Genomic DNA, 230686 nt, shown 5'->3' on the forward strand with positions numbered 1-230686 from the left:
CAGAAATTCCGCCGAATACCGGCAACGTTATCAGGCTGTGCGCCAACAGTGGCTGCCACCTGCATTTGATCGAACCGCTGGGCTTCGACATGGACGACAAGCGCCTGCGCCGTGCCGGGCTGGATTACCACGAGTACGCCACGCTCAAACGCCACGCCGACCTGGCCAGTTGCCTGGAAAGCCTGGGCCACCCACGGCTGTTCGCGTTCACCACCAAGGGGTCGCGGCCGTTCCATGATGCCAGCTTTGCCGAGGGCGATGCCTTCCTGTTCGGCCCGGAAAGCCGGGGCCTGCCGGCCGAGGTGCTCGACGCCCTGCCCGACGGCCATCGCCTGCGTTTGCCGATGCGCGAGGGCTGCCGCAGCCTGAACCTGTCCAACACCGTGGCCGTCGCCGTCTACGAAGGCTGGCGCCAGCTCGGCTTCAAATAACACACATAACAAATGTGGGAGGGGGCTTGCCCCCGATGACGGAGTGTCAGTCGACATCTATGTGACTGATCCACCGCTATCGGGGGCAAGCCCCCTCCCACATGGGGTCCTGCACCGGGTTCGAGATTACTGAACCGTCGACGAACCTTCCTGTTGCATGCGCTGCAGCTCTTGCGCGTACAGGGCATCGAAGTTCACCGGAGCCAGCATCAGCGCAGGGAACGAGCCACGGGTGACCAGGCTGTCCAGGGTCTCACGGGCATACGGGAACAGGATGTTCGGGCAGAACGCGCCCAGGGTGTGACTCATGGACGCTTCGTCCAGGCCCTGGATCAGGAAGATACCGGCCTGTTGCACTTCAGCGATGAAGGCCACTTCTTCGCCATTCTTGACGGTCACGGACAGGGTCAGCACGACTTCGTGGAAGTCGCCTTCCAGTGCCTTCTGGCGGGTGTTCAGGTCCAGCGCAACGCTTGGCGTCCATTCCTGACGGAAGATGGCCGGGCTTTTCGGCGCTTCGAACGACAGGTCACGCACGTAGATGCGCTGCAGCGAGAACTGTGGCGCTTGGGCTTCTGCAGCTTCGGTGTTCTGTTGGTCAGTCATCGCAGATCCTTGTGATCTTGAGGTCTTTTAGGGTTTAGGAGTCAGACGAGCAGCAGCGCATCCAGTTTACCGGCGCGCTCCAGGGCGAACAGGTCGTCGCAGCCACCGATGTGCCTGGCGCCGATCCAGATCTGCGGCACGGACGTGCGCCCCGCCTTCTGGGCCATTTCGGCGCGCACTTGCGGTTTGCCGTCGACCTTGATTTCTTCGAAGGCAACACCCTTCTTCTCAAGCAGGGCCTTGGCCCGCATGCAGTAAGGGCACCAATCGCTGGAATACACGACAACCTGGCTCATATCACTTCACCAGCGGCAGGTTATCGGCGCGCCAGCTGCTGATGCCACCGGACAACTTGGCGGCGGTGAAACCGGTCTTGAGCATTTCGCGGGCGTGGGTGCCGGCGTGCTGGCCTTGGGCGTCGACCAGGATGATGGTCTTGGCCTTGTGCTTTTCCAGCTCGGCCAGGCGCGCGATCAGCTTGTCCTGAGGAATGTTCAGGGCGCCGACGATGTGACCGGTGGCGAAATCCTTGGCCGGACGAATGTCCACGACAACGGCCTCATCCTTGTTGACCAGCGCGGTCAGCTCCGCCGTGCTCAGGCTGCGGCCACCGCGGCTCAATTCATGAGCGATCAGCAGCGCCAGCAGGATAACGAAGGCACCCACGAGCAGGTAGTGGGCAGTGGCAAATGCAATCAGGTGATCAACCATCAAGGAGGTTCCAGGGCGTTAAAATGGCGGTAAGTATACACAGCCGCCAGGGGGGGCCAACCCCCGTAAAGCGGTGACGTGGTCGGAACTTCGCTTTAAACTGCCACTCCCTTTTCAATTGTCTTCCTTTATTACCGCCGCGAGAGGATCTATGACTACTACGCCTAAACCTTTGGTCCTGATAATTCTCGATGGCTTCGGACACAGTGAAAGCCACCACGACAACGCGGTATACGCGGCCAACAAGCCTGTCCTCGACCGCCTGACCGCCACCGTACCCAACGGCCTCATCTCCGGCTCGGGCATGGACGTGGGCCTGCCGGACGGCCAGATGGGCAACTCGGAAGTCGGCCACATGAACCTCGGCGCCGGACGAGTGGTGTATCAAGACTTCACACGCGTGACCAAAGCGATCCGCGATGGCGAGTTCTTCGAGAACCCGACGATTTGCGCGGCGGTCGATAAAGCAGTGGCTGCCGGCAAGGCCGTGCACTTCATGGGCCTGTTGTCCGATGGCGGCGTCCACAGCCACCAGGACCACCTGGTCGCCATGGCCGAACTGGCCTTCAAGCGCGGCGCCGACAAGATCTACCTGCATGCCTTCCTCGACGGCCGCGACACCCCGCCGAAAAGCGCGCAATCGTCCATCGAACTGCTCGACACCACCTTCGCCGCCCTCGGCAAGGGCCGCATCGCCAGCCTGGTGGGCCGTTACTTCGCCATGGACCGTGACAACCGCTGGGACCGCGTCTCCCAGGCTTACAACCTGATCGTCGACGGCCAGGCCGAATTCAACGCCGCCACCGCCCAGGAAGGCCTGGAAGCCGCCTACGCCCGTGGCGAAAGCGACGAGTTTGTCAAAGCCACCACCATCGGCGAGCCAGTGAAGGTCGAAGACGGCGACGCCGTGGTGTTCATGAACTTCCGCGCCGACCGCGCCCGTGAGCTCAGCCGTGTGTTTGTCGAAGACGGCTTCAAGGAGTTCGAGCGCGCCCGCCAGCCAAAAGTGCAGTACGTGGGCCTGACCCAATACGCCGCCAGCATCCCGGCCCCCGCCGCCTTTGCCCCGGGCAGCCTGGACAACGTGCTGGGCGATTACCTGGCAAAAAATGGCAAGACCCAGCTACGCATTGCCGAAACCGAAAAATACGCCCACGTAACCTTCTTCTTCTCCGGTGGTCGCGAAGAGCCGTTCCCGGGTGAAGAGCGCATCCTGATCCCATCACCAAAGGTCGCCACCTACGACCTGCAGCCGGAGATGAGCGCGCCGGAAGTCACCGACAAGATCGTCGACGCCATTGACCACCAGCGTTACGACGTGATCGTAGTCAACTACGCCAACGGCGACATGGTGGGCCACAGCGGCAACCTGGAAGCTGCGACCAAGGCCGTGGAATGCCTGGACCTGTGCGTCGGCCGTATCGTCGACGCCCTGGAAAAGGTGGGCGGCGAAGCGCTGATCACGGCCGATCACGGCAACTGCGAGCAGATGTCCGACGAATCCACCGGCCAGGCCCACACTGCTCACACGACCGAACCGGTGCCGTTCATCTACGTCGGCAAGCGTGATTTCAAGGTGCGTAGCGGTGGCGTGCTGGCGGATGTGGCGCCGACCATGCTGATGCTGATGGGGCTGGAGAAGCCGGTGGAGATGACCGGGACTTCGATTCTGGTCTGATTTCCAGCTTCACCGAAAAACAATGTGGGAGGGGGCTTGCCCCCGATTACGGTAGATCAGCTGACACCTATGTGGCTGACACACTGCAATCGGGGGCAAGCCCCCTCCCACATTGGATCTGCGGTGTTTGGAACATGTCTTTTTGCCATACCACTGCCACTCGGCACCTATCTTGCGCTACAGCCCGAATTGGGCGTTTTTTTTGCCGCGCTTGGCGGGCATACTAGGCCGTCCATTTCCCTGGTGTCGCCCGCCTCTATGCTTCGCGCCTTGATTACCCTTGCTCTTGTCTGCCTGCTCCAACCGGCGTTTGCCGACGAGCGCGCACAAACCCAACAACAGTTGGACGCTACGCGTCAGGACATTACCGAGCTGAAGAAACTGCTCGGCAAGCTCCAGGAAGAGAAATCCGGAGTGCAGAAAGACCTGCGCGGTACGGAAACCGAGATGGGCAAGCTGGAGAAGCAGGTCCAGGAGCTACAAAAAGAATTAAAGAAGAGCGAGTCGGAACTGGAGCGACTCGACGCTGAGAAAAAAAAACTCCAGAGCGCCCGCGTTGAACAGCAACGCCTGATCGCGATCCAGGCCCGTGCCGCCTACCAGAACGGCCGCCAGGAATACCTCAAGCTGCTGCTCAACCAGCAGAACCCCGAGAAATTCGCGCGCACCCTCACCTACTACGACTACCTGAGCAAGGCCCGGCTGGAGCAACTTAAAAGCTTCAACGAAACCCTGCGCCAGTTGGTCAACGTCGAACAGGAGATCGCCAACCAGCAGTCGCAGCTGGAAGACCAGAAAAGCGCCCTCAACGCCCAGCGCGACGAGCTGGACAAGGTTCGCAAGGAGCGCCAACTGGCCCTGGCCAAGCTCAATGAGGATGTGAAGGCCCGCGACGCCAAGCTCCAGGCCCGCGAGCAGGACCAGGCCGACTTGGCCAAAGTGCTTAAAACCATCGAGGAAACCCTGGCACGCCAGGCACGCGAGGCCGAAGAAGCGCGACAGAAAGCGCTGATCGCCCAGCAGGAAGCCGAAAAAAAGCGCCAGCGTGAGGCCGAGCTGGCCGCCACTACGGATGCGCCAGCACCGCGTAAACCGGCGCATGCAGCGCCTGGCCCGCTGGTTTCCAGCGCCGGCGAGTCGTTCGGTGGGCCTTTTGCTTCGGCCCGCGGCAAACTTCCATGGCCAGTTGATGGTCGATTACTGGCACGCTTCGGGGAAACCCGTGGCGATGACACCCGCGCCAAGTGGGATGGGGTGATGATCAGCGCCTCCGCCGGCAGCCAGGTCCACGCCGTTCATGGCGGGCGTGTGGTGTTTGCCGATTGGCTGCGGGGCGCCGGTTTGCTGGTGATTCTCGACCACGGCAATGGCTATTTGAGCCTTTACGGCCACAATCAGACATTACTCAAGTCGGCAGGTGATGTTGTAAAAGCCGGTGAATCCATCTCCACTGTGGGTAACAGTGGTGGCCAGGACACTCCGGCGCTGTACTTCGCTATTCGTCAGCAGGGTCGCCCGAGCGATCCCGCACAATGGTGCCGCTCCCAAGGATAGGGGCGCATCTACATTAGGAGTTCGTTCGACATGCTGCATTTGTCCCGCCTCACTTCGCTGGCCCTGACGATCGCCCTGGTGATCGGCGCGCCCCTGGCTTTCGCCGACCAGGCTGCCCCGGCCAGCACGGCCGCGACCACCAAGGCGCCGCTGCCGCTGGACGAGCTGCGCACCTTTGCCGAGGTCATGGACCGGATCAAGGCCGCTTATGTCGAACCTGTAGACGACAAGACCCTGCTGGAAAATGCCATCAAGGGCATGCTCAGCAACCTCGACCCGCACTCCGCCTACCTGGGACCGGAAGATTTTGCCGAGCTGCAGGAAAGCACCAGCGGCGAATTCGGCGGCCTGGGCATCGAAGTCGGCTCCGAAGACGGCAACATCAAGGTCGTCTCGCCGATCGACGACACCCCGGCGTCCAAGGCCGGCATCCAGGCCGGCGACTTCATCGTCAAGATCAACGGCCAGCCGACCCGTGGCCAGACCATGACTGAAGCCGTCGACAAGATGCGCGGCAAGATCGGCCAGAAAATCACCCTGACCCTGGTACGCGACGGCGGCAACCCGTTCGACGTGACGCTGACCCGGGCGACCATTGTGGTCAAGAGCGTGAAGAGCCAGCTGCTGGAGTCGGGCTACGGCTACATCCGCATCACCCAATTCCAGGTCAAGACCGGCGACGAAGTGGCCAAGGCCCTGGCCAAGCTGCGCAAGGACAACGGCAAGAAGCTCAGCGGTATCGTGCTCGACCTGCGCAACAACCCGGGCGGCGTGCTGCAGTCGGCAGTGGAAGTGGTCGACCACTTCATCACCAAGGGCCTGATCGTGTACACCAAGGGCCGCATTGCCAACTCCGAACTGCGCTTCTCGGCAACGGGCAACGACCTCAGCGAAAACGTCCCGTTGGCCGTGCTGATCAACGGCGGCAGCGCCTCGGCGTCGGAGATCGTCGCCGGCGCCCTGCAAGACCAGAAGCGCGGCGTGCTGATGGGTACCACCAGTTTCGGCAAAGGCTCGGTGCAAACCGTGTTGCCGCTGAACAACGAACGTGCGCTGAAGATCACCACGGCGCTGTACTACACGCCAAATGGTCGCTCGATCCAGGCCCAGGGCATCGTGCCCGACATCGAGGTGCGCAAAGCCAAGATCACCAACGAGATCGACAGCGAGTACTACAAAGAAGCGGACCTGCAAGGCCATCTGGGCAATGGCAACGGCGGCGCCGACCAGCCCACCGGCAGCGGCAAGAAAGCCAAGCCGATGCCACAGGACGATGACTACCAACTGGCCCAGGCGCTGAGCCTGCTCAAGGGCTTGAGCATTACGCGCAGCCGTTGATATGCGTTTTGCCCTGATCATCGCCGTGCTGTGCAGCCTGGCCGGAGTCGCCCATGCGACCCCGGCCAACGAGCCCAACAAAGCCTACCTGACCCTTATCATCGACGACCTCGGGCAAAATCTGCCCAGGGATCGTCGCGTGCTGGCCCTGCCCGGGCCGGTGACCACGGCGATCATGCCCGACACGCCCCATGCCGCCGAATTCGCCCGCGAAGCCCACAAGGCCGGCAAGATCGTGATCCTGCACATGCCCATGGACCCGGCCACCGGCCCGTTCGCCTGGCACCCGGAGTTGCCCATCGAGGAACTCGGCAGGCGCCTGGACGCTGCCTTCAAGGCAGTGCCCTACACCGCGGGCATCAACAACCACATGGGCAGCCGCATGACCGCGCAGCCCGAGGCCATGGCCTGGTTGATGGGCGAACTGCAACGGCGCAACAAATTCTTTGTCGACAGCCGCACCAGCGCCAAGACAGTCGCCGCCGCCGAGGCGCAGAAGATCGGCCTGGCCAGCGTCTCGCGGGACGTGTTCCTGGACGACGAACGCACCGAAGCGGCAATCACCACGCAGCTGCAGAGCGCAATCAAACTGGCGCACAAACAGGGTTCGGCGGTGATGATCGGCCATCCCTACCCGCAAACCCTGGCGGTGCTGGAGCGCGAGCTGCCCAAGCTCAAGGCCCAGGGCGTGGAGTGGATCGATATCAAGTTGATGATCAGCGTGCGCAGTAACCAGGCAATGGCCGGCCATGGCAAGAATGGCAAGTACTAGATAGCTACCGTACTGCCCAGCTGACATTCCTGAATAGTCGAACCTTGCGCTCACTCTTTCAGGACATGCCATGAACACGCTCCACCACTTGATTTCGGGGCTGCTGCTCTGCAGCCTTTCCAACCTGCTTATCGCGGCACCAAGGGACTATGGTGAAGGCCTTGCCAACGCCAGCCCGCCCAGAATGCTCGCCAATGCGCAGCATCAGCACGCCCATTGGACTGGCGTCGGTCGCATCCGCAATGAAGCCCAGGCCCTCTGCACCGCCTCCCTACTGGACACCCGCGACGACGCAGGCAAGTCCGGCCCGGCCTATGTGCTCACCAGCAGCCACTGCCTTCATCGCCATAACGGCGGGGTACAAAAAGACCTGGATATCAAAGGCAACATCAGCTTCAACTACTTCGACGACACGCTGGAGAGCCTCAAGACCTTTCCGTTGAAAACCCTGAAATGGAGCAGTAGCCAGGGAGTGGACCTGGCGATCGTCGAGCTGAAAGCTTCGCTTGCCGATTTGCTGAAGGCAGGCATCGCCCCTTTGAAACTGGCCGAAGCGGTCCCCGCCGACGGGGTCGATATCCTCGCGCTGGCTGCACCGGAATGGGACACCCTGCATCTCTCCGCCTGCGCGCAGCAAGCCTCGCGCGAACTGGTGGAACAGCCGTTCGTGTGGCGGGTGACCATGAAAAACCAATGCCAGGGTATCGGCCGCGGCGGCTTCGGCGGGCCACTGCTGGAGCGGGCGACTAATACGCTCTTCGGCATTCTCAGCACCAGCACTTCAGGCCAGACCGAAGAACGCAAATGCCAAAGGGACGCGCCCTGCGAGGTCAACAACGGTATGCCCACCTGGCACTCCGAAACGAACTACGGCAGCCCGGTGACGTTCCTCAACCGGTGCTTTGTCGAAGGCGTTCTGAAAGCCGACAGTGAACACTGCGAACTCTTCCCGACCACCACCATTTCCTTTCGGCACCCGGACCCCATCCAGCAATACTTCGTCAAGCGACCCGACGGCACACACAAGGATATCGTGCCGCGCTGGAACCTTTCCTTCACGACCAACACTGCGCTCTATCGCTACAAAACCACTCGGCGCGCCATTGATTGCGAAAAACCGGAGCTTTACAGCACCCCGATCAAGGCGCAGGACGCGTACGTGAATGACGCCATCGGACCGGAAACCGGTATGCACATGCTGTGTATCGTCGGCTTGGATTCCGAGGAACAACAGGCGACCAACGGCATGATGAAAAATGCCCTGACCCTGGCGGTGGAACTGGCCGAACCCGGGCCGGCACGCACGCCGAACTTGAGCATCAGCCTGGATAAACAGGGGCTGGCGGCCTACACCGTGATCTGGAAGCTCGCGCCGCCATTCATGCATCGCTACTCCTACAAGTTCGGCCCGGCCACCACGACCGATTGCCTCAGGCCAGTCGATTACCTGGCCTTTCCGCCCCCTCCCGTGGAGGAGGAGGAGGACGAACCTATCGAGATATTTTCCACGCTCAATGACTCCCCCAGCACGCGAACAGAGCAGTACGCACGGCTGATCACCGTTCGGGACAGACCCTACAAGATCTGCACCTACGCCTACGACCAGGCTGACCAACCCTCAGCACTGCGCGTGGACTTGCTCAAACCCCGCTAACCGGTCCGGCTCGACCACATCGAGAGACAGAACCATTCCATCCACAAGGAGTACCCCCATGGAACCCATCCAAGTCAAAGACCTGCTGATCAACTTCACTTCGGAGTTCACCCCACTCTGGAACGACCAAGGCTCGGGCGCCAAAAAGTCGGCCAGCTTTTGGCGCCCGAGCACCAGTGCCGATCACTTGATCTCGTTCTCCTCATTGGGAGATGTCGCTCACCCGAGCCATGACAATTTGAATCATCGCAAGACCGTCGTTGTTGTCAGCGAAGCCAACAAAACCAACGGCACCGCACTTCGCCAACCGAAAGACTTCATAGAAGTCTGGAACAGTCGCGGCACAGGCGCCAACGCTGATATTTCCATCTGGCAGCCGGTCCCGCCTGATGGCTATGTGGCCCTGGGTACCGTATGCGGCGTGGGCTATCAACGGCCTTCGCTGAACACCGTGCGCTGTGTGCGGGCTGACCTGGCCGTGCCGGCTTACGTTGCCGATCACATCTGGAATGACAAAGGCAGTCGCGGCCAAATCGACTTCAGTGCCTGGGACGTCATGCCGCCGACCGCTCATCCTGGAGAGGCTTACCTGGCACCAGGGACATTTTTCGGGGTGCGGGGCTATGCAAAGCCGGAAGCGCCCGGGTTAGCGCATGCCTTGCATATCCCCCTGACCGAGGTGGCGGGGCACGAGCTCCCGGCCCCGCCCGCACCGTCTGCAGACGGGCAACCTTCAACCCTGGACGCCGAAGAGTCCTTGCATGTCTGCCAACTCCCCTGGTTTCTAGTCTCCGACCCGGAGCTGCCAGCCGACGAGCAACCCTTGCGGTCCCCCTTCTACAGGCTGCAAAGACGCGACAAGTACGTACTGGTCGATGTGGCGCGCAACCCAACGACCACCAGCCAGACCTTCAAATGGACGATTACCAAAGGCTCGCCCGGTTTCGCAGCCAACTTCCTCAAGTGGGCCACGGGTGTCGACATGACCGAGGCATGGACAGGCCATTCTCTCAGAACCAACCCGAAAAGCTCGGTAAGGCTGGGCAGTGCATTCACTCACTCGAGCGTTTCGTCCAAAGGCTGGACCGCCCCGCAAACCACCGACATCGCTGCATATGTCCCGGCCCACAAGACCGTGGCAGCCTATGTGGTCGAAAGCGAGTACACATTGCTGCGCAGGGATGCCAGCCCCCTGGCAACATCAGTGACCTACACCAATACCGAGCAGGTGTATTTCAGTGAGGCAAATACCACCGATTCCGTAGAGGCCGAGCGCCCGCAGCCCGTGCCCGCAAAGGAGCCGCCACTAGAGATAACGCCCCATGATGTCAGCCACGACCCCCTCGTCTCGTAACTGATCCAACGCCGCTTGAAGCCTGCTCACTACTTCATCCGGCACCTGCTTGTTGAGCGCCAGGTACAGTTCGGCGCTGTTGAAACGCAGGATTGTCTTGAGCCCGGAGACCCCGATCTGGCGCGCCAGATAACGCCCGGCGGGGTCGCCGGTGGCCCACAGGTCGATCTGGCCATCCAGCAGCTTTTGCGCGTTGTCCTGGTCGCGCAGCACGACGACCGGGTTGAGTCCCTGCTTTTCCAGGGTCTCGGCGATGGCATCGCCCTTGTAGGCACCGATCCTGTAGCGGCGCGCGTGCTCCAGGTCGTTCAGCTGGATCTTGCTGTCGGCCTTGGCCAACAGCACCCAATCGTCCGGACCGATGGGGCCGACCCATTTGAACAGCGCCTCACGGTCCGGCAGGCGCGCCATCACGAACACGCCGTAGCCTGGTTTCTCCAGGGCGAGCTTGTAGATGCGCTCCCAGGGGAAACGCAGGGTGAGATTGTAGGAAATGCCCGCACGCTTGAAGGTTTCGCGCACGATGTCCACGGCGATGCCTTCGATGTTCTCGTCCTTGGCGAAGTTCTTGCCGTTTTTCGCCATGTTGTAGGGCGGGAAGTTTTCCGTCAGCAACACCAGGGAGGCGTCGGACGGTTCCTCGGCGCGGGCCGGAACGGTCAACAGGAGAGACGTACTGGCAAGGGCGAGCAGCAGGTGCTTGAACATGAAAGTTACCGGAATCCATGGCAAGCGCAGAGAGTGCCTCTGGCCTGCCATGGTGTCCAGCAGCGTTTAGCGAACGACGATACCGCGCGCCGCCATGTAGGCCTTGGCCTCGGGAACGGTGTATTCGCCAAAGTGGAAAATACTCGCCGCCAGCACCGCGCTGGCGTGGCCTTCGATCACGCCGTCGGCCAGGTGCTGCAGGTTGCCGACGCCGCCGGAAGCGATCACCGGGATGCCCAGCGCATCGCTGATGGCCCGGGTCACGCCCAGGTCGAAGCCGTTTTTCATGCCGTCCTGGTCCATGCTGGTCAGCAGGATTTCACCGGCACCCAGGCCTTCCATCTTCATCGCCCACTCCACCGCGTCCAGGCCGGTCGGCTTGCGACCGCCGTGGGTGAAGATCTCCCAGCGCGGGGTTTCGCCCGGGCCGGAGACTTTCTTGGCGTCGATGGCGACCACGATACATTGCGAGCCGAAGTGCTGTGCGGCCTCGCCCACGAACTCCGGGTTGAACACCGCCGCCGTGTTGATCGAAACCTTGTCCGCGCCGGCATTGAGCAGGTTGCGGATGTCTTGCACAGTGCGCACGCCACCGCCCACGGTCAGCGGGATGAAGACCTGGCTGGCCATGCGCTCGACGGTATGCAACGTGGTATCGCGGCCGTCGACACTGGCGGTGATGTCGAGAAAGGTAATCTCGTCGGCACCTTGCTCATCGTAGCGGCGGGCAATTTCCACCGGGTCACCGGCGTCGCGGATGTTCTCGAACTTGACGCCCTTGACCACGCGACCGTTGTCGACGTCCAGGCAAGGGATGATGCGTTTGGCCAGCGCCATGGTCAGTCCTCAGCCGTTGTAGGCATCGCAGTAAGCCTGGGCTTCAGCGACGTCCAGGGTCCCTTCGTAGATCGCACGGCCGGTGATGGCGCCGATGATGCCGGGCGCCTTGGCGTCCAGCAGCGACTTGATGTCGCCCAGGTTGTGGATGCCGCCGGAAGCGATCACCGGGATCTTCGTGGCGGCCGCCAGCGCAGCGGTGAATGGCACGTTGCAGCCCTGCATCATGCCGTCTTTGGCGATGTCGGTATAAACGATGGCGGAGACGCCGTCGGCTTCAAACTGCCTGGCCAGGTCTATCACCTGCACCGTGCTGATTTCAGCCCAGCCGTCGGTGGCGACGAAACCGTCCTTGGCGTCCAGGCCCACGATCACTTTGCCCGGGAACGCGCGGCAGGCTTCGGCGACGAACGCCGGGTCTTTCACCGCCTTGGTGCCGATGATCACGTAGCTCACGCCGGCCTTGACGTAGTGCTCGATGGTTTCCAGGGAGCGGATACCGCCACCGATCTGGATCGGCAGGTTCGGGTAACGCTTGGCAATGGCGGTGACCACTTCACCGTTCACCGGCTGGCCTTCGAAGGCGCCGTTCAAGTCCACCAGATGCAGACGACGGCAGCCCCCTTCCACCCATTTGGCGGCCATGCTCACCGGGTCATCGGAGAACACGGTGGAGTCTTCCATGCGGCCTTGGCGCAGACGTACGCAGGCACCGTCCTTGAGATCGATAGCGGGGATAATCAGCATCTGGCAAACCTTATTCGATATTCAGCAATGCTTGGGAAATCAGGGTTTCTCAAGCGACCACAGGTCGCTTTCGATGCTTTCGAACCTTTCTTTAAGGAGCGTCTGCGCATCGAAAATCGCCCTGTTGTAATAGTGCGGAGCCACTTCGGTGGTGAACAGTTCGAGGATCTCGGCGACCTCGAACGACCCCAGCTTGAGCTCGAAGCGATCTTCCATGAAACGCTTGATCTTGAGGGTAGCCTCACTCTCCTGTTCAGGCGTGAGGTTCAAGACCGGCTGCTTCGGCTTCCTGGCCATTACCAGCGCCCGTCCCAGGCGGCGAAGTTCTGCAGCAATTGCAGGCCATGGGTATGGCTCTTCTCCGGGTGGAACTGCACGGCAAACCGCGAGCCTTCGGCCAGTGCAGCGGCGAAGTCGACGCCGTAGTGCCCGCCACCCACCACCTGGCCCGGCTTACCGGCGGCAATGTAGTAGCTGTGCACGAAGTAGAAGCGCGCCATGTCCGGAATGTCGTGCCACAGCGGGTGATCCACCGCCTGGCTGACTTCGTTCCAGCCCATGTGCGGGACTTTCAGGTGAGCGCCGTCTTCATGCAGGTCTTTGCCGAAGAACTTCACTTGCCCAGGGAACAGGCCGATGCAGTCGACGCCCTCATTCTCTTCACTGCGGTCGAGCAAGGCTTGCATGCCCACGCAGATGCCGAGGAAGGGACGGTCCTGGCTGACTTCGCGCACCAGGCTGTCAAAGCCCAGGCGGCGAATCTCGGCCATGCAATCGCGAATCGCGCCGACGCCGGGAAACACCACGCGATCGGCTTCGCGAATCACGTTGGCATCGCTGGTGATCAGTACCTTGCCGGCCCCTACGTGCTCGAGGGCCTTGGCCACCGAGTGCAGGTTACCCATGCCGTAATCGATAACCGCGACCGTCTGCATTACAGGACGCCCTTGGTCGAAGGCATTTGCCCGGCCATGCGCTCATCCAGCTCCACAGCCATGCGCAGGGCGCGGCCGAAAGCCTTGAACACGGTTTCGATCTGGTGGTGGGTGTTGGTGCCGCGCAGGTTGTCGATGTGCAGGCTGACAAGCGCGTGGTTGACGAACCCCTGGAAGAACTCCTGGAACAGGTCGACGTCGAAGCCGCCCACGGTGGCGCGGGTGTAGGGCACGTGCATCTGCAGGCCTGGACGGCCGGAGAAGTCGATGACCACACGCGACAGCGCTTCGTCCAGCGGGACATAGGCATGGCCGTAGCGACGGATGCCTTTCTTGTCGCCGATGGCCTTGGCAAACGCCTGGCCGAGGGTGATACCGACGTCTTCCACCGTGTGGTGGTCGTCGATATGCAGGTCGCCCTTGCTGACGATATCCAGGTCGATCAGCCCGTGACGGGCGATCTGGTCCAGCATGTGCTCAAGAAAAGGAACACCGATATCAAATCGGGCCTTTCCGGTGCCATCCAGGTTGATCGAGGCTTTGATCTGGGTTTCCAGAGTGTCGCGCTCGACGGACGCCTTACGTTCGGCCATCACCAGCTCCGCAAAATCATTGGGCGAAAAAGGCAGCCATTATAGGGGCGCGGGCGCCAAACAGAAACATCGGAGGGGATAAGACTGATGGAGTGTCGGGGATAGACATGTGCATACATGTGAGAACCAGCTTTTGTGGAGCTGGCTTGCCTGCGATGCAGGCACCTCGGCGTTTCAGTTGCACCGAGGTGATGCCATCGCGGGCAAGCCCGGCTCCCACAGGAACCGCGCCCACAAAATTTTTGCGGTGTTAGTGGAACAGGACTGCGGTCTTCTGCAGGGTCACCCACACACCCCACGCCAACGGAATACCCACCACCAGCCAGGCAGCGATCGCCAATGGCACGGTGCCAGGGGCTGCTTTCCACTCCAGGGAAGTGGTGGCATCCGCGCCTTTGTCATGGCCCAGCGCCTGTTCGGCGGCCAGTTCGGCGTCGGTCATGAAGTACTTGTCCGCCACCGGGCGGACCAGCAGGTTGCAGATGAAGCCCAGCACCAGCAGGCCAGCGAGGATGTACAAGGTGATGTCATAGGCCGCAGCGCGTTCAACGCCGATGCTCAGTTGATACTCACGCAGGTAGTTCACCAACACCGGGCCCAACACGCCAGCCGCCGCCCAGGCGGTCAACAGGCGACCGTGGATCGCGCCGACCATTTGCGTACCGAACAGGTCGGCCAGGTAGGCCGGGACGGTCGCAAAACCACCGCCGTACATCGACAGGATGATGCAGAACGCCGCCACGAACAGCGCCACGTTGCCCAGGTGCCCCAGGTTCGGGATCAGCGCGTACAGGGCAAAGCCCAGGGCGAAGAACACGAAGTAGGTGTTTTTGCGGCCCAGGTAGTCGGAGAACGACGCCCAGAAGAACCGGCCACCGATGTTGAACAGGCTCAACAGGCCAGTGAAGCCCGCCGCAATGGCGGCGATGGAGGCCAGTTGACCGGCGTCCAGCTGGCCGAATGGCACATCCACACCCAGCAACTTGCCGCCGAACACTTCCTGCAGCAGGGGCGAAGCCATGCCGAGGATGCCGATACCGGCGGACACGTTCAGGCACAGCACCAGCCATACCAGGCGGAATTGCGGGGTTTTCCACGCCACGTTCACGTGTACGTGACGGTGGGTGATCATTGCATTGCTGGCTTTTTTCGCCGGCGCGGTCCAGCCTTCAGGCTTCCAGCCGGTCGGCGGGACGCGGTAGGACAAGGCGCCACCGATCATGAACACGAAGTAGATCGCGGCCATCACCAGGAAGCTCTGCCACACGCCCACGCTGGTGGGCGTAGCAAAGTGACCCATCAATGCCGCTGCCAACGGGGCACCCACCATCGCGCCACCGCCGAAGCCCATGATCGCCATGCCGGTGGCCATCCCGCGCTTGTCCGGGAACCACTTGATCAGGGTCGACACGGGCGAGATATAGCCCAGGCCCAGGCCGATACCGCCAATGACCCCGGAGCCGATCCACATCAGCCAGATCTGGTGGGTATAGATCCCCAACGCCGAAATCAACAGGCCGCCACACCAGCACAGCGCCGAAACAACGCCCGCCTTGCGTGGCCCGGCATGTTCCAGCCAGCCGCCCCAGATCGCTGCCGAGCAGCCCAGGAAGATGAAGAACAGCGTGTAGATCCAGCCCAGCATGGAGATGGGCCAGTCGCATTGGGACGAAAAGACTTGAGCGATAAAGCTCATGTCCGGCGCGCAGGCGACCGGTTTGGTGATACCCAGCGCTTTGGACAGTGGCAGCCAGAACACCGAGAAGCCGTAGGCCATGCCGATGCACAGGTGGATGGCCAAGGCGGCCGGCGGAACCAGCCAGCGGTTGAAGCCGGGCTTGGCGATAATGCGTTCCTTGGACAGGAACGCAGGCTGCGCGGCAGATGAAGCTGCCGCAGTGCTAGTGCTCATTGGTGTTTCCCCCAGTTGTTAGTATGTGTCCGTCAGGCGCTCTCTCCCTCGGCCTTGCACGCAAAGCGCGGCCGTTTTGTTGAGTGAAGCTCCGTTTTAGGCGCGACGTTAAGTCGCAGAAGGCGGACGAACATGCAGAGATTAGCATCTGTGGATGACAGAAAAACCAAACTGCCATCACCTTTTTCAGGAAATCTGCTTTGTTTGACGTCAAAAACCCGTTTCCCGGCCCCTGGATACAATGTAACGATCGGGGCACTGACGCAGGCCGTCGGGCGTTATACTCTGCGGCTAAATTTTGAAATCGACATACAAGGACTCGCCCATGAAAGCGTTCGGCAAAATCCTGGGTCTGGTACTTCTCGGGCTGTTGCTGATCATTGTGGCCCTGGGCTTTGCCCTGACCCACCTCTTCGATCCCAACGACTATAAAGATGAGATCCGCCAGATTGCCCGCGACAAGGCCCACATCGAGCTGACGCTCAATGGCGATATCGGCTGGAGCCTGTTCCCCTGGCTCGGGCTGGAACTGCACGAAGCCAGCGTGGCGACCCTGACCAACCCGACCAAACCGTTCGCCGACTTGCAGATGCTCGGCCTGTCGGTACGGGTTTTACCGCTGCTGCGTCGTGAAGTGCAGATGAGCGATGTGCGTGTCGAAGGCCTCAACCTGCGCCTGAACCGCGACAAACAAGGCCATGGCGATTGGGAAGACATCGGCAAGAACGCCAATGAGCCGAGCGCCAGCGCACCCGCTGCCGCGGAACAGGCCGCCGAGCCCGAGCCGGAGAAACCCTCGAAACCTATCCGGCTGGACATCGACAGCCTGACCATCAACAACGCCCGCATCGAATACAACGACGAGCAGACCGGCAAGCAGTTCAGCGCCGAAAGCATCCAGCTGAGCGCCGGCGCCGTGCACGAAGGCGCCAGTATTCCGGTGAAGCTCACTGCCTTCTTCGGCACCAACCAGCCGGTGATGCGCGTCAAGACCGAACTCAACGGCAACCTGCGCATCCAGCGCGCCCTCAAGCGTTATCAGCTGGAAGACATGAAGATCACCGGCGAAGCCACGGGCGAACCGCTGCAAGGCAAGACCGTGACCTTCTCTACCCAGGGCCAACTGCTGGTGGACCAGGCGGCCAATATCGCCGAATGGACCAACCTGAAGCTCTCGGCCAACCAGTTGCGCGCCTTGGGCGAGCTTAAGGTCAACGACCTGGACAAGACCCCGCAGCTCAGCGGCGCCCTGTCCATTGCCCAGTTCGACCTGGCCAAGTTCCTCGACAGCGTCGGCCACCCCCTGCCACCGATGGCCGAGGGCAGCCTGAGCAAGGTCGAACTGGTCAGCCGCCTCAAGGGCACCCCGACCAGCCTGGCGCTGGAAGACCTGAACCTGAAACTCGACGGCAGCACCTTCACCGGTCGCCTGGCGGTGGACGATTTCGCCAAACAGTCGCTGCGCGTGCAGCTCAAGGGCGATACATTCAACGCCGACAACTACCTGCCGGCCAAGTCCGAATCCGCCAAGGGTGCAAGCGCCGCACGCCAGGCCGAGGTGCAGAACAGCGAAGCCGGTGCCATGGCCGCCGGCGGCACCACGCCATTGCCCGACGCCCCGACCAAGGGCGCCTGGAGCACCGACAAGCTGCTGCCATTGACGCGCCTGCGCACGCTGGACGTGGATGCCGACCTCGCCTTCGGTCAACTGACCCTGAGCAAATTGCCGATCCAGAATGCGGCGCTCAAAGCGTCCGGCCTCGACGGCCAACTCAAGCTCGACACCTTGAGCGGCGGTCTCTACAACGGCACCTTCCAGGCCAACGGCAGCCTCGATGTGCGCCAGGATATTCCGGTGCTGGCGTTGCAGAGCCGGATCAAGCAGGTGCCGGTCGAGCGCATCCTGCAGGCCCAGGGGCAGAACCCGCCGGTAAAAGGCCAGATCACCCTGGACAGCAACCTCACAGGCCGCGGCAACAGCCAGAAAGCCCTGATCGACAGCCTCAACGGCACCGCCAGTTTCGTGATCAACAACGGCGTGCTGCTCAACGCCAACCTTGAGCAACAACTGTGCACCGGCATTGCCCTGCTCAACCGCAAGACGCTGAGCAGCACGCCGCCAGGCAAGGACACGCCGTTCCAGGAGCTGAAAGGCAACCTGACCTTCCGTAACGGTGTGGCCAGCAACCCTGACCTGAAAGTGCGCATCCCGGGCCTGACCGTCAATGGTAACGGTGATGTGGACTTGCGCGTGCTGGGCATGGACTACCGCGTCGGCATCATTGTCGAGGGCGACCAGCGCGAAACGCCGGACCCTGCCTGCCAGGTCGGCTCCAACTTCCAGGGCATCGAAGTACCGCTGCGCTGCCGTGGCCCGCTGGAGCTGGGCGCCAAGGCCTGCCGCCTGGACAAGGACGGCTTGACCCAGGTCGCCATCAAGGCGGCCGGCAACAAGCTTAGCGACAAGCTGGAAGAGAAGCTCGACAAGGTGAACCCGCAGTTGAAAGATGCATTGAAGGGCCTGTTCAAGCGATGAGAAACGAGCAGTTTTCAGAGGCCGTGCTCAATTGGTACGACCGCCACGGTCGCCATGACCTGCCCTGGCAACAGGGCATCACGCCTTATCGGGTGTGGGTCTCGGAGATCATGCTGCAGCAGACCCAGGTCAGCACGGTGCTCAATTACTTCGACCGCTTCATGGCGTCATTGCCAACGGTCGAAGCCTTGGCCGCCGCGCCGGAAGATGAAGTGCTGCACCTGTGGACCGGCCTGGGTTACTACACCCGGGCGCGCAACCTGCAAAAGACCGCGAAGATTGTCGTGGCCGAGTACGGTGGCGAGTTTCCCAGGGATGTCGAAAAGCTCACCGAGCTGCCCGGTATCGGCCTGTCCACCGCCGGCGCGATTGCCAGCCTGAGCATGGGCCTGCGTGCGCCGATCCTCGACGGCAACGTCAAGCGCGTGCTGGCGCGGTTTACCGCACAGGAGGGCTACCCCGGCGAACCCAAGGTGGCCAAGCAGCTGTGGGCCACCGCAGAGCGCTTCACGCCCCAGACCCGCGTCAACGCCTACACCCAGGCGATGATGGACATGGGCGCCACCCTCTGCACCCGCAGCAAGCCCAGCTGCCTGCTGTGCCCGCTGGAAAAACATTGCGAAGCCCACATGCTCGGCCTGGAGACGCGCTATCCGATCCCCAAGCCGCGCAAGACCATCCCGCAAAAGCGCACGCTGATGCCGATGCTGGCGAATGCCGAGGGCGCGATCCTGCTTTACCGTCGCCCTTCCACCGGGCTGTGGGGCGGCCTGTGGAGTTTGCCGGAGCTGGATGACCTGCAAGACCTGGAACACCTGGCCCACCAGCATGCGCTGGAACTGGGCAACCAACAGGCGCTGCCGGGGTTGATCCACACCTTCAGCCACTTCCAGCTCGCCATCGAACCCTGGCTGATCCAGGTCGAGGAAACCGCCCATCACGTGGCCGAGGCCGACTGGCTCTGGTATAACCTCGCCACCCCGCCGCGCCTGGGCCTTGCCGCCCCGGTAAAAAAACTGCTGAAACGCGCGGCCGACGTATTGAATGCAGGAGTGTCGTCATGACCCGCACCATCATGTGCCGCAAGTACAAAGAAGAATTGCCCGGCCTGGAACGCCCTCCGTATCCAGGCGCCAAGGGCCAGGACATTTTCGAACATGTCTCGGCCAAAGCCTGGGGCGACTGGTTGAAACACCAGACCCTGCTGATCAACGAAAAACGCCTGAACATGATGAACGCCGAAGATCGCAAATACCTGGCGGGCGAGATGGACAAGTTCTTTTCCGGCGAGGAATACGCCAAGGCCGACGGCTACGTGCCGCCTGCTCAATAATTGATCAAAAACCGGGGCCGGCACGTAAGCGACGGTAATAATTAAATATTTTTCGAAAACTTGCTTGACGACCCCCTGAAAAACCCGTTTAATGCGCCCCGTTGCCCAGATAGCTCAGTCGGTAGAGCAGGGGATTGAAAATCCCCGTGTCGGCGGTTCGATTCCGTCTCTGGGCACCACTATTCAGTTTCAAGTGGTGCAAACGTCATTTGAAACACACAAAAACCCGCCTAGTGCGGTTTTTTTTGTTGTCTGTCATTTATTGCGTTGTCCAGGGGCGGCCTGCGCCACCCCGAAACGAACGACCTCTATTACTTCAACAAGAACACCATCAGCGGATTGTCGTTCAGCCGCCCTTCAAATCTTGGCGTCTGCTTCTCCAGAGGCGTTCCTTGCAGCAACGCGGTTTCCTTGCGCGACACAATTGCCCAGGCGGGTCGAGGCAAAGTCCCCAGTCGCTCAATTTCGCTGCCTTCGATAAAGATCGGTTGCTCATCATGGTCCAGGTTCATCATGTAGCGCACCGCCCAAGTGTCTCGGCCGAGATTGATAAACACCAGCGGCCCCGGCTGCGCGGCACGCAACGCCTCCACCTGGCCGACAAACTTCCGGGTATCGAACTGCATATCCTTGGAGGGCTCCACCACAGTGACCAACACCACCCACTGCGCCATCAACGCGATCAGGCTGAGCCACACCAACCGCCCTCCCCGATGCCAGGCGATCAGCGCCGCCACCTGCAGCACCACCAGCCCGCCAATCAGCAGCGGCAGTGAAACAGCCGGCCAGTAACCGTGCTTCTGCCAGCCATGCCGACACACAAAGATCGCAACCACGCACAACGCCGGCAGCGCGACGACAAGCGCTTCGTAGCAGCGGCGCACGCCCGTGAGCCAGCCTTGCGCCTGGAGCAGCCCATAGGCCGCGACAGCCGCGAACATCGGCACCATGGGCAGGATGTAATAAGCGCGCTTGAAGTGCGGTATCGACAGCCCGAGCAAGATCATCAAGCCGCAGGCACCCAGCCGCGCGACCAGTTGCATGTCGCCCTCAAACCGCTCGGGCCAGCGATGACGCAGGGCAATCATCGTAGCGAGCGCCAATGGCACCACCGGAAAATAGCGGTACAGACTCAGCTGGAAATAGAAGTAGAACGGCTCCCCGGTTTCATCCAGGCGCCCGCCGACCTGCATCTTGAACACCTCATCGGCAAACGCGTCGCCCCCACTGATGCGCGCCAGCTTCACCAGCAGCCACCAACAGGCTGCCAGCAGCACCACGCCGACGATGCCGTGAATCAGCACCTGTTTCACACGCTCGCCAGGCTTGGCCAGTGCCCAATACACACACACCACACCACAGACCTCGATCAACCCCAATGGCCCGCGTATCGCAAAACCCAGGACAAACAGCGGGAACACCGCAAGCCGCCTCCAGCGTCCGCCGCTGTGCAGCAGGTAGAAACTGCCTACACAGAGCAACGCCATCATCTGGTCCAGGCAAACCGAGCGGGACTTTTCGAGCAGTTGGGTGGTAAGCAAGGTCAGCAGCACCGTGAGCAGTGCCCACGGCCGGCTCGCAGGCACCAGCAAGCGATAGACCACCGCGACTACGCCAGCAGAAGCCAGGGCGGTCGGCAGGATATTCGCCAGATGGTTGGGCGCACCGAACAGCCTGGCAAATACATAACTGAAGAAGGTCGCGGTGCCGGGATAATCCGCGTAGGGCTGGCCATAGGTGGTCGGGAAAAAGCTCACGCCATGGCGAAACATCTCTTGCAGGAACAGCGCCCATCGCCCATCAAACCCTTGGGGCTGTTGATCCCAGATGCCCAGGGTGAACAACAATAGAGCGAAGAGGAAAATCCCTGAGGATTCCAGGCGAAAACGGTTGCGGTGATCCATCGGTTGACCTGTCAGGTAAGGGGCGCCGACTTATGGTGCCGACCGCCCTGCTGAATAGCGCCTGAACAGACTGGAAGATTTGTGCGCCTACCGACCTGCGGGCCACACCCACTTCGGGATCAGCCGCACGTAAATCAACTCCCCGACCAGTTCGACCAGGGTTTGCAGGATCACCGCCGTCGCCGCCAACCCGCGCACATCGTCGGGAAGGGCCAGCGCCAAGGGCAGCACCACCAACGAATTGCGTGTCGATGCGCTGAATGTTACCGCCCGCGCCGTTGCGGCCGGGAGCGCAAACAGCCGCGACGCCAGCGCACCCATCAACGGCGCCAACAGCAGAAAGCCGATATACACCGGAATCACCGGCAACAGCAGGTTGATATCCCGCACCACGGAAGTGATTTGCGAACCGATCACCACAAACAACACCAGCGCCATCGCCGGCACGGGCAGCCACGCCCAGGCGCTGCTCCACGCATTGACGACAGATGATCGCCGCGCCAGGGAAGTCGTGAGCACTGCCAGAATCATCGGCATCACAATCAACAACAGGAATGCTCCGACAAATGGTCCCGCCTCCACCACGACCTCAGACTGCGACCCCAGCATCAACCCCAAGTACAACGGCAACAGCGCCAACTGCAGCAGCAACAGCACCGGCGTAGCCGCCAGCATCAGCCGTGAGTCGCCCTTGCCGATATGCGTAAACACCACCACGTAGTCGATGCAAGGCGTCAGCAACACCAGCAACGCCCCCACCAGCAACGCCGGGCGCCCGACCAGGCTTTGGGTCAGCGCCCATACCAGCAAGGGCACCAGGATGAAGTTGGCCAGCAGCAATGCCGAAAGGAAGCGCTTGTTACCCAAGCCTTGGCGCAGGTCCAGAAACGGTATTTGCAGGAACATCGCGTACATCAGCACGGCGATGGCGGGGGTGACCAGTGCGCTGAGATCGTGGGCGAATGAAAGGGGAAGCAGACCGAAAACGACGGCCAGAAACACAGTGACGAGGTAGATCGGAATCTGGTTGTGTTCGAGGGTATCGCGGGTCATAAGGTGGTCTAGTCGAATCGAAAGAGCGCAAGATTATGTATATACCGGCTCCAGGTCGAGCGACATAAGCAGGCGATCCAATCCGTCATTTGATAAACCACTAAATGACAGCGCAAGTGCTGGCAAACTGAGCAACTGTTTCTAGAAAAACAAGAAACCGATCAAGGTCGAGAAACCAATGAATTTGAACGACGCCTCTTTACCATTGCCTCCAGTCCCGCCTGCACGCGATCACAGCGAACCCTTCAAGGAACCCGCCGCCGACGGCCATATCCTGGGCGGCTTCGCCTGGCGCCATATCAGGACCGACCCCGCACGCCCGGTGGTGATCATCAACGCCGCCACCTCCGTACGCTGCCGCCACTACGCTCGCTTCGCCGACTACCTGTTCGCCAACGGCTTCGATGTCATCACCTACGACTACCGTGGCATCGGCGAATCCCGCAACGGCTCGCTGCGCCACTTCAAGGCCTCGTGGTCGGATTGGGGCGTGCTGGATTTCGAGGCGATGCTCACGCGTGCGCAACGGGAGTTCCCAGGGCAGCCGATTGACGTAGTCGCCCACAGCTTTGGCGGTTGCGCGGCAGGACTCGCGGCGTCGGGTGCTGTTATTCGACGGATCGTCACGGTGGGCGCACAGTTCGCCTACTGGCGCGATTACGCACCAAGCGGGCGCTGGCGCATGTTTGCCAAGTGGCATGTGGTAATGCCGCTGCTGACGGCACTGTGCGGATACTTCCCCGGCAAGCGCCTGGGCTGGCTGGAAGATACGCCAGCCGGCGTAGTGCGCGACTGGAGCATGCCGACGCCCCGGTATGAAACACGCCCCAGCGGTCGAGCGCTGGGCAACCTGCCCTTCAGCCGCGTGAAAGCGCAGATACTGGCAATCAGCATCACGGATGACCCCTTCGGCACCGTGGCGGCCATCGAGCGGTTGCTGGGTTATTTTGACGGCAGCGAGCGTACGCACCTGCGCATAGCGCCGGAAGATATCGGTGAAAACCAGGTCGGGCATTTCGCCTTTTTCCGCAGCGAATATCAGGACCGGTTGTGGCCGATTGCATTGGCGTGGCTTCAAAACGGTCAATTGGCGGCAGATACCCTTGGGATTTCCCCCAACCTGCGCTTCAATACTCCCCCCGATCCAGAACCCTAGGACGCCAACCCCATGGCCTCGCCGAACAAGCAGCAAAAACGCGCCCACCGGGCAAAGGCCAAGGCCAAGCAGAACCGCACCCAGCGCGCCGTCGCGACCAAACCGGATGCGTTTGCCGGCGATGACAGCCGCATTGACTTGGAGTCGGTGGATTTGACGGAGATGTTTGTCGAGATGCGCACCGCAGGCGAAACCAGCCAGCAGGCGTTGTGCACGGCATTCCTGGCGCACCCGCTGTTGGCGCTGGTGCTGGAGCAGGAAGGCGAAGAGCAAGCCACCGATTTCATCCTGGCGGCGCTGATCGAGTATCGACAGTGGGCGACGGATACCGATGATGAGGCGGCTGCATTGGCGTGGATCGAGTCGCCGCAGTTCCAGGCGGATTACGTCGCGGCGTCTCAGGCGCTGATCACCCCAGAAGCCTGACGCGAAAACAAAGTGGGAGGGGCTTGCCCCTCCCACATTGGGTCAGTTAAGTACCGCAGCGCCCACTCGCTGCGCCTTGCGGCGACTCGCCACCATCAGCCCCGCCGCCACTACCAGCAAGCTCAGCACACCGGTCGCAATGATCTCGACCCGATGCGCTTCCTGGAACAGCATGATGGTCAACGTCCCCACGATGAACACCATCACCGCGTAGGTCAGGCCAGGGAACAGCCACATCTTGAAGACAATCTTCTCGCCCGCCGCCGTGCGCTTCTGGCGCATGCGCAGTTGCGATACTGCGATCACCAGGTACACCAGCAGCGCGATGGCGCCGGAGCTGGCCAGCAGGAACTCGAACACCGCCGCCGGGGCCACGTAGTTGGCGAAGACCGCCAGGAACGCCGCACCGGTGGACAACAACACCGCCCAGTAAGGCGTGCCGCTCTTGTTGGTACGCTTGGCAACAGCCGGTGCATCACCGCGACGGCCCAGGGAGAACAGCATGCGCGAAGCGGTATACAGCGCCGAGTTCAAGCAACTTGTCACGGCCACCAGTACCACCAGGTCGACGATCAGCTTGGCATTCGGGATACCCATGCGTTCCAGCACGGTCTGGTAGGAACCCACGGCCGCCAGGGTCGGATCGTTCCAAGGCACCAGGGACACCACGATGAAGATCGACAGCAGGTAGAACAAACCAATCCGCCAGATCACCGAGTTGGTGGCCTTGGTGATTTGCTGGCCTGGGTTCTTCGATTCAGCGGCGGCGATGGTGACGATCTCGGTACCCATGAACGAGAACATGGTGGTCAGGATCGCAGCCAGTACGGCGCCCATGCCGTTTGGCATAAAGCCCTGGGTATCGAACAGATGGGAAACACCGCTGACCTGGCTGGTCGGCAGGAAACCGAAAATCGCGGCCAGGCCAAGGATCACGAAGCCTACGATCGCCACGACCTTGATCAACGCGAACCAGAACTCGAACTCGCCGTAGTTCTTCACGCTGAACAGGTTGGTCGCCGTCAGCAGCAGGGTGATGATCAGAGTAAAGGCCCAGATAGCCACATCCGGGAACCAGGCATGCAGGATGGTCGCGGCGGCGTTGGCTTCCAACGGAATCACCAAGACCCAGAACCACCAGTACAACCAGCCGATGGTAAAGCCGGCCCAATGGCCAATCGCACGGTCGGCATAAGTGGAGAACGAACCGGTGTCCGGCGACGCCACGGCCATTTCGGCCAGCATGCGCATCACCAATACCACCAGCGTGCCCGCTGCGGCATACGCCAGCAGTACGGCCGGGCCGGCGGCAGCAATCGCGTGGCCGGAGCCGACAAACAGACCGGCACCGATGACGCCGGCAATCGACAGCATGGTGACGTGACGCGGTTTTAGCCCCTGTTCGAGGTCATTGGAGCTTTGCGTACTACTCATTGACACACCTTTGCGAGGAATTGCGAAAACGGTCCACCCGGCCCGGGATCTTTCTCGTGAAAAGAAACCAACAGGGCGTTCTTTATTTTTTACGCAAGATTTGCGCCAAAATGTTACAGAGCCACGATTGACGCGGGCTGTAGGACGATTCAACAACCATCGCAAGTCATTGAGAACAATGGCATTCCGCTATAGCGTTACCGTGCGACTCACATTCAAGACGAATAAACGCACCATAAACACACACAAAAAGTACGTGACGCTCCATAAAAGGGCTGATAAGCACCGTTTGCCCGGTTAACCCTTCCAACACCCGGCCAAAGCTGGCACCATCGCGCCCTTTTTTACGCAAAGCCTGCGGTTTTCCGGGTTCAAACGGTTGTTCGGTTGTTGATGGCGCGACACGCTGCTGTGCCGATGCGACACCCCGCCGCACACCATCGGTTTACCGCCGGCCGCGCTGTTGGCTGCCATCAGGACGCTATGCTAGCTTGGCGCCTCGCCAGGAAGGCGGCCCAACAGCAGGATTGCAACGAACACAATGAGGACCCCACATGGCCGAGGCCACGCCCGCGCTTGAAATCCGCAACTTGCATAAACGCTATGGTGAGCTGGAGGTACTCAAAGGTATCTCGCTGACCGCTCGCGACGGCGATGTGATCTCGATCCTGGGTTCCTCCGGTTCCGGCAAGTCCACCTTCCTGCGCTGCATCAACCTGCTGGAAAACCCGCACCAGGGCCAGATCCTGGTGGCCGGCGAAGAACTCAAGCTCAAGGCCGCGAAAAACGGCGAACTGATGGCCGCAGACGGCAAGCAGATCAACCGCCTGCGCAGCGAAATCGGTTTTGTGTTTCAAAACTTTAACCTGTGGCCGCACATGAGCATCCTCGACAACATCATCGAGGCCCCGCGCCGCGTGCTCGGCCAAAGCAAGGCCGAAGCCATCGAAGTCGCCGAAGCGCTGCTGGACAAGGTCGGCATTGCCGACAAGCGCCACGCCTACCCCGCGCAATTGTCCGGTGGCCAGCAACAACGGGCCGCCATCGCGCGCACCCTGGCGATGCAGCCCAAGGTCATCCTGTTCGACGAGCCCACTTCCGCGCTTGACCCGGAAATGGTTCAGGAAGTACTTAATGTGATCCGCGCGCTGGCCGAAGAAGGCCGCACCATGCTGCTGGTCACCCATGAAATGGGCTTCGCCCGTCAGGTGTCCAGTGAAGTGGTGTTCCTCCACCAGGGCCTGGTCGAAGAGCAAGGATCGCCACAGCAGGTGTTTGAAAACCCGCTTTCGGCGCGCTGCAAACAATTCATGTCCAGCAACCGCTAACGGAGCAACATGCATGCAGAACTATAAAAAATTCCTTCTGGCCGCGGCCGTCTCGATGGCGTTCAGCGCCACGGCCATGGCAGAAACCTTGAAAATGGGGATTGAAGCGGCCTACCCGCCGTTCAACAACAAAGACGCGAGCGGCAACGTGGTCGGCTTCGACAAAGACATCGGCGACGCCCTGTGCGCCAAGATGAAAGTCGAGAAGTGCGAAGTGTATGTGTCCGACTGGGACGGCATCATCCCGGCCCTGAACGCCAAGAAGTTCGACTTCCTGGTGTCCTCGCTGTCGATCACCGACGAGCGCAAGCAGGCCGTCGACTTCACCGACCCGTACTACTCCAACAAGCTGCAATTCATCGCGCCTAAAGCCACCGCCGACTTCAAGACTGACGCGGCGTACCTGAAAGGCAAGGTCATCGGTGCACAACGCGCGACGCTGGCCGGTACCTACCTGGAAGACAAGCTGCCTGAAACCGAAGCCAAGCTGTACGACACCCAGGAAAACGCCTACCTCGACCTGACCTCCGGTCGCCTGGATGGCATCCTCGCCGACAAGTACGTGCAGTACGAATGGCTCAAGAGCAAAGACGGTTCGGCCTACGAGTTCAAGGGCGACCCGGTTGTAGAAAGCGACAAGATCGGTATCGCCGTACGCAAGGGCGACCCACTGCGCGAGCGCCTGAACAAAGCCCTGGCAGAGATCAAGGCAGACGGCACCTACAAGAAGATCAACGACAAGTACTTCCCTTTCAGCATCGAATGATCTGAACGGTATGCCCGACGCGCTCACCTGAGCGCGTCGGCTTTTTGCAATGCCTGCCGCGATATGAAAACACCATGAATTTCGATCTCTACGGATTCGGCCCGGCGCTTGCCGCCGGCGCGCTGATGACCGTCAAACTGGCGCTCACGGCCCTGTGCCTGGGGTTGGTGCTCGGCCTTGCCGGGGCCTTGGCCAAGACTTCGCCGTACAAGCCGCTGCAATGGGTGGGCGGTGCGTATTCGACCATCGTGCGTGGCATTCCCGAATTGCTGTGGGTGCTGCTGATTTACTTCGGCACGGTCAACCTGATGCGTGCCCTCGGTGAGTTCTTCGGCAACCCCGACCTTTCCCTGAGTGCCTTCGCCGCCGGGGTCATTGCCCTGGGCCTGTGCTTTGGCGCCTACGCGACCGAAGTGTTCCGTGGCGCGATCCTCGCCATTCCCAAGGGCCACCGTGAAGCGGGTGTAGCCTTGGGGCTGTCCAAGTTCCGGATCTTCACCCGGCTGATCATGCCGCAGATGTGGCGCATCGCCCTGCCGGGCCTGGGCAACCTGTTCATGATCCTGATGAAGGACACCGCCCTCGTATCGGTGATCGGCCTGGAAGAAATCATGCGCCATGCGCAGATCGGCGTGACTGTCACCAAGCAGCCCTTCACCTTCTTCATGGTCGCCGCCTTCATGTACCTGGGCCTCACCGTGCTGGCCATGACCGGCATGCACTTCCTGGAAAAACGCGCCGCCCGCGGCTTTGCAAGGAGCACCCAATGAGCGGCGACTACAGCTGGCTGGCGCATTTCGACCTGGGCCTGAACTGGTCCGTGATCATCAAGTGGCTGCCCAAGTTGGCCCAGGGCGCCATTCTGACCCTGGAGCTGGTGGCCATTGCGGTGATCGCCGGCCTGCTGCTGGCGATCCCGCTGGGCATCGCCCGTTCCTCGCGCCGCTGGTACGTCAGCGCCCTGCCCTACGCCTATATTTTCTTCTTCCGTGGCACGCCGCTCCTGGTGCAGTTGTTCCTGGTGTACTACGGCCTGGCGCAGTTCGATTCAGTGCGCGAGAGCTTCATGTGGCCCTACCTGCGCGATCCGTTCTGGTGCGCCACCGCCACCATGACCCTGCACACCGCCGCCTATATCGCCGAGATCCTGCGCGGCGCCATCCAGGCCATCCCGCCCGGCGAGATCGAAGCGGCACGAGCCCTGGGCATGTCCAGGCCGAAGACGCTGTTCTACATCATCCTGCCGCGTGCCTCGCGCATCGGCCTGCCGGCGTACAGCAACGAAGTGATCCTGATGCTCAAGGCCAGCGCCCTGGCCAGTACCGTTACCCTGCTGGAATTGACCGGCATGGCACGGACCATCATTGCCCGTACCTACTTGCCGGTAGAGATCTTCTTCGCTGCGGGCCTGTTCTACCTGTTGATGGCCTACGTGCTGGTACGCGCCTTCAAACTGCTGGAACGCTGGCTGCGCGTCGATGCCTGCCAAGGACGTTGAGGCACGCTTCCAGGCGCTGGATGCGTTCCTGATCGAGCACCAAGGGCTGTGGAAACCACGGCCCTTTACTCATCGGCACTTGCCCTGGGAAACCCAGCACCCCGAACTCGCCCAGTGGCTGCGGCAACGCTCGCTGGACGACGCCGAAACCTGTCACAACCACCCCCATGACCTGCCGGCACCGGCGCCTTTTGCGCAACTCGCCGCGCACGCTCGCGCGCTCAGTGCTGTGGATAAGTTACCGACGCACCCCCTGGCTCCTGCTCGTCACCGCCTGAACGTCGATGTTCCGGGCCGCAAGTGGGAACAGATTGAAGCCTTCGGCAGTGCGCTGCAGTTTGCGCAAGCCCCCACACACTGGCTGGACTGGTGTTCAGGCAAGGGCCACCTGGGTCGCCGGCTGTTGCAAGCCGATCAGGCCCTGACCTGCCTGGAATACGACCCGGCACTGATCGCGGCAGGCCAGGCCTTGAGCGATCACCATGGCCTGTCCGCCACCCATCGCTTGCAAGATGTGATGGCCGATGTGGCGATCCACGCCGAACACACCCCCGTCGCCCTGCACGCCTGTGGCGACCTGCATGTGCGCCTGCTGCAACTGGCCAGCGCGGTCGGCTGCAAGCAGCTGGCGCTGGCGCCATGCTGCTACAACCGCATCACTGCCGACACCTACCAGCCACTGTCCAACGCAGGCCGTGCTTCAACCCTGCAACTGTCCATCGATGACCTCGGCCTGCCGCTGAGCGAAACCGTCACTGCTGGCAAACGCGTGCGCTTGCAACGCGATACGTCCATGGCACGGCGCCTGGGTTTCGACCAACTGCAACGCGAACTGCGCGGCCTCGACGAATACCTGCCCACACCGTCCCTGCCTGCCCGTTGGCTGGACAAGCCCTTCGCCGATTACTGCCGGGAGCTGGCGAACCTCAAAGGGTTATCCACAGGTGAACAGGATTGGTCGGCGCTTGAGGCCCACGGCTGGCGCCGCCTGGCTGAGGTGAGAAACCTGGAATTGGTGCGTGGTCTGTTTCGGCGCCCGCTTGAGGTTTGGCTGGTGCTGGATCGGGCGTTGTTTCTCGGTGAGAACGGCTACAAGGTCTACGTAGGCACCTTCTGCGATCCTGCACTGACGCCGCGCAACTTGATGGTGCTTGCCGAGCGCGATTAGAGGGCAAAATTGTCGCAGCGCAGCCTGTGGATAACTCTGTTGATGGATTCTTTACGGGGCCTGTAGGCATCTGCGCTACAGGCCAAAAGCCGTACTGGTCATTTTTTGTTCACAAAATAAAATGCACGCAAAACAGGCAGTTGCAGCGTGATGAGAACAGCTCCACAAAATGGCTGTTGGGTGACAGGTGCATCCAACCGATTGTGCATAAGCATCTGGGGTCAAGCGTATAACCAGCGCTTTATGCCCGGGTGTTTGGCGCCTTCAGCAGTTGGCAAAGATCGTTGATATCGTCACCCGCCAGGCCCTTCTCTGCGCTTTCCACCGGGTCGTCACCAGAAGCCAGCGCTTCATGGATCCGCATGTCGCGATGCACTTGCAGCGCCTCTTTCCCCAGCCTCTGGGTAAAGGCCTCGATCATGTCCAGGCAGAAAGCATTCCTTTCATCCACTTGGTTGATAACCACGTGCACGCGAGGCGCGTGTCCACTTTCAAGGTGCGGGGCAAGCAGTGCATCCAGATGGTCGAGGGTGCCCAGGCATGCAGCGTCTGCCTGCACAATGACCAGCACCACATCGGCGACACTCAGCGCTTGATGGAAGTAGATGTTGTTACCGGCAGGTGTGTCGATGATCACTGTCTGTCGCGCACTTAAGTCGAGGGCTGCCAGGTGTTGAGCCAGCCAGCGCGGCTCCTGCTTGAGCCAGCGCTCCAGGCTTTCCTGCTGTGGGATATCGATTTCGCCAAAGGGGATCACCTGGCAGCCGGCGAAGCTGAGCTGTTGAAGCGGGTTCCATGGCCCATGTTCCAGGCTGGTACGCCCGATGCCCGGCAACGCCGGACTCACGCCGAAGTGAAGATGCAAGGCGTTCTGCGGGTCCAGGTCCAGGGCCACGACGGACTCGCCCTGACGCTGCAGACCACTGCTCAAGGCAGTGGCCAGGGTACTGCGGCCGACGCCGCCATTGATCGACACCAGCGCCACCACTTTTGGCTTGAGGGGCACGGTGTCTGCGTCGTGGCTGACGGCAACATCATCCGCGCGGGGAATACTGCCGAAGAAATGCATCCGCGCCTCCTTGCCGCGCTCATCCTGGCAGATGTCCTTGCCGAGCAAGGCTAAAAGACCATTGGTAATGCTCATAGCGGACCCCTCATCACGGCGAAGCCCAAAGACGTGAAAAGGTCAGCTGATACGACTGCTTACCGCAGGTCTTTTTGTGGTCGCCCTAGTGCAAGCCAGTCTGCTTCAGGCACGCAAAAGTGTCATTATTTTGATGAGGAAGCTGTCTATTTTTTAGACAAACGGCAAATCGTCAAATTACTGACCAACCGTGATCGCATCGTAGGGCGTTTGCAGGTCCCGCTCCGGAATCTCCCAAATCAATAACTTGGGCGGTGTTTGCTTGAAGGCCGGGCTTTCGAAATAGGCCTTGGCCGCGCCCGAGAACTCGCCCCCGTCCTTGCTGAAATTGCCGACCGGCGCATTCAGGGCTTTTTGCAGGAAGCCGACAAAGTTGGAGTTGCGCGAAAACGAGGTGCCGATCAGCGCCACATTGGGCAGGCCAGCGTCGCCAAACAGGTCGTCGGCATTGCTGGTCGCGCCGCCGGTTTCATGGGCGCTGCTGGCCGCGACCGACTCCCCCGGCGGCTGCAACGTGGGCGGCAACCAATCCAGACCGGCCAGGCGCACCAGGTCTCCCGGGCGTACGGCGAGCGGCGCCTGGGTGATATCGAACGTCTGCTCCGGCGTGGCCTTGATGCCCCGCTGCTGGATGCGCTGCGCGAGCGCCTGTGCGCCGGCGTTGGAACCGATTTCGCTCCAGTGGGTATCGGTACGCAGGTAGGCTTCGGCGCCCAGGGGTTTCAAAGTGTCAGTCAGGTCCAGCGCGGAAACGCCGGCAGCTTGCAGCCGTTTGGTCCAGTCCTGAATGCGGCCGTCGAGCACCGCCGGGCGGTACAGGCCACAGCGTTCGGCAGCGGCGATGCGGCTCTTGTCCGGCACCACCACCACTTGCAGGTCGATGCCTTTTTGACCCAGTTGTTTTTGCAGGTCGATCACCGCCTGGGCCTTGGTCTGGGCATTGGCCTCGGCATGCCGGTTGATGCGCAGTTCATCACTGATAAACAGCCAGCCCGGGCAACCTCGCCGTACCCGCGGCCCGGTGTCACCGAACGCCAGCCAGCTGCCGCCGCGCTCCAGGTTGGCGGCCTGGATTGCCATCGGTGCCTTGGCCAGTTCCTTGGCAAAACGGTGGGTCAAGTCGCCGTGCAGCAGCATGTCGCTGTCGACCTTGGCCGGCACATAGCTGATCGGTCCCTTCACCATCAGCCAGGCGCATGACAACAGCCCCGCCGCCAGGAAGGGCACCAGCACCCAGGCCGCCAGGGGGCTGGTGCGAACGGCCAGTTCACTCGGAGGCGTCGGCGCGGTAGGAGCAGGCATGGTCGGGCGTCCTTAGAACTGAAAGTACAGAAACGGTACGGCGTCACGGCTGGCGATCAGCGCGAACGACAACACAAACCCGGCCACCGGCCACAGCGAAGCCGCCAGCACAAACCACGGTTGGGTGCCGAAGCGCTGTTCAAAACGCACCTGCCAGATTGGCGCGATGATGCAGACCAGGCCCAACAGCGCGGCCATGCCATGGGCCGGGCGCATGGCCACGGCCATCGCGTCACCCAAGGCCATGCCATGCAGGCCGAACTGGCCGGCGTACATGGTCAGTGCCGAGTGGAAGTCCGGCGCACGGAACAAGGTCCAGGCCAGGCACACAAACAGCAAGGTCAGGACGTGCGACAACACCGGCGGAAGGCTCGGCAGGCTCGATCGCGACCAGGCGCGGTCGACACACAGCGCCACGCCATGGGCCGAACCCCACAACAGGTAGTTCCAGCTGTCGCCGCCGTGCCACAACCCGGCAATCGCCATGGTCAGGAACAGGTTGCGATAGGTGCGCCACACGCCGTCGCGGTTCCCGCCCAGGGCGATGTACAGGTAGTCGCGCAACCAGCTGGACAACGACAAGTGCCAGCGCCGCCAGAAATCCTGGATGCTGCTGGCCAGGTACGGCCGATTGAAGTTTTCCGGGAAGTGGAAGCCCAGCATCAGGCCCAGGCCGATGGCCATGGCGCTGTAGCCGGCGAAGTCGAAGAACAGTTGCAGCGAATACGCCAGGCACCCGATCCAGGCGTCCACCAGGCTGGGGTGTTCAAGGTGGAAGGCGATGTCCACCAGCGGCGACAGGGTGTCGGCCACCAGCACTTTCATGCCCATGCCGATCATGAAGCGTCGCGCGCCCAGGGAGAAATTCGCCCAGTTGAAATACCGCTGGTTCAGCTCGCGGCGAACCCAGTCGTAACGGATGATCGGGCCGGCAATCGAGTGCCCGAACATCGAGATATAGGTGGCGTAGTTGATGAAACTGCGTTCCACCGGCACCGTATGCCGGTGCACATCCACCAGGTAGGAAATCGCCTGCAATACGATGAACGACAAGCCGGCCGGCAAGGCCACACGCTGCCAGTCCAGCGGCATCGCGCCGTACCAGGTGATCACCTCGCTCACCGTGCCGGCGACGATGTTGGCGTACTTGTACCAACACAGCACCGCCGTGTTGAACACGATCAATGCGATCAACAGGCGCACCCGGCCTTTGCCATCCTCACGGGAGCGGTCCACCAGCAAGCCGCCGACCCATGCCACCACGGTCAACACCATGTGCAGGAACAGGAACAACGGGCTCAACCAGCCGTAGAACAGCCAACTGCCGATCAGCAGGATGACGTTGCGCCAGCTCGGACGAGCCAGCGCGTAGATCAACAGGAAGGCCGGCAGGAACAGCGTGAGGAATTCGAGTGAGGCAAAGACCATGGTGGTGTCGGGCCCGATCAGTTAGCGAGTGCGTCAGAGGCGAACAGCAACTTCGAGCCTTTATCTGAAGGAACGGCCAATACGCTGTAGCGCTCGCCCGCCTTGAGCGTGAACGCCAGCGGCTGACCGACCGGCGCGCCGGCGCATTTGAGCTGCACCGACAGTTCTACCGGGTTGATCATGCGCCGCTGCACCGCACCTTCAGCGACCTTCTTGAACAACTCGGCCTTTTGCGCCACGGCTTCCAGGCTGGCGTCGGCGCAGCTGGCGTCGGCGTTGATGAAGGCCAGGGAGGCCTTGAGCGCATTGAAGTCGTCCGGCACTTCGCGCACCACCAGCTGGCGCGTGGCGCCCTTGGCGTCGACCAATGCGACCACTGTGGCGAACTCACCCGGCGCGACGTTCACCGAGAAATCCGCGTTTTTGCCGCCGCTGCTCAAGACGCCCTTGATCGGCTTGTCGCCGCCGACCACCGGCAGGAACGCCGACACGGCTTTGTCGCCGCTCAGGACCAAGCTGGCCTTGGAACCGTCCGCCACCAGCTTCAATTCGCCCGGGGTGCCGTTGGCAAAACGCAGGAACGCTGCGTCTTGCTCCGGGCCGGTCGGATACAGCGGGATGTCGGCACTGTAGGCGCTGACGCTGGCGAGCAAGGTCGCCAGGCCCAGGGTCATTCGCTTCATTATTTGCTTCCTTTACCGTAGGCCGATGGCGGCAGGTTACCCAAGGCTGTCCCGATCGCCTTGGCCCACTTCTGGTAGCCGTCGATGGTGAAGTGCTGGCCGTCGGTGGTGATCCACTCGCCCGGCTTGGAGAAGGTCAGCGAGTCGATGTAAGTGCACGGCGCCACGTTGCTGGCCAGGAACGACGACATCAGCTTGGTGCGGGTGTCGTCCTTCTTGTACTGCGAACCGACCTTGCCCCATGGCGGGCCGACCCACACGCACTTGGTGCCGGTGGCGGCGATTTCCTTGGTCAGCGAGGTCACGCTTTTCCAGGCCCAGGCTTTGGGGAACACCGGGTTGGTGTAGGAGCCCATGGTGTCGCCGATGATCAACACAACCACGTCGGGCTTGTCCTTGGCGATCAGGTCTTTGATCGGCGTGGTGCTCATGGCGTTCTTGCCATAGATCACAGCCTTGCCGGTGGGCATGCGCTCGCCGCCGCACTCGACTTTTTTCGGCACCACCCAATCCGCCGCGCCGGCACCGCACGCACCGATGGAGTGAACCACCGCGCCTTGCTGGGTGAGGTTGTCTTGCAGCGGGTTGAGCAACGAATCGGGAAAGCTCATATGACTTTCGCCCAATACCAGCATGGTCAGGCCGGCAATCGCAGAAACAGGCATGAATGACTCCGATTTAATCAGTTGGAATAAGGGGAACGGTAAGGGCTGACCGGCAAGGGCATCGGCCCGCTCAGGTCTTCGAACAAGTAGCGCAGGTAAGCATTACCGGCGTACTGGCGGTAGTCCTGGGCGTTGTCGACACCGATCTCGCCACCCAGGTAGAAGCGCGAGCTGAGGCGATATTCGGCGGCGGCATTGAAGCTGTAGCCGATGCCGGTTTTGTCCGAGCTTTTGTACTCCTGGGTACCCAGGTCTTTGCGGCCCGGGAAAAAGTCCGCGCTATCTTGGCCGATATACTGCACACCCACCGAACTTTTTACCTGGTAGCTGAAGCGATCGAAGCTCTGCGCCCACCGGATCGGCACGCCCAAGGAGAAGAAACGCTGCGGGCTGAAGTAGCCGCCGTTGCCATAGGTGTAGAAGTCCTGGTTCTCCTTGAAGCTCAGCGCCGAGGCACTGACACCCAGGGTCAGCGTGTCCTGCGGGTTATTGCGCAGGTACCAGTAGATGCCGCTGCCCAGCTCCATGCGGGTGTTGTCGTCAACGTGGTTACCCATCAGTTGGTGCAGGGAGCCGTAACCGTAGACGCCCAGCTTCTGGTTGTCGTAGCTCAACTCACCCCGCCCGCCGTTGGCGGTCACACCGCCCCATTTATAGCCATCACCGTCTTTGGAACCGGCGAAGGACGTGACGCTGTCGGTGACCGGGCGCCGCGAGATATTCGCGCCATAACGGAAATTCGAATTGGCCTCGAACGGACGCGACACGCTCACCCCACCGACGATGGTGTTGTAGAGGAAGCCCAGTGGGCTGACGCCGACGTCGGCCTTGAGGCCTTCATCCGGGTTCTCGAAAGCCACGGCCAAGCCCACACCGGTCGCGTTCTGGGTGCGGGGTGAGGTGGCTTTGCCGCCGCCAAAGCGTGATGCAGCGTCATCGCTGACACTGCCGGCACTCAAATGCACCGGCGTCACTCGCAGCGCCACGGTGTTATCGCCGACCGGCATGCGCGCTTCAAACGGCGCTTCGATATCGGTGAGTTTGCTCAAGCCTTTTTCGCCGTTGTTGCTGCGCGCGCTCAAGCCTTGCACCACATAACCGGTACGGTCGCGCAGGATGGTGTCCAGCGCACGACGCGCCGGGCTCAGCTCGGGGCTGTCGATGGAGGCGATTTTCGACGGCGGAACAAACGGATCGCTCAGGTCGTTGGACGTTGCACTCGCAAATGCGTTGGAGGTCACGCTGTTGGTCGGCGCATCGATCGGTGGTGGCACCGCACCGGCGATGGTCAGGTCGGTGACCTGGCGACGCTGGCCGGGCAAGCCCACGAACGGGTTCGACGACTTGGCTTCGGTGCCGGCCTGGGCCACCTGGGTCCTGGCCTTCATCGCGTTCTCGATCACCAGGGCCCTGCGCAGCAGTTCAGCGGCTTCGCTGTTTTTGCCCAGGCCTTGGTAGACACCGGCCGCCGAGGTGAGGATCTCCGGGTTACCCGGCTCCAGCGCCAACGCCTTGTCAGTGGCGCGTTGTGCCAGGTCACGGTCGCGACCTTTCAGGGCAATGTTCGCCAGGCCCAGTTGCAGACGTGCATTGTCGGGGTTCTGCTGGATCAACGGCGCATACAGCTCCATAGCCTTTTTGCCGTTGCCGCTGTCGGCATACATGCGCGCCAGGGCGCCGACACCCAAGGCATCGTTCGGGCGCTGGGCCAGGGCCGGTGACAGCATGTCGTAGGCGGCCACCAGGTCGTTTTTCTCACGCAGGGCGTCGGCCTGCTTGACCCGGTACAGGTAGATCAAATCGTCGTAGCGCTGGCGCCCGGTCTCGGTCAGCGGCTGGCCTTGCACTTCGCGCAGGATCTCACCCGCCGCGCTGTATTTGTTGGCCTTGAGCAGCACGTTGGCGTACAGCAGCTTCTGGTCGACCGTCGGGTTGGGATTGTTCTCCACCACCTTCTGCATCATGTCCAGGCCGTACTGTGCAGCGCCCACTTCCACATAGGCGGCGGCCAGCACGGCCACGCGCTCGGGTTTCTTGCGGGTCAGCGGTTCGGAACGCCCCAGCAACGCCAGGGCTTCCGGGCGCTGGCCACGGCGAGCGGTCTCGATGGCGATGTCGGTCTGCTGGTGCAGCGCGATATCGGTCGCCAGTTCGTTCATGTCGGCGGTGCGCTGCGCCGTGGGGATGCGTCCCAAGGTCGCTTCGGCCTGCTTCCACTCGCTCAATTCCGCCGACAGCAGGGTGCTGGTGTACAGCGCGTCCGGCTGGTTGGGTTGGGTCTTGAGCAAGCCGTCAATCAAGGCACGGGCGGCGCGGATCTGGCCGTCACGCAGGTACATGCGTGCCAGGGCAAAGCGCGTCCAGGGGTTTTCCGGGTCAGCGTCGAGCGCCTGGCGGTAAGCGGCTTGCGCACCTTTCAAATCGCCACGTTGCTCGGCCAGCTTGCCGACCTGAGTCGCCCGCAGCGCGTTGATTTTCACGCTCGGCGCGAACTTGGCGCGCTGGGCCGGCGACACCGAGTCGATCAGCTTCAAGGCCTCATCCGGCTGGCCCGACTGGGACAACACGTTGATCAAGCCGCTCAAGGCATCCGGGTCGCCAGGGTGACGGGCCAGCACCTTGCGGTAGCCGGCTTCGGCTTCCTCGAACTGATTGTCCTGGGCCTGGAAGCCCGCCAATGCGACAGCCGCGCCGGGCTGGCCCGGGTTCAGGCGCTCTGCCTGGGCCACCAGGTCGCGGGCCTGGGCGCTGCGACCGGCGCGCTGAGCGTCACGGCTCTGGCTGATCAGGTTCCAGTAGCGCACATCGTTCAAGGCCGACTGCCAGGCCGCACCACCGGGCAAGCGCGTGGCTTGAACCAGGTAGTTTTCCGCTTCGCCGTAGCGTTCCTGCTGCTGACGCAACACGCCCATGCCGCCGAGGGCATCGACGTCGTTGGATTTTTGCGCAAGGCGCGCTGCCAGCAGGGGCTCGGCGGTCTTCAGGTCGCCATCGTCCAGGGCCTTGAAGGCCTTGGTCATCTGCGGATCACGCTGCCAGGCACCACCGCCTTTGCCTTGGGCGATGCCTTTTTCCATGATGGCGCGGATCTCGGTGTCATCCGGGTGCGCGGTCAAGAATTGCTGGAACAACGCCACCTGGTCCGGCTTCGGCGGGCCGAGCCAGATCAGCGCAAAGCGCCAGGTTTCATCGGCGTTGCCGCCCACGTCGTTGTTCGGTGCCAGCTTGGCCAGCGCCCGGATGCCGTCCGGCCGCGTGGCGGGGTTACGCGCCAGGTGCTTGGCCAGGAACAGCGCAACGATCGGGTCGTTCGGCCGCTCACGGGACAAACGCTGCAAGCCGGCGATGGCTTCATTGGTGCCCTTGGCGGTGAAACCCAGGGTGTTGTAGTACTCACGGGCGATCAGGCCTTGGGGCTGGCGACCCTGGAAAATCTGGCGGTACAGGGCCACGGCCTTTTCGCGCTCGTCCTCGGGTTCACCCAACTCGCGGGCCTGCTCCAGCAACCTGGCGTTGTCCGGCACCGCCACGGTGATGTCCTGCTCCAGCTGCAACGCCTGGCGCGGCACCGGGCTCAGCGCCTGCAAGCGGGCCAGGTACTTCCGGGCTTCGGCCGGGCGGTTCTGCTGCACCTGGATCAAACCGATGCCGTACAACGCGTCCGGTTGCTCCGGGGCCAGGTTCAAGAGTTTCTGCCAGGTTTCCAGGGCGCGCTCGGGGTTCTTTTTCGACTGCCAGTAGTAGCCCTGCTCGATCAGCAAGGACTGTGGGTCGCTGGTTTCAGCGAGGCTGGCGGTGGAAGCCAGGGCAGCGAGAATCGCAATGGCTAGCGTGTGACGGCGCATGCTGCCTCCCAGGAAAGTTTGACCGTACCGTCTTGTTCAAACCGGTACTTCTGATCGGCAAAGCCCTGGCCGAACAGGCTGAGCATGTAGTCGTAGTAGATCGGCTGCGCACTGTCGGGCGCCGAGGGCGCCAGGGCTTTATTGAGCGCGTCGTCGACCTTGGCTTTTTGCAATTGCGCCAGGGCGGTTTCGCCGCGGGCCTGGAAGAAGGCCAAGGTAGCGGCCGAGAAGCCCATCGGCGTATAGCCGTTGTTTTTCTCGGCTTCGCCGGTCAGTACGTGGATTTTTTCCGGCGGGAAGCCGGTGACCGACGCCGCCGTCGCACGGGAAATACCCCCCAGCGACTTGAGCATCGCCGCTGCCAAAGGATCGCCCTTGGCGGTCATGCCGGCCCACATATACGTGCGGATTGCATCGTAGCTGCCCAGGTCATCGGAGAACGGATCGACCACGAACACCCCGGTGTTGGCGCTGGTGGCGCGGTAACCAACCCAGTTGGCCGCAAGGCCATGGGGGTTGCTGGCGCTGTCGGCAAGCATCCGCGCATTGCTTTCGGCGACTTCGTTCCAGCCGCCGTTCGGCCGTTCTTTCTGGAAGCGACGCAGTTGCGCAAGCACCTGGTAGCTCGGGTTGAAACGCCACAAGCCACCCGGATGCACATAGCCGACAGGCCCCGGCAACAGCATCTTGCCCAGGCCCGGCACACGCACGATCAGGTTGCGTTCGACGTTGGCCAACAACAGCTGTGAGTCGGCGCGGTACTGCGGTGCATTCCACACGCGGGCCGCTTCGAGCAAGGCGTAGGCCATCCACAAGTCCGCGTCGCTGGCGGAGTTCTGGTCGATCACGCCCCAGGTGTTATCGGCTTTTTTACCCCACAACCAACCCGGCAGATTCTGGCCGATGTCGGAGCCCGACATGTTGGCCTTGGTCCAGGTCCACAGCTTGTCGAAGCTCGCGCGATCGTTGCCGACCAGGGCGAAGAACATCGCATAGGACTGCCCTTCCGAACTGCTCTCGGTGGGCTTCATGGACGAGTTCAGCACCCGGCCGTCGTCCTGCACGAAGCGCTTGGCGTAGTTCTGCCACAGCGGCCAGTCACAGGTCTGCGCCTGGGCGCCGCCGGCCAACATCATCGCGCCCAGTGTCGCCAGGGCCATACGCTTGAGCAGGCTCATGCCAACCGCCGTTTTGCACGTGCGCGCAGCGACAGGTAGACCAGGCTGGTCACCACGGCCAGGCCGAGGAAGGTGATCAACAGCATCCAGCCCAGGTTCTGTGACAGTTGCCACTGCATGAGTTTGAAGTAGTTGAGCTTGCCGACGTAGTACTGCTCGTCACCGACCAGCGAGCTGATGGTTGTGCCCTGCACCACGGCCAGGCTGCCCTGGATCGAGTCTTTGTAGTCGTCACCGCCGATCAGCGCCGAGGTGGCTTCCAGCAGGCCCTGCGGCTGGTTGCTGGCGATCAGCACCACACTGCGGCCCGATTTGAGCGGCGATTGGAAACCGGCCAGCCAGGTGCTGTTGCTCAGGCCCTTGAACGTAATGCCGGTGTTGGCCGGATGCTGGTTGGCCGCCGGGTCGGGGCTGATCCAACTGCGCACATAACGCGGCAGGTCGGACAGCAGGAAGTGGTGCTGCTCGCCATCACTGGTCGCCGGCAGGTATTGCTGCCACTGCTTGAGCAACGGCTGGTTGGCGGCGGTGGCAAGTACCAGCAGGTCTTTGTCGGCAACGCTCTGCACGTCCTTGGCCTGCACCACTTTGACGGCGGTGGCCGGGTAGCCGGTGGCTTCGCCGAAGCGACCGAGCACGGTCAGGTAGGCGGTCAACTCGTCGGTGCCGTAGTTGTCGGGCATGACCACGGCGGATTCCGACAGGTCGGCCAGACGGGTGAACGGGAAGCCAGAGTCGTTGAACACGCCCAGGTTAGGCATGGCGATGTAGTGCTGGTAGCCGGTGACGTCGAGGGTCGAATCCGGGTCGATGGAACCGCGCATGTTGTCGACGATGATGTCGCGGCATTCGCCTTCCTTGATGTAGTCGTACATGAAGCGCAGCTGCAGCTTGGATTTGGGCGATGCCGAGCTGATCGGCAACAGCGTGGTCACTTCACGCGGCAGGCTTTCGTCTTTCTTCAACTGGTCGAGCAGGGTCTGGCCGCCGCCCAGGTTGGCCACCGACGGCAACGCCACGGACTTCATGAACTGGTCATTCAGGCCGATCAACAGGGAGGAGTTGGTCGACACTTGCTGCGGCGTGTAGCGGTATTTGACCTTGAGCGGCACGCCCTCTTCACGCCAGTTGAACAGGTCGGGCGGCAGGCGCATGTCGACGCTGATGGCGCCCGGGTTGTAGCCCGACACGCTGAGTTTCTGCTGTTCGATCAGCTCGCCCAGGCGTACCGGGCGGTTGCTCGGCAGCCAGTTCGGCGCATCGTACGGGCGGCGCGGTGCCAGGGTGTCAAGCTTGGTGATGACCACGCTGTTACCGGCCAGCACCGGGTTGCCCAGCACCACCGCGTTGGCGGCGCGCTTGAGCTCTTCGCCGTCACGCCCGGTGACGATCAGCAGCTTGCCGTTGGCGTCGTTGGGGTTGGCGATAAGGGTCAGGGTCGGGCCGGTCGGCTTGGCGATGGCCACACCGTGCACGTCCATCGCGTCGGCGGTTTGCACCAGCACGATGGCGTTGCCTTTGGCCGGCAGCTCGCCGAGAGTGGTCGGGAAGGTCGCGCCCCGGTAGCTGGCGAGGCCGCCGATCCACGACGACAAGGCGCCAGCGGCTTCCAGTGCGGCGCTGTCCGGCGCGGTGGCAAACACGAACGGCAGGCTCACCTGGCGAGCGTCGCGCTTGTCGAAGAACGGCAGCGGCAGCACCGCCAGGTCGTCTTTGAGCACGATCGGCTCGACCTGCACTTTCAGCTCGCTGCTGTTGCTGATCTTGGCCCACAGGCTGCTGTGCAACGGGTCTTCGCAGGACATGGTGTAGTGGCCGATGAACTGCAGGCTCAGGCGATTGAACTCGGTGATCAACTTCGGCGGGATCTGCACCAGTTGCTCTTGCGGGGTGCCCGCGCCTTCTTTGGGCAGCGCCAGGCTGGCGGCGACTTCGCCGTTGACCAGCACGTTGATCTGCGACAGGTCCGCCAGCAGCGCCGGCGAGTAGCTGTACTTGAGCAGCAGTTGTGCGCCCTTCACCACTTCATCGGCACGGATATCGAAGTTGACGCTGTCGGATGACTCCACGCCTTGCAGGTTCATGGTGTCGCGACGGCCCAACTGCTTGAGCGTCAGGCTGTAGCCGTTATCGGTGCTTTGTACCGGCACGGTGGCAGCCGCTTGCTCGGCAGCTTGCGCCAGGGTGTTGAGGCCCATCAGCGAGGCGATCATCAGCGCGAGTGCACGGCGCGGATGAGGGCGAGCGAATATCTTCGAGGTCATGGCTTGTCCATCAGCGTATCTAGCGGTTTTGTGGGGGTGCGGCTCAAGGCCAGACGCAGTTCGTGCAGGGTGGCGCGGCCGAGGGTGAACAGGCCGCCGATGCCGATGGCGCCGACTTCGCGCAGGGCCGCCAACGGTGTGTCCGGCTGGCCGGCGCCCCAACTCGCGGCCCAGGTATCGGCACGGGAGAAGGTCAGGCGTACCAGTTCGCTTTGCTGGCGCAGGCTGAGAGGCTCGAACTGGGCACCGATCTGCGCGCCCTTGCTGAACACCACGCGCGCATCGAACAGGCTGTCCTGGCCGTTGCGCGACAGCACCAGTTGCACGCGTTCGCCACGGGTGATCGAGTGCCCATCGCTGAGCATCAGGCCGAAGCCGTTTTGCGAGAAGTCCTGGGTAGTGCCGTCCAGCACACGGCCGTCGGCACAAATGATGCTCACCGGCAGCTTGGCGCTGACCCGTGGCTCGGAACGTACCTGACGCGCTTCCGAGGCCACGGCCACGGCGGCACTGGTGATGATCAGGTTGTAGAGGGTCCAGGTCAGGTTGATCGCCACCGTCACGGCTGTGGACGCATCGCCCCAGACCAACTGGTGGATACCGAAGCCCAGGCCGACCAGGTTCACCGCCAACAACACCAGGTACGGGCGGGCGAGTTTCCAGTCGAAGAACTGCTTGTCGATGATGCCGCCCTTGTCGGTGACGTTGAAGCCACCCGCCTTGGGGTTGACCAGCGCGACCAGCACCGGCGGCAGGATGTACCAGGCCAGTACGGTCTCGTACACCTCGTTCCAGAACGAGTGACGGAAACGCCCCTGGATCCGTGAGTTGGTCAGGCTGGAGTGCACCAGGTGCGGCAGCACGTAGGCGACGATCATCAGCGCCGAGGCGTGGAAAATCTCGGCGCCGAAAATCAGGTAGGCCAGTGGCGCGGTGAGGAACACCAAGCGCGGCAACCCATAAAAGAAGTGCAGCATGGCGTTGGCATAGCAGATGCGCTGCCCCCACTTCAGGCCTTTGCCCAGCAGCGGGTTATCGGTGCGGAAAATCTGCGCCATGCCTCGCGCCCAGCGAATCCGCTGGTTGATATGGCGCGACAGGCTTTCGGTGGCCAGGCCCGCGGCCTGCGGGATAGCCAGATAAGCGGTGTTGTAGCCCAGGCGGTTGAGCTTGAGCGCGGTGTGGGCGTCTTCGGTCACCGTCTCGATGGCCACGCCGCCGATTTCCAGCAGCGGCTCACGGCGGATGACGGCGCAGGAGCCGCAGAAGAACGTGGCGTTCCACAAGTCGTTGCCGTCCTGCACCAGGCCGTAGAACAGCTCACCCTCGTTGGGCACGGCGCGAAAGGTATCGAGGTTCTTTTCGAACGGGTCCGGCGAAAAGAAGAAGTGCGGCGTTTGCAGCATCGCCAGCTTCGGGTCCTTGAGGAACCAGCCCAGGCTCACTTGCAGGAAGGAACGCGTCGGCACGTGGTCGGCGTCGAACAGCGCGATGTATTCGCCGTCGGTGACTTTCAACGCTTCGTTGAGGTTACCGGCCTTGGCGTGGAAGTTGTTGTCGCGGCGGATGTAGTTCACCCCGACCTTGCGGCAGAAGTCGCGGAAGTCGTCGCGACGGCCGTCATCGAGCACGTGGACGCGCAGCTTGTCCTTGGGCCAGTCCATCGCCTGGGCGGCGAAGATGGTCAGTTTTACGATGCTCAGCGCTTCGTTATAGGTGGGAATGAACACGTCGACCGTCGGCCACTCCTCCGGCTCGGTCTTGAGCCATACCGGCGTGCGGCGCAGCGGCCAGGCGGTTTGCACGTAGCCGAAGATGAGCACGACCAGGGCGTAGAACTCGGCCGCGACCAGGCCGTAGCCGAAGAACATGTCGAGCCAGGTTTCAAAGCCGAGGGTGGAGGTGAGGCGCCAGAACATGTAGCGCAACGACGCCACCAGCGACAGCACCACCAGCGCGAGGATCGCCAGGCGCCCCGGGATCTTGCGCAGCACCAGCACCGCGAGGAAGCACACGCCGGCGAACAGGCATTGGCTGTAGAGATCGAGCGGCGCGCTGATAATGCCCAGCAACAGCAGCGCGCCGAGCACGCAACTGGCGACAACCAGCACCGTACGCAGCGCCGCAGGCCACCGATTGAAGCGCGCGATGGCGTCATTGAGGCGCTGTTCGGCGTGCCCTTCGACGAAGGGCGTGGAGGACGTAGTGTCGGTCATGGAAGGTCCGAGTCGATGTGTTCGAGCAAGGTGCGGCACAGGGCGTGGACGTCTTGGCTGCCGATACTGTTGACGGTTGGGTCGAGGGGGTCACGCCCGTAGGCCTGGGCTTCGCTGAATGCGGGGTCACGGTGGACAGTCCCCAACAACGCAGCGCCCAGACGGGTCTTGAACACCTCGGCCATGTCCAGGCTGAAGCGGTGGACACCGTCGAGCTGGTTGATCACGTAGAAGCGTTTTGGCGGTTTGGCACGCTTGAGGTGCGGCGCCAGCAGGCTGTCCATCTGGTCGAGTGTGCTGAACGAGGCCACGTCCGGCTGTACGACCACCAGCACAGCGTCGGCGACCGACAGGGCCTGGCTGAGGTAGACGGTGTTGCCGGCGGGGACGTCGATGATCACGGTGTCCTGGCCGCTCAACTTGAGACCGGACAATCGCTTGCTGAGCCACTCGCTGTCCTGGCCCAACCAGCGATTGAGGCTGTGCTGTTGCTCGTGGTCAGTGGCACCGAATGCCACCAGCCGGCAACCGGCAAAACCGCGCTCGAGCAGGGCGGCCCAGCTTTCGTTGAGCAGGCTGGTGGCGCCGACGCCGGGCATGTCCAGGCCCAGGCACAGGTGGTGGCGCAGGGCGTTTTGCGGGTCAAGGTCCAGGGCCAGCGCCGGGCGGCCCTGGCGCTGCAGACCGCTGGCAATCGCGGCGGCCAGGGTACTGCGGCCAACGCCACCCTTGACCGAGACCAACACCACGACTTTAGGGCTGGATTGCTCGGAGTACACCTGGCCGTCCCGCCCTTCCACCACTTCGGGCGGCTGCAGGTGGTCGGCTTCACCTTGGCTCAGTTCCTCCAGCAGGCGCAGCAGCGGCGCCGAGGGTGCTTCGATCACAGGGGGAGCGTGAGTGACTGCGGGGGCTTCCAGGACCTCTATTTCGTCCTCGATGAACTCATGGACAAAGTCGATCTCGCGATAGCCGCTCGGGTTGGCACCCAGCTTGTTGAATAGCTTTGAAATATCATCTGCCCGACTCACTCACTGCCCCCCCACCTGATTTGCGCTTTAAAAGGCGATAAAAAGGCCAGCAATGAGCTGACCTCGTATTTTTCTAGTTATGTGGTGTGGGGCGCATTCTGTGATATCACATTGATGGTGTCAGTATTTTGATGATTTTAGTTCAAATCTATCCGACGAACGGCTTAACGCCATTTTTATGACGATTTTATAGAGAAAACGCCATTCGCTGTAAGAACATGAACTTGCATCATTATTTCGCAAAAAAAGTTGGCCGAGTGGACAAAAACGGCACAAAACTGACATACGCTTCAACAGATTTTCAATTGCCCTACATTGTCTCGGAAATTTGCCTACAAGGAACCGCGATAAAACTGACGGTTTATATCGCGGCACAGAATACGGAAACCGCACCTGTATTCAAGGGAAAACCGGCTGAGCGGTCGATCCAAATGGTCCATAAAGCCACCGCCCGTGTATCGCTGTGTATGCAGTCACGGCCTCGCTACACAACGAAGCAAAACCCGCGCCGCATGACACAGTGCAGATACCTCCAGGGCGCTCAATAAGCCCACACCCACTTGTTGAACCCGGAGGATACCTACCATGAACTGGAACACCTTGATCGCCGTCAGCCTGCTGGCTTTTGCCGTCAACGCCCACGCCGACGTACAGCCCAAGCTGGATATCCAGCGCGTGCTGACCACTGTCGAAGACACAAACGGAGCGTATGGGATCGTGAATGCGCACATGACCTACCTGGATTCCCACGGGCAGAAACAGGTATTGGACTACAAAAAGTTCGCAGATAACTGCGCAGAAGGCAGTTGAGGCTTGCGCGAACCGGGCACCTGAGTGCCCGGTTTCGGAGCGTTTCTGAAGGCTTAGCGCACACGACGCTCGGTGAACGCGTAGTCATCCTGGCAATCGCTGGTCGGATCCGACGCCACACTCACGTAATGCACCGTGTCTGCGTCCAGCAGCTTATAGGTGTACACATCCGGCGAACGCACGCCGTCGGTACGCAACTCATTCCTGCCATTGGCCGCCGACCACGAACCCTGCTCGGTCTGGATCACCTTGGTCTGCTGTGCATCGCGGTAGAAGGTAATCACAAAACGACCGTCGGGCTTGAGGGTGTTGGTCCACGACAGGAACTGACATTTACCGGTTTCGGTGCGCAAACCTTTCCAGGTGCCCACCAGCGCCGGGTCGTTGGCGGGTTTGTTGGACGAACACGCAGCGAGCGCGACAGTGAGGAGGATGAGGGACAGCGAGAGAGTCCGTTTCACGTGGGGCTTCCTTGGGTTTGGAGAAGATTTTTGCCGGGGTAGGCCCTTCGGTGGCAAGGGAGAAATCCTACACTCGCCAGCTGGAAAAAGGGGCGAGCGTGGAAAAAGCGTGGGTTCTGCAAAAATAGTCAGAATTCAGGGGTTTACAGAACCTTGCCAATCGCTATAATCGTCGCCCTAACACGCCGGTATAGCTCAGTTGGTAGAGCAACTGACTTGTAATCAGTAGGTCCCGGGTTCGACTCCTGGTGCCGGCACCATATCTCGAAGCCCCGCAATGCGGGGCTTTGTGGTTTCTGGGGTTTGGGAAACACGAAAAATTTCGGGCGTCGTTTTGGCCGAAATGCCCAAAAAGTGTCCACACTTAAAAATCGAGGCCCGCTTGCCTCAAACCCGATCCTGACATTTAAGACGCAGCTGCCAGCTCCGACAGCGCTTCGCCGCCAACCTAAGGCAAATTTGCCGACTCGCAAAAGTGATCAGCTTCGGCGCTATCCGGCAAACGCTGCGACATTCCACCCGCGCCCTTCCTTGCAGCCAAAACAGCAGCCAACGGATTCAACACCACCACCTCAGCCAAATGCCCTGGACTGAAATGCGCGTACTTCATCGTCATCGCCAGCGAGGCATGACCAAGCACGCGCTGCAACGTGAGGATGTCTCCGCCATTCATCATGTAATGACTCGCGAAGGTATGCCGCAGCACATGGGTCAACTGACCCGCAGGAAGATCCAGCTTCACCGCCTCGACCGATTCGCCAAACTTCTTGTAGCAGTCCCCAAACGGCAGCGCCGCCTTGATCTGCTTCTGCAGTTTTTCGGAAATCGGTACGGTGCGGCTCTTTGATGACTTGGTGCGGACAAAATGAATGCGCCCACCCTTCACCTGCCGACTGGTTAGACCCTCTGCCTCAGACCAGCGAGCCCCAGTTGCCAAACAGATCCTGGCAACCACCCCAGCAGCAACCGACCGATTATCCAGATCGGCCAGCAACGGGAAAATCTGCTCGGCCTCAAGGTACGCCATTTCCGTTTCATCGAACTTCAAGGCTCGCACCTTGTGGACGGGATTATCCCCTTCCCACTCTCCCAGCCGGCTCAGCTCATTGAACACCGCTCGCAGATAAGCCAATTCGTGGTTCAACGTATTGGCGCCAACCGGCTTCGCGTCCTCACCCTTTTTACGACCACTGCCGATCGTCTCGCGGGTAAACTTCCCAGCCAGGCGCTCGGCACGATAGGTGCTGAAATGGGAGGTATTAAATTCACATGCAAGCGGATTCCCCATTCGCTGCGCCATGCTCTCCAACGCTCGCCTACGCTCTTCACCCCGCTTGAGCGTTTGCCCGTGAAGGTCAAACCACAGGGTGACCAACGTAGATAAGCGCCGCTCATCACGCTTTTTCTTCTTCTGAAACTCCCCGATTGCCCCCTGCCCCATGACTGTATTTTCGTACGCCATCGCTTCGTTCTTGGTGCGAAAAACCTTCCTGACCCTCGCCCCGCCACGTCCCAACGGCCTGATATCGACTTTATAGCGCCCGTCCTCGAGCTTAATGATCGGCATACCTACACCGCACTGACTTGCCCACACTCCACAGCAGTGTGACCAGTCATCAACCAAAGGGTGTATTTGGTAAACCGTGGATTCGAGAGCACCTTACACAGCACCCCGTACCCCATCTCAAACAGATCAGTTTCATACTTTTTGTAACTGCTGATGCTGATATCCACCAGCGTGCAGAACTCCTGCTGCGTCAACCCTTCCAGCCGTCGAATGGCTTTGAGCTTCACCGACAAATCCATGCCCACTCTCCTCTTGACAGGTTCCTATTTAGGAACCATGATTGAGTTCCTATATAGGTACTTTATTTCCCCTATATTTGCGAGTGGGAGGTTAACAGAATGCAAATAAACATCGACACGCCATACGTAACAGTCGGCGAATACGCCCGACGCTCCGGACAATCCGATACGGCTATCAGAAAAGAGATTGAGAAAGGTCACTACCTGATCCGGCCAAAAAAACCGGGCTCCAAATCGGCGGTACTGATTAACATGGTCCACATCGCCATCGAGGCCGCTGAACAGGCGCAGCGCGTTCTGCCCCATATCGTCAAAAAGAGCGGAGCGCGCTAATGGCCCTTCGCAAAAAACTCGACCAAAAGGTCTACGACGACATCTACCTAAAAGAAGTCGTCCAAGCCCTACAAGAAGACCGCGACCTCGCCTTCGAAACCATCGACACCAAATACATGCAAAAGGGCACCTGCCCCAAATGCGGCGAGCGCACCCTCTACATCGCCCTCGCCCAGCCCTACCAGCTCAAATGCAACCGCCTCAACAACTGCCAATACGAGGAAAAAACCCGCGAACGCTACCGCCACCTGTTCGAAAACCTCAGCCAGCGCTTCCCCAAAACCGAAGCCAACCCCAACGCTACGGCTGACGCCTACCTGCAGCGCAACCGCGGCTTCGACATCAGAAAATTAAAGGGCTGCTACACCCAAGGTCGACGAAAACTCAAAGACGGCCAGTGGGCCGACACAGTCCGCTTCCCCCTCTGCAACGGCCACTGGGAGCGCCTGATCGACGCCACCGCCGTTACCGCCAACGACGGCGTAAAAGCCGGCATCAAAAAGGGAATGACCTACCTGGGCAACGGCTGGCTGCCGCCAGGCATGGCCATCAACAAGAGCGATCGCATCTACATCGTCGAAGGCATCTTCCACGCCATCGCGCTGCACCTGGCGGGCTACAAAGCCATCTCCTCCATCTCGGCCAACAACTTCCCCTGGGACCTGGTGGAGGCCAACAAAGGCAAATCCATCACCTGGGTCATCGCCTTGGACGACGACCCGGCCGGGCACACCATGACCACCAAATACCTGCGCCAACTGCGCGAGCAAAACGAAATCGCCTGGGTCGCCCTCGCCGGCACCCGCGACTGGGACGACGTCTACCGCGACGGCCAACTCGACGCCGCCTTCATGGCCGAGGCCGAATACCAAGGCCGCCTGTTCACCGCCGACAGCACCGGCAAACTGGCCTACCTGCTCTACCTGCGCCGTCCCAAAGGCTTCTACCTGATGGAGTTCCGCAACCGCCTCTACTCCGCCAAGGTGGCCCAGCGCGACCTGCACGACGACCTGGGTGAAGACAAAGTCGAAGGCAACCGCGAGACCTTCGCCAAGCACGTCAAAATTCGGCAGGTCGCCAACTGCATCCCCAACCTGGAATACCTGGAAAAGGACATCATCACCAACGAGCAACGCTACTTCTTCGACTTCCGCTTCCCCGACAAATCGCGCAGCTGCAAGGCGCCGCTGGCCCCAAACGCCATCGCCGACCCTAGAAGCTTCGCCCGCTCACTGCTGGAACAAACCCCCGGCGGCAACTTCGAAGGCGGTGAACCGGTGCTGGCCAGCCTGCGCGACAAATGGCTCAACGACGAACACCGCCCGGTGCGTACCGTGCGCAGCCTGCCGTTCGTGGGCTACGACGAAACCACTGGCCTTTATTGCTACCCCACCTTCGGCTTTCACCAAGGCAAAGAACTGCCAGTCAACGACCACGGTTTCATCGACATCGCCGGCAACGGCATCAAAACCTCCCTGGGCAACTTCAAGATCGAGCGCGGCCAAGACTTCGACCCGGAATGGTTCGAGGACTTCCTGGCCGTCAACGGGCTTAACGGCCTGGCGCTACTGTCATGGTGGACGGCCACCTACTTCATCCAGCAGATCGGCGAGCAGCAAGTGTCGTTTCCCTTCCTGGAGTTCACCGGCAAACCGGGGGCGGGCAAGTCGTCGCTGCTGCGCTTCCTGTGGCGGCTCACCGGCCGCGAGAACTTCGAAGGCATCCAGCCCGGCGGCGCCGGGGCCAGCCTGGTCGGCCTGGCGCGCAGCTTCGGCGAAGTCAGCAACCTCCCCGTGATCCTGATCGAATCCGACAAAGAACAAACCGACAGCCAGGGCCGCAAAATCGTCGTGCAGTTCAACTGGGACGAATTCAAAAGGCTGTTCGACTACCACGCCACGCTGCGCGTCACCGGCGTCAAAAGCACCGGCAACGAGACCCGCGCCACCCACTTCCGGGGCGCCATCGGCATCTCGCAAAACCAAAGCGTCGAAGGCTCCCGCGCCATCCTGTCGCGTATCGTCGAACTGCACGCCACCAAGGACCACCACTCGCTGGCCCTCAAGCCCCGCGCCGATCGCCTCAAAAACATGAAGGCCAAGACACTGGGCGGCTACCTGCGCCGCTGCCTGGCCTGCGAACAACAGTGGCTTGCGCACTACTTCGAAGCGTTCCCTCACTGCGAACAGCGCCTGCAAAGTGTCGCGACCATCACCGAGGCGCGCATCGTGTTGTGCCACGCCCAAGTGCTGGCCGCTGCCTACGCCACTCAGGCCCTGTTCCCGGCCTGGACCGACGCCGACACCGAACACTTGGCCAAGCACCTGGAACAACGCGCCATAGCCCGCCAGCGCCGCCTCGGCAGCGAGAACGCCGATGCCGCAGCCTTCTGGCAGATCTACCACTACCTTAACGAACGCGTGGTCACCATCACCGACAGCGACGGCACCCGCGAAGAAAAACACCAAACCCTCAACCACTCCAACGAACGCGGCGTTGTGGCCATCAACATCGAGCACTTCCAAGAGGCCTGCCGCAAAGCCGGCCAGGAAGTCCTCACCCGCGCCCAACTGCAACGCGCCTTGCCGCAAAGCACCACCTACACCTTCGTCGAGACGCGCAAGGCCTACTCCAAACTCGAACGTCGCACCATCAACTGCTGGATCTTCAAGACCCCCTAGCCACACCTGAATACCTGGGCGTTTACGCCCATGGCGAAGCCTTGCCTGCGATTTGACCAAGGGCCTGCGAGCAGACGATTTGGCGTCTGGAATGTTTGAACTATTGAGGTATTTCTAAATGAATACAGTCACTTACAAAAATGACTCACTGGAATGTCACTGGAAGGCACCGCACTACCTTTCCTTCCACCCATATTCCGTACACGACCACACTGGGCAAAACCGCCACACGCCTTTAACCATAAGGCCTACAACCTATTTCCCCGACGCCCATAGTTCAGCGCATTCCATTCGCACTGAACTACTTTTTCGGCCACTCGCCCCCAGCAAAACCAAGGCGTCCAGCCCTGTAAACCCGGCAATAGTTCAAACATTCCACCCACACCCAACCCACGCGCAGAAATCCCTGTGCGAGCCATCCCCTGCCCACTTAAAAAGGAGCTTCACCATGCCATTGCATGTCTTCACTGGCCCTCAGGCATCCGGCAAAACCCGCCGCCTACGCGCCCGCCAAGCCGAGCTGAAAGCCCAGGGCATCGACGCCTCGATCATCACCGGCAACGCCTGCACCACCCCCTACCTGATCGACCGCATACAACAGCAAGCCAACACCGGCGCCCGCCACTTTCTGGCCGACGACTGCACCCGCGAACAAATCAAGGCCGTGCAGACACTCGACCTGCCCGAGCACTTCACCCTCTACCTGGTTCGCCAGGCTTAACCCAAGCAAGGAGCCACACATGAACGACTCACTCATCAACGCACTCTCCCAGGTCTGGGCTTACCAACGCCGCCGACCGGCCATCATCCGCAGCGGCACCCAGGCGTTGAATCGACTGATCCCCATAGCCCTCAGCCGCACCCCGGCGGGCAACACGGTCGGCCACTTTCTGCTGGGTCTGTACGACGGCGCGACATTTCGCTTCAACCTCAAACACCTGCACGGCCTGGCGCTCAGCGAGTTTGAAGACTGCATACGCGTGCTGGAAATGGATTACATGCCGGAAGTGGAAGTGCATCAACGCATCGACCAAGGCGAATCCGTGTGGAAGGAACTGATGGAGGTCTGGCGTACCCAGCCCCAAGAGTACGTGGGCCACAGACTAGCGAATCAGCGCAATGCAGCGCTGTGTCCACAACGTTCCAGGGAGATCAAAACCGACGGCATCCGGGCCTTCGATAACCTGATCCACGTCGTCGAAGCCAGCACCGGCCAAAGCCTCATCGCCGGCCTGTTCTTGATGAGCCTGATTCACCCCCACCACTACCGGCTCAACCTCACCGACCTGCGCGGCCTGGACCTCAGGCTCTTTGAAGACTGCCTTAGCCTGCTGCGCATGGACTACTTCACCCACGCAGAGGGCCGCACGCCATGATCCTGCACTACAGCGCGAACGGCCTGATGGGCCGCGTCTACCTGCCCGACTGGTACCGCGAAAAAGGCACCCCGGAAGAACTGGCTGAATTCGCCACCCTCGACCACTGGCGCGCCCACCCCGATAGCCGCCCGACCTTCGTCACCGTCGTGCACCTGCACAACGTCGAGGGCCACGACCTGGGGTTGTTCGAAGTGCGCTGCCAATGGCGATCCGTGTACACGGCCACCGCCTTGCAGCAAGCCTGAAAGAGACGGTGCCGAGGAGTTCGCACCTCCCCGACACCTGCCACCACAAAAAGGAGCCACACCATGCAAGCACAGCACCCCCGCAGTAGCGGGCACAAGGCTACCACGGCCCGAGGACACCACCATGGATAAGCGCCGAATCGCACACTTTCCGATCAAGCAACACACCGGCACCCGCTGCCTGCACATCGATGGCGAGCTGGTATTCGTGCCAGAAGACCAATTAAAACAAGCCCGCCAGCAACTGGGCCTGCGCTCTGACGCGTACCTGCTGGGCGCCACCCGGTTGTTGGAGTTCGACAGCGGCTACGGTGTAGTCCGTATTCCACTGCCCGGCAAACAAGTGGTCGTTGCGTTCGAGGGGCCTGACGGCCAGCGTGTCTATGGCGTGGTGACCCTCGACGCCTTGAGCTTCCACCTCAGCGCGCCCTAACTCACACACTAGGGTGAAACAAGGGCGCTTCGGCGCCCTTGTTTTTGTAAATGAATGAAACAGCGACAGAACTCAACGCACGCACCGCACCACGCTATTCGTTGGGACACGACTCTTTGAAACCCTCGAAATAGAGCCCTATGACTTTACAAATTCAAGTCAAAACTTTTCAGCAGAACACAGCGCGTATCACACACGACAGAGGCGAAAGCGCTAACGATGGAACGCTTTTTCGTAGGACGGCGGGCGATATTACGTACTTACAAATGCAGGGGAACAGCCCACTGGCGGGGAAAAATCCGGCCCTTAAACTACCGGCCAACTACATCGAAAAAGGAGAAATCGTTGTGTTGAACGCCCCCGTCTGCATCATGAAAATGCGCGATCAATTTGAGGAATGCGGCGACAGCTTCGCCCTGGTGGTTGCCCTGCTCACCGCCGACCTGCAACTGACCCAACGCGCCAGACTCGCCCTGATCGACTACGGCGTGGCCCAGCTCAAATGTTATGAACAAGCCGAAGCGATGTTGCGCAGCTACGTGGAGGAGACCACGCCGAGTTGATCAAACAGGTCCCGTTGCTGAACCTTGGATAAGCTGCGCAGGCGGTCGAACAGCAAACGGTCGACTGCCTGCGCGGAGGGGCTCAGGGTGTGGGAGAAGGTCAGGTTGGCGACCCAGGTGTGGCCACAGTGGGGGGAGCTGCATTGGCAGTAGAGGCGGGCGAACTCCAGTGAAAGCTCATCGCGGGAAGCGATTCGGCCTTTTTCGCCACATGATTTGCAGTAGACCCGCATCCACACCTCTAACTTTATTCAATAGACCCGATCGCAACATTCTTGCTGAACAAGCCTGAGTCAAAAACTGTTAGTCCTGACTTTCTAATTCCGCATTCAAAATAGCACACCACTTCATGTTCATACGTTCAAAAATCTCTGGAAAATCTCCATTAGTAAATTTGGCAATTTTTCCGAACTGCTCAGTAGCTTGCATCACAACATGTACGGAGCTTGAAACAACAGCTAGCACTATACCGGCGGAATTTTCTTTCTTGAAAATCATTCCGGTGTCTCCTTGATGCCGATGAGCCAAGACAGACAAATCATTATGCGAGAATGCGCAAAGCATTGAATAAGGCCCGACAAAATCCCATAGTTTTGCGGCCCCAAAATCGTCGCTAATTCTTTTAGGCCTATAGCCTGCCTCATGAAGAACACCAAGCTCAGCTTTACAGGCGTTATATCTCCCTTCCAATTGCAACCTAACATTGGCAGGGGCATTAGGATCGGAAAACAAACCTTCGTAAACTCGTTTCTCTCCTCTTAGATTTTCGTACCGCATTTTTTCAACATAGCTTTTGTCTATTTCGAGCATTTTCATGGCTACAAGCGCCTCAATCATCGAGCGAGCATGAGAAGTCGAATGAGTAATCATCTGTGCCTTGGCAAGCCTTAGAACAGCCTCGTACTGTTCTGAAATGGTTAGAATAAGACTCACCTGCAAACGACCGACGCCTCCAGTGGGCGGGCGAGACTGGCGAATGAGCGCTCCAATATCTTGAAGAATCTGATCCGCAACAATGAGAAGCTGTGCGACCTTCATTTGCGAGCTCCAAATAATAATATTAAATAGCCTAGAAGACCTTAAGTAAAGCCCACACATGCATCCAAACACTAGCCGCCCGCATATACCCTTTGCTGCTCAAAAATCAATCGAACGGAATTGGAGATAACCTTTCCAACTCATCAAGCCGATCAGCGCACGTTTTGGTTATTTCACGTAGGCGTCCGACCGCCAGATCAAGTGGTACTGGCAAAGGCTCAGAAACGAAAGAAAAATCAGCTTCACCTAAGACATTATCGCCCAATAATCGCTTCACTTCTGAATGAGAGAAGGCAGCCCTATACCAATCACCGCTCCGCTGGCAACCTTTGAGTTTTTGTTCCGCTGGTAATTTATCAATCAGCGCCGCAAGGCGCTGAGAATAAATCAGTGCATACTGCAGCGTTAGTGTTTCAACATCTACAACAGGGGCATCGATATAGATAATTTTTTTACCAAAACCCTGCCTCTTGATATTTACTGGAAAATAATAACGACCGTCCACCCATAAAGAGACCGCTTGGTAACCATCATGAACGAGTGCATTGCGCAATTGAAACAAGAAGCTAGCGTGCGGCACCCCTTCAAATAAACTGTCTTGATCTATGTCCTCACCAACAGCTTTATTCAGAGCATCTCTAAATGTCTGCAGCAGAGCAAGGAATGAACCAAAACGATACGCCACGACGTCAGTCTGCTCATCCTCAACCTGCCCTTTCAAATGAATAGATCTATTAAACTTGGAAATCTCCGAACGACTAGCATCAATGAGTTCATTCAGACGAAAACTCATTTCTTTTGAAATTGAATGAACCTGATGCTGAAAAGCAAGAGTATCAACATCATGATAGTATTTTTCCACATGCACCCCCAATAAGTAGAAACTAATTCTTCTCAAAAACCCTCAAAGCATCCTGCAACCAATGCGTATCATTGAATGTTATTTCAGCCCCTTCGCCGGAGAAGAGCAATTGATGCCCAGGTAAAATATACTCCGCACTTAGCGACCGATTGAAAAATCTAGTTGTCTCCGCAAGTTCAATAACTCCATCAGGATGCGAGGACGGTTGTAACGCATGACAAAATACAGATGCGATATCTTTCACTCCATAGTCGAAGTCGTTTACAAGCTTAAGAATTTTCTGATCCCTGACAAATTCAACTTCTGGGCCGTGAAGCGTTTCGTAAGCAATATGAATTACAGTTCTACCGTCAGCGGGAGCTTGCTCGACCGCCTTAACTAATAGAGTTCTTACATCCCTAGCTTTTTTATCAATAGATATTTCCGCAGTACACTCCCAGCGAGCACAGAAAACAGTTCGAATTATTTCTACAAACCGATTTAGTGCGGAGTCCCCTTCAGGCATTGCTCTGAACTTTGCGTCCATAGCTAATGTGTAGGATGCATGAGGCTCCCACTGAGGATCGATCAAGGCGTTCAATTGAGCAGATGGAAATTTCACCGAATACCTTGAGAAGTGATCCAACATCCTGGGAAAGTCAATTGGCTGAAGAAACAGATCGCACTCTGGCGTGCTTATAGAAAATTTATTTTCTTTTATGGCCGATTGAAAAAGTCTCGCTACAAATCCCGACTCCAATAAATGGACTTCCGATTTGAAATTAACATTAATCAAAACTGGCACACCACACTTCATTATTTCTTGCAGCAGATCTCCCCACTGCCGCAACCAAGCTTGGCGCTCAGTTTCCGAGTAATCGGTAACTTTCTGAAAGCGTTTACACTCAACAAATAAAACCTCACCTCCTCTGGTGACTTTCAGATCAGGCGTCTTCTTCCCCCCCTTTATTTCGGGGATAAACTCTGCAACCCAATCCTTCTCCACATACGCGATTGCGACAATCAGTTCGAACAATGCGGAGTCTGCATTATTGTCTCTGCTATACAGCATATCCTTTACACGCACCTCAACGCCTTCAACACGTTTCAACAACTCTAAAGAACTGCCAATTTTCATAAAGAACGGTTTAATTCTTGCCCACTGTGCCTCATCATGCCCAAAAGCTTTTGTAGAGCATATTTCCGCCAAATAGATATACCAATCGATCCATTTAGTAAAATATGCCATGCGATTGTTATATTGCATCGAATCTTTGGTCTCTGAATTAACTATAGATCTTGTAACCCCTAAGAAGTACTCTTCCACCTCACCTTTACGTCGCGACCACACAGCATCTGACATAAATGACTTAAAATAATCAACGGCAGCTTTAATACTTTGAACAACAGGGTCTTTATGCATATCGCTAATACCAGCATAAAAAGAACGTAACCGTTGCTCTTTTTCACGCTTGGCCTTTTCCTTGGCACGATCAAGGCGTGCAGTTTTTTTCTTGATCTTGGTCATTTTAAACATTCCTTATTCAAATAGTCCTTCACACATACCAGAAATATCCTACCCATTCCTAGTGTTGCAGCCTAGAGCCCATCACGATAACCTCTCACCGTCGCTGCTCATCAGCGACCGGGCGTGGAATCCCGTGGGGAAAGACGTTATAGCGTCGTCAAACAATCTACAGATGCTTTTTCAGGTCTGTTTTTTGTGCATTTTGGCGGCTGTACGTGGGAGACCTTCGTGTCTGCCGAGTCAATTCCCCTCGGATTCCAACCTGCGTACAGCTGCCACCTTTACGCTTGGAATCGTAAATGGCAGTTCTTTTTGTTCATGCAAAGGGAATTAGCTATGCCGTACGAAGACACCGCAATTCAAACTGCAATGCCCGCTCAGCGCCTCCAGAATTCAGGAGGTTTGCAATGAGCACCCCACCTTCAGCAACTACCATTGGCGTTCAAACTTTCGCAGACTGCGGGGAGGGCAAACACCATTTGAAGCTATTCCGTGTAAATGCCGGGGTTCCACTGCGTGAAGCCCTTGAACACGCCGCGCACGTCCTCGACTGCGCCACCACCCTCTCGCTTGAAGTAGCCATGGACCCCAGAAACGCGAGGCTTGCGTTTGCCGCGCATTATCTGTGTGAAATGGGCAAAGCGGTTCTCGATGATCTGCACTTGGCTATTCAGCCTGGCGGGCCACATCCGCAGTAAGTGGTTCGCGCCCGGTGCACTGCATCGGGCGCCTACGAGTTGGAATGGCCCGATGCCATCGCGCAGTCAGAGCTGCTAGCATCTCTTCAATCTTTGGGGTGTGGTGTTGGCGATGGATGATGAAGGCGATTTCAAAAAGGCACGGGGCTTTCTGCTCACCTACTCCGCTCTAATGCTAGCGCTGTGGTATTTCGGTGCAGACCTAACCCAGTTCAAGCTGATGGGAAATGAGATTCAGCTGCACCACCGTACCCACAGCGCTTGGCTAATACTAGCAATGGTCAACATCTATTTCGGAATTCGGTTCTACCAGCGATTACCGACTAATAGCCTGTATTTTGATCAACCAATGCGCGACCTCTACAACAAGGCTTTGGTGTGGGTTTCCCTGAGAATAAAAAAGCGAGAGCTTGATAAGAGTGCTCAAGAGCACTTCACTTCAAACTACGGTTCCTCGGTTGATATGGAAATCAGCTATCGCGAAGGGGATATCTTAATGCCAGGGCGCATTGATGCGTCTACCGACAAACCGCAACCGTATCCTCGTGCGGAGCGTTTGCGTATCAGACTTACTGCCGGGTACGGGTTTAATCGAAACGGAGCGTGGAGACCGGCATCTGGGTTCGGAGCAGTCGACTACGAGCCGAGTAGGCCTCTGACTTGGGCGATAAAAGCCTTCGTAATTGCCCGCGGAATTGTCGTGACCCCTTGGTTCACGGATCACATTGCTCCTTTGATCATTGGCGTACTCAGTACATTTGCGGCACTTTGGAAATGGTATGGCGTGAATTTCGTTACGAGTCAGCTCACTCATGGAGCGTTACTCTGCACTTGATTATTGACCCCGTAGTTAGTCCGAAGAACTGGCAAATAAACGCACTGTATGCGCCCATTCGGGCGCATACACACATGTCTATCCGCGCTCAGCCCACCCCACCCGTCGATCCCTACGCAATCGCCCATTCACCTGCAAAAACAACTGCCTAATCGGCCGTATCTCATTGTTGGTGTACACCCGATCAATCTTCTCCACATCCCCAAACCCCGCCGCGTTCTCCGGCATGCACCCCGCCAACGCCGGGTTCATCCGCCACGCCGCAATCACGTCATTGCGCGTAATATTCTTGATCCGCTCAAACTCATCCTTGGTCGCGATATCCCCCACTGGAATGATCTGAATCGCCTTATCCCCGCCGCCCGGTATGTTCACAAAGAGCGAACGAAAATTTCCCACACCCTTGCTCGCCCCGATCTGCGCCTGCATGCGTTCCTCGTCTGCTTCCGATAGGTTCGGATCGTTGGTGTAGAAGATGAACCCCGCATGAGCCCCATTGTTGTAGTACCTGCGCCGAAACAACGTAGCAGATTCGTTGAGCAACAGCGCATGCATCCCGCCCAGGTAGTCCGGCACGCCGTAGATGTTCTGTTCCACGTCGTAGTCCATCACATGTTCCACCTGGTCCTCGTCAAAGTGCAGGTGCTTGCCACCGGGCAACAGCAGCACAAACCCACCACCGACCTTTCTGCGCATGTTCAACGCCGGTAGATGCTCCAGCTCCAGCACCTGCCCCAGCAAATTGGTTTTACGCTGGAAGTACCCCTCGCCAAACACCATAAAATCTAACGCTGCCCGGCCCATGGTCTGCGCGCTGCACCCGGCCGAGGGGATGAAGTCACGCAGCAGAAGGTTGCGTTTGAAGCGCGGGATGGTGCCGTGGTGGGCGTTGGCGCGTAGCAGTTTGGCTAGGCCCGTGCGGGACACGGGCGGGGTGTAGAGCTGGCCGTCGTCGCTGGCGAACACGCCCATGTACTCGCCCAGGTGGCCGGTCAGGACCGACTCGGGCGCGCCGAAGCTGAATGTTTTTACCTTGCGGGGGATGGCCAGTGGCGCGTGATCGTTCATGACTGCCTTCGAGGGTGGACCAGCGGCTGCGCCGCTTTTTGTGGACGTTGAGGGGTTCATGGGCCAGGGCGTGCATCACCGCCCAAGCAATGTCTGCGTGGCCGGTGGCGTCGGTGCGTGAGGCGCTGTAGGTGATCTGGCCGCTAGTGGTAGCGCCACGCTTGATGGTCAGGAAGGCGGCGGCGATGTCGTTCCAGCTGGCGTCCCATTCGATACGCCGACCCTGGATCGTGTCCTGGGCTTTGAGCACCAGCGTGTTTTTGGTTTCGAGGCTGTAGTGAATCGGCGTGGCGCGGGGGAAGAAGTCGCGCACCAGATCGAACACGCCGTAGCCGACGCCCGTGATATCGATCCCGATGTGCTGCACGTTAAAGCGCTCGCACAGCTTTTTGACCTGGGCAGATTGGTAGGTGAACGAGTGGCCGCGCCAGGAGTGTTTTTCCAGGATGCGGAACTTACCGCCCGGCTCCAGCGACGGCGCCACCACCACGCAGGTGGCGTCGTCGCGGGTGCGGCTGGGGTCGTAGCCGATCCACACTGGGGCATTGCCGAAGGGGCGCTCGGCGTTGGGTTGGTAGTCTTTCCACAGGCTCAGGTCGGAGTAGCAACGCTCCAGGTCGGCCAGGTTGAACGCGCTCCGGCTGCTGTCGATGAATTGGCACAGGTAGAGCTGTTCGAAGACTTCATCGGAATTTTCCAGCCGCAGCTGTTCCAAGTCGAACAGGTCGCAGCCGCCGTCGATGGCGTCGTGGATGTTGATGATCTTGCGCCACTGCCCGTCCGGACACAGCGCGCCCTGGCGCAGTTCGGGCTCGCTGGGGAACGGTTGACTGGCCTTCTTGTGCTTGCCGCGCCGGAAAGTATCGCCGGTCCAGAACGGGTAGGCCTCGTGGCTGACGGCGCTAGGTGTGGAGAAGAACGTCTTGCGCCATTTCTTGTGGGTGGCCATCGCCCCGGCCAGGCTGCTCAGCTTGTCGAAGTCACGAATCCAGAAGTATTCGTCGATGTACACATGGCCGTGCGGTCCCTGGGCGGTGCTGCTGTTGGTGCTCAAAAACCGCAGTTCGGCACCGTTGCTCAGGATGATCGGGTTGCCGGTCAGCTCGATGCCGAACCAGTCTTTCGCAAAACCGACGATATAACCCCGGAACAGCTCAGACTGGGCCCGGCTGGCCGACAGGAACATCTGGTTATCACCGGTCAGCACCGCATCCATGAATGCTTCGCCGGCAAAGTAGTACGTCAGCCCGGACTGGCGGCATTTGAGGATATTGCGGATACGCCGGGTCAGCGGGTTCTGTTTGGCGGCGAATAGTTCTTTCTGATAGCCGAAGAGCTTGCTGGTGAATTTCTCCACGAAGTCCACTTCGGTCAGCGCGGAGATATCGTTTTTTGCGGCCTTCGGTTTGCGCGGGGGCTTATCGCTCTTTACCCGGTTTTGCTCCACGGCAGGGGCCTTGCCGCACTGTTTCAGCAGCCGTTCGCGCAAGGTGGTCAGCCGGTCCAGCTCATCCAGATCCGCCTTGACCAGCGTGCCCGGCCGCTCCAGAACCAAGGTAATGCGCCGGCTCACCGCCGTCAGCGGTTCCTCATCCGTCAGCAGTTCGTCCCAGCCGCCCTTGGCGATCCAGTAGTAAACGATGCGCACATTGGCCAGCTTGAGTTCAGCCTGTATTTCACGGGGTTTGCAGCGGCGCAGATATAGGCGTTTGGCCGCGTCTTTGACTTCGTTCGAATAGGGCATGCACCGCAGTCTATGCAGGCAAAACCCCGCAAACCCGCGCCAAAAACCCTCAGTATTCCTACCCGCCCGATCTAGGAATTACCCGCAGCCGAACCGTTTGTTCGGCCCGTTTCGGCTGCCTATCGTGACGCTCATCGCCACCGCAACCGAGCGTTCAACCTTATGCCCCGCACCCTTGTCTCCGATTGGAAACGTGTTGCCACCAGCGGCAAAACCGCCGACGGTCGCACCATCCATCCACAAGACCTGCGCGACATGGCCAGCGCCTACGACCCGGCGCTGTACACCGCCGTGATCTGGTTCGAACACATCCGCTATATGGGCAATTTCGGCAGCGTGGCCGAGTTGAAAACCGAGGACCTCGACGACGGCAAGGTCGCGCTGTTCGCCAAGCTGCTGCCCAACGACCGGCTGCTGCAACTCAACAAAGAGGCGCAAAAGCTGTTCACCAGCATCGAGATCCAGCCCGAGTTCGCCGACACCGGCAAACCCTACCTGCGCGGCCTGGCGATCACCGACGACCCGGCGAGCCTGGGCACCCAGCCCCTGCACTTTTCCCGGCGCGCTGAAACCGGCAACTACTTCGCCCCCGTTGAAGCCTTGGATGAGCTGCTGCCGCCCGCCCTGGGCGATGAGTCGGCCCTCAACTTTGTCACCCGCTTATTCCACCAGTTGAGCGGCAAACACACCCCCAAACCCGAGACGCCCCCCATGGACCCAAAAACCGCCGAAGCCTTCACCGCCGCCGTGGACAAACTCGACGCCGTAGCCACCCGCATGGAACAGGCCGCCCCCGCGCCGGTTGAGCCGCCAGCAACCCACGTTACCACCGAGCAATTCAACAGCCTGAAGACTTCGCTGGAACAGCTTCAAGAAACCTTCAACACCGCGCTCAACCAAGCCACCGGCAAAACTATCCCCAGCACCACCGGTCCTGTCACCGAAGAAGTGGAGCCCATTTACTGATGAGCCAGCTCAGCCCTATCGCCCGACAGCGTTACCACGCGCTTCAAGCCCGCATCGCGCAAAGCTATGGCGTGGAATCGGCCCGCGAAGAGTTCAACGTCGAACCCAGCCTGGCGCAAACCCTCAACGACCAGATCACCCTGACCTCGGCGTTTTTGCAGCGCATCAACGTGATCCCCGTGAGCGAGATCAAAGGCGAGAAGGTGATGATGGGCGTCAACGGCACCGTCACCGGGCGCACCGACACCGACAAAAAAGACCGCGAGCCACGCAATGTGCTGGGCCTGGACGGCAAGGGCTACGAGCTGCACGACACCCACAGCGACGTAACGCTCAAGTTCGCCACCATCGATGCCTGGGCCAAGTTCAAGGACTTCGCCCAGCGCTACACCGCCGCAGTGCGCCGCCAAATCGCGCTGGACCGCATCATGGTCGGCTGGCACGGCGTCAAGGTCGCGGCCGACACCGACCGCGTGGCTTTCCCGCTGCTGCAAGACGTGAACAAAGGCTGGCTGCAAATCGTGCGCGAGCAGGCCGCCCAGCAGATCCTGGTGGAAGGCGCGACCACGGGCAAAATCCAGATCGGCGTGGGCGGCGACTACGCCAACCTCGACAGCCTGGTGCACGACGTGTCGCTGATGATTGATGAAGAGTTCCGCGACGGCGACGACCTGGTGGCGATCATCGGCCGCGACCTGCTGGCCCACGACAAGGGCAAGCTGTACGCCAAGCACGGCCACACGCCCAGCGAAAAAACCAAGGTCGAGATGGCCCAGGTGATCGACACCTACGGCGGCCTGCCCTCCTACACCTGCCCACACTTTCCGTCCAAGGGCGTGGTGGTGACCTCGTTCGACAACCTGTCGATCTACTTTCAAGACAGCTCCTGGCGCCGCTACCTGATCGAAAACCCCAAACGTTCCCGCGCCGAGGACTACAACAGCCGCAACGAGGGCTACGTGGTCGAGCAGTTGGGCAAGTTCGCCGGCATCGAGGCGGGCAATGTGGAATTCGTCGAACCGTCGCCGCCAGAGGAGCCTGAAGCATGAGCCTGGCCCTCAAGCATAAACAGCGCGTGCTGGATCAAGGCCCCGCCACCAGCGTCGAGGTATACACCCCGACCACCGCGCTGGCCGGCCCCGCCAATGCGCAAAAACATCTGGCGCTGATGACCACCGCCCTGGCCGAAGACTGCGCACGCCTGTCAGACCTGAACAACCTGGGCGAACGCCAGCGCCTCAAGCGTGACGAGTTGCTACCCAAATACCTGGATTACGTGCGGCGCTACCGCGAGTCCGGCCTCAACCACCCCAACCCGGTGCTGATGCAGGTGATGGTGTGGCTGTTCGACACCGAGCAGTTTGAGGCGGGCCTGGAACTGGCCGACTTCGCCCTGCAGCAAGGCCAGGCGATGCCCGAACGATTCCGGCGCGACATCCCCACCTTTGTCGCCGACGCGATGATCGACTGGTCCGAGGCCGAGCACGACGCCAAACGCAGCCCCGAGCCGTACCTGTCACAACTGTTGCCCCGGGTGGACGGTGAATGGCAGCTGTTTGAACGCATCCCGGCGCGCTATCACAAGCTGCTCGGCATCCTGGCCATGGACCAGAAGCAATGGGCCCAGGCCATCGTGCACTTCGAACGGGCCACCGCGTTGTACCCCGGCATTGGCGTGAAGACCCGCCATGAAGACGCCACCAAAGCGTTACGCCGACAAGACGCCATCTGAACCGACTTACCCCCCCAGCGGGGGCCTGCCGAGGCCATGGCTCCGTGCCAATGACCACAAGCAGCCACCCCCGCGTTTATTCGAGCGATGCCCATGAGCTTTTCCGGTCGACCCACCACTCTGATCGAACAGCCGATCGCCAATGACGGTTTCTGGCCCGACTTAGACGTGGCCGAGTTTCAGCGCGGCTACCGGCTGCCAGCCGAGTATCTGCTGGAGCTGCTGGTGGACGGCATCGCCCTGGCCATGGGCGAAGTGAACCACGACCTGGCCCGGCGCAAAGCGCAGTGGCAGGGCGTGGGCATCACCAGCGTATTGAAAGCCGACCCGATGCTGTTGCCGGAACGCACCTTCATGGCCGCCAGCTACAAACGCGCCGTGTACTGCCGCTCCAAGGCCTACCTGTTAAGCCAGTTCGCCACCGTTCTGCGCCGCGAGTCGGCCGAGAACCTGGCCAAGGAAGCCCCGGAAACCGCCGAGCGCTTTCTGAGTTTCAGCCAGCAAGCCGTGCGCTTGATCCAGGGCCGCAGCCGCGTCACGGCGGAGCTGATCTGATGAACAAACTGCGCGCCCTCACCCGTGACCTGGTGGACCGCTTTCTGGTGCCCTCGGAGCAGTTCGACAGCTGGGCCGAACAGGTCACCTTCAGCCTGAACTGGAAACCCACCGAACAGGGCCTGCACTTGGGCGACATGCGCTACCGCGCCGTGATCGTGATCGCCCGCTTTGCCGACAACCCCGCACGGCTGATGGCCTTGCTCGGTTCATGGCTGGAAACGCACGACCCCCACCGCGAAGACGAGGCCTTGCCCGCCCCGGTGATCGAGATCGAACAGCTCACCCCGGACGTGGCCGACATCGAGCTGCAACTGGACTTTATCGAACCCCTGCACCTGGCCGAAGCCGCCGACGGCGAGATCCACGCCTTCAACAAACGCTGGGCGTTTGTACCCTACGACCTGTGGGTCGCCGAGCAAGGAGCCGTCAGCCATGACCGCACCGACGCTTAGTTTCGACATCCGTGGGCTGATCGAAGCCGAACAGCGTTTGCAACTGCTGGCCCTGCCGGCAGGAAAACGCCGACGCCTGTTGAACAACGCCAGCAAGCGCCTGCGCACGCGCAACACCCGGCGCATCGGCACCCAGCGCAATCTGGATGGCTCGCCCTTCGCTCCGCGTAAACAAAAGAGCCGCCGCAAAATGCTGCGCCGCCTGAGCACGCGCCTGCAGGTGACCAAACTCACGCCCGACGCCGCCACTCTCGGTTGGCGCCAACGCCGTAACACACGCATCGCCCGCGAACACCAGTTGGGGCTGCCCACCACCGTGACCAGCAAACGCCGCAGTTGGAAGATCGATCTACCCGCCCGCGATACCCTCGGCGCCGACCCGCAAGACATCCGCGAGATCGTGCGCACCGTGTTGCAGCAAACCCTTCAATCGCCCAAGTAACGAGGCCGCTTAATGGCTCAAGGTCAAGTCAGCGTTAACAATCTCAACCTGGGCCAGGGCCCGGTCACCGCGATTGAGCGCCACTTTCTGTTTATCGGCCCGGCGACCAAGAACATCGGCAAGCTGCTGGCACTCAACACCCAAAGCGACCTGGACACCGAACTGGGCGTAGCCGCCAGCGACTTGAAAACCCAGATCACCGCCGCCCGCCACAACGGCGGCGACCGCTGGGCCTGCGCTGCCGTGCCGCTGGCCGCCGATGGCGACTGGCAGGACGCGCTGGACCAAGCCCAAAGCGCGGGCCTGTCAGTCGAGGCCGTGGTCATCACCAAACCGGTGACTACCCGCGCCGAACTCGAAGCGATGCACACCGCCGCCGTCAACCTGATCAACCGCTACGGTCGACGCGTGTTCGTACTGGCCGCCAGTGCCGGTATCGCACCCGCGCAGGACTGGGCGGCCTACCGTGATGAACAACGCCCTCTCCTGCACGATGTAGCCGCGCCGCGCGTGGGTGTGGTGCCGCAACTGCACGGCAATGACCTGGGCGTGCTGGCCGGCCGCCTGGCGAATGCCGCCGTGAGCATCGCCGACAGCCCCATGCGGGTCGCAACCGGCGCGCTCGTCGGCCTGGGCCCTACGCCTGTGGACAAAGACGGCGTGCCCCTGACCACTGCCACCCTGGCCGAGCTGGACAAAATGCGCTTTTCGGTCCCGCAGAGTTACCCCGATTACCCCGGCATGTACTGGGGTGACGCCAACCTGCTGGACGCCCCCGGCAGCGACTTCGCCGAGGTGGAACACCTGCGTATCGTCGACAAGGCCGCGCGCCGTGTGCGGATCCTGCTGATCCAGATGGTCGCCGACCGCAAGGTCAACAGCACGCCCAACAGCATGGCCTACACCCGCCTGCGCCTGATGCGCCCGTTACGCGAGATGTCCCGCGCCGTGACCTTCGCCGGCCAACAGTTCCCCGGCGATATCCGGCCGCCCAAAGACGGCGACATCGCCCTGGTGTGGAAGAACCGCACCACCATCGAAGCCTACCTTCGCATCCGCCCCTACAACTGCCCCAAGGACCTCACGGCGAACATCGCCCTGGACCTGTCCCTGGACGACGAGGAATAACCCATGGCCCGAATCAGCGGCATGAATTTCGACGTAAGCCTGGGCGATCTGCAGGTGCATATCGAGAAGGCCACGTTGGACATCACCGACAACAGCGCCGTGGCGCAAACCAAGGGCGTGCCGGATGGCTATGTAGACGGCGACGTCGCGGCCAGCGGCGAGTTTGAGCTGGACAGCGTCAACCTGGGACTGCTGATCCAGGCGGCCAACCGAGCCGGCTCATTTCGCAAGCTGGAGCCATTCGACGCGCTGTTTTTTGCCAAGACCGCCACCGACGAACTGCGCGTAGAAGCCTTCGGCTGTCGGCTGAAAATTTCCAGCCTGTTGGACATCGACCCCAAGGGCGGGCAGAAGAGTATCCACAAGGTGCCATTTGACGTGACCAGCCCGGACTTTATCCGCATCAACGGCGTGCCGTACCTGGACGCCAGCGAGATCGAGGGCCTGCGCTGATGAGCGACAGTCCCTGGGCAAACTTTGCCTACGCCGAATTGCGCTGCCGCTGCGGCCAGTGCGACAGCACCGGGCGCGAGATGGACCCGGCCTATATGGCGCGCCTGCAACGCTTGCGTGACGCCTACGGCCAGCCCTTGTTACTGGCGAGCGCCTATCGCTGTGCGCGGCACCCCAACGAAGCGAACAAATCAGCCCCCGGTGAACACTTCGATGGCCGCGCCGTGGACGTGCATTGTCGAGGTGCCGAAGCCCTGCACCTGCTGCGCCTGGCGCTGCCGTTGGGGTTCAACCGTATCGGTATCCACCAGAAAGGCGATGCGCGGTTTCTGCACCTGGGTTGGGCGCCAGCCGGCGGGCGGCTGCCGAGCCCTGCGATCTGGAGTTACTGAACATGCCGTTTGAAAGCCACCTTGAATTGCGCCACCGGCCAGGGCACGAACGCTGGGAAGTGATCCAGCCGCTGCTGTATGGCACCCGCGATGGTCGCTCGATCTGCGTCCCTGCCGGCTACCTGTCGGACCTAGCCAGCGTACCGCGCATCGCTCGCCACTGGGTCGACACCCAAGCGCCGACTATTCGCCGGCCCGCCGTACTGCATGACTACCTCTACACCGATCAGGCCCACCGTTTCACCAAGCACGAAGCCGACCGGATCTTCTACGAAGCCCTGCTGGAGGAAGGCACCGACGCCACATTGGCCTGGCTGCTGTGGCAAGCAGTGCGCCTCGGCGGGCGCGGCGCCTGGGGCCAGCCGTGATGGAAATGTCCCCGCTGCACATCAGCGCCATGTTGCTGCTGACCGAGTTGGTACTCACCTGGGTCGCCGGCTTCCAGATCTACCTGTTCCGCCAGGTCAACGCCGCCCGCCGCGAAAACCTGGAACTGCGCATCGAGATGGCCACCCACAACGGGCGCCTGGAAGCCTTCGACAAGGCCCTGGACAAGCTGGAACACCGTTTCGAAAAACGCCTGGAACAGTGCCTAGACACCTATTTCTCCAACCTCAACCAAAGAGCCCAACCATGAGCGAGCGCCGCGACATCACCCTGGCCATCGGCGAACAGGACTTCACCTTTACCCTCGCCCCCCAGGACGTGACCAAGTACTTCAACGCCGTCACCCCCAGCAACAAGGTGGCGCCGTCCAACAACCTGCTGACCACCACCGTGGTACCCGCCCACCTCGACGCGCTGCGCCCGCTGCTGCGCAACCCGGTGTTCACGATGCAACTGGCCGGCACGCTGCTGGATGAGTACGCGCCCGACGTTGAAGTCGTCGTAAAAAAGCCCTCGGCCGTGCTGACCGCTTAAACGACGACAGCCTGGGCCAACTGCTGGCCCTGAACGAGCGCTGGCTACCCGGCGCCGAGCCTACGGCGGACAACCTGGGCACGGCCATGTGGCTGGAAAGTGAGTATTGGAAACGCATGGAGATCGCCGTGGCGAACGGGATTGCCAGGGCGTTGAAAGGGTGATTTTCGTTGGAAAACCTAATGTTTCACGGCGACTGTTTGCGTTACCTCGAACAGATTCCCGACTGCTCTGTAGATGCCTTGATTACAGATCCGCCGTACTCAAGCGGCGGCTTGCACGTAGGGGCGCGCCAACAAGCGCCCTCGGAGAAGTATTTACAGAGTGGCGGCAGCGTCCTGTACCCAGAATTTATGGGTGATCAGCGCGACCAGCGCTCCCATTTGCGGTGGTACGTGCTGTGGCTGACCGAAGCATTCAGGGCTTTGAAAACCGGGGCACCGGTTTGCCTATTCAGCGATTGGCGGCAATTGCCTCTGACCACCGATGCACTACAGGCGGCAGACTTCACCTGGCGCGGCATCGCTGTATGGGACAAGACCGAGGGAGTACGTCCGCAGAAGGGCCGCTTCAGCGCTCAGGCCGAGTACATCGTCTGGGGCAGCAAAGGCGCAATGCCGCTCGGCCGATCCGTGCCCCCTCTGCCCGGTGTTGTTCGCGAACCGGTACGCCGAAAAGACAAATTTCATATCACGGGAAAACCCACTGCGCTCATGCGGGCCCTCGTTAAAATTTGCGAGCCTGGTGGCGTCATTCTCGACCCGTTTGCAGGCTCGGGAAGCACGCTGGTAGCTGCTGCGCTTGAGGGCTACCGATGGCTGGCCAGTGAAGCCCTGCAGCACAACGTGCAAATCGCTCAAGAGCGCCTGAAAACCGTGGGTGCCGCAGGTACTGTGGTGTTGGCTTAAATGAGCGCAGCCGCCACCAGCAAACTCGACTTCATCCTGCGCCTGGTAGACCGCGTGAGCCAGCCCCTGGGCAAGGTCAAAACCGGCTTTAGCGATTTGGCGATGCAAGGTCAAAAAGGCCTGGTGCAGATGGGCGTAGGCATGGCCGGTATGATCGGCGCGGCACACGCACTCAAGGCCGCCATGGCCCCGGCGCTGGGTCAGAACGCCGCGCTGGGCGAAGTGGAAAGCCTGGGCGTGGCGGCGGATGCGCTGGATCTGCTCAACCAGAAGTCCTTGCAATTCAGCATTGCCTACGGCGAAAGCGCTACCGGGTTTGTGCGTTCGGCCTATGACATTCAGAGCGCTATTGCGGGGCTCACAGGCAACCAGCTGGCCGTGTTTACCAACGCGTCCAACGTGCTAGCCAAGGCAACCAAAGCCGACGCGGCGACCGTGACCGGTTACGTCGGCACGATGTACGGGATCTTTCAGAAACAGGCCGACGCCATGGGTAAGGTCGCCTGGGTTGAGCAACTGACCGGGCAAACCGCCACCGCCGTGCAGATGTTCAAGACCACTGGCCAGGGCATGAGCAACGCGTTTACCGCGCTCGGCGCCAGCGCGACGTCGGCAGGTATCCAGGCGGCCGAACAGATCGCCATCCTGGGCACGCTGCAGGCGACCATGAGCGGCGGCGAAGCCGGGACCAAGTACCGCGCCTTTCTCGCCGGGGCCTACGGCGCGCAGGCCAAGCTGGGCTTGTCGTTCACCGACAGCAAGGGCCGCTTGCTGCCGATGCTCGACATCCTGGCGAAGATCAACGCCAAGTATGGTGAGTTGGATGCCGCTGAAACCGATCTGATCAGCAAGGCCTTCGGCGGCAAGCAGGCGATGGGGCTGATTACTCAGCTGCTGCCCAAGACCGGCGACCTGGCCAACAGCATCGATCAGTTGGGCAAAGTCAAAGGCATGGAACAGGCCGAGAAGATGGCCAGGACCATTGCGGACCCGTGGGAGCGCTTTGAACACGCCGTCCTGGCAGTGCGCATCGCCTTCGGCCAGAAGCTGCTGCCCACGCTTAACCCGATCATTGAGCGGCTGGCCGAGGGCGGCTCGTCGGTGGTGCGTTGGACCACGTTGTTTCCCAACCTGACGCGGGTGATCGGCTTGACCGCGCTCACCGTCCTCGGGCTGACCGCCCTCGTCGCGCTGATGACCTTCACCTTTGGCGTGTGGCGCACCGTGGCCGTCCCGGTTATCGCGCTGTGGAAGCTGCTGAACCTAGTGGCGTGGCGCAGCGTCGGCGCGTACCTGATGCAGATCCTGCTGGTGACACTGTACGTGGCGGGCCTGGCGTCGCTGGTGCTGTGGTTCGGTCTGGTCAAAGGCGCGATGACGCTGTGGCAGGCCGCGATCTGGCTGACCAACGCCGCGCTGTGGGCCAACCCGGTGACCTGGATTGTGTTGGGCATTGTTGCCCTGGTGGCGGTGATCGTGGCGGTCGTTTATTTCTGGGGTGAGTGGACTACAGCCCTGATGAACACCGCCGCGTTCCAGTGGGTCAGCGAGCAGTTGGCGGCGCTGTCGGCCTGGTTCGATGCCATGGGCGGTTGGTCGGGCATGGCCAAAGCCGCGTGGGATGGGATCGTTGCGATCTTTCACAGCGCCATCAACGGCCTGATCGCGATGCTCAACACCATTCCCGGCGTGGACATCCAGGCGCGGTTTGGCGCACTGCCAACCGGGCCGGACCTCGACAGCCTTGAGGCCGCGCAGCGCGCCCAACAAACGATTAACGCGGCAATCCCTTCGCTTTCCCCCAACCGCGCCAACGCCGTGCCACCGGGCGGTTTGCTCACCAGCATCCAAAACACCGCCACGCAGAATCGGGGCACCCATGTGGAAAAAATCGAGATCCACACTAACAAGCCCATGACCGCCCATGAGCTGGAAGGGCTGCTGGGGATGGCGGGATGAGCGATTACATCGACCTGCTGATTGCCGGCAATGACCTGGTGCTGGACCCGTCCAACCAACCGCTGCTGATCGATGACCGCGCCAGCATCGCTCAGGACATCGCGCACATGATCCGCGAAAGCGGCTTGTTGGTAACCCTGATCGCCGAGCGCGACCCACTGCGCCAGCGCGATTGCCTGCAACAGCTGGAGCTGCGCGTGGAAGACGACGTGCGTCTGGTGCCCGGCACGGTAAGGATCCTGCGGCAAGCGCCAGGCGAGTACCTGGTAACCGCAGCCACCGTGAAATTCGGCGATGTGAAGGTGATGGTGTGAGCGCGGATTTTAAGCAGGCGCTGCGGGACGCCAACATCCCCACCACCGAGGCCGAACTGAAAAAGGCCTGGGAAAAACAGGCCGCCGAACAAGGCAGCAAGATCAGCAACACCAGCGCCTATTCGCCGTTCTGGCGCATCGTGTCGGCGCTGGTGACTCAGCCGGTGTTATGGCTGATCCAGTTCATCATCGACACGGTGCTGCCCAACTTTTTTGTGCAGACCGCCGTGGATGCCTGGCTGGATACGCTCGCCTGGGCGGTCAACGTTGAGCGCAAGCCCTCGACCAAAGCCCTAGGCGCGTTGTTGTTTACCCGCGCCACAGCGGCAGGGACGCTTGAGGTGCCAGCGGGTACGCGGGTGCAATCGGCCGCCATCAACGGGCATGTTTACGAGCTGATCACTACCCTGCCCGGCACCTTTGCTGACGGCGAAGCTCAACTGGCTATCCCCGTCGAGGCCATTGAGGCTGGCAGCGGCTACAACCTGGCGCCGGGTTACTACGCCATTCTGCCGGTGCCGGTACCGGGCATTGTGCAGGTGGTCAACACCGACGATTGGCTGACCCAACCGGGCGCCGACGCCGAACCCAACGACCAGCTGCGCCTGCGGGTGCGCAATCAGTTTTCAGCGGTGAACCAGTACCACACCGACGCAGTGTACCGCGCCATGATCACCGCCTTTCCCGGTGTGCACCCCGACGGTGTGTACTTCAAACACGGAGCGCCACGTGGGCCCGGCAGCGCCAATGCTTACGTGCTGTTCGACGCCGGGGTGCCGGCAGACGAGTACCTGGAGAAGATCAACGCGCACATCCGCGACGACGGCAACCATGGCCACGGTGACGATCTGATGGTCTACGTGATGCCCGAGACTGTGCACACGCTTGAGGTGAAGGTATGGCCGCGTGCCAACCTGACCCAGGACCAGCGCCGTCAGCTCGCCACGCAGATCGAACAATTCATCCGTGCCGCCTTCCGGGAAAGCACTGCGGCCGATTATCAGCCGACGCTGACTTATCCACAGTCGCGGTTTTCATTCAGCCGATTGGGCGAAGAGCTGCACGCACAATTCCCACGCATTGAATCCCTGCGGTTCAGCAATGCCGACATCCTCTCAGAGCTGAACATTCCCCGGATCGAAGCCCTCGAGGTGCTGCTCGATGCTTAAGCTAAACCTGCCCTTTTGGCTGAATGCCGGCGAGCTGACCAAGCTCAAATCCATCGCCCAAGCCTGGTGGGAAACCGTCGAGGACTGGGTGCAGTGGCCTTTGCTGCAAATGGACGCGGAGCACTGTCACCTGACCATTCTCGACCTAATTGCCTGGCAGCGCGACATTACCCGCTATCGCGGCGAGTCGGAAAGCCTCTATCGCATGCGCGTGAAATTCGCCTTCATCAACTCTGTCGACGCCGGTTCTACAGCGGGGCTGATGCGGATCCTCAATCGTCTGGGCGTCGGCTATGTGGAGATCGAAGAACGCCTGCCCGAACGGGATTGGGACGTGGTGGTACTCAAACTCAGTGACTCGCAGCTCTCGGACAACCCCGAGTTGCTGCGCGTGATCGTGCAGCAATACGGACGCACGTGCCGCCGCTACGACTTCGAGACGATCACCCCCGTCACGCTGCTGATGGCGCTGGCCGACTTTAACGACGACCAGCAAACGCTGGTCGCCACGCTCTAGGAGCCCGCCATGACCGCGAGCATTACCCGCGCCGGCGAACGGCTGATTGCCGAGAAACAGGCCGCCCATGAAGTGCTGCTAGTCCGCCGCTTTGTGCTGGCTCTGGTGCCGAACCTGGACCCGACAAAACCAGTGGACCGAGACGCGCCAAGGCCACCGCCGGGGCAGATCGTGCACACCCAGATCTACACCCAGAAAGGCTTCGTGAACCCTAATCAGGTGGTGTACAGCCTGATGATGGGCAGCGATATCGGCGACTTCGACTGGAACTGGATCGGCTTGGTCAGTGATGAAGATGTGCTGCTGGCCGTGGGGTACGTGCCGGTGCAGCAAAAGCGTAAGAACATCCCGCCGCATCAGATCGGCAACAACGTCACGCGCAACATGCTGCTGGTGTTTGATGGGGCCCAAGAACTGACCGCGGTGACCATCGACGCCAGTACTTGGCAGCATGACTTTACGGTGCGCCTGCGCGACATCGATGAGCGCGAGCGGTTGGCGAATCGGGACGTGTTTGGGCGGGCGTGTTTCTTTGGTGATGGGTTGCAGTTGGTGCAGGTTGAGGGGGCTTACCAGCTCAAGCCTGGGTTGGCGTATGTCGAAGGCCTGCGTATTCATCAGGCAGACGCCCTTCCTGTCGAACCGCCCGAGCTTCCCACCAAGGCGTATCTGGACGTGGCCCTTGTGCGCCAGGAAAACAGCGTGGGCGTGCAGTGGTCAATGGCGTGGGGCGAAGATCTGCCCGATTACAAAGACGTTGCGGGCGTTCAACATTACTGCGTCCCCCTGGCACAGTTGGCCGATTCGCGATCTGTGACGGACTTACGCAATGTAGAGCCGATCAACGGTCCACTGGTACAGCAATTTGCATTTCGAAACGGGGATTACAAAGAGCTGCGCGCACGGGCGACGACCAAGGCTGACGTGGGGCTGGATCAATTGCCCAACGAGAAAAGCGATGACCCGGCAACCAATAGCAGCGAGATCCTGGCCACCACCAAGGCGCTGAACAATCTGGACCAGAAAATCAGCGATTCGTTGGTGGGTATGGTTGCTGCCTTCGACATGCCCACCGCCCCGCCGGGCTGGCTCAAGCGCAACGGCGCCAACGTGTCCCGGACGGTCTTCGCCAAACTATTCGCCGTGATCGGCACGCGTTACGGTGCCGGCGATGGCAGCACCACGTTCAATATCGGCGACAGTCGCGGGCTGTTTGTGCGTGGCCTGGATGAAGGACGTGGGCTGGATGCAGGCCGGGCACTGGGCAGTGATCAGCTCGGTCAAAACGCGGCGCATGATCATGTGGCCAGCGTTGACGCCCAAGGCGCGCACAACCATAGCATCACGATCAGCGCCAATGGCGAGCACGCCCACGCCGCATCCAGCGACGTGCAAGGTGTACACAGCCACCTGACTTGGCCAATCGCTCTAAACATCGCCTCGGGCCAGGGCGGCGGTCACTACTCCGTGGGCGCGTCTCACGGTGCAAATACCTCAGCCGCAGGCGCTCACACACACAACATCAGCGTGGCCAGCGGCGGAAACCACACTCACGACGCAACCACCGGCCAGCAACCCGCGCACACGCACAGTGTGACTATCGCCACATCCGGCGGCGGTGAGGCACGCCCGGTCAACCAGGCGCTGCTCATCTGCATCAAATACTGAGGCCCGACATGCTGACCAAAACCGTGTACCAAACCAACCACCTGGGCCTGTATGTGGGCCCCGTCACCGCCGATGAGTCCCCGCTGGAGCCGGGCGTGTTTCTGATGCCGGGTGGCTGTGTAGAAGTGGCCCCACCCGAGGCGCCTGAAGACAAAATCCAGCACTGGAACGGCAAGCGCTGGCAATTGCTGGACTACTTCAATGGGTTGATCGTCTACCACACCAGTACCCGCGAGCCGCTGACGTTAACCGGCGTAGGACCGATCCCCAACGGCTATACCGTGCTGCGCCCGCAACCAGGGCAGGTATGGAAAAACGGCCGTTGGGTCGACGACCTGGACACAGTGCTGGCTCGGCTGTATCCGCAGAAGCTGGAGATGATCAACAGCCGCTGCGCCGCACTGATCGCCTCCGGTTTTACCTCTGACGCCCTGGGGCAAACTTACCGTTACGACAGCGCGATAGAGGACCAACTGAACCTGACGGGGCTGGTTTTGAGCGGGCTGGACGCGCCTTACCCTTGCTACGGTGATGACGAACAGAAGACCTACCGCGACCATACCGACGATCAACTCTATGCCGTGGGCCTGCACCTGCTCAAGCATAAGCAAACTGCGCTGCAGCACGCCGACGTGTTGAAACGGGCATTGGCAAAAACCCTCACTGATAAAGACTTGGCGACGATGCAGGCCATTGAGTGGGGCGTGCCAGAGTGACCTGGGCGCCAGTGGCCATGCGTTGGCCTGCTCAGGCAACAAAGTGGATGGACGATCTGGGGTCGGCGAAAACGATGGCAGGCACTGAACTGGAAAGCACTGCCAAGCGCCTTGCTGAACTGGATGGTTTGGCGATCACCAACCCAGGCCCGGTTGGGCCCGCTGCAAAAGCTGCCGTCACCGCCGGGCGTGCTGCCATGGCCGGGCAGATGGGGCAGGCGCCCGCCTGCATGGTGATTACGCCGTTTCAAAGCGGTGTTGGACAGGGCCGTGGGTATCAGCGTTTTTTGTCTGCACCGAACCTGTTGCAGTTGCTGGCCGACAAGCTGCTGGATGGCGCTGGCGGTCACGCGTTGGCGTTGATGTTTTTAACCACCCACTATAAGCAGCTGGCTAACGCGCTGGCCCGGTTCAATACCTTGATGCCGATACCGGAGTTGCAGCGCGCCGAGAAGCGAGCACGGTACCTATCTCAGCTTGAGACGGAAAAATGGGAGTTGCCTACCGCCGCCGCGCTACCGAGCTGGGGCACCTTGCCGTTGGAACGCTGCACCATTACCCAGGCGGCGAAGCGTTCGCTGTCGGGGCAGTTGGCCGCACTGGAAAGCTACACGGCGGACAGTTCACCGCTGGCGGACTTGTCTGCGCTTGCTGCCCGTAAGGCAGGGCAAGCGGCGGCGCGGGATCAGCAGTTGAAGGATCTGCAGGTGCAGTTGGCCAATCCAAGGCCGGATACGGCCATGGTCGCCCGCTTGATTGGCCCGGGAAGTGGCGGCGAATTGCGCCGGCAGTTGTTGTCCGACGCAGCGCCCGGCCATGAATGGGTGCTGTGCGCGGGGCTGCTGTTGGTCGGGCCGAAGGATGGGTTGAGCTTCGTGCAGGAGCTGGTGGGCCTATGACGCTGCTGCTCGATGGTCAGAAGATCAACGGCAAATCGTTGAAGGTCACGGCCAACCTGCGGATCGAGAGCGGCGATCTGTCGGGGCAGACCAGCAACACCGACAGCGCGCACAAGGGCTTCAAGCCCAAGGCACTGACGGTTTCACTGTTGATTCCTTATCGCGATCGGCAGCATCTGGTGGAGGTCATGCGCTTGGCGGAAGCCACGGCGAGTGGCGGGCAGCTCAAAACCTATCGGGTGGTCAATGACACGGCCGAGGCGTTCGGCGTACGGCAGGTGATGTTCAGCGACACGATTACCGCGCGGGAGGATGACAGCCTGGCCGCGTGGCGGGTGCAGTTTACGTTGACTGAGCGGTTGTCGAATCCTGAGCGGGTGGAAACGCGTCGGCCTTATAAAGACCTGCAACAGCAAGGCGGCACCGGGGACAGCGTGGCTGCGCCATCGGGAGAACCGGATGCGCCCGAGTTAAGCGGGTTTGAGCGGATCTTGAAGCGCGTGGACGACTATGTGGGGCCCATCTCTTGAAGCCCCATATAATGGTAAGGATAAACGGCCAACCCTTTGACCTGGTACAGCACGATGTCAGGCTGGAGCTGCGCACCCCAGGCCGTGCCAGCTTCACGATCAAATCCCCCACTGCCCAGCGCGGACTGGTGACGCTCGACCTGGGCTACAACGACAAGCCACTTCACCGGCACTTCGTCGGCTATGTAGAGCGCTGCACCACAGCCAATAGCCAGGAACAGGTGCTGTTCTGCCGGGAGGTCGCGGCAGTACTCGACTACCCATTGCCCATGGCCTTGCGGCATGTGGACCTTCGCGCCGTACTGGTCGAGGTCAGCCGCGTGACCGGTCTGCGCTTTCGAGTGCCAGATGCGCCGTACGCACGGGTGCGTGTGCCCTACTTCTATTCCCTGGGCGGCGGCGTTCAAGCCATGGACAGCCTGGCCCAGGTGTTCAACATCCCAGATTTTATCTGGCATCAACAAGGCGACGGCGAGGTGTTCATTGGCAGTTGGGCCGACAGTTACTGGGGCCTGCGCCCGGCGCTGCAACTGCCCGTTGAGCTGTTCGACAGCTGCCAAGGCAACCAAAGCGCCGAGATCGCCGCCCTACCCGGCCTGCGCCCTGGCGCAATGATCAACCACGGTCAGCGCATCACCGCTGTGACGCTGACCGGCACGCAAATGGTGCTCAAGTGGAAGAAGCCGTAACCCGCATTGTCGAAAGGCGCTTCCCGGAATTAGCCGGCGCCTATCACCTTCCCCGTTTTGCCCGGGTGCTGGCCGTTGCCGATCCACCTTTAGAGGCTGGACTGTGTGACGACTTCCGCCCGCGCTATGCCGTCGACCTTGAAGTGCTGGGGCCGGACGGTGAAGTGGATGCTGATCTACCCCATCTGCTGGGCGTTGCGCTGCCCGTTCCCGGCGGCGGTGCCGAGATGGGCTTCTATGGATTCCCCCAGGAAGGCACCGTCGTGGTGGTCAGCTTTGCCTATGGGCTGCCGAACAAGCCGTTCATTTTGCAGATCTTGCCGCATGGGTTGAGCCTGCCCCGGGTGCCGAAGGGGGATCAGGTTTGGCAGCACAGTGAGGCGGTGCAACAGCGGGCCGACGCCGAGGGGAATTGGTTGCGAGTGACAGACGCGACGATTACGGACCGGGCCAGCGAGCGCCAGGTGCAGGCGCTTGAGAATGCAGAACGGTATCAGGTCAGCATCGTGGAGGTGGACGACCACAGTACGGAATCGGTTGGGGGGATAAAGACCGTCGAGGCGTTGGGCGCGTTGAAGTTGCTGTCAGGCGGGTCGGCCAGCCTGGCGGCGGTTGATGACCTGCACATGGCTACCGGGCGGGATTTGAACCTGGTGGTCGGCCAAAAACACAACGCGACCGTTGGCGGTGACATGCGGGAGCGGATCCAGGGCCTGCGCGAAAGTGTGTCGGTCATTGGCCAGCGCCTGGTGGCCGGCAAAACGTGGCTCGGGTCCGAAGGCGTCAACGTGCTGCAGGTGCTGTGCGACCTGATTGACCTGGTGCAGCAGATGAACGCCGCCATCGCCGCGCACAAACACGGCCCGACACCGCCGCCGGATAACGCGGCTGAATTCGCAACACACGCAACCTCTGCCACGGCGCTCGCCGGACAGCTCAACCCCATCACCGAGTAAATGAATGCACCAACCCACCCTTGGCAGCCTGTTCGCAGGCATCGGAGGCTTTGATGTCGGATTTGAAAACGCCGGATACCGCACCGCCTGGCAAGTCGAGCTCAACCCCATCAACCGGGCTGTGCTTGCCGATCGATTTCCCCATGCACGCCAATTTGAAGACGTGCGCGAATGCGGGGCCCGCAACCTGTGCGCCGTCGACGTTATCACCGCCGGCTTCCCCTGCCAGGACATCAGCATCGCCGGCAGCCACGCACCCCGTGGACTGCAAGGCGAGAGAAGCGGGTTGTTTTGGGAAGTCATACGAATCCTCAAGGAAACACAACCTCGCTGGGTGGTCCTTGAGAACGTCGTTAACCTGCTCGCTGTCAACGATAGCCGCGACTTTGAGACAGTCATCCGGGCCCTTGCGGACTGCGGGTATGTGGGATTTTGGCGAGTGCTTAATGCTCAATATTTCGGAGTCCCCCAGCAACGTCGCCGCGTATTCCTGGTCGCGGGTTATAGACGAATGCCCCCCATCCAGCTCCTGGCTGACGCCGCGCCAGTGGACGCAATATCTCCAGCGTCTCAATCGCAGCACTGGCCACGGCCCGCGGATGCCTGGGCTGCCAATACTTTATTGGCAAACAAAGCCGGATCACAGATCGCTATGGGCTGTACCACTTTCGTCGCTGAACCGGACGGATGGGGTCAGATGGTTGAGCGGCAGCGAGAGGCTGAAAATGATGGGCTTTGCCTCGGACTGGATGCGGCCAACCTTGCGGAGGCTTTTGGTGCCGGAAATGCCGTTGTTACGCAGGTGGCGGAGTGGGTTGGGCGGGGGTTGAGGGAGGACAAGCGAACCACAAAACTGCCTTTCAAACGCTGAATTTTAAGCGATGGCGTCCGTTTGAACGGACGCCATTTGAAAACTATGCGTTGTAGGCTGCGTAGTCGCGAGCTCTTTTTTCAACAACTCGCTCAATGGCGATGTTGTTTCCGACTTGGGCGACATAGTCAATGCGCGTGGGTTTAAACTCAATTGCGGCCTCAGTTAGCACGCGAGCGATATCTGCCACTGCATCGCGCTCATCTTGCTGGGTATGGCCCATTTTATTGAATACCCATACCGTGTCTACGCGAGCCAACTTGGTCCAACCCTTGACAGCAAGCAGCTTGTAGAACTCTTCACGTCGAGACTCAGCGTTTACAAGGTCTAGAGAGACCATTACTCGGATCATTCGGTAAATTCCTTTTAGAGATTCTGCGCCGGATATAGCGCCAGTTGTTGGCAATCATGGCGGGCGGATCAAGGCTCCGGCAATAGGAAATATCCTGAATGACCGGGTCACGGAGAAAATAGGCATCTCCCGCATGACGATGTGGACAGACAAGGGCTGATCAAAACCTGAAACGTAACAATGCTCGCCAGAAATTTCTCAGCGGCGCCAATTGGTGCTTTCGCCAATTGCATCGGGAAAACACAGTGCTGCTTCACCATGCGTTTGAAAATGACATCTACCGGCACGCCGCTGTACGGCGCTTCAGCCAAGACTCGGCAATCCTCGCGCGATAGTATGCACGCGTGAATCGCCCCGCTCCCCGCGCAATGAAGGTGAACCAGAGCAACCAGATACAGCCCATGAGTAGCCCAGCGGGTGATGACGGAGAGGGTTGGAAGGGAGGGAAGGCTATGACTCATAGTCAGCTTTCTTGTACATTGAGAGTCCAGTCATTTAGGGATAGACATATGATCAAAAAGCCCACTCCTGCCCCCAAACCTCTTTTGGATGTTCCAAAACTTCTGTCAAACGCGGTGAGTTCGATACAGCTAGGCGTGGAAGACTTTCAAAATAGTCTCGGCCTGACAGGTAATCCATTAAGAGCCCTCTCCGCCGCTCGCAATTTATATGCAGGAGTATTATTACTCTTCAAATATAGAATTGCTTCTTTTGCGAAAAATAGCGAGCAAGCAGCAGAACTAATTTTTGAGACAAAGACGACACTACCAAAACTCAATGATAAAAACGAAATACATTGGCAACCGAACAAACCAAACCCAAACAAAACAATAGATGTAAATGCGATAAAAGATAGGTTTGAAAGCTTACAAATATCCACAAACTGGAAATCCATCGACACACTTAAAAGATGCCGAAATGCACTAGAGCATCTTCACCCTGAGCACTCCACTGGCGAAATCACGAACTTTCTTGCAAATCTATTCCCTTTACTTCAAGATTTTATAAAAAACGAACTTAATGAGAAGCCTTTAGATCTTTTGGGTGACGCATGGGAGGTGATGCTAAAACATCATGAGTTCCACGCAAGCAACATCACAGAATCACGGAATAAATGGTTGAAAGCGGGCTTCCCAGAAACCGCACTAGAACTATTAGGAACGGCTCAGTGTGAATGTTGTGGCTCTTTGCTTTTAGAACCACATGAAGAAGACACCGAACGGGCATTACCCATCGGTACGACCGAGTTTAGATATAGCTGTATTGCATGTCATCACGACAGTTCGATCACTGAGCTAATTGAAAGCGAGTTTTCACTAGCAAACAATTATTCATTTGACTATACCGATGACTCCTATTGTACAGCTGATTCAGAGTGTGGCGCCTGCGCTTTCCATTTATTTTCTAGAGACGAAGGCTTTTGTATTTGGTGTGGGCACACGGAAACCATTCCTGTTTGTTCTGAATGCAACACTACTCTTAGAGACTATGAAGCCGAACACGGACGATTGTGTGATCGCTGCCAACAAGACATGGACCACTATGAAGAGTATGAGGCGAGTATTAGATAACCGCTTGGCAAACGGCCTCTGCAACTAATGGCTAACAGCGCGGCACCAAACATATGAGACACTCTCTGAATTCGTTAAATATTTTGATTCGCATGCCTCCTGGGTTGAGCGCCGCCCCTTTTATAGATTTTCGCTGGTGATCAATAGCCTTCTTGAAAACCCCGACCGAAGCCAAGGAATTCATTTTTGTTCATATGCATTGCCGTAGCCCTACCCCTGTCGGCGCATGTATTCCGCGAAAAGTGGAACTGTAAAATCGAGATATCCGTGATCAGTGCTGTAAATCATCCCCTTCGCGATGATGTTGGATCGCGTAGGACCAAGTGAGCGCTGGGTTCGGCCCATTGCGTTAGCAATATCCGCCATAGCGTAGGGCCCATCTCCCAACTCGGACATTGCTTTCACAAACAGAATCTCGGCCTTTGTCAGCCGATCTAGTCGAACCTTGAAGAAACCCGCATCAAGCAAGGCTACGGTCTCGGTATATGACTGATTTACATCTTCGAGATTAATTTCTGGCCCCTCCGTGCTGTCCCAAGTAACAGAAGCCCATTCTTGAAGAAAGAAGGGGTAACCGGCTGTGCGCTCGACAATGGCTTCAAGTGCATCTTCGGTTATCGAAGCCTCCTCCTCTATCAAAGGTTTCTTGACCGCTGACGCGGCATCTGGTGCATCTAGGGCACCAATAGCGGGATAAAGAAATAGTCGCTCGGCGTAGGATTTTGCCTCTCCAGCAAGACGTGCAACTTGGGGAAGACCTGCGCCAACAAGAAGAACTGGTAATCTTTCTTGAGACATATGATGAATGGCTACAATCAGTGCAGATAGGTCTTTCTCTGAAAGATACTGCACTTCATCTATGAGAAGAATCCAACCCTTACCCGCGGCTTTCGCGGCCTTTCCGATAACGGCAAATAGGGCAGGTAGATCGTGCTCTAGGTCTCCACTATCGGCCAATCCAGGTTCTGGTTCTGGCTCAACACCGATCTCAACACCTGCGACTTCAATTTTAAAAATCGCCGCGAAACTCCGCAGGCCTCGCAATCCTTGAGCCGCGAGATTCTTTGCAGCCTCAACCCCTGATAAGGAACGCATGACCCGTCTCATTTCAGGGTAGAGCAGTCGCGCCAAGCTTACAGTTTCTGGCGACTCCACCTTAGATACAAGGAGACCTTCTTCCTCAGCAATTTTTCCAATTTCATTCAGCAATACTGTTTTACCGGTTCCCCTTAACCCTAGCAGCATTATCGACCGAGCGCTGCGTCCCAAGATCGCCCGGCCGCAAGAGATTCTCGCGCTCTCCAAAACCTTGTCGCGCCCTGCCAGTTCGGGTGGCCTGCTTCCCGCCCCAGGAGCGAAGGGATTACGATACGGGTCCATTCAAAATCTCCACATCTATCAATGCCTACCAAAGACTATCAATGACTAACAAAAATTACTAGTCTTTAATAGGCTTTAGTAGAAATGTGCTTTCGCCCCTCTGTCACGTCTAGATTGGTTTTAGCTATCCTAGACGGCACCACCAAGATTGCGCGTACGCGCACCCATCCAGATACTCGATTCCACTCAGGACAAACCCCGTGGGTGCCATCCCGGATAAAGTTGCATCCAGCAGGAGAGGAAGCGGATCGGGCTCAAGCGGCATCCCCTTAGAGACCCTGGCCACATTTGAGCTACGCCCCAGCTCATTCGCTACCTGCGGGGCGACAAGTACATCTCCTCTGATCGCCGGATAGCGCCGCCTTTCATGCGGACTCAAAGCAACACCCTTGCACCGCATAGGTGTGATCAGCATATGCATAGAAAGCCCTGTCTATTGATTACCCGACTCATCCAGAAATGCTTCCACTGCATATTCCAAAGCGCCATCAGCTCGCTCAAGCAAGTCACTGAGACCTTCCCCGTCAATAAGCTGCAACCTGTTCAACGCATAAGCCTGTTTCACCAGCACCTTATGATGGGAACTTGGATTCCTCAGCAGCGCGGCTTCGTCTCGAAAAAAAGTCTCCCAGATTTGGACCGTCCACACCGAGGGTAAATCACCAATGTCCATCGTCATCACCTCAACAAGCACTGTATGCACAGCCAGTATATTGCTGACCTATTCTGCCGTGGTGAACATCCGACGAAATGATAGCGGAGAGCCTCAACAGGTAACCGAGCGAAAAAGATTTGAACCTAAAAGCACTTTTCCCCCTCCCGCCGACGGGGCGTGTGTGGGGCATTTCACGAAAGCGCCCCCCCAGAAATGACAGCTCCGAAGCAATGGAAACCAAGCCTAAACTGGGGTAAGGATGGATTTCACACCGTGAAATATCACGAAGCCACGCGAAGCCTAAAGCACGAAAAGTGTCCACAAAGTGTCCACATCAAACGGGAAAATAGGCCTCACATTTCCCATATATGACAGAAAACCATGGACCCCAAGCTCTTCCCCAATGGATACTGGCCTTCTGTTTGGACTTGTAATCAGTAGGTCCCGGGTTCGACTCCTGGTGCCGGCACCATATCTCGAAGCCCCGCAATGCGGGGCTTTGTGGTTTCTGGGGTTTGGGAAACACTGAAAATCTATACTGCGGTTTTCGGGAAAACGTCCACAAAATGCCCGAGCTCAAAAAAACACAGCCCGCATTTCTCCAAACTTCCCTTCTTTTTGTTTGCCTCGTGAGTGAGCTCAAGGCCGATTTTTATCGCAGCCTCCAACAAATCTTCTGACTCACAGAAACCATGTGGATCTGTAGTCCCTTCGAAAAGTGATCCACCGGTGGCGACATCTAATCTCACGCTGGCAGCCAATGAAAATAGGGGTCAGAGCATGGTTTCAATAATGGTGGTCTGACCCCTGTTTCCTCTGACCCCTGTTTCCTCCAGCCCAGGGAATGGACTGCACCTGACTGACAGTCAGGCATGCCCCGATCATCGCATCACTGCTTTCACCCGACTCAGGATCTCGCGGCACCGGTCTCGTCAGCCAGTGCAGCCTCCACCCGCCCACTTCTGCGGAAGTGCTTAGGAGGCCAGATCATGAGATGCCCAAGCTCAGGGTCGTAAAGAGCCGCCAGTCCCGCGTTAGTGGACAACCCTCACAGGTCGCAGGGGCCTTGATCCCTGATAACACTCAACATTCTTGGCGGGATGACGTGAGGAAGGTTTAAAAGTTTTGGCTTCGAGAGGAGCTCGATCATGACATTAGTCGGTAGATGCGATGGGGCAATTTTAGCTACGGCCGGCAATTGAGCTATGCCGGGCCGCACGCGATGAAAGATCTGTTTGGCGGTGGGCATTACGGGACGGTCAAAGCGCACAGTGATCGCTGGCAGGCATTTGTACGCTGCTGTCACTCGGAAGATGGGCCAGGGTTTGACGATGCGCGGCAGATTAATCGGCAGACTTTGCTGGATTACGCCGGACATTTACGCTATTGCCACCGCGCAAAACCGGTTGCTCAGTGTGAACCGAACCATGGCCGCGCTTCACGGTAACCCGTATGTGAAAGTACCGAGTCCGAGCAAGGTGCTGGGAATTCGGCGCACCAGTGTTCGTCGTTCAGTGCCACAAGGCCAAGACCGCAAACAGGTGAATAGCCTGACTATGGCTCCACGCCCGAGAGCTCTGCCGGGCATAACGATCGCCTCGCTTAGGCGTAGCAAAACCTTTCACCATGCAGTAGCATTTTGCCATGTCGCGGAGTACCTCACCCCGCATCTTTTAAGTTCTATAATGGAAAGAAGAGCGCATGAAGGATCAAATTCTAGGCGGGTACATCGAAAACTTCAAAAAAACCAACAGTCTTGAAAAATTAGATGAAGCAGTTCTGTTTGAACATTTCGTTAATTTTTGTATCGTCTCCAAGCAGTACCCTAGAGACTTTGAATATAGCTCGATACATGTCGGCGGTTCGAATGATATCGGCTTAGATGGTGCGGCGTTTCTCGTCAACGGAAACATAATAAGAAACCAAGAAGACATTCCTTACTTTCTAGATAAAAACGGATACCTAGATGTATCCTTTACATTTATACAAACAAAAAAATCACCAAAATTCAATGGCGACCAAATAGGCAACTTAATATTTGGGATAAAAAGTTTTTTTGACTCGACCCCCGCAATACCAGAAAATGATGAGATAAAAAATCTTAGATCAATCAAAGAAGAAATCTATCGCAGCTCATTAAACTTTCAAGACGCGCCCGTCTTGGATCTATATTTTGTGACTACTGGCGAATGGAATAGTCCAGAGCAGATTACTGGACGCGTGAAAAGGGAGCTAAAAGAGCTTGAAAATAATAGCTTATTCTCTAGCATCAAATTCAACTTTATTGATGCAGCCATCCTAAAACAAATATACCGAGAAATAAACAGAAAAACTATAAAAGAAATAGAGTTCAGCAATCATGTATCTTTGCCGGAAATACCAGGTGCGCGGCAAGCTTGGATTGGCAGCATAAGGGCAAAAGATTACGTTACTCTTATATCAGACTCAGAAGGAAAACTTCAAAAGTACTTATTCGAAGATAACGTTCGAGATTTTCAAGGCGGCAACAAAGTAAATGCCGGAATAAAATCAACCATCTCAAACCAGGCCGACCAAGGTAATCTTCCGGTATTCAATAACGGCGTAACGATTATATCCAAAAAAGTAGATCTAATTAACAAAAAGGCAAAACTTACTGACTTCCAGATAGTAAATGGATGCCAAACCAGTTATGTGCTACACGAAAATTCCAAAGACTTACTAGACGACACGCATATTGTCATTAAAATCATCGAAACGACTGATTATGAGTTTGCTAGCAAAGTAGTCAAAGCGACTAATCGTCAGACTGAAGTTAGGGATGAAGCTTTTGAATCACTTTCGCAGTTCCACCGCGATCTCGAAGAATTTTACAAAGCCAAATCTCACTCTACAAAAAATCCTATCTACTATGAACGACGTTCTAAACAATATGGCGGAGAGCCTACTGTCCAGTCGAGCCAAATTGTAACTCTCCCCATACAGATAGCCGCGTATGTTGCTGCCCAGTTTGCACAACCACAAAGCACTCATCGTTACTACGGCGAGCTTTTGAACAGCAACAGAACCAAGATGTTCAAGCAAAATGAAAAATTTGAGCCATACTATATTTCTGCTCTAATACTAAAAAGGGCAGAGAATCTTTTCAAACTAGAAACACTCCACGGCGATTTGCGCCAACTAAAATATCATCTCGTATATTTAGTTTATCAATTTTACGAAAAGAAACGCAAGCTCCTGAAAGGGTATGATTACTCCGACATGATTGAAGAACTAGACAACTCTGATATCTATATACCCACACTCCAAGCTGCTGCGGAATCAATAAAAAAGACGATGACCTCTTTGAAAATACAAGGACATGAGGCCGCACGGAGCAAAATTTTTACCGATAGGATACGAGAAGATCTCGAAACTATATAGACGGTTACTTTTTATGTGGCACGAGATAATGTGCCACAGACATTTTCAAATCACCACGTGCGGCTCAATTTTTTAAGGATTAGCCGCCACCTTAAGACTATGAATTATAGTCTGCAAATTACACAAGCAGATACTTAGAGAGCAAGGAGAGGAATTGTCTTCCCCCCGTCTATTCAAGAAAGTAAATGGTGCAAGTTCTCCAAACCAAAACTGCAAAATTCAACAGATATCCTGACTGATGCTCCGACGCGCTCTATCGACACAGATCCTATATAGAGAAAAATTGTGTTTTTTTAGCAGTATCATTCCGATCCAGTTCGGACCCACTAATGGCCATCTTCATCAGATGTGCTTTACAGGCAACAAACAATACGAAAATCTTCATAACAAGATGAGTGTATTAAATGTCGCACTCTGGGAGCATCGCTATATTAAGTAGATAAATACATTAAGAATCTCAACACCCGAATTCGATTCCACTGAATGCCACAACTAGCTAATTTATTTATAGCTACTAGTTGGGGTACGCCAAATTTTCCATCAAGTTCCAGACCCGCAGAAAACCTAGTCCCGCCGACCATTACCGTTCGTCTGGTGCCGCACCATATCTCGAAGCCCCGCAATGCGGGGCTTTGTGGTTTCTGGGATTTGGGAAACACTGAAAATCTATACTGCGGTTTTCGGGAAAACGTCCACACTCAAAAAAGCACAGCCCGCATTCCCCCAAAATCCCCTTCTTGTTGCTTGCCTCGTCAGTCTGCTCACGGCCGACCTTCATCGCAGCCCCCAACAAATCCCCTGCCTCACAAAAACCATCTGAACCTGTAGTCCCTTCGAAAAGCGATCCTACGGTGGTGACATCCACACTCCCGCTGTCAGCCAACTGATGGAAACGGACAACCTGTTTAGCTTCATTCGGCGCCCCCCCACCAACACCACACGGACGCTCTCACCCCCACAGGTCCCCATGCTCAGTAGAAAAAAACAGACCTCCCCTGGGCGCTGAACGCCTTCCTCTGTACCAACCCCCCGATCTCGACGTTTATTCCAAATTATGAACTGCCAATAATTATGACCCAGCCATAAAAACAATAATTTCAGTAGCAACCTACACACCCTAATGAGGGCCTGAAAATCATCCCATCAATATTCCTGATTGCTCCCCACGTCCCACCACGCTACGCTCCGTTCCATCGCTGCCAATTCAGCGATCGGGCCTGAGAACCCGGCAAGATGCAGGCGCACCAAGCGCCCCAAAACCCGATTTGCAGGCGTTTTTTTTCGCCCACCATTTCGTGCAATGGCGGCTGTGCGTGGGAGACCTTCGGGTCTGCCGGGTTCCTGTATCTCCGGTTTCTCAGCCTGCGCACAGCTGCCACCCATTCGCCTGAGAACGAACGTGGTAGTTCTCACCAGATATGGGAGTTTTACCAATGACCGCTACAAGTCCGTCTGCGTTAACCACCCTCGGCGTCACCCCCTTCTCCTTTCACTCCGACCAACCTCTGTTCCGCGTCAATGGCGGTGTTTCCCTGCATGAAGCCTTGCACCATGTTTCCGACCTGCTCCATGTCGCCAAGCTGCTCGCAGAAGAGGCGGCTATGACACGGGAGACGGACCGTTATGCCTGGGCTTCGCATTATTTGCAGGAGATGAGCAAGGCGGTGATTGATGATGTGGTGAAGGTGTTGGAGTCACCCGGCAATAGCGCGCAGTAGACCTCACTGAAAAGGCCTGTCCTCGCCATGGTGCAGTCCAACTTGTGGCGAGGTTCGTTATCGCTCTCTATAAAGCCCCATTCAGCCCCCAACAAAAAAGGCACTTGCCGCGAACGCCAAGTGCCTTTCTCACACCACCTGAAACCCAATCACCGCGCCAACATAAACGTCTCATACTCCAGATCTTCCAGCGCCGACGATAGCCGCGCCAGCCCCAGCAGTACACACACCAGCAACGACAACGTAAACCCGTAGCCGAAGAAACTGGGCCCCAGGTGCATGCTGAGCAGGGTCAGGGCTGCGTTGAGTACGGCAAACAGTACGCACAGTTCCAGGACCACGCGGCGTTTGTCGAGGTAGAAGAACACGTTGAGCAACGCCATGAAGACCACCTGAATGCTCACGCCGATCAAGTCGATGTAGAACAGTGGCAGGTAGTAGCTGGAGATGCCGATCCATTCCAGCAGGCGCGGGGCGAAGAGGAACAGCAGCACCACGGTCAGGCCTTGGACTTTGCAGATTTCCAGCAGGCCCTGGCGGATGGAGAGGGTCATCTCGGTTTTCAGCGAGCCGATGTGCTGCAAGGTCTCGCCATCGCGGATGGCACGGAACAAGCGGTCGTACCACTCGGCAAAGTCGGTCTCGATACGCACCAGGAAAACGGCCATGCCGGGGATGATCGCCAAGTAAGCGATGAAGATCGGCATGTCGTACAGGATCGAGGCGCGCAGCGGGCCTATGACTTCGTTGGAAGTGCCTGGGTTGAACCAGAACAGGATTTTGTCGACCCAGATGCCGAAGTTGTAGAAGAACCCGGTCACCAGCAGGCTGAGGAACACGTTGCGACGATTGAGAAAATCAAACGCAATCATTTTCTCGGCACGGTACTCGCGCAGGATGTCGTACAGGTACAGGAACAACAGGCTGCCGTGCCCGATCAACAGCGCCAGCAACAGGCCGGGCATCTTCAGAAAGCTCAGCAGGTAGGCGCACGCGACCATCAGCGAGTAACCCACCATCATCACCAGCAGGATGCGGTTGTATTTCTTCATCCCCGAGAGAAAGATGATCACCAGCCACAGGTTGCACAGCACCACGAAGTTCGACAGCACCAGCACGCGGTAGACCAGCGGTTGATCGAACAGTAGCGCCAGCACGATAACCCCCAGCACCCCGGCACCGACCGTCACCATCAACAATATGCCCAGCAGGTTGGGCAGGATCTGCTCGTAGTTGTGCTCGAACAACTGGTCGGACACGAAGCGGGTGAAGAACAACTGCAGGCCACCGGTCAGGATCAATGAGCTGGCCATCAGGTACGTCACCGTGACCAGAAACTGCCCCACCAATGAGTTGGGCAACAGCAGGCCCAGGCTGATGATGCCCACCAGCATTACGCTGATGATCGACAGCACCCACGGGCCGGAGCTGATCAGGCCTGCATACACATAGGCGTGCAAGGTGGCGGTGTATGAGTCGCGCGAGAGGATCTTGCGCAGTTCGAAGCCAATACCGGCCATTTAACTATTCTCCATGGCGGCCTGGTACAGGTCGCGGTAGCGCTGCAGCATCAGGGCTTCGGTGTAGTAACGGTTGACCCGCAGCAAGCCGGCGGCCTGTGCAGCCTGCCAGCGCTCGGGGCTGCGCAGCAGTTCCAGGATCGCGGCGGACGTCGCCTGTGGGTCGGCAATCGCCACCACCTTGCCCGCCACGCCCAGGTCGCGGTCTTCGGCGCTGCCGCCTTCGATCAGTTCGCGGCATGAGCCGACGTCGCTGCTGACGACCGGCGTACCGGCAGCCCAGGCTTCGAGGATCACCAAGGGTTGTGCTTCGCTGATCGAGGTCAGCACCATCAGGCCAAGCTTGGGCAAGATGTCCTGGATGCGCTGGAAACCCAGGAAGTGCACTTTGCCTTCAAGCCCCAGGCTCGCCATCAGGCTGCGGCATTCGCTTACGTATTCCGGGTCTTCTTCCTCGGGGCCGACAATCCAGCCTTCGGCATGCGGCATGGCGCTGATCACGCCGCGCATGGCACGCAGGAACGTTTTCACGTCCTTGATCGGCACCACGCGCCCGATCAACCCGACCACCGGTGCAATGCCCGGCTCACGGGTTTCCATGGCGCGGGCCCACTGCGACAGGTCGATGCCATTGGCGATCAATGCCGTGCGGCTCGGATCGGCACCGTCCTTGATCTGACGCTGACGGTTGCCGTCATACAAGGCAATGATCTTGTCGGCGCTGTTGTAGGCCAGTTGGCCGATCCGTTCGAAGTAGCGCACCCACAGGGTCCGGATATACCCCGAGCCCCCGTCGAGGCTGCGGTTGAGCGCCTGCCCGGAGGTTTCGGCAATCCAGGTGGCCTGGGCCAGATCGATCTTGCGCTCCTTGGTATAAATACCGTGTTCGCTCAGCAGGTAAGTGCATTTCCAGCGGTGCTTGAGGATGCAGCCCAGCAGCCCGGCGTAACCGGTGGAAATCGAGTGCAGCACCCGCGCTGGCGGCATCTTGCGCGAGGCCTCGGCGAGCATCAGCAACGGCGACTGCAACGAACGCAGGGTCCAGAAATAGTTGACGAAAGATGGGTCGGCGCAGTGCTGGCGGTAGCCTTCGCTGAGGGTTTCCCAACTGGCACGGCTGCGCAGTACATCATCCAGGGTCATATGGCCCTCGGCGATGCAATTGAGCAGGCGCTCACCCAGCTCCCGCTCGGGCGGGTCCGGGTGGTGCAAAAAGCGATACAGGTCGGCCAACTGCTGTGGGTCGGCATCGCGCGGCGTGCCACGGGTATCGGCGGGGTGCGTCGCGTCTTCGAGGAACACCTCTTCGATGTGCACCACGTTCACCGGCACTTCATAACGCCGCGAGGTGTACGCCGAGCGCTGACCACCGATGAACATCACCGAAAAAGTCAGCTCCGGCAGGCCGAGGATCATCTGGTGAATCCAGCTCGATACGCCGCCGCGCACGTAAGGCCATGTGCCTTCCAGCAGCAGGCAGATGTCGGCCGTCGGGGTGGCTTCCTTATGATTCATTCCAGCTCCTCACCAACTCAGCAAAGGGTGGCCGCTGACGGGTTTCTTCCGGCAGCCTGGCGAGCAGCCCGGGGATTTCGTGATAGCGACCCGCTTCAAACGCCAGCTCGGCATGGAAAGGCAGTAACTGAGCCTCACCCAGACCGTTTCGCTCAGCCTCGTGCAAGAGGGCCTCGGCTCGCTCGTTTTCACCGCGCTCCAGGGCAATACGGCCGGCCAGCAGCAACAGCTCACCGCCCTCACCGGCCGCCAGACCTTGCTCGGCATGCTCGCTGGCCTGGTTCAGCACGTGTTCGAGCACACTGCCTTGGGCCAGGCCGAGGTAGGCCAATTCCCAATACCATCGCGCCAGCATGCTGTGCACCGGGCCGGCAGTTCGGGGGCTGACGCCGGCCAACTGTTCCAACGCCATCTGAATGTGCAGGTTGATGTCACTTTCCTGCTTGTCGAGCATCGAGTACGCCAGGAGACGCACGTCATCACTGGGGTCACCCAAGGCCAGCTTGAGGATGGGTACCGCGTCCTTGCCAGGCATGCGGCGAGTCGCCAGCAAAGCGGCCAGACGCTGATCGGGATCGGGCGCGTGGCGCAGCACGTCCTGCAAACCGCCATCGGCGAAAATCGGCGTGCGTGTCTGGGCCTGCGCACGGAACGGCAGGCTTGGGATCCCCACCGATCGCCACGCCTGCTGGTCGCGTTTACGCGGCAGGTACAGCGCCGGGAAGATCGACGCAACCACGCCCAGGGTGCCGATCACCGGCACAAAGAACGCCAGGCTGAAAATGAACAGTGGGCTCCACGGCAAAGGCGCCCGGTAGCGCGCCGGCAACAGCAACCATACGGCGCCGCACAGCATCAGGCAGGCCAAGCCATGGCTGAAGGTGAACACCAGCAGTTGGTGCATCTGTGGCGCATCGAGCCACAGACTGGCCCAACTGCCCGCCTCCAGCAGCACGGCGCCGCTAAACAGCCACTTGCTGATCATTCAGGCCACACTCGTTGTAGAGGAAGTTACGCAGCCCGTTGCGATCACAGCCAGGCTCCAGGTTGAAAGGCATGGCCCGCACACCCAGGCTGTCCAGGTCCGTGTCGATACCAAAGTGCTCGTGCAACAGCATGCCAATCCGCGCCAGGTAGCCTTCGGTACCTTCCGGGCTGGTCAACGGCAACAGCACCAGCAGCAGGCGATGTTCGCGGTTGTTGCGCACCGCCAGGTGCAAGTCCAGGCCACGTTGGCTGCGCTCCATCAGACGCGACAGTTCCTCGTTGGCGCGCGTCATCTCGAACGCGAACAACCCGGCGGGCAATGTGTGCTGTTCCACGTCCACCAACGACCGCTTGAGCTGCAACGAAAACTGCTGGGCGTGCGCATCGGGCAGGCTCAGCACTTGCGGATCGCGGCGCAACAGGTCGGCAATGTGGCCGGCCAGCAGCGACAAGAGGCTCAAGGTGCGGTCCTGGAACGCAAAGAACGGCATTTGCCGAACCGCCAGGATCGCCAGCAAGCGGCCTTCGGCATCGATCAACGGGATGCAGGCCTGCAGCGCGGAAAACTGCGCGGCGTTACCGGCGTCGATCAGTTCCTGGCGTACGCTCACCAGTTCGCCGCGCTCCAGGCATAGCCGGATCAAACCGTCATCGGTTTCCAGCAGCCCCATCACGCCGATCATCGCCAAGGCCTGGGGCAGTAGGTTTTTCTCGCTGTCGTCGACGCGGTACAAACCCGCCACGCGCAATGCACCGTATTGGCCGAGCATCGCCACGATCGGCTCGGCCAGCTCGCTCAATGCGTCGCCTTCGACCGGCATGCCGCGCAGTTTTTCACGCAGGCCCAGCAACGAGCTGCGCAGGCTCTGGTCACTGCCGGCCACGCGCTGCTCCAGCAGGTCATGGGACACCCGCAGGATCTGGTGGGCACGGGTGAATTCGTCGAGGCGGTACTGACGGTATTCGTTAGCCATCTGCAGACGCTCCAGGCGGCGCACCCACAGGTCGCGAACCTCACCCACCAGCATCCCGCACACCAGCACACCGACGATGAACGAGGGCTCAAGCTGGGTATAACCTGCATGCCCGGTGTAGCGCAGGGCAAACAGCGCCGCCACCAGCAGCACGGCGCTGAACAGGCCGCGCACAAAACCGTAACGCACACCCAACAGCAGTGGCGCCAGGATTGGCCAGGGGAAACCACCGTGCATTTGCAACGGGTCTTCGGGAGTCAGCCAGAAGCCGAGGCCAATGGCCAAGCCCGTTACCAGGAGTGTTTCCAGCCAAGACACCGGCCCGCTGGCGCGAGGCGCCAGGCTGTAATCCATGTGTGGAGAATTCATTGCGTTCACTCGAATCGAAGGGCGCCAACCAGTTTGTCGATTACCGTCTGAGCATTGCCCGCCAGGCTTTCACGGGACCAACCGGCGCGCGCGCCGCTTTTGCTCCAGAGCACACGACCACTGTTGGCGTCCAGCACACGCAGGCTGATGCCCACCGCCGGCTCGCCATCCAGGCCGTTCTTGTACTGCCACTCTTCGACGCTGCCGGCGATGACGTAATCGAGCTTTTGCTCACGAGCCCATTCCAGGGCACCGGTCAGGCGCTCGTTGTCGTCCATCAGCGCCTGCTCACCCTGGGTGCTGGTCGGGTAAACACGCGGTTGCAGGCCATGGCTGCTGAGTACGCTGAGCAGGATCTGCTCGCTGCGCTCACCGGCTTGCGGGGTCTGCGAATAGTTGATCATCGGCACGATGCCCCACTGCGCGTTACGCGGCAGGTCAGGGCTGTTTTCACTGGTGAAGCTGGAGCAGCCGGCGACGAACAGCACTGTCAGGGCCAGGCTCAGGTTACGAATTGCTTGCATAGGTTTTTCTCCCGTAGATTCTGTAATCAGCGCCCGAAACGCACGCCGTAGCTCATGCCCAGTGTGCCGCCGGACTTGCCATCCCCGCCTTGTGGCGCAGATTGGTAGCCGAAGGTGAGGGCCAGTTCGTCGTCACCCAGCACTTCGAAACCAATGCCCGTGTTGACGCCGTAGTTGAAGGTTTGGTCGGTCCACTGCCAGCCCGCCGTCATGTCCACCAGCCAGGTGTATTGCGGCTTGCTGCGCACCAGCGCACCGGGGATGCCGCGACGCCAGGACGTACCGACATAGAGTTGGCCGTAGCGGCTTTGCAGGAGGTCGCCCGACGGGATGGTCTGCAACTCGATCGGGTCACCCGGCTCAGGCGGCGCGACATCAGGCACTCGAATCGGGCCTTTGAAGTCGCTGGAGAGGTAATCCAGGTTGCGATCCTTCACGTTGTTCTTCTGGTAATCCACACCACTGCGCACCGTCCAGTTAGGCCCGGCGAATTCCAGCGTGTGGTTAAGCTCCAGCTTCAGCGCATGACCGCTGCCCAACGAGTCGCCGGCACGGGTCGAGAACGAGCGCTGCGCCACTTCCCAGCTCAACTGGTCCCGCGCAGTCAGGCCGTGACGGCCGCCGACCCAGGCGCGGTCCTGCTGGCCGAAAGCCCGCATCAGGCCGCTGTCGTCGCTCTTGCGATGCCAGTCCAGGCCGGTCTCGATCTGGTGGCTGTTGCCCAACTGCCACAGGCGCGACAGGCCCAGGCCGTTACGGTCGTCGTCCTTGCGTTGGCTGGTGTCGGCGAACAGCTTCCAGCTGCCGTTTTCCACCGCGCGCACCAAGGTCAGGGCCGCGTTGCTCTCGTCGCCGATGCGCGAAGAGATGACGTCGTCGCCTTTATAGTTGCCGTGTTCCATCTCGACATCGGCGTACCAGTTGTCACCCAGGTTATGGGCGATTTCCAGGCGCGGCGAGTCAAACGACAAGCCACCGAAATCCTGTTTCTGATACGACAGCAATGCGCCTTGCGGGGTGGCTTCGTGGATCTCCACCGCCTGGCGACGCAGTTGCTCGTTCACCGAATCCGGCTGGTCGCCGCCCAGTGCGGACAGGCTGGTGTCCAGTGCCTCGTTGGTACGCCCCAAACGGCTGAGCGCCTGTGCGCGCTGCGCCGGGTTCAGGTCGCTGCTGGCCAACAGGGTTTCGACCTGGGCTTTATTGCGGCTGCGCAAGGCTTCCTGGATCTGCTCGTAACGGTCGACCTTGAGCCCTTGGGTGCGCGCCCAGGCCAGCCAGTCGTCTTTCTGCGCTTGCTGGTTGGTCGCATCCAGGCGGGCCAGCAGGCGTTCGAACCACAGCTGTTTCATCGACGGCGAACCGTCTTTCCACTTCAGCAATTCTTGCTGGGCCTTCTGCGGCGAGTAGCTGCTCGACATCAAGCGCAGCCAGATCGCATAGCGTTGGGACGAGGGTTGCAGGTTGTCGGCCTCGGGGCTGCGCAGCAACTTCAAGCGCAGGCGCTGGGCGGCGTCCTGGTAGCCGGATGTGTCCAGTGCATCGGCATACGCGGCCTGCACCAGCCAGTCGTTCGGGCTGAGCTTGAGGTACATGCGATACCAAGCCAACGCCTCGGCATCGCGCCCCAACAGCTGGCTGGCGCTGGCGAACGGCAGCCAGAGCAGGCGGTCTGCCCGTGCATAGGCACGCCATTTGGCCAGCAGGAGTTTGAGTTTTGCCGTGTCGGCCTGGTCGACATACAGCCAGGTCAAACGCTCGCGGAACAGGTTGTCATCGGGGTAGCGCGACAAGCCCAGCAGATAGAGACGCTCGGCCTCGGAGGGATCGCCCTGCTCCACCGCCAAGGCACCGCGTACCGCCAGGACCTGGGCTTGCTCGTAGGCCTGCGGGTATTGCCTGGCGTCTTCCAACAGGGTAACGACCTGATCCCACTCGTGCAGCTCCTGGGCCAGTTGCAGCGCCTCGACCAACCGTTGCGGATCCTGGGCGCGGTGCCAGCTGTCGACCATCAACTTCAAGGCACGCTGCGGGTCACGGGCGCGATACAGGGTGATCAACTGGCTCTCGTCGCCACTGGTCAGCTTGCCGTTGAGGGACAGCAGTTTTTCCAGGGAGACGCGCAAGTCTTCGTCGCGCTCCAGGTCCCAGGCGAGCGCCGCACGGGTGCGCCAGTATTCCGGGTCATCGATGGATGAGTCGTCCGACTTGACCACTTCCCAGGCCGCCGGCTCATCAAACAGCTTCATTTGCGTGCTGGCCCAATCGACCAATTCGGCGGTGGTCAGCGTGTAGCGTTTTGCATAGTCCTTGTAGAGTTTGCCTTTGGCCGCGAACTGCCCGGTGTTTTCCAGGTTGTGCAGCAAGCGTGTCCAGGCCAGGCGATGGGCCGGGTACTTGCGCAGATAGGTGCGCAGCCATGCCTCGGATTCAGCCGGTGTACCACGGGATTCATGAGCGTAGATCAACGCATCCAGCTCGATGTCCGTGAGCGCACGCTGCTGCATGATGTCGGCGAGCAACGGGATCGAGCGGGCGAAGTCGAATTGCAGGCTGGCAAGGCGCCAGGCGTGCTCGCGGGTTTTCGGGTCCTCCTTGAGTTTGAGCAAGCGAATCCAGTAATCCAGCGCGGCTTCGTTATCACCGCGCCACTCACCGAGCTTGGCCATTTGCCCCAGCAACTCGGTGTCATCCGGGTAATCGATGACCAGCTCCTGACCGGTTTCCCACGCACCCGCCAGATCATTGATAGACAGGCGCACCTGGAATTCTTTGACCAGGATTTTGCGGTTGCCAGGCTCCAGGTCATGCCACTGCTGGAGCACGCGCTGGGCCAGGTCGAACTGCCTGGTCGCAACGGCGATATCCACGCCTTGCTCCAGCCACGCCACGTCGGTCTGCGGGTTCGTCAGCCGGGGCAGCTCGTCAGCCAGCACTTGCGCGGCCTGCTCGTCACGGCCGGCCGAGAGCAGGCTGTTGAACGCAAGTTGCGCGTACTCCCGTCGTTCGGGCGGTTGTTGGGCGTCACGCTCGAGTTGCAGATAGATGTCTGCCGCGTGCGCAGGCTGCTCACCCGCCAAGTACCACTGCGCGGCTGATTTGAGCGCCTCGGTGCGCTGCGCCGGGTCACGCCCTGCGATCTCTTCGAACACACTGGCGGCAAACGCCGGCGCCTGCAGGGTCAACGCCAGCTTCGCCAGGCTTTGCAGCTGGGCCACCGGCAGCTTGCGATGATCGAAGCTTTGCAGACGCTCGACCAACGCATGCTGCGCAATCAGGTCGTTGCCACTGGCTGCGATCAGCGCGTCCAGCTCCAGGCGATAGTAGGCCTGGATCTCCGGCTGCGGCTTGGGCCAGGCGTCCACGTGTTGGCGCGCCTTGGTGTAGTCACCCAGGCGAATCAGCAAGTCGACCAATTGCAAACGCAAATGGTCGTCATCCGGGTGCGCCGTCAGCAACAGCTCGGCATAGTTGGCCGACACGGCGTCGGGTTCGCGCCCGTCGGGCTGGAACACTTCTTCACGCTGGAAGGTTGCCCACAGCAGGCCACCCACGGCGACAGCGACCACCGCCAGTGCCCATGGGTTGAGCAGGCGGCTGCTTTTAGTTGCAGAGGAGTTGACCATTACTCACCTGCTTCATAGGAAGTTGAAAAGTCCAAAGGCCAGCCGAGGCCTTGCCTGCGAATCGTTGCCCATCGACTTCCACGCGGCAGGCGGTTGCCGAGCGTACGGTGAAGGTCAGGTCGAACTGACCGGCGAAGGAAAAGCTCACGCGCCGATCGTCCAGGTAACGCCAATCGAGCAACGGCACGTTGGCCTCCTCCAGCGCAGGGCGGGGATCTCTGTCCGCACGCAATGCGAGCAATGCCTTGTCGCTGCTCAGGGCCACATAGCGCCCTTGCGGCAAGTCACGTACACCCGCGACACCTTGGGATTTGAGCAAGTCCGGCCAGCCCATTTGTGCATCCAGGCGCACGGTACGCAGAGCGTCCATCCCGCGAATCTGCCAGGCGCCGTCCGCCGTTCGGGCCAGGCTCGACTGGTAAAGACCATGCAGACGGTCGACGTAGTCGCTCATCCATAACGACATCGGCTGTTGCTCGCGCAAGTAGCCGTAGATCTCGTGCATGGCCTTGATCGAGGCTTGCTTGGTGCTGGAATAGAAGTGGTAGTAGAGGTGCAGCCCGCGCAGGCGACGCGGACTGTCGGTCAGTTCGAACGTCTCGATCAACTCACGGAAGCCGTAGTACGGGCCTTTCCACAGGTTGGTGTAGAGGTTTTCGTTGATGATCGGCGCGTAGTACTGCAACCCCCCAGGCGTCGGCCGCAGCAACGGGTTCAACCCGGTCAGGGACGGGTTGGCCTTGGTCATGATGGTTTCGGCGCCGTTGACGTTTTTCAAGCCCGCGTCATAGGCCAGCTTGATGGTGCTGGCGGATGGCAGCGCATCGCCTGGCCAGAACACCATCTTCACCGGCTTCTGTGGCGTAGTCAGGTTTTGATTGATGTAATCGCGCGAGCCAAAAATCTCCCGACGAAAATCGATTTTTTCGTAGCCGGCGATTTTCATGTTCAAACCGTATTCCGGGTTGAAATTTTCGCGCTTCTCGGCCTTATCCGGCTGCATGAAAAACGGGTGGCTGTAGGTGTGCGTGGCCACTTCGACTTTAGGGTTGGCGAAGATCTCGCGGGCAATCGGCTCCAGCTCGCGGGCCAGGAAGGGGAACGCGCCACGCGGCGAGATCTCGCCCTCGATGATCGACACCGACGTCAGGAACGGGTTGGGCTTGATGTAGTCGTCCAGGGTATGACGACCGGCATAGGGAGTGCCGCGCACTTCGGCGCGGGAGGGAAATCCGTCGCCATCGATATGCACGGTCGCGATGCGCCGGCCATTTTCGGTGGTGGTGTCCGGCCGAGGTTGAGCCGGTAGACGCAGGCTGGCCTGAAGGAACGCGAAAGGGTCGAGAATCCAGCGGCTACGCTCGTTGTTGATTTCGAGCAGGTAAGGCGCCAGCGCAAGTCCCCCCCATTTACCGACCACCACCGGGTTGAAAACGGCGCCATTGGCACCGCTCAAGGACAACGCCGGGGTTGGGCCGTTGGGCAATACGCAGACCGCTGCCAGGTCACGGGAGCGAGGCACCACCGGTGCCTCGAATGCGCCCAGCAGGGCCTTGTCCTGGTGGGTGATGGTCAACACCTGAGTGGCGGGCGGCGCATCCAGCTTGAGGCCCAGGCGCTTGAGCAACAATTTGTCTTCAACCGGCAGACCACTGAAAAACGCCACTGGTACCTGCTCGTCCAGACGGGCATTGATAAAGCGATTGAACGCCGATGCATCCTGCGGCGGGCCGCTGGTCATCCAGGTGACCACACCCGCGTACAAGCCACTGAAACCGTAGAGCGGCAGGTCACTGTCGGCGGGCAGGTAATCGACTCGGTAACCGAGGTACTCCAACAAACCACCCAGGTTGCTATGGCCAGCGGCATCTTCCAGTGCACCTTCACGCGGGTCGTAGATCATCGCGATACGGCGCGGCTGGACCTCGATGCTGCTGATGCCCAGGGTGTTGAGGTCCGGGGTACTGATGTAGGGAATGAACCCCTCTTCGCGCAGACGCTTGGCGAGCGTGCGCGCCTCCTCACGACGCTCGGGTGGCAAGTAGTCGATGGCCACCAGCGGCACGCCCTTGGCGCGCAGCGGTTGCAGGTGGGTTTCGAGCCACTGGCGATCGGACTCGGACACCGGGCGATAGCGTTTGGCGGAAGCATCCCAACCGGCATGGATCGACTCGACCGCCACGGCGGCGGCAACGCCGTCCAGCTCAGGCAACACTTCGAAACCACGGTTGAAGAACAGCTTCAGGTTCGGCTGACGCTTGTGCAGCTCACGCAGCAAGCTGGCCAGGCCGACGCGCTGGTTCTCGCGCGAAGCCTCGGGCATCAGTTGGAAACTGTCGAGGGTGTCGAGGAACAGACCCGCATAGCCTTGCGCTTCCAGAGCCTTGGCACGTCCGAACAGATGCTCGCGCCAGACCGGCGACGTGAGATCCATCACCTGGCTGTTCCAGGCGTGATTACGCACAGGGGAAACCGCTTTGCTCAACCCGGCTTTCTCGACCTCAGCCTTATTGCCGTCAAACTCACCGATGGACAGGTAGGCAAATGGCTGGCTGCCCAACGCCCGCAAGGTTTTCACATCGCCAGGGGTCATGTGGCCCGGTTCGACCACGGCCCAGTCGAACTGCGCCAGTTCCGGCAGCGGTGGTTGCTCGGCGTACCAGAAAGCCACGCTGTTCGGTTGGGCCAAGGCAGCAGCGTGCACAGTCGGCCCGCCGACGAATAAGGCAAAAGCAGCCAACAGCCGCTCAGCGATCGCGCGGATACGCGTCCTGCGCAAAACGATTTCCATAATTCACTCTTGAAGATGACTGAGCCAATACTGCGTAGACGTCGGGCGAAGTGACCGACGAACTACAAGCTGCGCAACAGCCGCGCCAAACCCTGGCCAATGGAGGTCGGTTGCGGGAGTGCAAAGCGCTCCAACAGACGGGCGTTATTCGCGCGCGAATGACGGATGTCGCCTTGACGTGAAGCTTGGTACGTCACGTTCAACGCAGTACCGGTGGCACGGCCCAGCTCAGCGATCAGGTCGTTGAGACTGGTCGAGCGGCTGAGCCCTACGTTGATGGCTTCAGGTGCCTGTTCTCGGGTCTCCACCGCCTGGACGAGGATGCTCACCAGGTCCTGCACGTAGACGAAGTCGCGGGTTTGCTCACCGTCACCAAAGACGGTAATCGGCTTACCTGCCAGCGCACGCTCGGTGAAGATGCTGATCACGCCGGAGTACGGCGAAGACGGATCCTGGCGTGGGCCGAAGATATTGAAAAAGCGGAAGATCACTGGCTCCAGGCCGTGCTCGCGACGGTAGAAGTCCAGGTAGTACTCACTGGCCAACTTGTCGCTGGCATAAGGCGTCAGTGGCGACTTGGGCGTGTCTTCGGCGATGGCCGTGCCTTCGCCGTTGTTGCCGTAGGTAGCCGCGCTGGAGGCAAACACCACACGCGCCACACCGGCCTTGAGCATGCTTTGGCACACGTTGAGAGTGCCGACGAAATTGGCCTGGTGAGTGGCGACAGGATCGTCTACCGAGGCCTGCACCGACGCAACCGCAGCCAGATGCACGACTGCGCTGCAATCAACCATGGCTTGCTCGACCACGGCGCTGTCGGCGACATCGCCAACCAGCAGTTCCAGATCAGGATTACCGGCGGGCAGGTTAGCCACCTTACCGGTCGACAAGTTGTCCAATACGCGAATCTTGTAGCCTTTGCCCAGCAACGCATCAACCAGATGTGAACCAATAAAACCTGCACCACCGGTGACCAGAATTCGTCCTACAGCCATGAAGTTTACTTCCTAGAGACTCGAGCGCAGGCACCGACAAACGAGCCTGCTAATTAAAGGTGACAGTGTTTTAGGGCTACCCTGACCAACGTCGCCTGGCCATCCGAGTCCAAGCCGCCTTATCCCTGAATCTTGAAGAACCACAGCATGGGACGAATGCGCGTTACTAATGTCACTTTAATGGCTTAGAGCCATCAACATCGCGGGAATCATGGTGGATCCAAAAGAGACTGTCAACAAATTGTCTAAGATGCCGCCAAACGGCAAATCCGAGTCAAACTTGCCACTTATTTGACGCTACTAATAGGGCGCAGTCTTTTTTTCACCCTTTCAGGTATCACGTCTACCGCACCTATATTCGTGGCCCAGGCTGGGTGGTCGAGACGACTTACGTGACGATTGCTGGCTCCTACTTCTTGGGCGGCTACACGGTGTTGGGCGATGAAAGCTGGCAGTTCCTGCCCGGTTTTTCAGCGTTGGGCAGTGCTGAGGCGCGACTGCCTGCGCAGGTACACCATTTGCGCCGTCACGCCGATCACCAGCGCCAGCGCAATGCCCGCCTGCGCACCCAGCAGCACCGGCGATTTCAGGTCAGTGACGAAGGGGTGACCATCGGGAACGCGGCGCAACGTCTCGGACACGGTGGGCACCATCAGGAAAAAAGCCGTCAGGCTCAACAAGATCGTCTCCACATACACCCGGGCTCGCCCCAGCCAGGCCACGCGCCCTACCCCATAGCCCGCCAACAGCAGCGCAATCGTAATGATGCCGATGGCGTTGCTGACGGGCTGATGCGCGACCAGGAACACGGTGAGGCCACCGATCATCATCGACACGAAATACAACAACCCCGGCACTGACCGAGGCACGATACGGCCATGCCGGATAAACATGTAGACGGCCAGTGGAATGGCCGGCAGGCTGCCGAGGGTGTGCAGCCAGCCGAGAGCGGAGATTCCGAACATAGTGGGGTTCCCATGTGGTTGGATGATGTGCAAAAACGGTCAGCGCGGGAAAGGCTCATCCCGATGGCGCCGGCGCGCTATGATCTCGGCGGTCAGCTTAGTGAGGGCGGGGTCGAACCGACATGATGAATCCCTTGGAAAACTTGATCATTCATCCGCAATTGCAGCTGGAAGGGCTGGCCAAGGGCGACCTGCTGTCCCAGGTACTGGCGCAGATCCGCCTGACGGGTGATCGGGTTTATTCCTGCACACTGACGGAGGCACAGCCCCTCACGCTGGATGAAAGAAGCGCGCACATCTGCGTGCTCCAGCACGGCCGGTTGCATCTCTACGTTGCTGATCAGCCTCCCGTAGCGCTGGAGCAAGGCGATGTGATCCTGCTGCCCCACGATCCAACGGGCATCACGCTGACCGCCCTGAATGGTCCGGCAACCGTAGTCATCTGCCGCTTCTGGTTCGACGCGAGCAGTTTCCAGGCCATGCTGTTCGCCCTGCCTCGGCTGATCCACATCCAGCAAGCCGACGCCGCCGCATGGGCGGAAGGCATTCTGCATTTCATGTTGCTCGAAGCCCACGACACGCAACCGGGCGGGACATTAATGATTTCGCGCCTGATCGACCTGGTAGTAATTCGCATCCTGCGCACCTGGGTGCACCAGGGCACCGCTTCCGGATGGTTGGGTGGGTTGTCGGACGCGCGTATCGCCCGCGTGCTGAAAGCCATTCACGAAACACCGGGCAAGCAATGGCGCATCGACAACCTGGCAGAGGTGGCGGGCATGTCGCGATCGAATTTCTGCGAACGGTTCAGCGCCCTGGTCGGCCGCTCGCCGCTTCGGTATCAGAATGAATGGCGGCTGACCCTGGCGAAAACCATGCTGGCCAAGCAGGACGGCCGCATCGGAGAAGTGGGTTTTGCGATTGGCTATGAGTCCGAAGCGGCGTTCAGTCGCGCCTATAAAGCTTTTTTTGGCCGCTCGCCACGGGATGACAACGCCCGGCCGGGTTAGGCCGGGACGTGTGTATCAGTGCCCGGCGCTTTGCCCGCCGTCGACATGCAGAATCTCGCCGGTCACAAAACCGGCGGTTTCCAGGTAGACAATTGCCTGGGCGATGTCACTCACTTCCCCCATGTGCCCGACCGGGTGCAATTGCCCGAGCGCCGCGTGGGTTTCTTCGCCGTGCATCGGCGTCTTGATGATGCCCGGGCTCACTGCGTTCACACGGATTCCACGCTTGGCGTACTCAATCGCCAACGATTTGGTTGCCGAATTCAAGCCGCCTTTGGTGAGGTTGGCGAGTACCGACGGCACGCCATCAATGGCGTGGTCAGCCAGGCTGGTGGTGACGTTGACGATGTGGCCGGCGCGGTTCTTTTCCATCTCGGCAATCGCGAGTTGAGTGATGTAGAAGAAGCCATGGAGGTTCACCGCAAGCACGTTGGCGTAGTCCGCCTGGGTGTAGGCGGTGAAGGGTTTGGCGATGAAGATGCCAGCGTTGTTGATCAGGCTGTCGATGCGCCCGAAGGTGGCCAGGGTGTCGCGGATGATGCGCTGGGCCGTGGCCAGGTCGGCGATGTCGCCGGCGACGGTGAGGATGTCGGGGTCGGTGGACGGCTGGATCGAGCGCGAGGTGGCGACCACGCGGTAGTCGAGGGCACGGTAGGCCTGGACGACGGCGGCGCCGATACCTTGGGAGGCGCCGGTGATGATGACGACTTTTTTCATGAGGATGCTCCGGTAGGGATTCAGGCTTGGGATTTGCGGTATTCGGTGGTGGTGATGCCGGCGTAGCCCCAGTTATCGGTGTCGACTTCTTCGATGACGATATGGGTCAGGTCCGGGCGTTTGTGCAGGACGCGTTCGAGGGTTTCGGTAAATTCGGCGATGACCTGGGCTTTTTGCTCGGGGGTAACGCCGTCACGGGTGATGCGTAGGCTGACAAAGGGCATGGCGAGGACTCCAGTGGCCGACCATCGGGGTGATGGGCGAGCAGTGGGGCCAATTTAGGCTTGCGCTGGGAGGGGATAAAGGTGGGCCCGGTTACTTCATTAGTGATCCGATGTAACAAGTCCGCCTTGCATAGACGGGCATAAAAAAACCCCGAACCAGTCGGGGTTTTTTCGCCTGACACTCAGGCGCGACGCAGGATCAATTAGAAAACGTTGATCGGGTAGTCGGCGAACAGACGGATTTCGTTCCCGCCTACGTTGTAGTTGCTGGCGTTGTTGGAAACGCGCAACCAGGACGCACGCGCACGCAGGCTCAGGTCTTTGGCCGGGCCGCTCTGGACCACGTACTTGAACTGGTTCCAGATTTCACGCTCGGTGCCGTCGCCGCGGTTGGTACCGTCGTCGATGTTGGTACCCCGTACGTAGGCAACGTTGTAGGTCAGGCCCGGCACGCCGAAGGTGGCGAAATCGATGCCGTAGCCCACTTGCCACGAACGTTCGTCCTTGCCGTTGAAGTCGGACCAGTAGGAGTTGGCCAGCAGGATGGTGTTGCCACCGTCGCCGATGCCGCCAGCATTGCGGTAGCCGCCGTACAGGTAGCCGGTGTCGCCGGTGCTGCGCTGGTGAGCCACGGTGAAGCTGTGCGGGCCAACGGCCCAGGTCGCGCCCAGGCTCCAGATTTTGTTGTCGCGAGCATCTTCACTGCCTTGGTTTTCCAGGGCGAAGCTCTTGTCCAGCTTGGTTTTGTAGCCGTTGAAGTCAAAAGTCAGGGACTGCTTCTCTGGCAGGGCCAGCACGTAGTTGACGTTGACGTATTGCTTCTTCAGCACGTCCTGCATGTCGGAGGCATACAGCGCGGCGGACAGGCTTTCGGTGAATTTGTAGCTACCGCCGATGTAGTCGATGCTCTTCAGGCGACCGCTGTCGGTGCCTTCCATGCTCTTGCGCGCTTCTTTGGTGAAGTGACCCGCGTCCAGTTGCAGACCGGCGATCTCTTTGGAAACGATCGAGGTACCGGTGTAGGTTTCCGACAACAGACGGGAGTTGTCGTACTGCAGCACAGGCACGGCCGGGAACTGATCACCGTACTTGAGCACAGTGTTGGAAACGCGGAACTTGACGGCAGCGCCGCCCTTGGCCAGGTCGTGTGGTGCCGAGCCAGGGTTGTCGGCAGTGCCATTACCCGGTTTGAAGAAGTCGATACCGCCCGCGCCGGCGCGACCTTTACCACCGTCCAGGCGGATAGCGTATTGGCCGATCACGTCCACACCCACACCGACGGTGCCCTGGGTGAAACCGGACTCCAGCTTGCCGATGAAGCCTTGGCCCCACTCGGCTTTGTCTTGCTTGCCGTTTTTGTAGTCGCGGCTGATGTAGGCGTTACGTGCGGCGATGTTCAGGTGGCTGTCTTCGATAAAACCCTTGGACTGGTCCTGGTCGTTTGCCATTGCTGTCGATGCGCTCAAAATCCCCAGAGCGATCAGACTCATCCGTTGCTTCAACATTTTCTTGTATTCCTTATTCCTGGTTGAGTACGCGCTGTGACACCAGGCTCCGTAATGCTTTTTCTGGTGTCGACTGAATCCGGAAAAAAGAAGGCCCGCGGACGACTGAACATGCCGCGGGCCTTTTTATTGGATGAGTCATGGCGGTTAGCCACAGGCGTTGGGCGCAATCCTAGTCGCGCCCGGAACTATGTGTCAATTTCGCGAATCGTCTGTATTTAGGCGAAATAATTCTAAGCCAGGGCCTAAAGCCACATCGAAAGCGACAAAAAACCGCATCCGAAACGACAAAAAACACATCTAGTAACACTTTTCAAAGTCGATACGTTTGGCAATGGATAACGCGCGCAAATGCAAAGCATTACCATTAACGTGCTGTTTTTCTCCTAAACCATTCGGATACATTCCTTAATGCCTGCCCCTCGCCTGACGCCCATCACCCTTGGGCTTTCCGTTCTGCTGTCTGCCGGTTTTGCCTGCGCGGCCACCACGTTGCCCGAAACCTCGATCAGCGCCGAAGCTGACGAAGACGACCCACGCGTCAAGGAAACCAGCACCGCCACGCGCACCGCCACGCCGGTGCGTTATGTGCCCCAGGCCATCGACTCGGTAAAGACCGAAAGCCTGCGCGCCTACGGCACCAATGACCTGGGCCAGGCGTTGAGCGGCATTCCCAACGTCAGCAGCGGCGCCGATACGCGCTTCGACAGCCTGCGCATCCGGGGTTTCGACGCGAGCAACGACTTCTACCTGGATGGCATCCGCGATGACAGCCAGTACGTGCGCGACCTGCATAACATCGAGCGCATCGAAGTGCTCAAGGGGCCGGCAGCCGTACTCTACGGGCGAGGCGGTCAGGGAGGGATCGTCAACCGTGTGAGCAAACTGCCTGGCGCCGGCCACAAGTCGAGTATCGAGGCCCAAGGCGGCAGCAACGATTTGCGCAGTCTGTATGCCGACCTCAGCACCGACCCCACCGATGACATCAGCCTGCGCCTGAACATGGGCAACCAGGACAATAACAGCTGGCGCGATGGCGTCAGCGGCAATCGCCAGCTGTTTGCACCGTCCATGAGCTGGCAGCTCACGCCGGACCTGAATTGGCTGGTGCAATACGAATACAGCCGCTACAACCGCACGCCGGACCGTGGCGTTCCGGGGGTCAACGGCCGGCCGGCGGATGTGAGCCGCAGCACCACTTACTTCGACAGCCGCGACTACATCGACGACAAATCCCAGTCCCTGCGCTCCAGGCTGGCCTATGAGCTCAACGACAACTGGCAACTGCGCCAGACCCTGGGCGTATTCAAGCTCGACAGCGATTTCGACAACACCTACCAGACCGCCTACGTGCCTGCGACCAACAGCGTGACACGCCAGCGCTGGCAGCAAGACCTGACCACACGGAACCTCTTCAACAATGTCGAACTGGAAGGCGGCTTCAGCACCTTCGGCCTGGAGCATCGTTTGCTCACCGGCCTCGAGCTGGGCAGCCAGCGCCGCGATCCCAAGCTCTACACCGCCACCGCCGTCAGCCGTGGTGGCCAGGCCGTGCCGAGCCTGGACCTCAACCAGCCCAACCGCCACCTGAGCCATAACGGGCGGATGAGCGTGTCGAGCAACAACCACACCGAAGTGGAAAGTCGTGCGGTTTATGTACAAGACCAGCTGCGCCTGAATGATCAATGGCAGCTCCTGGCCGGCCTGCGCTACGACCGTTTCGAAGTGGACACCAAGAACAAAATCCTCAACACCCAACAGGCCGTCGACAGCCACAGCACCAGCCCGCGCTTTGGCGTGGTCTGGACGCCGCTGGAACATCACTCGTTCTATGCCTCGTGGAGCAAGACGTTCTCCCCGGCCGGTGGCGGCCTGATCGGCATCACCCCGAATGCCGCCGGCAGCGTCAACGACCTGAGCCCCGAGCTGACCAAACAGAAGGAAATCGGGGTCAAGAGCGATTGGCTCGACGACCGCCTGAGCACCACCCTGGCGGTGTACGAACTGGAGCTCTACAACCGCCGCACCAGCGACCCGCTGGACCGCACCATCACCCTGCTCAGCGGCTTGCAACGCTCACGCGGCGTGGAGCTGACCGCCACCGGCAAGATCGTCGGCAATTGGTACGTTCGCGGGGGAATCGGCCTGCAGGACGCCACGGTCGTGAAGGACAACAACGGCTTTGAAGGCAAGCGCGTCAGTGATGTGGCCAAGCGCAACGGCAGCCTGTTCATCACCTGGAAACCCGAGATGGGCTGGTACGCCGAAACCGGTTTGACGCTGGTGGGGGATCGTTACGCCGACAGTCTCAACACCGTGGTGCTGCCGGGTTATGGCCGTTGGGATGCCTTGGCGGGGTTCCGCCAGAAAGAATGGGACGTGAGGGCGGCGCTGAACAATATCGCGGACAACACCTACTATGCGTCGGCGACCAGCGTGGCGCAGATCCAGCCGGGAGAACCGCGCAGCGTGGTGGTGACTGGGACCTACAGTTTCTGAATCGAATACATCCAAAGGGTGTAGGAAGGGGCTTGCCCCCTCCCACATTTGTGCTCGGTGTTACTCAGTTTTTCAGCAGGTCGCACAACACGTGCACTTCATCCTCGCTGAACAGGCCTGCCGGGTAGCGTTCATTCATCACGCTGCGCAAGTCAGGCTGGCGCCTGATCCGTCGCGAGCCGTTTTCCTTCAACCAGAGCGCCAGTGCGGGAATCGCGTCGCCGCTGACCCGCAAGGGGTGGGCCGCACGCGTGTACATCAGGTTGATATCGGCATTCATTTCAGCGCTCTCTCCTACTGCGTGAGCGGCTAACTTACTCAAGGTTTATGACAGAACTGCGCAGTCATCACCTTGGGCCACTGTGACAGCACCGATACAAGAGCTATGCCAATGTCTCGTGTTTATAGGTATTCGGACACAAAAAAGCCCGCGACCTTGCTGGGCCGCGGGCTTGCTGTGGGCACCGGAACCGGTTGCGCCCGGCTTATCGCCTCGATGCTGTTACAACTGCACTCACTCTTTGTGCGGTGCCGGCTGCTGCTGTGTCAGACAGTGGATATTACCGCCACCCAGTAACAGTTCGCGGCCCGGCACCATCACCACTTCGTGCTGCGGGAACAGGTCCTGCAGGATCGCCTTGGCCTGGCTGTCCAGCGGGTCGTCGAAGCTTGGGGCGATGATGCCACCGTTGACGATCAGGAAGTTCACGTAGGAACCGGCCAAACGCACCGACGGATTCCGCTCCTGGGAGCCGTCAACCGGGTCGACACCGGCGCATTCTTCCTCCGTGGCGTACAGCGGCCCGGGAATCGGCATTTTATGCACTATGAACGAGCGACCCTGGGCGTCGGTGCTGCTTTGCAGCACGTCCATTGCGGCGTGGCAGCGCGCGTAGTTCGGGTCTTGTTCGTCATCGGTCCAGGCCAGCAACACTTCGCCCGGGCGCACGTAGCAGCAGAAGTTATCCACATGGCCGTCGGTTTCGTCGTTGAACAGGCCATCCGGCAACCAGATGATCTTATCCACAGCCAGGTTGGCGCTCAGCACCGCTTCGATCTCGGCCCGGCCCAGGTGCGGGTTGCGATTGCGGTTGAGCAGGCATTCTTCGGTGGTGATCAGGGTGCCTTCGCCGTCGACATGGATCGAACCGCCTTCCAGCACAAAACCTTCGGTGCGGTAGCGCGGTGCGCGTTCGATCTCGAGGATCTTGCCGCCAACCTGGGAATCGCGGTTCCACGGCGCATACAGGCCACCGTCAAAACCGCCCCAGGCGTTGAAGTCCCAGTTCACGCCGCGCACTTCGCCGCTGTTGTTGATCACGAAGGTCGGGCCGGTGTCGCGCACCCAGGCGTCATCGCTGGACATCTCCACCACGCGGATATTCGGCACATCCAGGCGTGCGCGGGCGTTTTCGTACTGGCCGGCAGATACGGCAACGGTCACCGGTTCAAAGCGTGCGATCGCCTTGGCCACGGCCACATGGGCAGCCTGCGCCGGCTTGCCGCCCAGGCGCCAGTTGTCCGGGCGCTCGGGCCAGATCATCCAGGTTTGCGTCTGTGGCGCCCATTCGGCAGGCATGTAGAAGCCATCGGCGCGAGGGGTGCTGTGCAGGGTGGTCATGGCGATCAGGACTCCGAATGGGGTAAAGGCCGACTTTATAACGGATAAAAATCGGCTTTAAAAGCGACAAAAGATCATAGCTGATGAGTATGACAGTAGTTAACCGATAACAATCGATTAATCACACCTGCTCATCCAGCACCTTCGACAGCATGTCGACAAAGAAGTCCACGCTGCGCCTCGACGTGACCATCGGCGGCTTGATCTTGAGAATGTTCAGATAGTCGCCGGTAGGCTGCATGAAAATCCCCAACTCCCGCAGGCGATCACACAGCAAAGTGGTTTCTTCGGTGGCGGGCTCCAGGGTTTGCCGGTTACGTACCAATTCCAGGCCGAGGTAAAATCCGGAACCGTGGACGGCGCCAACCAACGGATGGCGCTCGATCAGAGCTTCCAGGCGTGCCTTGAAATGCGCGCCAACCACCTGGGCGTTTTCCCACAGTTTTTCTTCTTCCATCACATCCAACACGGCCATGCCGATGCGGCAACTGACCGGGCTGCCCCCCGACGACGAGAAGAAGTAGCCCTCAGCCTCCAGCGCCTCGGCGATTTCACGCCGGGTGATGACCGCACCCAGGGGCTGGCCGTTGCCCATGCCCTTGGCCATGGTGATGATATCGGGCACCACACCCTGCTCTTCAAAGCCCCAGAAGAAATGCCCCATGCGGCCGTAACCCACCTGCACCTCATCAGCGATGCACACGCCGCCCTGGGCGCGGACAAGCTCATACACCCGCTGCAAATAGCCCGGCGGCAACGAGATGCCGCCGGCATTGCCGTACACCGGTTCACAGATGAAACCGGCCAGCTGGCGTTGGCTCGCGGCGATTTTCGCCAGGTTGTGCTCCACACTTCGTACGTAATCGGGCGCACTGTCCTGCCCGCGGAACTCGCCGCGATAGGTATTCGGTGCGGTCACCGGGTGCACCCAGTCCGGGCGGCTGCTCAAGGCCTGGGGGTTGTCAGCAATCGAGGTGGACACCGCATCCGCCGCCACCGACCAGCCGTGGTACGCCTCCAGCACGCTGAGCATGTCGCGCCCGCCGCTGTAGGCCCAGGCCAGGCGTATCGCCAAGTCATTGGCCTCGGTGCCGCTGTTGACCAGGAACACCCGGTCCATGCCTTCTGGTGCCAGCGCGAGCAAGCGCTCGGAAAACTCGGCAATCGCCGCGTAATGAAACCGCGAGTTGGTGTTGAGCAACGACCACTGCCGCGCCGCCACCGCCGCCATGCGCGGGTGGCCATGGCCAAGCACCGCCACGTTGTTGAGCATGTCCAGGTAGGAACGACCCTGCATGTCGATCAGGTGGTTGCGCCAGCCACGCTCGATGCGCGGCGGATCGACGTAATAGTGCTTTTGCGAACGGGCGAAACTGGCGTCGCGGCGGGCCAGCAGGGCCTTGGGGTCCAGCTCGGGCTCGGCGTCGCAAGCCAGCCCCAGCAGCGCGGCCGGCGATGGGCAAAGCGCTTGCCACGCCGCTGCCCGGGACGGTGCGCAGAATAGCGGTGCGGGCAAGTCAACACGGCAAAGCTGCACTGTCAGCGGGCCTTCGGCCTCACCGATCACCTGGCCCTTGAGCACCGCAGCCCCCGGCTGCAACAGCGGCTTTACACCCCATAGCCGCACGGTCGCTTCGCTGTTATGCACATGAAGTTCATCATTGGCTCCTCGTCGTACCACACCGGCAAACGGCGCTTCGACGGAAGTCCCCGATGGCACGTGCAGCTCAACGTGCAACGCAAACGTCTCCGGCTCGGTCGCACTGTCGGGCCGGGTACGCGACAAACGGTATTGCCCATAGCGGCTCGCCGCCAGCCCATGTACCGCCGCCGCATCCTGCAACAGGCGTTGATCGATGCCGGCTTGCTCCCAGTTGCCCGCCTCGAAATGCGGGCTGAGCACACCCAGGTCGATCAGCGCGAACTCGCGGCCTACCAACCCCGGCAACAAGGGCGCAAAACCTTGGCTGAGGATGGGTGCGGGTGCCTGGCCAACACGGCTGAGAATCGCCGCTTCCATCAGCTCAAACGGCACCGAGGTCGCTACATGGAAGATTTCCCACTCATGCTCGGCGTTTTTCAGCAGGTAGCTGTTATGCGGATCCAGCCGTTGTTGCTGCTCGCTGCTCAAGACCAGCACCGCCGCCCGGGCGACGATCAGCGGCCATAGCGCCTGTAATTCTGCGGGTTGCAAGGGCGTCACCGCATGACAAGCCTGGATTGCCGGCAAAATCGCAAAGGGATCGCCCTCGGCATGGTGCAGCAGGGCGGCGCAGGTCACCGACAGGTCGGCAATGCGCCAGGTGTGCACCAGATCGCCAAAATCGATCACGCCCTGAAGTTGCCAGTGGCGTTGCGCATCACGCTGCCACACCACATTGTCGTCGGTGATATCCATGTGCACGGCTTGCCACGGCAGGTGGTCGGCCAGGGAGCGCATACGGTTGCGGACCTGCTCAGCCACTTGCTCCAGTGCTTCGCGGTGGGGCAAATCTTCCAGGGTGGCCAGCAGATGCTTGATCAATTCCAGGGCATGGCGCGGGTCCCATTGCAACGTACGCTCCAGGCCCGGATGTTCGAACGACGCCAGCGCCTGGCTCATCCGACCGCACAGGTCACCGAAGCCTGCGATCACCCTGTGCCCCAAATGCGCCTGATGGGTCAACGGCTGGCCGTCGATGTAATCCAGCACCCGCACATGCAAGGTTTGGCCGTCGAGGGTCAGGGTCAGCAGTTCCTCACCGGTCAGAGCCTTGATGACCCTGGGTGCGCGCACAGCCTGCAAGGTGTTGAGCGCCGCGTGCTGGGCCTGAAGCTCAACGGCAGTGTAGTCGCCCCGGCAGATTTTCAGAACGAACCGGCCACGGGCACTGTCAACTTTGTAGTTGAGATCCTGCTGGCTGCCCAATGACTGCAAGGTGCCCGTGAGGCCATAATGCTGCTCGAGCAGTTGAGCCGCCTGATCGGGGCTTACTTGCGGGCAGGGTAGACTGGCGCGATGGATCAGGGTGGCGAGCAGCATGGGGGTGGCCTCGGTTTTTTAGGGGTGTATATCGCCATTGTTCAGGGGGCTTGCGCAACCCCCTGCGCAAACCACGCTTGCACCGCCCGGCGGCACAACTCAAGCTATGCTCCATTCACTTAATGTCCGTCTAAGGAAAAGGCCCTCCGACATGCGCATTCTCATCACCGGTGGCGCCGGTTTTATTGGCTCCGCCTTGATCCGCCACCTGATTCAGCACACCGAGCACGAAGTGCTGAACCTGGACAAACTCACGTATGCCGGCAACCTGGAATCGCTGACCAGCATCGCGTCCAACAGCCGCTACGAGTTCGTCCAGGCCGATATTGTCGACCAGGCCACTGTCAGTGCCGTACTGAAGCGCTTCGAGCCCCAGGCGATCATGCACCTGGCGGCCGAGTCCCATGTAGACCGCTCGATCGATGGCCCGTCGGACTTCATTCAGACCAATATCGTAGGCACCTACAGCTTGCTGGAAGCCACCCGCGCCTATTGGCAGACGCTCGACGAGCCCGCCAAGCGTGCGTTCCGCTTCCATCACATCTCCACCGATGAGGTGTACGGCGACCTGCATGGCGTGGACGACCTGTTCACTGAAACCACACCCTATGCACCCAGCTCACCGTATTCGGCCAGCAAGGCGGCGTCCGATCACCTGGTCCGCGCCTGGCAGCGCACCTACGGCTTGCCGGTGCTGCTGACCAACTGCTCGAACAACTACGGGCCATTCCACTTCCCCGAGAAGCTGATCCCGCTGGTGATACTCAATGCCCTCGCGGGCAAGCCACTGCCCGTCTACGGTGACGGTTTGCAGGTGCGCGACTGGCTGTTCGTCGAAGACCACGCCCGCGCATTGCTCAAAGTGGTCACCGAAGGTGTGGTCGGCGAGACCTACAACATCGGCGGACACAACGAGCAGAAGAATATCGACGTGGTACGCGGCATCTGCGCCCTGCTCGAAGAACTGGCGCCACAGCGCCCGGCCGGTGTCGAGCAGTACACCGACCTGATTACCTTCGTGAAGGATCGCCCGGGCCATGACCAGCGCTATGCCATCGATGCTGGCAAGATCGAGCGAGAGCTGGGTTGGACCCCCGAAGAAACCTTTGAAACAGGGCTGCGCAAAACCGTGCAGTGGTACCTGGATAACCTGGAATGGTGCCGCAGGGTCCAGGACGGCAGTTACCAGGGTGAACGTTTGGGCAACACCGACCTTAAGGATCTGATTGCATGATGAAGGGAATCGTATTGGCCGGCGGCTCCGGCACGCGTTTGCACCCCATTACCCTGGGCGTGTCCAAGCAGCTGCTGCCGGTGTATGACAAACCGATGATCTACTACCCGATCTCGGTACTGATGCTGGCGGGGATCAAAGATATTCTGGTGATATCCACACCGGTGGACTTGCCGCAGTATCGCAACCTACTGGGTGATGGCAGCCAGTTTGGCGTACATTTCAGTTATGCCGAACAGCCAACCCCGGATGGCCTGGCCCAGGCCTTCATCATTGGCGAGGAATTCATCGGCGATGACCCTGTGTGCCTGATCCTGGGTGACAACATCTTTCATGGTCAGCACTTCGGCGAGCAATTGCTCCGCGCCGCCAAGCGGCCGACGGGCGCTACTGTCTTCGGCTACTGGGTCAAGGACCCGGAGCGCTTCGGCGTGATCGACTTCGACAGCGAAGGCCGTGCGCTGTCCATCGAAGAAAAGCCCGCGAAGCCCAAGTCCAGCTACGCAGTGACCGGCCTGTACTTCTACGACAACGACGTGATCAAGATCGCCAAGGCAGTCAAGCCTTCGCCTCGAGGGGAGCTTGAGATTACCGACGTCAACAACGCCTACCTCAAGCGCGGCGACCTGCAGGTTGAGCGCTTTGGCCGTGGCTTTGCCTGGCTGGATACGGGGACGCACGACAGCTTGCTGGAAGCCTCGCAGTACGTGCAGACCATCGAACACCGCCAGGGTTTGAAAGTGGCCTGCCTGGAAGAAATCGCCTACGAAAATGGCTGGATCGACCGCGACCACCTGCTGGAACGCGCCAAGTATTTCGGCAAGACCGGCTATGGCCAGTACCTGTTCTCGCTGGCCGGAGAGAACAAGTGAACGTTGTTGAAACCACTTTGCCCGGCGTACTGATCCTCGAACCCAAAGTGTTCGGCGATGAACGCGGCTTTTTCTACGAAAGTTTCAATGCCCGCGCCTTTGAAGCGGCCACTGGGCTCAAGCGTGAATTCGTGCAGGACAATCATTCGCGCTCACAAAAAGGCGTGCTGCGGGGCCTGCACTACCAGCTCGAACACACCCAGGGCAAACTGGTGCGCGTCATCGCCGGGGAAGTGTTGGACGTGACCGTGGACATCCGCCGCAGCTCGCCGAACTTCGGCCAATGGGTCGGCGTGCGGCTGTCAGCACAGAACAATCGCCAGCTGTGGGTGCCGGAAGGTTTCGCCCATGGTTTCGTGGTAGTGAGCGATCACGCCGAGTTCCTGTACAAAACCACCGATTACTATCAGCCCAGCGCCGAACGCAGCATCCTGTGGAATGACCCGACGCTGGCCATCGATTGGCAGCTGACCGAAGCGCCACAGTTGTCCGCCAAGGACCAGGCAGCTAAACCCTTGATGGAAGCCGACCTGTTCCCATGAAGATCCTGATCTGTGGCCAGCACGGCCAAGTCTCCCGCGAACTGCAACAACGCCTCCAGGGCTTGGGCGAACTCATCGTCCTGGGCCGCGACCAGCTTGACCTGGCCAATGCAGAGCAGATCCGCCAGCAAGTGCGCGCCCACCGCCCCAGCCTGATTATCAACGCAGCGGCTCACACCGCTGTCGATCAGGCCGAAAGCGAACCGGACGCCGCATTTGCCATCAACGCCATCGCCCCCGGCATTCTCGCCGAGGAAGCCAAGGCACTGGGCATCCCGTTGATCCACTACTCAACCGACTACGTGTTCGACGGCAGCAAACCGGCGCCTTACACCGAAGCCGACACGCCGAACCCGCTGGGCGTCTATGGCCAGAGCAAGCTGGCCGGCGAGCAGGCGATTGCAGCCGTAGGGGGTCAGTACCTGGTTCTGCGCACCAGTTGGGTCTACTCCAACCACGGCAAGAACTTCCTGCTGACCATGCAACGCCTGCTGCAGGAAAAACCGCAGATGCGCATCGTCGCCGATCAGATCGGCGCACCGACCTGGGCCGGTAGCATCGCCGACAGTACGCTTGCGTTGATCGAGCGCTGGCAAGCCGGCACAGCGGGGGAATGGGGGGTGTATCACCTGACCGCCCAAGGTGAAACGTCGTGGTTCGGTTTTGCCGAGGCCATCGGCGAGCATCTGCGCAAGCAGGGCAAAGCCTGTGCCGAGCTGGAAGCCATCCCGTCCAGCGCCTACCCGACGCCCGCCCAGCGTCCCTTGAACTCACGCCTCGATTGCAGCCGCTTGCAACAACAATGGCACGTCAGCCAGCCGCAGTGGCAAGACGCATTGCGCGAGTGTCTTGCACAGCAGCACTAGGCATAATGCGCCTGTACCCACAGGCGCACGACTCCCATGACTCCACCCCTCCCGCACAGACCCCGCTGGCGCAGCCTCGCCCTCCTGGCGCTTTGCCTGGCGCCGCTATTGTGGCCGCTGGAGCATCTGGCCGAGCGTTATTACCGCAGCGAACTGGCCGGCCAGAACCGCCAGACCCTCGACCTGTACGTCGCCAACCTGCTCGGCACCCTGCACCGCTATGAAGTGCTGCCGCAAATCCTCGGCGACCTGCCGGCCCTGCGCACTGCATTGGACGCGCCCAACGTCAGCACCAACCTGGTCAACGCCAACCTGCTGCTCAAGGAGGTCGCCGCCCAGGCCGGGGTGGAAGTGATGTACCTGATGGACACCACCGGCAAGACCCTCGCGGCGTCCAATTGGGATAAACAAGACAGCTTTGTCGGGCGCAACTTCTCGTTCCGCCCGTATTTCAGCGAAGCCATGGCCGGGCGCCTGGGGCGGTTTTTCGGCCTGGGCACTACATCGGCCAAGCGCGGTTATTTCTTCGCCGCCGCCGTACGTGATGGCGATAAGATCATCGGTGTACTGGTGGTCAAGGTCGACCTGGACCACACCGAAAGCCTGTGGGGCAACACCCCGGAACAACTGCTGGTCACCGACCATAACGGCGTGGTGATCCTGACCTCGCGCCCGCAATGGCGATTCCGCGCAACCCGTCCGCTGACCGCTGAAGAACGCCAGGCCATCATCGCCATCCAGCCCTACCCGACCCGCGACCCGCAGCCGTTGAGCCTGAGCAGCACCGCGTGGCTGCGCCAATCCACCGCCATCGCCGAAACGGGCTGGAATGTGGAAATCCTTGCGCCACGTTCGTTGATCAACCGCCCGGTGCGCACCGTGGTTGCCGTCGGCGGCGCGACGCTGCTGGTGCTGATGTTGCTGCTGGGCCTGATGATGCAACGTCGCCGTCACTACCTGGAGCGCATTGCGTTCGAAGCCAAGGCCCGGCGCGAGCTGGAAGCGCGGGTAGTCGAGCGTACCAGTGACCTGGAGGGCCTCAACCGGCGCCTGAAACAGGAAGTGCTGGAGCGCGAACACGCCCAGCAGGAGTTGGTACGAGCCCAGGACGACCTGGTGCAAGCGGGTAAACTGTCGGCGCTGGGCACCATGTCGGCGAGCATCAGTCACGAACTTAATCAGCCCCTGGCCGCCATCCGCAGCTACGCGGAAAACGCCGAAATCCTGCTCGACCATGAACGCACCGATGACGCCCGCGGCAACCTCAAGCTGATCAGCGAACTGACCGGGCGCATGGCCTCGATCATCGCCCACCTGCGCGCTTTTGCCCGTCGCGACCGCCATGCGCCCGAAAGCGTGGCCCTGCAACCGGCGCTCGACGATGCGCTGGCGTTGCTGGCCAAGCGGCGACGGTCGATGGAGGTGGAACTGATCCGCGACTTGCCGGAGGCCACCCTGTGGGTACAAGCCGGCGAAACCCGCCTGCGCCAGGTGCTGGGCAACCTGCTGGCCAACGCCCTCGACGCCCTCACCGAAAAAGGCCCGCCGCGCAGACTCTGGCTGAGTGCCGAAACCACCGAACAGGGCGTCAACCTGTACATTCGCGACAACGGCCCGGGTTTTTGCATGGAGGCCCTGGGGCGCGCCAGCGAGCCGTTCTACACCACCAAGACACGCACCCAGGGCCTGGGCCTGGGGCTGGCGATCTGCGAAACCCTGATGCGTGCCTTCGGCGGCGAACTGCTGTTTGCCAACCACAAGGAAGGCGGCGCGCTGTTAACCTTGAAATTGCGTGCCGGCTCGCCGGGCGTCAGTCTGCAACCGTCCGAGGACCGCAGTGTATGAGTATCGATAACCAGATTCAGGTGGTGTTGATCGACGACGATCCACACCTGCGTCAGGCGCTGTGCCAGACCCTGGACCTGGCCGGGCTGAAAGTCCTGCCCCTGGGCGAAGCCAGCGGCCTCACCGCACGCCTGTCACGGGACTGGCCGGGGGTGGTGGTCAGCGATATCCGCATGCCCGGCATGGACGGGCTGGAGCTGCTCGCCGAACTGCACGGCCAGGACCCGGACCTGCCGGTGCTGCTGATCACCGGCCATGGCGATGTGCCGCTGGCGGTGCAAGCCATGCGCGCCGGTGCCTATGACTTTCTGGAAAAACCCTTCGCCAGCGACGCCCTGCTCGACAGCGTCCGCCGTGCCCTGGCTCTGCGCCGCCTGGTACTGGACAACCGCAGCCTGCGCCTGGCCCTCAGCGATCGTCAGCAATTGAGCACGCGACTGGTCGGGCATTCGCCGCAAATGCTGCGCCTGCGTGAACAGATCGGCGCCCTGGCTGCGACCAAGGCCGATGTGCTGATCCTCGGCGAAACCGGCGCCGGCAAAGAGGTGGTGGCGCGTGCGCTGCACGACCTGTCGAGCCGCCGCAGCGGGCCGTTCGTGGCGATCAACGCCGGGGCGCTGGCTGAATCGGTGGTCGAAAGCGAGCTGTTCGGCCACGAGCCTGGTGCCTTCACCGGCGCGCAGAAACGCCGCATCGGCAAGTTCGAGTTCGCCAACGGCGGCACCTTGTTCCTCGATGAAATCGAAAGCATGAGCCTGGACGTGCAGGTCAAACTCTTGCGCCTGCTGCAGGAGCGTGTGGTGGAGCGGCTGGGTGGCAATCAACTGATCCCGCTGGATATCCGCATCATCGCCGCCACCAAGGAAGACCTGCGCCAGTCCGCCGACCAGGGTCGCTTCCGTGCCGACTTGTATTACCGACTCAACGTCGCGCCGCTGCGTATTCCGCCGCTGCGTGAGCGGGGTGAGGATGCCTTGATGCTGTTCCAGCACTTCGCCGATGAAGCCAGCAGTCGTCACGGCCTGCCGCTGCACGAACTGCAACCGGGCCAGCGCGCCCTGCTGCTGCGCCATAACTGGCCGGGCAATGTACGCGAACTGCAAAACGCCGCCGAGCGCTTCGCACTGGGGCTGGAACTGGCACTGGATGCCACGCCGGACAACCCTGCCGCCGGCGTGTTGACGTCCACCTCGGGAGGCCTGAGCGAACAGGTCGAGCAATTCGAAAAAAGCCTGATCGCCGCTGAGCTGACCCGCCCCCACGGCTCCATGCGCAGCCTCGCCGAAGCCCTCGGCGTACCGCGCAAGACCTTGCACGACAAGCTGCGCAAGCACGGCCTGAATTTCGCCAACCAAAGCGGCGATGACGAATGACCGCTCCCACTCGCCAAGAGGCCCCCATGAACCGCGACAGCCGTTACCTGGAATCCATCCTTCACCACGACATCCCCCTCACCCGGGAAATGGGCCTCAAGGTGCTCGACTGGCAACACGGGCGGCTGGAACTGCATCTGCCCTTGCACGCCAACATCAACCACAAGAGCACCATGTTCGGCGGTAGCCTGTATTGCGGCGCAGTGCTGGGGGGTTGGGGCTGGCTGCACTTGCAACTGCGTGAAGAAGGCATCGAAGACGGGCACATCGTGATTCAGGAAGGGCAGATCAGCTATCCGCTGCCGGTCACGCGGGATGCAACGGTGGTGTGCCAGGCGCCGGAGGAGAAGGTGTGGAAGCGCTTTTTAGCGACGTACCAGCGCTATGGCCGCGCGCGCATCACGCTGGAGACGTGGGTTGTGAATGAAGGCAGCGAGGAGCGTGCAGTGGCCTTTACCGGGCAGTACGTCCTGCACCGCTGACTGCCACACCCCTCCCACCTTCCGCCTCAGGATCTGGCCAGGGTCAGCAAGCGCTCGCGCCACGCAGCCTTGGCCGGCAACGCCAAAAAGAACGGGTTCAACAACGATGCCCGCGCCGGGTAGCTGAATGGCTCACCGCTCAGCTCCAACACTTCGCCCCCCGCGCCTTCGAGTACGCCCTGGGCTGCCGCCGTGTCCCACTGCGAGGTCGGCGCCAGGCGCGGATAGCAGTCCGCACTGCCCTCGGCCAACAAACAGAACTTCAGCGAGCTGCCGATATTCGTCAGCTTCAATGCGCCCAGGCCTTCGCTCAGCCCGCCCAGCAAACGCTCCTGCTCCGCGCTGGTATGCCGACGACTCGCAACTACGGTGAACGACTCGCCCGCTGCCGGTGCTTCACGCACCTGGATCTGCTTGGGCGCTTCATTCACATCGGATCGCCAGGCACCCAAGCCGGCGCCACCGAAGTAGCAACGGCCGTTGGTGGGCATCGAGACCACGCCGAACACGACGCGGCCCTGTTCGATCAGGGCGATATTCACGGTGAATTCTTCGCTGCCGGAGATGAATTCCTTGGTGCCATCCAACGGATCTACCAGCCACCAGCGCTGCCAGCCGGCGCGCACGCTCTGGTCGATATCGGCATCTTCTTCGGACAGCACCGGAATGCTCGGGTCCAGCGCGGTCAGGCCGGCCAGGATCAAGTGATGAGCGGCCAGGTCCGCGGCCGTCACCGGCGAATCATCGGCTTTGGACGTAACGGCCACGTCAGCGCGCCAGTACGGCAGGATCACTTCACCGGCCTGACGGGCCAGCTCGATCACCGGGGCAATAAACGGGTGGCCTAAAAACAGTTCGCTCATGCGTTAAACGCTCCTCGCTGGGTCAACAGGTCTCGTACCAGGTACAGCGCGGCCAGGGCCCGACCTTCGCTGAATTGCTCATTTTGCGCCAGCATCGACAACTCGCGCAGGTTGACCCGGTCCACACGCATCGGCTCAGGTTCATCGCCTTCCAGGCGTTCTTCATAGAGGTCGGTGGCCAGTACCACCTGGATTTTCTGGCTCATGTAGCCAGGCGACAGCGACAGTTCCGTGAGGTGCTCCAACTGCCGTGCGCCGTAGCCCGCCTCTTCCTTGAGTTCGCGATTGGCCGCCGCCAGTACGTCTTCACCGGGCTCGATCAACCCCTTGGGCAGCGACAGCTCATATTCGTCGGTGCCGCCGCAGTATTCTTCCACCAGCAACGCATGGTCTGCGTCGATCATGGCCACAATCATCACCGCGCCGTAGCCGGCACCGCGACCCACCAGGCGCTCGTAGGTCCGCTCAACGCCATTGGAGAAGCGCAATTGCACTTCCTCCACGCGGAACAAACGGCTACTGGCGACTATTTCGCGGGCGAGGACGGTGGGTTTCTGGCGCATGAGCGGCTCCTTGGCGTGATCGGGGTACTATACCGTGGCTTTTCCGATTGTCTGTGTCGGATATCTTTACTTACATGAGACCGCCCCATGCCCTCTTTGCCCTGGCACGCCATCGACACTGTCCTGCTGGACATGGACGGCACCCTGCTCGACCTGCATTACGACAACCACTTCTGGATGGAACACCTGCCCCAGCGCTACGCCGAACTGCATGGCGTGAGCCGCGCCATGGCCGAGATGGAGTTGCAGCCGTTGTTCGAGCGTAACGCCGGACAGTTGCAGTGGTATTGCCTGGATTTCTGGAGCACTGAGCTGAAGATCCCGGTGCGCGAACTCAAGCTGGAAACCGCGCACCTGATCGCCCTGCGCCCGGATGCCGACACTTTCCTCGCGGCAATCAAACGGGCCGGCAAGCGCGTGATCCTGATCACCAACGCTCATCGTGATTCCCTGTCATTGAAGCTGGAACGCATTGAACTGGCGCCGTATTTCGAGCGGTTGATCAGCTCCCACGATTACGGTTTCGCCAAGGAGAACCCGCAGTTCTGGGATGCCCTGCAAGCCGATATCGGCTTCGACCCGGCACGGAGTCTGTTTATCGATGACACCTTGCCGATCCTGCGCAGCGCCCAGGCGTTTGGCGTGGGGCATTTGTTGGCGGTAAAGGAGCCGGACAGCAAGAAAGGTCCGAAGGACACGGCGGAATTTGCGGCGGTCGACGACTACCGAGATCTCATTGCCGGACTCTGACCCCATGTGGGAGGGGGCTTGCCCCCGATTGCTGTGCATCAGAGCCACATTCAGTCACTGACACACCACCATCGGGGGCAAGCCCCATCCCACCTTTCGTCCTGCGTTTTACTCAGGAATACGCAGCGTCTGCCCTGGGTAGATTTTGTCCGGGTGCGACAACAGCGGCTTGTTGGCTTCGAAGATCTTGTTGTACTGGTTGGCGTTGCCATACACCGCCAGGGAAATCGCGCTCAGTGTGTCGCCCTTTTTCACCACGACGAAACGGGCGGCAGCCACAACAGGCCCGGAAACAGTGATCTGGTCATCCACACTGGCCACACCGGCAATGTTGCCCAGCGCCAGCAGGATCTTCTCTTTCTCTTCCTGGGTGGCGACTTCACCGGTCACGGTCACCTTGTCGCCATCCACCGTGGTCTGCACATTCGGATTACCCAGGCCCACTTTGGCCACGTGCTCCTTCAACTGCTCACTGGCGTTTGCATTACCCGGCGTCAACAGGTCGACAATCTTTTCGCCGGCTTCCTTGATAAAGCTGAAAATGCTCATAGTGCGCGCTCCTTGTTAATTGATTTCCAGATGCCCAAGACTAGACCAGTCCTACCGACTTGGGTTCCAACCCGGCAAAAGACCCAAACGCGCTAGAATCCCCCCGCCATTGGAATAAGCCCTGGAGCGAAGATGGACATCAAACAGCTGAAATTCCTCATCGCCCTCGACGAGACCCGCCACTTCGGCCAGGCGGCCGCGCGTTGCCACATCACTCAACCGACACTGTCGATGCGCCTGCGCAGCCTTGAAGAAGAGCTGGACCTGCCTTTGGTCAATCGCGGCCAGCGCTTCGAGGGCTTTACCGCCCCCGGTGAGCGCGTGCTGGCCTGGGCACGCACGGTGCTGGCGGCGTATGACGGCTTGCAGGCCGAAGCGGCCGCCTGTCGCGGCAACCTCGTCGGCACATTGCGCCTGGGCGTGGTGCCGTTGTCGAGCTTCGATCCCTTGGCGTTGATGCAGCAACTGCACAAAGAACACCCGAACCTGCGTTTCGAGCTGTCGGCGCTCAGCTCCGAACAGATCCTTGAGCAACTGGCGAGCAATCGCCTGGACCTGGGCGTGTCTTACCTGGAGCGCCTGGACACCGAGCGTTTCGACTCGCTGGCCTTGGGCGAAACCCGCATGGGCCTGCTCTACGACCAGCGCTTCTTCAGCTTTGGCGACACGCCGTTGAGCTGGGAAGCCCTGATCGAACTGCCCCTGGGCATGCTCACCAGCGGCATGCACTTTCGCCAATCCATCGACCACAACTTCCACAGCCGTGGACTCAACCCGCAGCCATTGTTGCAGACCGACGCCGTCCATCAGTTGTTGCAAGCCGTGCATGGCGGCTTGTGCTGCGCCGTGATGCCTTTGGACGGTGGCCTGGATGCACTCACCGAGCATCTGCGCCTGCAGCCGATCGAAGACGCCCATACACTCGCGCGCCTGGGCTTGATCATGCGCCGCAGTGCACCGCGCTCGGCGCTGGCAGAGGCGTGTTTCGCGCTGTATCAGAAATCGCAAAACGAGTCTTGATCGACGTCATCTATCGGAAGATCAGTACTGGCGATTAGACGCGACGCTTTGTCGCGCCTAGTCTAAACACTGATCAATCCGCCGGTGGTACTGCCCCATGAACGCCAAGCGCCCAGTCTGCGCGGCGCCCGCTCTTGAAACGCCAGCGCCCGCCGCCAGCCAGAGCTACGGGTATTGCAATCTCGAACATACGGAATTCGCCAGCACAGCCCTGGCCGAGGAAGTGGCGTTGGCGATTGCCTACAACGACATCAGCCAAGCGGTAATGCTGGTGACGCCGACAGACCTGGAAGACTTTATCGTCGGCTTCAGCATAGGCAGCGGCATTATCGCCGACGTTAGCGACATTTATGATCTAAAACTCAGCGGATCAGGCTCGGCTCAATACGCTCAGGTGCAGATCTCCAGCCGTTCCTTCTGGAACCTCAAGCAACAGCGCCGGCAACTGGCCGGCACCAGTGGTTGCGGTCTGTGCGGTGTAGAGGCGGTAGAACAAGCATTGCCTGACCTTGATGTACTGCCGGGCGCGCCTTTGCCGCCTGCCGAATGGCTGGATGGCCTGCGCCAACGCATCAGCGCGTTCCAGCCCTTGGGCCAGTACAGCGGCGCCGTGCATGCCGCCGTATTTATGAACGGCCAGGGCGAATTGTTGCTGGGCCGCGAAGACATTGGCCGACATAACGCCCTGGATAAATTGATCGGTGCATTGATCCGCCAAAAAATTCCGACCGAAGGCGGCCTGGCGATTGTTACCAGCCGTTGCAGCCTGGAGTTGATCCAGAAAGTCCTGCGCGCGGGCATCCAGACCCTGGTCAGCCTGTCGTCACCCACCGGCCTCGCCCTGCAATGGGCGCGCCGGCATAACCTCAATCTCATCCACCTGCCGCAGAAAAGTGCGCCGCGGGTCTACAGCCCTGCGATGGAGAACCAGCCATGAGCCAGCACCACCAAGCCGACCAAACCCCGACCCCGCGCTACAAGCCCTACAAAGGCCCGGCCGGCGGCTGGGGCGCACTGATCAGCGTGGCGCAAGCCTGGCTGACCAGCGACAACGCGCTGAAAAACCTGCGCATGATGCTCAAGACCAACCAGAACGGCGGCTTCGACTGCCCGGGCTGCGCCTGGGGTGACTCGCCGGAGAGCGGCATGGTCAAGTTCTGCGAAAACGGCGCCAAGGCGGTCAACTGGGAAGCTACCAAGCGCCGTGTAGATGGTGCATTTTTCGCCAAGCACAGCGTCACCGCCTTGCTGGAACAGAGCGACTACTGGCTGGAATACCAGGGCCGCCTGACCGAGCCGATGCGCTATGACGCCGAAACCGACCGCTACACGCCCATCAGTTGGGAAGCGGCCTTCGACCTGGTCGGCAAGCACCTCAACGCCCTGCCCAGCCCTGACATGGCCGAGTTCTACACCTCGGGTCGCGCCAGCAACGAAGCGGCCTACCTGTACCAATTGTTCGTGCGCGCCTACGGGACCAACAACTTCCCGGACTGTTCGAACATGTGCCACGAAGCCAGCGGCGTTGCCCTGGCGCAAAGCGTGGGCGTCGGCAAAGGCACCGTGACCTTCGATGACTTCGAACATGCCGATGCGATCTTCGTCTGGGGCCAGAACCCCGGCACCAACCACCCGCGCATGCTCGAACCGCTGCGTGAAGCGGTTAAACGCGGCGCTCAGGTGGTGTGCATCAACCCACTCAAAGAGCGCGGCCTGGAACGCTTCCAGCACCCGCAACACCCGCTGGAAATGCTCACCAACGGCGACAAGCCAACCAACACCGCCTACTTCCGCCCGGCACTGGGTGGCGACATGGCCATCCTGCGCGGCATGGCCAAGTTCCTGCTGCTGTGGGAGCGCCAGGCCCAGGCCGAAGGCAAGGAGGCCGTGTTCGACCACGACTTCCTCAACGAGCACACCGCCAACGTGCTGGAATACCTGGGCAAGATCGACGATACCTCCTGGGATGAGATCGTCGAACAGTCCGGCCTGACCCTGGTCGAGATCGAGCAAGCCGCGCGCATGTACGCCAAAGGCAAGAACGTGATCATGTGCTGGGCGATGGGCATCACCCAGCACCGCCATTCGGTGCCGACCATCCAGGAAATCGCCAACCTGATGCTGCTGCGCGGCAATATCGGCCGCCCAGGCGCCGGCCTGTGCCCGGTGCGTGGCCACAGTAACGTGCAGGGCGACCGCACCATGGGCATCAACGAACGCCCTCCGGTGGCGTTCCTCGATTCCCTGGAGCGTCGCTTCCAATTCCAGGTGCCGCGTGAAAACGGGCACAACGTAGTGGAAGCCATCCACGCCATGCTCGAAGGCCGCTCCAAGGTGTTTATCGGCCTGGGCGGCAACTTCGCTCAAGCCACGCCGGACAGCCTGCGTACCTTCGAAGCCCTGCGCAATTGCGACCTTACCGTGCAGATCAGCACCAAGCTCAACCGTAGCCATTTGATGCACGGCAAAGATGCACTGATCCTGCCGTGCCTGGGCCGTACCGACATCGATATCCAGGCCGAAGGCCCGCAAGCGGTGACGGTGGAAGACTCGTTCAGCATGGTCCACGGTTCCAATGGCCAGTTGCAGCCGCTGTCGAAACTCATGAAATCCGAACCGGCAATCTTGGCCGGTATCGCTGCCGCGACCCTGGGCAGCAAGCCGGTGGACTGGAACTGGCTGGTGGCCGACTACAGCCGCATCCGCGACCTGATTGCCGACACCATTCCCGGCTTCAAGGACTTCAACGAGAAGATCAAGCATCCGGGCGGTTTCTATCTGGGCAACTCCGCGGGCGCGCGCCGCTGGAATACCCCGTCGGGCCGCGCCAACTTCCGCCCGAACATCCTGCCCAAGGACTTGATCCACGAACGCACCCACGCGACCGGCCGCGTACCGGACCTGATCATGCAATCGATGCGCTCCCACGATCAGTACAACACCACCATCTACGGCCTGGACGACCGCTACCGTGGGGTCAAGGGCCAGCGTGACGTGCTGTTCGTCAACGAAGCCGACATCATCCGCCTGGGCTTCAAGCCGGGGCAGAAGGCCGACATCGTGTCATTGTGGGAGGACGGTCGCGAGCGCCGTGTGAAGGGCTTTACCTTGCTGGCGTTCGATATTCCGGCGGGGCAGGCTGCGGCTTACTACCCGGAAGTGAACCCGCTGGTGCCGCTGGAAAGCACCGGGGATGGCAGCCATACACCGACGTCGAAGTTCGTGGCGATCCGGTTGGAAGCGGCGAGTGACAATGGCTTGATCATGGCGCGCTCGGCCTGATCAGGACCGTTGTGGTGGGCAGGCTTGTATTGGCCCGCTCGCCACAGGGAATTACCCGCAAAAGGAATTTCGAGCACAAAAAAGGCCGCTTTTGCATAAAAGCGGCCGTTCCGAAGTAGCTAAAGACTCGCAAAACAGACTTAAGTTCCCGAGTAAAAACAGTAACTTATATAATTGTGTACAACTCGTGCTACTGGTCGGATTTCTATTGTCACAATCCAGATACAGCCTCAGGATCGCGCCGTCATCCTCTTGAGGTCTCCCTAATGAAGTTCTCCTCGATTCTCTTGTTGTCCCTTGGCCTGGTCAGTGGCGCAGCCATGGCCGGTGGCACCACCGAAGCCGGTGTGGGCGGCGCATTGGGCGGGGTTCTGGGTTCGGTCGTTGGCCAGCAGCTAGGCGGCAACACAGGTTCGACCATCGGCGCAGCCTTGGGTGGCGCGGGTGGTAGTGCGGTGGGCGCCGACAAGCGCAGCCGTGGCGAAGCCGCTATTGGCGGCGCATTGGGCGCAGCCGGCGGCAACGTTGTGGGCCGCAGTGTCGGCGGCAGCACCGGCGCACTGATCGGTTCAGCGGCCGGCGGTGGTGCCGGTGGCGCACTGGGCAACTACATGGGCAACAAGAGCGATGACGACGACCGTCGCAGCCGTGGCCGTGATCACCGCCGTTATGACCGTGACGACCACCGTGGGCGCGGTCATGCCTATGGGCATCGCAAGAACAAGCATCACTACCGCGACTGATAGTTGCTGAGTGTAGGAGCCGGCTTGCCGGCTCCTACAGGGTGATCAACCGCTGCAATGCCTCGCGCAACCGCCCCGGAATCGTCACCGGCTGGTTCGTCCCCCGATCCACGAACACATGCACAAACCGCCCCGCCGCACAGGCGTCTTCTTCGCCCGCCTTGAACACCGCCAACTCGTACTGCACTGAGCTGTTGCCCAGCTTGCCCACCCGCAGGCCGATGTCGATGCGCTCGGGAAAGGCGATCGACGCAAAGTAATCACACGCCGAACTCACCACAAACCCCACCACATCGCCTTCCTGAATATTCAGACCACCTTGCTCGATCAGGTAGGTATTCACTGCCGTGTCAAAGAAGCTGTAGTAGGTCACGTTGTTCACATGGCCATACACATCGTTGTCGTGCCAACGCGTGATGATCGGCTGGAAGTGAGGGAAATCGGCGCGTTGCGGTACGGTATCAGGCATCGGGTCATCTCGTGAAAGTGAGTTACAGGTCATTCAAATGGGCCTGGGCCCACTCGCGTACCTCGGCGTACGGATACTCTTCCAGCACAGCAAAACCCGGAATACCTCGCGCCTTCAGCTTGGTAAACAACGGCACGCTGATGCCCCCGAGGAAACGCGTCAGGCGTTCCGCGCCAGGCAGTTGCCCGGTGTGTTCATGATGCCTGTGGATAAAATCGCCGCACAGCTCCATGAAGTTCTTATCCACAAGTGGCGGCAAGCCCGGCGGCGAAGGAAGGCGCGCAACATGACCGTGGCACACCGAGCAATGCCCACAACGCTGCGGTGCATTTTCATCGCCAAAGTACTGTGCCAGGCGCTGCCCCAGGCAGTGTTCGGTGGCAAACAGATCGAGCATGGCGTGAATCCGCGCGACTTCTGCCACCTCGTGCTGCTTGAAGCCTGTGTATAACTCAGCGCTCAACACCTGTGGATCGAAATCGGTCTCCAGCAGGCTGTAGACCTCGGTCATTTGCTTGCTTTCCAGTTCGATCAGGCCCTGCTCCTGGAAATAATCCAGCGCCTTCACCACCCGATTGCGCTCGGCGTTGTGCTGCTGATACAGCACGTCGAAATCCACTGTCGCCCAGCTCCTCGCGCGCTTGCAAACCTGGATGATCGCCGCGACAAACTGCTGCCGCTCACCGGAGAAACGTGCCAGCAAAGCCTCAGGTTCGACCAGGTATTTGAAACGGTACTCGGCATAAAACGCGTAACGCGGCGCGATCACGCCCTTGAGCTCCAACTGCACCAGCAGCGTCTTCAACGGCAGCTCGCGGATATTGCTGAGGTCCGACAAGGACCTGAGCAAAAACTCCCACTGCCCATCGCCCCGTGCGGCCTGCAACTCTTCCAGCACCCGCCGGATACCTTCCTGCTCTGGCGTATCGCCGTACACGAAATTTTCCAGCACATTGAGGCTGTCGCGATTGGCCAGCACCAGGCAGTCGGATGGCTGCCCATCACGCCCCGCCCGGCCAATCTCCTGGCTATAATTCTCGATGGATTTGGGCAGGTCAAAGTGCACCACGTTGCGGATATCACTCTTGTCGATGCCCATGCCAAACGCGATGGTGGCGACGATGCAATTGGAGCGTCCACCCATGAAGCGCTGCTGGATGCCCTCGCGTTTATCGTGGGGCAGACCCGCGTGATAGGCCTCGGCCTGGATGCCGTTGCGATTCAGGTGCTCGGCAATCTGCTCGGCGGTTTTCTGCAAGGTAACGTAGACAATGCTCGGCTGGTCGACGCGCTCACTCATCCACTGCACCAGCCGGCGACGCTTGTCCGCACCGCTGACCGGCTCCACCAGCAGGTTGAGGTTGGGCCGGTAGAAGCCCGTGGTGACCACATCGTCCGGGGCAATGGCGAACTTGGCCTGCATGTCGGCAATCACCTTGGGCGTGGCTGTCGCCGTCAGCAGCAGTGCTTGTGGGATATTGAACTGACGCTGGTAGTCCGGCAGTTTCAGATAGTCCGGACGGAAGTTGTGGCCCCATTCGGAAATACAGTGGGCCTCGTCCACCACCAACAACGAGATCCGCACACTTTGCAGGAAGTTACGGAAGCGCTCGTTCTTCAAGCGCTCCACCGAAATCATCAGGATCTTGAGTTCGCCCGACCGCGCACGGGCCATGACCTCATTGGCCTCATCGCGGTTCTGGGCCGAGTCGATACTGCCCGCCGCAATGCCATGGCGCTGCAGGAAACCCAGCTGATCCTGCATCAACGCCAACAGCGGCGATACCACCAGCGTCAGGTGCGGCAGCAATACCGCCGACAGCTGGTAACACAGGGACTTGCCCGACCCGGTAGGGAAAATAGCGGCCGCCGAACGCCCGGCCAGTATGGCGCTGACCGTTTCTTCCTGGCCCGGACGAAACTGTGGATAACCAAAGACCTGTTGGAGGGTGTCGTGCATAGGCTGTCACTCCATTGACCGCTGAGGGAGTCAAAAACATAGATCAGCGATCGAGAATAGGTCGGGGATAAACGCTACAAACTGATACAGAGAAAACCAGCAGGCCGACGCAAAAACGAAGACATTAACATGCCTGATCACAAGCGCCCGACCCGGAGTCGTGAATGTCGCACAAGCCAGTATTCCCATCGCTACGCCTGAGCCTGCTCACATTGCCGCTGTTGCTGTTGGGGTGCGTGACCCCACCCTCCCCAAAGCCCGCCGAGCCGGATACACAGCGCTTTGAAACCCTCGAGTACCTGGCGCAAAAAGCCCTGCCCGTCGTCAAGGCATCAGCACTCTACGCACGGGGTGGCACAGGCCAGGGTGTCAAAGTGGCACTGATTGATTCAGGCCTGAACCAGGACCTGCCTGAGTTCAACGGTCGCGTGGCCGACCCGGGCTACGACTTTGTGCGCCACCAGCCGGGAACCCTCGATATCAAGGGTCACGGCACCCAGATGGCCGGTATTCTCGCCGCCAACAAGAACGACCAGGGCATCCACGGCATTGCGTTTAACGCCCAGTTGATTCCCATGCGCTTCGGTGATGACAAGGAGCCTTTTTATTTTGACAGTGAAATTGCCCAGGCCTGGACGCTCGCACACACAAAGGGCGCACGGATCTTCAGCAACTCATGGGCCAATCCCATCGAAGCCAACACCAACGAAGTTCCCATCTATGAACGCTTGATGGGGGACTCATTGGACGTGGCGAAAAAGCTGGTCGCCGAGGGTGCTGTTTTCGTGTTTTCCACCGGCAATGAGGTCAAGCGTGAGCCGCTTGCCGAGCCCGGCCTGCCGGCACTGGTGCCTGAACTGGAGAAGGGCTGGATAGCCGTCATGGCACTCAAGAGCGACGGCACCGCCATCAATCTCAAGTCCAACTATTGCGGCCTCGCGGCCCGCTGGTGCATCGCGGTACCGGGAGGTGACGGTGGTGCAGGGCTGTTGACCACCAACAAGGACGGCAGCTACGGACCTACGGCCGGCACTTCGCCAGCCGCTGCGCTGGTCAGCGGCGCCTTGGCTGCCTTGCAAAGTCGCTTTCCCGAAATGACGCCGCAACAAGTGCGTGACCGCCTGCTCAGCACCGCCAATCGAACAGGCATCTACGCCAACAGCGAAGCCTATGGGCGTGGGTTGATGGACCTGGACGCTGCCTCGCGCCTGTAATCGCGCCCAAACAAACAACGCGCGCTAAGGCGCGTTGTCGGTAGAGCATTTGTCGCTGTGTATCAGCGGTTCTGCACCCGCTCGATCGCCGTGTCATACACCGGGTTAGCCTTCTGCTCCTTGGCCAACTGGTAGTGACGCAACGCATCCGGGAACTGCCCCGCCGCTTCGTAGATCCGCGCAATGTTGTAGTAAGCGCCCGCTCGCACCGTCGCAGCGTTCGCGCCCGTGGCGAGGGCGATAGCCTTGCGATTGGCCCAGATCGACTCGGCGGTGTTGCCGGCCTTCTGATACGCCAGGCCCAGGTTGCCGTAGGCCTTGCCAAAACCATTGTCCAACTCGATAGCCTGGCGGAACAGGTCGATAGCCTGGTCCAGCTTGCCGGCCTGGTAAGCCGCTTCACCTTGCACGTTCAGACGTTTTGCATCGGCTTGTGCAGAAGAGCTCACCGCCACAGCGGTAACGGCCACGCTGTCATCCAGCAACGGTTTGACTTCGTTAAGCACGTTCGCCGCGTTCACCGTCACGCCACTGAAGGTGTTGATGTCCTGGAAGTCGCCACTGCCGGTCATGCGGAACACGGTCCACAGGTTGCCGCTGCGGTTCTTCGGCACGTAGTAGGTACGCACCAGCGATTGGCCCATGTACACGAATACCTTGGCTTCGCTGTTGGACAGCTGGCGCGAGCCTGGATTGCCTCCGTTTGTGAAGTCATGCACGGCATACACGTAGCTTTCGCCGTAGTGTTTTTTCTGCAGGGTGATGGTTTCCGGGCCGTAGCTGTCGACGTCATCCACGTCCAGTTCAGCGTCGGTGCCCGTCTTGTTCTCGAAGTAGATATTGTTGCCAGGGAAGATCATGTGGGAGTCGAGGTCTTCCGGGGTTTTGCCCCAGGTCAGTACCACACGCAGGCCGTCGAGGTTTTCCATCACCGGGCTGATGGCATACGTCATGCCGGCGCATGGGCACTTCACCACCAGGTTCGAGTAGCCGGGCTTCTTGATGATCAGAAGATTGGTGGCATCGTCTGCGGCTTCGCTGGTGAGGGTCACTTGCCCCTGGGCGTTGGTACGGCCCACTACGTTCTGCGCACCGTTGCGTTGCAGCAACACCTCGGCGTCGGCGATTTTCTGGTCCTTGACCACCGCACTGAGCACTTCAATCGGCAATTGCGCCGCCTGGACTGAAAACGCGACCGCACACAATGACATTGCCGAAGCAACACGCAGCAAACCCATGCTTAACTCCCTTTAAGTAGCGGGCGGAATCGCCCTGCAAGATTTTGCGGTGAAACATACTCCGAAATGCGTGGGCTGGCGGATTATTTATACAGAATGTGACGTGGTTTTTATCCCGCCTGCCTGTTGAAGCATTGCGCTACAATCAAGCCTTGCTACCCAAGAGTACGCTGCCATGAGCGAACCGACGTTTGAGCAAAAACAGGATCATTACCACAAGATCCGCCGTTCCAATTACCTGGCCAGCCTGCGCCTGGAAGGGTTCGACACCCAACCGGCCGACGTCGACAAGCCCTTGCCGACCCGTGAAGCCGTCCTTGCCAAGTACCGCAACACCCCACGCTGATGCTCGACAAATACGGGGTGGGCCAGGATCCGTACTGCTATCCCGGTAGCAGCGTCCTGCGCAACCGCCTCGATCTGCACGACGAAACCCAACTGCACCAGGCCGAGCGGGAATTATCCGAAATCGCCGTAGGCAACCTCCCTCTCTTCCCGCCGCCCTACGACCTCGAACGCCTGCAACACATCCACCGCGTCCTGTTCGGCGACCTCTACGACTGGGCCGGTGAACTGCGCAGCGTCAACATCCAGAAGGGCGACACGCTGTTCTGCACCCCGGAACGCATCCCGCCGGAAGCGGCGAAGATCATCCGGCAAATGGAGGCAGCGAACTGGTATGTCGGGGCGAGCCAGGCCCAGCTGGTGAAGCAGATTGCCGAAGCCTACGGCGACCTCAACGTCATCCATCCCTTCCGCGAAGGTAATGGCCGAGCACAACGGATCTTTTTCGAGCAGATCATCGTGAATGCCGGATTTTCAGTGAACTGGTGGCTGGTGAAGCACGCGGCGTGGATACCAGCGAATATTGATGCGGTGGCCTGTGATTATCGGGGGCTGGAGGCGATTTTTGAGCGGTGTGTGAGTAGGCCGGTCGGCAACTGACACACCCCAGCCCCCCCTCACATCACTTGCCTGTTTTGCTGTTAAGTCACTGCAAGCCACAAATCCCGGAAAGCCCTGTAAGAAACCTCCAAATACCACGACATCCCCTTCTGAAACTGCTTAAAACTCCTGCCCACCCCTCTATAAAACTCACCTTTCTCTGACTGAAACTGGCGCCCTTTCAGCAGCCCCGGCAAATACAAGTGAACATTGAAAGGACTCAACATATCGGCCACGGCTCAACAGCTCCAGAGTGGCTAAGACGATGAACGAATACATCGAATGGATTTATCTGCTCCTCCTCATCGCACTGGCCGCCATAATTGACAGGTCAATAAGGCTACCAGTGCTCAGAAGATGGTTTGGACTCTGCCTCTTGGTCACCGGCCCAATACTTCTGTTGTATGCCACCTCATGGATCAGAGGTGCTCAGCTTGGGAGCCTGCCGATAATCGCCTTCGTGACAGGCATCGGGTTATTGAGCACTCAGAATATCTATTGCAAAGTAAAAGCCAATCACCCACTCCTGCGTGCCCCCACCATGAACCTCGCCCCCAACTTCCCCGAAGACCCCGTTATGCAGCAACTCCTGCAGCTCTTGCACGAAGAAATCGGCCTGCCAAAACACAAGACGATCCGCCTGCAAACTTCGATCAACTTCGACCTGGGCTGCGACGGCAGTGAGGCCAAGCACCTGATGGAAGCGCTGGAGCAGGAATTCGCCCTCGACCTGGGTGACTACGACACTTATCGTTACTTCAACCCGCCGGTGTTTGATGTGTTCCTCAAGCGCCGGGCCAAGGGGCGCGGCGAAAAAGTGCCGCTGACCATCGGCATGCTCTACCTGGCGATCAAGACCCACAGCTGGGACACGCAGACGCTGGAAAACCTGAGCTGAGCGAACACAAACTCCAGGCACACCGGTACTCAAATGTGGGAAGGGGCAAGCCCCTCCCACATTCGATGAGCGTGCTCAAAACAACAAGGATCTTACATGGACGTAACAATGGGCCTGCTGGCCGCCCTGCTCTGGGGCGGCACGGATTTTCTCGTGGGCCTCAACGCCCGCGCCGTGGGCGTAAAACGCGCGGTGTATTTCGGCCAGGCGCTGGGCTTTCTGATCATGACCCTGCTGCTGGTCATCCTCCCGACCTTCCTGTTCAAAGCCCTCGACGCCGCGCTGAGCGTCTGGCTGCTGGGCATCGCTGCCGCCCTGTTCACTGTCTCCGGAGCTCTTGCACTGTCCAAGGCCTTCGCCCTGGGCAAAGCCGCCATCGTGGCGCCGCTGGTGACCTCCTACGGCGTGGTGACCACACTTCTGTCCTGGGCCAGCGGTGAACACATCAGCCCGACGCAACTGGGCTGCATCGCCCTGTGTGTAATCGGCGTGATCCTCTCCAGCATCCATAAGGACAACGGCGTCCCCCACAACAACCCCAGCCAGTCGATCGCCTACGCCATGCTCGCCGCCCTGCTGTATGGCACCAGCTTCTGGCTGCAAGGCCGCTACACACTGCCGGCGCTGGGACCGATCACCATGCTGTGGCTGGGTTACCTGGTGGGCCTGTGCGTACTGCTGGTGATGGTGTTGAAGATCAAGGACGGCTTGAAAATCCCACCGCTGAAAAACTGCGCGACGCTGACCGGGGCGAGCTTGATGAACCTCGGCGGGTTCTCGGCGTTTTCATGGGGGGCGATGGCGGGGTCGGTTTCGGTGGTGACGGTGATCAGTACGTTGTCGGGCGGGATTGCGGCGATCCTGGGATTCATGTTTTTCAAGGAGCGGTTGTCGGCGGTGCAGGTGCTGGGGGTTGTGCTGGTACTGGTCGGCGCAGTGGTTTTACATATCGCCGACTAATCCGACACGCACAAAAAAGCCGCCTCACAAGAGGCGGCTTTTTCACAACGACTGAATCTTACAACTTGGGACCCGCGGCCTTGATCGCATCGCTCACTTCAAACTTCTTGAAGTTCTCGATGAACAGACCGGCCAGCGCCTTCGCCGCTTCGTCGTAGGCAGCCTTGTCGGCCCAGGTGTTACGTGGGTTCAACAGGCCGGTCTCAACGCCCGGTACGGCCAATGGCACGTCGAGGTTGATGGTGTCGAGGTGTTCGGTTTCAGCACCGACCAACGCGCCGCTCTGGATCGCTGCAATCACGCCGCGAGTGGTCGGGATGTTGAAGCGCTTGCCGACGCCGTAGCCGCCGCCGGTCCAGCCGGTGTTGACCAGGTAGACCTTGGAGCCGAAGCCACGGATACGCTTGATCAGCAGTTCAGCGTATTCGCCAGCCGGGCGCGGGAAGAATGGTGCGCCGAAGCAGGTGGAGAAGGTCGACTTGATGCCGCCGCCGGAACCCATCTCAGTCGAGCCTACCAGTGCGGTGTAGCCGGACAAGAAGTGGTAGGCCGCTTGTTCTTCGCTGAGGATCGACACCGGTGGCAGTACGCCGGTCAGGTCGCAGGTCAGGAAGATCACCGCGTTTGGCTCGCCGCCCAGGTTCTTCTCGGAACGCTTGGCCACGTGCTCCAGCGGGTAGGCGGCGCGGCTGTTCTGGGTCAGGCTGACGTTGGTGTAGTCGGCGTGCCCAGCTTCGTCGATCACCACGTTTTCCAGCACGGCGCCGTGCTTGATGGCTTTCCAGATGACCGGCTCGTTCTTCTCGGACAGGTCGATGCACTTGGCATAGCAACCGCCTTCGATGTTGAACACCACGCCTTCGCCCCAGCCGTGTTCGTCGTCACCGATCAGGTAACGGCTTTCGTCGGCGGACAGGGTGGTCTTGCCGGTGCCCGACAGACCGAAGAACAGGGTCACGTCGCCTGCTTCGCCGATGTTGGCGGCGCAGTGCATCGGCAGTACGTCGGAAGCCGGCAGCAGGAAGTTCTGCACCGAGAACATGGCTTTTTTCATTTCACCGGCGTAGCGCATGCCGGCGATCAGGACTTTTTTCTGTGCGAAGTTGAGGATCACGCAACCGTCGGAGTTGGTGCCGTCACGCTCTGGCACGCATTCGAAGTTGGCCACGTTGAGCACTTGCCACTCGTCACGACCGGCCGGGTTGTACTGGGCCGGGTTGATGAACAGGCAACGACCGAACAGGTTCTGCCAGGCAGTCTGGGTGGTCATTTTCACAGCCAGGTAGTGGTCTTCGGAAGCCCCTACGTGAACGTGGGAAACAAAATGCTCTTGCGCGTTGTTGAATGCCTCGACGCGAGCCCAGAGGGCATCGAACTTGTCGGCCGGGAACTTGCGGTTGATCGGGCCCCAGGCGATGGAAGCCTGGGTGGATGGCTCTTCAACGATGAAACGGTCGACCGGCGAACGGCCAGTACGGTGACCGGTTTCGACGACCAGCGCGCCAGTATCGGCGAGCACGCCTTCACCACGCTGCAGGGCTTCTTTAACCAGATCGTCAACACTCAGATCGGTGTATACGGCGTTGTTGGCTTGCGTCATGAGGTTCCCCGTCGGCCTATGGCCGAGTGCTCCAAACGTTTTGTAGTAGAAAGTTGCGCACTACTACCGCGAAAAAAGTGGGCCGGATTATGCCAGAAAAGCCCAAAAAGAGTAGGGCCCTCCCGTCAGAACTGCGCTAATCCGGCGTTTGTCAGGTGATTTACCTGTGCTTAAACGTTTTAGTGGCGGGTGTCGGAAGGGGTGTCGATGCCTGCGCCGGCGAACAATTGCGCTACATCGGCCGCATCGAACAGGTAGCGCTCGTTGCAGAACTGGCAGTCGATCTCGATATGGCCACCGTGCTCCACCACCAGGTTTTGCGCATCTTCCAGGCCCAGGCTGGCCAGCGCATTGGCCGAACGCTCACGCGAGCAACTGCAGTTGAAGCGCAGGCCCTGTGCGTCAAACAGTCGCACGGCCTCTTCGTGGTAAAGGCGGTGCAGGATGGTTTCGTTGTCCAGGCCCAGCAATTCTTCAGCTTTCAGTGTGTCAGCCAGGGCGATGATGTGCCGCCAGCTTTCTGCGCGATCATCGTCGTCTTTGATACGGTCAGCCGGCAATTGCTGCAACAACAGGCCGCGGGCGCGCTTGCCGTCGGCGTTAAGCCAGAACTTGGTGCCCACCTGCTGGGACATGACGAAATAGTTGGTGAAGCAGTCCGACAGGGTTTCGCCATCCAGATCGACGATGCCCTGATAGCGCTGGCCTTCGGTCGGGTCGATGGTAATTGCCAGCACGCCGTTGGCCATCAGGTCGGACAAGGTGGCATCCGGCGCGATCTGATCGGCTTCATAACGGGCCAAGCCACGGATTTCACGCTCGCTGGAGCATTCGATCATCAGCATCGGCACCGGGCCTTCGGAACGCGCCTGCAGAATCAGCAAACCGTCGAACTTCATGGTGCCCACCAGCAACGCTGCCGCGGCCATCAGCTCACCGAGCAGTTGCGCGACCGGCTCCGGATAAGGGTGCTTGGCAAGGACTTCGGCATAGCTGCGCTCCAGCGAGACCAGTTCGCCGCGGGCGTCGCTCTCGTCGAAGATGAAGCGTTGGGTGAAGTCGGTATCCGGTAGATCAGTCATAGGTCTGGGTATCTGAATTGATGACAAAATGATTACAAGGTTTATAGAATTAAACGCTTTAGCACCGTTTTGGTGCGGTTTCTAGAGCCATGAGGGACAGTTTATGAACAATCCGGGTTTGTTCCAAGCCAAGTGGAACCTCGGGCGATGGGCCGTCTGCAATCTACTCGCTATCGGGTTGCTGTGTTTTTGGCTGTGGCCCACGGGCCAGATGCTGTGTGTGATGTTCGACGAGTGGCTGTTTCACCTGCTCAATGACCCGCTGGCGAGCAGCTCCACATGGCTGCACGTGTGGGCTGTCGCCAGTTTGCGACCGTTCGATGCAGTGGTCGGGGTGATTCTGCTGATGCTGTTGATTCGCGGCGATTGGGTGTTCAAGGCGGTGCAAGTACGCCAAGCCTTGTTAGGTTTTGTCGGCATTCTGTTGCTGTTGCTGTTTATCCGCATGCTGTTTTCCAAACTCGCCGCGCACATGGGCTGGCAACACAATAGCCCGTCCATGGTGATCAGCGGGGCGATCCAGATGAGTGACTACTTCCCGGGCCTGGAGAAGACCTGGGAGTTGAAGGACCGTTCGAGTCAGAGCTTCCCGGGGGACCATGCGTCGGTGCTGCTGATCTGGGGGATGTTCATGACCGTGTTCGCCAAGCGCATCGGCCAGGTGCTGGTGATCTGGGCCCTGACGCTGCTGTTCATGATGCCGCGCCTGGTGGCGGGGGCACATTGGGGGCAAGACGATTACATCGGCGGAGTGTTGCTGGCACTGTTGGCGTTGGGCTGGGGGTACTACACACCGTTTGCGGCGAAGGTATCGGGTGGGTTGTTGCGGGTAACGGAGCCGGTGTTCGGGCTGGCTGCTCGTTTACCCATAGTGGGGCGAATGAGCGTCGTTAGAACACGGCAATAATCTGTGGCGAGCGGGCTTGCCCCGCTCACTACAAAAGCCCGTTCGATTGAGGCTAGTCATCGTTGCCACTGCCGCGAAACTTGAACAGGTCGCGGCGTTGTTTCTTGCTCGGTTTGCCATCGGTGGTCATGCCAGTGGCACCGGCCTTGCGCATCGCCGCCGCATTTTCACGCTTGGCGATGCTGGCTTCGGTTTCGGCGTATAACGCTTGCGCTTCAGATGCGCCACGACGAACGATGGAAAGCGCCTGAACCACGACCGTCTTTTCATCAAACCCTGCACGAATCTGAAACTCATCACCGACACGTGGCTCTTTGCCCGGCTTGCAGCGCTCGCCACGATGATGCACCTTGCCGCTCTCGATGGCGGCCTTGGCCAGGGCACGGGTTTTATAGAAACGCGCCGCCCACAGCCACTTGTCCAGACGGACCTTTTCTTCCTCTTCCTGCTTTTGAGCCACTTGAATTCCTCGCTCTGAAAAATGTCGCAACTTTACCGTTGAAACCCTTCGACGCATAAATCCCAAGGCTCACCTAAGATACGCCAGGTAGCACCCTGTTTTCGCGAGGATATGTTGTGACCGAATTCCCCCTTTCACTCACCTCGCCCAACCAGCGCTGCGTGGGTTGCCAGCAAAGCGAGCCCCTAGGGTTCGATTTTGCGTTCGCTTACCAGCCTATCGTAGACCTGCGGGACCATTCGATCTTTGCCCACGAAGCCCTGGTGCGTGGCACACAAGGCGAAGGGGCGCTGTCGGTGCTGAACCAGGTCAACGAAGGCAACCGCTACCGCTTCGACCAACGCTGCCGAACCCAGGCGATCGCCGGTGCGGCAACCTTGGGAATGCAAACTCACCTTTCGATCAACTTCATGCCCAATGCCGTGTACCGCCCGGAACTGTGCATCCGTAGCACCCTGGAGGCGGCTCGCGTACATAATTTTCCGTTGAACCAACTGATTTTCGAGACCCTGGAAAGCGAGCATGTAGATAACTATCGCCATTTGACGAATATTCTGCGTGAATATCGCGAATTCGGCTTCAAGACCGCCATCGACGATTTCGGCGCGGGCTATTCGGGGCTGAACCTGCTGGCCGACTTCCAACCTGACCTGATCAAACTCGACATGGCGCTGATCCGCGATGTTGATCAGGACCGTGTCCGTCAGGTCATCGTCCAGGGGATTGTCACAATCTGTGAGCAGTTGGGGGTTACTGTCATCGCCGAAGGCATCGAAAGTGCCGGCGAACGGGACTTTCTCTCCGACTGTGGAATATTTCTGATGCAAGGCTACTGGTTCGCCAAGCCTGCATTTAAAGCCCTGGCCGAGATATCCCCTCAGGCCTGGGCAAATTGATCGGTTATCCATATTGAAGACATTTGACCATTTGACCGTTGTGGGTCTGCGTGAGTGGGTGGCACTTCCCGACTTGGGAGTAGCAGGCCTGCGCGCGAAGATCGACACCGGTGCCAGCACCTCGAGCCTGCACGCCACCGACATTGAACCGTTCGAGCGCGACGGCGAGCAGTGGGTGCGTTTTACCGCACACTTGGGCAGCGTCGTGCAACTGCGTCACCGCCGCTGCGAAGCGCCGCTGGTGACGATGAAAACCATCAAGAGCTCCAATGGCCATGCGCAGGTGCGCTATGTCATCAGCACCACGCTGGCGCTGGGTGATCGGGTATGGCGGGTGGAGTTTACCCTGGCCTGCCGCAAGGCCATGCGTTACCGCCTGTTGCTGGGTTCCAAAGCCTTGATTGACGGCCATTTGGTGGTCAATCCCGGCATCAAGTACGTACAAGACAAGCCGGTGTTCCCGGTCTCTACCCTATCTGCCCCAGGTGCTGCATGAAGATTGCTGTGCTGTCGCGAAACCCGCGTCTGTATTCCACCCGCCGCCTGGTTGAGGCCGGCACCGAACGTGGCCACGAAATGGTGGTGATCGACACGTTGCGTGCCTATATGAACATCGCCAGCCACAAGCCGCAGATCCACTACAGGGGCAAGCCGCTGGAAGGGTTTGATGCCGTGATCCCGCGAATCGGCGCTTCGGTGACGTTTTATGGCTGCGCAGTGCTGCGCCAGTTTGAAATGATGGGGGTGTTTCCTCTCAACGAATCGGTAGCCATTGCCCGCTCGCGGGACAAGCTGCGCTCGCTGCAGTTGCTGTCGCGCCGTGGTATCGGCCTACCGGTGACTGGCTTCGCCCACTCCCCCGACGACATCCCCGACCTGATCGACATGGTCAATGGCGCGCCGCTGGTGATCAAGGTGCTGGAAGGCACCCAGGGTATCGGCGTGGTGCTGTGTGAAACTGCGACGGCGGCGGAATCGGTGATCGAGGCGTTCATGGGTCTCAAGCAGAACATCATGGTGCAGGAATACATCAAGGAAGCCGGTGGTGCGGATATCCGCTGCTTCGTGGTGGGCGACAAGGTGATTGCGGCGATGAAACGCCAGGCCAAGCCGGGGGAGTTCCGCTCCAACCTGCACCGTGGCGGCAGCGCCAGCCTGATCAAGATCACCCCGGAAGAACGCATGACCGCACTGCGGGCGGCCAAGGTGATGGGGTTGAGTGTGGCGGGTGTGGATATATTGCGCTCCAACCATGGGCCACTGGTGATGGAGGTGAATTCATCACCGGGTCTGGAAGGGATCGAGACCACCACCGGCAAGGATGTGGCGGGGATCATCATTCAGCATCTGGAGAAGAATGGTGGGCCAAATATGACCAGGACCAAGGGCAAGGGCTAGAGAAGCAGCCAGCACCCTCAAGCTTTAAGCTGCAAGGACAGGCAAAACAATCCGCCTTTCTCTTGCAGCTTTAAACCGGGAGCTTGCAACTGTGCCTATACCGCATCCCTGGGCAACATCAGCCCAAGCGGCAAGCGTACCCGCGCCTCCAGGCCACCCTCTTCGCGGTTGCGCAACTCAACATTGCCACCATGCATCGAAGCAATCCGCCGCACAATCGCCAACCCAAGGCCAGTGCCCTTGCCACCCCGGGCACGGTCGCCACGGGTGAAGGGGTTGAAGATGCCTTCCAGCTCGTCCGGGTCGATGCCCGCCCCCCGGTCCATCACGCTCAGCACCACATAGGGCGCTGCACTGTCGCCAGACACATACGCCGCCACTTCCACGTCAGAACCGGCGTGATGCAAGGCGTTGCCAATCAGGTTGTTCAACAGGCGCTTCATCGACACCCGACGCAACGCAAACGGCCGGATCGGCTCCAGACGCATGCGCACCTGTTCGCCGTTCTGGTTATAGGGCGCGACCACCTCACGCACCAGGTCCGTCAGGTCGACTTCTTCCACTACCTCATCACGGCCATCGCGGATAAACGCCAGGAACTGGTCGAGAATCGCGTCCATGTCCTCAATGTCGCGGACCATGTCATCGGTGAGATCAGTATGGTTGCCCATCAACTCCAGCGACAGGCGCAATCGCGTCAACGGTGTGCGCAAGTCATGGGACACCCCCGCCAGCATCAGCTCGCGCTCGCGCCCAGCCTGTTCGACGTCTTCCGCCATCTGGTTGAACGCGCCATACACCTCGGTCATTTCGCTGGGCGTATCGCTGACTGGCAGGCGCACACTACGCCCCTGACCCAACTGGCGGGCGGCAAACACAAGACGCTTGAGCGGCTGGTTGAGCTGACGCACAAAGATCCACGCCGACGCCGTTGAAAGCAGCCCGATCGCCAGGAACCAGCCCAGCACGTTCCAGATTTTCTGCCCCCGCAGCGGATGCGGATACAACGGCACCTTCAACCAGTCCTCGCCCAGGCTCGGCGCACGCACCCACAATGCCGGCGATACATGCATGCGCAACCGCACCTCGGTGTCTTCACCGAGTTCAGCCTGCATCTGGCGCTGGTAGATCTCACTGTAGGGCCAATGCTGCTCGCCTTCCGGCACACCCGCGCCCGCCACACGAACCAACGTAGCGGCCTTGGCGATTTTTTCGCGATTCTCAGGGTCAGCTGCCCAATAGGCACGCAGGGTAAGGGCAACACCGTGACTGTATTGTCGATCCACCAGCACGTCCTCGTTCATCAACAGATAAACCAGCGTGAGTGCCTTGGAAAACAGAACGACGATCAGCACCAGCCAAAGGGTGCGGGAGAAGAAACTTTGGGGGAACCACAACGGGGTTTTCATAGAAGACAGCTGGATACCTTGCAGAAACGAGCGGCGCTCGCAGAATTGCAGACGCCGGGCATCCCGTCGACCCTCATGGAGTCAGACACCGGGAGGCCCGTAACTGCAAATCATCGGTCAACTGGTTTTGTTGCCATCCGGCACAAACACATAACCTACGCCCCACACCGTCTGGATATACCGTGGCTTGGACGGGTCCGGCTCGATCATCCGACGCAGTCGGGAGATCTGCACGTCGATGGAGCGCTCCAGCGCGTCCCATTCCCGGCCACGGGCCAGGTTCATCAGCTTGTCGCGGGTCAGCGGCTGTCGAGCGTTCATCACCAGGGCCTTGAGCACGGCGAATTCGCCGGTGGTGAGCATGTGCACTTCATCGCCACGCTTGAGCTCACGGGTCGCCAGCGACAGTTCGTAGTCGCCAAAGGTGACACTTTCATCTTCGCTGCCCGGTGCACCCGGTACCGGTGGGGCCTGCCGACGCAGTACGGCCTTGACCCGCGCCATCAGCTCGTCGGGGTTGAAGGGTTTGGCCAGGTAGTCATCAGCGCCCAGTTCCAGGCCCTTGATGCGACTCAGCTCATCGCCCTTGGCGGTGAGCATGATGATTGGAATCTGGTTGTTCGCGCCGCGCAGGCGCTTGCAGGCCGTCAGGCCGTCTTCACCGGGCAGCATGAGGTCGAGTACGACCAGGTTGAAGACTTCGCGCCCCAGCAGTCGGTCCATCTGCTCGGTGTTCGGCACCGCGCGGGCACGGTAACCCTTGGAGTTGAAGAAACGCTCCAGCAGGCTGCTCAGCCCCGGATCGTCATCAACGATGAGAATTTTTTCGCCTTCAGCAGTTTGTGCAGTGCTGCTCATTGGATGCTCCTCTTATCTCGGCGCGCATTATGGCCTAGCTGCCGTTATACGCACCGTGTGCATTGTTAGCAGATTTTTCCTCTACCGCCAGCGAACCCGCGCCCTACAACCGTTGGCGCAATCCCCCCCAAGGACAGAACGCTGGTTATAATGCGCCGCCGCCGTGCAGGGCAACGTCAGATCGTTACCGTTTGCTGCCGAGGCTTTTTTCACCCGCTTGTCGCGATTTTTTCGATTTCGAGGGTCAATAGGCAGCCTCTTGACCCAGGCAGCGGCGCCAGTCGGGCCGCTCAACCAGCCTCCCAGGGCCTTGTTTTCCGGGCCTGCGAGCTGCTTTTCAGAATTTCAGGTGGTTTTATGGACAGCATCAACAGCCGCATCGCCGAGGAACTCGGTGTACGCCCACAACAGGTCGAAGCGGCCGTCGCTCTACTGGATGAAGGCTCCACGGTGCCGTTCATCGCCCGTTACCGTAAAGAAGTAACCGGCAGCCTCGACGACACCCAACTGCGTCACCTGGAAGAGCGCCTGCGCTATCTGCGAGAACTCGACGAACGGCGCATCAGCATCCTCGCCAGCATCGAGGAACAGGGCAAGTTGACCCCGCAACTCGAGCGCGACATCAAGCTCGCCGACACCAAGACCCGCCTCGAAGACCTCTACCTGCCTTACAAACAGAAGCGTCGCACCAAGGGCCAGATCGCCCTGGAAGCCGGCCTGGGCGAGCTGGCCGACGGTCTGTTCAACGACCCGTCGCTGACCCCGGAAACCGAAGCTGCCCGTTTCATCGACGCCGAAAAAGGCGTCGCCGACGTCAAGGCCGCCCTCGAAGGTGCCAAGTACATCCTCATGGAACGCTTCGCCGAAGACGCCAGCCTGCTGGAAAAGCTGCGCAGCTACCTGAAGCAGGAAGCCATCCTCAGCGCCCGCGTCATCGCCGGCAAAGAGGAAGAAGGTGCCAAGTTCCGCGATTACTTCGAACACGACGAGCCGCTCAAGAGCATGCCGTCCCACCGCGCACTGGCAATTTTCCGTGGCCGCAACGAAGGTATTCTCAGCTCCGCGCTGAAGGTCGGCGACGAATTGCCGGGCACCATGCACCCCTGCGAAGGCATGATCGCCCAACAATTCGGCATCCAGAATCAGAACCGTCCTGCGGACAAGTGGCTCGGTGAAGTGGTGCGCTGGACCTGGAAGGTCAAGCTCTACACCCACCTGGAAACCGACCTGCTGGGCGAGCTGCGCGACGGTGCCGAAACCGAGGCGATCAACGTGTTCGCCCACAACCTGCACGACCTGCTGCTGGCCGCCCCGGCCGGCCCGCGTGCCACCCTGGGCCTCGACCCGGGCCTGCGTACCGGCTGCAAGGTCGCCGTAGTCGACGCCACCGGCAAACTGCTGGACCACGCCACGGTGTATCCGCATGTGCCGCACAACAAATGGGACCAGACCCTCGCGATCCTGGCCGCCTTGTGCGCCAAGCACGCGGTGGACCTGATCGCCATCGGCAACGGTACCGCCAGCCGCGAGACCGACAAGCTGGCCGCCGAACTGATCAAAAAATACCCGGCCATGAAGATGACCAAGGTCATGGTCTCCGAAGCCGGCGCTTCGGTGTACTCGGCGTCGGAACTGGCGTCCAAGGAATTTCCGGACCTCGACGTGTCGATCCGTGGCGCGGTATCCATCGCCCGTCGCCTGCAGGATCCGTTGGCCGAACTGGTGAAAATCGACCCTAAATCCATCGGCGTCGGCCAGTACCAGCACGACGTGTCGCAGCTGAAGCTGGCGCGCGGCCTGGACGCAGTTGTGGAAGACTGCGTAAACGCCGTGGGCGTCGACGTGAACACCGCCTCCGTGGCACTGCTGGCGCGAATCTCCGGCCTCAACGCCACCCTGGCACAGAACATCGTCAGCCACCGTGACGAAAACGGCGCGTTCAAAACCCGTGCCGCGCTGAAAAAAGTCGCACGCCTGGGTGAAAAAACCTTCGAACAAGCCGCCGGCTTCCTGCGCGTCATGAATGGCGACAACCCGCTTGACGCGTCTGCGGTCCACCCGGAAGCCTACCCGCTGGTGCAGCGCATCGCCGCCGAGACCGACCGCGACATCCGTTCGCTGATCGGCGACGCCGCTTTCCTCAAGCGCCTGGATCCCAAGAAGTACACCGACGAAACCTTCGGTGTGCCGACCATCACCGACATCCTGCAAGAGCTGGAAAAACCTGGTCGCGACCCACGCCCCGAGTTCAAGACCGCCGAGTTCCAGGACGGTGTCGAAGACCTCAAGGACCTGCAACCGGGCATGATCCTCGAAGGCGTGGTGACCAACGTGACCAACTTCGGCGCCTTTGTGGACATCGGCGTGCATCAGGACGGTTTGGTGCATATCTCCGCGCTTTCGGAGAAATTCATCAAGGATCCTCGCGAAGCGGTCAAGGCCGGTGACGTGGTCAAGGTCAAGGTCATGGAAGTCGACATCCCGCGCAAACGCGTCGGCCTGTCGATGCGCATGAGCGACACCCCCGGCGAGAAAATCGACGGTGCCCGTGGCGCGCGCCCAGGCTCGGCACCGCGCCAGTCGCAAAACAATACGGCTCGCAAGGAAACCGCCACCGCAGCCCCAAGCAACAACGCCATGGCCTCGCTGTTCGCCAACGCCAAGCAGTTGAAGAAGCGCTGATGGAGATCCCGGCCGGCTTGACCCAGAGCGCCTTCAGCGAACTGATCGGCTGCCGCCTGCAACGCCTTGAAGAAGGCGTTGCCGAGGTGGCCCTGACCCTGGAGCCGCAACTGCGCAACCGCGCGGGCAAGCTCCATGGGGGGGCGATTTTCAGCCTCGTGGACATTACGATGGGGCTGGCCTGTTCCAGCGCCCATGGTTTCGACCAGCAGAGCGCGACCATCGAGTGCAAGATCAATTACATCCGCGCCGTGTCGGACGGTGACGTGCTGTGCACCAGCCGGGTGATTCATGCCGGCCGCCGCACGCTGGTGGTCGAGGCGGATGTGTATCAGGACGAAAGACTTGTCGCAAAAGCACAGGGCACCTTCGCTGTCCTATAGCTCCCCACCCCCGATTTGAGTTAATTTCGGCGCTGCACTAACGGCGTCGGAATTTTCTCGCTGCGCTGTAGCCAAATTCATGGAGTGAAGTCGGCATATTCAGAGCGGGTCAAATCGACTCAAAACCAGGCGATCACGCCAGTTTCAACTTCACCCTTGTAGACCGTCCTGCCCACCCCCATATTGGGGCGACTGACGCGTGAAGGAATCCAACTTGAGCGAACTTCTCAACCGCCGCCTGGCCCTGCTCGGCAAGCGCGAACACCTCTCCCTGCTAGAGCAGTGCTTGCACGGCATCGAGCGCGAATGCCTGCGTGTCACCGGTGAGGGTCGACTGGCGCAAACGCCGCACCCCGAAGCCCTGGGCGCCGCGTTGACCCACGAACAGATCACCACCGACTACTCGGAATCGCTGCTGGAGTTCATCACTCCCGCCCTGCCCGACCCGGCCGATACCCTGAGCAGCCTGGACAAGATCCATCGCTTTGCCTATACCAAGCTCGGCAGCGAATACCTGTGGAGCCCCTCCATGCCGTGTCCGTTGCCGGCCGAGGAAGATATTCCGATTGCCTACTACGGCACCTCCAATATCGGCCAGCTCAAGTACGTGTACCGCAAGGGCCTGGCCCTGCGTTACGGCAAGACCATGCAGTGCATCGCCGGCATCCACTACAACTTTTCCCTGCCGGAACAGCTGTGGCCGCTGCTCAAGGAGACGGAAGGGTTTGTCGGCACCGACCGCGACTACCAGTCCAACGCCTATATCGCGCTGATCCGCAATTTCCGCCGCTACAGCTGGCTGTTGATGTACCTGTTCGGTGCTTCGCCGGCTCTGGACGCCGGGTTCCTGCGTGGTCGTTCGCACCAGTTGGAAGTGCTCGACGCCGACACGCTGTACCTGCCCTACGCCACCAGCCTGCGCATGAGTGACCTGGGTTACCAGAGCAACGCCCAGGCGGGCCTCACGCCGTGCTACAACGACCTGGCCAGCTACACCGACAGCCTGCGCGAAGCGGTGGCAACGCCCTACGCGCCCTACGTCGAAATCGGTACGCACAAGGACGGTGAGTGGGTACAGCTCAACACCAACATCCTGCAGATCGAAAACGAGTACTACTCCAACATCCGCCCCAAGCGCGTGACCTATACCGGCGAGCGGCCGATCCAGGCGCTGATGGCCCGTGGCATCCAGTACATCGAAGTGCGCTGCCTGGACATCAACCCGTTCCTGCCCATGGGCATCGACTTGCAAGAGTCGCGCTTCCTCGACGCCTTCCTGCTGTTCTGCGCACTGAACGACAGCCCGCTGTTCGCCAACAACGAGTGCGGCAACGCCACGTCCAACTTCCTCAGCGTGGTCAAGGAAGGTCGCCGTCCGGGCCTGCAATTGCAACGCCAGGGCCAGCCGGTGGACATGAAGGAGTGGGCGTCCGAGTTGCTGGAGCAGATTGCACCGCTGGCTGCCTTGCTGGACGAGAGCCACGGCATCACTGAGCACAGCCAGGCGCTCGACGCCCAGTTGGCCAAGGTCAACGATTCGTCCCTGACCCCGTCGGCCCAGGTGCTGGCGGCGATGGCCGAGCGTAAAGAGAGTTTTGCGCAATTCTCCCTGCATCAGAGCCAGTTGCACGCCGAGCATTTCCGCAAGGAGCCGCTGGCGGCTGAAGAGCAGGCGCGCTTTGAAGAGCTGGCGCGGACGTCGCTGGCGCAGCAAGCTGAGCTGGAGCAGAACGAAGTGGGCGATTTCGATGTGTTTGTTGGGTCGTACCAGGCCAGCATTCTCGCCATCAGCAACTAAGTAAGCTGAAACCGGGGCAAATATGGGAGGGGGCAAGCCCCTTCTCACATTTGACGTCATTTCAATTCACGATCAGCGCCCGCGGTTCTTCTCATAAGCTAATTCGAAAATGTTATTTATTTTCGGATTCTTAGATCATTTAGGCTCCTCACACGCCGACCCTCGGCCGCCTGATTGAGGAGCTTCCCCTTGAAACTGCTAACCCCTCTGCGTCTCCTGGCCGCATTGTCCCTGGCCGGTGCCAGCCTGTTTGCCCAGGCGGCGGACGTGACCATCGCTTACCAGACCACCGTGGACCCGGCCAAAGTCGCCCAGGCCGATGGCGACTATGAAAAAGCCACAAACGCCAAGATCAACTGGCGCAAATTCGACAATGGCGCCGACATCATCGCCGCCATCGCTTCCGGCGACGTGCAGATCGGCTACCTCGGTTCCAGCCCGCTGACTGCCGCGATCACCCGCAAGGTACCGGTGGAAACCTTCCTGGTCGCCACCCAGATCGGCGGCGCCGAAGCCCTGGTAGCGCGCAACGGTTCGGGCATCAACAGCCCGCAGGACCTGGTCGGCAAGAAAGTCGCCGTACCCTTCGTGTCCACCGGGCACTACAGCCTGCTGGCCGCGCTGAAGCACTGGAACATCGACCCGTCCAAAGTGACCATCCTCAACCTCGCGCCACCGGCGATCATCGCCGCCTGGAAGCGCGGTGATATCGACGCCACCTACGTATGGGATCCTGCCCTGGGCGTGGCCAAGGAAAACGGCAAGGTGCTGATCACCTCGGGCGAACTGGCCAAGTTCGGCGCGCCGACCTTCGATGCCTGGATCGTGCGCAAGGACTTCGCCGAGAAGCACCCGGAAATCGTCACCGCGTTCGCCAAAGTCACCCTGGATGCCTACGCCGCGTACCGCAAAGACCCACAAGCCTGGCTCGCCGACAAAGGCAACGTCGACAAACTGGTGAAACTCTCCGGCGCCAAGGCCAGCGACATCCCACTGCTGCTGCAAGGCAACGTCTACCCGCTGGCCGCTGACCAGGTGACCCTGCTGGGCGCACCGACCACCAAGGCTGTGACCGACACCGCCGCGTTCCTCAAGGAACAAGGCAAGGTCGACGCCGTGCTGCCGGACTACGCCCCTTACGTCAGCGCCAAATTCATCACTCACTGATCGGGAGTTCATTGCGATGGCCTTGCTACAACTGGAGCGCATCAGCGCACAGTACCCAGGCGCCACAGAACCGGTACTATCAGACATTTCACTCGACCTGGGGCCCCAGCAGTTGCTGGTGGCTCTCGGCCCGTCCGGCAGTGGCAAGACTTCGCTGTTGAACCTGATTGCCGGTTTCGTCAAACCTTGCGCCGGGCGTATCACCCTCGATGGCGTGCCGGTCAACGGCCCCAGTGCTGAACGCGGCGTGGTGTTCCAGGACGACGCCCTGCTGCCCTGGCAGGATGTGCTGGCCAACGTCGGCTTCGGCCTGGAGCTGGCCGGCGCGCCCAAGGCGCAACGCGAAATACGCGCCCGGGAAATGCTCGCGCTGGTCGACCTGGCCGGGTTCGACAACCGACGCATCTGGCAGCTTTCCGGTGGCCAGAAGCAACGTGTCGGCCTGGCCCGCGCCCTGGCCGCCGACCCTCGTGTGCTGCTGATGGACGAGCCCTTCGGCGCCCTCGACGCCTTCACCCGCGAACAGATGCAGGAGCTGTTGCTGCAAGTCTGGCGGCGCACGGCCAAGCCGGTGTTCCTGATTACCCACGACATCGAAGAGGCGGTCTTCCTCGCCACTGATTTGATCCTGCTGGCGCCCAACCCCGGCCAGATCGTCGAACGCCTGCACCTGGACTTCGGCCAACGCTACGCCGCCGGTGAGTCGGCGCGGGCGATCAAGTCCGACCCACGCTTTATCGAAACCCGCGAACACGTGCTGGGCAAAGTGTTCTCCCAACGGCAGGTGTCCGCATGAGCAGCTACGAACTTCCCGCCACGGTGACCAAACCGGTGGCGCCCGCAGTTGTCCCGGTACGACGCAGCCTGAGCACGCGCTGGATCAGCGTGTTGACCCTGGTCGCCTTGCTGGCCCTCTGGTGGGCCGTGACCGCCAGCGGCTTGATCGAACCGCTGTTCCTGCCGCCGCCGTCCGCCGTGCTGCAAAAGGGCTGGCTGCTGGCGACCACCGGCTATATGGACTCCACCTTGTGGCAGCACCTTGGCGCGAGCCTCAGCCGTATCGGCCTGGGCCTGGGCTTCGCGGTGCTGACCGCCGTGCCGGTTGGGATCGCCATCGGTTCCAACCGAATCGCCCGTGGCATCCTCGACCCGCTGATCGAGTTCTACCGACCGATCCCGCCGCTGGCCTACCTGCCGTTGATCGTGATCTGGTGCGGCATCGGCGAGCTGTCCAAGGTGCTGCTGATCTACCTGGCAATCTTCGCGCCGATAGCCATCGCCACCGCCACCGGCGTGCGCACCGTCGACCCGGCCAGACTGCGTGCGGCGCAGTCGCTGGGTGCCACCCGTGCCCAGTTGATTCGCCATGTGGTCCTGCCGAGCGCCCTGCCCGACATCCTGACCGGCGTGCGCATCGGGCTGGGTGTGGGTTGGTCCACGCTGGTCGCCGCCGAGCTGATCGCCGCCACCAGCGGCCTGGGCTTCATGGTGCAGTCGGCGGCGCAGTTCCTGGTCACCGATGTGGTGGTGCTGGGGATTCTGGTGATCGCCCTGATCGCCTTCGCCATGGAAATGGGCCTGCGTGCCCTGCAGCGTAAATTGGTGCCGTGGCATGGCCAGGCACACTGAGTGAATGAGAACCGCATGAGCAGCCTGACCGTTACCCCATTAAGCACCGCCCTGGGCGCCCAGATCAGTGGCGTCGATATCACCCAGCCGCTGCCCCCTGAACAGCGCGACGCCATCGAACAGGCGTTGCTCACCCACTCGGTGCTGTTCTTGCGCGGCCAGTCGATCACCCCGCAGCAGCAAGCGCGGTTCGCGGCGAATTTCGGTGACCTGCATATCCACCCGATCTACCCCAACGTGCCGGACCAGCCCGAAGTGCTGATCCTCGACACCGCCGTCACCGACGTGCGCGACAATGCTGTGTGGCACACCGACGTGACCTTCCTGCCCACTCCGGCGCTCGGTGCAGTACTCAGCGCCAAGCTGCTGCCGGCGTTTGGTGGCGATACGCTGTGGGCCAGCGGGATTGCAGCCTATGAAGCGTTGTCCGAACCGCTGAAGCGCTTGCTCGATGGGCTGACGGCGACCCATGACTTCACCAAGTCCTTTCCGCTCGAGCGCTTTGGCAACACCGCCGAAGACCTGGCACGCTGGGAAGAAACCCGCAGGAAGAACCCGCCGTTATCGCACCCGGTGGTGCGTACGCATCCGGTGAGTGGGCGCAAGTCACTGTTCGTGAGTGATGGGTTTACCACCAGGATCAATGAGCTGGAACCGGCGGAGAGTGAAGCCATCTTGAAGCTCTTGTTCGCCCACGCGACACGCCCGGAATTTACCATTCGCTGGCGTTGGCAGGAAAACGATGTGGCGTTCTGGGATAACCGCGTGACACAGCACTACGCGGTGGATGACTACCGGCCGCAGCGGCGGGTGATGCATCGGGCGACGATTCTTGGGGATGTGCCGTTCTAAGGTCAGGCCCGTTAGTCATCACACCAGAAATCAAATGTGGGAGGGGGTTGCTCCCTCCCACATGGACTGTTTATTCAGCCGTGGATGGCTTTTCCCACAGGTTGATCCCGCCTTCCTGGGCAAACCGATCGATCTCCGCCAGTTCTTCCACGCTAAAGCTCAAGTTCTTCAACGCACCGACGTTCTCGATAATCTGCTCCGGCCGGCTTGCACCGATCAGCGCACTGGTCACCCGTGGATCACGCAACGTCCAGGCCAGTGCCAGTTGGGCCAGGCTCTGACCACGACGCTGGGCGATCTCGTTCAGCGCACGCACGTGGGCGATGTTGGTTTCGGACAGGTGCTTGGCCTGCAACGAACCACCGCCCGGGCGATTCACCCGTGCATCCGCCGGTACGCCGTTGAGGTACTTGTCGGTCAGCAAACCCTGGGCCAGCGGCGTGAAGGCAATCACCCCGGCGCCGAGCTCTTCGGTGGTGTCCAGCAGGTCTTTTTCCACCCAGCGGTTGAGCAGGTTGTAGGCCGGCTGGTGAATCAGCAGCGGCACTTTCCACTCTTTGAGCAGGGCGGCGATTTCGCGGGTTTTTACCCCTGAGTAGGACGAGATACCGATGTACAACGCCTTGCCTTGTTGCACAGCAGTGGCGAGGGCACTGGCGGTTTCTTCCAGGGGGGTGTCGGCGTCAAAACGGTGGGAATAGAAGATATCCACATAGTCGACACCCAGGCGTTGCAGGCTCTGGTCGAGGCTGGCCAGCACGTACTTGCGCGAACCTCCGCCCTGGCCGTAAGGGCCGGGCCACATGTCCCAGCCGGCCTTGCTGGAGATGATCAGTTCGTCGCGGTAGTGCTTGAAGTCTTCACGCAGCAAACGGCCGAAGTTGATCTCGGCGCTGCCGTAGGGCGGGCCATAGTTGTTGGCCAGGTCGAAGTGGTTGATCCCCAGGTCGAACGCGGTGCGCAGCAAGGCGCGCTGGGTGTCGATCGGGGTGCTGTCGCCAAAGTTGTGCCACAGGCCCAGGGACAGTGCGGGCAGCACCAGCCCACTGCGGCCTACGCGGCGATACGGGATAGATTCATAGCGGTTTTCGGCAGCAATGTAAGTCATCGAATCCTCTCTTGGACGTCGGCAAATAAGGCCTGGGAATAAGGGTATTCCCAGGCCTTTTAACCAGCTGAATCGCTTAAGTCTGCCGTTCCGTTCTACAGCAATTGCCTACCAGAGTGGAACGACATAACTCACATAGAAGCGGTTTTCATCTTGCACGGTAGCACCGCTGATGTCCGGGCTGGCATGGGCGTTTTTCCAGGTGACACCCAGGCCTTTGAGGGTGCCGGTAGGCACTTGATACGCCACGGCGACGTTACGTTCCCATTCGCTGGTAGTGCCTTGCGCCGTGCGGATGTCATCGCCGTGGGCATAGGCGGCGGAGAACGTCAGGCCCGTGAGGCCAAGCTTACCGAAGTCATACTTGTACTGCGCAAGCCAAGTGCGCTCACCGGCGTGTTGAAATTTATTCAACTGCATGTTGGTCAGCGCCGGCGTGTCGGCGCCTGAGCCTGGGCCCTGGCGGTTGTCGCCGCTGTTCAGGCCGGAATCCAGGTAGGGGAAGTCGCTGTCGCCGCTGTTCTTCTGGATGCCCAGGCCGACGGTATGACCGTCCAGGCTGTAGCTCTCAAGCAGGCTGGCGGTGGTCTGGTTGATACGCCCCTTGCCCGTGCCGTCACCGTAGAGGCCGGCGGCTGCGTAGTCTTTGTCGCCATCGGCGTTGCCGCCCACGCCCAGGCTGCGGAACACCCGCAAGTCGGTGTCGATCGCGCCCACGGACAAGGCGTCATGCCGCTTGGCGCCGAGGAAGAACTGCTGGTAGTAATCCTCAAGGTTGGAGTACCACAGGCTGACCGTGGTGTTCTGGATGCCAGTGTAGTCCGCACCGCCGAACAGGAAGCGATCGCTCTCTTTGGTGCCACCGGCGGTGATCATGCCCTGGTCGCCGGTTTCGTTGCGGATCTTGGTCTTGAAGATATCGCCGCCGGTGAAGGTGAAGTCACTGAGGTCCTTGGACACCAGCTGCACACCCGTGTTGGTCTGCTGGTAAAGGCGCCCGTCGGTGTTGGCCAGCACCGGGTTGTTGCCGTAGAGCGTACCCAAGCGCAATTCATCCTTGGCGAAACGCATCTTGAACGTCGGGCTCAACACACCGAACTGGTCGGCGGACTTGCCGTTGTCCAGCGGGAACATGCTGCCCGGGTAGCGGCCCTGGTGATCCTTGTCGTTGAGGTCGCCGCCAGAGTCCAGCTTCAACCCATAGAACGCCTGCAGGTCCAGGCCAAACCCCACCGGGCCTTCGGTGTAGCCGGACTTGAAGTTGAACTCGAAACCCTGGCCCCAATCGCGAATGCTGTGGGCCTTGGCGTTGCTGTTCACCACGTCACGCCCCTGCTGGTTGAGGTAGCGGTTGAGCAGGGTCACATCGGCGTGGCTGTCATCGATAAAATCGGCATGGGCGGACAGCATAAAGCTCGCCATGGCGGCACCCACCATAGGGCTTATCAACGTCTTCATTGGTACCGGTCTCCGTCACTGTTCTGAAATGAAAGCGTCAAACGCTTCACACAATTACGCAGTGACCAGATGACAGTTACGCGTCAAACCGTGGCGTGAACGGATGAAATTAAATTTAAGAAACCCTTCTATTACACGGCTTAGCGGGCATTTTCGAAGACTTCGGCAAGCCAGTCGACGAACACCCGCACCCTCGGCGACAAGTGTCGGTTCTGCGGATACAACACCGACACCGGCATCGACGGCGGCGGTGTGTCAGGAAGGATTTCACGCATCACGCCCTGCTCGATCAATTCGGCCATGCGGTAGTGCGGGCACTGGATAATGCCCAATCCCGCCACTGCGCTGGCGGAATAAATCTCGGCGCCGAACACCGACAGCGCACCCTGGATACTCACTTCCTGCAGCTCGCCGTCCACCATGAACTCGAAGGGAAACAGTTTGGCCGTGGTGCGCGAAACATAGTTCACCGCGCGGTGCTCACTCAGCTCGGCCAGGCTCTTGGGTTCGCCGTATTTACGCAAGTACGCAGGGCTTGCGCAGGTGACCTGGCGCAGGTTGGCGACGCGTCGGCCGATCAGCGCGGAGTCACCCAGGGCGCCTGCGCGCAGCACGCAATCCACGCCTTCGGCGATCAGGTCGACAAAGCGATCCGCCTCGCTGATCGACAGCTCGATCTCCGGGTAACGCGCCATGAATTGCGGCAGTGCCGGCACCACAAAATACTTGGCCAGCGTACCGTGCAAATCCACGCGCAAACGGCCCTTGGGCGCCACGCTGCGAAATGCCAGTTCGGCCTCTTCCAGTTGCGCCAGTAACTGCAAACAGCGTTGGTAATACGCCTCGCCATCCAGGGTCGGGCGCACGCGACGGGTGCTGCGCTCCAGCAGGCGCGTGCCCAGCCACGCTTCGAACTGGTTGAGGGTGTGGGTCAGGGTCGCCCGGGGCAGATTCAGGTCATCGGCCGCCAGCGTGAAGCTGGAACGCTCGTAAATCCGCACGAAAACCTTCATGGCCTTGACTTGATCCACGCTGCACTCCGTCGCGCCTATTGTTGGCGATTATTGAACAGTCAAGGCAACTCTGGCGCATTTATCGCCCTGGGTAAACATGTGAACCTGCTTCCACCTACCGTTAAAGGAACCCAGATCATGACGACTCAAGTAGCAATCATCACCGGCGCTTCCCGTGGCATCGGCGCCGTCATTGCCAAGCAACTCGCCGCCGACGGTTACGCCGTGGCCATCAACTACGCCAGCAGTGCCACCGAGGCGTCGAAACTGGTGGTGGAACTGCGCCAGGCCGGTCACCGGGCCATAGCGATTCAAGGCGACGTCGCCAACCCCGCCGACATCACGCGCCTGTTCGACCAGGCCGAGGCACAGTTGGGCAAGGTCGACGTACTGATCAACAACGCCGGCATCCTCAAGACCCTGCCCCTGGCCCAGCACAGCGATGAGCTCTACAACCAGAACTTCGATATCCACACCCGTGGCACCTTCAACGCCCTGCGTGAAGCCGCCACGCGCCTGAACGACGGCGGGCGCATCGTCAACTTTTCCAGCAGTACCGTCGGCCTCAACTTCCCCGGCTACGCGGTGTACATCGCCAGCAAGGCGGCGGTGGAATCCCTGACTCAAGTGTTCGCTAAAGAGATGCGCGGGCGCCGGATTACCGTCAACGCGGTGGCGCCAGGCCCGGTCGCCACCGAACTGTTCCTTCACAGCAAGACCGAAGAACAGATCCAGGGCATGGCCAAGATGCCGCCGCTGGAACGCCTGGGCCAACCGGAAGATGTCGCCCGCGTGGTGGCGTTTCTGGTGAGCCCGGCCGGTGGCTGGGTGAATGGGCAAATCCTGCGCGCCAATGGCGGGCTGGTCTGAGTCGTACATCTGGGCCAGCGATGTTCACTTTGTGGAGTTCTTTCATGCCAACCTTATCGATCCCCGCACTCGCCCCGCTTTACCGCTTTGCCGAACCCCTTGCCTACGCGCTGCTGCGCGCAGGTTTCGGGGTAATCATGCTCACCCACGGCCTGCCCAAATTGCTGGGCCGTGCACATGGTTCGATGGCCGACCCGATGGCGGCATCCATCAACCTGATCGAGAACCGCCTGCACCTGCCGCAGCCGGAGTTGATCGGCCTGCTGGTCGCGTTGTTGGAAGCGGTGGGCGGGTTGCTGTTGATCCTCGGCCTGGGCACACGGCTGGTCGCGGCCATGATGACCGTGCAGATGCTGACCATTGCTTACTTATTGGGGCCGACGTGGGCATGGATCGACCGGGGCATCGAGTACCCGGTACTGATGGCGCTGCTAGCGTTGTACCTGGTGTTTCGCGGTGCAGGCCACTACTCCCTGGACAGTGCGTTGGGCAAGGGGTAGTCACTGCCGGCCAGCCCAGGTGTCAGAGCTGGTGATCGGCAGTGGCGTGTTCGGCGCGCCGTGAGTGGCACTGGCCCTGTACATCAGGGCCTGAACCTCAACGCACCAAGTGCAGGAACTGCAGGTGCCGTTCGTACTGGTCGAGGATGTCGTTGATGATCTGCTCCTTGGTGTAGCCCACCAGGTCGTAGTCCTGGCTGCCCTCGGCCAAGTGCACTTCCGCGCGGTAGTAGCGGCGGTTGTTGATCTCCTTGGAGCCCATGCCGCCACGGGCGAACGACGGCGTGAAGTAGCCGCGCATCTGCACCTGGTAGACGAAGGGATGTTCCTCGCCATGGCCGATTTCCAGGCTGACGCTGTCGTTGGAAGGGTCGGGCTGGGTGACCACACTCAGGCCCTTCTCGACGAACACCGCCGTTACCTCCTCAATCGCCGGACGCACGGTTGATTCCAGGAAGCGATACACCTCATCCCGCGACGGGAAATGCACCGCCTGGCTCAAACGCTGACGCCAGCCGCCTCGGCCCTTGCGCGCCGCCGAAACCGGCGCCAGCGAATGCAACTGGGCGATCTGCTTTTGCGACTCCAGGTAGAACGCCTTGTGCAGCCCCCACATCATCAGCAGCAGGATCATCGAGAACGGCAGCGAGGTCAGTACTACCGCTGACTTGAGCGAATCAATACTGCCGGCGAACAGCAAGGCGCTGGTGACCAGCGCGGTCATCGCCCCCCAAAACACACGCAGCCATTTCGGTCCGTCTTCATCGGCGTTGCCGCCCTTGGACGACAGGGTCGACAGCACCACGGTGCCGGAGTCGGCCGAGGTGACGAAGAACACGAAGCTGATAAACACCGTGACCGCGATGACGGTTTTGCTCCAGGGGTAGGTTTCCAGCAGCAGGTAGAGGCTCATCGACGGATCATCGATGGCCGACTGGCCGAGCGCGGCCATGCCGTGGTTGAGCACCTGGTCGATGGCGCTGTTGCCGAAGATCGACATCCAGGCCAGGGTGAAACCCAGCGGGATCAGCAGCACGCCGAACACGAATTCGCGGATGGTACGACCACGGGAAATCCGTGCGATAAACAGGCCCACGAACGGCGACCATGCGATCCACCAGGCCCAGTAGAACACGGTCCAGCCACCCAGCCAGTCGCTGGGTTTGTCGTAGGCGTATACGTCGAAACTCTTGGTCGGCAAGGCGCCCAGGTAGTCGCCGATGTTCTGGATCAGGGTGTTAAGCAAATGCTGGGTAGGCCCGGCGAACAACACGAACAGCAGCAGCGCACAGGCCAGCAGCATGTTGATGTCGGACATCACCCGCACGCCCTTGTCGACGCCGGCCACAGCGACCAGGATCGCGGCGCCCATCATCAGCGTGATGAGACCGACCTGGATCCACTGGGTATGGGCAATGCCAAACAGATAATCGAGACCGGAGTTGAGGTGCAGCACCCCAAAACCCATATCCGCGCCGAGGCCGAACACCGTGGCGATAATGCCAAAGCCATCCACCGCGTAACCGATGGGGCCATTGATGCGTTTGCCAATCAGCGGGTACAGCGCCGAGCGCAACGCCAGCGGCAGGTTATGCCGGTAGGCAAAGTACGCCAGGGCCATGCCCACAAACGCGAACACGCCCCAGCCATGCAGGCCCCAGTGCAGAAACAGGATCTGCATGGCCTGGCGCGCAGCGTCGGCGTTCATCGGCGCGCCCTGCGGCGGTTGCACCAGGTGCGTCAGCGGCTCGGAGACGCAGAAGAAGAACAGCGTGATGCTGATCCCGGCGGCGAACAGCATGCCGGCCCAGGACAGGTAACTGAATTCGGGCTCGTCGTGGTCGGCACCGAGTTTTATCTTGCCGTAGCCCGATAGCGCGGTGACCACCACGAAGACCAGATACAGGGTCATCGCCAGCATGTAGTACCAGCCGACCGTGTTGGCCGCCCAGTTTTGCGCCGCCAGCAGCCAGGCACCGGCCTGTTGCGGGATAGCGATGACGGTGATGCCGAACAGCAGGATAAACGTCGCGGCAAAGTAGAAGACCGGCGCATTCATGCGCACCAGGCCGCTGGATGGGGTGGACGATGCACTCATGAACGATGCACCCCAAGGATGAGGGATATGGCTGTGAAAAACGGACTCAGCAAAGGTAAGCCTCCTGTTGTGAGCGGGCAGCGAACCACCGGGTTTAACTTGAACGAGCATTCAAGTTAAACATGGATAGGCGGTCTGGGACTAATCGCAGGGCTGAGTGGTAGGTGATTCCTACACAAGCTCAAGGAAAGGTATGACGGATCGCGCTGAAAAACGTTCAGCACGCCTTTCAATATGTGCAGCCTGTCTCCTGTTGCATTCACCACAATCGAATGACCACTGCCCACCTGAGGTCATTCAGTCATGCCAGAGACATTGAAGCATTTTGATTTTATCCGGCAACAATTGCCGCCATGGTTGCGGAGCACGTCACTGCAACGTTTTGCGGCGTTGAAAAAACAGCGCCCAGACTTCACGGAACTCTATCGCAATGCCCCTGGCTCGGAGCAGCGCCTGCCCTTCAAGCACGCCCTGGACACCCACTGGGCCAGCCAGAACGCACTGGACACGCTATTCGAGAAACTCACCGACATTAAGGCCTTCGCCGAGCCCTTGCTGAAAAATGCCCTGCGTGACTACGGCGCTATTGATGTGTCGAATACTTCGATCCGTCTATACGCGCCGGCCACATTGCCCTGGTGGACGTTCGGGACGCACCCGGGTGTCTCCGTCCGGACAACGACGCTGCTCGACGCCGCCTTGCACAACTTTTCAGCTTCGGAAACCTTTGTCGATTACGCTTTCCTTGCGGCAGAGGATGCCCGTGGGCAGCGTGAGATACTCACGTTCAAACACAGGGTGACAGGTCAACCCCTCACCGCCGACCATTTCAAAACCTTGTGCCGAAACCTGGATATCGGTGCGCGCTATATGCAAAACCTCACCCTGACAGTGGGGTTCGGCAATGCCTCGGTCGCCACCTCCTTCCGACAAAAAGTCATCCACAACCTGAAAGCCGCCCTCAACAGTGCCGCTCACGTGGCGCTCGCCAAAAAAGACATCACCGAAGACAGTTACACCCTCATTCAGTCGCTGCTCCAAAGAGACGGCCCGCTTCAACTGGGCGGGCAAACGATGGACGTCTACGCGCTGAGCCTGCTGGATACACGCCTGCCGGGCATTTTCATCATCGCCCCCGCACGGTTGGACGCAGCGCTTCATAAAATCCTGGTCTATATCCCTGATGACCCCGCCCACCCTCTCAAGGACTACAGCTCGGCCCCGGCCTTCGTCAAAGAGTTGACCGGCCAACTGCGTGACCGCACGCCTGGCGCCGACCCATCCCGCCCCAGCTACCAGCAGTTCTTCAGCCAGTTCGTGGCCCATCAGGAACGTGGGCGCTTTTTTTACCAACTCAATCAGTTGCTTTCCACTGTGCGCTGGCACGACAGAGAACCTGGGGACAGCCGCCCCAACTGGCGCCCAGAGCCGGTAGAAACCCCCAACCTGCAATTTCGCACCCTGGCTGTTCGTGACGATATTCAAAACCGTGGCGAAAATCCGGGCCAGGATGATCTCTGGCACTACCTCTACCGCGTCAAACTGAACAAATGCGTGAACGACGCCCGAGAGATTGCCATCTCCACAGCCTACGCCGACCGCATGGCGCGCTGGAAGTGGTGGGACAACCTGGAAAAAATGCTCTCGGACATTTTCAATGCCGCGCTCCTGGTCATCACTCCGTTCGTTCCCTTGCTGGGGGAGTTGATGTTGGCCTACACCACCTACCAGATGCTCGACGATGTATTTGAAGGCATCGTCGATTGGGCCGAAGGCTTGCAGCGCGAAGCGGCAGAACATCTGCTCTCGATCGCAGAGAACACGCTGCAGCTCGCGCTGTTCGAAGCGGGAGGTAAAGTGGGTGAAATTGCCAAGGTGAAACTGTCCACGTTTGTCGAGCAACTCCAACCCGTACAGACACCTTCCGCGCAGACGCGCCTCTGGGCCCCTGACCTCGCGCCTTACCAACATACCAACCTGCGCCTGCCCGAGACCTCCATTGCGCACGAAAATGGCCTTCACCACCATCAGGGCAAGCAGATTGTGAAAGTGGAAAACCACCACTATGAAGTCCGCAAGGACCCTGTCACCCAAACGTACACCCTTGCCCATCCCAAACGCCCCAGTGCCTACCAGCCTCCCGTGGCGCTCAATGGCAGCGGCGCGTGCGTGCTGGCCGGTGAACAGCCAAGGACCTGGAACAATGCTCGCCTGCTGAGACGCTTCGGGCCACAGACAAACGGTCTGACGGCCGGTGAACTGGAGCAGGTACGGCAGATAAGCGGTGTCGAGTTCGGGGATTTACGCCATATGTATGTCAACAATGAACCCACCCCACCCTTGTTGGCCGATACCCTCAAACGCTTTAACAGTGAGAAGGGCATCAGAGAGGCCGGAGACGCTATCCGTACAGGCCAGCCCCTTGACCCGTCGTCGGACTGGTTCGAACAAATGGTCACCGAGCTTGAGGGTTGGCCTCGCGACAAAGCCTTGCTGGTGTACCCGCGTAGCGATTTATCAGGCACGCCCCGTCGTTATGGCAATGCACAAGCAACAGGCGCCGATACCCTGAGCCTGAGCATCGCCGATGTCATGTCCGGCAGGCTGGCGGAAAAAGTCGTGGACTACCTGGATGAACCACAACTGACCCAGTTACTCGGCAAACAGTTGCCTGAAAATGAGCGCGTACAAGCGCTGCGTGAACGGCTGGCCGCGTATGTCGAGCAGCAAAGCGCCTCCCTCGCCCACAGCGATTACTCCCGCCAGGAGGCCAGCGACGAGCCCTCTATCCAATTGCTGCGCAGCCAGTACCCGGACCTCCCCCTGAGTATCGCTCAGAGCCTGGTTCGCCATACCCGTCGCCGCCACCTGAGCATTATGAGTGAAAAGAAACGCCTTCCATTGGAGGTAAAAAACCAAGCGCGGGAGCTGGATTTCGAAGTCCGCAGTACGCGCATGTTCGAACAGCTTGTCCAGGGTACCCCGCCCTCGACACACACCGAAAACCTGGCACTCAATACCCTCAGAATTCACTCAGACAGTTTTGCGAATCTGCGTATCCAGGTGCGTGAGCGAACCCCTACCGGCGACCTGAGAACCCAGGTCGGCGCAGAGGATGCCGCACACCTCAAGATCCTGGTGCGTAACCGAAAAGGCCAGTATCGGGTGTTCGACGCCGGAGGCAAGCTGATACACGGCCCAACTGACTTCTACAATGCTGTATTCCAGGCATTGCCGCCCGAGAGCTCCTTGCGCGATAGCGACACACTGCGCACATGGCTGATTGAAAAAAACAAAGCGCCCACCGAACGGCGCTTGACCCTCGCCGAGGCGCCTATCCCCACCCATCCTGAACGTGAAACACTGATCCTGCTCGGTGGCGGCAACAGCATGAGCCGCGTGGTCGATGTCGAGGTAAATCCCGTTACGGTGCAGGGGGATATCAAACACTGGCTGCCGGGGATGTCCGAGCAAGGCGTGAAACGCTTCGCTGAAAAAGCCGAGAGTGAAGAGGGGCGATTACAACTGGAAAACCTGAAAGCCGAAGGCAAAGCCTTAGACAAGGCGCTACACACCTATTTGCAAGACAGTACCCGATTTCCTTATCGCAACTCGCTGGAAGAGGTGCTTGCCAGGAAGGCATTTACCAAGAAGTTGAAAGAAGCCTGGCGCGAGGGGTACACAAAACTGCACGACGAGTTCAATACGGCAGGCAACGACGTGTACTTGGACCTGAGCGATACAGTGCTGCCGACTGAACTGCCCGTGCTGCCCTTTGAGTTGGGATTGGTCACGCACTTGCATATGAATGGCAGTGGGTTTGCCGCTGAACATACGCCATTCCTGGCGCATTTCCCAAAACTGAAGGCGCTTGATTTAGCGGATAACCGTCTGGTCACGCTGCCCGAGGCCATTGGAAACATGCGCTCGCTCAAAGCCCTTGACGTGAGCAACAACGCTATTGCCTTGGACAACACCGCTGTCCAGCAGTTGAAAAAACTGCGGCGGTTGCAGGGGCTGGATCTTTCAAAAAACCCTCTGGGACGGGTACCGGATATTAGTCACATGCGCGACCTGAGGGCGCTGGACCTGTCCCACACAGGGATCAGCGAATGGCCCGCGGGTCTCTTTGCGCACGAGCGAGACGCGTCTTTTGACCTGTACCTTCGCGGCAACCCCGTTACCACAATTCCAGAGGTCGCCAGGGAGTCCGCAGAGGCATTTACCGTGGCTAACACCTGGCTGGACCGCGCAACCCTCACGCCTGAAGCCAGGGCCCTTTGGGACGAGCACAAAACTGACTTTGGGTTGGACCCTTATCGCACTTACCCGCCCAAGGGCGATGCTGACTTTTGGGTGGATGACCTGGACGATGAAAACCAGATACGTTTTGCCAATGTCTGGTTTGACTTGGAAAATGAAGAAGGCTCCCAGGGTTTTTTCGAGGTCATCAAGAAACTGGAGCAACCCGAGGCTTTCGAGGACCCGATGGACCAGATGCGTTACGAACAAAACCGAAGAATCCTGACCGATCAGGTGCGGCATATGCTGTTGAGCATGCACGAAGACACGATGCTGCGTCAGGAGCTGTTCAAAATGTCGAGCTTCCCGGGGCTGTGCCCGGACGCAAGCCGCCAGATATTCACCGAAATGGGGATTCAGGTCACCGCCACCACGGCCAGGCGATACAGTCGAACGCAAGCTGAACATGAAGAGACAATCACCCGTCTAGCCCAAGGCGCCGCGAGGCTCAAGATGGTGAACGATGTCGCCCGGGCGGACATCGCCAACCGTCTCAAACCTGCCAATCAAGGTGGCCAGGGACTGCGACTGTCCACCCAGGTTGTTGATGGACAGCCCGGCAGCGTCGACGAGGTGGAGGTTTACCTGGCCTACCAGACACGCCTGTCGAAAAGCCTCAACCTGCCCTGGGTCAGCGACAGCATGACGTATCGAAACACCGCCGATGTGCCTGAGTCTTCCATCATCCATGCGGGCAAAGCCGTGAAAGACTTGAGTGAAGGCGACGGACTGGTGAACCGCATGTTGCAGGAACCCTACTGGGAGCCCTTCCTGAAGGAACGCTACGCAAAAGACTACGCAGCCAACGAAGAAAACACGGTTCAACAGTTGGAAAGCCTGGAGCAACTGGATACCGAACAAAAAGCGTTTGCCCAGGCGCAGGGTCTGAACGAGCAGGAGAAAACGCAAAAACGCGAGGCACTGAAGTCCCGGATCGAACAGTTACAGATCGAGGACCGAGTCGTCCCGGACCAGGTCATGTCCGAGAACCTGTACAACCAGCTCTACAATGACCTGTCGGAACGTCGCATGGAGTGGCTGCGCGAACAGACCCACCTGTCACTGGAGCGGCTTGAACGCTGACATGCTCACTTTTGCGTGCCGTCATCATGCTGCAGGTTCGCCTGGGTGATATTCGCCCCCGCCGGCACGCTGCGGGTCAGCCACACGTTGCCGCCAATGGTCGAACCCTTGCCGATGGTGATGCGCCCCAGGATGGTCGCGCCGGCGTAGATCACCACGTCATCCTCGACAATCGGGTGGCGCGGGTGGCCCTTCTGCAACTGCCCGTCCTCATCCGCCGGGAAGCGCTTGGCGCCCAGGGTCACGGCCTGGTAGATGCGCACGCGCTCGCCGATGATCGCGGTTTCGCCGATCACCACGCCGGTCCCGTGGTCGATAAAAAAACTCGGGCCGATCTGTGCGCCGGGGTGGATGTCGATGCCGGTGGCCGAGTGGGCGATCTCGGCACTGATGCGCGCCAACAGCGGCAGGCCGGCGCGGTACAGGTGGTGGGCCAGGCGATGGTGAATCACCGCCAGGATGCCGGGGTAGCACAGCAACACTTCATCCACACTGCGAGCGGCCGGGTCGCCGTGGTAGGCGGCCAGTACGTCGGTGTCCAGCAGGCTGCGCAGGGACGGCAAGGCCAGGGCGAAATCCTGGATCAGGCGGATGGCGTGGGCGTTAACGGCGCTGTCGTCCTCGCCGCTCTGGCGCGCGGCGTAGCGCAGTTCCAGGCGCGCCTGGCCGAGCAGGGCATTGAGCGCCACATCCAGGGTGTGGCCGACATAGAAGTCTTCGCTTTCTTCACGCAGGTCCACCGGGCCCAGGCGCATGGGGAACAACGCGCCGCACAACGACTCCAGGATCTGCGCCACCGCTTCACGCGAAGGCAACTCGCGGCCACCATGCTCACCGCTCAAACGGCCATTGCGCGTTCGCCACTGGTCCCGGGCGCCGCGCAACTGGCTGACGATGGTCTGTAATTGCCAATGACTGGAACGCTCACTCACGGTTTTCACTCCTGACGTAATGGCACTCACTTTACGGTATGCACCCTGGCCGCCCTTAAGAACCAATGGTGCAATGCTAAGAACCTTCCGGAATAAGCGATTGGCGGTTGCCCGATGAAAAGTGCCTGCCTATAGTCGCCCCATCCTCATCAACCGTGCGTAGCCATGATCAAACAACAGCTCGACCGTTTTAACCGCCTGGAACTGCTGGGTGGCGCCACCGCCCTGGAAAAACTCGAGCGGCTATCGGCCTGGCTGGGCAGGGATATCTACGTCAAGCGCGACGACACCACACCGCTGGCCATGGGCGGCAACAAGCTGCGCAAACTCGAATACCTGGCCGCCGATGCCATCGCCCAAGGCGCCGACACCCTGGTGACCGCTGGCGCGATCCAGTCCAACCACGTGCGCCAGACCGCCGCGCTGGCCGCCAAGCTCGGCCTGGGCTGCGTCGCGCTGCTGGAGAACCCCACCGGCACCGAAGACCCCAACTACCTGGGCAACGGCAACCGCCTGCTGCTGGACCTGTTCGACGCCAAGGTGGAGCTGGTGGAGAACCTCGACAACGTCGACGACCAACTCAGTGCCGTCGCCGACCGCCTGCGCAGCAACGGCAAGCAGCCATACCTGGTGCCCATCGGCGGCTCCAATGCACTCGGCGCCCTGGGTTACGTGCGCGCCGGGCTGGAGCTGGCCGCGCAGATCGAAGCCAGCGGCATCGAGTTTGCCGCCGTGGTGCTGGCGTCCGGCAGTGCGGGCACCCACAGCGGCCTGGCCCTGGCGTTGAGCGAAGTGCTGCCGCAGTTGCCCGTGATCGGTATCACCGTATCGCGCACCGAAGAAGCACAGTTCCCGAAAGTGCAGGGCCTGGCCGAACGCACCGCCCAATTGTTGGGTGTGGATATTCCCGAAGCCTTCAAGGTGATCCTGTGGGACGAATATTTTGGCCCGCGCTATGGCGAACCGAACGCAGGCACCCTGGCGGCGGTCAAGTTGCTGGCGAGCCAGGAAGGCCTGCTGCTGGACCCGGTCTACACTGGCAAGGCCATGGCCGGCTTGCTGGACGGTATCGGGCGCCAGCGCTTCGAGGATGGCCCGATCATTTTCCTGCATACCGGTGGCGCGCCCGCGTTGTTTGCTTACAAGAGCGCCTTCAACTGAATCAACGCGGGCTAAATGTGGACCAACATGTGGGAGGGGGCTTGCCCCCGATGACGGAGTGTCAGCCATGACTTCTGTGACTGCTACACCGCTATCGGGGGCAAGCCCCCTCCCACATTAGAACCTCTATATATTTCTTATTGGAATATCAGATTTAATTTATATTATTTTCAAGTCTTAAAAACCGGCCTTATAGTCGCGCCGTAGGCGAAGACGCGCTACGCGCTTTAAGGCAGGATACGACTACTGCGTCACCTGCTTCGCACACCATAAAAACACAGGGGCTCTTCATGACTATTTCTGTATTCCGTCGCACGTTGCTGGTTGGCACTCTGGGCCTGGCACTCGGGGCTGGCCTGATCGGCCAGGCAGTCGCGGGTGAACAACTGGGCAACATCAAAAAAGCCGGCGAGATCAAGATCGGCCTGGAAGGTACTTACCCGCCGTTCAGCTTCGTCGATGAAAGCGGCAAGCTCAGCGGTTTCGAAGTGGAACTGTCCGAAGCCCTGGCCAAGGAGCTGGGCGTGAAGGTCAAGCTGCAAGCGACGCCATGGGACGGCATCCTCGCCGCCCTGGAATCCAAGCGCCTGGACGCCGTGGTCAACCAGGTGACCATCTCCGAAGAACGTAAAAAGAAATACGACTTCTCCCAGCCTTACACCGTCTCCGGTATCCAGGCGCTGGTCCTGAAGAAAAACGTCGACGCTATCAAGACCGCCGACGACCTGGCCGGCAAGAAAGTCGGCGTAGGCCTGGGCACCAACTACGAACAATGGCTCAAGGACAATCAACCCAAAGCCATCATCAAGACCTACAACGACGACCCGACCAAGTTCCAGGACCTGCGCATCGGCCGTATCGACGCCATCCTGATCGACCGCCTGGCCGCCCTGGAGTACGCCAAGAAAGCCCCGGACACCGCTGCAGCCGGCGATGCCTTCTCCCGCCAGGAAGCCGGTATTGCCCTGCGCAAGGGCGAGCCGGAACTGCTTGATGCCGTGAACAAGGCCCTCGACAAACTGCGTGCTGACGGCACCTTGAAGAAGCTGTCCGAGAAATACTTCAACGCTGACGTCACTCAATAATGGAAGCAGGTTTCCAACTCGCGCTGGACTCCGCGCCCTTTCTGCTCAAGGGCGCGTATTACACGGTGATCCTCAGCCTCGGCGGGATGTTTTTCGGCTTGCTGCTGGGCTTCGGCCTGGCCTTGATGCGCCTGTCGCGCTTCAAACTGGTGAGTTGGCTCGCCCGAGTCTACGTGTCGTTCTTTCGCGGCACGCCCTTGCTGGTACAGCTGTTTTTGATCTACTACGGCTTGCCGCAAGTGGGCATCGAGCTGGATCCGATCCCGGCAGCCATGATCGGCTTCTCGCTGAACATGGCCGCCTACGCCTGTGAAATCCTGCGTGCCGCTATCGGCTCCATTGAGCGTGGCCAGTGGGAAGCCGCCGCCAGTATCGGCATGACCCGCGCGCAAACCCTGCGCCGGGCCATCCTGCCGCAGGCAATGCGCACGGCCTTGCCGCCGCTGGGCAACAGTTTCATTTCGCTGGTCAAGGACACGGCGCTGGCCGCCACCATCCAGGTGCCCGAGCTGTTCCGTCAGGCGCAACTGGTGTCGGCAAGGACCTTCGAAATCTTCACCATGTATCTCTCCGCTGCCCTGATCTACTGGATTTTGGCGAGCATCCTGGCGCACTTGCAAAATCGCCTGGAAGACCGGGTCAACCGGCATGACCTGGAGTCCTGAAGCATGATCGTGGTTGAAAAACTGACCAAACAATTCAACGGTCAGGTGGTGCTCAACGGCATCGACCTGGAGGTCAAGGAAGGCGAAGTCATCGCCATCATCGGCCCCAGCGGTTCCGGCAAGACCACCTTCCTGCGCTGCCTGAATTTCCTCGAACAACCCACCAGCGGCCGCATCAAGGTGGGTGACATCGAGATCGACACCAGCAAGCCGATCAACCAGCAACAAAGCCTGGTGCGACGCCTGCGCCAGCACGTGGGCTTTGTGTTTCAGAACTTCAACCTGTTCCCCCACCGCACCGCGCTGGAAAACGTCATCGAAGGCCCCACCGTGGTCAAGAAGATGCCGCACGATGCCGCGGTCGCACTGGGTCGCAAGCTGTTGGCCAGGGTAGGCCTGGCAGGCAAGGAAGACGCCTACCCACGGCGCCTCTCCGGCGGCCAGCAGCAGCGCGTGGCAATTGCCCGCGCGCTGGCCATGGAGCCGGAGGTGATCCTGTTCGACGAACCCACCTCGGCGCTGGACCCTGAGCTGGTGGGCGAAGTGCTGGCGACCATCCGCAGCCTCGCCGAAGAAAACCGCACCATGGTCATCGTCACCCACGAGATGAGTTTTGCGCGGGATGTGGCCAACCGGGTGATCTTCTTCGACAAGGGTGTGATCGTGGAACAAGGCGAAGCCAAGGCGCTGTTCGCCAACCCCAGGGAAGAGCGCACCAAGCAGTTCCTGAGCAAATTCCTCGCCCACTGATTCCCACCTGCAGGAGCCGGCTTGCCGGCGAAAAACGTCAACGTTAACGCGGTAAATCAGGTTTACCGCGTTGCCTGATCGCTCTTCGCCAGCAAGCCGGCTCCTACAAGGGGAATCCTCGTTCTCGCGGGTAAAACACCCCGCCGCACCTACCTGAATATCCCCGCCCCAGTCAGACCGTTCTGATTATCTCCAAACCCGCCATTTAGCCCTTTGCCGCCATTGACGCCCCTCGGCCAACCCTCTTATCTAGCGCCCAGAGGATTGGATCCTATCCCGGCTATTCACTGAATCGTTTCGTTCGGCCCACCGCGCACACCTGCGCCAAAGGTCCGGAGCGATTGCTGCTGGCTGCATCAAGGAGATTACTTATGACGCGCCCCCTGCTCACCGCCCCGACACTGCCCCAGGCCGTCGGCAATGGCATCAATGCCCTGGCCGCTGCACGCTTGCAGGTTGACATCCCGCCGTATCCCGGCATGGATGAAGGCGACCTGATCGAGCTGTTCTGGAACAACTGTTTCGCCGCTTCACGTCGGATCACCACAGGCAAGATCGGCGAGTTCACTCACCTGCGGGTACCAGAGAGTTTTGTGCTGGAGGGGCCGACGCAGGTGCATTACCAAGTCATGCAGGTCGGCCACGCCCCTGCTCGCTCAGCCGTGAGGCGAGTGCGTGTAAAGACCCTGTGCCCAGGCGGCCAACCCTCGCCCCTTTGCGGTGACGAAAACCAGAACCTCGCCCCCGTGGGCCTGCCCGATATCATCCGCCGCTACGGCGTCAATGCCAGCCAGGTGCGGCGCGGTATTCCCCTGACCATCGAGCCTTACCTGCACATGACCACCGGCGATGCCATCACCTTGCGCTGGGGCGATGTGCGCCTGGATCTGCCGAAGATCCGGGCCAGGGAAGTCGGCCTGGCGGTACAGGTATGGGTACCTTCGACGGTGATTATCGAAGCGGGCGACGACTGTCGGCTGGAAGTGACGTACTGCATTCTTGACCGCGTCGGCAACAATTCACGCTGGGCACCCGCGCGCACCTTGCGCATTGCAGCAGGGGCACCGTCCCGCCCGGCCGGGACCGCGCTGACCTACCAGCCACGAGCGCTGGGATCGCCCTGTGAACCTGGGTGACAGACCTTCTATGCATATTCCCAAAAGTTAGTTTATTTAAATATTTAACACGCTTAGGGTATATAAACCGGACCACCGGACATCTCTGATTTTTCTGTTTTTATTTCATTGAATGCGAGGTCGGTATGGTCAGGATTACCCCGGTGCGCAACGCCAGGGCATTACGTGCAGCCAAGGAGCGGCGCTGATGTCTAACTTGGCTCTAACACCCCCCCAGAATGATCTGGACGTAGCCCCCCTGCTGTTGCCGGCCACCGTGCTGCGCAACGACGCAGAGGCGCTGAAGGCTGCCCATGAGTTGGCCCAGGCGGCTCGCCTGCAAGCCGCCAGGCGCGACCAGCAACGCAAACTGCCGTGGGCGCAGATCGAGCAGTTCACCCTCAGTGGGCTGGGCAGTATTTCCATTCCCCGTGAGTACGGCGGCCCGCAGGTGTCGTTCGTGACCCTGGCCGAGGTGTTCGCGATCATCAGCGCGGCCGACCCGGCCCTCGGGCAGATCCCGCAGAACCATTTCGGCATCCTGCACCTGTTACAGGGCGCCGCCACCGAGCGCCAGAAAAAACAGCTGTTCCAGAGCGTGCTCGACGGCTGGCGCATCGGCAATGGCGGCCCGGAACGCGGCACCAGGAATACCCTGGAGCTCAAGGCGCGCATCACCGCCAACGGTGACGGTTACGTAATCAGCGGCCAGAAGTTCTATTCCACCGGCGCGCTGTTTGCGCATTGGGTCGCGGTCAAGGCGTTGAACGATGACGGCAAGCAGGTCATGGCGTTCGTGCGCCGAGGCACTGAAGGGCTGCGCATCGTTGACGATTGGTCCGGCTTCGGCCAGCGCACCACCGCCAGCGGCACGGTGCTGCTGGATCGGGCGCCGGTGGAGGCCGAACTGGTCGTGGAAAACTGGCGCATCGGCGAAACTCCGACGATACAGGGCGCCGTCTCGCAATTGATCCAGGCGGCCATCGACGCCGGCATCGCCCGTGGCGCGCTGGATGACACCATCGCGTTCGTACGCGAACGCTCGCGCCCCTGGATCGACGCCAAGGTCGAACGTGCCAGCGATGACCTGTACGTGATCGCCGACATCGGCAAGCTGAAGATCGAACTGCACGCCGCCGAAGCGCTGCTGCGCAAGGCAGGGCAAGTGCTGGACCAGGTCAGCGCCGCGCCCATCACCGCGCAGTCCGCCGCACGGGCCTCCATCGCCGTGGCCGAGGCCAAGGTGCTGACCACCGAAGTGTCGCTGCTGGTCAGCGAAAAGCTCTTCGAACTGGCCGGCAGCCGCGCCACCCTTGCCGAATTCAACCTCGACCGTCACTGGCGCAACGCCCGGGTGCACACGCTGCACGACCCGGTGCGCTGGAAGTATCACGCCATCGGCGCCTATCGCTTGAACGGTACCTTGCCGGCTCGCCATTCCTGGATCTGACCGACCAGACATCTGGAGAACATCATGACTTTCTCTCATCCCGTCGCGGTCATCACCAGCGACGAACAAGCCCTTGTTGTCGCCAGCGACCTGGCCGAAGACTTTCGCCGCGACAGCGCCCAGCGCGACCGCGAGCGCCGCCTGCCCTTGCCCGAGCTGGATGCGTTCTCGCGCTCCGGCCTGTGGGGCATCAGCGTGCCGAAGGAGCACGGCGGCGCGGGCGTATCCAATGTCACCCTGGCCAAGGTGATTGCCTTGATAGCCCAGGCCGATGCATCCCTGGGCCAGATCCCGCAGAACCATTTCTACGCCCTGGAAGTGCTGCGCGTAAACGGCAGCCCGCCACAGCAAAAACGCCTGTACACCGAGGTACTCGCCGGCCAGCGCTTCGGCAACGCCCTGGCGGAACTGGGCACCAAGACCGCCCATGACCGCGTCACCAAAATCACCCGCGACGGTGACGGTTTCCGTATCAGCGGCCGCAAGTTCTATTCCACCGGCGCGATCTACGCCCAGCGCATCCCCACGTCGGTGGTGGATGAACACGGCGTGCAGCAACTGGCCTTTGTGCCACGCGACAGCGAAGGCCTGAGCGTGATCGACGACTGGAGCGGCTTCGGCCAGCGCACCACCGGCAGCGGTTCGGTGGTGTTCGATAACGTGTGGGTGGCCGCGCAGGACGTGATCGCGTTCCAGAGCGCCTTCGAACGCCCGACCACCGTCGGCCCGCTGGCCCAGATCCTTCACGCTGCCATCGACACCGGGATCGCCCGTGCGGCCTTTGAAGATGCGCTGCACTTTGTACGCACCAAGACCCGCCCGTGGATCGACTCCGGCAACGACAAAGCCACTGAAGACCCACTGACCCTGAAAAGCTTCGGCCACTTGAGCATCCGCCTGCACGCCGCCGAGGCGCTGTTGGAGCGCTCGGGCGAGTACCTGGACCGTGCCCAGGCCGACAGCAACGCCGAGACCGTCGCTGCCGCCTCGATTGCCGTCGCGGAAGTACGCGCCTTGAGCACCGAAATTTCCCTGGCCGCCGGCAGCACCCTGTTCGAACTGGCCGGCAGCCAGGCGACCCTGGCTGAACATGGCTTGGACCGTCACTGGCGCAACGCCCGGGTGCACACCCTGCACGACCCGGTGCGGTGGAAGTACCACGCGGTGGGTAATTACCACCTGAACGATGAAAACCCGCCACTGCGGGGGACCATTTGATGGCGAAGAAAAAAATCCTGCTCAATGCCTTCAACATGAACTGCATCGGGCATATCAACCACGGCCTGTGGACGCATCCACGGGACACTTCGACCCAGTACAAGACGATCGAGTACTGGACCGAGCTGGCGCAAACCCTGGAGCGCGGGCTGTTCGACGGTTTGTTCATCGCCGACATCGTCGGTGTGTACGACGTGTACCAGAACTCGATTGATGTGCCGCTCAAAGAGTCGATCCAGCTGCCGGTGAATGACCCGTTGCTGTTGGTCTCAGCCATGGCCGCCGTCACCAGAAACCTCGGCTTCGGCCTCACCGCCAACCTCACCTACGAGCCGCCGTATTTGTTCGCCCGGCGCATGTCCACGCTGGACCACCTGAGCCGTGGCCGTGTGGGTTGGAACATCGTCACCGGCTACCTCGACAGCGCCGCCAAGGCCATGGGCCTCACTGAACAAGTCGAGCATGACCGCCGCTACGACCAGGCCGATGAATACCTGGAGGTGCTCTACAAACTCTGGGAAGGCAGCTGGGAAGACGGCGCGGTGCTCAACGACCCCAAGGCGCGGGTGTATGCGCAGCCGGGCAAGGTGCACAAGGTCGAGCACCAGGGGGAGTTCTACCAGGTGGACGGGTATCACCTGTGCGAGCCCTCTCCGCAACGTACACCGGTGCTGTTCCAGGCCGGCAGTTCGGAGCGCGGGTTGCTGTTCGCCGGGCGCCATGCCGAGTGCGTATTCATCAGCGGCCAGAACAAGGCCGCGACCAAGGTCCAGGTGGACAGGGTGCGCGCCAGCGCGGTCGAGGCCGGGCGCAACCCGGATGACATCAAGGTGTTCATGGGCCTCAACGTGATCGTGGGTGCCACAGAAGCGTTGGCCTGGGCCAAACACGCCGAGTACCTCAGCTACGCCAGCCCGGAAGCCGGCGTGGCGCATTTCTCGGCATCCACCGCCATCGACTTTGCCCAATACGAACTGGACGAGCCGATCCAGTACGTGAAGAGCAACGCGATCCAGTCGGCCACCAAGAACCTGCAGAACAACGACTGGACCCGGCGCAAATTGCTGGAGCAGCACGCCTTGGGCGGGCGCTACATCACCCTGGTCGGCTCGCCCGGACAGGTCGCCGACGAGCTGGAATCGTGGATCAGCGAGACCGGCCTGGATGGCTTCAACCTCACGCGCATCGTCACGCCGGAAAGCTATGTGGACTTCATCGACCTGGTGGTGCCGGAGCTGCAAAAGCGCGGGTCGTACAAAACTGAATATGAACAGGGAACACTGCGGGAAAAAGTCTTCCAGGGCAGCGCCCGCCTACCCGAACAACACACCGGTTCCACCTACCGACAAACTGCTTCTCTGACTGGAAATACCCAATGAAAAAGACACTGCTCACTCATCCAGTCAAAGCACTGGCCCTGGCGTTCGGACTGTTCAGCTCAGCGGTATTCGCCGCCGATGCGCCGTTGAAGATCGGCACCACCGCCGCCTTTGCGATTCCTCTGGAAGCCGCTGTAGCCGAAGCCGGCAAGCAAGGCCTCAAAGTCGAGCTGGTGGAGTTCACCGACTGGATCGCACCCAACGTCAGCCTGGCTGCCGGCGATATCGACGTGAACTATTTCCAGCACATCCCGTTCCTGGAAAACGCCAAGGCCGCCGCCGGTTTTGACCTAGTGCCCTATGCGCCGGGCATCATCAACAACGTCGGGCTGTATTCGAAGAAGTACAAAAGCATCAACGACTTGCCCCAGGGCGCCAGCGTGGCGATTGCCAACGACCCGATCAACAGCGGTCGTGGCCTGCAACTGCTGGCCAAGGCGGGGCTGATCACGCTCAAGCCGGGCGTGGGCTACAAGGCCACCGAGGAAGACATCATCAGCAACCCGAAGAAGATCAAGATCCTGCAGGTCGAGGCCGTGCAACTGGTGCGCGCCTATGACGATGCCGACCTGGTGCAGGGCTACCCGGCGTATATCCGCCTGTCCAAGACCTTCGATGCCGAGTCGGCGCTGCTGTTCGACGGCCTCGACCATCCGGAGTACGTGATCCAGTTCGTGATCCAGCCCAAAAGCAAGACCGACCCACGGGTGATCAAGTTTGTGGATATCTACCAGCATTCGCCGGTGGTGCGTGCCGCCTTGGATAAATCCCTCGGCAAGCTCTACCAAGTCGGCTGGGAAGATAAAAAATGACCGCCGCCCATGCCCAACTGCGCGACCTGGGCCTGCCGCCCAGGGACGCCGAGCAGAGCGAATTGCACCCGGACCTCAATCGCGCGCATGTGCGTTTCATCAACCTGGGCAAGACCTACGACGGCACGGTGCATGCCTTGCAAGGCATCGACCTGGCGATCCAGCGCGGTGAAGTGTTCGGCATCATTGGCCGCAGCGGCGCCGGCAAGTCATCGCTGATCCGCACCATCAATCGCCTGGAACAACCCAGCAGCGGGCGGGTGCTGATCGATCAGGTGGACATCGGTGAGTTTGATGAAGACCGTCTGGTGGCCCTGCGTCGACGCATCGGCATGATCTTCCAGCACTTCAACCTGATGTCGGCCAAAACGGTGTGGCAGAACGTCGAGTTGCCGTTGAAAGTGGCGGGCGTGCCGAAGCAGCAGCGCGAGCAAAAAGTACGCGAGCTGCTTGAACTGGTGGGGTTGCAGGACAAGCACACGTCTTACCCGGCGCAGCTGTCCGGCGGGCAGAAACAACGGGTGGGCATTGCCCGTTCGCTGGTGCACGACCCCGAGATCCTGCTGTGCGACGAGGCCACCTCGGCCCTCGACCCGGAGACGACCCAATCGATTCTCGGCCTGCTGCGCGAGATCAACCGGCGCCTGGGTTTGACCATCGTGCTGATCACCCACGAGATGGCGGTGATCCGCGAAATCTGCGACCGCGTGGTGGTGCTGGAACATGGGCGCATCGTCGAGCAAGGCCCGGTGTGGCACGTGTTCGGCAACCCGCAGCATGAAGTCAGCAAAACCCTGCTGGCCCCCCTGCAACACGGGCTGCCGGACGAACTGCAAAGCCGCCTGCAGGCCACACCAGCGTCGGCGGACGCGGCGCTGGTGCTGCGTTTGCAATTCACCGGCGGCGACACCGACGAACCCGACCTCGCTGCCCTGTTCAGCGCACTCGGCGGTCGCGTGCGCCTTTTGCAAGGCGGCGTGGAACGCATCCAGGGGCATGCCCTGGGGCAATTGCTGCTGGCGGTAAACGGCTCGCCCCACAGCGCCGAAGAACTGCGCAAACGAGCCGGGAATTGGGCACAACACACAGAGGTGCTGGGCTATGTGGTTTGATCGTTTGGTACAAGGCGCCATCGACACCTTGTTGATGGTCGGCGTGTCATCGCTGATCGCGCTGCTGGTGGGAATCCCGCTGGCGGTATTCCTGGTGACCAGTGACAAGGGCGGCATCTACCAGGCCCCGGCGCTGAACCGCGTGCTGGGGGCGTTCGTCAATCTGTTCCGCTCGATTCCGTTCCTGATCCTGATGGTGGCGCTGATCCCGTTCACCCGCCTGATCGTCGGCACCACCTACGGCGTATGGGCAGCGGTCGTCCCCTTGACCATCGCCGCCACTCCATTCTTTGCACGCATTGCCGAAGTGAGCTTGCGCGAAGTCGACCACGGCCTGATCGAAGCCGCACAAGCCATGGGCTGCCGCCGCTGGCACATCATCTGGCACGTGCTGTTGCCGGAAGCGCTGCCGGGGATTGTTGGCGGTTTCACCATCACGCTGGTGACCATGATCAACTCATCGGCCATGGCCGGCGCGATTGGCGCCGGGGGCTTGGGGGATATTGCTTACCGGTATGGGTATCAGCGCTTTGATACGCAGATCATGCTGACGGTGATTGTGCTGCTGGTGGCACTGGTGGCGGTGATTCAGTTGGGTGGGGATCGGTTGGCGCGGGGGCTTAATAAGCGGTGAGGGAGGGTGCTGGTCTGTACCTGTTAGTTCTGACAGTTGTGGGGCCGTTTTTTGGGGTATCTAATCGGGTCAGCGTGGTAAACAACGGTATGGACAAGCGATTACTGGAGTAAGGGGCATGTTGAAGGTCAAGGCATCTTGCGGTACTGCGATCGCAGTGTTTTTCATAGCAGTATCCAGTGTCACAACTGCAGTTGCGACCCCGCTCCCGGAGGCAAATACCCGTGGGTACTTCGCTGAAACCTGGATTTGGGATTGCGGCCGGCCAGCTATGAATACGAGTATGGTTTGTAGCCAGGGAGTAGATCAGAGCGTTCAGTTCATTTCGGGATTCGCTAAAAATGGCAGCTCATGGTTTCAGTCGCTCTAAAATCAATGTTGAGAGGCTTCCGTTAGTTTTTGAAAGCGAAAGGTCAGGATGAGTCGTAACACCTAAGTTGTCCCGACAAGTTGTTAAAGATGAGCTGATGCTTATGAACAATCGGCACAAACGACTTTAGTAGTGAGCTGGGGGCTTGCTTGCAGCTGCCCCTATGGTATGACGTAGCCGCTCGTGGGAAAAAGCCTGCTGGGGGTGATATACGTTACTTACAAGTTCATTGATTGGCGCGGGGTTCAACACGCTCTAAAATATTTCGCTCGTCTGTACCCGTTAGTTCTAACAGTTGCGTAATTTTTTTGGGGTATCCAATCAGGTCATCATCGGTGATAGACAGCCGACTATTGGAGTGAAAGTATGTTCAAGTTCAAAGCGCCTAAAAGTTTGGCAATGATTGTTCTTTTAGTCATTGTGGCTACTGGCGGTAGTGCAATGGCGACTCCGCTTGGGCAGCATAAGAGTGCTATGTCCATTCATCACAGCATTGCCCTGAAAGATACATTGAATTTTCTGGGCGCCTATGAATTTTTACCTAACACCCCGATTTTGGATTTTTTAGGCAACGCTTTTTGCGGGCCTAAGAATTCCGGCTTACAAGGTCTGTGTTCTAACGTCGTATTCTAGCGGCGCTTGTCTCATAAATAGGGTCTGCGCCTATTCGTCTTTAGTTAGCCCAAAGGTTTGGCAACAGTTGCATGTTTCCTAGCTAGGCAGCTGTCGGCCATGCACAAGCAATCCCATTAAATACTCTCTCTTTAGCGTACAGCTTAATCTTATGGAACCGCCCACCCCCAGCTCTGCCACAGTCAGCATGATGTTCGTCAGTGGCAACTTACGCAATGATTCCAAGCAGTACGATGATACATTCATCCCCTCGCTTACATTGGCGGCACAGTGGGCGATCACGAAGAGCTTCTCTGACCCACTCGCCCCAACCGTCTCAAATAAATAAACTTACTCCTCGACCAATGAAGTTAACGAATATCTGCAAGCATTTACCGCTCGTATAAACCTGTTAACTTTGACAGTTGTTGGCGGTCTTGTTTGCGCATCTAATCAGCCCAAACCTTTATCCAAGGATGGAACGATGATGAACAAGTACCTGATAAGTTTCGTGAGCTGCCTGCTGGTCGGCGCGTTTGGGCTGTCGGTCAACGCCGCCGGTTACATCGACCTGGGTCATGCAACAGGTGAGCAATGCAAAACCGAAAGCGTCACCAACAACGGTATTGCTGTCGGCAACTGCTCTCCTGCCAGTACCAGCGCCAACAACGTCCCGTTTGTCGCAAACGTGAACACGCCGAACTCGAAGGCGCGACTGGAGCCACTGGATCCTCATTAACCCTGTGTCGCAAGGGCCATATCCAATGGCGGATGGATTGGCGGCAGCTGCAACGATGCCAACAGTGTCGACCAGGCGGTGATCTGGAACGCAGCGACGCCCGGCGCTGCACCGACTGTTCTGACGCCGCTTCCAAGTACTTTACTGCGTGCTGCAGATGTGCGAACCATGATCACTGCGTTCAATCAACGTGGAGACATGATTGGATGGAGTATCAGCAACAACGATGAACGCTCCACTGTCGTCTGGCTCGCGGGCACCGGCACACCTGTACGGGTTTTTTCATCGCTGCTTGGCCTGCTTGGCTACAACGACAAGTGCATCCCTACCGATGTGAACACCACCCTTGCCAACGGCTACCCCAGCATTGCTCTGAACTGCCCAGGCGCCAATGGCATCACCGTACCTCGAATTGCTCAAAGGAATGCCTCCGCCTACGCCGTCACATCCTTGCCCATTGCGAGCGGGGCCAACCGCTGTACTGTCAGCGGCATCAATAACTTGATGCAATCCGTGGGTGATTGCGAATATCCCCAGGCCGACATCAACCTGAACCGGACGGCCGTCTGGAATACACCCACCGCCACGCCACAGACATTGACCCTCGCCGTAGACTCCAAGAATGCAGGACTGGCAATTAACAATACGGGGGTTGTGCTGGCAGCGCGTCAGGATGCTACGGGCAGAGCCAGCTATTTGACGTGGCTTCCAACTCTCGGGGTGTTCGGCATTCAACTGATCGTCCCGCCCACCGGGGCTGTTTGGGTGCAAGCGTTCAGCATCGCTGACAACGGCATCGTGGCGTTAAATAGCACTGATAGCGATCAGTACAACACTGGATGCATCTGGACACCTGCTACAAGCGGTAGTCCCGCAACGAACAACTGCCTTGCCTCAATCGGGGGTGGCAAAAAAAATCAACTGACCACGCTCTCCCAAAACGGCGGATATGCAGGAGGCGTTAACGTTAACGGTGCCCAAGACCTGGATGCAGTAGCAACGCCACTGCCCTGAACTCAGGGGCCCGTCAGCAAAACATGGGATATAGTCACCGTTTAACCGCCCAAGCGTCTCCCTATGACTCTCAAGCCCGACGACCTCAGCACCATCACCGCCACCACCCTCGGCCACTACAACAAAGTGGCCGAGGACTTCCGTGAAGGCACCCGCGATCACGATGTGAGCCAGAACATCGATGCCCTGCTGCGGCATATCCAGGGTCCGGCACCGTTTACTGTGCTGGATTTCGGCTGCGGCCCCGGGCGTGACTTGCAGACCTTTACCCGCATGGGCCATATCGCGGTGGGGCTCGACGGCTCGGAGCGGTTTGCGCAGATGGCGCGGGAGGACAGTGGCTGCGAGGTGTTGCAGCAGGATTTCCTCAAGCTGGACCTGCCTGTCGAGCGCTTTGACGGGATCTTCGCCAATGCGGTGTTGTTTCATATCCCCAAGCAGGAACTGCCACGTGTGCTCAAGCAATTGCATGGGGCATTGAAGGCGGGCGGCGTGTTGTTCAGTTCCAACCCTCGGGGTGACAACCAGGAAGGTTGGAATGGGCCACGGTACGGGTCTTATCACGACCTGGCGGCGTGGCAAACACTCCTGACGCAAGCTGGGTTTGTGGAGTTGGAGCATTACTACCGGCCGGCAGGCTTGCCCAGGGCGCAACAGCCCTGGTTGGCGAGTGTGTGGCGCAAGCTGTAGATTTTCATTGCATGGTCTGACGCCATCGGGGGCAAGCCCCCTCCCACAGTTTGATGTGTAAATACAGTCAACACGTGGGAGGGGGCTTGCCCCCGATGACGCCTGCTGAGGCAGCCTTACTCCACCTGATACACCAACGGTTTTTCACCCACCCCATGTGCAGTCACACTGCGCCCGGCATAACCTTCTTTTTCCTCGCCAGAAAAATTCGCCACCAACCGCGTGCCATCGGCAAAGGTGGTTTGCTGCACCTGCCTGTCCGCCGTCAGCCAACGAAAATCCGTCATCGCCTGGGTCGCCAAACGCTGGTGCAGCGGCCGGAAGAACCGATCCTGCCGCTGGATCACCGGCAGCCGCTGCTTAACGGTCGAGGCACTCAGGTGATACAGCGGCGGCACGTTGTAGAGCAGTTGCGTCAGCTCATTCTCGACCCGCACATTGCTCAGTTTGAGACTGTCGAACAGCCAGTGGTGTGTGGTGATCACCGAGCCGTGGAACACCGCCTGGTACAACGGCAGGCGCATGCTCGGTTCAAAGTGGACCGTGCGAAACGGCTCTTTGAGCGGCACCGGCTTGAAGAACACCGTCGGCTGCTCCGGCGGGTACCAATTGCCCACGTAATGGGGCGATTGCTTGTCCTGGGTCATGGCCTGGTCACCCCAGCCAATCACCGGCGTCTGCATGCCATGGGCGAACAGAATGCCTTGGGCGGTGATGGCGTTGCCGTCTTCGGAACCGGTTGGCAATTTGAGCACCGTGTTGAGCCAGCGCGAGGCGTCGACATTGCCCTCGGCGTTTTGCGCCTGGGTCATCCGGGCGCCGTCGCGGTAGCTGTCGAACACCATGCTGGTGGCATAGGCATCGAGGAACCAGGCGTTGAAACCGGCCTTGGCCTGCACGGCCTTCACACGGGCTTCGAGCAAAGGCCGCACGCAACGTGGGTCGGTGTAGTGACCGGACTGCTGGAAGCCGGTTTTCAGCTTGCCACCCTTCAACATAATCGCGCAGTCGCGGTAAGCCCTGCTGCCCAGGTGGGCGGTGGTCCAATCCGGATTTTCCGTGGCAGACAACGCGGTTTCATAGGAATCGTAGGGCGCCATCAGGTAACCCGCCTCAACCCCGGCGCGGATCGCCTCGGGGTGCCACAGGCCGCCCTCCCAGCCTTCGCCCAGGGTCAGCAGCAAGCGTGAAAGACCTGTATCACGCAGTGACTGGATCGCCCGGCTGCCCCAGGCTTGGGGGGTATCGCTCAGCGCACCGGCGAACGCGACGGCCAACTCGCTGCGCAGCTCACCATAACGTGCAGCGAGGCGCGTCATATCCGGCTCTTGCACCTGCCAACTCTGCCGGGCCTTGCTGTTGATTGCCGCATTCAGCCCCCGCAGCAGCGCGGTCTGCTCATAGCGATTCAAGGCCGTCGCCTGCGCCAGGATCTTTGTCGACTCCTTGTCGAGCAAGCCTTTGAGTTCATGGCCACGCAGGCGTTTGAGCAACAACGGCCAGTCACGGACATCCTCCGGCGCCAGCAGGTCATTACCCCACAGGTAGACATGGCTGGCACCCAGCAACTTCTCGGCCTCGGGTGTCTGCCGCAGTTTTTCCGCCAGCGCTTCATAACGCCCTTGCTCCACCAGCCATTGGCGATAGCGCTTGGCGCCGGCCAAGGGATCGGCCTCCCCCAGGTGCAACAGCAGGGTCATCGGCGCATCAGGGTCGAGCGCGGTGAATTCGTGGGCCACGGACAGCGCCATCCCTTCCTGCCAGCGCAGGCGATTGTTGTAGGGGTTGGTCAGCAACCAGTTCAATGTGAAGCGCCCGTGGTCCAGGCCCCACAGCGGCAGGCTGAGATCCTGGGTGGTGTTGAGATCACCTTGTTCCTGCAAAAACGCTTTCCATACAGCGTTGTCGGCGGGCACGTAATGCCCTTCGGCCAACGGCCACATCAGCCCGTTGCCCAGGGCGCTGGCGGGTTGCTGAAGGATAGGTAGCTCGCCAGGCTCACGCGCGCGCAGGGTCAACTTGAGGTCGCGCTGTTCAAGGCTGGCGCTCACCCGGAAGGCGCCGTCATCCCACTGCCAACTGGCCTGTTGATCGCTCCGCACAAGCTGGCTGACGGCACGCGCCGGCAAGCCGCTGGAAGCTTGTACCGTCGCCTGCCCGTGGGGCGTCACGCGGATGGCGAGGGTGGCCGGGTCGAGTTCGACCCGCCACAGGGGGTTTTCCAATACGGTGCTGGCAAAAGCCATGGGTGACAGCAACAGTGTGCAAATCAACAGACCGTGGCGCAGGAAGTGAGGCATGTTCAGCTCTGCTCTGGTTTGGGCTCCCGGATCTTGTACCAAGCCACATAAAGCGCAGGCAAAAACAAAAGTGTTAACAAAGTCGCGATGATGATCCCGCCGATCATCGCGTAGGCCATCGGCCCCCAGAACACCTCACGGGCAATCGGGATCATGCCCAGGCTCGCCGCCGCCGCCGTGAGCAGGATCGGCCGGCGCCGATGCTCGGTGGCTTCCACCACCGCATCCCACGGCGTATAGCCGGCCACCTCATACTCATGAATCTGCGTCACCAGGATCACTGAGTTACGGATGATGATGCCGATCAACGCCAGGATGCCGAGGATCGCCACGAAACCCATGGGCGTGCCCGTAGGGATCAACGCCAGCACCACACCGATCAGCCCGAGCGGCGCGACGCTCGCCACCAGGAACATCTTCTGCACGCTGTGCAGCTGGATCATCAGGAACGTCGCCATGAGGAACAGCATCAACGGCACCACGCTGGCAATCGGCCCCTGGGCCTTACCGCTTTCTTCCACGGTGCCGCCGGTAGCGACCTTGTAGCCCACCGGCAGGCCAGCGCTGAACTTGTCGATTTCCGGTTTGAGCTGCTTGACCAGGTCCGTCGGCTGCATCTCATCGCGCACCGAAGCCTTGATGGTGATGGTCGGCTTGCGGTCGCGACGCCACACCAGTGGCTGCTCCAGCTCGTAACGCACGGTGGCGAAGGCCAGCAGCGGAATCGACGTACCGTTGGGCGTGACGATCTGCAGGTTCTGCAAGGTTTCCGGCGTACCACGTTCGGCGTCTTCGGCACGACCCACCACGTTGATCAGGTAGATATCGTCATGCACCTGTGTCACCGAAGCGCCGCTGACCACGCTGTTCATCAGTTGCGCCACGTCTTCCGACGACAGCCCCAGTTGGCGTGCCTTGTCCTGGGCGATGTCGATGCGCAGCACTTTGCCCGGCTCGTTCCAGTCGTAGATGATCTCGCCCAGATGAGTGTTCTTGTCCAGCAAGGTCGCCAGTTCGATGGCGTGCTTGCGCACCTGGTCGGTGTCTTTGCCCGACACGCGATACTGAATCGGCCGGCCCACTGGCGGGCCCATTTCCAGCGGCTGCACGTAGCTGCCGATCCCGACGAAATCATCACGCAGGCGCTTTTGCAGGCGCGCGATCAACTCGCCGCGCTCTTCCAGGCCCTTGCTCACGATGACCAACTGCGCGTAGTAGGGGTTTTCCAGTTGCTGGTCGAGGGGCAGGTAGAAACGGATCGCGCCCTGGCCGATGTACGTGCTCCAGCGGGCAATGTCCGGGTCGTCCTTGATGATCGCTTCCAGGCGGTCGACGGCCTTGCGCGTCTCGTTGATCGAGGCGTTTTGCGGCAGGTTGAGGTCGACGAGGATTTCCGGGCGGTCCGACGAGGGGAAGAACTGGTTCTGCACGAACTGCATGGAAAACACCGACGCCGCGAACAGCGCCACGGTGATGCCAATCGCCCACCAGCGGTTACGCATGGCCCACAGCATGCCGCCATTGAAAGCCCGTCCAATCCGCCCCGGCTCTGCGTTGTGAGGTTTGACGTTGGCGCTCAGGATATGCACGCCGATCACCGGCGCAAACAGCACCGCCACCACCCACGACACCAGCATCGCCACGGCTATCACCGCAAACAGGGTAAAGGTGTACTCGCCCGCCGAGCTGGCGTTGAGGCCGATCGGCACAAACCCCGCGACGGTCACCAGCGTACCGGTGAGCATGGGGAACGCCGTGGAGGTGTAGGCGTAGGTCGCCGCCTGCTCCTTGGTCTCGCCTTTTTCCAGGCGTGTGATCATCATCTCGACGGTGATCATCGCGTCGTCCACCAACAGGCCGAGGGCAATGATCAGCGCGCCGAGCGACACACGCTGCATGGTGATGCCGCTGTATTCCATGAACACGAACACCAGGGCCAGCACCAACGGAATCGAGCACGCCACCACCAGTCCGGCGCGCATGCCGAGGCTGATAAAGCTCACCACCAGCACGATGATGACGGCCTCAAACAAGGCACTGGTAAAACCGCCGACCGCCTCTTCCACCACTTCCGCCTGATCGGACACCTTGTGCACGCCGACGCCCACTGGCAGGTCGGCGGTGAGTTCGTCCATGCGCTCGTGCAGGGCCTTGCCGAACGACTGGATATTACCGCCCTTCTGCATGGCAATCGCCAGACCGATGGCCGGCTTGCCGTTGAACCGGAACATCGGCCGCGCCGGGTCCACATAACCCCGGCTGATGTCTGCGATATCCGCCAGGCGATAGAAACGGTCATTGAGCCGCAGATTGACGTTGGCCAGGTCCTTCTCCGAGGCGAACTGCCCCGAGGTGCGCACCGAAATCCGCTCCGGCCCGGCCTCGATCACCCCGGCTGGCGTCACCGCGTTCTGCGATTGCAGGCTCTGCACCACCTGGCGCTGGTCAATCCCCAGCGCCGCCAGTTTGCGCGTGGAGAAGTTCAGGTAAATCACTTCATCCTGCTGGCCGATCATCTCGACCTTGCCCAACCCCGGCACCGAGCGGATCTCGGCGCGTACCTGCTCCACGTAGTCACGCAACTGGCGCATCGACAGGCCATCGCCGGTAAAGGCGTACACCGAGCCAAATACATCACCGAACTCATCGTTGAACGACGGCCCCTGCAAACCCGGTGGGAAGCTGCCACGAATGTCGTCGATCTTCTTGTGTACCAGGTACCAGATATGGGGGATGTCCTTGGCGCTGGTGGTGTCCTTGAGGAACACGAATACCGTGGACTCGCCCGGCCGGGTGTAGCTTTTCACGTAGTCGAGGGAATCGAGCTCTTCGAGCTTTTTCTCGATGCGGTCGGTGACCTGCTTGAGGGTTTCTTCCTGGGTCGCGCCCGGCCAGCGGGTCTGGATCACCATGGTCTTGATGGTGAAGGAAGGGTCTTCCTCACGGCCCAGGTTCATGTACGAAAACACGCCCATCAGCAGCGCGACGAACATCAGGTACCAGACGAAGGACTGATGCTTGAGGGCCCAGTCGGATAAGTTGAAGCTCCCTTTCATCGCGGGCTGTCCTCGTCGATTTTGACTTTTTGCCCAGGTTTCAGGCTGTTGACGCCGGCGGTGACGATGCGCTCGCCGGGTTTGACGCCGCCGTTGAGCAAGGCGCTGTCGGCATCGCGGCTGATCACCGTGATATCACGCGGTTGTACCGTCTGGCTCTGGGTGTCGAGCAGCCAGATGCGGGTCTTGCCGTCGACGTCCTGCAAGGCGCTCAGGGGCACTTCGATGCGCGGGGCGATGGCGGTGCTCAACGTTACGCTGATCGCCGTGCCCAGGCGGAACGCGGGCGGCGTGTCGGCCAGGGTCAGGCGCGCACGCCGGGTGCGCGTGGCGCTTTGGGCCTGGGGTTCGATCTCGCGCACGATAGCGGTGGTATGCACGCTGGGGTCAAGCTGCCCGGCAACCAGGAACACCACGTCCGGGGGCAAGCGCTCGGCAAGGCCGGCGGGCAGGTCGATCACGGCTTCCTTGATATCCGGGCGCGCCAGGGTGACGACCTGCTGGCCGGCACTGACCACCTGGCCGGCCTCGGCATTCCAGGCGGTGACGATACCGGCGTGGTCAGTGCGCAGTTCGGCGTAGTTGAGCTGGTCCTTGGCTTGATTGACGGAGGCCTGGGCCTGATCGAGCGAGGCCTGGGTGGTCTTCAGGTCGGTCTGGGCAATATCCAGCTGGGCCTGGGCGCCGACGCCACGGTTGAACAACTCCTGCTGGCGGCGCGCATTGGCCTGGGCGTTGATGTATTGCGCCTGCACGCGGGCCAGGTCGCCCTGGGCCGAGCGCAGTTGGTTCTGTTGGTCGGTGGGGTCGAGGACGGCGAGCAAGGCGCCCTTCTCCACCTCGGCGCCCACGTCCACCGCGCGGCGGGCAATGCGGCCGGGTACGCGGAAGCCTAAGTTACTTTCGTAGCGGGCCTGGATGGTGCCGGCGAAGCGACCGAGGTTTTCCTGATCTTGCGACTTCACTTCCATGGACAGGACCGGGCGCACGGGCTCGGGCGGCGGTTCTTCCTTGGAGCAGGCCACCAGCAACACGCTGGCGACGAGTATCCCCGTGAGGCGTTTCATGGCTGCGCTCCTGGCTGGGCAATCTCGACAATCATGCCGGGATGCAGCAATTGCCCGCCGGCGACCACAACTTTTTCGCCGCCCTTGAGGCCGTCGCCAATGATGACTTTGCCGGTGAGGTAACGCGCCACGGTGACTTTGTGCAATTGCGCCTTGCCGTCGCCGTCGACCAACCACACAGCGGGTTCGCTGAGGTCTTTGGTCAGCGCGGCCCACGGCAATTCGATACTGGCTTTCGCCGGGCCATTGGCGGTGGCGCTTACCACCGAGCCCAGCTCCATGCCTTTGGGTAAGGCCTGCAGGGCGATTTTCACCTGCACAGTGCCGGTGTTGGCGGCCACGGCGGGGGTGACCTCACGGACCTTGCCCACGGCCTTGATGCTGGGGTTATCCAGCAGGCTGACGGTGATCGGCGCATCGGGCGGCGGCTCCACCAGCAGGGACTCATAGACGTTGAACACCGCATCACGCTCGCCATCGCGCGCCAGGCTGAAAATCGGTACGGTGGCCTGTACCACCTGGCCGACTTCGGCCTGGCGTGCGGTAATCACCCCAGGCGCTTCGGCGATCAGCGCGGTGTAGCCGAGTTGCTCGCGGGCGTTGGCCAGTTGAGCCTGGGCGGCAGCCAGGGCGCTCTGGCTGCTGCGTAACGCGGCCTGGGCGGAATCGTATTCGCTGCGGCTGGTGTAGCCCTTGGGCAAGAGTTTTTCCTGGCGCACAAATGCAGCGGCAGTCTGCTTGACCCGCGCCTGTTCGGCCACGACCTGGGCCTGCGCGGAATCTACGTTGGTCTGCAAGTCCTTGGGGTCGAGCTTGGCCAGCACTTGCCTGGCGGTCACGCGGTCGCCCACGTCCACCATGCGCTGGATGATTTTGCCGCCCACGCGAAAGGACAGATCGGTTTGCACCCGAGCCTGGATATCCCCGGTCAGCGTGACCGCCGCCGCGAAGTCCGCCGGCTGCACGGTCTGCACGAACACCCGCGAATGGGCCTTGGGTTCAGCCTTGTCCTCGCCACAGCCGCTCAACAGCGCCAGTAGGCCAAGACCGAAAATACAGGTGGAAATGCGAGCGCCCATGCAGGCTCCTTTTGCGTGATGCCGACGTGCCAGTGTGTATGCGACTGTGAGCTTAGTTCAGGGTTCCTTATCTGCATGGAGGCTCCCATACTCCAATGGTTCCCAAGGCGACTGGATGCCCACGCTCAAGACCCACGCGGTGGCCAATTACCGGTTTGCCGGCGAACAAGGTGCTGGGGGAAACCCGGATTGACGGGCAGGGGATTCTGGATGCGCCGGCTTGGCATTGGCCGGAGTAGGCGGTGGCTGTGCTGGCCTCAGCGGGGGCAAGTCGAATCGTCGCACCGCCCCTCCCACATTATTGATCTGTGAATACATTCAAGTGTGGGAGGGGCGGTGCGACTTGCCCCCGATAGCGGTATCAGCCCTGCCACTTCCCGCCTTCAACAATCACACTCTCAGGCTTGGTGTCATCGCTCAGTTCTTTACGCACATACTGGTCATACAGCTTGAGCAAAAACTTCTCCTCGCCCAGCTTCGCCAACTCGGCATTCACCCAGTCGCGCAGTTCGATGTTGCCTTTCTTCACCGCCGGCGCGATGGGCGCTTCATCACCGAGCTTCTCTTCCAGCACGCGGTAGCCCGGGTTCTGCTTGGCCCAGCTGAACAGCACCAGGTTGTCCTGGGCGTAGGCGTCGCCACGGCCGGCGGACAACGCTTGCAGCGACTCGGAGTTCTTCTCGAACTTGAGCAGCTTCCAGTCCGGGTGGTTCTTGGTCAGCCAGATATCAGCCGTGGTGCCGGTGGTAACGATGGTGGTGCGGGTCGCCAGGTCATCCAGGCTTTTCACCGCGCTGTCGTTGGGCACCAGGGCCTGTACCGCGACTTTCAGGTTGGGGTTGGTGAAGTCCACCGCTTCCTTGCGCTCGGGCGTTACGGTCATGTTGGCGAGGATCAGGTCGACCTTGTCGCTTTGCAGGAACGGGATGCGGCTGGCCGGTTCGACGGCGACGAATTCGACTTTGTTTTCATCGCCCAGCAGGTCCTTGGCGAATTGGCGACCGATGTCGGTATCGAAGCCGACATAGCGCCCGGCTTCGTTGACGAAGCCAAAGGGCGGCTTGTCGGTGAATACACCCACGATCAGCTTGTCGCGCGCCTTGATCTTGTCGAGGTAGCTTGCGGCGGCAACCGGTTTTGCAGGCTCTTCGGCCTTTTTATCGCAGCCGGCGAGCAGGGCGACGGCAAACAGTGGCAGCAGTAGTTTTTTCATATCAGCTCCAGTTCCTGGGTTTTCTTGGGCAGTGTTGAAACAAAGGAGAACTTCTCCAGGAACTGCTGCGCGCGTGCGGTTTGCGGGTTCGTAAAGAATGCCTCGGGGGTGTTGTGTTCGAGGATGCGACCGGCCTCCATGAACACCACGCGGTCGGCGACGGCGCGGGCGAAGGCCATTTCGTGGGTGACGATCAGCAGGGTCATGCCATCGCGGGCCAGGCCCTGGATCACTTCGAGCACCTCCTTGACCATCTCCGGGTCGAGGGCTGCGGTGACTTCGTCAAACAGCATGACCTGGGGGTTCATGCACAGCGAACGGACGATGGCGATGCGTTGTTGCTGGCCGCCGGAGAGCTGGCGCGGGAAGGCATCGCGCTTGTCCGCCAGGCCGACGCGGGCCAGCAATTTTTCCGCCTGTTCGCGGGCTTCACGGGGGTCGCGTTTTTGCACTTTCAGCGGGCCGAGCAGGATGTTGTCGAGCACGCTCATGTGCGGGAACAGGTGGTAGCTCTGGAACACCATGCCCACGTCCTGGCGCACCTGGCGCCAATCGGTGCTTTTGTCCAACAGCTCTTTGCCGGCGAAACGCAGGCTGCCGCTATGGGCGACTTCCAGCCCATTGAGGCAACGCAGCAAGGTGCTTTTGCCGCAACCGCTGGGGCCGAGAATCACCACCACTTCACCGCTTTGCACGCTCAGGTCGATGCCCTTGAGCACCTGCGCCTCGCCAAAGAATTTGTTGAAATCCTGGAACTCGATCAATGCGTTCATGCCTGGCCCCAGCGCCGTTCCAGCACCTTGGAGGCAGCCGACAACGGGTAGCAGATAAAGAAGAAAAACAGGAACAGCACGCCGTAGATCAACACGGACTCGTAGGTGCGTTCGATGATTTGCTGGCCGACCTTGATCACGTCCACCACACCGATCAGCACCGCGAGGGAACTGGTCTTGATAATGCGCGTGTAGACATTGATGGTCGGCGGCGTCATGCGCTTGAGCGCTTGCGGCAGCAGCACGTAGCCGTACAACTGCGGACCTGACAAGCCAATCGACAAGCCCGCTTCACGCTGGCCACGGGGCAGCGAATGCAACGCGCCGCGCACCACCTCGCCCACTTCGCTGGCGCCCCACAGCGACAGCACCAACACCGCGCACCAGAAGCTCGGAATGCTCAAACCAAAGAAAATCGGCAAGCCGAAAAACACCAGGTACAGCCACACCAGCACCGGGATCGCGCGGAACAATTCCAGGTACACCCGCAGCACGCCGTTGATCAGGCGGTTGTTCAAGGTACGCAGGACGCCGTACAGCACGCCGCCGACGGTGCTCAAAGCGATACTCAAGAACGAAATCGACAGGGTTTGCGCAGCGCCCTTGCCCAGTTGCGGCAACGATACCCACAGCAACTCAAGACCCGAACTGGCCATGCTGGAGCCTCCTTTCCAGGCGGCTGAGCAGCAGCGACAGCGGCAAGAACAGCAACACGCAAATCAGCGTCAGCACGGCGAGCATTTCGTAGGTCTTGTAGTAGAGCGCTATGTAGCCTTTGGTGGTGTAGAGAATCTCCGGCACCGCCACGGCGGAGACCACGGTGGTCTCTTTGAGCAGGAAGATGAAATTGGCGAATAGCGCTGGCAGGCTGAGGATGCCGGCCTGGGGCAGGATCACGTGGCGCAGCAGTTGCCAGTCGGACAGGCCGATGGACTTGCCCGACTCGATCTGCGCCAGCGGCACCGCTTCCACACCGGCGCGCAGCACTTCGGTGAGGTAGGCGCCGCCGAGGAAGGTCATGGTGATGATCGCCGCCCAGAACCCGGAGATATTGAAGCCCAGGGCCGGTAGCGCGAAGTACACGAAAAACAGCTGGATCAGCAGCGGCGTGTTACGCGCCAGCTCCACATACAGCGCCACCAGGCGCGACAGGTAAGGTGTGCGAAACACCAGCAGCGCGGCGTTGATCAGCGCCACCAGCAGGGAGGTGGCAATGGCGATCAGGCCCACTTGCAACGTCACCCCCACGGCCTTCAGGAACGCCGGCAGGGTGCTGAGGATAAAAGCGAAATCGAAGGTCATTTCCAGTCCATGACGCCGCAAGGGTAATGCAGCGAGCGCAATCCGATCCGGTGTGGGTAACGCCGGGTAGCGCGAACTTTAAAGGTATAAAAAGTAAAGTTTAAATACCCAAATAGCATATTGATATCACCCAAAAAGATAACCGCCGGATTCGCGGGTTTGGCGGGTGAAGACTATGGTTTGGAGGTCTGAGATTCGAGGGATCGAACCATGAAGGAAGTGAAACCGATGGATCCGCAGGAGCTGGTGAAGTGGTTGATGGCGTTGCGCAGGGCGATCAATAGCAGAGCTCTCTAGATCAAAGCGGATCAAATGTGGGAGGGGGCTTGCCCCCGATAGCAGTGGTTCAGTCAGCACATTTTTTGCTGTGCTACCACCATCGGGGGCAAGCCCCCTCCCACATTTGGATTGCATTCCAAATTCCGGGCATAAAAAACGCCGACGCTATATAAGCCGTCGGCGTTCAAACCTTGAAGGGGGTTTGGGTTACATCAGAACGCAGGCACTACCGCACCGTTGTACTTCTTCTCGATGAAGGCTTTGACTTCCGGGCTGGTCAGGGCCTTGGACAGCTTCTGGATCGCATCGCTGTCCTTGTTGTCCGGGCGAGCCACCAGGAAGTTCACGTACGGCGACTTGGCGTCTTCGATGATCAGCGCATCCCTGGCCGGGTTCAGGCCGGCTTCCAGGGCGTAGTTGGTGTTGATCAGGTCCAGGTCAACCTGGTCCAGCACGCGTGGCAGCAGGGCCGATTCCAGCTCCTTGAATTTCAGGTGCTTGGGGTTGTCCTTGATGTCTTTTGGCGTGGCCAAGGCATTGGTCGGGTCTTTCAGGGTGATCACGCCGGCTTTCTGCAGCAGCAACAGGGCGCGGCCGCTGTTGGAACCTTCGTTGGGGATGGCCACGGTGGCGCCATCTTTCAGATCTTCAATTTTCTTGATCTTTTTCGAGTAGCCGCCGAACGGTTCAACGTGCACGCCGACCACTGTCACAAGGTTGGTGCCCTTGCCTTTGTTGAAGTTTTCCAGGTACGGCAGGGTCTGGAAATAATTGGCGTCCAGGCGTTTCTCGGCAACCTGCACGTTTGGCTGTACGTAGTCGGTGAAGACTTTGATTTCCAGGTCCACGCCTTCTTTGGCGAGGGTTGGCTTGACCAGTTCGAGGATCTCGGCGTGCGGGATCGGCGTGGCGGCCACCACCAGTTTTTCGTTGGCCTGGGCGAAGCTTGCAGTCAGGGCAGCCGCCAGTGCGGTAAACAACAGAACCTTTTTCATGCAGTGTCCTTATCGGAATTCCGGGGGCGTCTCTGACGACCGTTTTTTATGTAGTGTGCCAGCGAAGTGCTATCGCGGCGTGGGAGGGACAATACCTAGATTTTTTATTCCCGAACAATATCTTTTATTCACGTTGATATTCCATTTTGTTCATGCAGGAATTTACTTAACGTTTCCCGCTCGGCGGGGCTGGCGCGCTCGAAAATCCGCCGCACCTGTTCCAGCGCAGAACCCGCCACCGGCAGATTCAAATGTTCGGGCAAAATCTCATCCCCACTGCTGACCAGCAGGGCAAAGTGAATAACGTTTTCCAGCTCGCGGGTATTGCCCGGCCAGCTGTGGTGTTCCAGCACACGCTGCGCGGCATCGCTGATCAGCGGCACCGGCAGGTCCAGGCGCTGACTGTAGATGCCCAGGAAGTATTCGGCCAGGGACAAGATGTCACCGACCCGCTCGCGCAGCGCCGGCAAATCCAACCGACCTTCGCTCAGATAGTGGAACAGGCGCTCATGGAACTTGCCGGCCGCCACGGCCTGGGCCAGGTCGATGCTGGTGGCGGCGACCAGGCGCACATCCACCGGGCTCGGCTGATGGGCACCGACACGGGTGACTTCGTGGTTTTCCAGCGCGGCCAACAGTTTCACCTGGATCGGCAGCGGTAAATCGCCGATCTCGTCCAGGTACAAGGTGCCGCCATTCGCCGAACCGAACCACCCTGCCCGGCTGCTGGCCGAACCACTGTGGCTGCCGGCGGCATAACCGAACAATTCGGCATCGGCATAGGTCGGGCTGATCGCACCGCAATTGACCGAGACAAACAGACCGGTGCGGTCGCTGCCCCGGTGAATATGCCTCGCCAGCAACTCCTTGCCGCTACCGGTCTCGCCGCGGATCAACACGGGCAAGGCACGGGGTGCGAGGCTTTCGAGGTCTTCGCGCAGCTGCCGCGAACGCGGGTCGACAAACACCAGCGCCTTGGCGCGGATGCTCAGTGGGCTTTTTTCCGCGTCGGGAAAGGTCAGCAATGGCTGGCCGTAGGTTTCATGCAGACTCATGGCAGGCTCCCGCCGCCAATCCACTCAAGGGACGGGGCGTTGAAAAAATTCAGGCAGTACGCCGGGCGTGATGCTCAAGGCGGCTTTGCAGGCGATAGAGGTAGGCGAACCCCTGTTCCCAGCGCTGGTGGCCGGACTTCACATTGATGTGCCCCGCCCCCGACAGAATGCCGGCTTCGGCGCCCCAGTTGCGGGCCAATTCCAGGGCTCGCGGGGCGCTGACAGCACTGTCGTTGTCGGAGCTGACCACCTGGCTGGGGAACGGCAACAGGTCGGTCGGGATCGGCGCAAAATTACGCAACGCAGGTGAGCAGGCGGGCCGTTCGACATCGGCCGGGGCTACCAGCAAGGCACCGCGCACCTGGCGCAGGAAGTGCACCGGCGCGGTGGCCGCCCAATGCGCCACCGTGATGCAGCCCAGGCTATGGGCGATCAGGATCACCGGCGTGCTGTCGGCTGCGATGGCCTCGGCCAGCGCAGCGACCCAATCTTCTCGACGTGGCGTCAGCCAGTCGGCCTGCTCCACGCGGGCGCTGTTGGGCAGGCTGGCCTGCCAGTGACTTTGCCAATGATCTTCTGGCGATCCTTGCCAGCCCGGCACGATCAGATAACGAATCGACTCGCTGTGCATGGGTGTGCCCTCCTGCAGCGTTTAACGTTGCTGAACAGTATAGGGACGGGTGTTATATTCGTTAAGGAATAAGAAGCTATTTATTAATAACCAAAAACTCAAAATTAATGAAGTTCAAAATGTGGGAGGGAGCTTGCTCCCGATGGCGGTGTATCAGTTACAGATTGATTGGCTGACACACTGCAATCGGGGGCAAGCCCCCTCCCACATTGATCGCATTTCAAGTTGAGGATTGAATCGCAGGCAAAAAAAAGGCCGCACCCTGCCAAGGAAACGGCCAAAAACTTGTCGAGGCTTTTGCAACTAACGTGCGGTAATCACCGACAGCTTGGTAATGCCCGCGCGTTCGATAGACGCCATGGCTCGCGCCACTTCGCCGTAGTTCACGCCATCATCCGCCTGCAGTTGCACCCGCACATCGGGGTCCTTGGCCTTGGCCGCCTGCAGGTTGAACTCCAGCAGGTCCGGCTGGATTTCGTCCTTGTTGATAAACAGTTTGCCGGCGCCGTCGATGCTCACCACCAGCGGGTCTTTCTGCTCCACCGGCGCGACCGCCTCGGTCTTGGGCAGGTTGATCGGGATCGCGTTGGTCAAAAGCGGCGCGGTGACGATAAACACCACCAGCAGCACCAGCATCACGTCCACCAGCGGCGTGACGTTGATCTCGCTCAGTACCTCATCGGTGTCTTGCGTGGAGAAGGCCATGTCAGGACGCCTCCTTCACTTTCTGCGGGTTGCCGGCAGTGGGTTTGTTCAGGGTCGGGTGCAGCAGCACACGGAAGGAATTTTTCTGCGCCAGGCTGTAGAAGTCGTGGGCGAAGTCATCGAGGTCGGCAGCGGTCAGCTTGAGGCGACGCAGGAAGTAGTTGTAGACCAGCACCGCCGGCACGGCGACGGCGATACCAACGCCCGTCGCAACCAGTGCGGCACCAATCGGGCCGGCCACCGTTTCGAGGCTGGCGGAACCGGCGGCACTGATGCCCTTGAGCGCTTCCATGATGCCCCACACGGTACCGAACAGGCCGATGAACGGCGAGGTGCTGCCGATACTGGCGACCACGGCCAGGCCGGTTTCCAGGGAGCGCCGCTCTCGCACGATCTGCTGGCGCAGGGCACGCTCAAGGCGGTCCTGGTGGTTGATCGCCTGGCTCAGGTCCGCTGCGTGTGGGGTTTCGCCCACCTGGATCGCGGCGTAGCCGGCCTGGGCCACGCGGGCAGCGGCACCCGGCTGGGTTTGCGCCAGCTCGGCAGCCGAGTCGAGACTCGACGCCGCCCAGAACTGTTTATGGAATTTGCGATCCTGCGCCTTGAGGCGACCGAACTGCACGCCCTTGAGCAGGGCCAGGCCCCAGGTGGCGACCGAAAAAACCACCAGCAGCCAGATCACCGCGCTTTCGATGGATTCAAGTGGAGATGCTAATGCCATGATGTCTTCCCTCTGTGCAGGTCGCGGCGCGTGCAACACACCGCAGCCGAATAATTAGTGAATCTTGAAATCGATCGGGACGCTGACCCAGCCGTCCTGGGCCACCTCGCCCTGCTTGGCCGGCACGAAGCTCCAACGCTTCACGGCGGTCAGTGCGGCGTCATCGAGCTGCTGGCGACCGCTGCTCTTCTGGATCTGGATCTCGCCCGGCTTACCGCTGGCCAGTACATGCACCCGAAGCAACACCGTGCCTTCCCAACCGCGCCGCTGGGCCAGTGACGGATACTCCGGCGCCGGGTTCTTCAAGTACGCGGCGTTGGCCGAAGCGGGCGTAACCGGAGCCGGCGCCGGTGGTGCTGGAGGCGCGGGAGTCGGTGGCGCAGGCGGTTGCTCGGGCGGTTTCGGTGCAGGCTTGGGCTCAGGCTTTGGCACCGGCTTGGGTTTGGGTTTAGGAATCGGTTTTGGCGGCGCCGGCTTGGCGGCCAATTCATCCACCACCGGCGGCGGTGGCTCGACCACAGGCGGCGGCGGTGGCGGCACGGGCGGTGGCGGCTCGACCACCGGGGGTGCCGGCTGGGAAAATTCGATGGTCATCGGTGGAATTTCCGGCGGCACGATCGGCAGCACCGGGGTCGGCTTCTGGCTCACCCAGTAGATCACCGCACCGTGCAGGGCCAGTACCAGCAGGCCGAGCAGGATACCTTCGCGACGGCTGGAGAAACGCTTCGGAGTCCTCTGCGTTCGCAGTTGTCCCAACGGCGCTCGGTGCGGCCGGCCAAGGTCGACCAACTCACCACCCGGCGCCTGGCGCCACGGCGCCTCGTGTGCACTGGCGGCGGTCTGGACATTGCCCATTGATTCACTCCCTACGGTTTTTAAGCAAAAAAACCGACAGGCCTGCTTGGAAGGCCGTCGTGGGCTGAATCATCGGCGCCAGAGGCTTATCTCTTAAAGTAACCTTTAAAGTTATACATAGACCTAAAACGAATAAATGAAACATGATGAAACGCCAAAGCCCCGTCCTGCGTGGGCTGGCGTCCAGGCGATGTTTTTCAATGCTTTCCGGGCATAAAAAATATTCGGCAAAGGCATCGTTCAGGCTGGGCTGTTAGCACACAAATCCAGCAATTGGCGTTGCAGGCTCTGCCCCGCCGCGCCGAGGCCAGTGCGTCCGTACAACGCCAGCCGCACGCCCTGCACCGCAGGCAAACCGCTGTCCGCGCCCAATACGACATGCCCGGCCTGCACCACACGCCGGGGTAACAGACTGATACCCAACCCCGCCGCCACCGCCGAACACACACTGGCCAGGCTCGCGCTGGAGTAACCGATGCGCCAGCGCCAGCCCCCCACTTCCAGGTGTTGCAGCATTTCGTTGCGGTACAGGCCCCCCACCGGAAAGGCCACCAACGGCAAAGGGTCGCGCCCCAGGGATGGCGTACTGCGGCTGTCCACCCAACACAACGGCTCTGGCCATGAGGCCAGGCAGTCGTCGCTGTCGCCCATCTGCTTGACCAGCAATACGTCGAACTCACCGCTACGGTACTGGCGCTGCAACTCGGGGCCAAGACCGCTGGTGACCTCCAGGCGCACCCTGGGGTACGCCAGCACAAAGGCCGATAACAGAGGCATCAGGCGTTCGGCAGCGAAGTCTTCCGGCACACCGAGGCGCAGCACGCCGTCGCTTTGCTGGTTGATCAATACGTCGGCGGCTTCCTCATGCAACGCGAGGATGCGCCGCGCATAGGCCAGCAGGCGCTCGCCTTCCGCCGTCGCCACCACACGACGTTGGTCGCGATCCAGCAACTGGCACGCCACCGCCTCTTCCAGGCGGCGGATCTGCTGGCTGACGGTGGACTGGGTCAAGTGCAGGCGCTCTGCCGCGCGGGTGAAATTGCCGCAGTCCACCACGGCGACAAAGCTGCGCAACAACACGGGATCGAACATCGTGCTTACCATTCCATTTGCCACTGGTTGGCATGGTTATATTTAATTTCAGAATACCTCGGCGACTGTGGATACTTCACGCCTCATTTGCACACTCCGCAGGTTCTGCATGTCGCTTAACTCCTCAACCGCAGGCCGGTTCGCCGGCTGGGGCCTGCTGGTGGTCCTGGGACTGAACCTGCGGCCGATCCTCAGTTCCATCAGCCCGTTGCTTGGCGAAATCCGCCTGGCCACCGGCCTGAGCTTCCAGAGCAGCGCCCTGCTCACCAGCCTGCCCGTGGTGTGCATGGGCCTGGTGGCGCTGGTGGGCGTGCGTGTTGAAGCGCAGCTGGGGGAACGACGCGGCATCGCCCTGGGCCTCATGATGATCCTGTTGGCGTGCCTGGCCCGCTGGCTGATGGGCCAAGGGTCGACATTGCTGGTGACTGCGTTGCTTGGCGGTGCCGGCGTTGCACTGATCCAGGCGTTGGTGCCGGCGATGATCAAGCGTGAATTCCATCATCGCGTGCCGGTGGCGATGGGCGTTTATTCGGCCTCGTTGATGGCCGGCGGCGGCCTGGCGGCGCTGCTCAGTCCGGTGGCAGCCACGTATTTCCAGCAATGGGAGGCCGGGCTGGGCGTGTGGTTGTTACCCGCGTTGGCGGCGCTGCTGCTGTGGGCCTGGTTGCCACTGGGTGCGGCAAAAAACGCGAACGTCATCCCTGCCTACAAGGGGCTGCGCAATCGCCGTGCCTGGCTGCTGGCGCTGTATTTCGGCCTGGTGAACTGCGGCTACATGAGCCTGGTGGCGTGGCTGCCGGCCTACTATCAGCAACTGGGTTGGGGCGTGTTGCCCAGTGGTTCATTGCTGGCGTTCATGACCATCTTCCAGGTGATCGCCGCGCTGTTGATGCCGGTGCTGGCACAACGCGGGATCGACCGTCGGCCGCTGCTGTGGATCAGCCTGTTGGCCCAGACCATCGGCTATCTGGGCCTATTGATCGCGCCGTTGCAGTTTCCGCACCTATGGGTGGCGCTGTGCGGCTTTGGCCTGGGAGCATGTTTTGCCCTGAGCCTGTTGCTGACCCTCGACCACCACCGCGACCCGCGCCAAGCCGGCCAACTGGCGGCGTTCGTGCAAGGCGTGGGCTTTTTGATCAACGCGATTTCGCCGTGGATGACCGGTTGGCTGCGCGAACTCACCGGCAGCTTTGTCAGCGCCTGGGTGGTGCTGACCGTGACAACGGTGGCGATGCTGGTGGTGACCCGCGTATTCAGCCCGGCCACCTATCGCACCGCCAGCGTACCGGCCTAAAAGTCGTAGCGACCGGTCACACCCAGGGTGCGAGGCGTGCCCAGCAAGCCTTCATAACCGCCGTTACCGCCGGTCCACAGGGTGGTGTAGTAGGTTTTGTCGAAGGCGTTTTTCAGCCACAGCGACACATCCCATTGCCCCTGCTGATAGTTGCCACGCAAACCGGTAGACACGTTCACCACCGCGTACGCCGGGATCTGCCCGTAGTCCGAGTCCTCCACTGTCCCCACGGCCTTGGAGCGGAATGCATAGCTGGCAGTGACGTAGGGTTCCAGACCGTTGTCCAGGTTCCACTTGTACTCGCCATTGGCATTGGCGATCCATTTCGACGCGCCCACCACCTGATGCCCTGTCAGGTCACAGGAGGCCGGGGCACCCGGGCGCAAGCTGACTTCCGGTGGGCACGGGGCGTCCTTGTAGGACAGGTAGCTCACATCGTTGAACGAGCCATTCACGTTCAGCGTCAGTCCTTTGATGGGAACCAGGGTGCTTTCCACTTCCACCCCACGCGAACGTACGGAGCCTGCGTTGGTCAGGTACTGCACCCGGTTGTCCTGATCATAGGCGTTGGTCTGGTAGCCATTGACCTGGGTCCAGAACAGGTTGGCATTGAGTTGCAGGCGTCGGTCCCACAGCGTGCTTTTAAAGCCCAGTTCAGCGTTGTTGGCCCTTTCGGTGCCGACCAGCAGCGAATCCGCGCCGGCCGTTGGCGCCGAACCCACCGCCAGGTTGACCCCTCCGGATTTCTCGCCATGGGACAGGGTCGCATAGCCCAGCAGGTTTTCATTGAAGCGGTAACTGAGGTTCAGCAGGCCCGAAGGGCTGGTGCTGTACTGGTTGAGGTCTCCGGAGTCGTAGGCCCCGGCACGCCCACGCCGAGCCGTAGCGGCCGCGCCCGTGACAGCCGCGCCACCCACCGGCGCATTGCGAGTCACCCAGGCGCTTTTCTCTTCATAAGTTCCACGCAGACCGGCGGTGAAATCCAGGCGCTCGGTGAGGTGCCAGGTCCCTTGGGCAAACAGCGCGAAGCTGTCGGTGCGGATGTGCCCGTTGCCCACACTGCTCACGTTGGCGAGCGCCCCCGTTGCCGTGCCGTTCCAGATGTCGGCCTGGGGTCCGTAATAGGCGAAGGACTTGTTGTCCAGGGAGTTACCGAAGTAATAGGCACCCAGCACGTAATCGAAAAACCCGCCGGTCGGCGAAGCCAGGCGAAACTCCTGGGACCACTGCTTATCTTCCACCGACACCCCGGCGTTATAGGACGCCGGCACATTGAGACCATCATCATTGCGCGGTGTGAAATTCCACCAGCGGTAGGCGCTGACCGAGGTCAGGGTGAAATCACTCGGCAGCGTCCAGTTGGCTTCCAGGGACGTACCGCCCTGGAACACCGTGACATGCTGGTCGTTGTCCAGATTGACCTTGCGGTGGGTGCCGTCCACCAGCGTTGCGCCAGCCGCCGCAGCGCGTGACTCATAGAGGTTGGTGCCATTGATCGTGGGCCCGGTGCTGTAGAGCACGCGGGTGCCGGCGCTGGAATCCTCTTCGTTGTAATCGCCAATCCAGCGCAGGTTGAACGTATCGCTCGGCTTGTACAACAGTTGTCCGCGAAAGCCCTGGCGTGAACCACCATTGAGATCATGGCCGTCGTGCTCGTTCTTGATGTCGCCATCGCTGCGCGTGCGATACGCCGAAAAACGTCCCGCCAGATCATCGGTGAGCGGGCCGGAAACCGTGCCCTTGGTCTGGAAATAGCCATCTTCGCCCAACGACGTCTCGATGCTGCGCTCCGGGGTAAAACTGGGCGCACGGGTACTGATATTGATGACCCCGGCAGTGGTGTTCTTGCCGAACAACGTACCCTGGGGGCCGCGCAATACCTCGAGCTGTTCGATGTCCATCAGGTCGAACACCGCCATCCCCGGCCGGCCGAGATAGACGTTGTCGATATACAACCCCACGCTGCCTTCCAGGCCATCGCTGGCCGGGTTGTTGCCCAGGCCACGGATTGACACGCTGGACTGGCGCGCATGCATGTAGGCAACGTTGACGCTGGGCACCAGTTGTTGCAAATCCTGGATGCGGTAGACCCTTTGGCTCTCCAGTGCCTGGCCGCCAACCACGCTCATCGGCGTCGGCACCTCCTGCGCGCTTTCGGTACGACGGCGTGCCGTCACCGTGACGGTTTCCAGTTGGCCGCTGGCGCTTTCGCCCTCAGGTTCAGGGGAGATCACCTCGGCCGCGTGACTGGACGACCAACTGGCGCTGCCGGCCAGCAACAAGGCCAGCGGCAGACGCTTGAGCCTCCAGGAAGAGCAAGGTACAGCGGGCTTGAACACACTCATAAGCGGCTCCGTAACCAGGAAATACTCATCGACACATATTCCCCAAGGTTATTTATTTATGTTTTTTAGAACATTTACTGCATAAGAGATAGCCTTTATAAGGAGTCGACCTAATGCATAGCCAATGCATTTCCCCGATATTTTTGATGTGAAAAATGCATATCGATTTGCGCCAGCTCCGCCATTTCATCGCCCTCGCCGAACAACGCAGTTTTGTGGCGGCGGCGTTGACCGTGAACCTTTCGCAATCGGCGTTCAGCCGCAGCATCCAGGCCCTGGAACATGCCGCCGGCTGCCAACTGGTGGACCGCGGTCGCAAGGACCTGGCGCCCACCAAACAAGGCCAGGTGCTACTGGAGCATGCCCGGCGCCTGGTCAGCGGTGCCCAGCAACTGGCCAACGAGATCAGCCAGTTCAATGGGTTGGAGGCCGGTGAGCTGCGCTTTGGGTGTGGCCCCGCACCCGCGGCCGGGTTGATTCCCCGCGCCATTGGCAGCTTTATCGGGCGCTACCCGAAGGCACGCGTGCTGTTCCAGGTAGATGACTGGCAAAGCCTGGGCAAGCGCCTGCTCAGCGAGGAGTTCGAATTCTTTGTCGCTGATACCCGTCACTTCGAAGCCAACCCTGACTATCACACCCATCGCTTGCGTCCACGCCGCTGGAATTTCTGCTGCCGCGCCGGCCATCCCCTGGCCGGTCGCGAGAGCGTGAGCGCCGCAGAGTTGATGAGTTATCCACTGGCCGTGACGATCCGCCCGCCCAACCTGCGCAAGGTCATCGTCGACCTCAGCGGACGCCCCGATTACCTGCCCAATGTGGAGTGCGAAAACGGCTACAGCTTGATGGGTGTGGTATTGCGCTCCGATGCCATTGGTATCGTCAGTGCCAACAGCGATGTGCTGCACATGGCCCGAGGCGAATTGGTGTGTTTGAAGATCGACGGACTCGCCGAAGACCTGGAGGAGCGTTTCACCCGCTACGGTATCGTCAGCCGCGCAGGGTACCGGTTATCACCACTGGCGGAGGCGATGATCGAGCAGATCAAGGAGATTGATGCGCTGGATGAGGATGTGTGTGCGCTGGAGAATTTCGCTGTCTGAACTGATGCCATCGGGGGCAAGCCCCCTCCCACTTTTGAATGCATTTCAAGTGTGGGAGGGGGCTTGTCCCCGATAACGCCTGCAGCAACGCCCATGCATGGCCTGCATGAAACCCAGTCCCCAAATGCACTTGCCAGCCCCGGCGCAAAGGACGAAAAAAGCCCCCTGTCCTCCGTTCGGTAAACCCTCATGCCTCAACCAAAACCTGTACGCAATGTGCTGTACATCATGTGCGACCAACTGCGCCGCGATTACCTGTCGTGCTACGGCCACGCTCATTTGCACACGCCGAATATCGACCGTCTCGCCGCCGCCGGTGTGCGATTCGGCCGTGCCTACACCCAGGGCACCATTTGCGGACCGTCGCGGATGTCGGCCTATACAGGACGCTATGTCAGCAGCCACCAAGTGGCTTGGAACGGGGTGCCACTGCCGTTGGAAGAGTTGACGATCGGCGATTATCTGCGCCCCCACGGTATCCGCACCGCGCTGGTAGGCAAGACCCACGCCACGCCAAACCTGGACGCTTTGCAGCGCCTGAAGATCGACCCCCACGGCGCACAGGCCGAGCCACTGAACGAGGTCGGTTTTGAAGCGTATATGCGTCACGACGGGATTTACCCTGACAGCCCGTTGTTCGACGACAAGCGCGAGTCCGCGCCCTACACGCATTACCTGCGCGAACAAGGCTACAACGGTACCAACCCATGGCATGAATGGGCCAACGCCGCAGAAGGTCAGGGCGGTGAGCTACTCAGTGGCTGGCACATGCGCAATACCGGGCTACCGGCGCGGGTAGCCGAGGCGCATTCGGAAACCGTCTACACCACCGACCGCGCCATCGACTTTATCCACGAACAAGCCGAGCAGCCGTGGTGTCTGCACCTGTCCTATATCAAGCCGCATTGGCCTTACATCGCCCCCGCGCCGTACCACGCGCTGTATGGCGCCGAGCACATCCAGGCGCCCATCCAGCCGGGGCAACCCAGCGATCACCCGGTTTATCAAGCGTTTCGCCAGCACCAGGAAAGCCTCAACTTTTCCCGTGACGAGGTACGCCTCACGGTGATCCCGACCTACATGGGGCTGATCAAACAGATCGACGATCAACTCGGGCGGCTGTTCGATGTTCTGCAAAGCAATGGGCGCTGGGACGACACGCTGATCGTGTTCACCAGCGACCATGGCGATTTCCTTGGCGATCATTTCCTCGGGGAGAAAGAATTCCTGCTGGAGCCGGCCGTAGGCGTCCCGTTGATTGTGCGCGACCCACGCGCCAGTGCCGATGCCAGCCGTGGCACATTCGACGACCGCCTGGTGGAAACCATTGATGCGCTGCCGACCTTCCTCGACGCCCTGGGGCTGCCTGCTGCCGACCACCGCCTGGAAGGCCACTCACTGATCCCACTGCTGCACCGTACGCAAAGCGCCTGGCGACGCTACGCCATCGCCGAATACGACTACGCCTTCCAGGCCCCGGCCCGTGAACGGTTGGAGCAGCCCATCGACCGTTGCCGCATGACGATGGTGCGCAGCGAACGCTGGAAATACCTGGCGTACGATGGCTTTCGCCCACAGCTGTTCGACCTGGAAAACGACCCGCAGGAACTGCATGACCTGGGGGCCGACCCGGCGTACGCCGACGTGCGCGAAACCCATTCGGGCTATCTGTTCGAATGGCTGCGTGGCCTGAAGCGGCGCACCACCATCAGCCACACAGAGATCGATCTGCGTGGCCAACGGTTTCGTTATGGAGAGCCGGAAACAGACAAGGTGGTGCAGATCGGCGTGTGGTGATCACACACCCTTGGTGGTCTTGCTGGCCTGCCCGTGCACGCTCACCGGCACATCGCCCTTGAGCGTGACCCGGCGCACAATACGCTCCTGGGTGCCATAGTCATCCACTGCGTAATGCTGGGTGGCGCGGTTGTCCCAGATCGCTACATCACCGGTGCTCCAACGCCAGCGCACGGTGTTTTCCAGGCGGGTGACGTAGCTCTGCAACAGGTTGAACAGCTGCGCCGAATCTGCCTGGGAGTATCCTTTGAGGCGCTTGACGAAGTGTCCCAGCAACAAGGTTTTCTCGCCGCTGACCGGATGTACGCGCACCACCGGGTGTTCGGTTTCGTAGACAGTGGAGGTGAACACTTTGCGGTATTCCTCCAGCGTCTCCACCGACACATCCGGCTTGCGCGCGGCGTAGTCGTATTCGTTGCTGTGCACCGCCCACAGGTTGTCCGCCAGGGCTCGCAGCTCGACGCTGAGGTCATTGTAGGCGCTGGATGTGTTGGCCCAGACCGTGTCGCCGCCGGACCTGGGTGCCAGCACCGAACGCAGGATCGAAGCCTTGGGGTAGGCGTCGACGAAGGTAACGTCGGTGTGCCAGGAGTTGGCGCGCTGGCCACGACCGCCGTCCAGCTCCATCAGGAAACGGGTGCCGTCGCGCACTGGTACGGTCGGGTGGGCAATCGGTTCGCCCAGCAGGTGCGCAAATGCTTCCTGGCTCTGGTCATCAAGGTGGGTCTGCTCGCGGAAGAAGATCACCTTGTACTGCACCAGGGCCTGCTGGATGGCCTCGACGGTAGCGGCATCCAGGTCGCCGGACAGTCTGACCCCACGGATCTCGGCGCCAATGCGCCCGCCGACGGGGTGAATGTCCAGCGCTTGGGCGATGGGTTGAACAGCGAATGCGGCATTGCTCATTGTGGTGACCCTCATGTGCCTGATGGTGGGAACGCTTTCCGACAACGCTCTATTCATATGCAATTTAGATCTAGCAAATGAATGAATGCTTCGTTGACGGAATAAGAGCTTGCATTTAAAACCTCAGCTCCCTCGGTCGCAAATGCCTTCGACCTATTTTTAAAATGCCGGGAAAGCATATGGATCTTCGCCAACTGCGCTATTTCATCGCCCTCAACGAACACCGCAGTTTTGTGCGTGCCGCGGACGCCATGGGCATCACCCAACCCGCGTTCAGCCGCAGTATCCAAAGCCTGGAACATGAGTTCGGCTGCGTATTGGTGGACCGTGGCAACAAGGAATTGCGCCCCACTCCCGAGGGCCAGGTAGTGCTGCAACATGCGCTGAGCCTGGTGCACGGTGCCGCCTTGCTGAGCAGTGAAGTCACCCGCATGACCAAGCTCGATGCCGGCGACCTGCGCTTCGGCACCGGACCGGCGCCCGCGGTGAAACTGGTACCCGATGCGGTGGCGCGCTTTATCACTGCACACCCGAAGATCCGGACCAGTTTCCAGGTGGATAACTGGGAAAAACTCAGCCGCGCTCTGAGCCGCGAAGAAATCGAGTTCTTCATTGCCGACATCCGCCAGTTCGAAAACGATCCAAACTTCCAGACCCGCGCACTGAGCCCCAAGCGTGGTGTATTTTTTTGCCGTCCGGGCCACCCGCTGCTGGCCAAGGACAGCCTGTCGACCAACGACATGTTCGACTATCCGCTGGCGTCGCCGCTGATCTCCCAGGGCATTCGCAAACTGCTGGCGAACCTCAGCGGGCGCATGGACTTTTCACCCAGCATCCAGACCGAGCACTTCCCGGCGCTGGTGAAGATCGTGCTGCAGTCCAATGCCATTGGCGTGGGCACCGAAGAAGCATTTGCCGAAGACATCGCCCGTGGCTCCCTGGTGGTGCTGCACTGGCGCAACCTGCCGCAGAACATGGACACCATGAGTGCGCGGTGCGGGGTGGTCAGCCGCACCGGCTCGCGCCTGTCGCCGGCGGCGAAGGCAATGATCGAGACGCTGGTACAAGTCGACCGCCAAGACGTGAGCGTGGCGGTCTGACGTCGCTTAGAGACCCGCCGCCTGCAGATTCGGCGCCACCCAGTCACTGACCTGGAAGGACTTGCGAATCAGCCGCTCCTTGGTCGCCAGGTCTACCGACTCCTGCAATTTGCCGAGGAACACCGGGTCGAGGGTCGAGGGGAACAGCTCGCTGAGCTTCTCGTTTTTCAGGTCATTGCTCAGGATGATCGGTGGGTAACTGGCCAGCCCCGACACCAGGTCGATATAGGCTTGCTTGTTGTTGTCATCGGTCAACCACTGCACCGCTTGCTGCTGGGCCTTGAGCAACTTGACCACGACATCGGGGTGCTCATCGACGAACTTGCCACTGCCCACCAATACAGCCTGGATGCTGCCAGCGCCGCCGAGGTCCTTGGTGGTCAGTGGCAATTCGGCCAAGCCCTTGGCCTGCAGCGCACTGAGGCTAGAACTGCCCCAAGTGGCATCGATCTGCCTGGCAGCCAGGGCGGCGCTCGCGGCGCTGAAATCCAGATTGATTACTTTCAGGTCTTTTTCACTCAGGCCCTGGCTGGCCAGGGCGCTGTCGAACGAGAGTTGAGTGGCCGTGCCGCGAAACACCGCAACGCGCTTGCCCTTGAGGTCCTGCAGGGTCTTGATGCCAGAGCCGGGAACCACGCCAAGATACTGTTTGACGCCGCGTGCCGAAGCACTGAGCAGGCGGGTGTCCAAGCCATTGGAGCGACCGATGATCGCCGCCAGGTCGCCCAGGTAGGCCAGGTCCAGTTGACCGTTGGCGAAGGCCTCGTTGATCACCGGTCCTGCGCCCTTGAAGTAATTCCACTGGATCTTGATGCCTTGGTCGGCAAAGGCTTTCTCGAAGATCTGCTGGTCGCGCAACACATCCGTGATACCACCACCACTGTGCTGGCTCCCCGCGCTGAGGTCGGGTACGGCAATGCGGATTTCCTTGAGTTCAGCGGCCTGGACCCAACCGGCCAGGGCAGTACCCGCGAACAATGCAATCAAGCGTTTAAAGGGCAGTTTCATAAGCGCAGCTCCTGTGGGCGACGGTCGTCCGGGGAGCAGAAAGTAGGCACAACCTACACAAAACTTTAAATACTATAAATTCACAATTTAATAGCTTTTAGAACTATAAGGCTTAAAACGCCGACCCTTGGGGCCTATGCATGAACAGCATTGAAAATATTCTCCGAATGCATTGGATGCGTGCTCGGCTGAGGCATTAAATGCATTTTCTTATCCCCCAATCATCTTGATTGCGTTTTTGTAAGATCAAAATCACATAACGCCATCGGCGACAACGGAGGTCCTCCATGGCCCGAATATCACTGTTGAGCCTGCCTCTGGCCGCTCCCCGTCATGATCGGGCGCACCGCTGGCCAAAACTGGGAGAACGGTTATTGCCCTGGCTGTTGCCCTTGGCGCTGTTCGCGCTGTGGTGGCTGGCCAGCCACAATCACTGGATGAGCGAGCAGATTCTGCCACCACCCTCACTGGTGTGGAGCAGCGCTGTGGAATTGGCCGGTGGCGAGTTGTGGGCTCACCTGGCAATCAGTGTTCAGCGCTTGTTCTGGGGACTCCTGGCGGGCATCGGCGCCGGGGCGTTGCTGGGTGCCCTGCTGGGGTTCAGCGCCCGTGTCGAGCGCGTGGTATTCCCCACGTTCAGCGCTTTGGCGCAAGTGCCAACACTGGCCTGGATCCCCCTGTTCATGGTGTTTTTCGGCATCGGCGAAACCTTGAAGCTGGTGGTGCTGGTGAAGGCAATCGTAGTGCCCGTCACCCTGCATGTACTGGTCGGCGTGCGCGATGCCCAGCCCCACCTGCGTGAAGCCGCCCGCGTGCTGCGCCTGCCCACTCACCTGCTGATTCGTCGGCTGATCCTGCCGGCCGCGCTCCCCGCGTTCATGGCCGGCGTACGCCTCGCGCTGGCCGCCGGCTGGACCTCATTGCTGGCCGTGGAGTTGTTGGCGTCCAGCGAAGGCATTGGTTACTTGATGGTATGGGCTCGCCAGTTGTTCATGCTCGATATCGTTTTCGTGTGCATCGTGGTGATCGGCGTGTTGGGCGTGGTGATGGATCGCGGCATCGGCTGGCTGGACCGCACATGGGTGCACTGGCCCCATCCGACGACGGCACAGATTCCTCAGGGCCCCCGCTATCAAGGCTGGCAACGCCTGCAGCCTTGGCTGTTGCCGCTGCTGTTGCTGGCGTTATGGCAACTGGCAACCCAGCAGGATTGGGTGGATGCGAACATTCTGGTCAGCCCATGGACAGTCCTGCACACCACCGTGACGGGCGTGCTGGATGGCAGCCTGTCCGGTGCCCTGGGCAAGAGCCTGGGCCGTACGCTGGGCGGCTTGATCCTCGGCACCAGCCTGGGGTTTGCCATGGGCCTGTGGCTGGGATTGTCGCGGCGCAGCGAGCGCGTACTCGGGCCGACGCTGTCTGCGCTGCGCCAGATTGCGATCTTCGCCTGGGTACCGTTGCTCACCGCGTGGTTCGGACTGGGCGAGTTGGCCAAGGGGGTGTTTATCGCCCTCGCCGCGTTCTTCCCGTTATTTATCGCCACCCAGCGCAGCGTATTGAACCTGTCACCCCAACTGCGCGAGGCGGCGCAGGTGCTGCGCCTGAACCTGTTCCAGCGCCTGCGCCGCCTGGTGTTGCCCGGCGCTGCGACGGGGATTTTCGCCGGCCTGCGCCTGAGCCTGATCTATGCCTGGCTGGGCACCATCGGCGCTGAGTATTTCATGCCCTCCAACGGCGGCATCGGCAGCCTGATGATCGGCGCTCAACAGTTGCTGCGCATGGACCTGATCATGAGCGGCATGCTTCTGGTCGGCCTCACTGGCGCCGCCCTCAACCTTATCGGCCAACGCATCGAAACCCGCGCTACCCGCTGGAGACACGCATGAACGCACCTATCGTCCGCTTCAACCATGTGGGCAAGAGCTTTGACGTCGACGGTGTCGAGCTGGAAGCCATCCGTGAATTCAACCTGGAGATTGCCGAAGGCGAATTCGTCGCGATTGTCGGTTCCAGCGGGTGCGGCAAATCCACCCTGTTGCGCCTGCTGGTGGGCCTGGACACACAGTTCCGCGGCCAGATCCAGGTGGACGGCAAAGCCGTCAGTGGCATCGGCCGTGAGCGCGGCATTGTGTTCCAGGAACACCGCTTGTTTCCCTGGCTGACCGTGGAGCAAAACATTGGGCTGGGGCTGGTCAACGAACCATCAGGCGACGCCGAGCGCAGCCAACGGGTCCATGATTTTATCGAGCTGGTCGGCCTGGCCGACTTTACGCGTGCCTACCCCCATCAGCTCTCCGGCGGCATGGCGCAACGCGTGGCAATTGCCCGCGGCCTGGTGGCCAGCCCCCGTATCCTGCTGCTGGACGAGCCATTCGGCGCCCTCGATGCGCTGACACGCCAGCAGATGCAGGATGAACTACTGGCGATTCGTGCCCGCGCCAGGATCACGACAGTGCTGGTGACCCACGACGTGGAAGAAGCGATCTTCCTCGCCGACCGCGTCGTGGTGATGGAGCCAAGGCCAGGCCGGATCAAACAAGTGGTGCAAGTCACCCTGCCCCATCCGCGCCAACGCAGCAGTTTCGAGTTCCATCAATTACGTGAGGAGCTGTTGCACGAACTGACCAACGATGACCATTACCAGCCCCCTGTGCGCGAACAGATCCGCAACCTGCCCCTGGCCTTTATTGCCTGCTGAATGAGGAGTGCCTTGATGCCGCAACGTCCCAATTTTCTCGTGATACTGGCCGATGACCTGGGCTTTTCCGACCTCGGCGCCTTTGGCGGGGAAATCGCCACACCACACCTGGACGCCCTGGCCCTGAACGGCCTGCGCCTGACCGACTTCCACACCGCGCCCACCTGCTCGCCGACCCGCTCGATGCTACTGACCGGCACCGACCACCATATCGCCGGCATTGGCACCATGGCCGAGGCCCTCACACCCGAGCTGATCGGCAAGCCCGGCTATGAGGGCTACCTGAACGATAAGGTCGTGGCCTTGCCGGAGCTGCTGCGCGAGGCCGGCTACCAAACCCTGATGAGCGGCAAATGGCACTTGGGCCTGACCGCCGAACTGGCGCCCCACGCGCGGGGTTTCGAACGCTCCTTCGCGCTGTTGCCCGGCGCGGCCAACCACTATGGCTTCGAACCGCCCTACGACGAGACGACGCCCGGCCTGCTCAAATCCACGCCTGCGCTGTATATCGAAGACGACACTTTCGTCGAGCGACTGCCTGAACATTTCTATTCATCCGACGCTTTTGGCGACAAGTTGCTGCAATACCTCAGGGAGCGCGACCAGGCGCGACCGTTCTTCGCTTACCTGCCATTCTCCGCCCCGCACTGGCCGTTGCAGGCTCCCGCCGAGATCGTCGACAAATACCGTGGCCGCTACGACGCCGGACCCGAGGTGCTGCGCCTGGAACGCCTGGAAAAGCTCAAGGCCCTGGGGCTGATCGACGCGGATGTCGAACCCCATCCACTGATCGGATTGAGTGCCCAATGGGCCGGCCTTACCGAGACACAGCGCCAAGTGTCGGCGCGGGCGATGGAAGTGTATGCGGCCATGGTCGAGCGCATGGACTGGAACATCGGCCGGGTGGTGGAGTACCTGCGCCAGCAGGGTCAACTGGATAACACGTTCATCGTGTTCATGTCCGACAACGGCGCTGAAGGTGCGCTGCTGGAAGCCTTTCCCAAGTTCGGCCCCGAGCTGCTGACCTACCTCAACCAGCACTACGACAACAGCCTGGAGAACATCGGGCGGGCCAACTCCTACGTCTGGTACGGCCCCTCGTGGGCTCAAGTGGCAACCGCCCCGTCACGGCTGTTCAAAGCATTTACCACCGAAGGCGGGATTCGGGTGCCGGCACTGATGCACTACCCTCGGCTGACGCTTGAAGGCCGGATCAGCCATGGGTTTGGCACAGTGATGGACATCACGCCGACGCTCCTGGACCTGGCCGGTGTGCGCCATCCGGGCCAACAATGGCGCGGCAAGCCGGTGGCGCCACTGCGGGGCAAGTCGTGGCTGGGCTTCCTGTCAGGTGAAACCGCCGAGGTGCACGATGAGCACACCGTCACCGGCTGGGAGCTGTTCGGGCGCCGGGCCATTCGCCAGGGCCGGTGGAAAGCCGTGTACATCCCAGGCCCGGTGGGCCCGGCGACATGGCAGCTCTATGACCTGGGCCAGGATCCCGGCGAGATCCACGACCTGGCCCAGCGTCACCCGGACAAACTGGCCACGCTTATCGACCATTGGCAGCAATACGTGGACGAAACCGGCGTAATACTCAGCGCATCACCGTTTCAGCCGGATTGAGCCCCGCGTTTGTGCGCGCTTGCGGCTCCAGCCGATTGGCCCGCGCAAACGTCCCGAAGTCATTGAAACGCACGCCCATCTCAGCCATGACCTGATGCGCCACCTTGGCGGTCATCTGGCGGATGTAGAACGGTTCCTTCACCACAAAATGGTGGATGCCATGGGTGCTGCCGAAGTTGAAGCAGAACGCCTGCAGAGGCCACATCCACCAGGGGTTCAACACTTGGGTCTGCTGGATCACATTGCCCAGTTCCACATCGCCGTAGTAGTGCATGTTGGAGCTGACAAAGTGCAGGCAAAAGGTACGCAGCACGTTGGGGCCGATGATCACCACGACAGCGATATCAATCACCTGCATCATCTGCACGGTGCCAGCTGACCACTCGATAGGCGCACCGAGCAGACTGGCAATGCCATTGGCGGCATGAAAGCCAAGGAACACATACCACGCGCCCCAATGCAGCAGTGCCAGCGGTGCATACACCAGCAGCGAGCGCTTGAGAATCGTCAATTTGTGCGTCCAGGTCCTGGCCCGCAGGATGCGGATGAAGGCCGACATGACGTTATCGCCTACCATCAGCAACCGCGCAAAACCCCAGGGCTCGCCGTTGGTGATCGCGCGCTCTTCCATATCGGTCTCGGTGCCGGACACCTTGTGATGGTTGAGGTGCAGGTGTCGGCGTACCCACGGGTTGATCGTACTGGGCCGCGCCAGCCATACCAGGCCCATCATCAGGTTGTGAGGCACACGCTGCTTGCGAAAGTACATGCTATGGATCAGGTCGTGTTCCAGCTCGTGGGTCAGTGAAGCCAGGAACGCGTTGAGCAGCAGGCACACCCACCAGGCCATATGCCCGCTGATGTAGAGCGCTGCGCAGCCAATCATGCCCGCCAAGGCAAAGGCCAGGATGCACGCGCCCAACGCGTCCTGATGCAGCAGCCAAGGGTGCTGCTGGCGCAGGCGCACGCCCTCGGCCAGCACCACTTCACGGATATGCGCCGAGCGCTGTTGTGCGTTCATCTGCTGGGGACTTGCAGAAGTACCGTCCATGCTTCCATCCTCTGGTTATTGATGGATGCATCCTGGCCCAAGCGGTCCGCCAGGGCATCAGCCACGCACGCCAACCTGTTGACCGCAAGCGCCAATCGCCATGACCGAACCCACCTCCCTCGCCAGCTGGACCCGCGCCCTGCGCAAGCAACTCGACGCCCTGGGCCTCGACAGCGCCGCGCTGTGCCTGGAAGCCGGGCTCGACCCGCGGCAGATGGACGATCCCAACGCGCGCTATCCGCTGTCAGCGACCACGCGTTTGTGGGAGCTGGCGGTGCAGGCCAGCGGCGACCCGGCGATTGGTCTGCGGGTGTCGCGGTTCGTCAGCCCCACCACGTTTCATGCGTTGGGGTATGCGCTGGTGGCCAGTGGCAGCTTGCGGGAAGTGTTCGAGCGCATCGTGCGGTATCACCAGGTGGTCAGCGATGCACTGGCCCTGGAGCTGAGCGGCGATGGCGAGCGCTACCGGTTCCGCTTGCTGCAACTACCGGGAAACCCAGCGCCAGCGTTCGAGGCCATCGATGCGTTTGCGGCGATCTATGTGCGCACTTGTCGCAATCGCCTGGGGCGCGAATACGCGCCGCTGGCGGTGTACCTGCGAAGGCCGGAACCGGCCGATCCCAAGCCATGGCACACAGTATTTCGCGCGCCGGTGTTTTTCGGCGCTGAGGAAGACCGCCTGGAGTTCGCCGCGCAGGATTTCGACAGCCACCTGGACGACGCCAACCCCGAACTGGCCGAACACAACGAAACCGTGCTCAAGCGCACCCTCGCCCAACTGCAACCGCTGACCTGGGAACGCAAGGTCCGCCGGGTGATCGAAGCGCAGTTGCCCGACGGCGAACCCAGCGCCGAGCGGGTTGCGCAGGCGCTGCACCTGAGCCTGCGCAGCCTGCAACGCCATCTGGCGGATGAAGGCTGCCGGTTTGATGCGTTGCTCAATGAGTGCCGGGAGAATTTGGCGTTGCTGCATTTGCGGGATCCGCAATGCTCATTGGCGGAAATCAGTCATTTGCTGGGGTTTGCTGATACCAGCAGTTTCAACCGCGCGTTCAAGCGCTGGACGGGGATGACGCCGGGGCAGTTCAGGGATGGGTTGCGGTAGGTGGATTTGCGGTGTTCGTGATGGCCCCATCGCGGGCAAGCCCGGCTCCTACAGGGAATGCATTCCAAATGTGGGAGCTGGCTTGCCTGCGATGGCGGTGGTCCAGGTATTGAAGATGCCGGATCAATCAGCGCCCACGGTCACGCCGCAACAACTTCTTCACCCGCGCCACCAAGGCCTTGGCTTCAAACGGCTTGAGCAAGTAATCATCCTCATGCAGTTCCAACTCGCGCAGACGGTCCTCGATTCCTTCCGGGGTCGTCAAGAACAACACCGGCGTCTCGCCCTTCTTGCGAATCGACTGCTGCAACCTCCAGGCATTCAAACCCGGCAACATTACATCCAGGATCACCAAGTCATAGTCAGTGCTTTCCACAAACCGCTGAGCTGCCATGCCATTGGCTGCGACTTCTACTGCGAAGCCGGCCTCACTCAAGCCCTGGGCCATAAGTTGCGCCAATTTCGGCTGGTCTTCCACTAACAACACCTGCATGCCTACCTCTTGGTTCATTACAAACCTGTAATCGAATTGTTCGGCTTTTGAGCGAGACCGCTGGCTAAGGTAACGGCCTGCTTTCTGGAGCCATTCCCATGTACCGCAATACCTTGTTCTTGAGCTTCGCCATCAGCGCCAGCGTCCTGGCAGCACCACCGCTGCCGCGCCACGCCGACCTGGATTTGCACACCGCACGCCAACTGGCAGACGCCAGCCTGGCGCAGTGCACGGCGGCACTTACCGTACTCGACCGGGGCGGTAATCCATTGCTGAGCCTGCGGGCCGATGGCGTAGGTCCACACAACAGCATCGCCAGCCAACGCAAAGCGTACACGGCGTTGTCGACTAAAACCCCCACTCGGTTGTTTGCCGAGCGTGCGCGCAACAACCCAGAGGCCGCCAACCTTAACAGCTTGTCCGAATTGCTGTTGCTCGGGGGCGGCGTGCCGCTGTTCGCCGACACTGAACTGGTAGGCGCGCTTGGCATTGCCGGTGCCGGCGGTGCCGAGCAGGACGACGCGTGCGCGGTAAAGGCGGCCAATCAACTTGGCCTGACAATCACCCCTTGAGGAAACCTCAATGAAAACCCTGACTATGACCCTCGCCGCCCTCAGCCTGAGCGGCCTGAGCAGCCTGGCCCTGGCGGCCGGCAACCCGCTGAGCGTGCATGTGCTGAACCTGGAAAACGGTCTGCCGTCTGCCGGTGTCAACGTCACCCTGGAGCAACACGTAGGCGATCACTGGCAGTCGCTGTCCGAAGGTGTCACCAACCAGCAGGGGCGTATCGCCGAACTGTTCCCGGCCAACCAAGCCATGAAGCCGGGCGAGTATCGCGTGGTGTTCAAGACCGGTGACTACTACAAGAAAGCCAATCGCGAGACGTTTTTCCCGGAAGTCCCGGTAATATTCGAAGTCAAGCAGGCCGACCAGCACTACCACATCCCGCTGCTGCTGAGCCCTTACGGTTTTTCGACGTATCGCGGTTCCTAGCCAGCCCCCGCGGCCTGCCGCAAGCGCGGCAGGTCGAGCACTTCAATCGCGCCGTAACTCAGCTTGATGATCTCCTGCTGCTCTAACGCCTTGAGCAAACTGTTGGTGGTCTGGCGCGACAGGCTCAGCATCGCGGCCAGATCTTCCTGGGGCAGTTGCAGGACGCGACGGGAATGCTCTATCTCGCCGTACCCGCCGGCAATCATCAGCAGCCGGTGAGCGATACGTGTCGACGCCGGCATCAGGCTCATCTGTTCGATATTGATCAGCGACAGGCGCAACTTCTGGCTCATCAACAACGCCATGTCGCGCCAATACGCCGGGCTTTGGTCAAGAATCTCGAGCATCGCCGATTGCGGTACCTGCAACAGCGTGCACGGCCCAACCGACAAGGCGTCGTGGGTACGCGGCAAACCATCGAACAGGCAGATCTCGCCGAACCAGTAAGGCGTTTCAACCAGGCTCAGAATAGCTTCCTTGCCCTGCGCATTGACCGCGCTGACCCGCACCGCCCCCTCCAATACCGCATACACCCCACAGGGCGGATCACCGCGCCGGAACAGGTACTGCCCCGCCGTCAGCTGACGCAGCCGAGCCGCCGCCAGCAAACTATCCTGTAGCGGTACAGGCAGGTGGCTGAACCACTGGCCGGTGGCCAATCGGGCATGCCAGGTTGCCGCAATCATGAGAACTCCAGAGATTGTCGCCCAGTTGACAGTCAGTCGCTGGCTGACGGGAGATGATCAAACATCCTACAGGAGGAATAACAATGAAAAGCCTCATCGACCACCTCAGTCAATATGCCGCGTACCACCGCGACCCGCGCAATATCGCCAGCCACTTTGTCGGCATTCCACTGATTGTGGTGGCAGTGGCCGTGCTGTTGTCACGCCCCGAATGGGCCGTCGCTGGCCTATGGATCTCACCCGCCGTTCTTCTCGCGCTGTTCTCTGCGTGGATTTACCTGCGCCTGGAATTGGCCCTGGGTCTGCTGATGACGGTGCTGATGGGCCTGTCGGTGTGGGCCGGCCACGTGCTGGCGGCTCAGAGCACGCAGGTGTGGCTCGGCAGCGGCATCGGCCTGTTCGTGGTGGGTTGGGTGATTCAGTTTGTCGGGCATTACTACGAAGGCAGGAAGCCGGCGTTTGTGGATGACGTCTCGGGATTGATCGTGGGGCCATTGTTCGTGGTGGCCGAACTGGCATTCCTGTTGGGGTTGCGGCATGACCTCAAGCAGCAGATCGAGGAGCGCTCGGGGCCGGTGGTTCGACGCGATCTGAAGCCGAGAGAGGCCTAAATGTGGGAGGGGGCTTGCCCCCGATGGCGGTGTTTCAGTGACATGTTTATCAACTGACCCACTGCTATCGGGGGCAAGTCGAATCGTCGCACCGCCCCTCCCACATTGGCACCGTTTTCACAGTGCGGGATTATCAGGCTTTCTGCCAGACCTTGGGCTTGAAGAACAGCGTCTCGCCGCGTGCTAGGCCAGTCAGGCTGTCGTGGTCTTTCACCACTTCCGCTTCGATCAGCTCGCTCTGGCCTTCCACCTTCAACGTCACACGGGTGGTAGCGCCGAGCGGACGGATATCCCGCACTTCAGCAGCATGGTGGTCCTCCAGCTCATGCCGCGACAGCGACACCTCATGCGGGCGGAACAGCACGTGCTTGTCTTCACCCAAGTGCAGGCGGTTCGAATCACCGAGGAAGTGGTAGACGAAATCGCTCGCCGGGTTTTCGTAGACGTCACCCGGTGAGCCGATCTGCTCGATCACGCCCTTGTTCATCACCACGATGCGGTCGGCGACTTCCATGGCCTCTTCCTGGTCGTGGGTCACGAACACCGAGGTCAGGTTGATGTCTTCGTGCAGGCGCGCCAGCCAGCGACGCAACTCTTTACGCACCTTGGCGTCGAGGGCGCCGAAGGGTTCATCCAGCAGCAACACTTTCGGCTCCACCGCCAGGGCGCGGGCCAGGGCGATACGTTGGCGCTGGCCACCGGAGAGCTGCTCCGGGTAGCGATCCGACAACCAATCCAGTTGCACCATGTTCAGCAATTCGTGGACCTTGACCGCGATCTGGCTTTCGCTCGGGCGCTGGTTCTTCGGTTTCATGCGCAGGCCGAACGCCACGTTGTCGAACACGGTCATGTGGCGGAACAGCGCGTAGTGTTGGAACACAAAGCCGACGTTGCGATCGCGCACGTCGTGGCCGGAGACGTCTTCACCGTGAAACACGATGCTGCCGTCATCCGGGGTTTCCAGGCCGGCGATGATGCGCAGCAAGGTGGTCTTGCCGCAGCCGGACGGGCCGAGCAAGGCCACCAGCTCGCCACTCTGGATGTCCAGGTTGATGCTGTTCAGGGCCTTGAAGGCATTGAAGTTCTTGCTGACATTACGGACTTCGATCGACATGACTTATTCCTCAGCCGCACCGGCGCGCAGGCGGTTAATACGGTTCTCGCTCCACTGCTTGAGCAGCAGGATGAAGAGCGCCAGGATCAGCAGCAGACTCGCCACCGCAAACGCGGCAACGTGGTTGTATTCGTTGTAGAGAATCTCGACGTGCAGCGGCAGGGTGTTGGTCACGCCGCGAATGTGGCCGGACACCACCGACACCGCGCCGAACTCCCCCATGGCCCGTGCGGTACACAGCACCACGCCGTAGATCAGGCCCCATTTGATATTCGGCACGGTCACATGCCAGAACATCTGCCAGCCATTGGCACCGAGCAGGCGCGCGGCCTCTTCTTCCTGGGTGCCCTGCTCCTGCATCAGCGGGATCAGTTCACGGGCCACGAAAGGCACGGTGACGAAGATGGTCGCCAGCACGATGCCGGGCAAGGCGAACACGATCTGGATGTCGTGGTCCTGCAACCACGGGCCAAAGAAGCCCTGGGCGCCGAACATCAACACATAGACCAGGCCGGCGATCACCGGCGATACCGAGAACGGCAGGTCGATCAGCGTCACCAGGATGCTCTTGCCACGGAACGAGTACTTGCTCACGCACCACGCGGCGCTGACGCCGAACACCAGGTTGAGCGGCACCGAGATCACCACGGCGATCACCGTGAGTTTCAGCGCCGACAGCGCGTCCGGTTCGAGGATCGCGGTGAAGAACGCGCCGAGGCCGTTCTTCAGGCCCTGGGTCACCACGATAAACAGCGGCAACAACAGGAACAGGGCGAACACCAGCCAGCCAAGGCCGATCAGGATGCGTCGCGACGCGGCGCTGCCACGGCGGGCAGCATTGGCCGAGGACGCGGCGGAAATAGACGATTGGGACATGTTCCGCGCCTCCTTATGGACGTTCGATGCGCCGCTGCAACAGGTTGATCAGCAGCAGCAGGACAAAGGAAACCACCAGCATCAATACGCCAATGGATGTGGCGCCGCGGTAGTCGTACTGGTCGAGCTTGACCATGATCAGCAACGGCAGGATCTCGGTTTTCATCGGCATGTTGCCGGCAATGAAAATCACCGAACCGTACTCACCGACACCACGGGCAAACGCCAACGCGAAACCGGTCAACCAGGCGGGCAGGAGCGCCGGCACCAGGATGTGACGGAACACCTGCAACGGCTTGGCGCCCAGGCAGGCGGCGGCTTCTTCGACTTCCCGGGGGATATCGGCCAACACCGGCTGTACCGTGCGCACCACGAACGGCAGGGTGACGAAGGTCAGCGCCAGGGTGATACCCAGCGGGGTGTAGGCGATCTTGAAGCCCAGGTCGGCGGCGAACTGGCCGACCAGGCCGTTAGGCGTGTACAGCGCGGTCAGTGCGATGCCGGCAACAGCGGTGGGCAACGCGAACGGCAAGTCGATCATCGCATCGATGACCTTGCGGCCGGGGAAGGTGTAGCGCACCAGCACCCAGGCCAGCAGCGTGCCGATCACGCCATTGATCAACGCTGCGTACAGCGCGGTGCTGAAGCTCAGTTGCAACGCCGCCAGCACACGCGGTGCGGAGATGATGTTCCAGAACTGATCCCAGGTGAGTTGAGCGGCGTGTACAAACATCGCCGCCAGGGGGATGAGTACGATCAGGCTGAGGTACACCACGGTGTAGCCCAGCGTCAGCCCGAAGCCGGGTATGACGGGGGAGATACGACGCGACATAAGAGTCCTTGGTCAAAGGGTAGAAACCACTGTAGGAGCGCGCTTTTCTGTGGGAGCCGGGCTTGCCCGCGATGCAGGCACCACGGTGTATCAGTCACACCGCAGTGATGCTATCGCAGGCAAGCCAGCTCCCACAGAAAAGCGAGCCCCTACAGGTATTTTGGCTTACTGCGCCGTGTAGATCTGGTCGAACACGCCACCGTCGTTAAAGAATTTCGGTTGGGCAGTTTTCCAGCCGCCGAAGTCTTTGTCGATAGTCACCAGGTCCAGTTTCGGGAATTGCTGGGCGTATTTGGCGGCCACTTTTGCATCGCGTGGGCGGTAGAAGTTCTTCGCCGCAATCTCCTGGCCGGCCGGGCTGTACAGGTGTTTCAGGTATTCAGTGGCGATTTCGGTGTTGCCCTTTTTCTCGGCGTTCTTGTCGACCACGGCAACCGGTGGTTCGGCGAGGATGGACAGGGACGGCACGACGATGTCGAACTTGTCGGCGCCACCGTCTTCCTTCAGTGCCAGGAACGCCTCGTTTTCCCAGGCCAGCAACACGTCACCCTGACCGTTGTTGACGAAGGTGATGGTCGAGCCGCGAGCACCGGTGTCCAGCACCGGCACGTGCTTGAACAGCTCCTTCACGTATTCCTGGGCCTTGGCTTCGCTGCCGCCGGCCTTGAGGCCATAGGCCCAGGCGGCGAGGAAGTTCCAACGGGCGCCGCCGGAGGTTTTCGGGTTCGGGGTGATCACGGACACGTCTTTCTTGATCAGGTCGCCCCAATCCTTGATGCCTTTTGGGTTGCCCTTGCGCACCAGGAACACGATGGTCGAGGTGTACGGGGTGCTGGCGTCCGGCAGGCGGGTTTGCCAGTTTTCCGGGAGGGTCTTGCCCAGCTTGGCGATTTCGTCGATATCACCGGCCAGCGCCAGGGTGACCACGTCGGCGCGCAGGCCATCGATCACGGCACGGCCCTGCTTGCCCGAACCACCGTGGGATTGCTGGATCTTGACGTTGTCACCCGGGTGGGCCTGTTTCCAGTAGTTGGTGAACTCAGCGTTGTAGTCCTGGTACAGCTCACGAGTAGGGTCGTACGAGACGTTGAGCAACTCGTAGTCCTTGGCAACCGCTGAACCTGCAAACACGGCGCTGGCCAGGGCGGCCAGGGCGTAACGGCGAATCGACGACATAGAAGCTCCTGAAATTCTTTGGGTGTTGGCTTTTTTTATAGTTGCGGGTCTATCGCCGTTCTTGCTCAGCTCGGTTTGTTACCCGGGTTCTGCAGGCGGAATTTTTCCTTGCGTTCAATCTGTACCACTTGGGCGTTGTGCACGGTGATTTCCACCGCGCCAAACCGCAGATCGCGCAAGGCGCTCTGGATCTCACGCAAAATGGCTGCTTCGTCCTGGCCGTCGACGCTACGTAGAGATGCGCTCATGGTCTCGCTCCTGAAATGAATAGTGCCTGGCAGTGGCGGCACTGCTTGCGGCGTGAGGGCGATAGTAGATAAGCGCGGATATTCTTAAAAATACTATTTAAGAATGTTTATATAACCAGAAAGAATTTTCTGGTGGGACGCGGGGTTGCGTGCGGGTTTGGTGCCCAAGTACGTAAATAAAGCCTAGAGAAGATCCAAATGTGGGAGCGGGCTTGCCCGCGAAAGCGGTGTGTCAGCTAAAAATGTGTTAACTGATGCACCGCATTCGCGGGCAAGCCCGCTCCCACCTTTTGACTGCATTTCAGGTCAGGATTGGGGGGGCTCGGTGCCAATCAATTTCGTGGGCCGGCACCGGCCGGCCAAACCAATACCCCTGCCCCATATCGCACTGCTGATCCAGCAGAAACCGCGCCTGTTCAACCTGCTCGATTCCCTCTGCATGCACTTGCATGCCCATGCTTTTCGCCAGGGCGATTACCACGCGCACGATCGCTGCATCGTCCTCGTCCCACGGCAAACCGGCAACGAAGCCCTGATCGATCTTGAGCTTCTGCACCGGCAGGCGCTTGAGGCGCAACAGCGAGGAATAACCGGTCCCAAAATCATCGATTGCCAGGCGCAAACCCAGCTCGCGCAGGCGATGCAGTTGTTCCAGGGCCATTTCAGGGTCATCCATCACCGCGCTTTCGGTGACTTCCAGTTCCAGGCAGGCGGGATCCAGACCCGTGTCGTGCAGCACCTGTGCGACCTGCTCGTACAACTCGCGCCGGGCAAACAGGCGGCTGGAGACGTTGATGGCGATAAAACTCAGCGGCACCTCATCGGCCAGCCATTGGCACATCTGCCGACAGGCCTGGTCCATGACCCAGGCGTCGATATCGGCAATCAACCCGGTGCGCTCGGCAATCGGGATGAACTCGCCCGGCGGCACCAGACCGCGCTCCGGGTGCTGCCAACGCACCAGCGCTTCGACGCCGATCAGGCGGCTGCCCTGCAGGTCGTGCACCGGCTGGTAGTAGACGCACAGCTCCTGCTGTTCAAGGGCACGGCGCAGCTCACTGGCGATCTCCACCCGGTTCTGCGCATGGGCGGTCAGTTCTTCGGTGTACAAGGCATAGCTTTCGCGGCCGGCACTCTTGGCCTTGAACAGCGCGGAATCGGCGTTGCGCAACAGCTGTTCGGCGCTCAGCGCGTCGTTGGGGAACAGGCTGATGCCAATGCTGGCGCTGATAAACAGCTGATGGCCGTCGAAGATGAACGGTTGCTTCATCGCATCCAGCATGCGTTGCGCCAAACTGGCCGCTTGCGCCACCTGTGAACAACTTTCCACCAGCACGGCGAACTCATCTCCACCCAGCCGCGCCAGGGTCACGCCTGGGCCGAACAGCGCCTTGAGCCGTTCGCCGACCAGCTTGAGCAACTGGTCGCCAATGTTATGGCCCAGGCTGTCATTGATGATCTTGAAGTGGTCCAGGTCCAGCAACAGCAAGGCGCAACCACGCTTGTGGATTTGTGCCGAAGCCAGCGCCTGTTCGGCACGGTCGGTGAACAGCAGGCGGTTGGGCAGGTCGGTCAGCGGGTCGTGATGGGCGAGGTGAGCCAACTCGTGCTCGGAGTCCTTGATGGCGCTGATATCGGAAAACACCGCGACGTAATGGCTGACGTGGCCCTGGTCATCGTGGATCACACGAATGGTTTGCCACTGGGGGTAAATTTCGCCGCTTTTGCGCCGGTTCCAGATTTCACCGCTCCATTCGCCGGTGCGCTCCAGGCTCTGGAACATCTGCTGGTAGAAATGCGACGAATGGCGCCCGGACTTGAACAGGCTGGGCTGCTGGCCCATGACGTCTTCGCGGCTGTAGCCGGTGATCGCCATGAAGGCCCGGTTCACATGCACGATCAGCCCCTGCGCGTCGGTGACCAGCACGCCTTCGCGGGTGCAGTCGAACACGGCGGCGGCCTGGCGCAGGCGTTCGCGGTTTTCCTTCAACGGTTGCTGAAGCTGGCTGGCACGCGCAAATCGGGCGCACATCAGGTAAATCGCCAAGGCGCTGAAGGCCACCCACACATAGCCACGCACTTGCAGCCAGCGTCCCAACTCCCACGGTTCATCGAGAAAGCTGATCAATAAGTGGTTGCTGAGCTGGAGCCACGCAATGGAAACCAGCAGGTATACCAGCCCCACACGCAGGGCACCTCGGTATGAAAACGGCATATGTTCAGTAATCCTTACCAAAAAAACAGAATCGCCCTACAAAGGCTGCGGATTATAGAATAAGAAACATCCAGTCACTCCTATCTGAAAGGGCGGCTGGTTTTCTCTGTAGGCTTAGTGATAATGCGTGAGCTGTTCTTTTCTTTATCTGAGGGCCATACAGCCTATGTGGTACAACGGTTTTCTTGACCTGTCAGCCTGGCAACTGGTGGCAGTCACGCTGTTGATGACCCACGTGACCATTGTTGGGGTCACGGTCTATCTGCACCGTTATTCAGCCCATCGCTCCCTGGAGCTCAATGCCGGCCTGAAACATTTCTTCCGCTTCTGGCTGTGGCTGACCACGGCGCAGAACACCCGCGAGTGGACTGCCATCCACCGCAAGCACCACGCCAAATGCGAAACCGTCGACGACCCGCACAGCCCGGTCATCAAGGGCCTGTCCACCGTGTTGCGCAAAGGCGCCGAGCTGTACCGCGCCGAGGCCGAAAACCCAGAGACCCTGCGTATCTACGGCAAGAACTGCCCGGACGACTGGATCGAACGCAGGCTCTACACCCCCTACCCGCTGCTGGGCGTGGCGATCATGGGGGGGATCGACCTGCTGCTGTTCGGCACCATCGGCATCACCATCTGGGCGATCCAGATGATGTGGATTCCCTTCTGGGCCGCCGGCGTGATCAACGGCCTGGGGCATGCCGTGGGCTATCGCAACTTCGAATGCCGTGACGCGGCCACCAACCTGGTGCCGTGGGGCATCATCGTCGGCGGCGAGGAGCTGCATAACAATCACCATACCTACCCCAACTCCGCCAAACTGTCGGTGAAGAAGTGGGAGTTCGACCTGGGCTGGGCGTGGATCAAGGTGTTCAGCTTCCTGCGCCTGGCCAAGGTGCAGCGTGTCGCCCCCATCGCACACCGCGTGGAAGGCAAGGGCCACCTGGACATGGATACCGCCATGGCGATCCTCAACAATCGTTTCCAGATCATGGCCCAGTACCGCAAGTTGGTGATCGGCCCGCTGGTCAAGCAGGAGCTGGAAAAGGTCGATCACTCGGTGCGCCATCAATTCCACCGCGCCAAGCGCCTGCTGTCGCGGGAAACCAGCTTGCTGGATGACCGCCATCACGTGCGCATCCAGAGCATGCTTGAACACAGCCATGCACTGAAAGTGATCTACGAAAAGCGCCTGGCGCTGCAGCAGATCTGGCTCAAGACCAGCTCCAATGGCCACGATATGCTGGCGGCCATCAAGGAATGGGTGCATGAAGCCGAGGCCAGCGGCATCCAGTCCCTGCGGGATTTTGCGCACCAATTGAAGACTTATTCGCTGCGTCCTGCGGCAGTCTGATGCTGCGGTGGGAGGGCTTGCCCTCCCACCTATCGGCTTTTTGGCGTCATTTACCGGGCACCGGCAATCGGTCCTGTTGACGGAACTTCACTGCAATTCGCCTCTCTCAATGAACACTTCGCCATCATGGTGGCCCCTTGTAGTGACCGCTGCTCCTGTTTGCGGCGCGCCCAGAGAGAGTTGTGCCGATGGTTCACGAAAAGTCCTCCTTAATCGACGCGCCTGCAGCTGAGCATCCCCGCCCAGCGGCGGCGGCGACCCTGCTGGCGCTGGTGCATGCCCAGGGCGAAGTCGAGCGACTGAGCGAACGTGAGCAATTGCTGAGCTCAATGCTGGTCAGCGTGAATGCTGTGCTGTGGGCCATCGATTGGGAAACCCGCCGCGTGCTGTATGTGAGCCCCGCCTACGAACGCGTCTTCGGGCGCTCTGCCGGCCTGCTGCTGGCCGACCACCGGGAGTGGCGCAACAGCATCCACCCCGAAGACCTCGACTACGCCGAACACAGCCTGGCCCGCGTGCTGGAACAGGGCGCCGTGGAAGACCGCGAGTACCGCATCATCACCGCCGACGGGCAGATTCGCTGGTTGAGCGACAAGTGCTACATCAACCAGCAGGTCGAGCCCGGCGAGCCACTGATCGTGGTGGGCATGGCCGAAGACATCACCGAAAAGAAACAGATGGAGCTGGAGCTGCACCGCCTCGCCACCACCGACGTGCTGACCCAGAGCAGCAACCGCCGGCACTTCTTCGAATGCGCCAACCAGGCCTTCGACAGTGCCTGCGCACAAGGTGCCCAGCTGGCCTTTTTGCTGCTGGATATCGATGACTTCAAGGACATCAATGACAGCTACGGCCATCTGGAGGGCGACCAGGTACTGCGGCGTATCGCCGAGAGCGGTCGAGGGGTGCTGCGTCGTGGCGACCTGTTCGGACGCATCGGTGGCGAAGAGTTCGCCGCCGTACTGCCTGGCTGTGCGCCGGAGATGGCGTTGCAGGTGGCCGAGCGCCTGGGCCGGGAGATCCAGGAGCTGAGCTTCAGCTACGAAGGCCAGGCTTTCAGCGTGACCATTAGCCAGGGCCTTGCCAGCCTCACCGAGCGCGACTCGACCCTGGACAGTCTGTTCGCCCGTGCCGATGCGGCCATGTACGAGGCCAAGCGCCTGGGCAAGAACCGTGTGATCGCGGGCTAGGAGTCGACACTGCTCAAATGTGGGAGGGGGCTTGCCCCCGATAGCAGGGAGTCAGCCAGCACATGGGTGACTGATACACTGCCATCGGAGGCAAGCCTCCTCCCACATTAGGATTTGCGTACTCGAGTCAGCTCCGAAAAGCCCAGCTTGAGCAATCGCGCCGTCTTGCCCGCCGCCAGCTCTTCCAAACCTTCATGTTCAGTCAAACGCGCCATCTGCGCCGCCAGATTCACCACCAGCGCATCCCGCGCATACACACCGCCCTCAAGCGAGTAGATTGCCGCAATCAAATGGCGCAGCTCCAGCGGCAAACGCCAACGCGCGCGCAGTGCCGAGCCGTAGGCGGCGCCAAAGGTGTAGAGGGATTCGCCAATCGCTTCGTCATCCAGCTCGCCGCCACCCTGGCGCCAGTCCTCCAGGCAGCGTAACAGCGCCAGGTCGCCCAGCCGATGGAGGATACCCGCGCTGTAGCAGCGCTCGTGATCCAGCTCCAGCATGCGGGCCAAGCGCAGGGCGTAGTCAGCGGTGTCCTGGGATAATTGCCAGTGCCGCTCGGCGTAGGCGACCAGCGCCGGGTCGCTCAGTACCACGTTGTGCTTGAGCGCCAGCCCGAGGATCAGGTTCATGCTTTGCCCCGGCACCAGCTTGTGCAGGGCGCCGGGCAGGGTCTGTACCGGTGCGCCGTGATGGCCTGCACTGTTGGCAGCGGCGATGAGCACGGCAGTGATTTGCGGGTCCATGCGCACCTGGTCTTCCAGATGCTTGAGGTCAAGGCTTTCCGGCCCGAGGCTGTGTTGCACGGCGGCTTTCACATCGACCCGCAAGGGCGCGCCATCGCACACTTCGCGGCGCCGTTCGAGGAACACTGGCAAGGTCATGCCGGGCGCCAGCGGTGGGATCTCGCAGTACACCGTTTCGCCTTCGTTGAGCAGCAGGTCCTGCAGGCGCTGGGTCAGGCCTTCCATGTTCAAGGGTTTGGTCAGGTACGCCGTGGGCGCCAGGGGCAAGGCTTCGCGCACGCTGGCGCTGTCATTGCGACTGCTCAGCAGAATGAACGGCAGAAGCGGCGAGCGGCGCTTATGGCGCACACTGCGCAGCAGGCTCAGGCCATCGATGCCGGGCAACTCCCAATCGGCCAGGATCAGGTCATAGGCCTTATCTCGCAGCAGGGTCGCCGCTTGATGCCCGTGCGCACACACATCCAGCCGCGCATCGCAGCGCACATTCAACAGCACTTGCTTGAGCAGGTCCCGCGACCAAGGGTCCGCCTCGGCAATCAACACGCGGGGTACAGCGGGTAAATCAACAGCAGTCATCCAGCACGCTCCATCGGCAATGCTTGCAACCTTAGTCAATGGAGCCGCCTACGTACAATGAACACGACCTGAATGTGCGGCAATGGGCGTAAAAAAACCCGCCGAAGCGGGTTTTTTCTGTCGAACAGGTCAACTTTCTCTTACAGCTCGGAGAAGCACTCTTCGATGATCGCCAGGCCTTTGTCCAACTGTTCGTCCGGCGAAGTCAGCGGGACCAGTACGCGCAACACGTTGCCGTAGGTGCCGCAGCTCAGCAGGATCAGACCCTTGTCACGCGCCTTGGCCACCACGGAAGCAACAGCCGCCGCATTTGGCTTGTGGGTGTCGCCGTCATCGAACAGCTCGACCGCGATCATCGCGCCCAGGGCACGTACTTCGCCGATCACCGGATACTTGGCCTGGATGGCTTTGAGACCGGTCACCAGACGCTCGCCAACTGCCTTGCAGCGGTCCAGCAGGTGCTCTTCTTCGAACACTTCCATCACCGCCAGCGCAGCTGCGCAAGCGATCGGGCTACCGGCGTAGGTGCCGCCCAGGCCGCCTGGCGCGATGGCGTCCATGTATTCGGCCTTGCCGCACACACCGGCCAGCGGGAAGCCGCCGGCGATGGATTTGGCAAAGGTGGTCAGGTCGGCGGCAACGCCCATCTGTTCCATGGCGAAGAAAGTACCGGTACGGCCGGCGCCGGTTTGCACTTCGTCGGCGATCAGCAGGATGCCGTGCTTGTCGCACAGTTCGCGCAGGCGCTTCATGAAGGATTTCGGCGCGACGTAGAAACCGCCTTCGCCCTGCACCGGCTCGATGATGATGGCAGCGATATCACGCGGCTCGGCATCGTTCTTGAAGATGCGTTCGATGCTGGCGATGGCGTCGTCGTCGCTCACACCATGCAATTCGTTCGGGAACAGCGCGCGGAACACGCCGCCTGGCATCAGGCCCATGCCGGCCGAGTAAGGCACGACTTTACCGGTGAGCCCCAGGGTCATCATGGTGCGGCCGTGATAGGCGCCGGTGAAGGCGATCACGCCGGCACGCCCGGTGGCGGCACGCGCGATTTTCACGGCGTTTTCCACGGCTTCGGAACCGGTGGTGACCAGCAGGGTTTTCTTGGCGAAATCGCCTGGGACCTTGGCGTTCACTTTCTCGCACAGTTCCACGTAAGGCTCATAGGCCAATACCTGGAAGCAGGTGTGAGTCAGCTTGTTCAGCTGCTCGGTCACAGCGGCGATGATCTTCGGGTGCACGTGGCCGGTGTTCAGCACGGCGATGCCGCCGGCGAAATCGATGAACTCGCGACCTTCAACGTCGGTCACGGTGGCGTTCTTCGCCGATTCGGCAAAGATCGGGTGAATCTGGCCAACACCGCGCGGTACAGCGGCTTCGCGGCGTTTCATCAGGGATGCGTTGGTCTTGCTCATAAAGTCCTCATTCGCCACTCATCGGGTGGCGTGGTCCAAGGAATACGTGGCGGGGAGGCAACTACGGCAGCATGCGATGATCGACTGCCACAGCTTTCCCGGCCACTACGAATTACGCGGTGAAACACGCAAAGGGTCAGCGCTCTCGTGCCCTTTGCGTTTGCTGCAAGCTCTTGCCGGGTCAGATGCCCAGGCAGAGGTATTTGATTTCCAGGTAATCCT

213 protein-coding genes, 2 tRNA genes and 2 pseudogenes (2 of these 217 running past the window's edge) are annotated in these 230686 nt (G+C 60.4%); 120 read left to right on the forward strand and 97 right to left on the reverse strand.

Features of this window, described 5'->3' with window-relative positions:
• Nucleotides 1-431 carry the 3' portion of a tRNA (cytidine(34)-2'-O)-methyltransferase gene (locus BM110_RS12715; protein WP_003171120.1) on the forward strand. The gene continues 25 nt to the left of window position 1, outside the view, so only the last 431 of its 456 coding nucleotides appear in the window; its start codon lies off the left edge, out of view; its stop codon occupies nt 429-431.
• 126 nt (nt 432-557) lie between these two features.
• Here the strand turns inward: BM110_RS12715 and secB are convergent, their stop codons facing one another.
• The 3 genes from secB to BM110_RS12730 are packed head-to-tail and all read right to left on the reverse strand — an operon-like array spanning nt 558 to nt 1748.
• A complete protein-coding gene (gene secB / locus BM110_RS12720) occupies nt 558-1037 on the reverse strand; it encodes a protein-export chaperone SecB (RefSeq protein ID WP_010213875.1) in 480 nt (159 codons plus the stop codon).
• A 41-nt stretch (nt 1038-1078) separates the two neighbouring features.
• Nucleotides 1079-1333: a glutaredoxin 3 gene (grxC, locus tag BM110_RS12725; RefSeq protein WP_033896917.1), complete on the reverse strand. Its 255-nt coding sequence runs from the start codon at nt 1331-1333 to the stop codon at nt 1079-1081.
• Nucleotide 1334: 1 nt separating this feature from the next.
• Nucleotides 1335-1748: a rhodanese-like domain-containing protein gene (locus BM110_RS12730; protein ID WP_010213877.1), complete on the reverse strand. Its 414-nt coding sequence runs from the start codon at nt 1746-1748 to the stop codon at nt 1335-1337.
• Nucleotides 1749-1899: 151 nt separating this feature from the next.
• On the opposite strand from BM110_RS12730, the gene gpmI reads away from it, so the two are divergent.
• From gpmI to BM110_RS12760, 6 genes are all read left to right on the forward strand, one after another.
• Nucleotides 1900-3426 carry a 2,3-bisphosphoglycerate-independent phosphoglycerate mutase gene (gene gpmI / locus BM110_RS12735; RefSeq protein ID WP_093513496.1) on the forward strand — a complete coding sequence of 509 codons (1527 nt, stop codon included), beginning with the start codon at nt 1900-1902 and terminating at the stop codon, nt 3424-3426.
• A gap of 258 nt (nt 3427-3684) precedes the next feature.
• Nucleotides 3685-4980 (forward strand): murein hydrolase activator EnvC family protein, encoded by a 1296-nt coding sequence (locus BM110_RS12740; protein ID WP_092246283.1) that lies wholly within the window; start codon nt 3685-3687, stop codon nt 4978-4980.
• A gap of 30 nt (nt 4981-5010) precedes the next feature.
• Entirely contained in the window at nt 5011-6318 is a 1308-nt protein-coding gene (locus tag BM110_RS12745; protein ID WP_071492420.1) for a S41 family peptidase, read from the forward strand.
• A gap of 1 nt (nt 6319) precedes the next feature.
• Nucleotides 6320-7090 (forward strand): divergent polysaccharide deacetylase family protein, encoded by a 771-nt coding sequence (locus BM110_RS12750; RefSeq protein WP_092246280.1) that lies wholly within the window; start codon nt 6320-6322, stop codon nt 7088-7090.
• 70 nt (nt 7091-7160) lie between these two features.
• Nucleotides 7161-8744, forward strand: coding sequence for a trypsin-like serine protease (locus BM110_RS12755; protein ID WP_093121466.1), 1584 nt, complete (start codon nt 7161-7163; stop codon nt 8742-8744).
• A 58-nt stretch (nt 8745-8802) separates the two neighbouring features.
• Nucleotides 8803-10098: a Vps62-related protein gene (locus BM110_RS12760; protein ID WP_093513497.1), complete on the forward strand. Its 1296-nt coding sequence runs from the start codon at nt 8803-8805 to the stop codon at nt 10096-10098.
• On the opposite strand, the gene BM110_RS12765 is transcribed toward BM110_RS12760, so the two are convergent.
• From BM110_RS12765 to BM110_RS12795, 7 genes are all read right to left on the reverse strand, one after another.
• Nucleotides 10051-10806 (reverse strand): substrate-binding periplasmic protein, encoded by a 756-nt coding sequence (locus BM110_RS12765; protein ID WP_092246272.1) that lies wholly within the window; start codon nt 10804-10806, stop codon nt 10051-10053. The two genes, BM110_RS12760 and BM110_RS12765, sit on opposite strands and share 48 nt — an antisense overlap.
• 66 nt (nt 10807-10872) lie before the next feature.
• Nucleotides 10873-11643 (reverse strand): imidazole glycerol phosphate synthase subunit HisF, encoded by a 771-nt coding sequence (gene hisF, locus BM110_RS12770; protein ID WP_003171107.1) that lies wholly within the window; start codon nt 11641-11643, stop codon nt 10873-10875.
• A gap of 9 nt (nt 11644-11652) precedes the next feature.
• Nucleotides 11653-12390, reverse strand: a complete 738-nt coding sequence (hisA, locus tag BM110_RS12775; protein WP_016972250.1) for a 1-(5-phosphoribosyl)-5-[(5-phosphoribosylamino)methylideneamino]imidazole-4-carboxamide isomerase — start codon at nt 12388-12390, stop codon at nt 11653-11655.
• Between the two features lie 39 nt (nt 12391-12429).
• Nucleotides 12430-12687, reverse strand: coding sequence for a DUF2164 domain-containing protein (locus tag BM110_RS12780; protein WP_071492426.1), 258 nt, complete (start codon nt 12685-12687; stop codon nt 12430-12432).
• On the reverse strand, nt 12687-13325 hold the full coding sequence (hisH, locus tag BM110_RS12785; RefSeq protein ID WP_071492427.1) for an imidazole glycerol phosphate synthase subunit HisH: 639 nt from the start codon (nt 13323-13325) through the stop codon (nt 12687-12689). The genes BM110_RS12780 and hisH overlap by 1 nt, the downstream gene beginning before the upstream one ends.
• Nucleotides 13325-13918 carry an imidazoleglycerol-phosphate dehydratase HisB gene (hisB, locus tag BM110_RS12790; RefSeq protein WP_017849940.1) on the reverse strand — a complete coding sequence of 198 codons (594 nt, stop codon included), beginning with the start codon at nt 13916-13918 and terminating at the stop codon, nt 13325-13327. Before hisB ends, hisH begins: the two co-directional genes overlap by 1 nt.
• 250 nt (nt 13919-14168) lie before the next feature.
• A complete protein-coding gene (locus BM110_RS12795; RefSeq protein ID WP_071492428.1) occupies nt 14169-15830 on the reverse strand; it encodes an OFA family MFS transporter in 1662 nt (553 codons plus the stop codon).
• A 325-nt stretch (nt 15831-16155) separates the two neighbouring features.
• On the opposite strand from BM110_RS12795, the gene BM110_RS12800 reads away from it, so the two are divergent.
• The 4 genes from BM110_RS12800 to BM110_RS12815 all read left to right on the forward strand — a co-directional run bounded on the left by BM110_RS12800 (nt 16156) and on the right by BM110_RS12815 (nt 19878).
• Nucleotides 16156-18366, forward strand: a complete 2211-nt coding sequence (locus BM110_RS12800; RefSeq protein ID WP_092246266.1) for an AsmA family protein — start codon at nt 16156-16158, stop codon at nt 18364-18366.
• Nucleotides 18363-19430 (forward strand): A/G-specific adenine glycosylase, encoded by a 1068-nt coding sequence (gene mutY, locus BM110_RS12805; protein WP_071492430.1) that lies wholly within the window; start codon nt 18363-18365, stop codon nt 19428-19430. The genes BM110_RS12800 and mutY overlap by 4 nt, the downstream gene beginning before the upstream one ends.
• The gene (locus BM110_RS12810) at nt 19427-19699 is read left to right on the forward strand and encodes an oxidative damage protection protein (RefSeq protein WP_028615361.1); all 273 of its coding nucleotides are present in this window, start codon (nt 19427-19429) and stop codon (nt 19697-19699) included. The genes mutY and BM110_RS12810 overlap by 4 nt, the downstream gene beginning before the upstream one ends.
• Before the next feature lie 103 nt (nt 19700-19802).
• Nucleotides 19803-19878, forward strand: a tRNA-Phe gene (locus tag BM110_RS12815).
• A 132-nt stretch (nt 19879-20010) separates the two neighbouring features.
• Here BM110_RS12815 and BM110_RS12820 read toward each other — a convergent pair.
• Nucleotides 20011-21603: an ArnT family glycosyltransferase gene (locus BM110_RS12820; RefSeq protein WP_092246263.1), complete on the reverse strand. Its 1593-nt coding sequence runs from the start codon at nt 21601-21603 to the stop codon at nt 20011-20013.
• An 87-nt stretch (nt 21604-21690) separates the two neighbouring features.
• On the reverse strand, nt 21691-22656 hold the full coding sequence (locus tag BM110_RS12825; RefSeq protein WP_093513498.1) for an arsenic resistance protein: 966 nt from the start codon (nt 22654-22656) through the stop codon (nt 21691-21693).
• Nucleotides 22657-22834: 178 nt separating this feature from the next.
• On the opposite strand from BM110_RS12825, the gene BM110_RS12830 reads away from it, so the two are divergent.
• Nucleotides 22835-23812, forward strand: coding sequence for an alpha/beta hydrolase family protein (locus tag BM110_RS12830; protein WP_093513499.1), 978 nt, complete (start codon nt 22835-22837; stop codon nt 23810-23812).
• A 12-nt stretch (nt 23813-23824) separates the two neighbouring features.
• Nucleotides 23825-24238, forward strand: coding sequence for a hypothetical protein (locus BM110_RS12835; protein ID WP_071492434.1), 414 nt, complete (start codon nt 23825-23827; stop codon nt 24236-24238).
• Nucleotides 24239-24280: 42 nt separating this feature from the next.
• Here the strand turns inward: BM110_RS12835 and gabP are convergent, their stop codons facing one another.
• Nucleotides 24281-25672 carry a GABA permease gene (gabP, locus tag BM110_RS12840; protein WP_093513500.1) on the reverse strand — a complete coding sequence of 464 codons (1392 nt, stop codon included), beginning with the start codon at nt 25670-25672 and terminating at the stop codon, nt 24281-24283.
• Between the two features lie 554 nt (nt 25673-26226).
• On the opposite strand from gabP, the gene BM110_RS12845 reads away from it, so the two are divergent.
• The 5 genes from BM110_RS12845 (at nt 26227) to BM110_RS12865 (ending at nt 30432) form a co-directional block, all read left to right on the forward strand.
• Nucleotides 26227-27000 (forward strand): ABC transporter ATP-binding protein, encoded by a 774-nt coding sequence (locus tag BM110_RS12845; RefSeq protein WP_012721734.1) that lies wholly within the window; start codon nt 26227-26229, stop codon nt 26998-27000.
• Nucleotides 27001-27013: 13 nt separating this feature from the next.
• The gene (locus BM110_RS12850; RefSeq protein ID WP_071492436.1) at nt 27014-27766 is read left to right on the forward strand and encodes an ABC transporter substrate-binding protein; all 753 of its coding nucleotides are present in this window, start codon (nt 27014-27016) and stop codon (nt 27764-27766) included.
• A 74-nt stretch (nt 27767-27840) separates the two neighbouring features.
• Entirely contained in the window at nt 27841-28536 is a 696-nt protein-coding gene (locus BM110_RS12855; protein ID WP_016979103.1) for an ABC transporter permease, read from the forward strand.
• Nucleotides 28537-28574: 38 nt separating this feature from the next.
• A complete protein-coding gene (locus tag BM110_RS12860; RefSeq protein WP_092246670.1) occupies nt 28575-29264 on the forward strand; it encodes an ABC transporter permease in 690 nt (229 codons plus the stop codon).
• Entirely contained in the window at nt 29245-30432 is a 1188-nt protein-coding gene (locus BM110_RS12865; RefSeq protein WP_093513501.1) for a methyltransferase, read from the forward strand. The genes BM110_RS12860 and BM110_RS12865 overlap by 20 nt, the downstream gene beginning before the upstream one ends.
• Before the next feature lie 241 nt (nt 30433-30673).
• On the opposite strand, the gene bcsQ (BM110_RS12870) is transcribed toward BM110_RS12865, so the two are convergent.
• The 10 genes from bcsQ (BM110_RS12870) to bcsQ (BM110_RS12915) form a co-directional block, all read right to left on the reverse strand.
• Entirely contained in the window at nt 30674-31576 is a 903-nt protein-coding gene (gene bcsQ, locus BM110_RS12870) for a cellulose biosynthesis protein BcsQ (protein ID WP_092246248.1), read from the reverse strand.
• A 177-nt stretch (nt 31577-31753) separates the two neighbouring features.
• Nucleotides 31754-32878, reverse strand: a complete 1125-nt coding sequence (locus BM110_RS12875; protein WP_093513502.1) for an alginate O-acetyltransferase AlgX-related protein — start codon at nt 32876-32878, stop codon at nt 31754-31756.
• A 12-nt stretch (nt 32879-32890) separates the two neighbouring features.
• Nucleotides 32891-34306, reverse strand: a complete 1416-nt coding sequence (locus BM110_RS12880; protein WP_093513503.1) for an MBOAT family O-acyltransferase — start codon at nt 34304-34306, stop codon at nt 32891-32893.
• Nucleotides 34307-34323: 17 nt separating this feature from the next.
• The gene (locus tag BM110_RS12885) at nt 34324-34989 is read right to left on the reverse strand and encodes a cell division protein FtsQ (protein ID WP_093513504.1); all 666 of its coding nucleotides are present in this window, start codon (nt 34987-34989) and stop codon (nt 34324-34326) included.
• A complete protein-coding gene (locus BM110_RS12890) occupies nt 34989-35654 on the reverse strand; it encodes an SGNH/GDSL hydrolase family protein (RefSeq protein ID WP_071492442.1) in 666 nt (221 codons plus the stop codon). Before BM110_RS12890 ends, BM110_RS12885 begins: the two co-directional genes overlap by 1 nt.
• 17 nt (nt 35655-35671) lie before the next feature.
• Nucleotides 35672-39499 carry a cellulose biosynthesis protein BcsC gene (locus BM110_RS12895; protein ID WP_093513505.1) on the reverse strand — a complete coding sequence of 1276 codons (3828 nt, stop codon included), beginning with the start codon at nt 39497-39499 and terminating at the stop codon, nt 35672-35674.
• On the reverse strand, nt 39481-40677 hold the full coding sequence (bcsZ, locus tag BM110_RS12900) for a cellulose synthase complex periplasmic endoglucanase BcsZ (protein ID WP_093513506.1): 1197 nt from the start codon (nt 40675-40677) through the stop codon (nt 39481-39483). The genes BM110_RS12895 and bcsZ overlap by 19 nt, the downstream gene beginning before the upstream one ends.
• Nucleotides 40674-42941, reverse strand: a complete 2268-nt coding sequence (gene bcsB / locus BM110_RS12905) for a cellulose biosynthesis cyclic di-GMP-binding regulatory protein BcsB (RefSeq protein WP_092246230.1) — start codon at nt 42939-42941, stop codon at nt 40674-40676. Before bcsB ends, bcsZ begins: the two co-directional genes overlap by 4 nt.
• Complete coding sequence (gene bcsA, locus BM110_RS12910; RefSeq protein WP_092246227.1) at nt 42938-45157, reverse strand: UDP-forming cellulose synthase catalytic subunit; 2220 nt, start codon at nt 45155-45157, stop codon at nt 42938-42940. The genes bcsB and bcsA overlap by 4 nt, the downstream gene beginning before the upstream one ends.
• Entirely contained in the window at nt 45154-46188 is a 1035-nt protein-coding gene (bcsQ, locus tag BM110_RS12915) for a cellulose biosynthesis protein BcsQ (RefSeq protein WP_371914790.1), read from the reverse strand. Before bcsQ (BM110_RS12915) ends, bcsA begins: the two co-directional genes overlap by 4 nt.
• A 585-nt stretch (nt 46189-46773) precedes the next feature.
• On the opposite strand from bcsQ (BM110_RS12915), the gene BM110_RS12920 reads away from it, so the two are divergent.
• Nucleotides 46774-46998 (forward strand): DUF2790 domain-containing protein, encoded by a 225-nt coding sequence (locus BM110_RS12920; protein WP_093513507.1) that lies wholly within the window; start codon nt 46774-46776, stop codon nt 46996-46998.
• A 53-nt stretch (nt 46999-47051) separates the two neighbouring features.
• Here the strand turns inward: BM110_RS12920 and BM110_RS12925 are convergent, their stop codons facing one another.
• A complete protein-coding gene (locus BM110_RS12925; protein WP_093513508.1) occupies nt 47052-47459 on the reverse strand; it encodes a hypothetical protein in 408 nt (135 codons plus the stop codon).
• Nucleotides 47460-47643: 184 nt separating this feature from the next.
• Between BM110_RS12925 and BM110_RS12930 the strand changes: the two genes are divergently transcribed.
• Nucleotides 47644-47719: transfer RNA gene (locus tag BM110_RS12930), tRNA-Thr, on the forward strand.
• Nucleotides 47720-47907: 188 nt separating this feature from the next.
• Here the strand turns inward: BM110_RS12930 and BM110_RS12935 are convergent.
• Nucleotides 47908-49026, reverse strand: a complete 1119-nt coding sequence (locus BM110_RS12935) for a phage integrase (protein WP_093513509.1) — start codon at nt 49024-49026, stop codon at nt 47908-47910.
• Nucleotides 49027-49028: 2 nt separating this feature from the next.
• Nucleotides 49029-49265 (reverse strand): helix-turn-helix domain-containing protein, encoded by a 237-nt coding sequence (locus BM110_RS12940; RefSeq protein WP_093513510.1) that lies wholly within the window; start codon nt 49263-49265, stop codon nt 49029-49031.
• A 99-nt stretch (nt 49266-49364) separates the two neighbouring features.
• Here BM110_RS12940 and BM110_RS12945 point away from each other — a divergent pair, with 99 nt between their 5' ends.
• The 7 genes from BM110_RS12945 (at nt 49365) to BM110_RS12975 (ending at nt 54899) form a co-directional block, all read left to right on the forward strand.
• Nucleotides 49365-49598, forward strand: a complete 234-nt coding sequence (locus BM110_RS12945; protein WP_093513511.1) for a hypothetical protein — start codon at nt 49365-49367, stop codon at nt 49596-49598.
• Nucleotides 49598-52279 (forward strand): toprim domain-containing protein, encoded by a 2682-nt coding sequence (locus tag BM110_RS12950; RefSeq protein WP_093513512.1) that lies wholly within the window; start codon nt 49598-49600, stop codon nt 52277-52279. Before BM110_RS12945 ends, BM110_RS12950 begins: the two co-directional genes overlap by 1 nt.
• A 448-nt stretch (nt 52280-52727) precedes the next feature.
• Nucleotides 52728-53000, forward strand: coding sequence for a hypothetical protein (locus BM110_RS12955; RefSeq protein ID WP_093513513.1), 273 nt, complete (start codon nt 52728-52730; stop codon nt 52998-53000).
• Nucleotides 53001-53019: 19 nt separating this feature from the next.
• Complete coding sequence (locus BM110_RS29585; RefSeq protein ID WP_175538845.1) at nt 53020-53655, forward strand: DUF7673 family protein; 636 nt, start codon at nt 53020-53022, stop codon at nt 53653-53655.
• Nucleotides 53652-53903 carry a hypothetical protein gene (locus tag BM110_RS12965; RefSeq protein WP_093513514.1) on the forward strand — a complete coding sequence of 84 codons (252 nt, stop codon included), beginning with the start codon at nt 53652-53654 and terminating at the stop codon, nt 53901-53903. Before BM110_RS29585 ends, BM110_RS12965 begins: the two co-directional genes overlap by 4 nt.
• A gap of 124 nt (nt 53904-54027) precedes the next feature.
• Nucleotides 54028-54336 (forward strand): hypothetical protein, encoded by a 309-nt coding sequence (locus tag BM110_RS12970; protein ID WP_093513515.1) that lies wholly within the window; start codon nt 54028-54030, stop codon nt 54334-54336.
• Between the two features lie 347 nt (nt 54337-54683).
• Entirely contained in the window at nt 54684-54899 is a 216-nt protein-coding gene (locus BM110_RS12975; protein ID WP_139220329.1) for a hypothetical protein, read from the forward strand.
• Here the strand turns inward: BM110_RS12975 and BM110_RS12980 are convergent.
• The 4 genes from BM110_RS12980 to BM110_RS12995 form a co-directional block, all read right to left on the reverse strand.
• Entirely contained in the window at nt 54872-55132 is a 261-nt protein-coding gene (locus tag BM110_RS12980; protein WP_093513517.1) for an ogr/Delta-like zinc finger family protein, read from the reverse strand. The two genes, BM110_RS12975 and BM110_RS12980, sit on opposite strands and share 28 nt — an antisense overlap.
• 70 nt (nt 55133-55202) lie before the next feature.
• A complete protein-coding gene (locus tag BM110_RS12985; protein WP_093513518.1) occupies nt 55203-55937 on the reverse strand; it encodes a DUF5677 domain-containing protein in 735 nt (244 codons plus the stop codon).
• A gap of 106 nt (nt 55938-56043) precedes the next feature.
• Complete coding sequence (locus BM110_RS12990) at nt 56044-56799, reverse strand: hypothetical protein (protein WP_139220330.1); 756 nt, start codon at nt 56797-56799, stop codon at nt 56044-56046.
• A gap of 22 nt (nt 56800-56821) precedes the next feature.
• A complete protein-coding gene (locus BM110_RS12995; protein ID WP_093513520.1) occupies nt 56822-58306 on the reverse strand; it encodes a hypothetical protein in 1485 nt (494 codons plus the stop codon).
• A gap of 407 nt (nt 58307-58713) precedes the next feature.
• On the opposite strand from BM110_RS12995, the gene BM110_RS13000 reads away from it, so the two are divergent.
• Nucleotides 58714-59004 carry a DUF3077 domain-containing protein gene (locus tag BM110_RS13000; protein WP_093513521.1) on the forward strand — a complete coding sequence of 97 codons (291 nt, stop codon included), beginning with the start codon at nt 58714-58716 and terminating at the stop codon, nt 59002-59004.
• Between the two features lie 112 nt (nt 59005-59116).
• Nucleotides 59117-59839 carry a hypothetical protein gene (locus tag BM110_RS13005; RefSeq protein WP_093513522.1) on the forward strand — a complete coding sequence of 241 codons (723 nt, stop codon included), beginning with the start codon at nt 59117-59119 and terminating at the stop codon, nt 59837-59839.
• Nucleotides 59840-59917: 78 nt separating this feature from the next.
• On the opposite strand, the gene BM110_RS29815 is transcribed toward BM110_RS13005, so the two are convergent.
• Both BM110_RS29815 and BM110_RS13015 read right to left on the reverse strand, forming a co-directional pair.
• A complete protein-coding gene (locus BM110_RS29815) occupies nt 59918-60766 on the reverse strand; it encodes a phage portal protein (RefSeq protein WP_256575409.1) in 849 nt (282 codons plus the stop codon).
• Complete coding sequence (locus BM110_RS13015; RefSeq protein WP_093513524.1) at nt 60678-62651, reverse strand: terminase large subunit domain-containing protein; 1974 nt, start codon at nt 62649-62651, stop codon at nt 60678-60680. The genes BM110_RS29815 and BM110_RS13015 overlap by 89 nt, the downstream gene beginning before the upstream one ends.
• A 162-nt stretch (nt 62652-62813) precedes the next feature.
• Here BM110_RS13015 and BM110_RS13020 point away from each other — a divergent pair, with 162 nt between their 5' ends.
• From BM110_RS13020 to BM110_RS13135, 25 genes are all read left to right on the forward strand, one after another.
• A complete protein-coding gene (locus BM110_RS13020; protein WP_093513525.1) occupies nt 62814-63617 on the forward strand; it encodes a GPO family capsid scaffolding protein in 804 nt (267 codons plus the stop codon).
• Nucleotides 63614-64666, forward strand: a complete 1053-nt coding sequence (locus tag BM110_RS13025; protein WP_371914792.1) for a phage major capsid protein, P2 family — start codon at nt 63614-63616, stop codon at nt 64664-64666. The genes BM110_RS13020 and BM110_RS13025 overlap by 4 nt, the downstream gene beginning before the upstream one ends.
• Complete coding sequence (gpM, locus tag BM110_RS13030; RefSeq protein ID WP_093513527.1) at nt 64663-65349, forward strand: phage terminase small subunit; 687 nt, start codon at nt 64663-64665, stop codon at nt 65347-65349. Before BM110_RS13025 ends, gpM begins: the two co-directional genes overlap by 4 nt.
• Before the next feature lie 93 nt (nt 65350-65442).
• Nucleotides 65443-65904, forward strand: coding sequence for a head completion/stabilization protein (locus BM110_RS13035; protein ID WP_093513528.1), 462 nt, complete (start codon nt 65443-65445; stop codon nt 65902-65904).
• Nucleotides 65904-66359 carry a phage tail protein gene (locus tag BM110_RS13040; protein ID WP_093513529.1) on the forward strand — a complete coding sequence of 152 codons (456 nt, stop codon included), beginning with the start codon at nt 65904-65906 and terminating at the stop codon, nt 66357-66359. Before BM110_RS13035 ends, BM110_RS13040 begins: the two co-directional genes overlap by 1 nt.
• Nucleotides 66340-66801 (forward strand): phage virion morphogenesis protein, encoded by a 462-nt coding sequence (locus tag BM110_RS13045; protein ID WP_093513530.1) that lies wholly within the window; start codon nt 66340-66342, stop codon nt 66799-66801. The genes BM110_RS13040 and BM110_RS13045 overlap by 20 nt, the downstream gene beginning before the upstream one ends.
• 12 nt (nt 66802-66813) lie before the next feature.
• On the forward strand, nt 66814-67929 hold the full coding sequence (locus BM110_RS13050) for a DUF2586 domain-containing protein (RefSeq protein ID WP_093513531.1): 1116 nt from the start codon (nt 66814-66816) through the stop codon (nt 67927-67929).
• Between the two features lie 3 nt (nt 67930-67932).
• On the forward strand, nt 67933-68382 hold the full coding sequence (locus tag BM110_RS13055; protein ID WP_093513532.1) for a phage protein: 450 nt from the start codon (nt 67933-67935) through the stop codon (nt 68380-68382).
• A complete protein-coding gene (locus BM110_RS13060; protein WP_093513533.1) occupies nt 68382-68774 on the forward strand; it encodes a D-Ala-D-Ala carboxypeptidase family metallohydrolase in 393 nt (130 codons plus the stop codon). The genes BM110_RS13055 and BM110_RS13060 overlap by 1 nt, the downstream gene beginning before the upstream one ends.
• A gap of 2 nt (nt 68775-68776) precedes the next feature.
• Nucleotides 68777-69142, forward strand: coding sequence for a DUF1353 domain-containing protein (locus tag BM110_RS13065; RefSeq protein WP_093513534.1), 366 nt, complete (start codon nt 68777-68779; stop codon nt 69140-69142).
• On the forward strand, nt 69142-69411 hold the full coding sequence (locus tag BM110_RS13070) for a hypothetical protein (RefSeq protein WP_093513535.1): 270 nt from the start codon (nt 69142-69144) through the stop codon (nt 69409-69411). The genes BM110_RS13065 and BM110_RS13070 overlap by 1 nt, the downstream gene beginning before the upstream one ends.
• Complete coding sequence (locus BM110_RS13075; protein ID WP_093513536.1) at nt 69408-69695, forward strand: putative phage tail assembly chaperone; 288 nt, start codon at nt 69408-69410, stop codon at nt 69693-69695. Before BM110_RS13070 ends, BM110_RS13075 begins: the two co-directional genes overlap by 4 nt.
• Nucleotides 69696-69715: 20 nt before the next feature.
• Nucleotides 69716-69859 (forward strand): DUF6890 family protein, encoded by a 144-nt coding sequence (locus tag BM110_RS30135; protein WP_371914793.1) that lies wholly within the window; start codon nt 69716-69718, stop codon nt 69857-69859.
• 18 nt (nt 69860-69877) lie between these two features.
• A complete protein-coding gene (locus BM110_RS13080) occupies nt 69878-70603 on the forward strand; it encodes a DNA-methyltransferase (protein WP_093513537.1) in 726 nt (241 codons plus the stop codon).
• The gene (locus BM110_RS13085) at nt 70604-72562 is read left to right on the forward strand and encodes a phage tail tape measure protein (RefSeq protein WP_093513538.1); all 1959 of its coding nucleotides are present in this window, start codon (nt 70604-70606) and stop codon (nt 72560-72562) included. It begins immediately after the preceding gene.
• Nucleotides 72559-72876, forward strand: a complete 318-nt coding sequence (locus BM110_RS13090; protein WP_093513539.1) for a DUF2590 family protein — start codon at nt 72559-72561, stop codon at nt 72874-72876. The genes BM110_RS13085 and BM110_RS13090 overlap by 4 nt, the downstream gene beginning before the upstream one ends.
• A complete protein-coding gene (locus tag BM110_RS13095) occupies nt 72873-74045 on the forward strand; it encodes a baseplate J/gp47 family protein (RefSeq protein WP_093513540.1) in 1173 nt (390 codons plus the stop codon). Before BM110_RS13090 ends, BM110_RS13095 begins: the two co-directional genes overlap by 4 nt.
• Entirely contained in the window at nt 74038-74562 is a 525-nt protein-coding gene (locus BM110_RS13100; RefSeq protein WP_093513541.1) for a phage tail protein, read from the forward strand. The genes BM110_RS13095 and BM110_RS13100 overlap by 8 nt, the downstream gene beginning before the upstream one ends.
• A 9-nt stretch (nt 74563-74571) precedes the next feature.
• Entirely contained in the window at nt 74572-76230 is a 1659-nt protein-coding gene (locus tag BM110_RS13105; protein ID WP_093513542.1) for a phage tail-collar fiber domain-containing protein, read from the forward strand.
• Nucleotides 76231-76238: 8 nt separating this feature from the next.
• Nucleotides 76239-76946, forward strand: a complete 708-nt coding sequence (locus BM110_RS13110; protein WP_093513543.1) for a DUF4376 domain-containing protein — start codon at nt 76239-76241, stop codon at nt 76944-76946.
• The gene (locus BM110_RS13115) at nt 76943-77845 is read left to right on the forward strand and encodes a hypothetical protein (protein WP_093513544.1); all 903 of its coding nucleotides are present in this window, start codon (nt 76943-76945) and stop codon (nt 77843-77845) included. Before BM110_RS13110 ends, BM110_RS13115 begins: the two co-directional genes overlap by 4 nt.
• Nucleotides 77842-78375, forward strand: coding sequence for a baseplate complex protein (locus BM110_RS13120; protein WP_093513545.1), 534 nt, complete (start codon nt 77842-77844; stop codon nt 78373-78375). Before BM110_RS13115 ends, BM110_RS13120 begins: the two co-directional genes overlap by 4 nt.
• An 11-nt stretch (nt 78376-78386) precedes the next feature.
• Nucleotides 78387-79064 carry a hypothetical protein gene (locus BM110_RS13125; protein ID WP_371914791.1) on the forward strand — a complete coding sequence of 226 codons (678 nt, stop codon included), beginning with the start codon at nt 78387-78389 and terminating at the stop codon, nt 79062-79064.
• A complete protein-coding gene (locus BM110_RS13130; protein WP_093513547.1) occupies nt 79049-80020 on the forward strand; it encodes a 2-isopropylmalate synthase in 972 nt (323 codons plus the stop codon). The genes BM110_RS13125 and BM110_RS13130 overlap by 16 nt, the downstream gene beginning before the upstream one ends.
• A 4-nt stretch (nt 80021-80024) precedes the next feature.
• Nucleotides 80025-80891, forward strand: coding sequence for a DNA cytosine methyltransferase (locus tag BM110_RS13135; RefSeq protein WP_093513548.1), 867 nt, complete (start codon nt 80025-80027; stop codon nt 80889-80891).
• A 43-nt stretch (nt 80892-80934) separates the two neighbouring features.
• Here BM110_RS13135 and BM110_RS13140 read toward each other — a convergent pair whose 3' ends face one another.
• On the reverse strand, nt 80935-81243 hold the full coding sequence (locus tag BM110_RS13140; protein ID WP_093513549.1) for a hypothetical protein: 309 nt from the start codon (nt 81241-81243) through the stop codon (nt 80935-80937).
• 509 nt (nt 81244-81752) lie between these two features.
• Here BM110_RS13140 and BM110_RS29350 point away from each other — a divergent pair.
• The gene (locus BM110_RS29350; RefSeq protein ID WP_139220332.1) at nt 81753-82814 is read left to right on the forward strand and encodes a hypothetical protein; all 1062 of its coding nucleotides are present in this window, start codon (nt 81753-81755) and stop codon (nt 82812-82814) included.
• A gap of 210 nt (nt 82815-83024) precedes the next feature.
• On the opposite strand, the gene BM110_RS13150 is transcribed toward BM110_RS29350, so the two are convergent.
• The 3 genes from BM110_RS13150 to BM110_RS13160 all read right to left on the reverse strand — a co-directional run bounded on the left by BM110_RS13150 (nt 83025) and on the right by BM110_RS13160 (nt 84867).
• A complete protein-coding gene (locus BM110_RS13150; RefSeq protein WP_093513551.1) occupies nt 83025-84194 on the reverse strand; it encodes an ATP-binding protein in 1170 nt (389 codons plus the stop codon).
• A 124-nt stretch (nt 84195-84318) separates the two neighbouring features.
• Entirely contained in the window at nt 84319-84615 is a 297-nt protein-coding gene (locus BM110_RS29825) for a hypothetical protein (protein ID WP_093513552.1), read from the reverse strand.
• Between the two features lie 12 nt (nt 84616-84627).
• On the reverse strand, nt 84628-84867 hold the full coding sequence (locus BM110_RS13160; protein ID WP_093513553.1) for a hypothetical protein: 240 nt from the start codon (nt 84865-84867) through the stop codon (nt 84628-84630).
• Nucleotides 84868-85997: 1130 nt separating this feature from the next.
• Between BM110_RS13160 and BM110_RS29830 the strand changes: the two are divergent.
• The 3 genes and pseudogenes from BM110_RS29830 to BM110_RS13175 form a co-directional block, all read left to right on the forward strand.
• Nucleotides 85998-86394: pseudogene (locus tag BM110_RS29830) on the forward strand (integrase); the annotation flags it as partial.
• A gap of 156 nt (nt 86395-86550) precedes the next feature.
• Nucleotides 86551-88251, forward strand: a complete 1701-nt coding sequence (locus BM110_RS13170; protein WP_093513554.1) for an AIPR family protein — start codon at nt 86551-86553, stop codon at nt 88249-88251.
• A gap of 1433 nt (nt 88252-89684) precedes the next feature.
• On the forward strand, nt 89685-89969 hold the full coding sequence (locus BM110_RS13175; RefSeq protein ID WP_093513555.1) for a DUF3077 domain-containing protein: 285 nt from the start codon (nt 89685-89687) through the stop codon (nt 89967-89969).
• Nucleotides 89970-90118: 149 nt separating this feature from the next.
• Here the strand turns inward: BM110_RS13175 and pelG are convergent, their stop codons facing one another.
• The 9 genes from pelG to BM110_RS13220 form a co-directional block, all read right to left on the reverse strand.
• Nucleotides 90119-91489 carry an exopolysaccharide Pel transporter PelG gene (pelG, locus tag BM110_RS13180; protein WP_093513556.1) on the reverse strand — a complete coding sequence of 457 codons (1371 nt, stop codon included), beginning with the start codon at nt 91487-91489 and terminating at the stop codon, nt 90119-90121.
• On the reverse strand, nt 91490-93004 hold the full coding sequence (gene pelF, locus BM110_RS13185) for a GT4 family glycosyltransferase PelF (protein WP_093513557.1): 1515 nt from the start codon (nt 93002-93004) through the stop codon (nt 91490-91492).
• Complete coding sequence (locus tag BM110_RS13190; RefSeq protein WP_071492456.1) at nt 92994-93989, reverse strand: HEAT repeat domain-containing protein; 996 nt, start codon at nt 93987-93989, stop codon at nt 92994-92996. The genes pelF and BM110_RS13190 overlap by 11 nt, the downstream gene beginning before the upstream one ends.
• A complete protein-coding gene (locus BM110_RS13195; RefSeq protein WP_256575403.1) occupies nt 93967-95334 on the reverse strand; it encodes a PelD GGDEF domain-containing protein in 1368 nt (455 codons plus the stop codon). The genes BM110_RS13190 and BM110_RS13195 overlap by 23 nt, the downstream gene beginning before the upstream one ends.
• Nucleotides 95335-95339: 5 nt before the next feature.
• Nucleotides 95340-95858, reverse strand: coding sequence for a penicillin-binding protein activator LpoB (locus tag BM110_RS13200; RefSeq protein WP_071492458.1), 519 nt, complete (start codon nt 95856-95858; stop codon nt 95340-95342).
• Between the two features lie 26 nt (nt 95859-95884).
• On the reverse strand, nt 95885-99484 hold the full coding sequence (locus tag BM110_RS13205) for a tetratricopeptide repeat protein (protein WP_093513559.1): 3600 nt from the start codon (nt 99482-99484) through the stop codon (nt 95885-95887).
• Nucleotides 99462-102275 (reverse strand): bifunctional glycoside hydrolase/polysaccharide deacetylase family protein, encoded by a 2814-nt coding sequence (locus BM110_RS13210; protein WP_093513560.1) that lies wholly within the window; start codon nt 102273-102275, stop codon nt 99462-99464. The genes BM110_RS13205 and BM110_RS13210 overlap by 23 nt, the downstream gene beginning before the upstream one ends.
• Before the next feature lie 62 nt (nt 102276-102337).
• Nucleotides 102338-103270, reverse strand: coding sequence for an SDR family NAD(P)-dependent oxidoreductase (locus BM110_RS13215; RefSeq protein ID WP_093513561.1), 933 nt, complete (start codon nt 103268-103270; stop codon nt 102338-102340).
• Between the two features lie 470 nt (nt 103271-103740).
• Nucleotides 103741-104235 (reverse strand): hypothetical protein, encoded by a 495-nt coding sequence (locus BM110_RS13220; RefSeq protein WP_093513562.1) that lies wholly within the window; start codon nt 104233-104235, stop codon nt 103741-103743.
• Between the two features lie 122 nt (nt 104236-104357).
• Here BM110_RS13220 and BM110_RS13225 point away from each other — a divergent pair, with 122 nt between their 5' ends.
• Nucleotides 104358-105245 (forward strand): AraC family transcriptional regulator, encoded by an 888-nt coding sequence (locus BM110_RS13225; protein WP_093513563.1) that lies wholly within the window; start codon nt 104358-104360, stop codon nt 105243-105245.
• 15 nt (nt 105246-105260) lie between these two features.
• On the opposite strand, the gene BM110_RS13230 is transcribed toward BM110_RS13225, so the two are convergent.
• The 3 genes from BM110_RS13230 to BM110_RS13240 form a co-directional block, all read right to left on the reverse strand.
• Nucleotides 105261-105962, reverse strand: a complete 702-nt coding sequence (locus tag BM110_RS13230; RefSeq protein ID WP_093513564.1) for an SDR family NAD(P)-dependent oxidoreductase — start codon at nt 105960-105962, stop codon at nt 105261-105263.
• A gap of 20 nt (nt 105963-105982) precedes the next feature.
• Nucleotides 105983-106186, reverse strand: a complete 204-nt coding sequence (locus BM110_RS13235; protein WP_016979078.1) for a tautomerase family protein — start codon at nt 106184-106186, stop codon at nt 105983-105985.
• Nucleotides 106187-106389: 203 nt separating this feature from the next.
• Nucleotides 106390-107691, reverse strand: a complete 1302-nt coding sequence (locus BM110_RS13240) for an OprD family porin (protein WP_071492465.1) — start codon at nt 107689-107691, stop codon at nt 106390-106392.
• Between the two features lie 411 nt (nt 107692-108102).
• On the opposite strand from BM110_RS13240, the gene BM110_RS13245 reads away from it, so the two are divergent.
• On the forward strand, nt 108103-110190 hold the full coding sequence (locus BM110_RS13245; protein WP_093513565.1) for a TonB-dependent receptor: 2088 nt from the start codon (nt 108103-108105) through the stop codon (nt 110188-110190).
• Between the two features lie 64 nt (nt 110191-110254).
• Here the strand turns inward: BM110_RS13245 and BM110_RS13250 are convergent, their stop codons facing one another.
• The 3 genes from BM110_RS13250 to BM110_RS13260 all read right to left on the reverse strand — a co-directional run bounded on the left by BM110_RS13250 (nt 110255) and on the right by BM110_RS13260 (nt 114833).
• Nucleotides 110255-110470 (reverse strand): hypothetical protein, encoded by a 216-nt coding sequence (locus BM110_RS13250; protein ID WP_071492466.1) that lies wholly within the window; start codon nt 110468-110470, stop codon nt 110255-110257.
• Nucleotides 110471-110704: 234 nt separating this feature from the next.
• The gene (aguA, locus tag BM110_RS13255; protein WP_071492467.1) at nt 110705-111811 is read right to left on the reverse strand and encodes an agmatine deiminase; all 1107 of its coding nucleotides are present in this window, start codon (nt 111809-111811) and stop codon (nt 110705-110707) included.
• A 121-nt stretch (nt 111812-111932) separates the two neighbouring features.
• Nucleotides 111933-114833: an aminotransferase gene (locus BM110_RS13260; protein WP_093513566.1), complete on the reverse strand. Its 2901-nt coding sequence runs from the start codon at nt 114831-114833 to the stop codon at nt 111933-111935.
• Nucleotides 114834-114984: 151 nt separating this feature from the next.
• On the opposite strand from BM110_RS13260, the gene rfbB reads away from it, so the two are divergent.
• From rfbB to BM110_RS13295, 7 genes are read left to right on the forward strand one after another with little or no spacing between them, the layout of a single operon-like run.
• Nucleotides 114985-116067, forward strand: a complete 1083-nt coding sequence (gene rfbB / locus BM110_RS13265; RefSeq protein WP_092248485.1) for a dTDP-glucose 4,6-dehydratase — start codon at nt 114985-114987, stop codon at nt 116065-116067.
• A complete protein-coding gene (gene rfbA / locus BM110_RS13270) occupies nt 116064-116939 on the forward strand; it encodes a glucose-1-phosphate thymidylyltransferase RfbA (RefSeq protein ID WP_092248488.1) in 876 nt (291 codons plus the stop codon). The genes rfbB and rfbA overlap by 4 nt, the downstream gene beginning before the upstream one ends.
• Nucleotides 116936-117481, forward strand: a complete 546-nt coding sequence (gene rfbC / locus BM110_RS13275; protein ID WP_093513567.1) for a dTDP-4-dehydrorhamnose 3,5-epimerase — start codon at nt 116936-116938, stop codon at nt 117479-117481. The genes rfbA and rfbC overlap by 4 nt, the downstream gene beginning before the upstream one ends.
• Entirely contained in the window at nt 117478-118347 is an 870-nt protein-coding gene (gene rfbD, locus BM110_RS13280; protein ID WP_093513568.1) for a dTDP-4-dehydrorhamnose reductase, read from the forward strand. The genes rfbC and rfbD overlap by 4 nt, the downstream gene beginning before the upstream one ends.
• A gap of 36 nt (nt 118348-118383) precedes the next feature.
• Nucleotides 118384-120192 carry a sensor histidine kinase gene (locus tag BM110_RS13285; protein ID WP_092248496.1) on the forward strand — a complete coding sequence of 603 codons (1809 nt, stop codon included), beginning with the start codon at nt 118384-118386 and terminating at the stop codon, nt 120190-120192.
• Nucleotides 120189-121565, forward strand: coding sequence for a sigma-54-dependent transcriptional regulator (locus BM110_RS13290; protein ID WP_071492474.1), 1377 nt, complete (start codon nt 120189-120191; stop codon nt 121563-121565). Before BM110_RS13285 ends, BM110_RS13290 begins: the two co-directional genes overlap by 4 nt.
• A gap of 26 nt (nt 121566-121591) precedes the next feature.
• Entirely contained in the window at nt 121592-122047 is a 456-nt protein-coding gene (locus BM110_RS13295; protein WP_092248499.1) for a YiiD C-terminal domain-containing protein, read from the forward strand.
• Between the two features lie 26 nt (nt 122048-122073).
• Here the strand turns inward: BM110_RS13295 and cysQ are convergent, their stop codons facing one another.
• Nucleotides 122074-122910 carry a 3'(2'),5'-bisphosphate nucleotidase CysQ gene (gene cysQ, locus BM110_RS13300; protein WP_071492476.1) on the reverse strand — a complete coding sequence of 279 codons (837 nt, stop codon included), beginning with the start codon at nt 122908-122910 and terminating at the stop codon, nt 122074-122076.
• On the reverse strand, nt 122907-123473 hold the full coding sequence (nudE, locus tag BM110_RS13305) for an ADP compounds hydrolase NudE (protein ID WP_071492477.1): 567 nt from the start codon (nt 123471-123473) through the stop codon (nt 122907-122909). Before nudE ends, cysQ begins: the two co-directional genes overlap by 4 nt.
• An 87-nt stretch (nt 123474-123560) precedes the next feature.
• On the opposite strand from nudE, the gene yrfG reads away from it, so the two are divergent.
• Entirely contained in the window at nt 123561-124223 is a 663-nt protein-coding gene (yrfG, locus tag BM110_RS13310; protein ID WP_093513569.1) for a GMP/IMP nucleotidase, read from the forward strand.
• 108 nt (nt 124224-124331) lie between these two features.
• Here yrfG and lysM read toward each other — a convergent pair whose 3' ends face one another.
• Nucleotides 124332-124772, reverse strand: coding sequence for a peptidoglycan-binding protein LysM (gene lysM, locus BM110_RS13315; protein ID WP_071492479.1), 441 nt, complete (start codon nt 124770-124772; stop codon nt 124332-124334).
• Nucleotides 124773-124904: 132 nt separating this feature from the next.
• On the opposite strand from lysM, the gene BM110_RS13320 reads away from it, so the two are divergent.
• The 4 genes from BM110_RS13320 to BM110_RS13335 all read left to right on the forward strand — a co-directional run bounded on the left by BM110_RS13320 (nt 124905) and on the right by BM110_RS13335 (nt 129817).
• A complete protein-coding gene (locus BM110_RS13320; RefSeq protein WP_092248505.1) occupies nt 124905-125792 on the forward strand; it encodes a LysR family transcriptional regulator in 888 nt (295 codons plus the stop codon).
• A gap of 97 nt (nt 125793-125889) precedes the next feature.
• Nucleotides 125890-126729: a formate dehydrogenase accessory sulfurtransferase FdhD gene (gene fdhD / locus BM110_RS13325; protein ID WP_093513570.1), complete on the forward strand. Its 840-nt coding sequence runs from the start codon at nt 125890-125892 to the stop codon at nt 126727-126729.
• Nucleotides 126726-129074, forward strand: coding sequence for an FdhF/YdeP family oxidoreductase (locus tag BM110_RS13330; protein ID WP_092248511.1), 2349 nt, complete (start codon nt 126726-126728; stop codon nt 129072-129074). The genes fdhD and BM110_RS13330 overlap by 4 nt, the downstream gene beginning before the upstream one ends.
• Before the next feature lie 266 nt (nt 129075-129340).
• Nucleotides 129341-129817 carry a glycine zipper domain-containing protein gene (locus BM110_RS13335; RefSeq protein ID WP_058424794.1) on the forward strand — a complete coding sequence of 159 codons (477 nt, stop codon included), beginning with the start codon at nt 129341-129343 and terminating at the stop codon, nt 129815-129817.
• A 34-nt stretch (nt 129818-129851) separates the two neighbouring features.
• On the opposite strand, the gene BM110_RS13340 is transcribed toward BM110_RS13335, so the two are convergent.
• Nucleotides 129852-130286: an acyl-CoA thioesterase gene (locus tag BM110_RS13340; RefSeq protein ID WP_093513571.1), complete on the reverse strand. Its 435-nt coding sequence runs from the start codon at nt 130284-130286 to the stop codon at nt 129852-129854.
• Nucleotides 130287-130308: 22 nt separating this feature from the next.
• Nucleotides 130309-132246 (reverse strand): RecQ family ATP-dependent DNA helicase, encoded by a 1938-nt coding sequence (locus BM110_RS13345; protein ID WP_092248516.1) that lies wholly within the window; start codon nt 132244-132246, stop codon nt 130309-130311.
• 164 nt (nt 132247-132410) lie between these two features.
• On the opposite strand from BM110_RS13345, the gene BM110_RS13350 reads away from it, so the two are divergent.
• Nucleotides 132411-133460 carry a S8 family peptidase gene (locus BM110_RS13350; RefSeq protein WP_093513572.1) on the forward strand — a complete coding sequence of 350 codons (1050 nt, stop codon included), beginning with the start codon at nt 132411-132413 and terminating at the stop codon, nt 133458-133460.
• Between the two features lie 62 nt (nt 133461-133522).
• Here BM110_RS13350 and BM110_RS13355 read toward each other — a convergent pair whose 3' ends face one another.
• Nucleotides 133523-134698: a tetratricopeptide repeat protein gene (locus BM110_RS13355; RefSeq protein ID WP_092248522.1), complete on the reverse strand. Its 1176-nt coding sequence runs from the start codon at nt 134696-134698 to the stop codon at nt 133523-133525.
• A 175-nt stretch (nt 134699-134873) separates the two neighbouring features.
• Here BM110_RS13355 and BM110_RS13360 point away from each other — a divergent pair, with 175 nt between their 5' ends.
• The 4 genes from BM110_RS13360 (at nt 134874) to BM110_RS13380 (ending at nt 137501) form a co-directional block, all read left to right on the forward strand.
• Complete coding sequence (locus BM110_RS13360; RefSeq protein ID WP_016979054.1) at nt 134874-135044, forward strand: YhfG family protein; 171 nt, start codon at nt 134874-134876, stop codon at nt 135042-135044.
• Complete coding sequence (locus BM110_RS13365; protein WP_093513573.1) at nt 135044-135643, forward strand: putative adenosine monophosphate-protein transferase Fic; 600 nt, start codon at nt 135044-135046, stop codon at nt 135641-135643. The genes BM110_RS13360 and BM110_RS13365 overlap by 1 nt, the downstream gene beginning before the upstream one ends.
• Before the next feature lie 265 nt (nt 135644-135908).
• Complete coding sequence (locus BM110_RS29835) at nt 135909-136541, forward strand: DUF1493 family protein (RefSeq protein ID WP_231999477.1); 633 nt, start codon at nt 135909-135911, stop codon at nt 136539-136541.
• Nucleotides 136542-136637: 96 nt separating this feature from the next.
• Nucleotides 136638-137501, forward strand: a complete 864-nt coding sequence (locus BM110_RS13380) for a DMT family transporter (protein ID WP_256575404.1) — start codon at nt 136638-136640, stop codon at nt 137499-137501.
• Nucleotides 137502-137559: 58 nt separating this feature from the next.
• On the opposite strand, the gene BM110_RS13385 is transcribed toward BM110_RS13380, so the two are convergent.
• Together BM110_RS13385 and hslO are read right to left on the reverse strand one after the other, a co-directional pair.
• Nucleotides 137560-139101: a phosphoenolpyruvate carboxykinase gene (locus BM110_RS13385; RefSeq protein ID WP_071492490.1), complete on the reverse strand. Its 1542-nt coding sequence runs from the start codon at nt 139099-139101 to the stop codon at nt 137560-137562.
• Nucleotides 139102-139280: 179 nt separating this feature from the next.
• Entirely contained in the window at nt 139281-140183 is a 903-nt protein-coding gene (gene hslO, locus BM110_RS13390; protein ID WP_071492491.1) for an Hsp33 family molecular chaperone HslO, read from the reverse strand.
• 103 nt (nt 140184-140286) lie between these two features.
• Here hslO and BM110_RS13395 point away from each other — a divergent pair, with 103 nt between their 5' ends.
• Nucleotides 140287-141090 carry a phosphatase PAP2 family protein gene (locus BM110_RS13395; protein ID WP_093513574.1) on the forward strand — a complete coding sequence of 268 codons (804 nt, stop codon included), beginning with the start codon at nt 140287-140289 and terminating at the stop codon, nt 141088-141090.
• 52 nt (nt 141091-141142) lie between these two features.
• On the opposite strand, the gene BM110_RS13400 is transcribed toward BM110_RS13395, so the two are convergent.
• Nucleotides 141143-141550, reverse strand: a complete 408-nt coding sequence (locus tag BM110_RS13400) for an RNA-binding S4 domain-containing protein (protein ID WP_093121663.1) — start codon at nt 141548-141550, stop codon at nt 141143-141145.
• Nucleotides 141551-141666: 116 nt separating this feature from the next.
• Here BM110_RS13400 and BM110_RS13405 point away from each other — a divergent pair, with 116 nt between their 5' ends.
• The 3 genes from BM110_RS13405 to rimK are packed head-to-tail and all read left to right on the forward strand — an operon-like array spanning nt 141667 to nt 143844.
• A complete protein-coding gene (locus BM110_RS13405; protein ID WP_092248543.1) occupies nt 141667-142446 on the forward strand; it encodes a S6 modification regulatory phosphodiesterase RimA in 780 nt (259 codons plus the stop codon).
• A 31-nt stretch (nt 142447-142477) separates the two neighbouring features.
• Complete coding sequence (locus BM110_RS13410; protein ID WP_371322030.1) at nt 142478-142942, forward strand: retropepsin-like aspartic endopeptidase RimB; 465 nt, start codon at nt 142478-142480, stop codon at nt 142940-142942.
• Nucleotides 142939-143844, forward strand: coding sequence for a 30S ribosomal protein S6--L-glutamate ligase (rimK, locus tag BM110_RS13415; protein WP_010214091.1), 906 nt, complete (start codon nt 142939-142941; stop codon nt 143842-143844). Before BM110_RS13410 ends, rimK begins: the two co-directional genes overlap by 4 nt.
• Nucleotides 143845-143939: 95 nt before the next feature.
• Here rimK and BM110_RS13420 read toward each other — a convergent pair whose 3' ends face one another.
• On the reverse strand, nt 143940-145253 hold the full coding sequence (locus BM110_RS13420) for an ATP-binding protein (RefSeq protein WP_071492496.1): 1314 nt from the start codon (nt 145251-145253) through the stop codon (nt 143940-143942).
• Between the two features lie 117 nt (nt 145254-145370).
• A complete protein-coding gene (gene ompR, locus BM110_RS13425; protein ID WP_016979041.1) occupies nt 145371-146111 on the reverse strand; it encodes an osmolarity response regulator transcription factor OmpR in 741 nt (246 codons plus the stop codon).
• Nucleotides 146112-146468: 357 nt separating this feature from the next.
• On the opposite strand from ompR, the gene BM110_RS13430 reads away from it, so the two are divergent.
• The 7 genes from BM110_RS13430 to tauD all read left to right on the forward strand — a co-directional run bounded on the left by BM110_RS13430 (nt 146469) and on the right by tauD (nt 154622).
• Nucleotides 146469-148793 (forward strand): Tex family protein, encoded by a 2325-nt coding sequence (locus BM110_RS13430; RefSeq protein ID WP_092248546.1) that lies wholly within the window; start codon nt 146469-146471, stop codon nt 148791-148793.
• A complete protein-coding gene (locus BM110_RS13435) occupies nt 148793-149176 on the forward strand; it encodes a PaaI family thioesterase (RefSeq protein ID WP_034108628.1) in 384 nt (127 codons plus the stop codon). The genes BM110_RS13430 and BM110_RS13435 overlap by 1 nt, the downstream gene beginning before the upstream one ends.
• 214 nt (nt 149177-149390) lie before the next feature.
• On the forward strand, nt 149391-150974 hold the full coding sequence (gene gshA / locus BM110_RS13440) for a glutamate--cysteine ligase (protein WP_071492499.1): 1584 nt from the start codon (nt 149391-149393) through the stop codon (nt 150972-150974).
• A 189-nt stretch (nt 150975-151163) separates the two neighbouring features.
• Nucleotides 151164-152141 carry a taurine ABC transporter substrate-binding protein gene (tauA, locus tag BM110_RS13445; RefSeq protein ID WP_092248555.1) on the forward strand — a complete coding sequence of 326 codons (978 nt, stop codon included), beginning with the start codon at nt 151164-151166 and terminating at the stop codon, nt 152139-152141.
• Nucleotides 152142-152157: 16 nt separating this feature from the next.
• Entirely contained in the window at nt 152158-152937 is a 780-nt protein-coding gene (tauB, locus tag BM110_RS13450; protein WP_093513575.1) for a taurine ABC transporter ATP-binding subunit, read from the forward strand.
• On the forward strand, nt 152934-153770 hold the full coding sequence (tauC, locus tag BM110_RS13455) for a taurine ABC transporter permease TauC (protein WP_093513576.1): 837 nt from the start codon (nt 152934-152936) through the stop codon (nt 153768-153770). The genes tauB and tauC overlap by 4 nt, the downstream gene beginning before the upstream one ends.
• A 15-nt stretch (nt 153771-153785) precedes the next feature.
• Nucleotides 153786-154622: a taurine dioxygenase gene (gene tauD / locus BM110_RS13460; RefSeq protein ID WP_092248565.1), complete on the forward strand. Its 837-nt coding sequence runs from the start codon at nt 153786-153788 to the stop codon at nt 154620-154622.
• Nucleotides 154623-154692: 70 nt separating this feature from the next.
• Here the strand turns inward: tauD and mgrA are convergent, their stop codons facing one another.
• The 3 genes from mgrA to BM110_RS13475 all read right to left on the reverse strand — a co-directional run bounded on the left by mgrA (nt 154693) and on the right by BM110_RS13475 (nt 158219).
• On the reverse strand, nt 154693-155730 hold the full coding sequence (gene mgrA / locus BM110_RS13465; RefSeq protein ID WP_071492504.1) for an L-glyceraldehyde 3-phosphate reductase: 1038 nt from the start codon (nt 155728-155730) through the stop codon (nt 154693-154695).
• A 108-nt stretch (nt 155731-155838) separates the two neighbouring features.
• Nucleotides 155839-157167: an OprD family outer membrane porin gene (locus BM110_RS13470; protein WP_093121675.1), complete on the reverse strand. Its 1329-nt coding sequence runs from the start codon at nt 157165-157167 to the stop codon at nt 155839-155841.
• Between the two features lie 161 nt (nt 157168-157328).
• The gene (locus BM110_RS13475) at nt 157329-158219 is read right to left on the reverse strand and encodes a LysR family transcriptional regulator (RefSeq protein ID WP_071492506.1); all 891 of its coding nucleotides are present in this window, start codon (nt 158217-158219) and stop codon (nt 157329-157331) included.
• A 120-nt stretch (nt 158220-158339) separates the two neighbouring features.
• Between BM110_RS13475 and BM110_RS13480 the strand changes: the two genes are divergently transcribed.
• Together BM110_RS13480 and BM110_RS13485 are read left to right on the forward strand one after the other, a co-directional pair.
• Nucleotides 158340-159071, forward strand: a complete 732-nt coding sequence (locus tag BM110_RS13480; protein WP_093513577.1) for an SDR family oxidoreductase — start codon at nt 158340-158342, stop codon at nt 159069-159071.
• Between the two features lie 44 nt (nt 159072-159115).
• Entirely contained in the window at nt 159116-159571 is a 456-nt protein-coding gene (locus BM110_RS13485; RefSeq protein WP_256575405.1) for a DoxX family protein, read from the forward strand.
• A 97-nt stretch (nt 159572-159668) separates the two neighbouring features.
• Here the strand turns inward: BM110_RS13485 and betT are convergent, their stop codons facing one another.
• Entirely contained in the window at nt 159669-161630 is a 1962-nt protein-coding gene (betT, locus tag BM110_RS13490) for a choline transporter BetT (RefSeq protein WP_165447923.1), read from the reverse strand.
• 342 nt (nt 161631-161972) lie between these two features.
• On the opposite strand from betT, the gene BM110_RS13495 reads away from it, so the two are divergent.
• Nucleotides 161973-167054 (forward strand): NEL-type E3 ubiquitin ligase domain-containing protein, encoded by a 5082-nt coding sequence (locus tag BM110_RS13495; protein WP_093513579.1) that lies wholly within the window; start codon nt 161973-161975, stop codon nt 167052-167054.
• A gap of 5 nt (nt 167055-167059) precedes the next feature.
• Here BM110_RS13495 and epsC read toward each other — a convergent pair whose 3' ends face one another.
• Nucleotides 167060-167986 (reverse strand): serine O-acetyltransferase EpsC, encoded by a 927-nt coding sequence (gene epsC / locus BM110_RS13500; protein ID WP_071492510.1) that lies wholly within the window; start codon nt 167984-167986, stop codon nt 167060-167062.
• Between the two features lie 165 nt (nt 167987-168151).
• Here epsC and BM110_RS13505 point away from each other — a divergent pair, with 165 nt between their 5' ends.
• The 15 genes from BM110_RS13505 (at nt 168152) to BM110_RS13575 (ending at nt 182792) form a co-directional block, all read left to right on the forward strand.
• A complete protein-coding gene (locus tag BM110_RS13505) occupies nt 168152-169147 on the forward strand; it encodes a D-cysteine desulfhydrase (protein ID WP_093513580.1) in 996 nt (331 codons plus the stop codon).
• A 290-nt stretch (nt 169148-169437) separates the two neighbouring features.
• The gene (tcyJ, locus tag BM110_RS13510; RefSeq protein WP_092248589.1) at nt 169438-170232 is read left to right on the forward strand and encodes a cystine ABC transporter substrate-binding protein; all 795 of its coding nucleotides are present in this window, start codon (nt 169438-169440) and stop codon (nt 170230-170232) included.
• A complete protein-coding gene (gene tcyL, locus BM110_RS13515; protein WP_010214112.1) occupies nt 170232-170897 on the forward strand; it encodes a cystine ABC transporter permease in 666 nt (221 codons plus the stop codon). The genes tcyJ and tcyL overlap by 1 nt, the downstream gene beginning before the upstream one ends.
• 3 nt (nt 170898-170900) lie before the next feature.
• Complete coding sequence (gene tcyN / locus BM110_RS13520; RefSeq protein WP_071492513.1) at nt 170901-171647, forward strand: L-cystine ABC transporter ATP-binding protein TcyN; 747 nt, start codon at nt 170901-170903, stop codon at nt 171645-171647.
• Between the two features lie 371 nt (nt 171648-172018).
• Nucleotides 172019-172783 (forward strand): hypothetical protein, encoded by a 765-nt coding sequence (locus BM110_RS13525; protein ID WP_093513581.1) that lies wholly within the window; start codon nt 172019-172021, stop codon nt 172781-172783.
• Between the two features lie 187 nt (nt 172784-172970).
• Entirely contained in the window at nt 172971-174212 is a 1242-nt protein-coding gene (locus BM110_RS13530) for an SfnB family sulfur acquisition oxidoreductase (RefSeq protein WP_093513582.1), read from the forward strand.
• A 24-nt stretch (nt 174213-174236) separates the two neighbouring features.
• Nucleotides 174237-175430 carry an SfnB family sulfur acquisition oxidoreductase gene (locus tag BM110_RS13535; RefSeq protein WP_093513583.1) on the forward strand — a complete coding sequence of 398 codons (1194 nt, stop codon included), beginning with the start codon at nt 174237-174239 and terminating at the stop codon, nt 175428-175430.
• Nucleotides 175430-176809 carry an LLM class flavin-dependent oxidoreductase gene (locus tag BM110_RS13540; protein WP_093513584.1) on the forward strand — a complete coding sequence of 460 codons (1380 nt, stop codon included), beginning with the start codon at nt 175430-175432 and terminating at the stop codon, nt 176807-176809. Before BM110_RS13535 ends, BM110_RS13540 begins: the two co-directional genes overlap by 1 nt.
• Entirely contained in the window at nt 176806-177621 is an 816-nt protein-coding gene (locus tag BM110_RS13545; protein WP_092248604.1) for a MetQ/NlpA family ABC transporter substrate-binding protein, read from the forward strand. The genes BM110_RS13540 and BM110_RS13545 overlap by 4 nt, the downstream gene beginning before the upstream one ends.
• Nucleotides 177618-178733 carry a methionine ABC transporter ATP-binding protein gene (locus BM110_RS13550; protein ID WP_092248608.1) on the forward strand — a complete coding sequence of 372 codons (1116 nt, stop codon included), beginning with the start codon at nt 177618-177620 and terminating at the stop codon, nt 178731-178733. The genes BM110_RS13545 and BM110_RS13550 overlap by 4 nt, the downstream gene beginning before the upstream one ends.
• Nucleotides 178723-179367 (forward strand): methionine ABC transporter permease, encoded by a 645-nt coding sequence (locus tag BM110_RS13555; protein ID WP_093121718.1) that lies wholly within the window; start codon nt 178723-178725, stop codon nt 179365-179367. The genes BM110_RS13550 and BM110_RS13555 overlap by 11 nt, the downstream gene beginning before the upstream one ends.
• A gap of 736 nt (nt 179368-180103) precedes the next feature.
• Nucleotides 180104-180370, forward strand: a complete 267-nt coding sequence (locus BM110_RS13560; RefSeq protein WP_093121728.1) for a hypothetical protein — start codon at nt 180104-180106, stop codon at nt 180368-180370.
• Between the two features lie 466 nt (nt 180371-180836).
• Nucleotides 180837-181088 (forward strand): hypothetical protein, encoded by a 252-nt coding sequence (locus tag BM110_RS13565; RefSeq protein WP_139217550.1) that lies wholly within the window; start codon nt 180837-180839, stop codon nt 181086-181088.
• Nucleotides 181089-181256: 168 nt separating this feature from the next.
• Entirely contained in the window at nt 181257-182102 is an 846-nt protein-coding gene (locus tag BM110_RS13570) for a hypothetical protein (RefSeq protein WP_093513586.1), read from the forward strand.
• Nucleotides 182103-182165: 63 nt separating this feature from the next.
• The gene (locus BM110_RS13575; protein WP_093513587.1) at nt 182166-182792 is read left to right on the forward strand and encodes a class I SAM-dependent methyltransferase; all 627 of its coding nucleotides are present in this window, start codon (nt 182166-182168) and stop codon (nt 182790-182792) included.
• 116 nt (nt 182793-182908) lie between these two features.
• Here the strand turns inward: BM110_RS13575 and BM110_RS13580 are convergent, their stop codons facing one another.
• The 4 genes from BM110_RS13580 to BM110_RS13595 are packed head-to-tail and all read right to left on the reverse strand — an operon-like array spanning nt 182909 to nt 190294.
• Nucleotides 182909-185092 carry a glycoside hydrolase gene (locus BM110_RS13580; protein WP_093513588.1) on the reverse strand — a complete coding sequence of 728 codons (2184 nt, stop codon included), beginning with the start codon at nt 185090-185092 and terminating at the stop codon, nt 182909-182911.
• 2 nt (nt 185093-185094) lie between these two features.
• Complete coding sequence (locus tag BM110_RS13585) at nt 185095-188148, reverse strand: efflux RND transporter permease subunit (protein ID WP_093513589.1); 3054 nt, start codon at nt 188146-188148, stop codon at nt 185095-185097.
• Nucleotides 188145-189215, reverse strand: a complete 1071-nt coding sequence (locus tag BM110_RS13590; RefSeq protein ID WP_092248620.1) for an efflux RND transporter periplasmic adaptor subunit — start codon at nt 189213-189215, stop codon at nt 188145-188147. The genes BM110_RS13585 and BM110_RS13590 overlap by 4 nt, the downstream gene beginning before the upstream one ends.
• Nucleotides 189212-190294, reverse strand: a complete 1083-nt coding sequence (locus BM110_RS13595; protein WP_071492524.1) for an efflux RND transporter periplasmic adaptor subunit — start codon at nt 190292-190294, stop codon at nt 189212-189214. The genes BM110_RS13590 and BM110_RS13595 overlap by 4 nt, the downstream gene beginning before the upstream one ends.
• Nucleotides 190295-190461: 167 nt before the next feature.
• On the opposite strand from BM110_RS13595, the pseudogene BM110_RS29840 reads away from it, so the two are divergent.
• A pseudogene (locus BM110_RS29840) lies at nt 190462-190533 on the forward strand (ATP-binding protein); the annotation flags it as partial.
• Nucleotides 190534-190655: 122 nt separating this feature from the next.
• On the opposite strand, the gene BM110_RS13600 reads toward BM110_RS29840, so the two are convergent.
• From BM110_RS13600 to BM110_RS13650, 11 genes are all read right to left on the reverse strand, one after another.
• Complete coding sequence (locus BM110_RS13600) at nt 190656-191507, reverse strand: transporter substrate-binding domain-containing protein (protein WP_071492525.1); 852 nt, start codon at nt 191505-191507, stop codon at nt 190656-190658.
• The gene (locus BM110_RS13605; protein WP_058424834.1) at nt 191504-192280 is read right to left on the reverse strand and encodes an amino acid ABC transporter ATP-binding protein; all 777 of its coding nucleotides are present in this window, start codon (nt 192278-192280) and stop codon (nt 191504-191506) included. Before BM110_RS13605 ends, BM110_RS13600 begins: the two co-directional genes overlap by 4 nt.
• Nucleotides 192277-192936: an amino acid ABC transporter permease gene (locus BM110_RS13610; RefSeq protein WP_092248628.1), complete on the reverse strand. Its 660-nt coding sequence runs from the start codon at nt 192934-192936 to the stop codon at nt 192277-192279. The genes BM110_RS13605 and BM110_RS13610 overlap by 4 nt, the downstream gene beginning before the upstream one ends.
• Nucleotides 192917-193582 carry an amino acid ABC transporter permease gene (locus BM110_RS13615; protein WP_093513590.1) on the reverse strand — a complete coding sequence of 222 codons (666 nt, stop codon included), beginning with the start codon at nt 193580-193582 and terminating at the stop codon, nt 192917-192919. Before BM110_RS13615 ends, BM110_RS13610 begins: the two co-directional genes overlap by 20 nt.
• 491 nt (nt 193583-194073) lie before the next feature.
• A complete protein-coding gene (locus BM110_RS13620) occupies nt 194074-194856 on the reverse strand; it encodes a MetQ/NlpA family ABC transporter substrate-binding protein (protein ID WP_092248631.1) in 783 nt (260 codons plus the stop codon).
• 128 nt (nt 194857-194984) lie between these two features.
• Complete coding sequence (locus BM110_RS13625) at nt 194985-195911, reverse strand: sigma 54-interacting transcriptional regulator (RefSeq protein ID WP_058424836.1); 927 nt, start codon at nt 195909-195911, stop codon at nt 194985-194987.
• A 49-nt stretch (nt 195912-195960) separates the two neighbouring features.
• Nucleotides 195961-196542, reverse strand: a complete 582-nt coding sequence (locus tag BM110_RS13630; RefSeq protein WP_071492529.1) for an alpha/beta hydrolase — start codon at nt 196540-196542, stop codon at nt 195961-195963.
• 303 nt (nt 196543-196845) lie between these two features.
• The gene (locus BM110_RS13635; RefSeq protein WP_093121774.1) at nt 196846-197247 is read right to left on the reverse strand and encodes an ExbD/TolR family protein; all 402 of its coding nucleotides are present in this window, start codon (nt 197245-197247) and stop codon (nt 196846-196848) included.
• A 1-nt stretch (nt 197248) separates the two neighbouring features.
• The gene (locus BM110_RS13640; RefSeq protein WP_219731876.1) at nt 197249-197968 is read right to left on the reverse strand and encodes a MotA/TolQ/ExbB proton channel family protein; all 720 of its coding nucleotides are present in this window, start codon (nt 197966-197968) and stop codon (nt 197249-197251) included.
• Between the two features lie 54 nt (nt 197969-198022).
• Nucleotides 198023-198823, reverse strand: a complete 801-nt coding sequence (locus BM110_RS13645) for an energy transducer TonB (RefSeq protein WP_093513591.1) — start codon at nt 198821-198823, stop codon at nt 198023-198025.
• 240 nt (nt 198824-199063) lie between these two features.
• Nucleotides 199064-199915: a LysR family transcriptional regulator gene (locus BM110_RS13650; RefSeq protein WP_071489783.1), complete on the reverse strand. Its 852-nt coding sequence runs from the start codon at nt 199913-199915 to the stop codon at nt 199064-199066.
• A gap of 109 nt (nt 199916-200024) precedes the next feature.
• Between BM110_RS13650 and BM110_RS13655 the strand changes: the two genes are divergently transcribed.
• Nucleotides 200025-201209, forward strand: coding sequence for a CynX/NimT family MFS transporter (locus tag BM110_RS13655; RefSeq protein ID WP_071489782.1), 1185 nt, complete (start codon nt 200025-200027; stop codon nt 201207-201209).
• Here BM110_RS13655 and BM110_RS13660 read toward each other — a convergent pair.
• Complete coding sequence (locus tag BM110_RS13660) at nt 201206-203554, reverse strand: TonB-dependent receptor (protein ID WP_093513592.1); 2349 nt, start codon at nt 203552-203554, stop codon at nt 201206-201208. The genes BM110_RS13655 and BM110_RS13660 overlap by 4 nt on opposite strands.
• Nucleotides 203555-203709: 155 nt before the next feature.
• On the opposite strand from BM110_RS13660, the gene BM110_RS13665 reads away from it, so the two are divergent.
• Together BM110_RS13665 and BM110_RS13670 are read left to right on the forward strand one after the other, a co-directional pair.
• Nucleotides 203710-204654: a LysR family transcriptional regulator gene (locus BM110_RS13665; protein ID WP_092248643.1), complete on the forward strand. Its 945-nt coding sequence runs from the start codon at nt 203710-203712 to the stop codon at nt 204652-204654.
• Nucleotides 204655-204843: 189 nt separating this feature from the next.
• Complete coding sequence (locus tag BM110_RS13670) at nt 204844-206451, forward strand: alkaline phosphatase family protein (RefSeq protein WP_093513593.1); 1608 nt, start codon at nt 204844-204846, stop codon at nt 206449-206451.
• Here the strand turns inward: BM110_RS13670 and BM110_RS13675 are convergent, their stop codons facing one another.
• A complete protein-coding gene (locus tag BM110_RS13675) occupies nt 206452-207357 on the reverse strand; it encodes a TauD/TfdA dioxygenase family protein (RefSeq protein WP_092248649.1) in 906 nt (301 codons plus the stop codon).
• Between the two features lie 179 nt (nt 207358-207536).
• Here BM110_RS13675 and BM110_RS13680 point away from each other — a divergent pair, with 179 nt between their 5' ends.
• Entirely contained in the window at nt 207537-208457 is a 921-nt protein-coding gene (locus tag BM110_RS13680; protein WP_093513594.1) for a LysR family transcriptional regulator, read from the forward strand.
• A 6-nt stretch (nt 208458-208463) separates the two neighbouring features.
• Here BM110_RS13680 and BM110_RS13685 read toward each other — a convergent pair whose 3' ends face one another.
• A complete protein-coding gene (locus tag BM110_RS13685; protein ID WP_092248652.1) occupies nt 208464-209465 on the reverse strand; it encodes an ABC transporter substrate-binding protein in 1002 nt (333 codons plus the stop codon).
• Between the two features lie 287 nt (nt 209466-209752).
• On the opposite strand from BM110_RS13685, the gene BM110_RS13690 reads away from it, so the two are divergent.
• From BM110_RS13690 to BM110_RS13700, 3 genes are read left to right on the forward strand one after another with little or no spacing between them, the layout of a single operon-like run.
• A complete protein-coding gene (locus tag BM110_RS13690) occupies nt 209753-211351 on the forward strand; it encodes an ABC transporter permease (protein WP_093513595.1) in 1599 nt (532 codons plus the stop codon).
• Nucleotides 211348-212163, forward strand: a complete 816-nt coding sequence (locus BM110_RS13695; protein WP_093513596.1) for an ABC transporter ATP-binding protein — start codon at nt 211348-211350, stop codon at nt 212161-212163. Before BM110_RS13690 ends, BM110_RS13695 begins: the two co-directional genes overlap by 4 nt.
• Before the next feature lie 15 nt (nt 212164-212178).
• On the forward strand, nt 212179-213789 hold the full coding sequence (locus BM110_RS13700; protein WP_093121791.1) for an arylsulfatase: 1611 nt from the start codon (nt 212179-212181) through the stop codon (nt 213787-213789).
• Here the strand turns inward: BM110_RS13700 and BM110_RS13705 are convergent.
• Nucleotides 213761-214840, reverse strand: a complete 1080-nt coding sequence (locus BM110_RS13705) for a fatty acid desaturase (RefSeq protein WP_093513597.1) — start codon at nt 214838-214840, stop codon at nt 213761-213763. The genes BM110_RS13700 and BM110_RS13705 overlap by 29 nt on opposite strands.
• A gap of 100 nt (nt 214841-214940) precedes the next feature.
• On the opposite strand from BM110_RS13705, the gene BM110_RS13710 reads away from it, so the two are divergent.
• Complete coding sequence (locus BM110_RS13710) at nt 214941-215945, forward strand: AraC family transcriptional regulator (RefSeq protein WP_093121799.1); 1005 nt, start codon at nt 214941-214943, stop codon at nt 215943-215945.
• Nucleotides 215946-216072: 127 nt separating this feature from the next.
• On the opposite strand, the gene BM110_RS13715 is transcribed toward BM110_RS13710, so the two are convergent.
• Complete coding sequence (locus tag BM110_RS13715; protein ID WP_071489770.1) at nt 216073-216438, reverse strand: response regulator; 366 nt, start codon at nt 216436-216438, stop codon at nt 216073-216075.
• A 98-nt stretch (nt 216439-216536) separates the two neighbouring features.
• On the opposite strand from BM110_RS13715, the gene BM110_RS13720 reads away from it, so the two are divergent.
• Complete coding sequence (locus tag BM110_RS13720; protein ID WP_093121803.1) at nt 216537-217010, forward strand: GlcG/HbpS family heme-binding protein; 474 nt, start codon at nt 216537-216539, stop codon at nt 217008-217010.
• Between the two features lie 10 nt (nt 217011-217020).
• A complete protein-coding gene (gene uraH, locus BM110_RS13725) occupies nt 217021-217431 on the forward strand; it encodes a hydroxyisourate hydrolase (protein ID WP_058424846.1) in 411 nt (136 codons plus the stop codon).
• Here uraH and BM110_RS13730 read toward each other — a convergent pair.
• Nucleotides 217428-218117 (reverse strand): Crp/Fnr family transcriptional regulator, encoded by a 690-nt coding sequence (locus BM110_RS13730; protein WP_071489768.1) that lies wholly within the window; start codon nt 218115-218117, stop codon nt 217428-217430. The two genes, uraH and BM110_RS13730, sit on opposite strands and share 4 nt — an antisense overlap.
• Before the next feature lie 83 nt (nt 218118-218200).
• On the opposite strand from BM110_RS13730, the gene BM110_RS13735 reads away from it, so the two are divergent.
• Nucleotides 218201-218728, forward strand: coding sequence for an Mpo1 family 2-hydroxy fatty acid dioxygenase (locus tag BM110_RS13735; protein WP_093513598.1), 528 nt, complete (start codon nt 218201-218203; stop codon nt 218726-218728).
• Between the two features lie 133 nt (nt 218729-218861).
• On the opposite strand, the gene BM110_RS13740 is transcribed toward BM110_RS13735, so the two are convergent.
• From BM110_RS13740 to dibA, 6 genes are all read right to left on the reverse strand, one after another.
• Complete coding sequence (locus BM110_RS13740; RefSeq protein WP_034101869.1) at nt 218862-219842, reverse strand: sulfate/molybdate ABC transporter ATP-binding protein; 981 nt, start codon at nt 219840-219842, stop codon at nt 218862-218864.
• A gap of 3 nt (nt 219843-219845) precedes the next feature.
• Nucleotides 219846-220718 carry a sulfate ABC transporter permease subunit CysW gene (gene cysW / locus BM110_RS13745; RefSeq protein WP_010214166.1) on the reverse strand — a complete coding sequence of 291 codons (873 nt, stop codon included), beginning with the start codon at nt 220716-220718 and terminating at the stop codon, nt 219846-219848.
• Between the two features lie 13 nt (nt 220719-220731).
• Nucleotides 220732-221550, reverse strand: a complete 819-nt coding sequence (cysT, locus tag BM110_RS13750; RefSeq protein WP_016975029.1) for a sulfate ABC transporter permease subunit CysT — start codon at nt 221548-221550, stop codon at nt 220732-220734.
• A 165-nt stretch (nt 221551-221715) separates the two neighbouring features.
• Entirely contained in the window at nt 221716-222726 is a 1011-nt protein-coding gene (locus tag BM110_RS13755) for a sulfate ABC transporter substrate-binding protein (protein WP_071489766.1), read from the reverse strand.
• 65 nt (nt 222727-222791) lie between these two features.
• Nucleotides 222792-222974 carry a sulfur starvation response protein OscA gene (gene oscA / locus BM110_RS13760; protein ID WP_003170956.1) on the reverse strand — a complete coding sequence of 61 codons (183 nt, stop codon included), beginning with the start codon at nt 222972-222974 and terminating at the stop codon, nt 222792-222794.
• 301 nt (nt 222975-223275) lie between these two features.
• Entirely contained in the window at nt 223276-225189 is a 1914-nt protein-coding gene (gene dibA, locus BM110_RS13765) for a phosphodiesterase DibA (RefSeq protein ID WP_093513599.1), read from the reverse strand.
• A 166-nt stretch (nt 225190-225355) separates the two neighbouring features.
• On the opposite strand from dibA, the gene desA reads away from it, so the two are divergent.
• Together desA and BM110_RS13775 are read left to right on the forward strand one after the other, a co-directional pair.
• Nucleotides 225356-226540 carry a delta-9 fatty acid desaturase DesA gene (desA, locus tag BM110_RS13770; RefSeq protein ID WP_093513600.1) on the forward strand — a complete coding sequence of 395 codons (1185 nt, stop codon included), beginning with the start codon at nt 225356-225358 and terminating at the stop codon, nt 226538-226540.
• Between the two features lie 188 nt (nt 226541-226728).
• Nucleotides 226729-227730 (forward strand): sensor domain-containing diguanylate cyclase, encoded by a 1002-nt coding sequence (locus BM110_RS13775; protein WP_093513601.1) that lies wholly within the window; start codon nt 226729-226731, stop codon nt 227728-227730.
• 107 nt (nt 227731-227837) lie between these two features.
• Here the strand turns inward: BM110_RS13775 and BM110_RS13780 are convergent, their stop codons facing one another.
• The 3 genes from BM110_RS13780 to gabD form a co-directional block, all read right to left on the reverse strand.
• Nucleotides 227838-229046, reverse strand: a complete 1209-nt coding sequence (locus BM110_RS13780) for an HDOD domain-containing protein (RefSeq protein ID WP_093513602.1) — start codon at nt 229044-229046, stop codon at nt 227838-227840.
• Nucleotides 229047-229186: 140 nt separating this feature from the next.
• Complete coding sequence (gene gabT, locus BM110_RS13785; protein WP_092248693.1) at nt 229187-230464, reverse strand: 4-aminobutyrate--2-oxoglutarate transaminase; 1278 nt, start codon at nt 230462-230464, stop codon at nt 229187-229189.
• 181 nt (nt 230465-230645) lie between these two features.
• Nucleotides 230646-230686 carry the final stretch of an NADP-dependent succinate-semialdehyde dehydrogenase gene (gene gabD, locus BM110_RS13790; protein WP_092248696.1) on the reverse strand. Its footprint extends 1402 nt past the window's final position, so only the last 41 of its 1443 coding nucleotides appear in the window; its start codon lies off the right edge, out of view; it ends in the stop codon at nt 230646-230648.

The sequence above is a fragment of the Pseudomonas sp. NFPP28 genome, assembly GCF_900115535.1.
In the GTDB taxonomy this organism is placed as follows: Bacteria; Pseudomonadota; Gammaproteobacteria; order Pseudomonadales; family Pseudomonadaceae; genus Aquipseudomonas; species Aquipseudomonas extremorientalis.

What these genes read in the sequence shown, in the direction of transcription:
- secB (WP_010213875.1), bottom strand. Translation starts at nt 1,037, where the DNA reads ATGACTGACCAACAGAACACCGAAGCTGCAGAAGCCCAAGCGCCACAG.
- grxC (WP_033896917.1), bottom strand. Translation starts at nt 1,333, where the DNA reads ATGAGCCAGGTTGTCGTGTATTCCAGCGATTGGTGCCCTTACTGCATG.
- BM110_RS12730 (WP_010213877.1), bottom strand. Translation starts at nt 1,748, where the DNA reads ATGGTTGATCACCTGATTGCATTTGCCACTGCCCACTACCTGCTCGTG.
- gpmI (WP_093513496.1), top strand. Translation starts at nt 1,900, where the DNA reads ATGACTACTACGCCTAAACCTTTGGTCCTGATAATTCTCGATGGCTTC.
- BM110_RS12740 (WP_092246283.1), top strand. Translation starts at nt 3,685, where the DNA reads ATGCTTCGCGCCTTGATTACCCTTGCTCTTGTCTGCCTGCTCCAACCG.
- BM110_RS12745 (WP_071492420.1), top strand. Translation starts at nt 5,011, where the DNA reads ATGCTGCATTTGTCCCGCCTCACTTCGCTGGCCCTGACGATCGCCCTG.
- BM110_RS12750 (WP_092246280.1), top strand. Translation starts at nt 6,320, where the DNA reads ATGCGTTTTGCCCTGATCATCGCCGTGCTGTGCAGCCTGGCCGGAGTC.
- BM110_RS12755 (WP_093121466.1), top strand. Translation starts at nt 7,161, where the DNA reads ATGAACACGCTCCACCACTTGATTTCGGGGCTGCTGCTCTGCAGCCTT.
- BM110_RS12760 (WP_093513497.1), top strand. Translation starts at nt 8,803, where the DNA reads ATGGAACCCATCCAAGTCAAAGACCTGCTGATCAACTTCACTTCGGAG.
- BM110_RS12765 (WP_092246272.1), bottom strand. Translation starts at nt 10,806, where the DNA reads ATGTTCAAGCACCTGCTGCTCGCCCTTGCCAGTACGTCTCTCCTGTTG.
- hisF (WP_003171107.1), bottom strand. Translation starts at nt 11,643, where the DNA reads ATGGCGCTGGCCAAACGCATCATCCCTTGCCTGGACGTCGACAACGGT.
- hisA (WP_016972250.1), bottom strand. Translation starts at nt 12,390, where the DNA reads ATGCTGATTATCCCCGCTATCGATCTCAAGGACGGTGCCTGCGTACGT.
- BM110_RS12780 (WP_071492426.1), bottom strand. Translation starts at nt 12,687, where the DNA reads ATGGCCAGGAAGCCGAAGCAGCCGGTCTTGAACCTCACGCCTGAACAG.
- hisH (WP_071492427.1), bottom strand. Translation starts at nt 13,325, where the DNA reads ATGCAGACGGTCGCGGTTATCGATTACGGCATGGGTAACCTGCACTCG.
- hisB (WP_017849940.1), bottom strand. Translation starts at nt 13,918, where the DNA reads ATGGCCGAACGTAAGGCGTCCGTCGAGCGCGACACTCTGGAAACCCAG.
- BM110_RS12795 (WP_071492428.1), bottom strand. Translation starts at nt 15,830, where the DNA reads ATGAGCACTAGCACTGCGGCAGCTTCATCTGCCGCGCAGCCTGCGTTC.
- BM110_RS12800 (WP_092246266.1), top strand. Translation starts at nt 16,156, where the DNA reads ATGAAAGCGTTCGGCAAAATCCTGGGTCTGGTACTTCTCGGGCTGTTG.
- mutY (WP_071492430.1), top strand. Translation starts at nt 18,363, where the DNA reads ATGAGAAACGAGCAGTTTTCAGAGGCCGTGCTCAATTGGTACGACCGC.
- BM110_RS12810 (WP_028615361.1), top strand. Translation starts at nt 19,427, where the DNA reads ATGACCCGCACCATCATGTGCCGCAAGTACAAAGAAGAATTGCCCGGC.
- BM110_RS12820 (WP_092246263.1), bottom strand. Translation starts at nt 21,603, where the DNA reads ATGGATCACCGCAACCGTTTTCGCCTGGAATCCTCAGGGATTTTCCTC.
- BM110_RS12825 (WP_093513498.1), bottom strand. Translation starts at nt 22,656, where the DNA reads ATGACCCGCGATACCCTCGAACACAACCAGATTCCGATCTACCTCGTC.
- BM110_RS12830 (WP_093513499.1), top strand. Translation starts at nt 22,835, where the DNA reads ATGAATTTGAACGACGCCTCTTTACCATTGCCTCCAGTCCCGCCTGCA.
- BM110_RS12835 (WP_071492434.1), top strand. Translation starts at nt 23,825, where the DNA reads ATGGCCTCGCCGAACAAGCAGCAAAAACGCGCCCACCGGGCAAAGGCC.
- gabP (WP_093513500.1), bottom strand. Translation starts at nt 25,672, where the DNA reads ATGAGTAGTACGCAAAGCTCCAATGACCTCGAACAGGGGCTAAAACCG.
- BM110_RS12845 (WP_012721734.1), top strand. Translation starts at nt 26,227, where the DNA reads ATGGCCGAGGCCACGCCCGCGCTTGAAATCCGCAACTTGCATAAACGC.
- BM110_RS12850 (WP_071492436.1), top strand. Translation starts at nt 27,014, where the DNA reads ATGCAGAACTATAAAAAATTCCTTCTGGCCGCGGCCGTCTCGATGGCG.
- BM110_RS12855 (WP_016979103.1), top strand. Translation starts at nt 27,841, where the DNA reads ATGAATTTCGATCTCTACGGATTCGGCCCGGCGCTTGCCGCCGGCGCG.
- BM110_RS12865 (WP_093513501.1), top strand. Translation starts at nt 29,245, where the DNA reads ATGCCTGCCAAGGACGTTGAGGCACGCTTCCAGGCGCTGGATGCGTTC.
- bcsQ (WP_092246248.1), bottom strand. Translation starts at nt 31,576, where the DNA reads ATGAGCATTACCAATGGTCTTTTAGCCTTGCTCGGCAAGGACATCTGC.
- BM110_RS12875 (WP_093513502.1), bottom strand. Translation starts at nt 32,878, where the DNA reads ATGCCTGCTCCTACCGCGCCGACGCCTCCGAGTGAACTGGCCGTTCGC.
- BM110_RS12880 (WP_093513503.1), bottom strand. Translation starts at nt 34,306, where the DNA reads ATGGTCTTTGCCTCACTCGAATTCCTCACGCTGTTCCTGCCGGCCTTC.
- BM110_RS12885 (WP_093513504.1), bottom strand. Translation starts at nt 34,989, where the DNA reads ATGAAGCGAATGACCCTGGGCCTGGCGACCTTGCTCGCCAGCGTCAGC.
- BM110_RS12890 (WP_071492442.1), bottom strand. Translation starts at nt 35,654, where the DNA reads ATGCCTGTTTCTGCGATTGCCGGCCTGACCATGCTGGTATTGGGCGAA.
- BM110_RS12895 (WP_093513505.1), bottom strand. Translation starts at nt 39,499, where the DNA reads ATGCGCCGTCACACGCTAGCCATTGCGATTCTCGCTGCCCTGGCTTCC.
- bcsZ (WP_093513506.1), bottom strand. Translation starts at nt 40,677, where the DNA reads ATGAGCCTGCTCAAGCGTATGGCCCTGGCGACACTGGGCGCGATGATG.
- bcsB (WP_092246230.1), bottom strand. Translation starts at nt 42,941, where the DNA reads ATGACCTCGAAGATATTCGCTCGCCCTCATCCGCGCCGTGCACTCGCG.
- bcsA (WP_092246227.1), bottom strand. Translation starts at nt 45,157, where the DNA reads ATGACCGACACTACGTCCTCCACGCCCTTCGTCGAAGGGCACGCCGAA.
- BM110_RS12920 (WP_093513507.1), top strand. Translation starts at nt 46,774, where the DNA reads ATGAACTGGAACACCTTGATCGCCGTCAGCCTGCTGGCTTTTGCCGTC.
- BM110_RS12935 (WP_093513509.1), bottom strand. Translation starts at nt 49,026, where the DNA reads ATGCCGATCATTAAGCTCGAGGACGGGCGCTATAAAGTCGATATCAGG.
- BM110_RS12940 (WP_093513510.1), bottom strand. Translation starts at nt 49,265, where the DNA reads ATGGATTTGTCGGTGAAGCTCAAAGCCATTCGACGGCTGGAAGGGTTG.
- BM110_RS12945 (WP_093513511.1), top strand. Translation starts at nt 49,365, where the DNA reads ATGCAAATAAACATCGACACGCCATACGTAACAGTCGGCGAATACGCC.
- BM110_RS12950 (WP_093513512.1), top strand. Translation starts at nt 49,598, where the DNA reads ATGGCCCTTCGCAAAAAACTCGACCAAAAGGTCTACGACGACATCTAC.
- BM110_RS12955 (WP_093513513.1), top strand. Translation starts at nt 52,728, where the DNA reads ATGCCATTGCATGTCTTCACTGGCCCTCAGGCATCCGGCAAAACCCGC.
- BM110_RS29585 (WP_175538845.1), top strand. Translation starts at nt 53,020, where the DNA reads ATGAACGACTCACTCATCAACGCACTCTCCCAGGTCTGGGCTTACCAA.
- BM110_RS12965 (WP_093513514.1), top strand. Translation starts at nt 53,652, where the DNA reads ATGATCCTGCACTACAGCGCGAACGGCCTGATGGGCCGCGTCTACCTG.
- BM110_RS12970 (WP_093513515.1), top strand. Translation starts at nt 54,028, where the DNA reads ATGGATAAGCGCCGAATCGCACACTTTCCGATCAAGCAACACACCGGC.
- BM110_RS12980 (WP_093513517.1), bottom strand. Translation starts at nt 55,132, where the DNA reads ATGCGGGTCTACTGCAAATCATGTGGCGAAAAAGGCCGAATCGCTTCC.
- BM110_RS12985 (WP_093513518.1), bottom strand. Translation starts at nt 55,937, where the DNA reads ATGAAGGTCGCACAGCTTCTCATTGTTGCGGATCAGATTCTTCAAGAT.
- BM110_RS12995 (WP_093513520.1), bottom strand. Translation starts at nt 58,306, where the DNA reads ATGACCAAGATCAAGAAAAAAACTGCACGCCTTGATCGTGCCAAGGAA.
- BM110_RS13000 (WP_093513521.1), top strand. Translation starts at nt 58,714, where the DNA reads ATGAGCACCCCACCTTCAGCAACTACCATTGGCGTTCAAACTTTCGCA.
- BM110_RS13005 (WP_093513522.1), top strand. Translation starts at nt 59,117, where the DNA reads ATGGATGATGAAGGCGATTTCAAAAAGGCACGGGGCTTTCTGCTCACC.
- BM110_RS13015 (WP_093513524.1), bottom strand. Translation starts at nt 62,651, where the DNA reads ATGCCCTATTCGAACGAAGTCAAAGACGCGGCCAAACGCCTATATCTG.
- BM110_RS13020 (WP_093513525.1), top strand. Translation starts at nt 62,814, where the DNA reads ATGCCCCGCACCCTTGTCTCCGATTGGAAACGTGTTGCCACCAGCGGC.
- gpM (WP_093513527.1), top strand. Translation starts at nt 64,663, where the DNA reads ATGAGCCTGGCCCTCAAGCATAAACAGCGCGTGCTGGATCAAGGCCCC.
- BM110_RS13035 (WP_093513528.1), top strand. Translation starts at nt 65,443, where the DNA reads ATGAGCTTTTCCGGTCGACCCACCACTCTGATCGAACAGCCGATCGCC.
- BM110_RS13040 (WP_093513529.1), top strand. Translation starts at nt 65,904, where the DNA reads ATGAACAAACTGCGCGCCCTCACCCGTGACCTGGTGGACCGCTTTCTG.
- BM110_RS13045 (WP_093513530.1), top strand. Translation starts at nt 66,340, where the DNA reads ATGACCGCACCGACGCTTAGTTTCGACATCCGTGGGCTGATCGAAGCC.
- BM110_RS13050 (WP_093513531.1), top strand. Translation starts at nt 66,814, where the DNA reads ATGGCTCAAGGTCAAGTCAGCGTTAACAATCTCAACCTGGGCCAGGGC.
- BM110_RS13055 (WP_093513532.1), top strand. Translation starts at nt 67,933, where the DNA reads ATGGCCCGAATCAGCGGCATGAATTTCGACGTAAGCCTGGGCGATCTG.
- BM110_RS13060 (WP_093513533.1), top strand. Translation starts at nt 68,382, where the DNA reads ATGAGCGACAGTCCCTGGGCAAACTTTGCCTACGCCGAATTGCGCTGC.
- BM110_RS13065 (WP_093513534.1), top strand. Translation starts at nt 68,777, where the DNA reads ATGCCGTTTGAAAGCCACCTTGAATTGCGCCACCGGCCAGGGCACGAA.
- BM110_RS13070 (WP_093513535.1), top strand. Translation starts at nt 69,142, where the DNA reads ATGGAAATGTCCCCGCTGCACATCAGCGCCATGTTGCTGCTGACCGAG.
- BM110_RS13075 (WP_093513536.1), top strand. Translation starts at nt 69,408, where the DNA reads ATGAGCGAGCGCCGCGACATCACCCTGGCCATCGGCGAACAGGACTTC.
- BM110_RS13080 (WP_093513537.1), top strand. Translation starts at nt 69,878, where the DNA reads ATGTTTCACGGCGACTGTTTGCGTTACCTCGAACAGATTCCCGACTGC.
- BM110_RS13085 (WP_093513538.1), top strand. Translation starts at nt 70,604, where the DNA reads ATGAGCGCAGCCGCCACCAGCAAACTCGACTTCATCCTGCGCCTGGTA.
- BM110_RS13090 (WP_093513539.1), top strand. Translation starts at nt 72,559, where the DNA reads ATGAGCGATTACATCGACCTGCTGATTGCCGGCAATGACCTGGTGCTG.
- BM110_RS13100 (WP_093513541.1), top strand. Translation starts at nt 74,038, where the DNA reads ATGCTTAAGCTAAACCTGCCCTTTTGGCTGAATGCCGGCGAGCTGACC.
- BM110_RS13105 (WP_093513542.1), top strand. Translation starts at nt 74,572, where the DNA reads ATGACCGCGAGCATTACCCGCGCCGGCGAACGGCTGATTGCCGAGAAA.
- BM110_RS13110 (WP_093513543.1), top strand. Translation starts at nt 76,239, where the DNA reads ATGCTGACCAAAACCGTGTACCAAACCAACCACCTGGGCCTGTATGTG.
- BM110_RS13120 (WP_093513545.1), top strand. Translation starts at nt 77,842, where the DNA reads ATGACGCTGCTGCTCGATGGTCAGAAGATCAACGGCAAATCGTTGAAG.
- BM110_RS13125 (WP_371914791.1), top strand. Translation starts at nt 78,387, where the DNA reads ATGGTAAGGATAAACGGCCAACCCTTTGACCTGGTACAGCACGATGTC.
- BM110_RS13135 (WP_093513548.1), top strand. Translation starts at nt 80,025, where the DNA reads ATGCACCAACCCACCCTTGGCAGCCTGTTCGCAGGCATCGGAGGCTTT.
- BM110_RS13140 (WP_093513549.1), bottom strand. Translation starts at nt 81,243, where the DNA reads ATGATCCGAGTAATGGTCTCTCTAGACCTTGTAAACGCTGAGTCTCGA.
- BM110_RS29350 (WP_139220332.1), top strand. Translation starts at nt 81,753, where the DNA reads ATGATCAAAAAGCCCACTCCTGCCCCCAAACCTCTTTTGGATGTTCCA.
- BM110_RS13150 (WP_093513551.1), bottom strand. Translation starts at nt 84,194, where the DNA reads ATGGACCCGTATCGTAATCCCTTCGCTCCTGGGGCGGGAAGCAGGCCA.
- BM110_RS29825 (WP_093513552.1), bottom strand. Translation starts at nt 84,615, where the DNA reads ATGCATATGCTGATCACACCTATGCGGTGCAAGGGTGTTGCTTTGAGT.
- BM110_RS13160 (WP_093513553.1), bottom strand. Translation starts at nt 84,867, where the DNA reads ATGGACATTGGTGATTTACCCTCGGTGTGGACGGTCCAAATCTGGGAG.
- BM110_RS13170 (WP_093513554.1), top strand. Translation starts at nt 86,551, where the DNA reads ATGAAGGATCAAATTCTAGGCGGGTACATCGAAAACTTCAAAAAAACC.
- BM110_RS13175 (WP_093513555.1), top strand. Translation starts at nt 89,685, where the DNA reads ATGACCGCTACAAGTCCGTCTGCGTTAACCACCCTCGGCGTCACCCCC.
- pelG (WP_093513556.1), bottom strand. Translation starts at nt 91,489, where the DNA reads ATGGCCGGTATTGGCTTCGAACTGCGCAAGATCCTCTCGCGCGACTCA.
- pelF (WP_093513557.1), bottom strand. Translation starts at nt 93,004, where the DNA reads ATGAATCATAAGGAAGCCACCCCGACGGCCGACATCTGCCTGCTGCTG.
- BM110_RS13190 (WP_071492456.1), bottom strand. Translation starts at nt 93,989, where the DNA reads ATGATCAGCAAGTGGCTGTTTAGCGGCGCCGTGCTGCTGGAGGCGGGC.
- BM110_RS13195 (WP_256575403.1), bottom strand. Translation starts at nt 95,334, where the DNA reads ATGAATTCTCCACACATGGATTACAGCCTGGCGCCTCGCGCCAGCGGG.
- BM110_RS13200 (WP_071492458.1), bottom strand. Translation starts at nt 95,858, where the DNA reads ATGCAAGCAATTCGTAACCTGAGCCTGGCCCTGACAGTGCTGTTCGTC.
- BM110_RS13205 (WP_093513559.1), bottom strand. Translation starts at nt 99,484, where the DNA reads ATGGTCAACTCCTCTGCAACTAAAAGCAGCCGCCTGCTCAACCCATGG.
- BM110_RS13210 (WP_093513560.1), bottom strand. Translation starts at nt 102,275, where the DNA reads ATGGAAATCGTTTTGCGCAGGACGCGTATCCGCGCGATCGCTGAGCGG.
- BM110_RS13215 (WP_093513561.1), bottom strand. Translation starts at nt 103,270, where the DNA reads ATGGCTGTAGGACGAATTCTGGTCACCGGTGGTGCAGGTTTTATTGGT.
- BM110_RS13220 (WP_093513562.1), bottom strand. Translation starts at nt 104,235, where the DNA reads ATGTTCGGAATCTCCGCTCTCGGCTGGCTGCACACCCTCGGCAGCCTG.
- BM110_RS13225 (WP_093513563.1), top strand. Translation starts at nt 104,358, where the DNA reads ATGATGAATCCCTTGGAAAACTTGATCATTCATCCGCAATTGCAGCTG.
- BM110_RS13230 (WP_093513564.1), bottom strand. Translation starts at nt 105,962, where the DNA reads ATGAAAAAAGTCGTCATCATCACCGGCGCCTCCCAAGGTATCGGCGCC.
- BM110_RS13235 (WP_016979078.1), bottom strand. Translation starts at nt 106,186, where the DNA reads ATGCCCTTTGTCAGCCTACGCATCACCCGTGACGGCGTTACCCCCGAG.
- BM110_RS13240 (WP_071492465.1), bottom strand. Translation starts at nt 107,691, where the DNA reads ATGTTGAAGCAACGGATGAGTCTGATCGCTCTGGGGATTTTGAGCGCA.
- BM110_RS13245 (WP_093513565.1), top strand. Translation starts at nt 108,103, where the DNA reads ATGCCTGCCCCTCGCCTGACGCCCATCACCCTTGGGCTTTCCGTTCTG.
- BM110_RS13250 (WP_071492466.1), bottom strand. Translation starts at nt 110,470, where the DNA reads ATGAATGCCGATATCAACCTGATGTACACGCGTGCGGCCCACCCCTTG.
- aguA (WP_071492467.1), bottom strand. Translation starts at nt 111,811, where the DNA reads ATGACCACCCTGCACAGCACCCCTCGCGCCGATGGCTTCTACATGCCT.
- BM110_RS13260 (WP_093513566.1), bottom strand. Translation starts at nt 114,833, where the DNA reads ATGCTGCTCGCCACCCTGATCCATCGCGCCAGTCTACCCTGCCCGCAA.
- rfbB (WP_092248485.1), top strand. Translation starts at nt 114,985, where the DNA reads ATGCGCATTCTCATCACCGGTGGCGCCGGTTTTATTGGCTCCGCCTTG.
- rfbA (WP_092248488.1), top strand. Translation starts at nt 116,064, where the DNA reads ATGATGAAGGGAATCGTATTGGCCGGCGGCTCCGGCACGCGTTTGCAC.
- rfbD (WP_093513568.1), top strand. Translation starts at nt 117,478, where the DNA reads ATGAAGATCCTGATCTGTGGCCAGCACGGCCAAGTCTCCCGCGAACTG.
- BM110_RS13285 (WP_092248496.1), top strand. Translation starts at nt 118,384, where the DNA reads ATGACTCCACCCCTCCCGCACAGACCCCGCTGGCGCAGCCTCGCCCTC.
- BM110_RS13290 (WP_071492474.1), top strand. Translation starts at nt 120,189, where the DNA reads ATGAGTATCGATAACCAGATTCAGGTGGTGTTGATCGACGACGATCCA.
- BM110_RS13295 (WP_092248499.1), top strand. Translation starts at nt 121,592, where the DNA reads ATGAACCGCGACAGCCGTTACCTGGAATCCATCCTTCACCACGACATC.
- cysQ (WP_071492476.1), bottom strand. Translation starts at nt 122,910, where the DNA reads ATGAGCGAACTGTTTTTAGGCCACCCGTTTATTGCCCCGGTGATCGAG.
- nudE (WP_071492477.1), bottom strand. Translation starts at nt 123,473, where the DNA reads ATGCGCCAGAAACCCACCGTCCTCGCCCGCGAAATAGTCGCCAGTAGC.
- yrfG (WP_093513569.1), top strand. Translation starts at nt 123,561, where the DNA reads ATGCCCTCTTTGCCCTGGCACGCCATCGACACTGTCCTGCTGGACATG.
- lysM (WP_071492479.1), bottom strand. Translation starts at nt 124,772, where the DNA reads ATGAGCATTTTCAGCTTTATCAAGGAAGCCGGCGAAAAGATTGTCGAC.
- BM110_RS13320 (WP_092248505.1), top strand. Translation starts at nt 124,905, where the DNA reads ATGGACATCAAACAGCTGAAATTCCTCATCGCCCTCGACGAGACCCGC.
- fdhD (WP_093513570.1), top strand. Translation starts at nt 125,890, where the DNA reads ATGAACGCCAAGCGCCCAGTCTGCGCGGCGCCCGCTCTTGAAACGCCA.
- BM110_RS13330 (WP_092248511.1), top strand. Translation starts at nt 126,726, where the DNA reads ATGAGCCAGCACCACCAAGCCGACCAAACCCCGACCCCGCGCTACAAG.
- BM110_RS13335 (WP_058424794.1), top strand. Translation starts at nt 129,341, where the DNA reads ATGAAGTTCTCCTCGATTCTCTTGTTGTCCCTTGGCCTGGTCAGTGGC.
- BM110_RS13340 (WP_093513571.1), bottom strand. Translation starts at nt 130,286, where the DNA reads ATGCCTGATACCGTACCGCAACGCGCCGATTTCCCTCACTTCCAGCCG.
- BM110_RS13345 (WP_092248516.1), bottom strand. Translation starts at nt 132,246, where the DNA reads ATGCACGACACCCTCCAACAGGTCTTTGGTTATCCACAGTTTCGTCCG.
- BM110_RS13350 (WP_093513572.1), top strand. Translation starts at nt 132,411, where the DNA reads ATGTCGCACAAGCCAGTATTCCCATCGCTACGCCTGAGCCTGCTCACA.
- BM110_RS13355 (WP_092248522.1), bottom strand. Translation starts at nt 134,698, where the DNA reads ATGGGTTTGCTGCGTGTTGCTTCGGCAATGTCATTGTGTGCGGTCGCG.
- BM110_RS13360 (WP_016979054.1), top strand. Translation starts at nt 134,874, where the DNA reads ATGAGCGAACCGACGTTTGAGCAAAAACAGGATCATTACCACAAGATC.
- BM110_RS13365 (WP_093513573.1), top strand. Translation starts at nt 135,044, where the DNA reads ATGCTCGACAAATACGGGGTGGGCCAGGATCCGTACTGCTATCCCGGT.
- BM110_RS29835 (WP_231999477.1), top strand. Translation starts at nt 135,909, where the DNA reads ATGAACGAATACATCGAATGGATTTATCTGCTCCTCCTCATCGCACTG.
- BM110_RS13380 (WP_256575404.1), top strand. Translation starts at nt 136,638, where the DNA reads ATGGACGTAACAATGGGCCTGCTGGCCGCCCTGCTCTGGGGCGGCACG.
- BM110_RS13385 (WP_071492490.1), bottom strand. Translation starts at nt 139,101, where the DNA reads ATGACGCAAGCCAACAACGCCGTATACACCGATCTGAGTGTTGACGAT.
- hslO (WP_071492491.1), bottom strand. Translation starts at nt 140,183, where the DNA reads ATGACTGATCTACCGGATACCGACTTCACCCAACGCTTCATCTTCGAC.
- BM110_RS13395 (WP_093513574.1), top strand. Translation starts at nt 140,287, where the DNA reads ATGAACAATCCGGGTTTGTTCCAAGCCAAGTGGAACCTCGGGCGATGG.
- rimK (WP_010214091.1), top strand. Translation starts at nt 142,939, where the DNA reads ATGAAGATTGCTGTGCTGTCGCGAAACCCGCGTCTGTATTCCACCCGC.
- BM110_RS13420 (WP_071492496.1), bottom strand. Translation starts at nt 145,253, where the DNA reads ATGAAAACCCCGTTGTGGTTCCCCCAAAGTTTCTTCTCCCGCACCCTT.
- ompR (WP_016979041.1), bottom strand. Translation starts at nt 146,111, where the DNA reads ATGAGCAGCACTGCACAAACTGCTGAAGGCGAAAAAATTCTCATCGTT.
- BM110_RS13430 (WP_092248546.1), top strand. Translation starts at nt 146,469, where the DNA reads ATGGACAGCATCAACAGCCGCATCGCCGAGGAACTCGGTGTACGCCCA.
- BM110_RS13435 (WP_034108628.1), top strand. Translation starts at nt 148,793, where the DNA reads ATGGAGATCCCGGCCGGCTTGACCCAGAGCGCCTTCAGCGAACTGATC.
- tauB (WP_093513575.1), top strand. Translation starts at nt 152,158, where the DNA reads ATGGCCTTGCTACAACTGGAGCGCATCAGCGCACAGTACCCAGGCGCC.
- tauC (WP_093513576.1), top strand. Translation starts at nt 152,934, where the DNA reads ATGAGCAGCTACGAACTTCCCGCCACGGTGACCAAACCGGTGGCGCCC.
- tauD (WP_092248565.1), top strand. Translation starts at nt 153,786, where the DNA reads ATGAGCAGCCTGACCGTTACCCCATTAAGCACCGCCCTGGGCGCCCAG.
- mgrA (WP_071492504.1), bottom strand. Translation starts at nt 155,730, where the DNA reads ATGACTTACATTGCTGCCGAAAACCGCTATGAATCTATCCCGTATCGC.
- BM110_RS13470 (WP_093121675.1), bottom strand. Translation starts at nt 157,167, where the DNA reads ATGGTGGGTGCCGCCATGGCGAGCTTTATGCTGTCCGCCCATGCCGAT.
- BM110_RS13480 (WP_093513577.1), top strand. Translation starts at nt 158,340, where the DNA reads ATGACGACTCAAGTAGCAATCATCACCGGCGCTTCCCGTGGCATCGGC.
- BM110_RS13485 (WP_256575405.1), top strand. Translation starts at nt 159,116, where the DNA reads ATGCCAACCTTATCGATCCCCGCACTCGCCCCGCTTTACCGCTTTGCC.
- betT (WP_165447923.1), bottom strand. Translation starts at nt 161,630, where the DNA reads ATGAATGCGCCGGTCTTCTACTTTGCCGCGACGTTTATCCTGCTGTTC.
- BM110_RS13495 (WP_093513579.1), top strand. Translation starts at nt 161,973, where the DNA reads ATGCCAGAGACATTGAAGCATTTTGATTTTATCCGGCAACAATTGCCG.
- BM110_RS13505 (WP_093513580.1), top strand. Translation starts at nt 168,152, where the DNA reads ATGATCAAACAACAGCTCGACCGTTTTAACCGCCTGGAACTGCTGGGT.
- tcyJ (WP_092248589.1), top strand. Translation starts at nt 169,438, where the DNA reads ATGACTATTTCTGTATTCCGTCGCACGTTGCTGGTTGGCACTCTGGGC.
- tcyL (WP_010214112.1), top strand. Translation starts at nt 170,232, where the DNA reads ATGGAAGCAGGTTTCCAACTCGCGCTGGACTCCGCGCCCTTTCTGCTC.
- tcyN (WP_071492513.1), top strand. Translation starts at nt 170,901, where the DNA reads ATGATCGTGGTTGAAAAACTGACCAAACAATTCAACGGTCAGGTGGTG.
- BM110_RS13525 (WP_093513581.1), top strand. Translation starts at nt 172,019, where the DNA reads ATGACGCGCCCCCTGCTCACCGCCCCGACACTGCCCCAGGCCGTCGGC.
- BM110_RS13530 (WP_093513582.1), top strand. Translation starts at nt 172,971, where the DNA reads ATGTCTAACTTGGCTCTAACACCCCCCCAGAATGATCTGGACGTAGCC.
- BM110_RS13535 (WP_093513583.1), top strand. Translation starts at nt 174,237, where the DNA reads ATGACTTTCTCTCATCCCGTCGCGGTCATCACCAGCGACGAACAAGCC.
- BM110_RS13540 (WP_093513584.1), top strand. Translation starts at nt 175,430, where the DNA reads ATGGCGAAGAAAAAAATCCTGCTCAATGCCTTCAACATGAACTGCATC.
- BM110_RS13545 (WP_092248604.1), top strand. Translation starts at nt 176,806, where the DNA reads ATGAAAAAGACACTGCTCACTCATCCAGTCAAAGCACTGGCCCTGGCG.
- BM110_RS13550 (WP_092248608.1), top strand. Translation starts at nt 177,618, where the DNA reads ATGACCGCCGCCCATGCCCAACTGCGCGACCTGGGCCTGCCGCCCAGG.
- BM110_RS13555 (WP_093121718.1), top strand. Translation starts at nt 178,723, where the DNA reads ATGTGGTTTGATCGTTTGGTACAAGGCGCCATCGACACCTTGTTGATG.
- BM110_RS13560 (WP_093121728.1), top strand. Translation starts at nt 180,104, where the DNA reads ATGTTCAAGTTCAAAGCGCCTAAAAGTTTGGCAATGATTGTTCTTTTA.
- BM110_RS13565 (WP_139217550.1), top strand. Translation starts at nt 180,837, where the DNA reads ATGAACAAGTACCTGATAAGTTTCGTGAGCTGCCTGCTGGTCGGCGCG.
- BM110_RS13570 (WP_093513586.1), top strand. Translation starts at nt 181,257, where the DNA reads ATGATCACTGCGTTCAATCAACGTGGAGACATGATTGGATGGAGTATC.
- BM110_RS13575 (WP_093513587.1), top strand. Translation starts at nt 182,166, where the DNA reads ATGACTCTCAAGCCCGACGACCTCAGCACCATCACCGCCACCACCCTC.
- BM110_RS13580 (WP_093513588.1), bottom strand. Translation starts at nt 185,092, where the DNA reads ATGCCTCACTTCCTGCGCCACGGTCTGTTGATTTGCACACTGTTGCTG.
- BM110_RS13585 (WP_093513589.1), bottom strand. Translation starts at nt 188,148, where the DNA reads ATGAAAGGGAGCTTCAACTTATCCGACTGGGCCCTCAAGCATCAGTCC.
- BM110_RS13590 (WP_092248620.1), bottom strand. Translation starts at nt 189,215, where the DNA reads ATGAAACGCCTCACGGGGATACTCGTCGCCAGCGTGTTGCTGGTGGCC.
- BM110_RS13595 (WP_071492524.1), bottom strand. Translation starts at nt 190,294, where the DNA reads ATGGGCGCTCGCATTTCCACCTGTATTTTCGGTCTTGGCCTACTGGCG.
- BM110_RS13600 (WP_071492525.1), bottom strand. Translation starts at nt 191,507, where the DNA reads ATGAAAAAACTACTGCTGCCACTGTTTGCCGTCGCCCTGCTCGCCGGC.
- BM110_RS13605 (WP_058424834.1), bottom strand. Translation starts at nt 192,280, where the DNA reads ATGAACGCATTGATCGAGTTCCAGGATTTCAACAAATTCTTTGGCGAG.
- BM110_RS13610 (WP_092248628.1), bottom strand. Translation starts at nt 192,936, where the DNA reads ATGGCCAGTTCGGGTCTTGAGTTGCTGTGGGTATCGTTGCCGCAACTG.
- BM110_RS13615 (WP_093513590.1), bottom strand. Translation starts at nt 193,582, where the DNA reads ATGACCTTCGATTTCGCTTTTATCCTCAGCACCCTGCCGGCGTTCCTG.
- BM110_RS13620 (WP_092248631.1), bottom strand. Translation starts at nt 194,856, where the DNA reads ATGAAAAAGGTTCTGTTGTTTACCGCACTGGCGGCTGCCCTGACTGCA.
- BM110_RS13625 (WP_058424836.1), bottom strand. Translation starts at nt 195,911, where the DNA reads ATGAGTCTGCATGAAACCTACGGCCAGCCATTGCTGACCTTTCCCGAC.
- BM110_RS13630 (WP_071492529.1), bottom strand. Translation starts at nt 196,542, where the DNA reads ATGCACAGCGAGTCGATTCGTTATCTGATCGTGCCGGGCTGGCAAGGA.
- BM110_RS13635 (WP_093121774.1), bottom strand. Translation starts at nt 197,247, where the DNA reads ATGGCCTTCTCCACGCAAGACACCGATGAGGTACTGAGCGAGATCAAC.
- BM110_RS13640 (WP_219731876.1), bottom strand. Translation starts at nt 197,968, where the DNA reads ATGGCATTAGCATCTCCACTTGAATCCATCGAAAGCGCGGTGATCTGG.
- BM110_RS13645 (WP_093513591.1), bottom strand. Translation starts at nt 198,823, where the DNA reads ATGGGCAATGTCCAGACCGCCGCCAGTGCACACGAGGCGCCGTGGCGC.
- BM110_RS13650 (WP_071489783.1), bottom strand. Translation starts at nt 199,915, where the DNA reads ATGTTCGATCCCGTGTTGTTGCGCAGCTTTGTCGCCGTGGTGGACTGC.
- BM110_RS13655 (WP_071489782.1), top strand. Translation starts at nt 200,025, where the DNA reads ATGTCGCTTAACTCCTCAACCGCAGGCCGGTTCGCCGGCTGGGGCCTG.
- BM110_RS13660 (WP_093513592.1), bottom strand. Translation starts at nt 203,554, where the DNA reads ATGAGTGTGTTCAAGCCCGCTGTACCTTGCTCTTCCTGGAGGCTCAAG.
- BM110_RS13665 (WP_092248643.1), top strand. Translation starts at nt 203,710, where the DNA reads ATGCATATCGATTTGCGCCAGCTCCGCCATTTCATCGCCCTCGCCGAA.
- BM110_RS13670 (WP_093513593.1), top strand. Translation starts at nt 204,844, where the DNA reads ATGCCTCAACCAAAACCTGTACGCAATGTGCTGTACATCATGTGCGAC.
- BM110_RS13675 (WP_092248649.1), bottom strand. Translation starts at nt 207,357, where the DNA reads ATGAGCAATGCCGCATTCGCTGTTCAACCCATCGCCCAAGCGCTGGAC.
- BM110_RS13680 (WP_093513594.1), top strand. Translation starts at nt 207,537, where the DNA reads ATGGATCTTCGCCAACTGCGCTATTTCATCGCCCTCAACGAACACCGC.
- BM110_RS13685 (WP_092248652.1), bottom strand. Translation starts at nt 209,465, where the DNA reads ATGAAACTGCCCTTTAAACGCTTGATTGCATTGTTCGCGGGTACTGCC.
- BM110_RS13690 (WP_093513595.1), top strand. Translation starts at nt 209,753, where the DNA reads ATGGCCCGAATATCACTGTTGAGCCTGCCTCTGGCCGCTCCCCGTCAT.
- BM110_RS13695 (WP_093513596.1), top strand. Translation starts at nt 211,348, where the DNA reads ATGAACGCACCTATCGTCCGCTTCAACCATGTGGGCAAGAGCTTTGAC.
- BM110_RS13700 (WP_093121791.1), top strand. Translation starts at nt 212,179, where the DNA reads ATGCCGCAACGTCCCAATTTTCTCGTGATACTGGCCGATGACCTGGGC.
- BM110_RS13705 (WP_093513597.1), bottom strand. Translation starts at nt 214,840, where the DNA reads ATGGACGGTACTTCTGCAAGTCCCCAGCAGATGAACGCACAACAGCGC.
- BM110_RS13710 (WP_093121799.1), top strand. Translation starts at nt 214,941, where the DNA reads ATGACCGAACCCACCTCCCTCGCCAGCTGGACCCGCGCCCTGCGCAAG.
- BM110_RS13715 (WP_071489770.1), bottom strand. Translation starts at nt 216,438, where the DNA reads ATGCAGGTGTTGTTAGTGGAAGACCAGCCGAAATTGGCGCAACTTATG.
- BM110_RS13720 (WP_093121803.1), top strand. Translation starts at nt 216,537, where the DNA reads ATGTACCGCAATACCTTGTTCTTGAGCTTCGCCATCAGCGCCAGCGTC.
- uraH (WP_058424846.1), top strand. Translation starts at nt 217,021, where the DNA reads ATGAAAACCCTGACTATGACCCTCGCCGCCCTCAGCCTGAGCGGCCTG.
- BM110_RS13730 (WP_071489768.1), bottom strand. Translation starts at nt 218,117, where the DNA reads ATGATTGCGGCAACCTGGCATGCCCGATTGGCCACCGGCCAGTGGTTC.
- BM110_RS13735 (WP_093513598.1), top strand. Translation starts at nt 218,201, where the DNA reads ATGAAAAGCCTCATCGACCACCTCAGTCAATATGCCGCGTACCACCGC.
- BM110_RS13740 (WP_034101869.1), bottom strand. Translation starts at nt 219,842, where the DNA reads ATGTCGATCGAAGTCCGTAATGTCAGCAAGAACTTCAATGCCTTCAAG.
- cysW (WP_010214166.1), bottom strand. Translation starts at nt 220,718, where the DNA reads ATGTCCCAATCGTCTATTTCCGCCGCGTCCTCGGCCAATGCTGCCCGC.
- cysT (WP_016975029.1), bottom strand. Translation starts at nt 221,550, where the DNA reads ATGTCGCGTCGTATCTCCCCCGTCATACCCGGCTTCGGGCTGACGCTG.
- BM110_RS13755 (WP_071489766.1), bottom strand. Translation starts at nt 222,726, where the DNA reads ATGTCGTCGATTCGCCGTTACGCCCTGGCCGCCCTGGCCAGCGCCGTG.
- oscA (WP_003170956.1), bottom strand. Translation starts at nt 222,974, where the DNA reads ATGAGCGCATCTCTACGTAGCGTCGACGGCCAGGACGAAGCAGCCATT.
- dibA (WP_093513599.1), bottom strand. Translation starts at nt 225,189, where the DNA reads ATGCCGTTTTCATACCGAGGTGCCCTGCGTGTGGGGCTGGTATACCTG.
- desA (WP_093513600.1), top strand. Translation starts at nt 225,356, where the DNA reads ATGTGGTACAACGGTTTTCTTGACCTGTCAGCCTGGCAACTGGTGGCA.
- BM110_RS13775 (WP_093513601.1), top strand. Translation starts at nt 226,729, where the DNA reads ATGGTTCACGAAAAGTCCTCCTTAATCGACGCGCCTGCAGCTGAGCAT.
- BM110_RS13780 (WP_093513602.1), bottom strand. Translation starts at nt 229,046, where the DNA reads ATGACTGCTGTTGATTTACCCGCTGTACCCCGCGTGTTGATTGCCGAG.
- gabT (WP_092248693.1), bottom strand. Translation starts at nt 230,464, where the DNA reads ATGAGCAAGACCAACGCATCCCTGATGAAACGCCGCGAAGCCGCTGTA.